Below are 185919 nucleotides of genomic sequence, written 5' to 3' on the forward strand. Positions count from 1 at the left end.
TCCTGGTCGCCGCCGTCGCTGTGGGGGCGCTGCCGACAGCCATGGTCGGCGGTGCCAGCCTGCACAGGGTCGGGCTGCTGCCCCTCGTCGCGGGTGGTCTGGCCGTCAGCACGGTCGGCTCCGTGCTGGTCCTGCTGAACTTCGACACCAGCATGGGACTGCTCGTCACCGGGCTGCTCATCACGGGCGCCGGTCTCGGAGCGGCCATGTCCGTCGCCTCCAGCGCGATCATCGGCAACGTCCCGGCCCGCCGCGCGGGCATGGCCTCCTCCGTGGAGGAGGTGTCCTACGAGTTCGGCAGCCTCATCGCGGTCGCACTGCTCGGCAGCCTCATGACCGCCGTCTACACCGCGACCATCGACCTGCCCTCCGGGGCCCCGGACTCCGCACGCGACAGCCTCGACAGCGCGCTCGCACTCGCCGGGGATGACAACCTCCCGCTGATCACCGCCGCATCCAACGCGTTCGACGGCGCCTACTTCACCGTGATGATCGTGGTCACCGCCGTCATGGCCGTCGCCGCGATCGTGACCGGCCTCCTCCTGCGCCACCACGGCCCCGGATCAGCCCTGTCCACCCCCGCACCCCACTGACACACCGGCCCGGGAGCACCCCATGCGGACCAGCAAACGCACCCAGATCCTCGAAGCGGCCACCCGCGTCGTGGAGCGCGAAGGCGTCAAGAGCGTCACCTTCGACTCCGTCGCCACCGAGGCCGGCCTGACCAAAGGCGGACTCCTCTACCACTTCGCCTCCCGCGACGACCTCGTCCGGGCCATCCACCAGTACCTCGCCGACCAATGGGAAGCCGACATGGCCGCAGCGGCAGCCAAGCCCGCCTCCGAGGCCACTCCCACCGAACGACTCGCCGCCTACACCCGCGTCGCCACCCAGAGCGCCACACGGGCCGAACTCCTCTTCATGCTCGAAGGATCGACCACTGCGGAGCACGCGGCGCCCTGGGACGCGGTCATGGAACGGTGGGCCCCGCCCCTGCCCCCAGCCACCGACGACCCCGCCGTGCTCGACCGGTTCATCGCCCGCCTCGCCGCCGACGGCCTGTGGTTGTACGAATCCCTCACCGCCGAACGACTGGACCCCGAACTCCGCCGCACTGTTGCCGAACGCATCGCCGGCACACTCACCCGCGACGACACCTGACCGGCCCTCGCCCCACCGCCGCCGCAAGGCCCCGCAGGCTCGGGGGAGGAGACCCCTGCGCCCCCGAGAGCCTGAGGACGGCGACGAGAGGCCTGCTCAAGCGTCGAGCGTGGAGGACCCTTGCGCACGTGGTGAACGGAAGTCGGCCCGGCGGCCGTTCTCCAGTTCCGCCGTTCCCGTGCCCTGCGTGAGCACGTCCAGGGCGGCGGTCACGCGGTGGCCCAGGGATCCCCGCAGGTACTGGGCGAGTTCCTCGCGCGGGACCAGCCGCCAGGACAGCAGCTCGGACTCCTGAAGGCGGATCGACCCGAACTGCTCCTCGGTCAGGACTCCGCCGTCGTACAGGTACGCCACGATCGGAGGCCGGCCTGCGCCGGGCACCCAGTCCACCGCGAGCAGCCGACCGATCTCAAGGTCCAGGCCGATCTCCTCAAGGGTCTCCCGGTGAGCCCCCTGCCTCGGAGTCTCACCGGCGTCCGACTCGACGGTTCCGCCCGGCAGGGCCCAGCCCTCGCGGTAGTTGGGCTCGACGAGCAGCACACGGCCCTCGGTGTCACGGAAGAGCGCGGCGGCGCCGACGAGCACACGGGGGAGCCCCGCGATGTAGGTGGCGTAGTCAGGAGTCGTCATCGGGCCAGCGTAACGAGATCAACCGCCCGGTCCGCGAGATCGTCAACGCCGGTGAGACATACACCCGGTGTACCGAATTTCCGCCGGTCCTGCCCGTTCTACGCGCATCCGGCGCCGCACCACATGAGAAGGTCGTCGGGTTTTATTCGTATTGCGCGTTTGGAGTTCCATGAAGTCGTTCAGTCGTACGACCGTCCTCGCGGCCGGTGCCGTCGCGGTCGTCGCCGTCCTGTCCACCACCGGTTCCGCCTCCGCCCAGGCCGCCCCCGCCGAACCTCTGGTCGAGACCGGGGACGTCGGTGTGCGGACCGGGGACCTCGATGTCCTGGAGGACGTGCTGGAGCACATCAGCGTGCCGTTCGGGCACAAGGGCAAGCTGACGCACCAGCTCTACGACTCGCGCGGGACCGACGCCGGCTGACCGGCCGGGGCCACCCGATGGGTACCCGGGGCCTGTCCCGTCGCGGTCCGACCGCGGTCCGACCGCTGTCCGGCTGCTGTCCGGGTCCTGAGAACCGCTCTGGGCAGCGCCCCCCTCCTACGGTTAGGGTCGCAGCGGCGCGACTGCCTTGACGTGTGCAAGGCCCGAAGAGCAAGGGGAATGCAAGGTGGCGGACGCTGCAGTGAACCGGACCGGTGGCCGCACCCAGCGGGTACTCGTCGCCGCGGACAAGTTCAAGGGCACGCTCACGGCCGTACAGGTGGCCGAGCGGGTGACGGCAGGACTACGCCGGGTCGCTCCGGGAGTCGAGGTCGAGGCGCTGCCGGTGGCCGACGGCGGCGACGGCACCGTCGACGCGGCGGTCGCCGCGGGCTTCGAGCGGCATGAGGTACGGGTCGCCGGGCCGCTCGGGAACGAGGTCACCGCCGCGTTCGCGCTGCGCGACGGGACCGCGGTCGTCGAGATGGCCGAGGCCAGCGGGTTGCAGCGGCTGCCCGCCGGGGTCTTCGCACCGCTCACGTCGTCCACGTACGGATCCGGCGAACTGCTGCGGGCCGCGCTCGACGCCGGGGCACGCACGATCGTGTTCGGCGTCGGCGGCAGCGCGACCACCGACGGCGGGGCCGGGATGCTGGCCGCGCTCGGGGCCCGGTTCCTCGACGAGGACGGCGAACCCGTGCCGCCCGGGGGCGGTTCCCTCGGGGAGCTCGCCACCGCGGACCTGACCGGTCTCGACCCCCGGCTCACCGATGTGGACGTCGTCCTCGCCAGTGACGTGGACAATCCGCTGACCGGGCCGAAGGGCGCGCCGGCGGTGTACGGGCCCCAGAAGGGTGCCTCTCCGGACGACGTGGCGGTGCTCGACGCGGGGCTCGCCCACTACGCCGCGGTCCTGGAGAAGGCGATCGGGGGCAAGGCCGCGGAGTACGCCGTCGCGCCCGGTGCGGGGGCCGCCGGTGGCATCGGGTACGGGGCTCTCGTGGGCCTGGGCGCGAGTTTCCGTCCCGGCATCGAGGTCATGCTCGACGTGCTGGGCTTCGCGTCCGCGCTGGAGCGGGCGACGCTGGTCATCACCGGTGAGGGCTCTCTGGACGAGCAGACCCTCCATGGGAAGGCTCCCGCCGGGGTCGCGGCCGCCGCGCGTGCCCAGGGCAAGGAGGTCATCGCCGTTTGCGGGCGGCTGGCCCTCGCGCCGGAGGCGCTCGGGAGGGCCGGGATCCGGCGGGTCTATCCGCTCACGGAGGTCGAGCCGGACGTGGGGCGGTGCATCGCCGAGGCGGGGCCGATCCTGGAGCGGGTCGCGGAGCGGATCGCCGCCGACTTCCTTCATTGAAGGGGCCTTTTCGCCCCCGCCGCCCCTTCCCGTCCCGTCCCTGGGGGCTGCGCCCCCAGACCCCCTCATCGGCCTGAACGGCCTCGTCCTCAAACGCCGGACGGGCTGAAAGGGCCTCACCCCACCGAACCCGCCAACCGATACGCGTCCAACGCCAGCGTCATCTCGATCAGGTCCCGCGGCCGCGCCAGCGACCGTGAGGTCAGTTGTTCCAAGCGGCGCAGCCGGTTGAAGACCGTGTTCCGGTGACAGTAGAGGCGGCCCGCGGCCCGCCCCGCGGAGCCCTCGCAGCAAAGCCACGCGTCGAGCGTCTCCAGCAGCACCGCCCGATCCGCCGGTTCGAGTTCCAGGAGGGAACCGAAGACGTCCGACACGAGCCGCCCGGCCAGTTCGGGCTGGCTCACGACGAGCGCCGTCGGCATCCGCTGGTCGAGTCGTACGACGGCACTCGCGTCGGGCGGACACGTACGCAGCGCCAGTTCGGCGAGCCGCCGGGCCCGTCCCAGCTCGGCGAGCCCGGGGACGACGGGGCTGATCCCGCCGGGACCGGAACAGCGCCCGTCGAGCGCCCGCGCGACCCCGTCGAGGCCCTGCCCGGCCGCGAGAGCCACCACCCCGACCTCACAGTCCGCCCGCATCCGCCAGACGAACCGCAGCCCCTCGCCCTCCACCGGCCGCCGCAAGGGCTCCCGCCGTTCGGAGCGCAGCACGACCACGGCGTACGGACCATGCTCGGGAAGGTCGAGCCCCGCGGCGGCGCGCGCCGCCAGGCCGGGCGCCTCCTGTCCCTCCAGGAGTGCGTCGAGCAGCGCCTGGAGCCGCTCGTCGGTACGCCGTCGAAGCTCCGTCTCGGTCGCCCGGTACGCCTCGGTGGCCACCGCGGCCTGCGCGTCCACGGCGGACCACACCATGGTCGCCGACCGCATCAGCACCGCGAGACGCTCCGGTTCCAGCCCGGCCGCCCCCTCCATCAGGGCGTCCCACACCAGATAGCCGGCGGCGCGGTAGGCGTGCACCAACAGCTCCAGCGGCAGGCCCTGCTGGGCCCGCCGCCGTCCCGCGTCCTCCGCGTACTCCAGGTCACGGCGGGGTGAGTCCCGCGGCGCGGAGATCGTCTCGATCCCGATCCGCATCGCCTCCTCCGCCTCCCGCCACTGCTGGTCGTACGGCAGGAACTCCCCGTAAACGGGGGAGTGTTCGGCAAGCTGTCGCATGTGCTCGTCGACCAGCTCCGGCAGCCGCTCCAGCAGCGCCGCGCAGGATTCGGTGAGCAGCTTCCAGTCATGACCGGTACGCCTTCTGCGGGCTCCCATGGCCGGAGGATGCCACCGGTTCGCCGCCTCGCGCAGCCCCCTGACACGCGGTGTTGTGCGCGCGCACAACGCGCGCCCGCACCCGCTGGTCACCCGCAGCGATTCGCCCGCACCCCGTGGACGGGAGCTCCCACCGGTGCTGTCGTGAGCGCCACACCGGCCGTGCGTTCATCGCCGGGTGCACGGCGACCAAGAGCGTGACGACAGCGCGATGGCAGCGATGGCAGCGACGACAGCGCGATGACAGGGGGAATGCCATGGGTGGTTCAGGGCTGGCCGTACGGGACCTGTCGGTCGGATACGGTCCCGTACGCGCACTGCGCCAGGTGACCCTGGAGGTACCGGAGGGAGCCGTGGTCACGGTCCTCGGCGGAAACGGCGCGGGCAAGTCGACCCTGCTCCGGGCCATCTGCCGGACCCTGTCCTTCCACGGCGGCGCGGTCACCGGCGGCACGGTGAGCTACGACGGCCGCCGTATCGACGGCTTCTCGCCGGACCGGGTGGTGGCCGCCGGGATCTCGCAGATCCCGGAAGGGCGCCGGGTGTTCGCCCGGATGACCGTCGCCGACAACCTGCGTGCCGGGGCGCTCGGGTCCACCGGCGGTCGTGCCGACCGGGCAGCCGCCCTGCGCCGCGTCCACGAACTGTTCCCCGTGCTCGCCGACCGCGCCCAGCAGCGGGCCGGACTCCTGTCCGGCGGCGAACAGCAGATGCTCGCTGTCGGCCGCGGCCTGATGGCCGCCCCGAGGATGCTGCTCCTCGACGAACCGTCACTCGGACTGGCCCCGTTGATGGCCGAGCGGATCGCCGAGACGGTCCGGGAGATCAACACCCAGGGCACCTCGATCCTGCTCGTCGAACAGAACGCCGCCCTGGCCCTGCGGCTCGCCTCCCGCGCCTATGTCCTGGAGGTCGGCGAAGTCACCCTGTCGGGGTCGGCCGACGAGCTGGCCGCCTCCGACGAGGTGCGCCGCCGCTACCTGGGTGTGGTCGACGAGGACGCGGCGGCCGACGCCGAGCGGGCCCGTGCCTCGCACCCTGCGCTGACCCGATGGAAGGAGTGAGCACATCACCATGACGAACGACGCGCCGTCACAGCCCACTTCACCCGGCTCCGGCTCCGAAGCCGACTCCGGCGCTCACGCCGACGTACCACCGCTGCACGTACGGGAGCTGACCGTGCGGTTCGCCGGTCTGACCGCCCTGGACGCCGTGAGCTTCACCGTGCGGCCAGGCACCGTGCACGCCCTCATCGGGCCCAACGGCGCCGGAAAGTCCACCTGCTTCAACGTCCTGTCCGGCGTCTACCGCGCCACCGCCGGCAGCGTCCGCTTCGGCGAGCACGAACTGACCGGCATGCCTCCGCACCGCATCGCCGGCCTGGGCGTCGCCCGCATCTTCCAGAACCTCGCCCTGCCACCGCTCGCCACGGTCGAGGACAGCCTCCTGCTGGGCCGCCACCGGCTGACCCGCACCGGCTTCCTCTCCGCGGGACTGAAGCTCCCCGCAGCGGCCCGTGAGGAGCGCCGTCATCGTGAACGCGTCCGTGAGATCGCCGAGTTCGTCGGCATCTCGTCCTGTCTCGACCGTCCGGCGGGCTCTCTGCCGTACGGACAGCAGAAGCTCGCCGAACTCGCCCGCGCGCTGTGCATGGAGCCCCGCCTGCTGCTCCTCGACGAGCCGGTCGCGGGCATGACCGCCGACGAGCGGATCCGAACGTCCGCCGTGATCGCGGGAGTCCGCGACAGCCTCGGCATCTCGATCGTCCTGGTGGAACACGACATGGGGGTGGTGATGCGGCTCGCGGACGCGGTGACCGTACTCGACTTCGGGCGCCGGATCGCGGACGGCGCCCCCGCCGACGTACAGAACGACCCGGCGGTCGTACGCGCCTACCTCGGGGAGCGCCCCGACGAGGAGGGGACCGCGTCGTGAGCACCTTCACCGAACTTCTCCTCAACGGAGTCTCGATGGGGTCGGTCTACGCCCTCATCGCACTCGGCTTCGTGGTCATCTTCCGGGCCACCGAGGTCGTCAACTTCGCCCATGCGTCCCTGCTCCTCGCGGGCGGGTACGTCACCGCGACCCTCCACGACGACATCGGTTTCTGGCCCGCTCTGCTGGTCGGGGTCGCCGGGGCCGCGGTGGTCGGGGCGGCCGTCGAGTTCCTGGTGATGCGCCGCTACCGGGGCTCCGACCACAGCGTCCTCGCCATCGTCACGATCGGCGTGGACATCCTGCTCACCACGGAACTGACCCGCCGGATCGGCACCGACGTCCTGACCCTCGGCGATCCGTGGGGCGACTCGGTGCTCACCCTCGGCCCCATCTCGCTGGCCCACACCCGCATCGCCGCCTTCGTCGCCGCGGCCCTGCTCATCACGGTCTTCCTGCTCGCGTTCCGGTACACCTCCTGGGGTGTGGCGATGCGGGCCGCCGCCGAGAGCCCGGAGACGGCCGCGCTGATGGGCGTACGGCTCGGGCGGGTGTCGCTCGGTGCCTGGGCCGTGGCGGGCGGACTCGCCGCCGTGGCCGCCCTGTTCCTGACGGTCTTCCCCACCCCGGGACTGGAGAGAGCCACCTCGCTCGCCGCGCTCAAGGCCTTTCCCGCCGCGATCCTCGGCGGCCTCGACTCCACGACCGGAGCGCTCGTCGGCGGTCTGCTCGTCGGCGTCACGGAATCCCTCGCGACGGGCTACCAGAGCGAACTGAGTTTCATGGGCCGGGGGCTGGGCGACCTCGCCCCCTACCTCGTGATGACCGTGATCCTGCTCATCCGGCCCGCCGGGCTGTTCGGCACGAAGGAGCTCGCCCGTGTCTGAAACGCCGGTGTCCAAAGCCTCCGTGTCCAAAGCTTCTGTGCCCGAAGCCTCCGTGTCCAGAACAACCGTCTCCGAAGTCCCCACCCGCCGCCCCCTGCGGTTCGCCCCCCGTACGCGTACGTACGTCTGGGCCGGCGGCGGTCTCCTCCTGTTCGCTCTGCCCTTCTACCTGGACCGGTTCTGGCTCCAGGCGGGCCTGTTCGCGATGGCCGCGGCGATCGGCGCGATCGGGCTCAACCTGCTCACCGGCTCCACGGGCCAGCTCTCCATGGGGCACGCCTTCTTCCTCGCGGTCGGCGCGTACGGCTACTGCGTGTTCGCCGCGGAGGGCGGGGACGGGCTGACCGGCCTCGGCCTGCCGACCTGGCTCGCGGCCGTCCTCGCCGTCCTGGTCGCCGGCCTCGCGGGCGGTCTCTTCAGCCCCATCGCGGGACGCCTGCGCGGCGCCTACCTGGGCATCGCCACCCTCGCGCTGATCTTCATCGGCCAGCACGTGCTGTTCAACGCCCGCGACCTCACCGGCGGCTTCAACGGCCGCGACGTACCTCCCCTGAGCCTGTTCGGGCTCACCTTCGACGACCGTGAGCTCCTCGTCGCCAACGTCCCGTTCGGCTCCGCGGAGAAGCTCTGGTACGCGGGACTCGTCCTGCTTCTCGGCTGCGCGCTCTTCGCCCGCGGGGTGCTCCGCGGGCGACCGGGGCGCGCCATGAACGCGATCCGCGACCACCGCATCGCGGCCGGTGTCATCGGCGTCCCCGTGGCCCGCTACCGGGCCGCCGTCTTCGTCCTGTCCTCGATGTACGCGGGCCTCGCGGGCGTTCTGCTCGCCCTGGTCTTCCAGCGGACGGTGCCGGACTACTTCGGCATCACGCTGTCGCTCGAGTACCTCGCCATGATCGTCATCGGCGGGCTCGGCTCGGTCTCGGGGGCGGTGATCGGGGCGGTGTTCGTCTCCGTGCTGCCGCAGCTGCTGACCCGCTACAGCGATGCGCTGCCCCTGGTCTCCGCCCCTGGTACGGGCGGGATCGCTCCGGGCGAGGCATCCCGGTACCTCTATGGCGCCGCCGTTGTCGCGGTGGTGCTCTTCCTGCCCGGCGGCCTGGTCAGGGTGGCCGCCGGGCGACGCTTCAGGACCGATCCAGGGGAGGAACGATGAGCACGATGAAGGCGACGAACACGGCCAGGGTGACCGCCGGTGCACTCGCGGCGCTGTTGCTGCTGTCCGGCTGCAGTGCGAAGGCCAAGGACGATGACGACAAGAAGGGCGGCACCGCCGCGGGAGAGGTGAAGACCGGTGAGGGCATCTCCGGCAAGACGATCACGCTGGGCGCCCTCACCGACATGACGGGGGTCTACGCGACCCTCGGCAAGAGCGTCACCCAGGCCCAGCAGCTCTATGTGAAGCAGCTGAACGCCGACGGGGGCGTGTGCGGCTACAAGGTCGCCCTCAGCGTCCGCGACCACGGCTACGACCCGCAGAAGGCCGTCTCCGGGTACACGGAGCTGGCGCCCAAGGTGCTCGGGTTCGCCCAGTTCATCGGCTCGCCGTTCGTCGCCGCAGTCAAGCAGCGCATCGACGGACAGGACAAGGGCCTGGTCCTGCCGCAGGCGTGGTCGTCCGCCCTGCTCGGCAGCCCCTACATCCGGGTCATCGGGTCCACGTACGACATCGAGACGATCAACGCCGTCGACTTCCTGATGAAGGAGAAGGGCCTCAAGAAGGGCGACAAGCTCGGGCACGTCTACTTCGAGGGCGACTACGGTGAGAGCGCGCTGACCGGCTCCAAGCACATCGCGAAGGAGGCCGGTCTGACCGTCGTCGAGCAGAAGATCAAGCCGACCGACAACGACATGACCGCGCAGGTCGCAGCCCTGAAGAAGGCCGGCGTCAAGGCCGTCGTGATCAGTGCGGGCCCGCGCCAGGCGGCCTCCCTGGTCGGTGTCGCCGCGGCCGGCGGCTTCGACGTCCCGATCATCGGCAACAACTCGGCCTTCGCGCCGCAGCTCCTGGCCACCCAGGCTGGTCCGGCCCTGATGAAGAACTACTACGTGGCCTCGCCCTCACTCCCCATCGGCGCGGACACCCCGGGGGCCAAGAAGCTGGTGGCCGACTACAAGAAGGCGTACCCGAAGGACTCCCTCGACAACGGCGTGGTCGCGGGCTGGACGGCGGTCTCCGCGTTCGGCGAAGCCCTGAAGAAGGCCTGCGAGACCAAGGACCTGACCCGCGAGAGCGTGGACAAGGCCCTGCTCACCATCGACGCCCTGGACACGGGCTTCGGCATCCCGCAGAACTTCACCGACCCCAAGGCCCCCTCCTCCAAGCAGAGCGTCATCCTGAAGCCCGACAAGTCGGTCACAGGCGGCATGAAGGTGGTCCGTGAGGCAGAGGCCTCAACGGTGGCGGAGTCGTACACCCCGACTCCGTAAAACCCGACTACGTAAAAGCGGCGACGCATGGGGCGCCCCTTCAGGGGCGCGGGGAACTGCGCGACAAGCCCCCACGCACCCGCACCGTGACACACACCCCACGCACCCGCACCGTGACACACAGGGGAAGGGCCCCGGACCTTATAAGGTCCGGGGCCCTTCCCCTGCACACACCCGCCAACGGCTGGGGCTACGGCAGCTGCGCAGCCCGCGCCTCCCGCCGGTTGCCCCTGAAGTTGTTCACCCTCCGAGCCGTGGCGAAGAGGGGAATCACCGCCCCCATCACCAGCTGGAGCGCACAGCCGGTCTGGAGCAGCAGCTGCCCGCCGGGCGCGTCGAACGCCCAGGCGGCGAGCAATGCCATGCTCAGCACGATCCAGGAGAGCATCGCGACCGCGAGACGCCCCCGCGGCTTCGGGTACTCGACCCGGCTCACCATCAGCCACGCGATACCGATGATCGCCATGAGCGTGGCGGCGAACGGCAGCTCCAGGAGCACGATGGAGACGACCGTCAGCGCGCCGAACGGCGACGGCATGCCCTGGAAGGTGCCGTCCTTGACGGTGACGCACGAGAATCTGGCCAGCCGCAGCACGACGGCCAGCAGGACCACGATGGCCCCCACCGCCGCCACCCGCTGGTGCGCGTCGTCGGCGACCATGCCGTAGACGAGCACGAAGTACGCCGGCGCCAGACCGAAGCTGATCAGGTCCGAGAGGTTGTCGAGCTCCGCGCCCATCGGGGAGGAGCGCAGCTTGCGGGCCACCAGGCCGTCGAACAGGTCGAAGACCGCGGCGCACAGCATCAGGATCACGGCGGTGGCGGCGCTGTGCCGCGCCATGCCGGTCTCCTGGCTGCCTGTGAGGTGTGGGATCAGGATGCCGGTGGTGGTGAAGTACACCGCCATGAAGCCGCACGTGGCGTTACCGAGAGTGAGCGTGTCCGCTATTGAGAGGCGGAGAGAGAGGGGCATCTCCTCCTCGTCGTCCAGCTCATCGGCCTCCGGCACCCAGCCGGTCTGCGTCTCGGGATCAATCACGGTCAATGCGAGTCACCCCCGCCACGGTCTTCTGACCGACCTCCACGTCGACCTCCACGCCCTCGGGGAGGTAGATGTCGACGCGCGAACCGAAGCGGATCAGCCCGATCCGTTCACCCTGCTCGACCTTCGTGCCCTGCGGGATGTACGGCACGATGCGCCGTGCGACCGCACCGGCGATCTGGATCATCTCGATGTCACCGAGCTCGGTGTCGAAGTGCCAGACAACGCGCTCGTTGTTCTCGCTCTCCTTGTTGAACGCCGGAACGAATCCGCCGGGGATGTGCTCGACCGACGCCACCGTGCCGGAGAGGGGCGCACGGTTGACGTGGACGTTCAGCGGGCTCATGAAGATCGCGACGCGGGTACGCCCGTCCTTCCACGGCATGATGCTCTGCACCACACCGTCGGCCGGCGAGATGACCCGGCCCTGGGTGATCTCGCGCTCGGGGTCGCGGAAGAACCACAGCATCCCCGCCGCCAGAGCGGTGGCGGGAACGGCCACAGCCTTGGCGGCGCCGGACTTGCGCGCGCGTACCAGGCTGAGGGCTGCGGTGGCGACGGTCGGGAGGAGCCACGGCGATGCTCCGCGCGCAAGACGTACGCCGGCCAGGCTGTCGCGTGGTGCAGAGGTTTGGCTGTGGGGCATGGATGACCTTCGTAGCGGATGATGCCGCGCTGTGACTGGGGACGGCGGCTTTCCCGGGATCGTACCGGTCGCGGGCCACAACTGGGTAAGCCAGGAAGCTGAGTCGGCGTCCGAAGAGTGCGAACGGGGTGTGATCTTCTTCTCGATGAAAACACCCCGAATCGGTATATCTAGCCCTGGAGTCGGTACTCTTCGAGTAGCCTGCGCCCGATGATCATTTTCTGGATCTCGGCGGTACCTTCGCCGATGAGCAGCATCGGGGCCTCGCGGTAGAGGCGCTCGATCTCGTACTCCTTCGAGAAGCCGTAGCCGCCGTGGATCCGGAAAGCGTCCTCCACCACCTCTTTGCAGTACTCGGAGGCGAGGTACTTCGCCATCCCTGCCTCGAGGTCGTTTCGCTCCCCTGAGTCCTTTTTGCGCGCCGCATTCACCATCATCGCATGGGCGGCCTCGACCTTGGTAGCCATCTCGGCCAGCTTGAACTGGATCGCCTGGTGCTGCGCGATCGGCTTGCCGAAGGTGTGACGCTGCTGGGCGTAGGAAACCCCCAGCTCGAACGCACGCTGAGCGACACCGCAGCCACGCGCGGCCACGTTGACGCGGCCCACCTCGACGCCGTCCATCATGTGGTAGAAGCCTCGGCCGGTGGCCCCGCCGAGCACACGATCGGCCGGAACGCGCAGGCCATCCATGATCAGCTCGGTGGTGTCGACCCCCTTGTAGCCCATCTTGTCGATCTTGCCGGGGATGGTCAGGCCGGGGCGGACCTCACCGAAACCGGGCTCCTTCTCCACCAGGAAGGTCGTCATCGACTTGTGGGGCGCGGTGCCCTCCGGGTGGCCTTCGTCACTCTTCACCAAAATGGCCACGAGCGTCGACGTACCGCCGTTCGTGAGCCACATCTTCTGCCCGTTCAGGACATAGTCGTCGCCGTCCCTGACCGCCTTCGACGTGATGGCGGAAACGTCGGAGCCGAGCGCCGGCTCGGACATGGAGAACGCGCCGCGCACCTCGCCCGCCGCCATGCGGGGCAGGAAGTACTCCTTCTGCTCCTGCGTGCCGTGCTGCTTGAGCATGTAGGCCACGATGAAGTGGGTGTTGATGATGCCGGACACCGACATCCAGCCGCGTGCGATCTCCTCCACGCACAGCGCGTAGGTGAGAAGCGACTCACCCAGGCCCCCGTACTCCTCGGGGATCATCAGGCCGAAGAGTCCCAACTCCTTGAGCCCGTCGACGATTGCCTGCGGGTACTCGTCGCGGTGCTCCAGCTCGGTCGCGACCGGGATGATCTCCTTGTCCACGAAGTCCCGTACGGTCGACAGGATCTCCCGCTGGATGTCGGTAAGACCGGCTGTCTGGGCGAGTCGCGCCATGGCTACTTCTCCTGCTCCTTCAGCTGGGGCCGGCCGGGCTGCTCGCCGCCGCGCTCCTTGATGTACGTCTCGGTGGGGACCATCACCTTGCGGCGGAACACACAGACCAGCGTGCCGTCCTGCTTGTAGCCCTTGGTCTCGACGTACACGATCCCGCGGTCGTTCTTCGACCTGGAGGGTGTCTTGTCGAGGACCGTGGTCTCGCCGTAGAGCGTGTCGCCGTGGAAGGTCGGCGCGACGTGCTTCAGCGACTCGATCTCCAGGTTGGCGATCGCCTTGCCCGACACATCCGGTACGGACATGCCGAGGAGCAGTGAGTAGATGTAGTTCCCGACCACGACGTTCTTGCCGAAGTCCGTGGTGTTCCCGGCGTAGTTGGCGTCCATGTGGAGCGGGTGGTGGTTCATGGTCAGGAGACAGAAGAGGTGGTCGTCGTACTCGGTGACCGTCTTCCCGGGCCAGTGTTTGTAGACCGCCCCGACCTCGAACTCCTCGTAGGTGCGTCCGAACTGCATGTGCTCAGGCCTCCGGGGCTTCGAACTTGCTGGTGCGCTCCATGCCGGCGGCCCGGCCCTTGCCGGAGATGACCAGGGCCATCTTGCGGCTGGCCTCGTCGATCATCTCGTCGCCGATCATCGCGGAGCCCTTCTTGCCGCCCGCCTCGGACGTGTAGTACTCGTACGCGTCCAGGATCAGCTCGGCGTGGTCGAAGTCCTCCTGGGACGGCGAGAAGATCTCGTTGGACGCCTCGACCTGGCCCGGGTGCAGCACCCACTTGCCGTCGAAGCCGAGGGCCGCGGCGCGCCGGGCGACCTCGCGGTAGCCGTCGACGTTGCGGATCTGCAGGTAGGGGCCGTCGATCGCCTGGAGGTTGTTGGCGCGGGCGGCCATCAGGATCTTCATCAGGATGTAGTGGTAGGCGTCCGCCGGGTAGCCGGGCGGCTGCTCGCCCACGACCAGCGACTTCATGTTGATCGACGCCATGAAGTCGGCCGGGCCGAAGATGATCGTCTCGACACGCTGGGAGGCCGTCGCGATCTCGTTGACGTTGTTCAGACCCTGGGCGTTCTCGATCTGCGCCTCGATGCCGATCCTGCCGACCTCGAAGCCCATCGTCTTCTCGATCTGCGTCAGGAGCAGGTCGAGCGCCACCACCTGCTGGGCGTCCTGGACCTTCGGCAGCATGATGCAGTCGAGGTTGGGCCCGGCGCCCTCGACGACCGTCACCACATCGCGGTACGTCCACTCGGTCGTCCAGTCGTTCACGCGCACGACCCGCGTCTTGCCCGTCCAGTCGCCCTCGTTGAGGAACTTGACGATGGTGTGCCGCGCCTCCGGCTTGGCGAGCGGCGCGCACGCGTCCTCCAGGTCCAGGAAGACCTGGTCGGCGGGCAGGCCCTGGGCCTTCTCCAGGAAACGGGGGTTCGAGCCGGGCACGGCCAGGCAGGAGCGCCGCGGGCGCAAACGGTTGACCTGGGGAGCAGGGCTGGTCATGCGGGGACCTCCAGAGGGTCGAGCTGGTGCGCTTTGCGGATCTCGTCGACGATACGGCCGATGATTCCCGTGATGTCGAAGTCCTTCGGGGTGAAGACCGCGGCCACTCCCGCGGCCCTCAGCTGCTCGGCGTCGGCGTTCGGGATGATCCCGCCGGCGATCACCGGGATGTCGGCGGCGCCGGCCTCCCGCAGCCGTTCCAGCACGTCGGGCACCAGCTGGGCGTGCGAGCCCGACAGGATGGACAGACCGACCCCGTGGACGTCCTCGGCGACGGCCGCGGCCACGATCTCCTCGGGCGTCAGCCGGATTCCCTGGTAGACCACCTCGAACCCGGCGTCGCGGGCCCGCACGGCGATCTGCTCGGCGCCGTTCGAGTGCCCGTCCAGGCCCGGCTTGCCGACCAGGAAGCGGAGCTTGCCCACACCCATGTCCTTCGCGGTCAGCTCCACCTTGCGGCGGACCGCGGCCATCGCCGTGCCCTCCTCGGCGGTCACCGCGACGGGCGCGGACGACACCCCGGTGGGGGCGCGGAACTCGCCGAACACCTCGCGCAGGGCGCCGGCCCACTCGCCGGTCGTGGCCCCGGCACGGGCGCACTCCAGGGTGGCCGCCATGAGGTTGCCGGTGCCCTTCGCCGCCTCCTTCAGCCCCTCCAGCGCCTTGCAGGGGCGCGGGTGGTTGAAAGGGGGCTGGTAGCGGGTGTCCCGCCAGTCCTGGAGGGCGGCGGTCACCCGGGCCTCGACCGCCGGGTCGACCGTCATGATGGCGGCGTCCAGGTCGGCCGTGAGCGGGTTGGGCTCGGTCGACTCGAAGATGTTGACGCCGACGATCTTCTCGTCACCGGACTCGATACGGGCCCGGCGCCGAGCGTGCGACGAGACGAGCTGCGACTTCAGGTAGCCCGACTCGACGGCCGCCATCGCGCCGCCCATCTCCTCGATCCGGTCGATCTCGGCGAACGAGTCCTCGACCAGCTCGGAGACCTTCGTCTCGACGACGTGCGAACCCTCGAAGATGTCCGCGTACTCCAGCAGGTCGCTCTCGTAGGCGAGCACCTGCTGCATGCGCAGGGACCACTGCTGGTCCCAGGGCCGGGGCAGCCCCAGCGCCTCGTTCCAGGCCGGGAGTTGGACGGCACGCGCGCGTGCGTCCTTCGAGAGGGTCACAGCCAGCATCTCCAGGACGATCCGCTGGATGTTGTTCTCGGGCTGGGCCTCGGTCAGGCCGAGGGAGTTGACCTGGACCCCGTACCGGAAACGGCGGTGCTTGGGGTTCTCGATCCCGTACCGCTCGCGCGTGATCCGGTCCCAGATACGGCCGAACGCCCGCATCTTGCACATCTCCTCGACGAAGCGGACGCCCGCGTTCACGAAGAAGGAGATGCGCGCGACCACGTCCCCCTTCCGGTCCTCGGCGATCTGGCCGGACGCGAACACCGCGTCGAGCACGGCGATCGCGGTGGACATCGCGTACGCGATCTCCTGGACCGGAGTGGCTCCCGCCTCCTGCAGGTGGTAGCTGCAGATGTTGATCGGGTTCCACTTGGGGATGTTGTTGACCGTGTAGCAGATCATGTCCGTCGTCAGACGGAGCGAGGGCACCGGCGGGAACACATGGGTGCCCCGCGACAGGTACTCCTTCACGATGTCGTTCTGGGTCGTCCCCTGGAGCTGGGTGATGTCGGCGCCCTGCTCCTCGGCGACGACCTGGTAGAGCGCCAGCAGCCACATGGCGGTGGCGTTGATGGTCATCGAGGTGTTCGTCTGCTCCAGGGGGATGTCCTGGAACAGCCGGCGCATGTCACCGAGGTGCGACACCGGCACGCCGACCCGGCCGACCTCGCCGCGGGCGAGGATGTGGTCGGGGTCGTAGCCGGTCTGGGTCGGCAGGTCGAACGCGACCGAGAGACCCGTCTGGCCCTTGGCGAGGTTGCGCCGGTACAGCTCGTTGGACGCCTCGGCCGTGGAGTGACCGGCATAGGTCCGCATGAGCCACGGCCGGTCCTTCTGGCGCTCAGTCATGGGGTGACCCTCAGACGTTCCGGAAGCGGTTGATGGCGTCGACGTGCTGGGCGCGCTTCTCCTCGTCGCGCACGCCGAGTCCCTCGGCGGGCGCCAGCGCCAGGACACCGACCTTGCCCTGGTGGAGGTTGCGGTGCACGTCGTACGCGGCCTGCCCGGTCTCCTCCAGTGAGTACACCCTGGACAGCGTCGGGTGGATCTTGCCCTTCGCGATGAGCCGGTTGGCCTCCCAGGCCTCGCGGTAGTTGGCGAAGTGCGAGCCGATGATCCGCTTCAGGGACATCCACAGGTAGCGGTTGTCGTACTCGTGGTTGTAGCCCGAGGTGGAGGCACAGGTGACGATCGTGCCGCCCTTGCGGGTGACGTACACGGAGGCGCCGAAGGTCTCGCGGCCCGGGTGCTCGAAGACGATGTCGACGTCCTCGCCGCCGGTCAGTTCGCGGATGCGCTTCCCGAAGCGCTTCCACTCCTTCGGGTCCTGGTGGTGCTCGTCCTTCCAGAACCGGTAGTCCTCGGCGTTGCGGTCGATGATCGCGTCGGCGCCCATCGCCCGGCAGATGTCCGCCTTCTGCGGGCTGCTCACCACACAGATGGGGTTGGCGCCGCCGGCGAGCGCGAACTGGGTGGCGTACGAGCCGAGACCGCCGCTCGCGCCCCAGATGAGCACGTTGTCGCCCTGCTTCATCCCGGCGCCGTTGCGCGAGACCAGCTGCCGGTACGCGGTGGAGTTGACCAGGCCGGGCGCGGCGGCCTCCTCCCACGACAGGTGGCCGGGCTTCGGCATCAGCTGGTTGGACTTCACGAGTGCGATCTCGGCGAGCCCGCCGAAGTTGGTCTCGAAGCCCCAGATGCGCTGCTCGGGGTCGAGCATCGTGTCGTTGTGGCCGTCGGACGACTCCAGTTCGACGGACAGGCAGTGCGCGACGACCTCGTCGCCGGGCCGCCAGGCGTTCACGCCCGGGCCGGTACGCAGCACGACGCCCGCCAGGTCGGAACCGATGACGTGGTACGGCAGGTCGTGGCGCTTGGTCAGCTCGCTGAGCCTGCCGTAGCGCTCCAGGAAGCTGAAGGTGGACACCGGCTCGAAGATCGAGGTCCACACCGAGTTGTAGTTGACCGAGGAGGCCATCACGGCCACCAGGGCCTCGCCGGGGCCGAGCTCCGGCACCGGCACGTCGTCCAGGTGGATCGACTTGCGGGGGTCCTTGTCGCGGGTGGTGAGCCCGGTGAACATCTCCGTCTCGTCCTTGTGCACGGTGATCGCGCGGTAGGACTCGGGGAGCGGCAGGGCGGCGAAGTCGGCGGACGTGGCCGTCCGCGACTGGATCGCGTCCAGGATTTCCTTCACGGTGTTGCCTCCGGCGATGAGCGTCCGAGGGGAACGCTGAGGGTTACGTCGGGTGGGTAGCTGCTGGTGAGGCGTGCCGTCGGTTCGGCGGAGGGTGGTACTCGGCGGCGCTTTGTGGCGCGGAAGGGTGCCTGTGACGCAGGCGTCCGGGCACGCAAACCTTGGCTTGCGGGGACAGCCGGCGTACGGAGGATCGCTGCACGCCGGCCGCCCGGACCTCTTCAACGTATGACACGCCGTGCCATCTAGCAAGGCACCGAGTGCCAACAATTTCTCTCACTTGTCATCTGTCGTTAACAGATGAGCGATGATCGATCAGAGCTGAGTCTGGAAACGGCAGAGAAGGACCAAAAAACGGCAGAGAAGGATCAAAAAGGGGCACAGCCCTGGCGGGCGTGCCCCTTCAGTGGTGCTGGAACGGTCCTCTACGAGTGTTCCTTGAGAGCTTGCTCGATCGTGCGCATCACCTGGTGCAGCGGGGCGTCGACCCGGGCCACGGTCACCAGCACCTCACCCTCCACCGAGGCCGTGGGCGTCGAGTGCGCGGAGGCGTCCCGCCCGGCACCTATCCCGGTACCGAAGGTCTTCCTGACGATCGAGAAGGCGTGGTCCAGCTGCGCCTCGACGTCCCCCTGGGCGCCCGCCCGCAGCCACCTGCGCAGTACGTGGTTGTGGGCGGTGACCACGGCCGACGCGGCCACTTCCGCGAGCAGCGGGTCGTCGTTGGCGTCGTCGTCGTGGGCGTGCTCGTCGAAGTGCCCCAGCAGATAGCGGGTGAACAGCCGCTCGTACCGGGCCACGGAGGCGATCTCCGCCTCCCGCAGCGTCGGCACCTCACGCGTGAGCTTGTAGCGCGAGACCGAGATCTCCGGCCGGGCCGCGTACATCTTCATGACTTCCTTGATCCCGCGGCACACCGTGTCCAGCGGATGCTCGTGCGCCGGCGCGGCGTTGAGCACCGCCTCGGCCCGGGTCAGGGTGTCGTCGTGGTCCGGGAAGATGGCCTCTTCCTTGGAGCGGAAGTGCCGGAAGAAGGTGCGCCGGGCGACCCCGGCCGCGGCCGCGATCTCGTCGACCGTCGTCGCCTCGTACCCCTTCGTCGCGAAGAGCTCCATCGCGGCGGCCGCCAGTTCTCGGCGCATCTTGAGCCGTTGCGCGGCTGCGCGACCGCCCGCGGCGCTCTCCGGCGCGTCGGACGTGGCTGGTGTACGGGAGGACTTGGCGGGCGGGGACATGCCCCGAACGTACTGCATGGACGCGGCGGAGCGCTCGTGACCGGGTCTTTCCCCACCCGGCGCCGGACAGGCGGCGCCGACCGGGTCGAGCAGCCCGCCCCAGTCCGCGCGGCCGTCTCCGGGCCGGAGGCCGGCCCGGAGGTCGCGCGGCTCAGCGTCGCGCATATTCGCGGAAGCCGCGGCCCGTCTTGCGGCCGAGGCAGCCCGCGGCCACCAGATGCTCCAGGAGGGGCGCCGGGGCCAGCCCGGGGTCGCGGAACTCGCGGTGCAGCACCTTCTCGATGGCCAGCGAGACATCGAGGCCGACCACGTCGAGGAGTTCGAACGGGCCCATCGGGTAGCCGCCGCCGAGCTTCATCGCGGCGTCGATGTCGTCGAGTGTCGCGTAGTGCTCCTCGACCATCTTGATCGCGTTGTTCAGGTACGGGAACAGCAGCGCGTTCACGATGAAGCCCGCCCGGTCGCCGCAGTCCACCGGGTGCTTGCGGACCTTCGAGCACAGCTCACGGACTGTGGCGTGCACGTCGTCGGCCGTCAGGACCGTGCGCACGACCTCGACGAGTTTCATGGCGGGTGCCGGGTTGAAGAAGTGCATGCCGATCACGTCCTGCGGCCGCGAGGTGGCGCGGGCGCAGGCGACGACGGGCAGCGAGGAGGTCGTGGTGGCCAGGATCGCCCCCGGCTTGCAGACCTTGTCGAACACCGCGAAGAGCTGCTGCTTGATCTCCAGGTCCTCGGCGACGGCCTCCAGGGCCAGATCGACCTCGGCGAAGGCGTCGTACGAGCCCGCCGGGACGACGCGCTCCAGGGCTGCCGCGGCCGCCTCGGCGGTCATGCGCCCCTTGTCGACGGAGCGCGAGAGCGACTTGCCGATACGGGCCCTGGCGGACTGTGCCTTCTCCTCGCTGCGTGCGGCGAGGACGACCTCGTACCCGGCCTTCGCGAAGACCTCGGCGATGCCGGACGCCATCGTCCCGGAGCCCGCGACGCCCACCGAGCGGACGGTCCGGCCGGCCGTCGCGGACCCCGCGGCGGACGGCGTCAGCGCGTCCGGGACGACGGTCGCGCTGCCCGGGGCGTCGTACGTGTAGAAGCCGCGTCCCGACTTGCGGCCGGTCAGGCCCGCCTGGCTGAGCTGCTTCAGGGCGGGCGTCGGGGCGTGCAGCCGGTCGTGCGACTCCGCGTACATGGCCTCCAGGACCGTACGCGCGGTGTCGACGCCGATCAGGTCGAGCAGGGCGAGCGGGCCCATGGGCAGGCCGCAGCCGAGCCTCATCGCGGCGTCGATGTCCTCGCGGCTGGCGTACTTCGCCTCGTACATCGCGGCGGCCTGGTTGAGGTAGCCGAAGAGCAGGCCGTCGGCGACGAATCCGGGGCGGTCGCCGACCGCGACGGGCTCCTTGCCGAGTTCGAGGGCGAGGTCGGTGACGGCGGCGACGGCGCCCGGCGCGGTCAGCACGGACGACACGACCTCGACGAGCTTCATCGCGGGCGCCGGGTTGAAGAAGTGCAGGCCCAGCACCCGCTCGGGGTGGGCCGAGTCGGCGGCCAGCCGGGTGACCGACAGCGCGTTCGTGCCGGTCGCCAGGATGGTCCCCGGCCGCACGACACCGTCCAGCTCCCGGAAGATCTGGTGCTTGATCTCGTACGACTCGGGAGCCACCTCGATCACCAGGTCGGCGTCGGCCGCGGCCCCCAGGTCGGTGAACGTACGGAAGCGGGCGAGGGTGTCGTCGCGTTCCTGCTCGGTGAGACGCCCGCGTCGCACGGCACGGGCGGTCGCGGAGCCGAGCGCGGCGGTGGCCCGGGCCGCGGCGGCCTCGCTGATGTCGATGCCGACGACCTCGCGGCCGGCCCGGGCGAGGATCTCGGCGATACCGGTGCCCATCGTGCCGAGCCCGACGACGGCGACGGTCTTGAGGGACGTCTCCACGGAGGACACAGACGACACGGACGACACCGAGGACACGGAGGACGAAGGGGACGAGGGAGACGAGGAGGGGTCGGACAGGGGAGTGGCCATCGCGGGACTCCAGGAATGAGTGACGACTGAGGGACGCACCGGGATACGCCGAAGGGCGCACGGAAGTGCGGAGGTTGCGGGTGCCAGTGCCAGTGCCTGTCGCGGCACTGGAGGTGCTGCCGGGCTTCTGAGCGCACACGCCCGGTGCCGCTCGCGGGTGTGGAGCACGGATCCGCGAAGCGGTGAGGAGAATCCGACCGGCCCTGTCCCGGAGCCAGGTCGTACTGAGGTACCTGAAGTACCGAACCGACCAGCTCCCTCACAGCCCTTGAGGCGTGAGGGTGATTCCGCGGCAGCTGCGTCACCAGGCCGCCACGGACAAGTCCACGAGTGGGTAACTCGCTCGATTGAGCTTAACCGGTGAGTAACGAGCGCGCCAGCCCCTCTTCCTGGTCCGGTCCATGTGACGTCCGTCGCGGATAGTCTCTGTTTCATGGACGAAGAGTTGCGAACGCTCACTCAGCGCTTACGGCAGGAGGCGGGCGCGGCGGCGTCCTTCTCGTACGAGCGACTGGCCAAGGCCGAGGACCTCGACGAGCTGGCCGCCGTGCTCGTCGCTCCCGAACAGCCGCTCTGGGCGCGGGAACTGGCCGCCTTCCGACTCGGTGTCGCCGGTGACCGGCGGGCCTTCGAGGCGCTCGTCCTGCTGCTCAACCACCGGGATCCGCAGCGCTGCGCGTCCGCCGCGTACGCCCTGGCCCGGCTCGGTGACCCGCGTACCGCCCGGGCGGCGGCCGCCCTCGCCACCAACGAACTGCGCGTCGCCTACGCCCTCCACCCGATTCGGCTCCTGGTCGAACTGCGTGCGCCGGAGTCCGTCCCGGCCCTGATCACCACTCTGGCCCGCAGATTCCGCCCGCACGACCCGTACCGCCGGGTCGCCCTCGCCTGTGTGGAAGGCCTGGGCGCCCTGGGTGACGAAGGGGCCCGGCCCGTCCTGAACGAAGCACTCGTCCACCCGGAGCTGGCCCGGGCCGCGGCCGACGCGCTGAAGCGGCTGCCGGTCCAGCGCGCGCCACGGGAGCGGAGGTAGCGGAGGCAGTGGACGGGGGCTTGGGGCGGGGCCGCCGGGGTTCGCCCGGCGGGAGACGGGCGACCAGCAGGCGGACGAACGTCACGGGATCCGAAGTGCCGTCATCTCCGCGCGCCCGGTCCGGGCCCTGCTGCCCGGCGGCCCCTGTCCGTGCGACCGCCCGGCTGGGTGCGACATGGGATTCGGGAAGTCGCCCGGCAACGGCTCGGGCCGTTGCCGCAGGGGTCGCACATTTCGCACGATAAGCGGCGGCGGTCCGGGTCGGCATCCCCCAGGCGGGGCGAACGGCCCCCTCAGATGGGCTGATTCGTCCTTCTGCGTTCCACGTGCCCCTGCGGGCTGCGTGATGTTGCCTTCTACGTGATCTGGCGCGGCAGGATCCCCAGCCGGGTCGCCGTGACCACCGCCTCAAGCTGGCTGTGCGCACCCAGCTTGACCAGGACGCTCTTCACATGGCCGCGTACGGTGTGCCGGCTGAGGACGAGCCGGTCCGCGATCGCCTTGAGGCCGTGCCCCTGGGCGAGCAGGGCGAGCACCTCGTGCTCGCGGCGGGTCAGCCCGCACCCGTTCCGCTGTCGCTGCGGAAGCCGGGCCGTCAGCGTCGACTCCTCCACGAGCAGTTTTCCCGTGGCCGTCGTCCGGATCGCGGTGAGGATGTCCGCGAACGCGCTGTGTTTGGCGAGGAACGCCGAGGCGCCCGCCGCGACCGCACGCGTCAACTGGTCGGGTGTCGCGTCCGCGGTCAGGACGACCACCCGGGCCGAGGGGTGGGCCGCCTTCAGCAGCCGAGTGCCCTCGATACCGTCCGTGCCCGGCAGGTGAATGTCCATCAGCACCACGGAGGGTGGCCGACGGGCCGCCTCCCGCAACGCCTCGTCGACCGATCCCACCGCGTCGCCGCAGTCCAGGTCGGGCTGCGCCCCGATGGCGATGGCCAGGGCGTCGGCCAGCGCGCGCTGGTCCTCGACCACGAGGACGCGGATCATCCCGGGCCCTCCCCCTCCGGATGCCCGGCTGTCCCCGGGTCGGTTGTGGCGATGCGCTCCGAGCGTAGTGCCGCACGCCTCCGGCGAGTCCCGGACGTACCCGGAAATGTGTTCCCCATGCCTGGTCCAACGCCCCTGACAATGTCCAGAGTTGGGAGGGAATGGGAGGCGTGGCCGGTCAGCGGCAGGCGACGGGGGACACTGGAGTGCGAGACCCGTTCGCTCCTCGTGCCGTACGTGTCCGGGCTCGCCGGAGGGCCCCGCTGTGACGGCCGACCCGCGACTGATGTGTCGTGCGTAGCGACTGTCCGACCGTTGCCGGACACCAGGCGTCGACGGCGTGGCCGAACCGGAACGGGCGGCGTGTGAAAGGGGGACGTGTGGGGGCCCTCACCGGGCTGCGTGCCACGCCGCTGCCCGGACGCTCCGTGACCGGCGGCTCGCGGACGGGGCATGGCGTGAAGGAGCGGGGGGACATGAGGGGTACCGGTTCGGCGGACGGGACGGCGAATCGGCGTGCCGTGTTCTGTGTGCGCCTTCCCCGGGAGAGGAGTTCCCCTCAGCCGGCGCCCCGTACCTCCCCGACGCCGCCCAGCCCCCGGACGTAACGCACTTCGGGCACCTCGACACCCTCGACCTCGAAGGCCTCCTCGGCGCCGTCCGCGACGAATCCGCCTTTTTCGTAGAAGCGGCGCGCGCTCGCGTTCCCCCGGAGCACCCAGAGCAGTATCCGGTCGTGCCCCGCGGTGGCGCAGCGCGTGACCGACTCGCGCAGCAGGGTGCGGCCCACACCGCGCCCGACCCGGTCGGGGGCGACGTAGATCGCGTACAACTCGGCGCCCCCGGTGCGCCGTTCACCGTCGCGGTACGGGCCGTGGCAGGACCAGCCGACGACCTCGCCGGCCCACTCCGCCACGAGGTTCACCACGCCCTCAGCCGCCTGCTCGAAGTGCGTCCGTCGACGCAGAACCTCGGCCGCCACGTCGAGCCCGTCGAGGTACCCGACCGGGGCATCAATCCCTGGTACGCGCTCTGCCAGCCGCGTACGCGGATCTCCGCCACGCGGGGACAGTCGGCCAGGGTCATCTCGCGGACGGCGGGACCGTGGCTCACGCGGGTACCACCGCGAACGCCTCTATCTCCATCAGGAACTCCGGCCGTACGAGGGCGGCGACCTGCACGGCCGAGGCGGCCGGCAGGCGGTCCGGTGAGATGTGCTCGTCCCGGGCCGCGCGGACCGCCGGCATGTGGGCCATGTCCGTGACGAAGAAGGTCAGCTTGATCACGTCGTCGAAGCCGGCGCCTGCCGCGGCCAGACAGCGCCGCAGGTTCTCGAAGACCTGACGGGCCTGCGCCGCCGGATCGCCCTCGCCGACGAGCCCGCCGTCCTCGTCGAGCGCCAGCTGGCCCGAGACCGCCACGAAGCGGCCCGTGCCCATGACGACATGTGAGTACGCGGCTGCGGGGGCGACCCCGTCGGGGGCGGGGATGCGGATCGGTCCGGTCATGGATCAATCCTGCACCACCGCACTGACAACGCCCCCGACGGGCGGTCGCCGCTCAGCCGCCGGGGCTCAGCCCCGGAAGCCGATCAGCCCGTGCAGCGCCGCCGCGCGCGAGCCCGCGGCGGCCTTCGCGCTCAGCGGCTTCGGGTCGGGCAGTTTCCTGCACACCGCGTCGGCCCCGCCGCCGCCGCGCGGCACCCTGCCATCGGTCAGATAGGTGGCCAGATGCTTGTCCAGGCAGGTGTTCCCGCTCAGTGTGATGCCGTGGTTGCCGCCGCCCTGCTCGACCACCAGGCTGGAGCCGCTCAGCAGGTGATGCGCCATGACACCGCCCTCGTACGGAGTGGCGGCGTCGTCCGTCGCCTGGAACAGCAGCACCGGCGGCACCGAGTCGTTCGAGACGTCCACCGGCTCGGCCGAGTCCGTGGGCCAGAACGCGCACGGCGCGTTGTACCAGGCGTTGTTCCAGGTCAGGAACGGCGCCTTCTCGTACACCGCCCAGTTGTCGTCGCGCCACTTGTCCCAGTCGCGCGGCCAGTGCGCGTCACGGCACTGCACCGAGGTGTAGACGCTGTAGCCGTTGGCGCCCGCGGCGTCGACGGCGCCGAAGTTCTCGTACGCCTCGACCAGCGGGTCGTCGTTCTTGTCCTTCACGTAGGCCGCGAACGCCTCGGCGAGATGCGGCCAGTAGCCGTTGAAGTAGCCGCCCGGGGAGAAGGTGTCCTCCAGTTCGGAGGCGCCGACCTTCTTGTCCGCGGGCTTCTTCGCCAGCGCCGCCCGCATCTTGTACCAGGCCGTCTCGATCTTCTCCGGATCGGTGCCGAGCCGGTATGCGGCGTTGTGCTTGGCCACCCAGGCCATGAAGGCCCGGTGGCGGGAGTTGAAGGCGTGGTCCTGCGCGATGTTGTCGTCGTACCACACCCCGGTGGGGTCGACGACGGAGTCGAGCACCATGCGCCGCACGCGCTGCGGGTAGAGCTTCGCGTACACGGCGCCCAGGTAGGTGCCGTACGAGTACCCGAAGTAGTTGATCTTCTTGGCGCCGAGAGCGCGCCGGATCGCGTCCATGTCCCGGACCGCGCTCACCGTGTCGATGTACGGCAGCAGATGCCCGTACTTGGCCCCGCAGGCCTTCGCGAAGGCCTGGACACGGTGGAGGTTGGCCTTCTCCAGGGCGCGGCTGGTCGGCAGCGAGTCCGGCCGCACCGGGGCGAAGTGTCCCGGCCTGCAGTTCAGGGCGGGCCTGCTCGCGCCGACCCCGCGCGGGTCGAAGCCGATGACGTCGTACTGGGCCGCCACCTTCTTCGGCAGCGAGGCCGCGACGAACCCGGCGAGGGCGAGGCCGCTGCCGCCGGGGCCGCCCGGATTCACCAGCAGAGGCCCCTGGTACGTCTTCTTCGAGGTGTGCGGGACCCGTGACAGCGCGAGGGTGATGTTCCGGCCGTGCGGGTTCGCGTGGTCGAGCGGCACCTTCAGGGACGCACACTGGAGCGTCGGATAGCTCTTGGTGCCGCACTTCTTCCAGGTGGGCTTCGCCGTGCCGGCGGACGGGGTGGTGCGCGGGGCGTCCGCGGGGCCCGGGCTTGCACCGGCCGGGATCGCGGTGATCATTCCGGCAACCACGGCGGCGGCACCGCACAGAGCGGCTGCGCGTCGGTTCACAATGAATCGCCTCACATCGATGTACCGGGCAGGGACCCTGAGCTGTCCTGTTCCTCGGTCAGGGAGCCGCGCGTGTCACGGCCTTGGCCGTAATGTCCCGGGGTGGGCGCCGGAAGGACCCGTTCTGCCGAGAGTTGACCCCATCGGGCCGCGGGATGCGGCCGGATGCCGGGCAGGGAGTGCGGGCCGGTGCGGGTGGGAGCGCCGGTCAGAGAAAGGTGAGCTGGGTGGGCTCCGGTGCGGCCGGCTCGGGCACCGGAATCCTGCGGGGCATCCCCGCGCGCGTGGGGCCGATCCCGTACTCCTCGGCCAGTTCGTGCACCTGCCGGGTGATCCGTCGCTGGTACCACTTCGGGGCGTACGCGCCCTCCGCGTACAGCCGCTCGTACCGGCGCACCAGGTGCGGGTGATGGTGCCCCAGCCAGCTCATGAACCACTCGCGTGCCCCGGAGCGCAGGTGCAGCACGAGCGGGGTCACCGAGCTCGCGCCGGACGCGGCGATCGCCCGTACCGTCGCGCGCAGCTGGGACGGATCGTCGCCGAGGAAGGGGATCACCGGGGCCATCAGGACCCCGCAGTCGATGCCGTTCCCGCTCAGTGTGCGAACGACGTCCAGACGGCGCTCGGGGGCGGGTGTGCCCGGCTCCACGGTCCGCCACAGCTCCTGGTCCGTGAAGCCCACGGAGACGGAGATCCCGACCTCGGTGACGGCGGCCGCCTGCTTCAGGAGGTCGAGGTCGCGCAGGATCAGCGTGCCCTTCGTGAGGATCGAGAAGGGGTTCGCGTGGTCGCGCAGGGCCGCGATGATGCCGGGCATCAGCTGGTAGCGGCCCTCGGCCCGCTGGTAGCAGTCCACGTTCGTGCCCATCGCGATGTGCTCACCGAGCCAGCGCCGCGAGCCGAGGTGCTGCCGCAGCAGCTCCGGGGCGTTCACCTTCACCACGATCTGGCTGTCGAAGCCGAGGCCGGTGTCGAGGTCCAGATAGCTGTGGGTCTTGCGGGCGAAACAGTAGACGCACGCGTGCGTGCACCCCCGGTAGGGATTGACCGTCCACTCGAAGGGCATCCGCGAGGCGCCCGGCACGCGGTTGACGATCGACCGGGCCCGGATCTCGTGGAAGGTGATTCCGCGGAACTCCGGCGTGTCCGAGTTGTCGTCGGACACGTATGCCAGAGCGAGTTGCCCGAGAGGTCTGTCCTTCTGACTGTCCCAGCGCATGAGCGCTCCCGTTGGTTGGGTCCGTTCGTGCCCTGAATAGAACACCCGTTCCCATCCGGGGGTCAAGCCGACCCCCGGCAGGCGCAGCCCCTCATGTCTGTGTTGTCGGCGTGTGTTGTCGGTCAAGGCAGGAGCTCGACGTACCCGTCGGTCCCGTGCACGCGGATCCGCTGCCCGTCCCGGATCAGCCGGGTGGCCTGCTCCACGCCCACGACGGCCGGCAGGCCGTACTCCCGGGCGATCACCGCGCCATGGGTCATCAGGCCGCCCACCTCCGTCACCAGCCCCGCGATCGCGACGAACAGCGGGGACCAGCTGGGGTCCGTGAAGGTCGTGACCAGGATGTCGCCCGCTTCGAGATCGGCCTGCGCCAGGTCAAGGACGACGCGGGCCCGTCCCTCGATGGTCCCGGCGGAAACCGGCAGGCCGATCAGGGCGCCGGCCGGCACGTCGTCGCGCCGGTACGCCCCGGTGACGGCCTCACCGTCCGAGGTGAGCACCCGGGGCGGGGTGAGTGCGTGGTACGACCGGAACGCGTCCTTGCGCTGCTGGATGAGCCGGCCGTCCACCTGGTTCGAGCGCACGACGTCGTGGAGTTCCTGGAACGTGAGGTAGAAGATGTCCTCCTTCTCGGGAAGCACGCCTGCCTGTACGAGCCGCCCGGCCTCCTCCAGCAGGGCCCGCTTGTAGACGAAGTAGCGGCTGACGATCCCGTACTTCGGGTACTCCCGGTAGCCGATGAAGGCTCTGACCTGGTCGATCATCCGCTTGGCCTCGTCGGCCATCCGGTCCCCGCCCGGCAGGGCCCGCAGGCGTGCCAGCACGTCCTGTTCCTTCTTCTGCGCCTTCAGCCGCCCTTGTTCGAAGCGCCGCTCGGCGGCGCCCGGCTCGAAGTTCCTTACGTTGTCGAGGATCACGGGCACGAGCGTGGTGGGGCGCTCGCGCCAACGCGGCCTCGTGATGTCGATCTCGCCGACGCAGCGCATGCCGTACCGGTCGAGGTAGGTCTCCATGGCGTCGCGTGCTTCGGCCCCGCCCGGGAGCTTCGTCAGCTCGTCCAGGAAGGCTTCGTCCTCGACGGACTCGACGTCCTGCAGGAACGCCACCACCTCCGGCCGCGGGCGGATCACGTCCGCGACGTCCAGCAGCGCCAGTCCCATCTCCGACGTGATGTTGTCGGGGGCGGACAGCGTGAGCGTGTCGGCCGCGTTCTTCTCGCCCAGCCACTCCTGCAGCCGGTCGTTGAGCCACCACGTGGCCTCCATCCCCGCCAGGATCGCCTGGAGGTTCAGCGGATCACCGAGGACTCGCTTGTGCTCCTCGAAGGCCTCCAGCAGGAAGTCGAACAGCGCCGGGCCGCTCTTCGTCCGGATGTCGCGCTCCAGGGCGGCGACGGACGTCCGGCTGCGCTCGATCAGCCCGGTGACGATGGCCGGGTCGGCCTCGACCGGGGCGGACGTGCCACCGGCCGGCGGCCCTCCGGGATGCGCGTCAGGCAGCGACGGGACGAAGTCCTCGTGGTCGAGGACGGTCTCCAGGGCGTCCCTGACCAGCGGATCGCCCTTCCCCATGAGGTCCAGGAGGCCGGCGCGGCTCGCGGGCGAGGCCAGGCGCCGGGTGACGTCGACGAACAGCCTCCCGCCGGCCTCGTGCATCGCCACCATGGCCGTCAGCTGCCACATCGAGAACCCCAGGGGCTTCATGGGGTCGGTCATCATCTGCTGGTGGCCGACGGAGACGTAGACGTGATTCTCCTGGTCAGCGGCCTCGGGGATGGGGAACAACGTCGTGATCGGGCGGCTCTGAACGATCCGGAAGTCGTCGTCGACCAGGCACCATTCGATGTCCTGCGGGCGGCCGAAGTGCGCTTCGATCCGCCGCCCGAGCTGCACGAGCCGCACGACCTGCGCATCCGTCAGCGACGGCTGCTCCTGCCGCTGCGCGTCGATCGCCACTTCCCGCGTACCGCCCGCAGGCAGGGCGTACACGGCACGCTGCTTGGCGGCGATCGTCCTGGCGACGACCTCGCCGTGTCGCACCTTGAAGACATCCGGGTTCACCAGGCCGGAGACCAGGGCCTCGCCGAGGCCGAAGCCGGCGTCCACGGTGGCGACCTTCCGGTTGCCCGTGACGGGGTCGGCCGTGAACAGGATGCCGGCCGCGTGCGGGAGGACCATCCGTTGCACGACCACGGCCATGTGGACCGTACGGTGGTCGATGCCGTTGCGCCGGCGGTAGGTCACGGCCCGCTCGGTGAACAGCGAGGCCCAGCACCGGCTGACGTGCTGAAGGATCGCCGTCGGCCCGACGATGTTCAGGTACGTGTCCTGCTGGCCGGCGAAGGAGGCCGTCGGCAGGTCCTCCGCCGTCGCGCTGGAGCGGACGGCGCAGGCGGCCTGCTCGCCGAGCCCGGCGAGCGCGCGGGTGATCGCCGCCGCGAGATCGTCCGGGATGGCGATCCCTTCGATGGTACGGCGGATCTGCGCGCTGAGCGTGCCGATCGCCTCCCGGTCGTCCGGGTCCAGGCGCGACAACTGATCGAGCCGGTCGTCGATCGACGGCGCTTGCGCCATGATCCGCCGGAAGGCGTCCGTCGTCACGCAGAAGCCCCCCGGCACACGGACGCCTTCGATCCGCGACAGCCCGCCCAGGTGTGCGCCCTTGCCGCCCACGACCGCGACCTGCGTCTCGTCAACCTCTTGAAGATCCAACACGTACTGCTCGTTCGCCGACGACAACACACGCACGTCGTGCCCTCATTTCCGCAGGTTGTGGCATGAGTCGACGATTCTGCGCCGTGACCCGGGTCTTGTGGCAAGCCCCCCGGTGCGCTATACGTTGAGAGTGGCGAGGAGAGAGTTCTCCTTGCCTTTTCTCTTTGCCGTGGGTCGTCCGAGGCGCGTGTGACCGTGCGCGGACTGTCGATGCCTTCCCGCGGACCCCGGGGGGGCCCCGGTACAACCCCGACAGCACCCCGACAGGACCCCGATTTGGGCGGCTCGGCCGCGTGATGGTTGGCTGAGCGCTGACGTCCGAGATCCCGAGTGCTGGAGGAACGCAATGGCGCAGGTCGAGGCCACCACGGAGCGAGTCGTAGCGGGTCAGCCGGACGACGTGTTCGATGCGCTGGCCGACTACAACGGCACGCGTTCGAAGCTCCTGACCGAGCACTTCAGCGAGTACGAGGTGCGCGAGGGCGGCGACGGTGAGGGAACCCTCGTCCACTGGAAGCTCCAGGCCACCAGCAAGCGGGTCCGCGACTGCCTGCTGGAGGTGACCGAGCCCACCGACGGCGAACTGGTGGAGAAGGACCGCAACTCCTCGATGGTGACCACCTGGCGGGTCACCCCGGCCGGTGAGGGCGCGTCCCGGGTCGTCGTCACGACCGTCTGGGACGGCGCGGGCGGCGTCGGCGGCTTCTTCGAGAAGACCTTCGCGCCCAAGGGCCTCGGCCGTATCTACGACGGGGTGCTGGCGAACCTCGCCACCGAGGTGGAGAAGTAACACCCCCTGAGCCGCCGAATTCGGGACGCTCACCGTTTCGAGTGGTTCTCGGCAGGGCTCAGTTGTCCGTCGCAGGGCTCCCACCGGCGGATACGTCCGTCGCGACCCGCCTCGGGTGACTCGTCGCGCTTGCTCCCAGATGTCGCGTAATGCGAGAAATGGGCCGCGCAGGCGCGACGAGGGGAGCAACACGTGGGCCGGACGGCTCTGGCGGAGAGCGGACAAGAGGTTTCGGCTCCGGCGCCGGACACGCCCCAAGTGCCCCCGCGGTTCCCGCAGTCGAAGGCCCTCGGACCACGCCGCCTGCGCCTGGTCTTCTCCGCGCTCATGCTGGCGCTGCTGCTCGCAGCGCTGGAGCAGATGATCGTCGCCACCGCGCTCCCGACGATCGTCGGAGAGCTGCACGGCCTGGACAGGATGTCCTGGGCGATCACCGCGTACCTGCTCACCGCGACCGTGGGGCTCCCGGTCTACGGCAAGTTCGGTGATCTCTACGGCCGCAAGGGCGCCTTCCAGTTCGCGATCGCCGTCTTCGTGATCGGGTCCGCGCTGGCCGGACGGTCGCGCACCATGGACCAGCTGATCGCCTTCCGTGCCCTCCAGGGTGTCGGCGCCGGTGGTCTCCTGACCGGCGTACAGGCGATCCTCGCGGACATCGTGCCGCCCCGGGAACGGGCCCGCTACATGGGGCTGATCGGCGCCGCGTTCGGCCTCGCGTCGGTCGCCGGCCCGCTGCTCGGCGGCTACTTCACCGATCACCTCTCCTGGCGCTGGTGCTTCTACCTCAACGTGCCCTTCGGCCTGGTCGCCATGGTCGTCGTGGCCGTCGTCCTCGAACTGCCGAAACCCACCGTCCCACCACGTCCCGACGTCCTGGGCGCCCTGCTGCTCGCCGCCGCCTCGACCTGCCTCGTGCTGCTGACCGGTTGGGGCGGCACGGAGTACGCGTGGGACTCGCGCGTCGTCCTCGGACTCGCCGCCGGAGCCGCCGCCTCGGCCGTGCTCTTCCTGCTCGCCGAGCACTTCGCGGCCGAACCCCTCATCCCGCTGCGGCTGTTCCGCGACGCGGTCTTCAACATCACCGGTCTGGTGGGCGTGATCGTCGGTGTCGCCCTCTTCGGCGCGGCCGGCTATCTGCCCACGTACCTGCAGATGGCCGACGGCGCCACCGCCACCGAGTCCGGCCTGCTGATGCTCCCGATGACGGGCGGGATCGTCGGGGCCTCGGTCGTCTCGGGCCACCTCATCAGCCGCAGCGGCCACTACAAGGTCTATCCGATCCTCGGCGGCGCCCTGTCCGTCATCGGCATGTGGCTCCTGTCGCGGCTCGCAGCCGATACGCCCCGGCTGCACTTCAGCGTGTGGACGGCGGTGCTCGGCGCCGGAATCGGCCTGGTCATGCCGGTGCTGGTCCTCGCCGTGCAGAACTCCGTGCACCCGCGCGACCTCTCCACCGCGACCGGAGCCAACACCTACTTCCGGCAGATCGGCGGCAGCGTCGGTGCGGCGGTCTTCGGCGCGCTCCTCACCGACCGGCTCGCCGACTCCCTCGCCGAACGGCTGCCCGCCGGGGCCGGCCTGCCCGACCCCGAGTCCGTCACCCCGCAGCTCGTCCACGCGCTGCCCGCCGAACTGCGGGAGGGCTACATCGCGGCGTACACCGACGCGATGCCGCGGATCTTCCTCCACCTCGTACCGGTGCTCGTCCTGGGCCTGCTCGTCGCCTGCTTCCTCAAGGAGAAACCGCTGGTGTCCCAGCACACGCCCCCCGCAGCTCCCGAGACCGCACCCCCCAAGGCACCCGCACCCCCACCCCCACCCCCCAATGCCCCCACACCCCTCGACGCCCCCATTCCGGGCGCCCGTTCGCCGTACGCGGCCGGGGCCCCCGTCCGCGGCACCGTGCGGCACCCCGACGGCACGGTCGTGCCCCGTGCCGCGCTCACCCTCATCGACGGCGCGGGGCAGCAGATCGTCCGGGGCGCGAGCGGCGAGGACGGACGGTACGCGCTGTCGACGCCCGGCGCGGGGGCGTACGTCCTCATCGCCGCGGCCGGCGGGCACCAGCCGCAGGCGGTCGGCGTCACCGTCGGGGAGCGGCCCGTCGAACTGGACGTGGTGCTCGGCGGCGCGGGCCGGCTGGCGGGGAACGTGGTCACGGCGGACGGAACACCGGTGCGGGACGCGACCGTCACGCTCACCGACGTGCACGGTGAGGTGGTCGCCACGACACGCAGCGGACGGGAGGGCGGCTATGTCATCACGGAGCTGGTGGCAGGGGAGTACACGCTGGCCGCAAGCGCTCCGGCCTTCCGCCCGGCCGCCCAGCCCGTCAGTGTGCGGGCCGCCCGGGAGAGCCGGCAGGATGTCGAACTCGCGGGCGGGGCGGTGCTGCGGGGGACCGTGCGCGCCAGCGGGGGCCGGCCTGTCGAGGACGCGCGGGTGACCCTGCTCGACGCCGGGGGGAACGTGGTGGACACGCTGACCACCGGGGGCGACGGGGCGTTTCGGTTCATCGACCTGTCGTCCGGGGAGTACACGGTCATCGCGGCCGGCTACCCGCCGGTGGCCACCGTGTTGCAGGTGGCCGGGGGCGGGAGGGCGGACCGGGACCTCCAGTTGGGGCATGAGGACTGAGGGGGCGGCCGGACACGGTGCCGGTGGGGGCTGGGCGCGCCCCGCGGCGCAGCGGCACATGTCACCGCCCCGCGCCCCCTGCGGTGCGCCGGGGCAATTCGGGGATTGCCACACATGGCCACCGGGCGCGGTCGTACCGTGGTTGTCGTGGCGGCGCAGATCTTGCGGACCGCGGGAGAGAGGGCCTGAGCCATGGACCGTGGCACCGAGAGGGACGCACCTCCCGGCCGCGCGGCCGGGAACGGGGTCGCCGCGGCCGGACGGATTCCGCTGGCCGTGGTGGTGGTGGACCGTGCGGGACTGGTCTCGCACTGGAGCCGGGGCGCCCGGCGCCTCTTCGGTACCGCCAGGGAAGAGGCCGTCGGCCGTCCCGTCGTCGATCTACTGCCCGTCTCCGGCGCTCTGCCCGAAGACGATGAGAGCGCGCCCTACGGAGGCTACGCCGCGTACGACGGGCTCGGGCCCGACCTCGAATCCTCCCTGGACGGCGGACTGTCCTACCCGGCGGCGGGCCGCGCGCGACTGACCTCGGCGGACGGCGACCGAATCGATGTCCTGTGGTGGGCGTATCCGCTGGTGGGACCGGGCCGGGAGCGGCTGCTGGTCCTCGCCGCGGACGCGGGCGCGCTGCGTCACGAGGACGCCGGCGCGGGTGCGGCCGTCGAGCGCATCGCGCCCGGATTCGCGCTGCACACCGACTTCCCGGGCTCCGAGGAACTGGCGGGCAGACTGCCCGAGATCCTGCCGAGCATGAGCGTCGGCGAAAGCGCCCGCATCGTCGCCCAGGTCCTCGAACTCGGCTATCCCATCCTGGAGTTCAGCCAGAACGACCGGGTCCCCGTCACCCCCGACTGGGGCGTGCCGCGGCGCGCCGAGCGCAAGGCGCGCCAGGAGCGGGCGGCCGCGGCGGCCGTGTCCGGTGAACCCCTGCCGCCGGACGCCGAGGACGAGGGCGAGGACCTTGAGTACGCCGCCGTACGGGAGCGGCTGGAGTTCCTGAACGAGGTCAGCGGACGCATCGGCACCTCGCTCGACCTGTCCCGCACCATCGTCGAGGTCAGCCGGGCCGTCGTGCCCCGCTTCACGGACGTGGCCGGGACCTATCTGCGCGAACAGGTCGTCGCCGGTGAGGGCTTCTCCGAGGGTGTGCCCGACACGACCACGATGTGGCACCGGGTCGCGCTGGAGCACACGGACGAGCCGGGCCGCTGGGACGACGTCGTGCCGGTCGGCGAGGCCATGCCCTTCCCGGCGCACACCCCGTTCTTCCAGTGCATGACCACCGGCGAACCCGTCCTCGTGCCCCGCATCAGCGAGCAGTTGGGCCACATGATCGCCGCGCAGTTCGAGAAGCGCGACATCCGGCCCCTCATCACGGGCCGCTCCATGCTGGTCGTGCCCCTCAAAGCACGGAACGTGGTCCTCGGCTTCATGATCCTGCTGCGCCACCCGGAGCGCGTCGAGTTCAACGACATGGACCGCGTAACCGGCGCCGAACTCGCCGCGCGCGCCGGGCTCGTGCTGGACAACGCCCGCATGTACACGTACCAGGAGAGCGTCGCCGAGACCCTCCAGGACAGCATGCTGCCGCACATCGCCCCGCGGATGTCCGGCTGTGACATCGCGACCCGCTATCTGCCGGGCACACTGCTCGGGCGGGTCGGCGGCGACTGGTTCGACTCGGTCAAACTGCCCGGATCACGGACGGCACTCGTCGTCGGCGACGTGATGGGCCATGGCCTCAACTCGGCCGCGATGATGGGGCAGTTACGCACCGCGGTGCAGACCATGGCCGCCCTCGACCTGCCGCCCGCCCAACTCCTGCGCAATCTCGACGACTTGGCGCAGCGACTGGGCGAGCACTATCTCGCGACCTGTCTGTACGCGATCTACGACCCGATCGCGAGCGAGCTGGAGATCGGCAACGCGGGCCACATCCCGCCCGTGCTGGTCCGCGCCGAGAACGGCCACAGTGATCTGCTCGACCTGCCGACGGGCGCGCCCATCGGGGTCGGCGGGGTGCCCTTCGAGTCCGTACGGGTACGGGTGGCGCCCGGCGACCGGCTCGTGATGTGCACCGACGGCCTGGTCGAGGTGCGCGGCGAGGACATCGGCGTCGGCCTCGCCACGCTCTGCGAGTCCGCGGCCCATCCGGCCGCGTCCATGGACGACGCGTGCGACACCATCATCCGCGCGCTCAACACTCGTGGCGGCCGCAAGGACGACGTGGCGCTCCTGATGGCCCGGCTCAACGGCATCGAGCCCGAGGACGTCGCCCAGTGGCGGATCGGGCACGACCCGCAGGAGGTCGGCAGGGCGCGCGCCGTGGTCCGCGAACAGCTGCACGTGTGGGGTCTCGCCTCCCTCACGGAGGTCACTGAGCTGCTGGTGAGCGAGCTTGTCACCAACGCCGTACGGCACTCCCACAGCAGGCCGATCGACCTCAGACTGGTCCGGGGCGACACCCTGTTGTGCGAGGTGGACGACGACGACCACACCCTGCCGACGCTGCTCAGTGCCGGCCCGCTCGACGACGCCGGTCGGGGAATGCGTCTGGTCAGCACGCTGGCGCGCGAGTGGGGGACCAGCCGGACCAACTCCGGCAAGACGGTGTGGTTCGAGCTGACGGTGCCGCGTCGCCGGCCTGTCTGACGGTTCCTTTCTGCCACGCGACGCCTTGTCGCTTCACCTCGGGCGCGATAAACCAGACTGTCCGTCACTTTTCGGCGGTCCGCGGTCGCATCCTGGGGAGCTGGCATGAGCGTGACTACTCGGTACAGAGAGGCCTGGGAGGGCTTCTGGCGTGAGGCTCCCGCCGAGCAGGGAGCCGTCTTCTGGGACGCCGAGCCCGCGCTCACCGTGGGTGTCCATCTCGCCTTGTTGGAACCGCACCTGGCCGCTCCCGGGCTGCCTCTCGTGGACCTCGGCTGCGGCAACGGCACGCAGACGCGGTTTCTCGCCGACCGCTACCCGAGGGTCGTCGGCGCCGACCTGTCGGCCGCGGCCCTCGACCACGCCCGGCTCGCGGACCCGGCGGGCCAGGCCTCCTACCGGCTGTTCGACGCGGTGGAGAAGGCCGAGGCGGAGATGCTGCACGCCGAACTCGGTGACGCCAACGTCTATATGCGGGGCGTCCTGCATCAGTGCGAGCCAGCCGACCGGCAGGCGCTCGTCGACGGGCTGGCCGCGCTCGTGGGGGACCGGGGGCGCGCGTTCGTCGTCGAGCTCGCCGAGGCGGCCGGGGTTGTACTGCGCGGGCTCGCCCAGCAGCCCGGGGGGCCGCCGGCGAAACTCGCGCCCGTCTTCCGGCACGGGATCGCGCCCGGGGAGGTGGCCGACGCCGCCGTCCCCGAGTATCTGCGGGCCGCAGGGCTTGTCGTGCTGGCGAGTGGGGAATTGCCGCTGGTCACGACGGAGTGCCGTGCCGACGGGGCGCGGATCGAGTTGCCCTCACGGTGGGTGGTGGTGGGGCGCGGCTGATGGGTGGTGCGTCGGCGGGCGCGGGTGCGGGGGCGGGTGTGTGTGGCCGGTCGCGCCCGGCGGCAGGGCCGGCGGGGTCGGCAGTCCCTTGGCCCACTCTGAGGTATGTGACATAGTACTGACGTGAGCAACTCGCTGACCTGCGATGTCGTGGTCGTCGGGGCCGGGATGGTCGGGGCGGCGAGCGCCCTGTACGCGGCTCGGGCGGGGCTGAGTGTTGTCCTGGTGGACCGCGGTCCGGTGGCCGGCGGTACGACCGGTGCGGGCGAGGGCAATCTGCTTGTCTCCGACAAGGAGCCGGGTCCCGAGCTCGAACTCGCGCTGCTCTCCGGACGGCTGTGGGCCGACCTCGCCGCCGAGCCCGGCGTGGGAGCGTCGATGGAGTACGAGGCCAAGGGCGGTCTTGTTGTCGCCTCCGGGCCCGAGGGGCTGGTGGCGTTGGAGGGACTCGCCGCCGCACAGCGCTTGGCCGGAGTGCGGGCCGTGCCCGTCGCGGCGGACCGACTTCACGACCTCGAACCGTACTTGGCGCAGGGACTCGCGGGCGGCGTGCTGTATCCGCAGGACGCCCAGGTGATGCCGACACTCGCGGCCGCCCGTCTCGTACGGCTCGCCCGCTCGGCGGGTGCCTCGCTGCGGACCGGCCGGACGGTCACGGAGGTGCTGCGCACGTCGTCTGGGGCGGTGCGCGGGCTCCGTACCTCGCACGGCGACATCCACACGCCCGCGGTCGTCAACGCGGCCGGGACCTGGGGCGGGGAAGTGGCCGCCCTGGCGGGGGTGTCCTTGCCGGTACTGCCCCGGCGCGGCTTCGTCCTCGTCACCGAGCCGCTGCCGCGCAGGGTGCGCCACAAGGTGTACGCGGCGGACTACGTGGCCGACGTGGCCAGTGACTCGGCGGCCCTGCAGACTTCCCCGGTGGTCGAAGGCACGGCGGCGGGGCCGGTGCTGATCGGGGCCAGCCGGGAGCGGGTCGGCTTCGACCGTTCCTTCTCGCTGCCCGTCACCCGGGAGCTGGCGGCGAGGGCGATCCTGCTGTTCCCCTTCCTGGCAGAGGTGCGGGCCATGCGCGCCTACCTCGGCTTCCGCCCGTACCTGCCGGACCACCTCCCCGCCATCGGGGCCGACGCGCGTGTGCCCGGCCTCTTCCACGCGTGCGGGCACGAGGGTGCGGGGATCGGACTCGCCACGGGAACAGGCCACCTGATCGCGCAGCTGCTGGCGGACAAGACGCCCGACCTGGATCTCGCGCCGTTTCGCCCCGACCGCTTTTCCGGCCGCTCGCCTGATCTTTCTCCCGATCCGTCAGCCGAGGAGGGCTTGTGACGCCGCGTACGCCCATGAGGCTGGCCAGGGCCCGGCCGGAACCGTCCTTCACGGTCACGTTCGACGACCGTGAGATAGCCGTCCTTCCCGGCCAGACGATCGCGGCCGCCCTGTGGTCGGCGGGTGTCATGTCCTGGCGTACGACCCGGGGGAGTGGCGAGCGGCGCGGAGTCTTCTGCGGGATCGGGGTGTGCTTCGACTGCCTGCTGACCGTCAACGGGCAGCCCAATCAACGGGCTTGCCTGGTGCGTGCGGAACCCGGCGACGTGATCCGCACGCAGGAAGGGACCGGGCATCATGACTGAACGACCCACCATGACCGAACGACGCACCATGACCGGACGACCCCGGCTCGCGGTGATCGGGGCGGGCCCCGCCGGGCTCGCCGCCGGCCTCGCCGCCGCCGCGCGCGGCGTACCGGTAACCCTCGTGGACGCCGCCCCGGACGCCGGCGGGCAGTTCTACCGCCAGGCCGCCGCCGGCCTCGGTGTCCGCCGCCCCTGGGCCCTGCACCACCAGTGGCGTACCTGGGAACGACTCCGTGACGGCCTCGCGGCGCACATCGCGGCGGGGCGCGTCAACCACCTGACGGGCCATCATGTGTGGTCCGTGGAGGGCGAGTCCGGTGCTTTCATCGTGCACGCTCTGCACGGGCGCGAGCAGGAGGAGTCCGTCGCGGTCCGCGCCGATGCCGTACTCCTCGCGACCGGCGGGTACGAGAAGGTACTGCCGTTCCCCGGCTGGACCCTCCCGGGAGTCGTCACGGCGGGCGGGGCGCAGGCCATGCTCAAGAGCGGGCTCGTACTGCCGGGCCGTACCGTCGTGGTCGCCGGGACCGGGCCGCTGCTGATGCCCGTGGCCGTCGGACTGGCCGCGGCCGGGGCGGAGGTGGCCGCCCTTGTGGAGTCCGCCGACCCCAGGGCCTTCGTGCGGCACGCCCGGGTCCTCGCCGCTCATCCGGACAAGCTCGCCGAGGGCGCCCGGTACGCCGCCGGGCTGGCGCGGCACCGGGTCGGGGTCCATGTCCGGCACGCCGTCGTCGAGGCGCACGGCACCGACCGGCTCGAAGCCGTGACCGTGGCCGCGCTCGACACCGACGGACGGGTCAGGGACGGCAGCGAGTGGCGCGTCCCCTGCGACAGCCTCGCCGTCGGCCACGGCATGCTTCCGCACACAGACCTCGCCGAGACGCTCGGCTGCCGCCTCGACGGGGTGAACGTCGCCGTGGACGACGAGCAGCGAACCGACGTACCGGGCGTCTGGGCCGCCGGCGAGACCACCGGGATCGGCGGCGCGGCGCTCTCGCTGGCCGAGGGCCGGATCGCGGGGCTGTCGATCGCGGCCCGGCTGGACTCGCGGGCCCCGGAGCCGAGTTCGTACGCACCGGTCGCCAAGGCGCGTGCCGGGCTGCGGGAGTTCTTCGCCGCGGTCGACAGCGTCTGTGATCCGCCGGCCCGTTGGGCCGAACGGGTCGGGGACGACACCCTCGTGTGCCGCTGCGAGGAAGTGCCCGCCTCCGCGATCCGGGAAGCCGTCGACGAGCTCGGCGCCGGGGACGTACGCACCGTGAAACTGCTGACCCGCGCCGGGATGGGCTGGTGCCAGGGCCGGATGTGCGGCCCGGCGGTCGCGGGGCTCGCGGGATGCCCGCCGACGCCCTCGCGACGGCCGTTCGCCCGGCCCGTACCCCTCGGTGTGCTGGCGCGCGAGCCCGGCGAATCCCCCTGACACGCACGCCTGACGCGACACACGCGCCAGACATCAACGCCCGACTTGAACGCCCGACTTGAACGCCCGACACGAACGTCCTCCGGATCGGATGGGAACCCTCATGACCGACAACCGCCCCTGGCGCGGCGTCCTCGTCGCCACCGCACTCCCGCTCAAGGCCGACCTGTCCGTCGACTACGACGCGTACGCCGACCACTGCGCGTGGCTCGTCGGGAACGGCTGCGACGGTGTCGTACCGAACGGCTCGCTCGGCGAGTACCAGGTGCTGACCGCCGAGGAGCGCGCCAAGGTCGTGGAGACAGCCGTGGCCGCGATCGGCGGCTCGCGCGTCATGCCCGGCGTCGCCGCCTACGGCTCCGCCGAGGCCCGCCGCTGGGCGGAGCAGGCACGGGACGCCGGCTGCGCCTCCGTGATGCTGCTGCCCCCGAACGCCTACCGGGCCGACGAGCGATCGGTCCTCGCCCACTATGCCGAGGTCGCCGAAGCGGGCTTGCCGATCGTGGCGTACAACAACCCGATCGACACCAAGGTCGACCTGGTGCCCGAACTGCTCGCCAAGCTGCACGGCGAGGGCTACATCCATGGCGTCAAGGAGTTCTCCGGTGATGTGCGCCGCGCCTATCGCCTGGCCGAACTCGCCCCGGAACTGGACCTGTTGATCGGCGCCGACGACGTCCTGCTGGAGCTGGCGGTCGCGGGCGCCAAGGGCTGGGTCGCCGGCTACCCGAACGCGCTGCCCGCCGCGTCCGTCGAGCTGTACCGTGCCGCCGTGCGGGGCGACCTCGACACCGCGCTGCCCCTCTACCGGCAACTGCACCCGCTGCTGCGCTGGGACTCCCAGGTGGAGTTCGTGCAGGCGATCAAGCTGTCGATGGACATCGTCGGCCGGTACGGCGGTCCGGTGCGCCCGCCGCGTGTGACGTTGCGGGCCGACCAGAGGGCCGCCGTCCGGGCCGCCACGGAGAAGGCCGTAGCGGCAGGACTCGTCTGAATGCGCAGCAAACTCGTCCTGCACGCCGTCGACTCGCACACCGAGGGTATGCCGACCCGCGTGATCACCGGCGGCATCGGCACGGTCCCCGGCGCGACCATGAACGAACGTCGGCTCTATTTCCGTGAACACCGCGACGACATCAAGCAGTTGCTGATGAACGAGCCGCGCGGCCACTCGGCGATGAGCGGCGCGATCCTCCAGCCGTCCACCCGTCCCGACTGCGACTACGGCGTCATCTACATCGAGGTGTCGGGCTATCTCCCGATGTGCGGGCACGGGACCATCGGGGTCGCGACCGTCCTCGTGGAAACCGGCATGGTCGAGGTCGTCGAACCGGTGACGACCATCCGGCTCGACACCCCGGCCGGACCCGTCGTCGCCGAGGTCGCGGTGGAGGACGGGGCCGCCCGGTCGGTCACACTCAGGAACGTGCCGTCGTTCTCCGTCGCCCTCGACCGCAAGATCCAGCTCGCCGACGGGCGGACGGTCACCTATGACCTCGCGTACGGCGGGAACTTCTACGCGATCCTGCCGCTCGACCAGTTCGAGTTGCCCTTCGACCGGGCCCGCAAGGACGACATCCTCGCCGCCGGTCTTTCGCTGATGGACGCCATCAACGCCGAAGCGGGACCCGTCCACCCGGAGGATCCCTCCATCAGTGGCTGCCACCATGTGCACCTCATCGCTCCCGGCTCGACGGCCCGGCATTCACGGCACGCGATGGCCATCCATCCGGGCTGGTTCGACCGCTCGCCCTGCGGCACGGGCACCAGCGCGCGCATGGCCCAGCTGCACGCGCGCGGTGAACTGCCGCTGCACACCGAGTTCTTGAACGAGTCGTTCATCGGTACCCACTTCACCGGCCGCATCCACGGGACCACCGAGGTGGCCGGAATCCCGGCCGTCCTGCCCAGCTTCACCGGGCGTGCGTGGGTGACCGGCACCGCCCAGTACCTGCTCGACCCCGATGACCCGTTCCCGGCGGGGTTCGTCCTGTAGCCGCACCGCACGAGTCCAGTAGCCGTACCGGACGAGCCCAGCCGTCCGCCTCGCTCGCCCCGCCCCGCCCTTCCCCTTCACCCTGCCCCTTCCGAAGGAGACCGACCGATGGCCGCCCAGCGCACCAGCGACCCCGCCCTGCCCACGCTGGGCGGCAAGAAGCCCAGCTATCGCGAGCGCGTCGCGGACGCGCTGCGGGCCGCCCTCATCGCGGGGGAGCTGCGTCCCGGCGAGGTCCACTCGGTACCGGCCCTCGCCGCCCGCTTCGGTGTCTCAGCCACCCCTGTCCGCGAGGCCATGCTGGACCTCGCCAAGGAGGGCCTCGTCGACACCGTGCCCAACAAGGGCTTCCGGGTCACCGCCGTCTCCGAGAAGCAGCTCGACGAATACACGCACATCCGCTCGCTCATCGAGGTGCCCACCACCGTGGGCCTCGCCACCTCCGCCGACCCCGCCGTCCTGGAGGCACTGCGACCCGTCGCGCAGGAGATCGTCACGGCCGCGGCGGCCGGCGACCTCATCGCGTACGTCGAGGCGGACATCCGCTTCCACCTCGGCCTGCTCGCTCTCGCGGGCAACGAGCACCTGGTCGCGGTGGTCGGCGACCTCCGCAAGCGCTCCCGGCTGTACGGCCTGCACGCCCTCGTCGAGGCCGGCCGCCTGGAGGCCTCCGCGGAGGAACACCTGGAGATCCTGGACGCGCTCGTCGCCCGCGACCAGGAGGCGGTACGTGCCGTCATGACGCGCCATCTCGGGCATGTACGGGGGCTCTGGGCGGCCGAGTGACTCCGGTGGCGACAACGCAGGTTTCAGTCGGTTCGTCCGGTTGACCGCCCGGCCCTGTGGGGCGCCGCGCGACTGCGATACAACTGGAGCATGGTAAAGATCCTCATCAGCGCAGACATGGAAGGCGCCACCGGGGTGACCTGGCCGGCCGACGTGCTGCCGGGTGCACCGGAGTGGGAGCGGTGCCGGTCGATGTTCACCTCGGACGTGAACGCCGCGGTCCTCGGCTTCTTCGACGGCGGCGCCGACGAGGTCCTCATCAACGAGGCCCACTCGACCATGCGCAACCTGCTCCTGGAGCAGCTGGACGAACGCGCGCAGATGCTCACCGGACGGCACAAGTCGCTCTCCATGGTGGAGGGTGTGCAGCACGGGGATGTCGACGGCATCGCCTTCGTCGGCTACCACGCGGGAGCGGGTATGGAGGGCGTCCTCGCCCACACCTACCTCGCCAACTCGATCACCGGCGTGTGGGTCAACGACGAGCGCGCCAGCGAGGGACTGCTCAACGCGCGGGTCGTCGCCGAGTACGGAGTCCCCGTCGTCCTGGTCACCGGGGACGACGTGGCCTGCGAGGACGCGCTCGGCTATGCGCCCGAGGCGTTGAAGGTCGCCGTCAAGGACCATGTTTCGCGGTACGCGGCCGTGTGCCGCACCCCGGCCCGTACGGCGGCGGACATCCGCTCGGCGGCCAAGGAGGCGGCGCGGCTCGCGGTGCGGCACGAGCCCGACCGGGCGGGGCCCTTCACCGTGGCCCTGGAGTTCGACGCCGAGCACCTCGCGATGGCGGCCACGGTCGTCCCGGGCGTCGGACGGACCGGGGAACGGAAGGTGGCGTACACCAGCGCCACCATGTACGAAGGCATCCGGACCTTCAAGGCGGTCACCACGATCGTCTCGGCCGCCGTGGAAGAGAGCTATGGCTGACAGAAGCGTGACCGACCAGAGCGTGACCGACCAGAGCGTGACCGATCAGAGCGTGGCTGACGAGCGGGGCGTCGGCGAACGGGCCGTCGACGAGCGGGCTCTGGACGAGGTCGTCCGGTTCACCTCCGATCTGATCCGGATCGACACGACCAACCGGGGTGGTGGCGACTGCCAGGAACGGCCGGCCGCCGAGTACGCCGCCGCACGGCTCGCCGAGGCCGGTCTGGAGCCGACCCTCCTGGAGCGCACCAAGGGGCGTACGAACGTCGTCGCGCGCCTGGAGGGCACCGACCCGTCCGCCGACGCGCTGCTCGTCCACGGCCACCTGGACGTCGTACCGGCGCAGGCGGAGGACTGGAGTGTCCATCCGTTCTCCGGTGAGATCCGCGACGGGGTCGTCTGGGGGCGGGGCGCGGTCGACATGAAGAACATGGACGCGATGATCCTCGCGGTCGTCCGGCAGTGGGCGCGCGCCGGTGTACGGCCCCGTCGTGACCTGGTGATCGCGTTCACCGCGGACGAGGAGGCGAGCGCCGTGGACGGATCCGGCTTCCTCGCCGACCAGCACCCGGGGCTCTTCGAGGGATGCACCGAGGGCATCAGCGAGTCCGGGGCGTTCACCTTCCACGACGGCAGCGGTCGCGAGCTGTACCCGGTCGCGGCCGGCGAGCGCGGCACCGGCTGGCTGAAGCTCACCGCCCGCGGCCGGGCGGGCCACGGATCCAAGGTGAACCGGTCCAACGCGGTGACCCGCCTCGCCGCCGCCATTGCGCGAATCGGCGCCCACCAGTGGCCCGTCCGGCTCACCCCGACGGTCCGCGCCGCGCTCACCGAACTCGCCGCGCTGTACGGCGTCGAGCCCGACCTCGACGACCCCGACGGCGTCGACGCGCTGATGGCGAAGCTCGGCCCCGCCGCCTCCCTCGTCGAGGCCACGGTGCGCAACAGCGCCAACCCGACCATGCTGGACGCCGGTTACAAGGTCAACGTGATCCCCGGGGAGGCCGTCGCGCACGTCGACGGACGCTTCCTGGCCGGTACCGAGGACGAGTTCCGGGCCACCCTCGACCAGCTCACCGGGCCGGACGTGGAGTGGGAGTTCGCCCACCGCGAGGTCGCCCTGCAGGCGCCGCTGGACTCGACGACGTACGCCCGTATGCGGGCCGTCGTGGAGGAGTTCGCGCCCGAGGGGAACGTCGTGCCGTACTGCATGTCGGGCGGCACGGACGCCAAACAGTTCTCGCGCCTGGGCATCACGGGTTATGGTTTCGCGCCGTTGAAACTTCCGCCGGGCTTCGACTACCAGGCCCTCTTCCATGGCGTCGACGAGCGGGTGCCCGTCGAGGCACTGCACTTCGGCGTCCGGGTACTCGACCGCTTTCTGCGTACGGCCTAAGGGAAGAAAATGGGGGACACAGTGCAGACGCTGGCCTACGGTTCCTGGCCCTCGCCCATCGACGCGGCGCTCGCCGCCGCGCACGACGGACACCCCGACTACGTCGGTTTCGTGGGCGACGAGGCATGGTGGACGGAACCCCGGCCCGCCGAGGGCGGCCGCCGCACCCTGGTGCGCCGCCGCCCCGACGGCACCGAGGAGTCGGTGCTGCCCGCCCCGTGGAACGTCCGCAGCCGTGTCATCGAGTACGGCGGACAGCCCTGGGCCGGCGCGGTCCGGGACGAGGGCCCGGTGGTGGTGTTCGTCAACTTCGCCGACCAGCGGCTGTACGCGTTCGAGCCCGCCGATCCCCGGAGTGTGCCGCGCCCACTCACCCCCGTGTCCTCCGTCGGCGGCGGACTGCGCTGGGTGGACCCGCAGGTGCGTCTTGAACTCGGCGAGGTCTGGTGCGTACTGGAGGAGTTCACCGGTGACGGGCCCAGCGATGTGCGGCGGCTCGCCGCGGCGGTGCCGCTGGACGGATCGGCCGCCGAGGACCGGGACGCGGTGCGCGAACTCACCGACGACCGGCACCGGTTCGTCACCGGGCCGCGGGTCTCGCCCGACGGGCGGCGCGCGGCCTGGCTGGTCTGGGACCACCCGCGGATGCCGTGGGACGGGACCGAGCTGCTGGTGGCCGAGGTGGCTCCCGACGGGACGCTGGGGGAGCCCCGGAAGGCCGCGGGCGGACCGGACGAGGCGATCGCCCAGGCCGACTGGGGCCGCGACGGATCCCTCCTGTACTCCAGCGACCGCACCGGCTGGTGGAACCTCTACCGTGTCTCCGGTGACGAGCCGCCCTTCAACCTGTGCACCCGCGAGCAGGAGTTCGGCGGACCGCTGTGGACGATCGGGCGGCGCTGGTTCGCGCCGCTGGACAGCGGGCTGATCGCCGTCGTGCACGGCCGGGGCGCCGCCGCTCTCGGCATCCTCGACCCGGAGAGCGGCGAGGTCGTCGACGCGGCCGGGCCCTGGACCGAGTACGAGCCCACCCTCGCCGTCGACGGCAGCCGCGTCGTCACCGTCGCCGCCAGCCCGCGCAGCGCGTACGAGGTCGTGGAACTCGACGCCCGCACCGGACGGGCCCGCGTCGTGGGAGCCGCGCACAACGACCCGGTGGACCCCGCGTACTACCCGGAACCGCAGATCCGTACGTTCACCGGGCCCGCCGGACGGGAGATACACGCACACGTCTACCCGCCCCATCATCCCGGCCAGGTGGCTCCCGGCGACGTGCTTCCGCCCTACGTCGTCTGGGCGCACGGCGGTCCGACCGGCCGCGCCCCGCTCGTCCTCGACCTGCAGATCGCGTACTTCACCTCGCGCGGCATCGGGGTCGCCGAGGTGAACTACGGCGGCTCGACCGGGTACGGCCGCGAGTACCGCAACCGGCTGCGCGAGCAGTGGGGTGTCGTGGACGTCGAGGACTGCGCGGCCGTCGCCCTCGCCCTCGCCGAGGAAGGCACCGCCGACCGCGACCGGCTGGCCGTCCGGGGCGGCAGCGCGGGCGGCTGGACCGCGGCCGCCTCGCTGGTCGGCACCGACGTGTACGCGTGCGCGACGATCCTCTACCCCGTCCTCGACCTCGTGGGCTGGGGCGAGGGCGAGACCCACGACTTCGAGTCCCAGTACCTGGAGAGCCTGGTCGGACCGCTCGCCGAGGTGCCCGCACGATACGCGGAGCGTTCGCCCGTCGAGCACGCCGACCAGGTCACCGCGCCCTTCCTGCTCCTCCAGGGCCTCGACGACGTCATCTGCCCGCCGGCCCAGTGCGAGCGCTTCCTGGCCAGACTGGAGGAGCGGGCGCGGTCCGTGCCGCACGCCTACCTGACCTTCGAGGGGGAGGGCCACGGGTTCCGCCGCGCCGACACGATGGTGCGGGCCCTGGAAGCCGAACTCGCCCTGTACGCCCAGGTGTTCGGCCTCAATCCGCCCGATGTCCCCGCACTGGAGCTCAGCAAGTGAAGGAACGGGCGGGGGCAGGGCGGAACAGGAAGGAACTCACCAGGCCCCGGCGCCTTGCCGCCGGGGCCCGTGTCGCCGTCGTCGCGCCCAGCGGCCCGGTGCCCGAGGAACGGCTCCAGGCGGGCCTCGACATCCTGCGCGGCTGGGACCTGGACCCGGTCGTGGCACCCCATGTCCTGGACCGGCACGAGCGGTTCGGCTATCTGGCCGGCACGGACGCCGACCGGGCGGCGGACCTGCAGTCCGCCTGGTGCGACCCGTCCGTGGACGCGGTGTTCGGCGCCCGCGGCGGTTACGGCGCCCAGCGCGTCGTCGAGCTCCTCGACTGGGACGCCCTGCGGGCCGCGGGACCCAAGGTGTTCCTCGGCTTCAGCGACGTCACGGCCCTCCACGAGGCCTTCGCGACCCGGCTGGGCCTCGTGACGCTGCACGGGCCGATGGCCGCGGGCATCGACTTCATCAAGAACGCCCGTGCCCAGGAACACCTCCGGGCGACCCTCTTCGAGCCGGAGTCCGTGCGGACCATCGGATCGGCCGGGCAGGCCCTGGTCCCGGGGCGGGCCACGGGCGTCCTCCTCGGTGGCTGTCTGTGCCTGCTCGCCGCCGAACTCGGCACACCGCACGCCCGGCCCTCCGCACGCGGCGGCCTGCTCTGCCTGGAGGACGTGGGTGAGGAGACGTACCGCCTGGACCGCTACCTCACCCAGCTCCTGCGCGCCGGCTGGTTCGACGGCGTCACCGGGATCCTGCTCGGCTCCTGGGAGCGGTGCGGCCCGTACGAGCGGGTGCGGGAGCTGGTCCTGGACCGGCTCGGCGGGCTCGGGGTGCCGATCGCCGAGGAGTTCGGTTTCGGGCACGGCGAGGGGGCGCTGACGATCCCGTTCGGGGTGCGGGCGGAGCTGGACGCGGAAGCGGGAACGCTGACGCTGGAGGAGCCGGCCCTGACGTGACACCCGCGCCCACGTTTCAGGGGCGGGGGAACGGCGCATTCTTCAGGGGCGCGGGGAACTGCGCGACAAGCCCCCACCGGCCTGCAGATCCCCACCACGCTACGAGCGAAGCGGAGCGCAGGCGTACCGTGGCGGGATGTCCGGCTCCACCGCGTACCTCGCCGAAGGCCCCCGCGTGGGCATACGCCCCTTCCGCCACGAGGACGGCGCCGAGTTCACCGCCCGGGTGCGGGAGAGCAAGGCCCTGCACCAGCCGTGGCTCTTCCCGCCCGGCACGCCGGCCGCCTACGCCTCGTACGCGGGACGGCTGATCGACGATCCGACGAAGGCCGGGTTCCTCGTCTGCGAGAAGGCCGGCGGGGGGATCGCCGGGTTCATCAACATCAACAACATCGTCGAGGCCGCCTTCCTGTGCGGGGTGCTCGGTTACGGGGCCTTCGCGCACGCGGCCGGACGCGGGCTCATGAGTGAGGGGCTCGACCTGGTCGTGCGGTACGCGTTCGACGGGCTCCGCCTGCACCGGCTGGAGATCAACGTCCAGCCGGACAACGCCGCCTCGATCGCGCTGGCCCGCCGCTGCGGCTTCCGCCTGGAGGGCTTCTCACCGGAGTTCCTCTTCATCGACGGCGCCTGGCGGGACCATGAGCGCTGGGCCATCACCGCGGATATGATTCGAATGTGAGTTCCCACGACTGGGCCTTTGCGCAATTCTGACCGGATCCTGACCGGAAGAGCCCCTGGTCGGCTCGTCCTCCACCCTGTTCCATGGTCGACGTGACGACCATCCGACGTGACGTACTGACGCTTCCGGTCGCGGAACTGGGCCCCACCAACCCCCTGCCCCCACTGTGTCCGCTCGACGAGACGCACCACGTGGACGAGCGGGAACGCGAGGGGCTGCCCCGTGACATGGCCCGGCAGATCGGGTACGAGCCGCTGCGCAGCCTCCTGCCCGAGCGCGTCCGGGACGGATACGGGAGAAGCCGCTCGCCCCGCGAGGTCGGGACCCTCGTCCTGGAGAACGACCGGCTGCGCGCGACCGTGCTGCCCGGCTTCGGCGGCCGGGTCGTCTCGCTCTTCCACAAGCCGTCAGACCGTGAACTCCTCTACCGCAACCCGGTGTTGCAGCCCGCGGACTTCGCACTCAACGGCGCCTGGTTCTCCGGCGGCATCGAGTGGAACATCGGCGCCACCGGCCACTCGACCCTCGCCTGCTCCCCCCTGCACGCCGCCCGCGTCGTCGCTCCCGACGGCACGGAGATGCTGCGTCTGTGGGAGTGGGAGCGGCTGCGCGACCTGCCCTTCCAGGTCGACCTGTGGCTGCCGGAGGGCTCCGACTTCCTGTACGTCGGCGTCCGCGTCCGCAATCCGCACGAGAAGGCCGCGCCGCTGTACTGGTGGTCCAACACGGCCGTCCCCGAGGAGCGCCGGGTGCTCGCGCCCGCCGAGAACGCCTGGCATTTCGGGTACGAGCGGCGGCTGCGCCGGGTGGAGGTCCCGGCGTACGAGGGCGTCGACCGTACGTATCCGCCGCACAGCGAGTTCCCGGCCGACTACTTCTACGAGGTGCCCGACGGGCAGCGGCGCTGGATCACCGCCCTGGACGAGGCGGGGCACGGGCTGGTGCAGACGTCCACCGACGTGCTGAGCGGACGCAAACTCTTCGTGTGGGGCTCCGGCACCGGCGGGCGCCGCTGGCAGGAATGGCTCACCGAGCCCGGCACCGGCGGCTACTGCGAGATCCAGGCAGGGCTCGCTCGCACCCAGTTGGAGCACGTGCGCCTCGAAGCGGGGAGCGAGGCGGCGTGGCTGGAGGCGTACGGGCCGCTGAGCGCCGACGCCCGCCGGGTGCACGGCGACGACTGGGCCGCAGCGCGCGCCGCAGTCGAGGACGGGCTGGAACAGACCTTGCCGCGCCGGGAGTTCGAGACTGCGTACGAGCACTGGCGGGCGGCCGCCGACACCGAACCCGGAGAGGTGCTCGCCGTCGGCTCCGGCTGGGGCGCCCTCGAAGTGTTGCGCGGGGCACACAAATTGCCCGGCACCCCCTTCGACGAGTCCACGCTCGGGAGCGCCCAGCGGCCGTGGGTGGAGCTGCTCGGATCCGGTTGCTTCCCGGAGCCGCGCCGCGCCGGACCGCCCGGGGAGACGCTCGTCGCCCCGCACTGGCGGGACATGCTGGAGACGGCCCCCGCGCAGCCGCACACCGAGTACCACCTCGGAGTCGCCCAATGGCACGCCGATGACCGGGCCCAGGCCGTGCGCAGCTGGGAGCGGGGGCTCGAACTCGCTCCGTCCGTCTGGCCGTTGCTGCGCTGCCTCGCCGTCGCCGACCGGGAGGCGGGAAACCGGGAACGGGCCGCCGACCGGTACGCGGACGCCTTCGACGACCTGTGCCGGGAGCGGCGCGACGACGGCGAGACCTGGACGGCGGCCACCGCCGCGCTCGGGCGCGAGGCGATCGGCGCGCTGCTCGCGGCGCAGCGCACCACGGGCGCGCGTTCCGTGTGGGAACGGCTGCGCCCGGCTACCCGCGAACGCGGCCGGTTCCGGCTGATCGAGGCGCAGTTGCTGTGCGCCGAGGGCGACAGGGACGCGGCGCGGGCCGTCTTCGACGCGGGGTTCGACGTGGCCGACCTGCGCGAGGGAGCCGAGGCGATCGGGGAGCTGTGGTTCCGGATCTCCGACGAACCGCTGCCCGAGCGTTACGACTTCCGGATGCGGCCGCCCGCCACCGACGCAACCGACGCCACCGCTGCCGACGGCGTCGGCTGAACCTACTGCGCCGTGCGGCGGTCCGCGTACTCGTACACGTAGCCGTCCGGGTGCATCGCTATCAGGTTGCGGCCGGCGGGAGTTGCCAGCGGGCCCGCAAGGACGTGGGCGCCCGAGTCGGTGAGTACCCGGTGGGCCTCGTCGACGTCCTTGACGGCGATGGTCGCCGACACCTTGCGGAGCACCTCCAGTTCCGCCTCCGGGCCGCTCATCAACAAGAAGCAGCCGACCGCGGCGGCGGAGACCCCACCGCGCTCGTAGCGGAGCGCAGGTCCGCCCGCGAGTCTCTCGTAGAAGGGGACCGCAGTCTCCAGGTCGTCGACGCAGATGCGCAGCGTAGCTCCCAGAATGTCCATGCGAACGAGCCTAGTTGGGACGGGCCGGGAAGGAGATCGTTTTGTACGGATCCCATGTCCCGGCCGGGCCGGCACGTTCCGCCCGGCCCGGCGGGCGTTACGCGCCGGGGGCCGCGGGTACCCGGCGGGCATGGACCGCATCGATCGCATGGAACATCTGGACAAGCATCTGGCCGACGAGTTGGCGCAGGTGGCCCGTGACGCCATACGCGAGGAACTGCGGGAGCAGACCCGCAAGCAGCGCCGTACGGCAGCCCTGTACGCCGCGTCCGGTGCCGTCGCCCTGTACGCGGGCGCGGCCCTCGCGCTCACGGTCGGTCTCGCCCTCGCGCTCGGCCTGCCCGACTGGGCGGCGGCGCTGATCACCGCCGCCGTGCTCGGCGCGCTGGCCTTCGCGCTGCGGAACGCGGCGCGGCCGTCGGCGTCCCGGCCCACGCCGGACCGGCCCATGCCGGAGGGGCGCACTCCGGAGGAGGCCGCCGTTCCGCCGATGCCGAAGGTCGCGCCTCCCGTACCGGGTGCGGGCGCGGTGACCGATCCCGCGGCACGGGGCACCGGGGCGCGGTGAGCCCCGCCGCGGTTGCGAACCCACATGCCGGATTGAAAACCCACATGCCGACCGGGGCCACAACGACGTGGCCCCGGTCTTCGCCGTCCAGCGGCTGCTCCTGCAGCTACCCCTGCAGCTGTATCTACCCCTGCAGCTGCGGCAGCACCTTCGTGCGGTAGAAGTCGAAGAAACCGCGCTGGTCGGGACCGACCTGGCCGACGTAGACCCGGTCGAAGCCCGCGTCCGCGAAGGCGGAGAGCGCGGAGACATACTCGTCGACGTCGTCACCGCACACCGTGTTCTCGGCGACCATCTCCTGTGTGACCAGCGGCTCCAGCTGCTCGAAGTGCTTCGGTGAGGGGAGCACCTGGCCCATCTCGCCGGGCAGCAGCTGGTTGGACCAGAGCCGGCGGACCGTACGCACGGCCTCGTCGCGGTCCTGCCCGTAACAGACCTTCGTGCCGCCGCTGACCGGTTTGGCGCCCCCGCCGCCCCGCCGGAACTGCTCCACCATCGGCTCGTCCGGCGCCATGGTGACGTAACCGTCGCCGACCCGCGCCGCGAGGGCCGTCGCCTGAGGGCCGAAACCGGAGATGTCGATCGGTACGGGCTCGTCGGGGACCGTGTAGAGGCGGGCGTTGTGGACCGTGTAGTGGGGCCCGGAGTGGTTGACCTCCTCGCCGGTGAAGAGCTTGCGCATCACCTGGATGGCCTCTTCCAGCATCTCCAGCCGGACGTGCGTGGGCGGCCAGGCATCGCCGAGGATGTGCTCGTTGAGCGCCTCACCGCTGCCGACACCGAGCCGGAAGCGGCCGTCCGTCATCACCGCACTGGTCGCCGCGGCCTGCGCCACCACCGCCGGATGGAGCCGGACGGTCGGACAGGTCACCGCGGTGGCGATCGGCAGGGAGACGGCCTCCGACAGAGCGCCGATCACCGACCAGACGAAGGGGCTCTGGCCCTGCGCGTCGTTCCACGGGTGGTAGTGGTCCGAGATCCACAGCGACTGGAACCCGGCCTGCTCGGCCATCCTCGCCTGCTCGACGAGGTCCGAGGGGCCGAACTCCTCGGTGGACAGGAAATAGCCGTATTCGGGCATGGGAGCACCTCCATAACGGCCCTGGCGGGGCCATCCAGCGGGTCCCCTCGTGGCCTGGCGCGAAACGCCGCCAACCGGGTGGCCCGACGTTTGGGCACCCCGACGAGGGGGACGTGGAAGGCCCCGTACGAGCGATCCCGCCGGAGGCGACCCACACCCCGGACCCGATCACCCTGTGGAAGGAACGACATGAACACCCCCCAACTCACCGAACTGGGGCAGCAGTTGCGCGTCGACAGTGTGCGCGCGGCTGCCGCGGCGGGCTCCGGGCACCCCACCTCGTCGATGTCCGCCGCCGATCTCATGGCGGTCCTGCTCGCCCGACAGCTCCGCTACGACTTCGAGCGGCCCTCCCATCCGGGCAACGACCGCTTCGTACTCTCCAAGGGGCACGCCTCGCCGCTGCTGTACGCCGCGTACAAGGCCGCCGGGGCGATCGACGACAGCGAACTCCTGACGTTCCGCACCCTGGGCAGCCGGCTCGAAGGCCACCCGACGCCGCGCCGTCTGCCGTGGGTGGAGACCGCCACCGGATCGCTGGGCCAGGGACTGCCCGTCGGCGTGGGCATCGCCCTGTCGGGCAAGCGCCTCGACCGGGTGGGCTACCGCGTGTGGGTGCTGTGCGGCGACAGCGAGATGGCCGAGGGCTCCGTCTGGGAGGCCGCCGAGCACGCCGGGCACGAGCAGCTGGACAACCTCACCGTGATCGTGGACGTCAACCGGCTCGGCCAGCGCGGCCCGACCCGGCACGGCCACGACCTCGACGCCTACGCCCGCCGCTTCCGGGCCTTCGGCTGGCACACCGTCGAGGTCGACGGCCATGACGTCGAGGACATCGAGCGGGCGTACGGCGAGGCCGTGTCCACGGCCGGACAGCCGACCGCGATCCTGGCCCGCACCCTCAAGGGAAAGGGCGTCGCGTCCGTGGAGGACCGCGAAGGCCTGCACGGCAAGCCGCTGCCCCACGCCGACGAGGCGATCGAGGAACTCGGCGGAGTACGTGACCTGCGCGTCGAGGTCCAGCAGCCGCCCGCCGCACGGATGCTGCACGCCGTACGCACCGGACACCTGGAGCTGCCGCGCTGGGAGACCGGTGACGAGGTCGCCACCCGGGACGCCTACGGTCAGGCGCTCACCGCGCTCGGCACGTCCCGCGGAGATGTCGTCGCGCTCGACGGCGAGGTGAGCGACTCCACCCGTGCCGAGTTCTTCGCGAAGGAACACCCCGACCGGTTCTTCGAGTGCTACATCGCCGAGCAGCAGCTCGTGGGGTCCGCCGTGGGGCTCGCCACGCGCGGCTGGGTGCCGTTCGCGTCCAGCTTCGCCGCGTTCCTCACCCGCGCCCACGACTTCGTCCGGATGGCGGCGGTCAGCGGCGTGGGCGTCAATCTCGTCGGCTCGCACGCGGGTGTCGCGATCGGTGAGGACGGACCCTCGCAGATGGGCGTCGAGGACCTGGCCATGTTCCGGGCGGTGTACGGCTCGACCGTGCTCTACCCGTGCGACGCCAACCAGACGGCCAGGCTGGTCGCCACGATGGCGGACCTCGAAGGTATCCGCTACCTGCGCACCTCACGCGGTGGCATGCCGGTCCTGTACGGGCCGGACGAGGAGTTCCCCGTCGGCGGCAGCAAGGTGCTGCGGGTCTCCCGGCAGGACCGGCTGACCGTCGTCGCCGCCGGAGTCACCGTGCACGAGGCGCTGAAGGCCGCCGACACGCTGGCCGCCGACGGGATTCCCGTACGGGTCATCGACCTGTACTCGGTCAAGCCCGTCGACCGGGAGACCCTGCGCGAGGCCGCCGAGCAGACCGGCTGCCTGCTCACCGTCGAGGACCACCACCAGGAGGGCGGTATCGGCGACGCGGTCCTCGACGCCTTCCTCGACGGCCGTCCCACACCGCGCCTGGTCCGCCTCGCCGTACGCGACATGCCCGGTTCGGCCACCCCCGCCGAGCAGTTGCGCGCGGCGGGCATCGACGCCGAGTCGATCGTGGCCGCGGCGAAGCTCCTGGTGGAGAGTGCGGTCGTGCGATGACCGCCGTAGGCGCGGGCCGGCGCACCGTCGAGGTGCACCGGCCGGACAAGGTGCTGTTCCCCGGCGGTGGAGGGGTGAAGGAGTACACGAAGGCGGACCTCGTCGAGTACTACCGGGAGATCGCCCCGTTCATGTTGCCGCATCTGCGGGGGCGGCCCCTGATGCTGGAGCGGCACCCGGACGGGCTCGACGGGCCCATGTTCATGCAGAAGAACGTCCAGGACCACTACCCCGACTGGGTCCGCCGGGTCGAGGTGGCCAAGGAGGGCGGCACGGTCCTGCACCCCGTGTGCGAGGACACCGCGACCCTCGTCTACCTCGCCGACCAGGCCTGCCTGACCGTCCACCGGTGGCTCGCCCGGGTGTCGTCCGACGGCGGGGTCGGCCGGCCGGACCTGATGGTCTTCGACCTCGACCCCGCCACCGACGACTTCGAGCCGGTACGCGACACGGCCCGGCTCCTCGGCGAACTCCTCGACGAACTCCGGCTGCCGTCCGCCCTGATGACCACCGGCTCGCGCGGACTGCACGTCGTCGTGCCGCTCAACGGGCGCCACGACTTCGACGAGGTGCACGGCTTCGCCAAGGACGTCGCCGACGCGCTCGCCGAGACACACCCCGGCCAACTCACCACGCAGGCCCGCAAGAAGGACCGCGGCGACCGGCTCTATCTGGACATCCAGCGCAACGCCTACGCCCAGACCGCGGTCGCCCCCTTCACCGTCCGGGCCAAGCCGGGCGCCCCGGTCGCCATGCCCGTCACCTGGGACCAGCTCGACGAACCGGAACTCGGCGCGCGCCGCTGGACGATCACCGACGCGGTCGACCAGGCCCGCACCAACCCCTGGTCAGGGCTGCTGCGAAGCGGCCGCGCCCTCGGGCCCGCCAGGCGCCGACTGGACGCCCTGCGCGGCTGATCACCGACACTCGTAGGTTTGGCCAACGATCGGCGGGCCACTCGGAATTCGAGGTGGCCATGACGAACACATCCAACACATCAGGTTCACAGAGTTCATCGAACTCATCCGAGGGCAAGCGGAAAGAAGAGACGGACGACGACGCGATGGGCCCCATGGACGTGCTGCGCCAGGCACGTGCCCAGCTCTCCGAACTGACCGGCATGGAGGCCGAGTCGGTGTCGTCGTTCGAACGCACCGAGGACGGCTGGACGCTGGAGATCGAGGTCCTGGAACTGGTCCGGGTCCCCGACACGATGAGCCTGCTCGCGAGCTACGAGGTGACCCTCGATCCGCGGGGCGAACTCACCGGGTACCGGCGCGTCCGCCGTTACGAACGCGGGAGGGCCGACGCACGGAAGCCCGGTGGCCGGTAGGCCGCCCACCCGCTCACACATCCCGACACACATACCGACCGACCTACCGACTGACATCCCGACACACATACCAACTGACGCAGACGTCTCCACTGACACAGACGTCTGAACTGACAAGGAGGGCCGGTCGCTATGACCGTGGTTCCGGCACAGCAATCCGGCGGCGGAGGTGGCTCCAGCGGCCTCTACGACGTCCTTGAGCTCGTTCTCGATCGGGGGCTCGTCATCGACGCCTTCATTCGGGTCTCCCTCGTCGGCATCGAGATCCTGAAAATCGACATACGTGTCGTCATCGCCAGCGTCGACACCTATCTGCGCTTCGCCGAGGCGTGCAACCGCCTCGACCTGGAGGCCGGCCCGAAGCGCAGCCCCGGGCTCCCCGACCTGGTCGGTTCGATCACCGAGTCGGGCGCTCGCGGCAAGTCGAAGGGTGCACTGTCCGGCGCCGCCGAGACCATCTCGGACGCGTTCAAGCAGTCCCGCGAGGAAGGCCAGGAGGGCCAGACCGAGTCCCGCCCGCGTGCCCGCAAGTCCACCGCCGCTTCGCGCCGTAAGGAGGAGCAGGAGTGAGCACGTATGTCTACGGCATCACGTCCAGTTCGCTGCCTTCGCTCCCCGAGGACACGGAAGGCGTCGGTGAGCCGGCGCGGCCGGTGCGCGTCATCAAGGAAGGTGACCTCGCCGCGGTCGTCAGTGACGCGCCCGAAGGGCTGCGGCCCAAGCGCAGGGACCTGCTCGCCCACCAGAACGTGTTGGCCGAGGCGGGTGCGGGCGGCCCGGTGCTGCCCATGCGGTTCGGCAGTGTCTCGACGGACGACGCGGCCGTGGCCGGTGTCCTGGCAGAGCGCGCCGACCACTTCAAGGAGCGTCTCGACGCACTGGCGGGCAAGGTCGAGTACAACGTCAAGGCCACCCACGACGAAGAGGCCGTACTGCACCGGGTGATGTCCGAGAACCCCGAGGTGCGGGCGCTCACCGAGGCCAACCGCAGCGCGGGCGGCGGCGGTTACGACGACAAGTTGCGGCTCGGCGAGATGGTGGTCGCCGCGGTGAAGAACCGTGAGGTGGAGGACGCCGCCGAGATCCAGCAGGCCCTGGGGCCGGTCGCCGCCGGCGTGAGCGCGGGCCCCGAATCCACCGGGTGGCTGGCCAACCTCTCGTTCCTCGTGGACCGCGAGTCGGCCGAGACGTTCATGGCCGCCGTCGAAGAGGTCCGCAAGGCACACCCGCATCTCGATCTGCGCGTCCATGGACCGCTGCCGCCCTACAGCTTCGTAGAGCCGGGCCCTTCCGCGCCGGCCGAGGCGGGCAACTGATGGCCTGAAGCGAGGAGTTGATGGCATGGGGCTGATCGGAGAGGTCCTGATGCTGCCGTTCGCCCCGGTGCGCGGCAGCCTCTGGGCGATGAAGCAGGTGGTGAACGAGGCCGAGCGCCAGTACTACGACCCCGCGGCGGTCCGTGCCGAGCTGGGCGCCCTCGAAGAGCGCCTTGAGGCCGGTGAGATCGACGAGGCGGAGTTCGACCGCATGGAGGACGAGCTCCTCGACAGGCTGGAGATAGCCATGACCAGGGGCACCGCTGCAGACAACAACGGGACACGATGATGAATCGACTGGGCATGGGCCTCGCCGTAGGGGCCGGGTACGTCCTCGGACGTACGAAGAAGATGAAACTGGCGTTCGCCATCGGCACCATGGTGGCCGGCAAGCGGATGCACCTCAGCCCGCGTGCCCTCGCGGATCTGGCCTCCCAGCAGCTGCAGAACAACCCGCAGTTCAAGGAGATCGGGGACCAGCTGCGCCAGGACATGCGCGGAGTGGGCAAGGCCGCCACCGGAGCACTCGTCGAGCGGCAGATCACGGGTCTCGCCGACCGGCTGCACGGACGGACCAGCCAGGTGAAGGACCAGCTGGCCGGCGTGGTCCCGGTCGAGGTCCCGGATGTGCCGGGGGCCGGCGGCAAGATCGGCGGCAAGAAGCGCCGCAGCCAGGACGACGAACCGGACGACGAGTACGACGAGCGGCATGACGGCTCGGACGCCGAGGACGAGCAGTACGACGACTCGGACGACTCGGCCCGCCGCACACGCGACGCGGACGACGAGGCGGGAGACCGCGAGTCGGACGCGGACGAGTCGGACGAGGACGAGGAGAGGCCGCGCAAGCGGGCGCCCGCGAAGAAGGCCGCCGAGAAGCGGGGCCCCGGCAAGAAGGCTCCGGCGAAGAAGACGGCGGCGAGGGCCGCGAAGAAGGCTCCGGCGAAGAAGACGGCCGCGGCGAAGACGGCCACGCGCCGCGCTTCCGGGGCCCGTGCGACAAGGGGAGGCGGCGACGATGACTGACACTCTCGGGTCCGCGACCAAGCAGGCCAAGAGCAATCCGCTGACCTCCGTCGCGCAGAGTGCGGCAGTGGACCGGCTCAAGGAGGAGGCCCAGGCGTACCTGGCCGCCCAGACCCAGCGCCTGCTGGTCGGAGTCGGCCACAAGCTCGGCGAGACGACGGGCAAGCTCAACGACATCGCCTCGGGCGACAGCCCCGGCTTCGCCAAGCTCGCTCTCGACGGCGGCCGCAAGCTGTCCGAGGGCAAGGGGCCGATGAGGACCGCGCTGGAACTCGGCGCGGGAAAGGCCAAGGACAGCGTGGTCGGCGCCTTCAAGAACCTGACCGGCGGCAAGGGCGGCAAGCGCAAGGGCGGCGCCGGCAAGAAGCCGACCGTCATCATCGAGTTCATCGATGTCGGTGTGCCGCTGCGCACCGCGTACGACCAGTGGACCCAGTACCAGGACTTCAGCAACTTCGCCAAGGGCGTCAAGAACGCGAACCGCGCCGACGACACGACGTCCGACTGGCAGATGAAGATCTTCTGGTCCAGCCGCAGCTGGAAGGCCCACACCACCGAGCAGGTGCCGGACCAGCGGATCAGCTGGACCTCGGAGGGCGCCAAGGGCACCACGAAGGGCGTCCTCACCTTCCACTCGCTCGGCGAGAACCTCACCCGTGTCCTGCTGGTCATCGAGTACTACCCCAAGGGGCTGTTCGAGAAGACCGGCAACATCTGGCGCGCCCAGGGCCGCAGGGCACGCCTCGACCTCAAGAACTATGCTCGTTTCATCATGATCAAGGGCGAGGCTGAGGACGGCTGGCGCGGCGAGATCCGCGACGGCGAGGTGGTCCAGAGCCACGAGGACGCGATCGCGGAGGAGGAAGAGGCCGAGCAGACCTCCGGGGACGCGGAGGCCTCGGCCGACGAGGAGGCTCCGGAGAACGAGGAGTCCATGGAGGACGAGGTTCCCGAGGACGAAGAGCTCCTGGAGGACGACGAGGACGCTCCGGAGGCCGAGTACGAGGACGAGCCGGAGGACGAGGAGGCGTACGAGGACGAGGAAGGCGCGTACGCCGAGGAGGAGGACGAGCCGGAGAAGGAAGAGGCGGTCGAGGAGGCGGACGAGGACGAACGTGAGCCCGCCGGGGCCAGGGGCCGTCGATGACCACGGCTCAGCGCTTCCCCGACCCTTACGGGAGCGGCGGCGGCGCCAACCTCGCGGACATCCTCGAACGGGTGCTGGACAAGGGCATCGTGATCGCGGGCGACATCCGCATCAACCTGCTGGACATAGAACTGCTCACCATCAAACTGCGGCTCATCGTCGCCTCCGTCGACAAGGCGAAGGAGATGGGTATCGACTGGTGGGAGACCGATCCGCAGCTGTCCTCCCGCGCCGGACGTGACGAACTCGTCCGTGAGAACGCCGAGTTGCGGGCGCACGTCGCCGAACTGGAGGACGCGCGAGCCGCAGTGCCCGCGCGTGAGCGTGAACCCTCACAGGAGGAAGCCCAAGGATGAGTGGCCTGCGCTACGTCTACGCCGTCTGCCGCCCGTTCGGTACGCCCCTGCCGGCCCAGCTGACAGGGGTGGCCGGCGTGCCGCCGAAGCGGCTGGTCCACCACGGTCTGGTCGCCGTCGTGGGCCAGGTGCCCGAGGCGGACTTCGCGGAGGAGCCCCTGCGGGCCCACCTGGAGGACCTGGACTGGCTCGGCGCGACCGCGCGGGCCCACCAGAACGTGATCGACGCACTCACCGTCGTCACCTCGCCGCTGCCGCTCCGGCTCGCCACGGTGTTCCGGGACGACAGCGGCGTCCGGACGATGATGGAGCAGCGGGAGGAGATCTTCCTGCGGACCCTCGACCGGCTCGACGGGCGGGTCGAATGGGGAGTGAAGGTGTACTCGGAACCCACGGAGGAGACCGGCAAACCGGATTCGGAGGAGGCCGGGAAGACGGGTTCGGGGCGCGACTATCTGCGGCAGCGGCGCAACCAACGCAGAGAACACGAGGAGAAGTGGGAGCAGGCCGAGCAGTTCGCGCGCCGGCTCCACGAGTCCCTTTCCGGGTACGCGGAGGACACCCGGATCCACGCGCCGCAGAACGCGGCGCTTTCCCGCGCACCCGGCCGGAACATCCTGAACGCCGCATATCTGGTGCCGCGGATGGAATCCGAGGCGTTCGTGGAGCTGGTGGACCGTACGAAGGACGACGCGCCAGGGCTGCGTGTCGAACTCACCGGTCCATGGGCGGCCTACTCGTTCAGTGGGGAGGACGCGTGACTGTCGTGGAACGCCGGGAGGTCGCCCTTGTCGACCTGCTCGACCGGCTGCTCGCGGGTGGGGTCGTCATCACCGGTGACCTCACCCTGCGGATCGCGGACGTCGATCTCGTACGCATCGACCTGAACGCGCTCATCAGCTCGGTGAACGAAAACGTTCCCGCACCGTGGGGAGATCTGCCGTGAGCGCGGACGAGGTGGTGAGCGGGGGCGAGGTCGGGAAGTCCAGGCGCAGCCGCCTCGACCTCGAACCGGACACGGTGGAGCGGGACCTCGTCAAACTCGTGCTGACCGTGGTCGAGCTGCTGCGCCAGTTGATGGAGCGGCAGGCCGTGCGCCGGTTCGACACGGGGGACCTGTCGGAGGACCAGGAGGAGCGGATCGGCCTCACGCTGATGCTCCTGGACGACCGGATGGCCGAGCTGCGGGACCGCTACGGACTGCGGCCCGAGGACCTGAATCTGGACCTCGGGCCGCTGGGGCCACTACTTCCCAGGGAATAGATACTTCCCCGGGAATCCCGTGGAACAGGGAAGAGTGGGTTTTACCTCCTGCCGGACGGGTTTCCCAATGGGAAAAGTGGAGAAATCAGGCAGGCTTCCGGCACAGAATTTCTCCGTGCAGGACGGAGAACCAGGCGTCCTCCTGCCGCCCCCACGCCCGCCAGGCCTCCGCCACCGTGTCCAGCTGTTCCGCGGTGGCGTGGCCGCCCTCCGTGGCACGGTCCGCGTAGGCGGAGGCGACCGTGCGGTCCGCCCACAGGCCGCTCCACCAGGCGCGTTCCTCGGCGGTCGAGTAGCACCAGGTGCCGGCGGACGCGGTGATGTCCTCGAAGCCGGCCGCCAGCGCCCAGGACTTGAGGCGCCGCCCGGCGTCCGGTTCACCGCCGTTGGCGCGGGCCACCCGCCGGTACAGGTCGAGCCAGTCGTCCATGCCCCGGGACGGCGGATACCAGGTCATCGCCGCGTAGTCCGAGTCCCGGACGGCGACGTAGCCCCCTGGCTTCGTGACCCGGTACATCTCCCGCAGCGCCTGTACGGGGTCGCCCACGTGCTGCAGCACCTGGTGGGCGTGGACGACGCAGAACGTGTCGTCCGGCTGGTCCAGCGCGTGGACGTCCGCGACGGCGAACCCGACGTTCTCCAGGCCGCGTTCGGCGGCTGTGGCGCGTGCCTGGTCCAGGATGCCCGGGGCGTGGTCGACGCCGGTGACGTGACCGTCCGGCACCAGTTCGGCCAGATCGGCGGTGATGGTGCCGGGCCCGCAGCCGATGTCCAGGATGCGCATATGGGGCTTCAGTGAGCCGAGGAGATAGGCCGCCGAGTTGGCGGCCGTGCGCCAGGTGTGCGAGCGCAGCACGGACTCGTGGTGGCCGTGCGTGTAGACGGCGGTCTCCTTCGGCATGGCGGCGTCCCCTTCACTCGTACCGGACCCCGCGGACCGACTCCGCCGGGGGTACGCGTCAAGCTACGCCGCCATGTCGAATAATGAGACCCACGTCTTGCGATACGGACTAGTATCTCGCCGACGTAGCCAGGCTCGCGGCCGCTCTCCTCCTCCTCCTTCTCCTTCTCGTTCGCCGCGTGGCCGGTCAGGTCGACGAGTGATCGGCGAGGCTGGGATCAGCGGGGCCGGCTGGGTCGGTAGACCGTCAGTGCTTCCGGGAGCTTCTGGATCGTCACGTCGCCCTCCACCTCGGTGACTTCGCCGTCGAAGGCCAGCCAGGTGCCCGGCTCGACACCCTGCACCCGAAGACCCCCGACCCGGAGCGCCGCGTGCGAGTGGGAGCGGGTCAGCGGTCCGGCCACGGCCGCGGCCAGGAGACGTACGGCCGGGAAACGGCCGCCGTGCACGACCCGCACGTCGAGGCGGCCGTCCGCGAGGTCGTAACGGCGGGCGGGGATCGGCCCCATCCGGTGGTAGGTGCCGTTTCCGGCGAACAGGAGCCACAGCGGCTGTTCCTTGCCATTGAACTCGGCACGCAGAGGATGCCGGCCCGCGCGCAGGACGCGCAGGGTCGAGACCACTCCGGCCGGCCAGCCGCCGATCCGCTTCGACCAGCGGTCCCGCTCGCGCACCAGCTCCGGATAGACGCCCAGGCTGCAGTTGTTGAGGAAATAGCCCTCCAGGTCACCCGCGGAGAACCGGCCCACGTCGACCCGTACGGCGTCGCCGTCAGTCAGGGCACGGCTCAGGCCGCGTACGTCCTCCACGCCCAGGTCCTGCGCGAAATGGTTGAGCGTGCCGCCCGGCAGCACGGCGAGCGGGAGGTCGTGGCGCAGGGCCACCGTGGCGCCCGCGTTGATCGTGCCGTCGCCACCGCACACCCCCAGCACCTCGGCGCGTGCCGCCGCCTTCTCCAACTCGGCCACCAAGTAGGCCGGTTCGCACTCCACGACCTCGGCGAGCGGCAGGGCGTCACCGATGGCACGCATACGGTCCGCGGTGCCCGCCGACTTGTTGACCACGAGCACCAGGCCCTCCCCGTCCCGCAGGGCCGGCACGTCCGCGCGCGGACGCCCGGGGGCCGGCAGCTGGTCACGCGTCGGCACCAGGGCGCGTACGGCGAAGGCGGCGCCCACTCCGAACGCCGCACCGGCGAGGACGTCGCTCGGGAAGTGCGCACCCGTGTAGATACGGGACAGGGCAACGGCGGCGGCCACCGGGGCCACCACCGCGCCCAGCGGGCGGGACTCCAGGGCGACGCCCGTCGCGAAGGCCGCCGCCGACGCCGAGTGGCCCGAGGGGAAGGAGGTGGTGATCGGCTGCCTCTTCAGCTGCCGCATCGCCGGCACGGCGTCCAGCTGGGGGCGCGGGCGACGCACTGAGCGCTTGCCCACCGTGTTGATCGTGGCCGAGGCCAGGGCGAGCGAGGTGATACCGCGGACGGCCGCGCGGCGCGCCCGCGGCGAACGTGTCGCCGCGAGGGCCGCCGCTGCGCCGAACCACAGCAGCCCGTGGTTCGCGCTGCGGCTCAGCCTCGGCAGCAGCGGATCGGCGCCCGGCCAGTGCCGGGTCGCGACTGCCTCGAAAGCGCGGCGGTCCAGGGTCATGAACCGGCGGAACAGGGCATGGCCGGGCCCGGTGGCGGTGAGGTCTATGTCTGCGGTCATGCCCCATCGTGTACCCCGGCGGGCCCGTGGTTCGCATTTCCGTTTGCTCCGTCCCCCGTTCGCCACGGACAATGCGCGACCATGGGACATCTCGAAGCGGCGCACCTGGAGTACTACCTTCCCGACGGGAGGGCGCTGCTCGGCGACGTCTCCTTCCGGGTGGGCGAAGGGGCCGTGGTCGCGCTGGTGGGGCCCAACGGCGCCGGTAAGACAACCCTGCTGCGGTTGATCTCGGGCGAGCTGAAACCGCATGGCGGCACCGTCACGGTGAGCGGCGGACTCGGCGTGATGCGCCAGTTCGTGGGATCCGTACGGGACGAGACGACCGTGCGCGACCTGCTCGTGTCGGTGGCCCAGCCACGGATCCGCGAGGCGGCCCAGGCCGTGGACCGCGCCGAGCACGCCATGCTGACGGTCGACGACGAGGCCGCCCAGCTCCAGTACGCGCAGTCCCTCTCCGACTGGGCGGAGGTCCAGGGGTACGAGGCCGAGACGCTCTGGGACATGTGCACCATGGCCGCGCTCGGCGTGCCGTACGACAAGGCGCAGTTCCGCGAGGTACGGACCCTGTCGGGCGGTGAGCAGAAGCGGCTCGTGCTGGAAGCACTGCTGCGCGGCTCCGACGAGGTGCTGCTGCTCGACGAACCGGACAACTACCTCGACGTGCCCGGCAAGCGCTGGCTGGAGGAGCGGCTGCGGGAGACCCGCAAGACCGTCCTGTTCGTCTCCCACGACCGGGAACTGCTCGCCCGCTCCGCCGAGAAGATCGTCAGCGTGGAGCCGGGTCCTGCCGGGGCCGACGCCTGGGTGCACGGCGGCGGTTTCGCCACGTACCACGAGGCCCGCCGCGAGCGCTTCGCGCGCTTCGAGGAGCTGCGGCGGCGCTGGGACGAGAAGCACGCCCAGCTCAAGAAGCTGGTGCTCAATCTGCGCCAGGCGGCCTCCATCAGTCATGAGCTGGCCTCGCGGTATCAGGCGGCTCAGACCAGGCTGCGCAAGTTCGAGGAGGCCGGGCCGCCGCCGGAGCCGCCGCGCGAGCAGGACATCACGATGCGCCTGCACGGCGGACGCACCGGCATACGGGCCGTGACGTGCAAAGGGCTCGAACTCACCGGGTTGATGCAACCCTTCGACCTGGAGGTCTTCTACGGCGAGCGGGTCGCAGTGCTCGGCTCGAACGGCTCGGGCAAGTCGCACTTCCTGCGTCTGCTGGCGGGTGGCGACGTCACGCACACGGGGGAGTGGAAGCTCGGCGCGCGGGTCGTCGCGGGCCACTTCGCGCAGACCCACGCCCACCCCGAACTGGAGGGGCGCCCCCTGCTCGACATCCTGTGGACCGAGCACGCCCAGGACCGCGGCGCCGCGATGTCGCGGCTTCGGCGGTACGAGCTGACGGCCCAGGCGGAGCAGCGGTTCGACCGGCTGTCCGGTGGCCAGCAGGCCCGCTTCCAGATTCTCCTGCTCGAACTGGAGGGTTCCACGGCCCTGCTCCTCGACGAGCCGACCGACAACCTCGACCTGGAGTCCGCCGAGGCCCTGCAGGAAGGGCTGGAGGCCTATCAGGGAACGGTGCTGGCCGTTACCCACGACCGATGGTTCGCTCGCGCGTTCGACCGCTATCTGGTGTTCGGCAGCGACGGCCGGGTGCGGGAGACGGCGGAGCCGGTCTGGGACGAGCGGCGGGTGGAGCGGTCGCGGTAGCGCAGTCGCCGGACGGCGTGGGACGTCGGGGCTTGTCGTGCGGTTCCCCGCGCCCCTGGAGGGCCTGCGGCCCTGGATGTTCGTAAGGTGGAGGAGAAGAGTGGAGGAGAAGGGTGGAAGAGAAGAACCGGACAGCCGGACCACACCGACGGACGTGACGATCGGGGTATCACCATGACCGGAGTCGACGCGGGCTTCCTGGACGACCAGCAGCTGATGAAAGAGCTGGAGACCATCCACCGCACCCGTCACGACACGCTGCTGCACGGTTCGAACGACGCCCTGCGCGCCCACAACCTCCGGATGGCGGAACTGGAGGGCGAGTATCTGCGCCGCAACCCCCGTCGCACGGTCGCCGAGGGCCGGACGCGGGCGGGGGCGCGGGAGCGCGGACCCGAATAGCCCGACTGGCGTGAACGACCCGACTGGCGTGAACGACCCGAACAGGGCTGCGGGCCACGTCGGTGTGACGTCGCCCGCAGTACCCGTGACATGGCCGGCTAAGCGTCCGGTGCCGGCTCTTCGGGCTCGACGGCCTCGCGGGACGTGGAGTTCACGACTGCCTCGGCCAGCTCCTGCGCGTTGGCGTAGCGCGCGTTGTCGGGCAGGCGTTCCAGTGGTGCGACGAGCGTGTCCGGCGCGTACTGGTCGCGCAGCACGCCGATCAGTTCGCGGGGGCCCGCGGGGAACGACGTACGGCCCAGGGACCGCGCCAGTTCGAGACGGACGGCCGCCACGGACGTGCTGTCCGTGTCCGGACGCACGGGGCCTCCGGCGACCGGGGGATCGTCGTCGGCCACCGGTTCCGGATCGTTCCACTCCTCCACCCGGGTCGGATGGCCCGACCTCAGCAGGCCCTGCAGTTCGTGCTTCATCTCCTCGTCCCGGTGGGGGCTGAGGCGGTTGCTGCCTCGCTCCATGTGTTTCTCCAGATGTTCGGGTTCGGGGGTGACCCCCGTGTACCCGAGCCCCGGACATCAACACGACCGGTTCGCGCAGGCTCCGCCCGAGGGGTTTGTCCACCCGTTACCGGGAGACCCGTCTTCCACTCCCACCGCGATCCCCCTGGGGGAAGGACAGGACCATGGCGGTTCTCGCTGTGCTCATCCCGGTTCTGATGCTGGGCGTCGTTCTGGCACTCGGCCGCTACGAGGAATGGCTGCTTCCCGACGAGGACTGGCTGCTCCCGAACGAGGAGTGGCTGCTCCGGAACGAGGAGTGGCTGCTTCAAATTCCACCGGTCCAGCAGCCCGCCGAGGCCGAGAGCACCGTGCTCAGCAGCTGACCGTACGCGGTCGACTCCGGCGGACACGGAACAGCGGGTGCGGCCGGACGGCCCGTGGTCCGGACAGCCGACGGTCCGGGCGGTCACCGGTGTTTGCCCCGCATGGCGCGGGGCAGGCGAACGCACAGTGCTTCGGACAGGAGGCACGTCCGTGGGAGTGGAGTGTCCCGCCACGGGTGTGCCCGTCCGGCTCAGGGTGCGCTCCCGCGGTTGACCGTCCAACCAAGGCACCTCTCAAGGGAGTTGCACGCACCATGCGAACTCATGCGAGCAAACATCACCCGCACGACGACGCCCCCGACACCGCGGAGGACTTCCGCAACCTCGCCTCGCTGCCTCCGGGCCAGGCGCGCGACACCCTCCGTGACCAGATCATCGAGGCCTGGCTCCCCATGGCCGAGCGGCTGGCCGGTCGCTTCCGGAGCCGCGGTGAGAGCTTCGACGACCTGAGGCAGGTCGCGGCGCTCGGTCTCGTCAAGGCCGTCGACCGCTACGACCCCGAGCGCGGCAACGCCTTCGAGAGCTATGCCGTGCCGACCGTCACCGGTGAGATCAAGCGTCACTTCCGTGACCACATGTGGACGCTGCACGTGCCGCGCCGGGTCCAGGACCTGCGCAACCGTGTCCGCTTCGCGCGTCAGGAACTGTCCCAGACCATCTCCGGCCGGCCGCCCACGACCGCCGAGATCGCCGAACACGCGCAGATGAGCGAGGACGAGGTACGTACCGGCCTGGAAGCCCTGGAGAGCTTCACGGCGCTCTCGCTCGACGCCGAACTGCCGGGCGGCGACGACGGATACTCACTCAGTGACGCACTGGGCTCGGCCGACCCTGCCCTGGACGTCGTGATCGACCGCGAGGCGGTCAAGCCCCGCCTGGAGGCCCTGCCCGAACGCGAGCGGGCCATCCTCTACATGCGGTTCTTCGGTGACATGACCCAGAGCTGCATCGCCGAAGAACTCGGTATCTCCCAGATGCACGTCTCCCGGCTGATCAGTCGCTGCTGCGACCGGCTGCGGGACCAGGTCATGCAGGACGTCGCCTGAGCCGGCCGACCCAGAGGCTTCGACGCGGACGAGGCCCTCGAACGGGCGATGCGGGTCTTCTGGGAACTGCAGTACGGACCGGAATCACCTGCCCTCGGGCAGGCGAGGGCGTCAAGAAGCTGGCCGTCTGCCTGAGCGCCCGCTTGAGCGGCTGCCTGAGCCGTCTGTCTGCCCGACGGCTGTTGTCGCGTGGGTGTCACCCGCTCGGGCGTCCGCGTGGCACGAATGGTGTCCGGCCGCGAGCGTCCCGGCCGGGGGCGGGCTCTGATGGGCTTGCGGGGCATGCCGGTCGTGCCCCGCCCTCCGCCACCGCACACGGACGTGGGGGTCCCCAGCCGACGGCCGAAGGAGACCGAGCCCCATGCCGCTGAGCCGTACCGCTCGCGCACTGTCCGCCACCGCCCTCACCACCCTGGCACTCGGCACCGCTACGGCGGCCGCGACCGCGCATTCGGGGGCCGAGGTCGGCCCGCGCACGGTGGCTCCGGGCGGTACCGTCACCATCTCCGTCTCCTGCGAATCGTCCGGTGGGCCCCCGCCCGAGACCATCGACGCCACCTCGCAGGCCTTCGAGCACGGCACCGTCCACCTGCGCAAGGCCGCTGGCGGGGAGGACCCGGCAGCCGAAGAGGACCCGGCTGGCGGGGAGGGTCCGGCGGCCGAAGAGGACCCGGTGGGCACGGACGACCTGGTGGATACGGACGACTTGGCGGGTACGGACGACCTGAAGGGCGACGACGATCCGGGGGGCGGCACCACCTACAGCGGCACCGCCCGTATCGCGCCCGCCGCGAACTTCGAGGAGGGCGGACCCGACGGCGTCGGCAAGAGCTCCGAGTGGAGTGCCGACGGTGTCTGCCCGGCGGCTCCCGGCGGCGAGGGGAGGAAGTGGAGCGCGTCCTTCGCGGTGTCCCTCGGAAGCTCCCGCGGCACGGAGGTCAGGCACGGGGTGCACGCCGGTGAGGGCGGCACCTTCAACGACTCCACGATCGCCCTCGTGTCCGGCGGTCTCCTCATCGCGGGCGCGCTCGGCGCCGCCGTCCACAAGCTGCGCCACCGGGAGTCGTCCTCGAACAGCTGAGTCGGCGCAGCGGGTCACTGGGTACTAGGGCCTGTCTGGGGTTGTGATCTGGGCTCGCGGGGCGTGGCACGCACGCTCGCCGCGTTGCCGAAACGCCCTAGTAGCTCCTCCCCCACTCTCGGCTTCGCTCGAGCGGGGGGACCCCCATCGAGGGCCTTCCGGCGCCTTGCGATCGCACGCACCACGCCCCGCTCCCTGATCCAGATCACAACCCCAGACAGGCCCTAGGAGGCACACAGATGCGGCGGACCGATCCGGAAGGGCACGGACCTGTCCGTTACGGCCCGTCCCTCCCGGGCCACGGCCTGCCGCCGCCACCCGGACTGGTGGCTGCCGCGACGGGTACGCACACCGAACCGACCGGCGGGGGCCCCGCGCTCCTGGACGCCGCCCGCGGTTACTGGGCCCGGCGCGGACTGCCCGCCGCCCGCGCCCGGACCGTCGCGGCGCCCGGTGCCCCCACCCTGCTCCTCGCGCTGACCGCCGCACTCGGCGGTGATGTACTGGTGCCCCGCCCCTGCGCGGCCTGGTGGGCGCCGCAGGCCCGCCTGCTGGGCAGCTCCGTCTTCCCGGTGGGGACGCCCGCCGAGTGCGGTGGCGTGCCGGACCCGTACGCCCTGTTGGAGACCGTGCGCCGGGTGCGTGCCGAGGGCGGGAACCCGCGGCTGCTCGTCCTGTCCGTGGCCGACGACCCCGCCGCCACCGTCGCGCCGCCCGAGGTGGTGCACGAGACGATCGAGGCCGCCGCGGGCGAGGGCCTGCACGTGGTCAGCGACGAGACCTGGCGCGACACGCTGCACGAGCCGCAGGACACGCTGCTGCTCAGCCCCGCCGAGATGCTGCCGGAGGGGGTCACGGTCCTGACCGACCTCTCCGGTCCCTTCCTTCCGCCGGGCTGGCCCGCCGCGATCGCGCGCTTTCCCGACAACGACACCGGCAGCCGGCTGCACGACCGCGTCCTCGACGTCCTCACCGCGCTCGGCGCCCGGATCGCCGCACCGGTCGCCGCGGCCGCCGTGTACGCGCTCGACGAACCCGGCGAGATCACGCACCGCCTCGCCGCGTCCGTACGCCTGCACGCGAGCGTGGCCGCCGCCGCGCACCATGCCCTCGTCGCGGCGGGGGCCCTCGTCCGGCCGCCACGGGCGGGGCGTCACCTCTACGCCGACCTCGGTCCGCTGCGGTCCGCGCTCGGCGCGCTCGGTGTCGGTGACGCGCAGGAACTGGAGGACTTCCTCACCGCCCGGCTGGGCATGCCGACGCCCGGCGGCCACCGCTTCGGCGACGATCTCGGCGCCCTGCGCGTACGCCTGGCCACCGGACCGTTCCTCGGCACAACCGACGACGAGCGCATGGCGTCCCTCCTGTCACCCGAGCCGCTTGAACTGCCGCAGGTGGAAAGCAGGTTGAGCCTGCTGGGAGCCACCTTCGACGATCTCCGCGATGGCGGTCTCCGCGATGACGGTGGCCGCGCTCCCGACGGGCCGCAGCCCCCGACCGCTACCGCGTAGCGGCGCTCCGCACCCGGCGCCAGAGCCCCGGCGCCACACTGAGCACCACGGTCAGCAGTACGGCCGCGGCCACGCCCTCCCACGGCTCCGCGAACAAGGAACCACCGAGCACGCCGATGAGCTGATACGTCGCGGCCCAGGCAAGACAGGCCGGCCCGTTCCCGCGGGCGAACCGCCGCACCGGCCACTTCGCCATCAGGCAGGCGAGCATCACCGGGATACGTCCCGCGGGGACCAGCCGGGACAGCACGAGCACCGCGACCCCGTGGTCGGCGAGCTTCTCCTGGGCCTGGGCGAGCCGGTCCTCGGGCGCGCGGTCGCGTATCGCCGCGAGCCAGCGCGAGCCGTTCTTCGACCTCATGCCGCGCCGCCCGAGCCAGTACAGCGCGATGTCCCCGAGAAACGCGGCCAGCGCCGCCACCACGAAGACCATCACCATCGAGAAGGGGGCCGTCTGGTGGACGGCCACCACCGCCGCCGAACTCACCAGCGCACCGGTCGGAATCACCGGCACCAGCGCGCCGATCAGTACCAGCAGGAACAGCGACGGATAGCCGAGCGCCTGCTGGGTGACCTCCGTCGGCGCGGTCGTGACCGCGGCGGCGAGCACCTGTCTCACCGGGCTTCGCCCTCCCGCTCGTCGTCGCCCCGTCCGGCCGGCGCGTCCCCAGGAGAAGAGCGGTACCCCGTGACCTGCGGGCGCACACTTTCGCCGTGCTCCAGCCGGTGCACCGTCACGCCGGGCGCACGCTCGGCGGCCAGGCGTACGAACTCGGCACCGGGGGCATGGAATTCATGGGGGCGCACGGCGTCCATCCCGAGGGGCCAGTACGTGCCGTAGTGCACCGGCACCGCACTCCCCGGCCGCAACCGGGCCAGCGCGTCGGCGGCCCGTCCCGCGTCCAGGTGTTCGTCGCCCAGATACGGTCCCCAGCCGCCGACCGGGAGCAGCGCCACATCGACCGGCCCGACCTCCTCGGCCATCTCCTCGAACAGCCCCGTGTCCCCGGCGAAGTACGTGCGGGACTCGCCCTCGACCACATAGCCGAGAGCGGGCGCGCGATGCGGGCCGACCGGCAGCCGCCGCCCGTCGTGCCGCGCGGGAACGACCCGTACGACCAGGTCACCGATCTGGACCCGGTCGCCGGGTGCCACCTCGGTGAGTCGTAGATGGCCGAGCCTGCGCAGCCCGGGCACCGAGCGCAGGGCACCGCTCGGCACCAGCAGCCGGGTGTCCGGGGCGAGCCGGGCCAGTGAGGGTACGTGCAGATGGTCGGCGTGCAGATGCGAGACGAGCGTCACATCGGCCACCGCCGCCTCGGCCGGGGGTGGCGCTCCCCGGCGCCTGCGGAGATGCGCGAGCCGGCGTGCGAAGAGCGGGTCGGTGAGCACGCGCACGCCCGAGTCCTCCACCGTGCAGGTGGCGTGACCCCACCAAGTGATCTCCACCGGCACTCCTTTGCCTCCTTCGCGCGACTCCCCCCGAGCCTACGGGCAGGAGTAGGGTCGGCGAGGAAACCCGGAGGTGAGGGGGACGCCATGGGAGACACACACCGTGCCTCCGGCACGCTTCGCGTGACGACGATCGCCAGCCTGACGCCGTTGGAGGAGCTGGACGACGACCCCTTTCTGGTGGACTCGCGCAGCCAGCACGCCATGTGCGCGCGCTGGGCGGCCGAGCAGGGCTACGTGGTCACGCGGGAGCTGCTCCTGCGGGGGCTGCGGCCCGACCACTGCGCGCTCTGGGAGGACGCCGAGGCCGGCCTCGTGGATCTGTTCGTCGCGCCCAGCCGCCGGGTTCTGGAGCGGGCGCTCGCCTCGGTCGACGAGTTCACCGCCGAGTGCGCCCGGCGCGGCGTACGCGTCGAGACGGTCGGACATGCCGAACCCGCGTACGACGCCCAGATGAAGGCCCGGGTGCACCGCCGGCTGTCGATGCCGACGGCCGGGTACGACGGCCGCTGAGCGCTCCGCGCCGGAGCGGGCCGCTGGTCGGCCGTGGGTGGGTGCCGGCCCGGTGAGGGCTGTTCGCGCGGTTCTCCGCGCCCCTCAAGAACGCCGACGGAGCCCATGGCCGACGTGTGGCAGGCTGGGCCCGGGTCCGCCGGCAGGAGGTCGGGCGTGGACGTGAGGCGGGCGTGACGTGGGCAGGGAACGATGGCGGAGGGTGGGCAGCGCGGTCTGGCGGAGCGTCGCCGTATGGGCGGTGTCCACGATCACGATGCTGGTGCTCGCCGGGATCCTGCCGGACTTCAGGCTCCAGTCCGCCGACGGGGACAGTGCCACCCGTATCGCCGCCACCGCAGCACTCGGCGCCGGGGCCTTCGGCGTGCTCTCCTCCGTCGTGTGGCCCGTCCTCGTCCGGGCCCTGCTCCTCGTCCCCGCTCTCGTCCTCGGGGTACTCGTCTTCTTCCTGAACGGTTCGCTCCTGATCCTGGCCCTGCGCCTCGACCCCTCAGGACAGAGCGAGGCCGCCCCCGAGACCGCCGTGGTGGTCGCCGCGGTGATGTCGGCGGTCGCCTCGGCCACCGGCGGCGCCCTGGCGGTGCGGGACGACGACGCGTACAGACGCAGGCTGTACCGGCTGTCCGACCGCCGCCGCCGACGGACGCCGCCGACCGAAGCCCTGTCGACCCCCGGCACGGTCTTCCTCCAGCTCGACGGAGTCGGTCACGACGTGCTTGTGGACGCGGTGGGGCGCGGCCTCATGCCCACCGTGGCCGCCTGGCTCGGCGCCGGCCGGGGAGCCCGCACCACCCACCGGCTCACTCCCTGGCGCACCGACTGGTCCAGCCAGACCGGCGCCAGCCAGCTGGGCATCCTGCACGGATCGAACTACGACATTCCGGCCTTCCGCTGGTACGAGAAGGACAGCCAGGAGATCGTGGTCTGCAACCGGCCCACCAGCGCCGCGGAACTCCAGCGCCGGGCCGTCGAGCACACCGGTGACGGTGGCCTGCTCACCGTGGACGGCGCCAGCCGCGGCAACCTCTTCAGCGGCGGCGCCGAGCAACTCGCCCTGGTGCTCTCCGTGGCCGCCAGAAGAGACAGGGGGAACCGCTCCCGGGCGGGCTACTTCGCGTACTTCTCCGACCCGGCCAACGCGGTCCGTACCGCCATGTCCTTCGTCGCCGACGTCGGCCGTGAGATCGGCGAGTCCACCAGGGCCCGGCTCGGGAAGCGGCGCCCCCGAGTCGGCCGCGGCGGTCTCTATCCGTTCATCCGCGCCTTCGCGACCGTCATCGAGAGGGACGTCGTCGTCGCGGCGGTGATCGGGGACATGTTCGCCGGACGTGCCTCGGTCTACGCGGACCTGGTCGCGTACGACGAGGTGGCGCACCACTCCGGCCCCCGCAGCCGGGACGCGGAGAAGGTCCTGCAGCGTCTGGACCGCTCGCTGGCCCTGATCGCACAGGTCGCCGAGCACGCCCCGCGCGCGTACCGCGTCGTCCTGCTCTCCGACCACGGCCAGAGCCCCGGCGAAACGTTCCACAACCGCTACGGCCTCGTCCTCGGGGAGCTGGTCCGGGCCGGCTGCGGGCTGCCCGTGCCCCGCAAGGCGCGGCGTACGCACAGTGGCGCCGAGGCCAGGGCGGCCGTACGGGCGGCGCTGCGCAGGCCCGTCGAGGAGGACGGCGAACAGTACCGCCCGACCCGGCCCCCGTCGGAGCCCCTCGTGCTGGCCTCGGGCAATCTGGGCCTGGTGTCCTTCCCGGACGTGCCGCACCGGATGAGCCGCGAGGAGATCGACGCCCGGCATCCGGCGCTGCTGACCACGCTCGCCAATCATCCCGGCATCGGATTCGTGCTCGTGCGCAGCGAGGAGCACGGCGGTCTCGTGCTCGGTGCGCACGGCGCCGCGATCCCCCTGGACGAACTGGACGAGAACCCCGGACCGCTCGCGGATTTCGGACCGGGCGCCGCCGACGCCGTACGCCGCACGCACTCGTTCCCGCACGTCGCGGACATCATGGTCAACTCCTGGTACGACCCCGAGGACGGCGAGGTCCTCGCGTTCGAGGAGCAGATCGGCTCGCACGGCGGTCTCGGCGGAGCACAGGGGCGGCCTTTCCTGATGTCGCCGGTCACGTTCTCCGCGCCCGTCGAGGACGGGGAGGAACTGGTCGGTGCCGAACACGTGCACCAGGTACTGCGCCGCTGGCTGCGTGAGTGCGACGGTCCGCAGGTACCCGTCGAATCCCACCCCGGCCACCCAGGACGACGGCAGGCCGCCTGACGGCGCGACCGGCGCGGACCCGGTGTGGACCCGGCGCGGACCCGGTGCGGCGGGCCGGTCCTCCGCCCCCTTGAACGGAGGACCGGCCCGCCGCACCACCTGACTCACCCGGGCCCACCAGGACCCGACGAGCCCCGACTCACCGGGCCAGCGGGGCGACCACCCAGCGGCGCGTGACGAACTCGCTGCCCGCCCGGCCGATCTCGACCAGCTTGCGGGCCGCCGGGAACGCCTCGTTGCCGTCGATCTCGTAGCCGACCCGCAGGGTGCCGGGCACGTCCCGGATCTCCAGCTCCTGCTGGACCTGCGCCACCGAGCGCTCCGCGTCCGAGTCCGCCACGGCGAGTTCGGCGGCGAGCCGGCGCTGAGCCGCCGCCAGCGCGTCCGCGGGGATCTGTGCGCTCGGCGCCCGGGCGGCCTGCCGGCCCGGTCCGGAGGGCGGGGCGACCATGGAACCCGGCGTGCGGGTGGACCCCGTGGACTCACGGGTCGACAGGTGCGCCTGCACCACGGCGCCGTCGTTGTCCAGCGCCACGCGGATCTCACCGCGGTCCGGCGTGATGACGGGCACCCCGTCAAGAAGCTGACGGAACGTCACATGTGTCTGCAGTGAGACCGGTTCCCCGATCTGTGAGCCGTCCGCCGCGCCGGAGTTCTGCCACAGGTCGTACACGCCGTCCACGACCAGCTCGGCCCCGTCCGCGTGCCGCCGCGCGAACTCCTGCGCCCGCTCGACGGCTTCCGCCGTGGGAAGCTGCCGGGTGTTGCGGTGGTTCGCCTCGCCGAGCCGCACCCAGCGGGCCGCGCGCGGAGCAGTCGACAGATACCGGTCACCGGAGCTGACGCTCAGCACGCCCTGCTGCTCGACCGGGACCTCCTGGAGCGCCGCCGCCGGGAACTCCCCGATGTTGTCGGCCAGTCGCGTCAGCTCGGCGCTCGGGTCACGCGGCGCGAGCTGGACGGTCCGCGGCTCCTGCGGGAACGCGGTGAGCGGCTCGCGCAGGCTCTCACGGGCGTTGTACCAGCGCCACGCGTACCACGAGTCCGGTACGTGCTCGCGGTAGAGGATGCGCTCCGAGTTGAGCCGGTTGACCGCCTCGGCCTGGGTCGCCCCGGTGGCCGCCACCGACGGCGCCTGCCCGTGGTAGATGTCCCAGGACGCGTTCAGCCAGGCCTCGCAGAACGTCTGGCCCGACCGCCACTTCTCCCAGAAGAACTTGCCGTAGTTCGGGTTGTCGATGCTGACCGTCTCGAAGCCGAAGATCATCCTGGAACCCAGGTTGGGAGCGGCCCAGGTGCGGATCGGCGAGTGCCCGTCGAGCACGCGGAGTGACAGGCAGGTCGACCAGAAGACGTAGTTGACCCGCTCGTTGCCGAACGCCATGCGCTGCGACTCGGCGTTGGTGCGCCCGTCCCATGCGGCACCGAGCGGCGCAACGAACTGCCCGTTGTCGCGCATCGTGCCGTGTCCCGAGTGGTAGACCGCCGTCACGGCGTCGAGGCCGTAGCGATCCTGCCAGTTGTCGAACGCCTCCTCGTACGCCCACACCTGGACAGCCGCGTCCTGGAACCAGAAGTTCCTGGGCTGGAACTGGTCGAGATAGGCGAGCCAGCCGCCGGCGTCCTCGTGTGTCTGACTGAGCCCCGACGCGGCAGCGAACCTCTCCAGGCTGAAGGCACCCCACCAGCCGAGGGCGGAATCGCGGTCGGACGCGCCTGGTTTGCCCGAGTCGAGCGGTGACGGACCGTGGTCCGAATAGATCATGCGCATGCCTGTACCCCCTGTCGGACCCCTCGCCGCACACCCCTGTCCGGCGGGCGAGAGGGCCCCAAAGTGTCACTGCCTGAGGTGTTTGCCCAGCGCGTATTCAGGCCATAGGGACCCGTCACGGACATGCCGCACCGCCTCTTGAGCCGCTGTGGGGCGTGAGGCCGCGGCGGGGCGAACGGCCGCGGCGGTCTGGGCGGCCGAGGGTGATGCAAGAGGGCGCAGTGGTACGGGAGGGCGCGAGTGATGTATGAGGGTGCGGTGGTACGGGAGGGCGCGGGGCGCCGGAAAATGAGCTGCGGGCCGGTGCCGGAAGCGCCCACACTGAGCGCATCGGACATCGCGCACCGGCGCGGCCCACTCGAACACACTTCAGGAGTCGCTGCGTGCAGGCAGCCGTCACCGTCACTCCCACCCGCATACCGGAGCTGCTGCTCGGTCTCGCGACCGTGCGGCCGGTCTTCATCTGGGGAGCCCCGGGGATCGGAAAGTCCTCCCTGGTGAGGGAGTTCGCCGAATCGCTGGGCCTGGAGTGCGTGAGCCTGCTGGGTACGCAACTGGCGCCGGAGGACCTGATCGGCGTACCCCAGATCCGGGACGGCCGCTCGGTCTTCTGCCCGCCGGAGGCGATCGCCCGCGACGAGCCCTACTGCCTGTTCCTGGACGAGCTCAACGCGGCGACGCCGGACGTCCAGAAGGCCTTCTACTCGCTGATCCTCGACCGCCGTATCGGCAACTACGAGCTGCCGGCGGGCTCGATCGTGATCGGCGCCGGCAACCGCTCGACGGACAACGCACTGGCGCGCCCGATCGCGTCGGCACTGGTCAACCGCCTCACGCATGTGCACCTGGAGGCCTCGTCCAAGGACTGGCTGGTGTGGGCGGCGGCGAACGACATCCACCCGTGGGTGCTCGACCACCTCACCGACCGGCCCGACCACCTGTGGTCCAGGCCGCCGAAGACCGAGGAGCCGTTCTCCACCCCCCGCTCCTGGCACATGCTCTCCGACGCCCTGCGCTCCTTCGGTCCGACACTCGACGAGCCGACGCTCAAGGTGATCGCACACGGCACGCTGACACCCGCGCACGCGGTCGCCTTCTGCGGCTATGTGAAGATCGTCCGCAGCCGGTTCGGCATCGAGGCGATCATCAAGGGCGAGGCCCACTGGCCGAACCGCGTCGAGGACCGCGACCTGCTGTACTACCTCGCCGAGTCCTTCCGCGGCCGCCTCGTCAAGGAACTGCCCGCCAGCAAGGAGCACGCCTCGGCGAACGGCCGGCAGACCGCGTACCGCGCCAAGTCGCTGCTCGTGCAGCTCGCCGAGATCTCGGTGGAGGTCGCGCAGAGCGTCATCGCCTCGGACGAGGACGGCAACCCCGTACTGCCCGCCTGGTTCCTGGTGGAGGCGGCCCGCGACATGCCACGCCTCGTGGAGGCACGCCGGTGAGCGCCGCGCGTCGGCCGTCGAACGGTTCGCAACACTGGCCGTGTACCCACCGGGACCGAGAGGTCACAACCCTACCGAAGAGGGCTGCAGAAGGGATGGTCCTCTAATGAGCCGTACGGGCAAGCAGGCGAAGCCCAAGAAGGATCTGGCCGGTGAGGCGTTCGCCGAGGGGATGCGGCTGGTGCGGGCCAACCGCGCGCTGGCCGCCATCGGCTTCAGCGTCTGCCGTCAGGAGGACTGCGAGGAGTCACCCGGTGAAGGGCTCGTCCGCGTCGACTCCGACGGCGTACTGCACGTCCACCCGTCGCGCCGCGCCGAGCCCGAGGAATGGGCCTGGGCGGTCGCGCACGGCGCCCTCCATCTGGGCTTCGGGCACGTCCCGGCGCGCAACACCGTGCGGGAGCAGCCCGACCGCTTCGACCTGGCCGCCCGCTGCGTCGTCGTCAACCGCTTCCTGCTCGGCTTCCCTATCGGCCTGACCCCCGCGGACCTGCCGATCGCGTACCCCGACGGTGACGAGGAGCAGCTCGCCGCGCGCTGGCGCCGCGACGGCGCCGGTGTGCCGGCCGTGTACCAGCGCTGCGGCACGGCGGGTGGTGAACCGGACCAGGTGCTGGTCACCTGGGACAGCTGGCGGGGCGGCACCGCGCCGGACTGGCAGCTCGCCTTCGCCCACGCGCTGACACGCACTGTGTCCGCCGCGATGGACATGGCGGGTGGCCGCCGCGACTCGATGCGCGGAGGCATCACCCCGCGTCAGCCGTGGGAGCGCGCACTGAGCTGGTTCGTCTCCTCCTACCCGCTGCTCGGCGGCATCGCGGCCGGTATCACGATCGTCGCGGACGCCGAACTCGCCCGCGCGCACGGCATCTCCGTCGCCGCGGTCGACCCGGAGGCCGCCGAGATCTACATCAACCCGCTGCGGCAGTTCGACGACGAGGAGTGGCGATTCGTCCTGGCCCACGAAATGCTGCACGCCGCGCTGCGCCACGGCGACCGCTGCGGCGCCCGTGACCCGTACCTCTTCAACGTCGCCTGCGACTACGTCATCAACGCCTGGCTGATCGAGATGCGCGTCGGCACGATGCCCGAAGGGCTGCTGTACGACCAGGAGTTGAAGGGCCTGTCCGCCGAGGAGGTCTACGATCGGATCGCCACCGACCCGCGCCGTCACCGACGGCTCGCCACCCTGCGCGGCAAGGGCGTGGGGGACATCCTCGGCGGCACCCTCGGCTCGCCCCGCGACTACGTCGACCTCGACGAGTTCTACCGCCGCGGCCTCGCCCAGGGCCTGGACCTGCACCAGCGGCAGGAGCGCGGCTTCCTGCCCGGCGGCCTCGTCGAGGAGATCCGCGCGCTCAGCCATCCGCCGCTGCCCTGGGACGCCCGACTGGCCCGCTGGTTCGACGAGTTCGTCCCGCGCCCCGAGCCGCTGCGGACCTACGCGCGCCCCTCCCGCCGCCAGGCCGCCACCCCCGACATCCCCCGCGCCGGACGCTACTTCCCGCCCGAGGAGATCGCCCGCTGCACGTTCGGCGTGGTGCTCGACACCTCCGGTTCCATGAACCGCACCCTGCTCGGCAAGGCACTGGGCGCCATCGCCTCGTACGCGGAGGCCCGGGACGTACCGGCCGCGCGGGTCGTCTTCTGCGACGCGGCCCCGCACGACGCGGGCTATCTCCCGGTCACGGACATCGCGGGGCGGGTACGTGTCCACGGCCGCGGCGGCACGATCCTCCAGCCCGGCGTCGACGTCCTCCACCGGGCCAAGGACTTCCCACCGGGCGCTCCGGTCCTGATCATCACCGACGGCTACTGCGACGTACTGCGGGTCCGCCGCGAGCACGCCTACCTGATCCCGCAGGGCTCGTCCCTGCCGTTCACCGCCCGGGGGCCGGTCTTTCGCGTGCGCTGAGCCCGCGTGCGACCCGAGTGTGATCGGATGGTGCCACGGACCCGGAACCGGGACCTCGTCGAAAGGGAATCATCGTGGCAACAACGCGCTCCGCACACACCGTCTGGGAAGGCAACCTGCTAGAGGGCAACGGCGTCGTCACCTTCGACTCCTCCGGCATCGGCGAGCAGCCGGTGTCGTGGCCGTCGCGCGCCGAGCAGGCGAACGGCAAGACCAGCCCCGAGGAGCTGATCGCCGCCGCCCACTCCAGCTGCTTCTCCATGGCGCTCTCGCACGGCCTCGCCGGTGCGGGCACCCCGCCCACCAAGCTCACCACCTCCGCGGACGTCACGTTCCAGCCGGGTGAGGGCATCAAGGGCATCCACCTCACGGTGGAGGGCACGGTGCCTGGCCTCGACAACGACGCCTTCGCCGCGGCCGCCGAGGACGCCAAGAAGAACTGCCCGGTCAGCCAGGCGCTGACGGGAACGACGATCACGCTGTCGGCGAAGCTCGCCTGACGCCTCGTCCTCCCCGCCGATGCCGCGCCCCGCAAGAGGGCGCGGCATCGTCATGTCCGGTCACGTCCGGATCGTCATGTCCGGGCCGGTCGGGGGTGCTCGCCCCATTGACAGGATGGCACTCAAGTTTTCTGATGGAGCGAGGGAAGGGACGCGGGAAGGAACGCGGGCAGGACCGGGCGGAAGGGGACGGACATGGCACGTGCGGTCGGGATCGATCTCGGTACCACGAACTCGGTGGTGGCCGTACTGGAAGGGGGTGAGCCCACGGTCGTGGCGAATGCCGAGGGCGCGCGCACCACCCCCTCGGTGGTGGCCTTTGCCAAGAACAGTGAGGTGCTCGTCGGAGAGGTCGCCAAGCGGCAGGCTGTGACGAACATCGAGCGCACCGCGCGCTCCGTCAAACGCCATATGGGGGACCCGGGCTGGCGGTTCCCCGACAGCGGCACGGTCGACGGCACCCGCTACCGCGCGCAGGAACTCTCCGCGCGCGTGCTGCAGAAGCTGAAGCGGGACGCCGAGGCGTATCTCGGTGAGGACGTCACGGACGCCGTGATCACCGTGCCCGCCTACTTCGACGACACCCAGCGCCAGGCCACCAAGGAGGCGGGTGAGATCGCGGGCCTCAACGTCCTGCGGATCATCAACGAGCCGACGGCCGCGGCCCTCGCCTACGGACTCGACCGCGGCGAGGAACAGACCGTCCTCGTCTTCGACCTGGGCGGTGGCACCTTCGACGTCTCCCTCCTCGAAATCGGCGACGGTGTCATCGAGGTCAAGGCCACCAACGGCGACACCCAGCTGGGCGGTGACGACTGGGACCAGCGGGTCGTCGAGCACCTCGCCAAACGCTTCAAGGGCGCGTACGGCATCGACCTCGGCCAGGACAAGATGGCGCTCCAACGGCTGCGTGAGGGCGCGGAGAAGGCCAAGATCGAGCTGTCCTCGTCCACCGAGACGACCGTCAACCTGCCCTACATCACCGCCACCGCCGACGGCCCGCTGCACCTCGACGAGAAGCTGACGCGCGCTCAGTTCCAGGAGCTGACAGCCGACTTGCTCGAACGGTGCAAGGCCCCCTTCCATCAGGCGGTCAAGGACGCCGGCGTGAAGCTGTCGGCGGTCGACCACGTCATCCTCGTCGGTGGCTCCACCCGGATGCCCGCGGTGACCGAGGTGGTCAAGGAACTCACCGGCAAGGACCCGCACAAGGGTGTCAACCCGGACGAGGTCGTGGCCCTCGGCGCGGCGCTCCAGGCGGGCGTCATCCGCGGTGACGTGAAGGACGTCCTGCTTCTCGACGTCACCCCGCTGTCCCTGGGCATCGAGACCAAGGGCGGCATCATGACCAAGCTCATCGAGCGCAACACGACCATTCCCACGCGGCGTTCGGAGATCTTCACCACCGCCACGGACAACCAGCCGTCCGTCGGCATCCAGGTCTTCCAGGGCGAGCGCGACATCGCCGCCTACAACAAGAAGCTGGGCGTCTTCGACCTCACCGGGCTGCCGCCCTCGCCGCGCGGGCTGCCGCAGATCGAGGTCGCCTTCGACATCGACGCCAACGGCATCATGCACGTCTCGGCGAAGGACCTCGCCACCGGCCGTGAGCAGAAGATGACCGTCACGGGCGGCTCCGCGCTGGCCAAGGACGACATCGACCGCATGATGCGCGAGGCCGAGCAGTACGCCGACGAGGACCGGGGCCGCCGCGAGGCAGCCGAGGCCCGCAACCACGCCGAGCAACTCGTCTACCAGACCGAGAAGTTCATCCGTGACAACGACGAGCGGATCCCCGCCGACACCAAGACGGAGGTCGAGGCCGCGATCGCCGAGTTGAAGGGCCTCCTGGAGGACCGCGACGGCACCGACACGAACACCCTGCGCACCGGCGTCGAGAAACTCGCCACCGTCAGCCAGCAGATGGGCCAGGCCATGTACGCCCAGGCCCAGCAGTCGCCCTCGGAGGACCGGGCGGACACCGGGCAGACCTCGTCGGCGGACGAGGAGGGTGTGGTCGACGCCGAGATCGTCGACGAGGAGAAGGAGGCGGCCAAGAACACCGGATCCCCCAAGGACGCCGGGACTGCCGAGAACGCCGGGGCCACGGAGGACGACCGGGGCTCGAAGGGCGACTCCTCCTGACGCGAAACCCGCGGCCCGCCAGTGGCCTTTGAGGGTCTCCCTGCGTCTCCCGGCTCCGGGCTCCCGTCTCCCGTCTCCGGGCTCCGGGCTTGAGTCCCGGCCCTGGGCCCTGGGCCCAGGCTCCCGGGGACGATCCCGCTCAGAAGTCCGCCCGGCGCTCCAGGATCATCTCCTTGGTGCGCTGGGCGGAGGCGGCGCCGGCCGCCATGTGGTCCAGCACTTCCAGATGCGCGGCCACCTCCTTGCGGGAGTCCAGGTAGAGCGCCCCGGTCAGGTACTCGGTGTAGACCATGTCCGGCAGCTCGGGCTCCGGGAAACGGAACAGCACGAAGGGCGCGTACGTCCCCGGATGCGGGCCGGACGCGAACTCGGCGACCTGCAGCGTGATGTGCTCGTTCTCGGCGCACTCCAGGAGATGGTCCAGCTGGTCCGCCATCACCTCGGAGCGGATGCTGACCGGCCGCTGCAGGACCGTTTCCTCCATGATCACCCACAGGTGGGGCGGATGCTCTTCGGTGAGCAGCTTCTGCCGGGCCATCCGCAGGGACACATGGCGTTCGATCTCCTCGGGTCCTGTCTGCCCGACCGTGCCCGCCTCCAGGACGGCCCTGGCGTAGTCCTCGGTCTGCAGCAGCCCGGGCACGAAGTGCGGCTCGTACGACCGGATGATCGAGGCCGCCCCCTCCAGGCTCACATAGAGGCTGAACCACTCCGGCAGGACGTCGTGGAAGCGCTGCCACCAGCCGGGCTGATTCGCCTCCTCGACCAGTCGGACGAACGCCGCGATCTCGTCGTCGGGCACGCCGTACGTCGACAGGAGCACCTGGACGTACGGGATCTTCAGCGTGACCTCGGCCATCTCCATCCGGCGGACGGTCGCGCCGGCGACCCGCAGGATCCGCGCGGCCTCGTCCCGCCTCAGGCCGGACGCCTCGCGCAGCTCTTGGAGCCGCCTCCCCAGTACCACCTGCCCCACGGTCGGCGCAGGACGCCTTTCACTCACGTCACGCCTCCCCAAGCGCCGAGCATGGCGAGAAGTGTGCCACGTTCCGGTGAATGCCTCACCTGATCCAGGGTGTCACCCTGCCGGCCTCGCTCCGACAGCCCCCTGCTGGGGTTCGGATGAGCTGAACCAACTCGTACCCACAGAGCTGATCGGTTGTCAGAACATCAGTGACTGCAGGTACTTGACCGTCTTCGGGTCGGCCGGAAGCAGTGTCTCGATGGCCAGCTCGGCGACCGTCACGTCCATGGGGGTGTTGAACGTGGAGATGGACGAGATGAAGGACAGCACCCGCCCGTCGTGCTCGATCTGCATCGGCAGCGCGAAGTAGGGGACAGGCTCCGGGGGCTCCTCGTCGTGGACCGTGGACCGTGGAACCGTGCTCCGGCGAAGGGTGCGGATAGGCCGCCACCTCTTCGTACAGCGCACGCAGCGGCTGCGAGCGGCGCAGGGCGATGTCCCGCTCCATCTGGGCCAGCAGATGGCCGCGCCACTCGCGCAGATTGCGGATCCTGGGCGCCAGCCCCTCGGGGTGCAGCGTCAGCCGCATCGCGTTCAGCGGAGGAGCGAGCAGATGGTCCGGGACGCCGTCGAGCAGCATCACGATGCCCCGGTTCGCGGCGACCACGTTGTACGTGGCGTCCACGACCAGTGCCGGATAGGGCTCGTAACCCTGGATCAGCCGCTCCACTCCCTCACGCAGCGCGTCCAGCGCCGGATCGTCCAGCGGGGTCTCCGGATAGTGGGGCGCGTAACCGGCTGCCAGCAGAAGGGAGTTGCGGTCCCGCATCGGTACGTCCAGGTGCTCGGCGAGCCGCAGCACCATGTCCTCGCTCGGTCGGGAGCGGCCCGTCTCGATGAAGCTGATGTGCCGCGCCGACGACCCCGCCCGCAGCGCCAGCTCCAGCTGACTCACCCGTCGCTGCTCCCGCCAGCCGCGCAGCAGCGGACCGACTCGCTTGGCGGCGGCGGAGGCACCGCCCTGGGCGCCGGAGGAAACACCGACGGACCCGGACGTGGCCCCTGAGCTGGGCGCGGCGGTGGGCGCGGCGGTGGTCATGCCTCGACCGTAGTCGATGTGTCTCCGTGTCTCCTGCGAGCCGACGCACGGTCATGCGGCTGAATGCAGACCTCGCCGCACTCCCGGGACCCGCCTGACCAGGTACGGGAGAGCCGGACTGTGGCACGCTGAGGAGATCCGGACGACCTGGCCGACGTCGTGGCGGACGTCATGCCGGACGTCGTGCCGGACCTCATGGAAGGAGCGAGATCATGCCCATCGAACCGCTGTCGCAGAAGGACATCGCGGACCGGCTCTCGGAACTGCCCGGCTGGTCCCTGGACGGAGACAGGATCGCCCGCTCCTACCGGCTGGGTTCGCACTTCGCCGCGGCCGCCCTGGTCGTGCACATCGCCCAGGTGCAGGACGAGCTGGACCACCACTCCGACCTCACGCTCGGCTACGACAGCGTCTCCCTCGCCGTGAACACGCACAGCGCGGGCGGCACCGTCACCGAGAAGGACTTCGAGCTGGCCGGCCGGGTCGAGGAGCTGGCCCCCGGGCACGGCGCGAGCTGAGCACGCCGGTGTTCGACTACGACGAGGAAGCCGAGCGGTACGACGCGTCACGGGGCGGCGAAGCCCGTGCCGCCGCGGCCGCGAGCGCCGTTCTCGGGCTGATCCCCGAAGGTACGGTCACCCTCCTGGACGCCGCCTGCGGTACCGGCATCGTGACCCGCCGGCTGGCGGAGGCCGATCTCGACGTGACGGGCGCCGACGCGGCGTACGGCATGCTGCGACGGGCAACCGAGCGAGTGCCGGGCCGTGTCGTGCTCGCCGACATCCGCCAACTCCCCTTTCCCTGCGCCTCGTTCGACGCCGTCTCGGCCATCTGGCTACTGCACCTCCTGGACGACGCGGAGAAGGTCGTCGCCGAGGCGGCCCGGGTGCTGCGCCCCGGCGGCGTCTTCGTCGCGACCGTGGACAAGGCCGCCTCGCACGACGTGGGCAGTGACATCGATGCCGTGATGGCGCCGCGCCCCCGCCGCGCCGCCCGTGACCGCTCCGACCTCGTGGCCTCGTACGCCGACCGGCACGCGCTGCTCCCGGCGGGACGGGCGAGTTTCCGCGGTTGCGGCCAGGGCCGGGCCCCGGCACGGGCCGCGGCTGACGTACGGCGCGGCTGGTACACCCTGCTGCCGCCGGGAGAGCCCCTCACCGAGAAGCTCGCGTCCCGTCTGGAACAGCTCCCGGGCCAGCATGTCCCGCGTCAGGAACCGGAGTTCAAGCTACGGGCGTTCCGGAAGCCGGGGCCAGTGCCACGGCCGGGGCCGGAGCTGGGGTCGGGGCCGCTGCCGAGTCCGACTTCGAGTCCAGGACCACCGACCGACGCGTGAACTCCCCGGGCCGGACGCCGTGCCGGACCTCGTGCCGGACTTCGTGCCGGAACCCGGGCCGGGTGTCCTGCCACCCGCTCATGAACGGTCTCCCGTCGTGCCCTCAGGGAGGCAGTCGGCCAGGTATGCGTCGAGGTCGGGTGTGCCGGGCGCGATCATGTGCCGCACCCAGGCGTCACGTTCGTGCAGGATCGGTGGCAGCTCCCAGACACAGCCGATCCACGGCAGCTCCAGGGTGATGAAGTGGGTGGGTTCGCGATCCGGGCAGCCGAGCACGGGCTGACCCGCCGTAGCGGCCTTGAAGTGCAGGACGTTGTCCCACACCCAGCTGTACGCGTTGAGGTACGCGCCGTCGTCACCGCCCCGGTGCAGCACGACGAACGTGGCGGGCGGTGTGCCGTCCGCTTCCGGAAGCAGCTTCGGCAGCATCGCGTACGCCGCCTCCTCGATGTCGGGCGCGATGCCCGCCGGGTCGGCGGACACGTGATAGCGCTTGATCCGCCGGCCCGCCACCACGATGGGCGGCGGCACGGTCAGAAGTTTTTCCATGAAGGCCATGAGGGGGACGCTAGGTCCGCTTCACTGACACCTTCTGTCAGTGAAGGCTGGCATTCTGAGGAGATGAAGTCGGCCCGCCTCGTCTCGATCCTCCTGCTGCTCCAGACCCGGGGCCGGATGACCGCCGCCGCCCTCGCGGCGGAGCTGGAGGTCTCGGTGCGCACGGTCTACCGGGATGTCGAGGCGCTGAGCGCGGCCGGCATCCCGCTGTACGGCGACGCGGGGCATGCCGGCGGCTACCGGCTCCTCGACGGCTACCGCACCCGCTTGACCGGCCTCACCGCGGGCGAGGCCGAGGCCCTGTTCCTCGCGGGCGCGCCGGGTCCCGCCGCCGAACTGGGGCTCGGCCCCCTGCTGGCCGCCGCCCAGCTCAAGGTGCGCGCGGCCCTGCCGCGGGAGCTGCGCGAGCACGCCGACCGCATCAGCGGCCGCTTCCACCTGGACGCGCCCGGCTGGTATGCGGACGCCGACAGCGGGGCCGCCCCCTGCCTCCCCGCCGTCGCCGACGCGGTCTGGAACAGGCGGGTCCTGCACGTCCTGTACCGCCGCTGGCGCGAGCCGACCGACGTGCGGCGCCGCCTCGAACCGTACGGACTGGTCCTGAAGGCGGGCCGCTGGTACGTCGTCGCGGGCCCGGGACCGCGTACGTTCCGTGTCGACCAGATCCTGGAACTGGTTACTTCGGACGAGGAGTTCAGCCGCCCGGAGGACTTCGACCTCGCCGCGTACTGGACCGCGTACCAGCGGGACTTCCACGACCGGCTCCACCGGGGCGAGGCGGTGGTCCGGCTCGCCCCGGGAGTCCGTCTCACCGGCCCGGCGGGCGAGGTCGTACGGGCCGACGGCCGTACGGACGAGGACGGTTGGACCCTGGCCGCCGTCCCCATCGAGTCCGTCGAGCACGCCCACGCCGAGTTCCTGCGCCTGGGTACGGACGTCGAGGTGCTGGAACCGGCCGAACTGCGCGAACGCATCGCGACGACGGTCGCCGCACTCGCGCGTACCTACATGTGACGAGGGCGCCGCACTCGGGCGCGCCCGCACGTTGCGACGGTCGCCGTACTCGCGAGCCTCCGCACGTAACAGCGGTCGCCGCACTCACGCACGCCCACACGTAGAGAGCGCTTACCGAAACGCGGCAACTCCCGTGCCTCCAGTGGCAACTGAGGTAGCAGAACCCGTCTGCCCCTCCCAGGGAGGTACCCCACCGTGCAGCACCCGCATCGCAGACGCAGCAGGACCCGTCTCCTCCTCTCCACGGTGCTCGCCGGCACCCTCGCCGCCGCCGGTCTCACCACGTTCACCGCGGCGCCGGCACAGGCCGCGACCGCGCGCCAGGCCGAGAAGCTCGACCGGGGTGTCGTCAGCGTCCACACCGACGCGGGCAACCTGGTCAGCTGGCGCTGGCTCGGCACCGACCCGGGCGACGTGTCGTTCAACGTCTACCGGGCGGGTACGAAGGTCAACTCGACCCCGGTCACCGGCTCCACGAACTACTTCCACTCCGGTGGGCCCGCCCAGGCCGACTACACGGTCCGCGCGGTTGTGGGCGGCGTCGAGCAGAGCGACTCCGTGCACGCGATCCAGTTCCGCACCGGATACAAGGACGTGCCCATCAGCCCGCCCGCCGGTGGCACGACCCCCGACGGGGTCGCGTACACCTACGAGGCCAACGACGCCTCGGTCGGTGATCTCGACGGCGACGGCGCGCTCGACTTCGTCCTGAAGTGGCAGCCCACCAACGCCAAGGACAACTCCCAGTCCGGCTACACCGGCAACACGATCATCGACGGCGTCAAGCTCGACGGCACCCGTCTGTGGCGCGTCGACCTCGGCCGGAACATCCGCTCGGGCGCGCACTACACACAGTTCCAGGTGTACGACTACGACGGCGACGGCAAGGCAGAGGTGGCGGCCAAGACCGCCGACGCCACGGTCGACGGAACGGGCGCGGTCATCGGCAGTTCCTCCGCCGACCACCGCAACTCCAGCGGTTACGTCCTATCCGGGCCCGAGTACCTGACCATGTTCAACGGTCAGACGGGCAAGGCGATGGGGACGGTGGACTATGTCCCGGCGCGCGGCACGGTCTCGTCATGGGGCGACTCGTACGGCAACCGCGTGGACCGGTTCCTCGCGGGCACGGCCTACCTCGACGGCGCCCGCCCTTCGCTCATCATGGCGCGCGGCTACTACACGCGCTCGGTGATCGCCGCCTGGGACTGGCGGAACGGGGCGTTCACCCGGCGCTGGACTTTCGACTCCAGCTCGTCGACCAACACCGGCAAGGGCTTCGACGGCCAGGGCTCGCACAGCCTGTCCGTCGGTGACGTCGACAACGACGGCAAGGACGAGATCGTCTACGGGGCGATGGCCGTCGACGACAACGGCAACGGCCTGTGGACCACGAAGACCGGGCACGGCGACGCCCAGCACCTCGGCGACCTCGACCCGGGAACCTCGGGCCTTGAGTACTTCAAGGTCTCCGAATCCACCTCCCAGCCGGCCGAGTTGTACATCAACCCCGGCAGCGGAGCGGTCCGCTGGCAGCTCGCCGGCTGCTGCGACAACGGCAGGGGAGTGGCCGGGGACATCTACGCGGGCAACGACGGCGCGGAGGTGTGGTCCGCCTCCGACACCGCCATCCGTGACGAGGCGGGCGCCACGAAGGGCCGTGAACCGTCCTCCGTCAACTTCCTGTCCTGGTGGGACGGGGACACCACACGCGAACTCCTCGACGGCACCCACATCGACAAGTACGGCACGTCGTCCGACACTCGCCAGCTGACGGGATCCTCGGTCCACTCCAACAACGGGACCAAGGCGACCCCGGCCCTCTCTGGCGACCTCTTCGGCGACTGGCGCGAGGAGGTCGTCTGGGCGACCAGCGACAACACGGCGCTGCGCATCTACTCCACCCCGACCGAGACCACCACGAAGATCACGACCCTGCTCCACGACACGATGTACCGCACGGGCATCGCCTGGCAGAACACGGCGTACAACCAGCCCCCGCACCCCAGCTTCTACATAGGCAACGGCATGCGGACGGCACCGAGGCCGACGATCTACACCCCGTGACCCGCTGACCAGCAAGAGTGTCTCTTGCTGGTCCATGAAGCGGCGGCCGGTCGCGCACTGCTGACGGCCGCCGCTTTCAAGAACACGCTTCCTGGGGAACGTCTGGGGAGACCCAATTCAAGAGCCATCCCCAGGAGCCTCATTGACCTCATCAGGCCCCTCGGGTCGGCTCAGTGATCATGCGCTCTTCCTGCTTCAGCAGCCCCTGACGACGAGCTTGGCTCTGGACTGGGGCCATGTGGTGTGCAGGTAGTAGTCCTCGGCGGCACGCCAACGTTTGATCCACTCCTCGGGATTCTCGCCCCGTCCTCGCACCCGTTGCAGGCAGACGCCTCGAGGGGTGTCGACGTAAGCGGTGAAGTGGTAGTAGTGGGCCAGCTCCGGGCGGATGGAGTAGACGCCTTCGACGATTACCACGGTTCCAGAGGCGATCTCGTGCCGGGCTCCGAGTTGTCCGGTGGTCCAGTCGTAGATCTGGTAGCGGGCGGCCTGGCCGTCCCGCAGCGGGATCAGTACCTGGTCCCGGAGGCGTTCCCAGTCGAAGTAGCGGTGGTAGCCCTGTTCCGCGTCGAGTTGCTCTCGCTCGCGGTCGGGCATGGGACGGTAGAAGTCGTCGACGTGGACGATGACGGCACCGTCGAGGTGTCCGGCCACCGCGGCAGCCAATGTCGTCTTGCCTGATCCTCCAGTGCCGTCGATGGCGACGATCCTGGTGGTGGCCCCCTGGGTCTGGGCCAGCTGCAGGAGGCCGTCGGCAACGTCCTTCGCCTGCTCCACCACGTCCACGAGTTGCTGATGCGCCGACAGCTCGGTGGTCCGCGCGGCGCTCGACAGCACAATCCCCTTCGCTTGCCCGAGGTCCCCAGGGCCGGCTGCCAGCAGTTCCCGGGTGACGACGATCGAGTCAAGGACCCCGGCCCCGAGGTCCCGCAGCAGCCGCTGGACATGCTCCATGCCCTCGTCTTGGTCCAGCAACGGCTCACACTGCTCGACCAGGTAGGCAAGTCGCGCGGCATGCTCTGGAGAAAGGCCCCGGATGTTTTCGAACATGGGAACTCCTCGTGGGCGGCGTGCAGGGCGGGGACAAACTACTTTCTGCGCGGCCCAGGAGGCCACTTGTTTCCTGGCCGCCTGAGATGGGCCGGTTACGGACCGTGAGTCAGCTGCACGATCCGATCGAGGTACTGCGGGCGGTGGGAGGGTGGGCAGCCATGGGTGGAGTCAATCTCTACACGGAAACCAAGAAGTCATCTCAATTGGCTGCTCTGGTCACCGGTGTAAGTGGTCCAAACCTCCTTCGGGCACTGGGTAGGAATGCTCTGCGGGTAGGAGGCGTCGTGCTGCGGTCAGGTCTCCGTCCCGTACGTGGCCGTGAATCGTGTGCGCAAGTGTGGTGATGTCGGTGATGGAGACCGTCCACTCGTCCGCGTAGCGGTGGGCGGCTTCTCCTGTGAGACCGAGCTGCAGCGAGCGGTGAGGAAGCGGTTGCAGGTGCAGGTCACGTTCCGGGTCCCACTGGACCCGAGTTGGAGACTGCTTCAACTGGCGTTTCCAGGTTGCACGGTCAAGATGCAGGCCGTGCTCATAGTGGGACAGGCAGGCATGTCCCAGTGCCCATTCGAAGCCTTCACGGGTGATCTCGATGGCGAGGAGGGTTTCCTGGCCGTCCTTGGAGCCCCATCGCAGCGGTACATCATCCAGAGGAAGGAGGGCTTGATCCACGTCAAGCCGTGTTCGCAGACTTCTGAGTCTGCAGCGGCACCATGGGTCGTGTCAGTTGCGCTGTTTGGATACTCCGGTTCGTTGCTGTCGACTTGAGTGGTGCTTCTGGAAGTCGCACCGCAGTCATGGCGCCCGGGATGCGCCCCTGGCTCTCCCGTTCCCGGCTACTGCGGGCCTATCCTCCCAGGAGGCTGTGGTAACGGTGCTCGGCTGCGCGAAGGGGGAACCGTGCTGACCGAGATCATGGTGGCGGCCATCGGTGCCGTAGGTGCTCTGGCAGTGGCGTTCTTGGCACGCCCAGGGCCGCGCCGAGAACGCAGGGAACGCAGTGTGCCACTGTTAGCGCTTAGCGAATACTGCGGTCACATCAGGGGAGTTGCAGAGGCCGCAGTGGCCGATTGTGAACGAACAATCGACTTGTTGGGCGGGCGAAAAAAGCGACGCCCGGTTAGCTGGTCGGCACACGAGACGTACGATGCATTCATCGAGAAGACTTCCTTGGAAATGGGTAGTCAGCAGGACTTCGCTGGTCAGCTTCCCTCCTATACCTCCATGGTCGACGAATTCGCCGCACGACTCAGGGTCTTGTGCGAGGCCCTGGACAAGCTAACCAAGACGCCCACACCGGGACAGATACGTTTCAGGGCCCAGGCACTTAGGCAGCTGAAAAACCGTGAGTTCGTAGAGCTCGATGACCAGTTGCCGAAGCTGGACGAGCAGTTCGCCGCTTTGCAGACAGTTTGGCTCGACAGGGTGAGGCCTCTCGTGTCGACTGGCGCTCCGCGCTACTTCTCGAGACGATCTAGCCGCCTGTACAGCCGATTCGTAGCGATGGGCAAGAATGCGGAGTTCGTGCATCCGCGCGTACCACGGATTCCTGACTCCGGCTCTTCCCACGCGGCATCCTTGGACCCTCCGGGCGCAAACCCTCCAGCGTGCAACCACTGCATATGGCAGTGTCCCCACGCTCCGGGAGTCAATGCAGTGGCCGCGACGACAGCGGCACCACTAGATGATGCAGACCCGGACACGTCGTCCAGTCCGCGAACAAACCAGCAGCTACATGATGACCTCGACAACACAACAGGTGTAGCAGGCCTGCCGACGCTGGGGCAGTGAGTGCGGTTTGATGATCCATGTCATCCGGTCCCGCTGCCAGGCCGCCGGGAAGTGACCGCCCCGGGCCGCGGGAAGGCCGATCTCCGGCCCGTACGCCTGGTAGACGGTGACCGTGGAAGCGGTGTAGAGGGCGCGGATCTGGTGCTGGGGTTCTGCCACAGTGACCAGCGTGAGGGCACCGTTCGATGCGCGCCATCGAATTAGCGGCACACACGGCTGTCGAGCCTGCGGTAGCAGGTGAGGGTACAGGCGATGCTGGTGAAGGCCAGGAAGTGGTCCCCTTTGCGTTCGTAGCGTCGGTGTAGGCGGCGGCATCCGGCGAGCCAGGCTTTGCGCTGGGCGGCCAGGACGCCGGGGTGGCGGGCGTTGGCGTTGCGCCGGCGCAGGCAGGCATGCAGTTCGCGAGTCTGCACGGTGGTGTGGTTCGGACGGTGGGAGTTGGCAAGGGTGAACTGCCGCAGTGGCCCGAAGTGGGCCTCGATCGGGTTGGCCCAGGAGGCGTTGGTAGGGGTGAAGCACAGCTCCACCTTGTTCTTCTTCGCCCAGGCGCGGATCTTGGTGCCCTTGTGTGCGGAGAGGTTGTCCAGGATCACGTAGATGGGGGCGCCGTCCGGGCGGGCGGCCCGGATCGACTTCAGGGCAGCCACCGAGAAGTCGTAAGCGTGGTACGCGAATTGGTCGCCCTCGCGATAGGCGGCATCGGGTCGGCGATCAGGCTGGTGGCACCGTGCGCGATCTCCCTCGGACAGTCGGTTGCCGAGGGTGCCCAAGGTACTCGAACGGGTGTCCGCTGCCCGGTGCGGTAGGTGGCAACGCCGAGACGTTCCCGGCGTGATGTCGGCCCGGATCTCACCGATGAATTCCACAACACGCCGGAACGACGGTTCGGCTCAGTGCGCGAGTGCACGGTTCGGCATCACCGTGCGCACAACCGGTCCAACGCCGACTGGCTTTCGTCGTCCGCGGCGCGGTAGATCACCAACAGCTGGTCCGGATCTTGAAGTGGTGTGAGTGTTTCGAAATTCACTGCGATCACACCGACGTCGGGATGACGCATGACCTTGTGCCCGCGACCGTTGACTTTGACGTCCCGCTCGCCCCACCATCGCGCGAACTGCTCGTCACCGGTGATGAACTCGGCGATGAGGTCGCCCAACGCCCGATCCTCCGGATGCGCGGCCCACGCGGTGCGCAGGTGGGCGATCCCCTCCCGCACGACGTGTTCGCGGTCGACATAGAAATCGCTCATCTTCGAATACATCAGGCACAGCCGCATCACATTGCGCTGCGACGGCGGCAGGGTGTCGAAATCCAGCAGCAGTCTCGCTATTTCGCTGTTCCAGGCCAGGATGTCGTAGCGGTGGTTCATCAGCATGGCCGGCAGCGGCGACAGGTCGGCGACCAACTGGGCGAGCGGCGGCGCCGCAGTGGTGGCGGGCTCGTCGGCGTTGTGGGGGCGCTGCCGGGCCAGGTCGAAGAGGTAGGCGCGTTCGTCGGGGGCCAGGCGCAGCGCCCGGGCCAGCGACTCCGCCACCTTCGCCGAGGGCCGCAGCCCCCGGGCCTGCTCCAGCCGCACGATGTAGTCGATGCTGACCCCGGCCAGCTCGGCGACCTCCTCGCGGCGCAGTCCCGGGGTCCGCCGGGACTGCCCACGCGACGGCAGCCCGACATCGTGCGGGTCCAGGCGTTCGCGCCGGGTCCGCAGGAACGCGGCCAGCTCCTGTGTCGTGTCCACTGTCGTGTCCACGCTGCGGATCATCATGCCCGGTCCAACAGCCAGGTCGCGACTTGTGTTCCCAGGAGCTTCTCTGCCTCACCCCCGGCCCGCGGCTCCCTTCGGCACCGAAGTGGGCCGGGTCACCGAGCAGGACCGGTCGCCGAGCTTGAAGGCCGCCGGTTCGGTGTTCGTGCCCGACCAACGGGCCGTGAAGCCGAAGGTCACGGACGAGCCGGCCGCCACGTTGGCGTTCCAGTTCACGTTCTTCGCCGTGACCGCCGCGCCGGACTGCGTGTGCTCGGTGTTCCACGCCTGGGTGACGCTCTGCCCGTCGGTGAAGGACCAGCCGAGTGACCAGCCGGTCCAGGCGGCCGAGCCGGTGTTGGCGAGCTGGACGTCCGCCTGGAACCCGCCCGACCACTGGTTCGTGATCTTGTACGTGACCGCGCAGGCGCCGGTCGGCGTCGGATCCGTACCCCCGCCGCCGTCCCCGCCGCCGCCCGCGTCGGACGAGTCGCCGTAGACGACACCGCGCCCGTTCGTCGACACGTACACGCGCCCATAGACGCGTGGATCGCCGGTGATGGCGGCGCCGGTCCAGCCCCACTGGTGTGCGTCGTCGTTGATGCGCGTCCAGGTCGCGCCCTTGTCCGTGGAGCGGAAGATGCCGCGTACGCCGCCGATCCTGGCGCTCGTGTAGAGCGTCTGGTACGACGCGCCGGCCGCCGCCTTGCCGAAGCCGATCGTGTCCGCCTGCTCGACCCCCGCCAGCTTGGTGAAGGTCGCGCCGGAGTCGGTGGAGTGCCACAGCCCGTACGCGCCGTCGCTCGCGCCGCCCGCCAGCCAGACGTCACCCTTCGTACCGGGCAGCGCCTTGAACCGTACGCTGTCGCCGCTCGGCAGCCCGGTCGCGGACGAGGCGGTGAAGGTCGCTCCGCCGTCCGAACTGGCGTAGAACCTGCCGGACTTGAAGCCGTAGAAGGTCTTGGGGTCGACCCGGTCCGACTCCACGGTCGCGCCGGCCGGGATGCCGCTCGACGCCGACCATGACGTGCCGAACCCGGTCGCGTAGTGCACGCCCGCACCCTCAGGGCTCCACACGAACCGGCTCCCGTCCGAGGCCGAGGCGACCGTGCCGCCGCCGCTCACCCCCGAGGGGTCGGTGCCCGCGAACCAGTTGGCGCCGTTGTCCGTCGAGAACGCCACATGTGGACCCGAGTCGAGGTTGCCGGCCCGCACCACTGTCCCCGGGGCGGACTCCGCGAAGTCGAGGCTCGTCGTGCTGGTGAAGTTGGGCGAGGTGAACATCATCGACGGGACCTTGGTGAGGTCCGTGTGCCGGAAGCCGCCGATGTCGCCCAGGGCGCTGAGGAGTTGGGCGCCGCCGGACGGGGGAGCGGCCAGGTCGTTGACCGCCGTCTCCTCCAGGCCCTGCACCATCGGTTTGATGGTGAACTGGCCGCCGCTGTCCCACTGGCCCAGGTTTTCGGTGCCGTAGACCGTCGCGCCCGTCCCGTACATCATGCGGGCCGAGTTGAACGGGTCGATCTCCAACGCCTCGGTCATCCAGCCGAGTTTGGGCGTCTGCTCGGGCGGCGACGGATTGGCGCCCCAGGTCAGCCAGGGCGAGGACGACACGTCCATGGTGTAGCGGTTCGAACGGTTCGGGTACGACGTGTAGTCCCAGGCCTTCGTCCAGGTGCCGCCGCTGTCCGTGGAGCGGAAGATCTGGGTGTCCGGCCACCAGGAGCTGTACGCCGTCGCCATCACCGTGCCCGGCTTCTGCCGGTCGACCGTCAGCCCGCTGAAGCCGTAGTAGGTGTCGGCCTCCGCGACCGGGCTGACGTCCGTCCAGGTGCCGGTCGCCGTCGCGTACCGCCACAGCCGGCCCTTGCCGCCGTCGTACGGCCCGCCCTTGTCGCTGTACGCGAGGTAGAGGTAGCCGTTCGCCGCGTCCAGTACGCCCTTGTGGGCCAGGTACCCGGTGGGCTGCCCGCCGAGACGGGACCAGGTCGCGCCCGCGTCGGTCGAGCGGTAGACGGCGTTGTCCTTGTCGGCGACCCCGACATAGATGGTCCTGGTGGCGTCGGTGCCCGTAGCCGTCGACTCGTCGAAGGTGACCCAGGCGATGCCCTGGTTGTCGGAGGCGTACCCGCTGGTGTCGGTCGCGTCCTGCACGTAGTTGCCGACATTCGGGAAGTTCGTCACCTGTGACCAGGACGCGCCGGAGTCCGTGGACCGCCACAGACCCTTGCCGCTCGGCGCGCCCAGATACAGCACACTGTTCTTGTGGGGGTCGACCGCGAGCCGCTCGCCCATGCCGCGCCCGGGCATGTTGCCGCCCAGCTTGAACGGCAGGTCGGCCTTCTGCCAGGTCGCACCCCGGTCGGCGGACCTGAGAACGGCCCCGTTGCCGGGGTCCCAGCTGTTCGTGTACGTGCCGACGGCGGCGTACACCTTGCCGGGCGCCACGGAGTCGGAGGCGAGGCTCACGACCCCGGTGTGCCCCCAGCGGTCCCAGCCGACCGAGTCGAGCAACGGGGTCCAGCTCTTCGACGCCTCCTGCCAGCGGTAGGCGCCGCCGATGTCGGTCCGGGCGTACGCGAGGTTCTTCTCGGACCGGTTGAAGACGATGCCGGGAACGAAGCCGCCCCCGTCGATGCGGGTGTTCTTCCAGGTGTACGTGTCGGCGGCGACGGCCGCCGCCGGGGCCGCCTTCTCGACGACCTGCGCGGCGAGTGCGGGAGGCGTACCGGCCAGCAGCCCGGCGGCGAGCCCGAGCACGGCGGTGAGGACGGGGGTTCTTCGCACGGTGACCCTCTCCTTGCGTGGGGGGACGAAGACGCGAAAGTCATGTGGACCGGACGGCCCCCAGTGAGGTGGGGGCCGTCCGGCCCGGTGTACGCGAAGCACGGGGCTATTCGAGTAGCTCCGCGTACGAGCCCATGGCGAGGGCGATGTCCGCCTGGGCCCAGAACCGGTGATACGTGAAGGAGGGCGCGGCCCCGCCCGCCAGATACGCCTCGATCTTCGACCAGGCAGGATCGTCCTCGTAGAAGGAGCGGATCGAGTCGAACGTCGACGACGAGTTGACGGCGTCACCGTTCGGCATCGTGCCGGTCCAGCCGCTCGGGACGTACACGCTGTCGTCGAAGCGGCTGTAGTCGGTGCGGGTCTCCGGGACCGCGACGCCCAGGGCGTCCTGGTTGTTCGCCCACATGCCGTCAAGGAGCGCCTTCGCCGTGGTCTTCGCCTCGGTGTCACCGGACCGGTCGGCGTAGTACGTCAGGGTCTTGGCGTACGCGGCCGCCACTCCGACGTCGTTCGTGTAGTCGGCGACGGTGACGTGAAGTCCCGTGTTCGCGCCGGGGGTTGTCGCGTTCCACGTGTCGGGCTTGCCCGACCACTGGAGGGTGCTCGGGATACGGAAGGAGCCGTCCGGGTTGACCGTGGTGTTGGACAGCGCCCAGTCGACCCACTTGTCGAGGACGAGTTTGGCCTCCGCGTCACCCGTCTGCTGGTAGTACTCGGCGACCCGCTCCATCGACCACGCCTGGAAGCCGAACCACTGGTTGGACGGCGGGTCGTGGTAGACGGGCTTCTCGTCGTAGTACATGCCGTAGAAGGTCGGCGTCCCGGAGGGAGGCGTCGCGTAGCGGCCCTGCCAGCTGTTGGTCGCACCGCCCGCGATGGCGCCCTCGCTGGACTGCAGCCAGCGGTAGAACTCCAGCTGCCGGTCCAGGGACTTGCCCCAGTCCGCCTGACCCGTCGCCGACTTGGGCTTCAGATCGGCGTACGAGCTGAGCGCGTAGGCGGCCAGGGGGTTCTGGTAGCCGCCGTGGGTGTGGCTGGAACCGATGCGCCAGGCCCAGCCGGCCGAGGTGTCGGTGGCGCCGCCCCACGCGTAGTACCAGTTCAGCAGGTAGTGCGAGGCGTCCTTGCCGGTGCCGGCGGGGCAGGTCGACGGCCCCACACAGTTGCCGATCTTCTTGAAGTACTTGTCGTACATCGAGTAGCGGAGATAGTCGCCCATCTTCGCCGCCTTGCCGATGGTCGCCGACACCTCGGAGCCCTTGCCCTGGGCCTCGGCCCAGACGTCCGCCCAGTACGCGGCCTGTACGGCCCGCGCGTCGGCGTCGGGGGCGTTGGTGAACTTCCACTGCTTGGCGTAGGACGCGTCCTTCGTGAACAGGTCCAGGTAGCCGTTCCTGCCGCCGTACTTGAAGGCGTCACAGGTCGGCTGCGGCACCGTCTCCCACACCGACTCCTGCGCGCCGCGCTGGAAGGTGTTGATGTAGGACGGTCCGGTGTCGGTCGGGCCCGCCTCGCACTTGCCCGGCGAGTTGCCGTACCCGTAGACGTTGTCCACGTCCTGCAGCCAGTGCATGCCGTACACGTCGTCCGTGCCGTACGCGCTCTTCAGCTCGGCGGCGATCGGGTCGGGGCCGACGGAGACACCCGAGTCGAGCTGCGCCGGATACTCGTTCGGGGTGTCCAGCTCGGGTGCGTACGTCGCCGGCTTAGAGGCGTTGTAGAACGAGTTGGTCGGCTGGTCGGCGTGCGTGGGGATCATGAACTTCTCCATGATGTCCCAGGCGCCGTTGAACTTCGTCCAGTCGCCCGTCACCTTGCCGTACATGGCTTGGAGCCACAGCAGATAGCTGTACGCCTCCGAGGTCGTCTCATGGCCGTGGTCGGGCGCCTCGACGATCAGTGTCTCCACCGAGTGGTACGGGATGCCCTCCGGCGAGAAGTAGCCGTTCGCCGGGTTGGTGATCTTCCCGTACATGTCCAGGAAGCGGGCGTCGTACTCCTTCGACGCGGCGAGCTGGGTGACGGTGACCGAGGCCTTCGCATGGCCCGCGGCCGTCGAGTCGAAGACGGCCGAACCGGTACCCGTGGCATTGGCCGTGACGGTCACCTTCTGCGCTGTGGCCCAGTTCGACGGCGTGAAGGTGAGTGACGTCCCGCCGGTGACGGACAGCCCCGTGTTGCCGCTCGCGCGAGCGGTCGCCACGGTCACGTTCGCCGACGGCTGGGTCGAGAGCTTCACGTCGTACGTGCCCGTCCTGCCCTGCTGGACGCCGAGTTGGGTCGGCGAGACCACCACGGCGGGACCCGAGGCGATCGTGATGCCGACCGGTGTGGACTCCGCCGACGCGCCCAGGCTGTCGTACGCCTTCGCGAGCAGAGAATGGCTGCCCACGGTCAATCCGGTGGCCGAGAGTGTGTAGGGCGAGCTGGTGTCGGTGCCCAGCAGCGTCGTGTCGTCGTAGAACTCGACCTTGCTGACCGTCGCGTTGTCGGCGGCCGCGGCGGTCGCGGCGAGCGGGACCGCGGCGCCCTGGGAGTAGACGGCACCCGCCGCGGGGCTGGTCAGTACGGTGATCGGCGGCTGGTGGGCGCCGGCGCAGGCCGTGCCGTTGATCGCGAAGGAGGTGGGTGCGGTGTTGGCGCCGCTGTACGTGAACTGGGCGCCGGTCGTGACGGCGGCCCCGACCGCGATCGTCCCGTTCCAGGACGCGTTCTTCGCGGTGACCGTCTTCCCCGACTGCGACCAGGTACCGCTCCAGCCGTTGCTGAGCTGCTGGTTGCCCGCGTAGCCGTACGTCAGGGCCCAGCCGCTGATCGCCTCGGTGCCGCGGTTGGTGAGCGTGAGCTCGGCGGTGAAACCGGAGCCCCAGTCGTTCGTCTTGTAGTCCACGCTGCACTGAACCGCCGCCGCCCGTGCGGGAGTTGCACCGGCAGTGAGCGTGGCCAACGGGAGGGCGAGGGCCGCCACCACGGCGGTCCACATCCGCCGCGCACGGCGGTTGCGTCTGGGTGCCATGTTCTGGTTCCTCTCCTTGTGGCTCGGAGATGGGGGGAGGAGCAACAAGCCTTGAACCAGTGGGAGCGCTCCCATACTGGGGAGAGGGGTGCAAGGGGTCAAGGTGCTTGAAGAGTCGAAATGATTCGATAGATCAAGAGTGCGACTCCTCTGTTGCTTACCAACACTTGGCGCTACCTTCGTCCGCACCAGTGGGAGCGGTTCCATCAGTCGACGCGTCCGGAGCGGCGCGACCGAACTGCAAGGAGTCGCTCATGGGACACCCCCGCGTTCACCTTTTCGCGTTCACTCTTCCAGCGGTCGGCGCCACCGCACTCCTGTATCGCCATCGGCCGCATCACGACGCGCTTCGACGCGCGCACTTTCCCGCGCACTCTCCTGCCTGGGCCGGACCCGGAACACCTGGGACCGCGACTCCGGGCCGGCCCTGATCTCCCCTCACGACTGCACTCCCATGTCGTTCGGCACCGGGCCGCGTGACCATCGGCGCGCCCTCGACGGATAGGACACCGTGCACATGAGCCGTACCGGAACTGCACTTCTCGCGGCGCTGGCGCTGGTCGCCGGGACCGCGGGCGCCGCCGTCGCGGCGATACCCCCGGACGTCGGCGTGGCCGCCGTCCCCTGCACCGTGGAGTACAACGTCCAGAACCAGTGGGACACCGGCTTCACCACCGCGGTGAAGGTCACCAACAACAGCGCGGCCAAGTCGAGTTGGGCCGTGAAGTGGTCGTACGCCGGAAACCAGAAGATCACCAGCGGCTGGAACGCGAAACTCAGCCAGAGCGGCACCGCGGTGACCGCCGCCAACGAGAGCTACAACGGCACCCTCGCGACCGGCGGTTCGGTCAGCTTCGGCTTCAACGGCACCTACAGCGGCACCAACGCGCTGCCCACAACCTTCACCCTCGATGGTGTCACCTGCAACGTCGACGGAGGCACCGACCCCACCGACCCGACCGATCCGGGAACGGGCAACAGGGTGGACAACCCGTACGCGGGCGCCAAGGTGTACGTGAACCCGGAGTGGAAGGCGAAGGCCACCGCCGAGACCGGCGGCAGCCGCATCGCCAACCAGCCGACCGGCGTGTGGCTCGACCGGATCGCCGCGATCAACGGCGTGAACGGCGGCATGGGCCTGCGCGCCCATCTCGACGCGGCGCTGGCGCAGAAGGGCTCGGACCAGATGGTCGTCCAGCTGGTCGTCTACAACCTGCCCGGCCGTGACTGCTCCGCACTGGCCTCGAACGGCGAGCTCGGCCCGACGGAGATCGACAAGTACAAGACCCAGTACATCGACCCGATCGCGGCGATCCTCGCGGACACCAAGTACGCGGGCCTGCGCATCGTCACCACCGTCGAGATCGACTCGCTGCCGAACCTCGTCACGAACGTCTCACCGCGGGCCACCGCCACCGCCAACTGCGACACGATGAAGGCGAACGGCAACTACGTGAAGGGCGTCGGCTACGCGCTGAACAAACTCGGTGACGTGCCCAATGTCTACAACTACATAGACGCCGGACATCACGGCTGGCTCGGCTGGGACGACAACTTCGCGCCCTCCGCCGCAATCTTCAAGGAGGCCGCCTCCGCCGAGGGCGCGACCGTCGCCGATGTGCACGGCTTCATCGTGAACACCGCCAACTACAGCGCCACGAAGGAGGCCTACTTCACGATCAACGACTCGGTGAACGGAGCCTCGGTCCGCACGTCGAAGTGGATCGACTGGAACCGGTACGTCGACGAGCAGTCGTACGCGCAGGCCATGCGTACCCAACTGGTCTCGATCGGCTTCCCCTCCGGGATCGGCATGCTGATCGACACCTCCCGCAACGGGTGGGGCGGCACGGCACGGCCCACCGCCGCCGGGCCGACGACCAGCGTGGACACCTACGTCGACGGGGGCCGGTACGACCGGCGCATCCACCTCGGCAACTGGTGCAACCAGTCGGGCGCGGGCCTGGGCGAACGGCCGCAGGCGGCACCGGCGACCGGTATCGACGCGTACGTGTGGATGAAGCCGCCGGGCGAGTCGGACGGGTCGAGCACCGCCATCCCCAACGACGAGGGCAAGGGCTTCGACCGGATGTGCGACCCGACGTACACCGGCAACCCGCGGAACAACAACAACATGTCGGGCGCGCTGGCGAACGCGCCGCTGTCCGGGCACTGGTTCTCGGCGCAGTTCCAGGAGCTCATGAAGAACGCGTATCCGGCACTGTGACCTCCGTATCGCGCGGGGTCGCCTAAGGATCGCGCCGTTCCCCGCGCCCCTTCGGGGGCGCGGGGAACTCTTTGCTGTTTCCGCAAGTCGCGTAGCTGTTTTCGGGGGTTGCGTAGCACGCTGGGCGTAACCCGAACGAGAGGCTCGCAGCCATGGCACACGATCACGGAAACGACCAGAACCGCGACCACGGTCAGGGTCAGGGTCAGGGTCAGGGTCACAGCCACACACACATCGACTTCGCCGAGATGCTTCCGATGCTGGTGCAGGAGGCCGAGCTGTTCACCCCGCTCTACACGGAGGCGGCGAGCTGGCTGCGGGAGCTGCGGCCGGACCCCGAACTCGTCGTGGACGCGGGCAGCGGCCCCGGTGTCATCTCCTGCCTGCTCGCCGACACGTTCCCCACGGCCCGGGTCATGGCCGTGGACGGGGCCGAACCCCTCCTGGCGGCAGCCCGCACCCGCGCCGCCCGCCACGGGATCGCCGACCGCTTCGGCACGCTGCAGGCCGAGCTGGGCGACGGGCTCGGCGACCTGGAGTACCCGGCCGATCTTCTCTGGGCGAGCCGGTCTCTGCACCACGTCGGCGACCAGCGGACCGCCCTCGCCGGCTTCGTCGACCGGCTCGCGCCGGGCGGAACCCTCGCTCTCCTGGAAGGCGGCCTGCCCCCGCGCCACCTCCCGCGTGACATCGGCATCGGCCGCCCGGGTCTGCAGGCCAGGCTGGACGCGATCCAGGAGGAGTGGTTCGCCCGGATGCGGGCCGAACTGCCCGGTGCCGTCGTCGAGGACGTCGAGGACTGGCCTGCCCTGCTGACCGCGGTCGGGCTGCGCCACACCGGGACCCGTACGTTCCTGCTCGACATCCCCGCCCCGGTCTCCGAGGAGGCTCGCGCGTTCATCGTCACCTCCCTCACCCACCGCCGCGACGGACTCGCGGAAGGCCTCGACGCCGACGATCTCGCCACCCTCAACCGGCTCCTCGACCCGGATGACAAGGCAAGCGTGTTCCACCGGCCGGACGTGTTCGTGCTCACCGCGCTGACCGTGTACGTCGGGGTGAAGGCATGACGCTTCGCCCGGGGTGGTGTGCATGGTGCGGGGCTCGGGGGCCGGCCGCGCAGCCCATCAGCATTCGCCCGGGCGTGCGTACACCGTGATCCGGGCTCCGTGTGCCTCGCGGATGGTGCACTCCTCGAAGTGGGCCTTGAGCACGCCCCGCTTCACGGCTTCCCCCGCGAAGGCGTCCAGTGGTTGGCCGGCCGGGTCGCGGACCGTGACGATCCTCGGGGTGGCGAGCATGCGGGACCGGATCTCGGAGGGGGACACCTCCGTGCCGTACAGGGTGCGCGAGGCGTGCGGAGAGCGGGCCAGTGCGAGGTCCCGGAGGCCCTCGACGGCCTCGGGACGCGGCAGTGACCACACGCGGCGGCGCAGGGGCATGTAGAGCACTCCGTCGCCGGGTTCGCCCAGTTCCTGGACGGTGCGGGCGATGGCCGTGACGTCGTCGGTGCGGCTCGCGGAGTCGCGCAGGTACAGGGAACCGGGGACCAGGGCGAGGACGGTCGCCGACGCCGTGACCCGTATCAGGCCCACTCTGCCGAGCCGGTGGAGCGCGGCGCCGATCAGCAGGGCGAGTCCCGCGTTGCCGTAGAGGACGTACCGGTCCAGGTACAGGGGCTGGAGCACGGACATCAGCATGAGCAGGACCGTGGGTGCGAGAAGGAGGGCGAGGGCGAGGGTTCTGAGGTCGAGGGCCCGCCCGGTACCCAAGGGGAGGACGCGTGCGCAGGCCGTGCCGAGGGCGGCCACGCCCGCGAACGTGACGTACGAGGCGACGTCGAAGCCGATCCACCCGACCTGCTGGGACTGGCCCGTGCTCAGTACCGCGACGGGCGCGAGCCCCAGGGTCACGGTGGCCGAGGTGGCGGCCCAGCGACGCCGGGTCGCGCGCGGGACGGCGAGCCCGTGCGCGGCCAGGGCGAGGACCGCGAACTCGTGCAGCAGACAGGCCGCGAGCATCAGCGCGCCGTACCCGACCCAGAGCCTCGTGTCCCGCGCGGCCACCGCCCGCACCAGCGCATACGTGGCCCACACGACCAGCGCGCAGACCAGCGCGTACGACCGGCCCTCCTGCGCGTACTCCTGCATGGGCGGCAGAAGGGCGAAGACGAAGCCCGCCGACAGGCCCGAGCGCGCGCCTGCCAGCCGGTGCCCGAGCCGGACCACGCCCGCCGTGGCCGCCGCCGTGGCGAGGACCGACGGCAGTCGCATGACGAGGAGCGGGTCGGCGTCGCCGAACACGGCGTACAGGGCGTGCATGAGGAGGTAGTACGCCCCGTGCACCGCGTCCGCGTTGCCGAGCGTGCCCCACAGGTCGGGCAGACTCCGGTGCGCCATGTCGTAGGTGACGGCCTCGTCCCGCCACAGCGAGCCGCCCCGGCGCACGCCCCACAGGCCGAGGACGAGGGCGAGGAGGACGGGCAGCAGCAGGAGAAGCCGGCCGGGGCGCCGGGGGACGACGCCCGGAAGGCGCACGGTCGTGGTGGGGGCCGGGCGGACGGACTGCGCGGTGGCGATGACGAACTCCCGTACGTCGGCGTCGTCGGCGGGGTGACGACGGAGGGACTCGGAGTTGCCGAGTCCAGCCGCCGGAGGATTGATGCGCAGGCCCGCTCCGGCCGCCGATCAATCGGATTCCGGCGGCTTTGGCCGTGGCCGGACGCAGGTCGGGGCGGCCGAGGGGCTTGCTACCGTGCCGTGGGAAACGGTTGTGTCCGGGACCGGGGGGCGGGGGAGACACCTGTGGGACGCCGAGAGAAACCGCTGGACCCGGCCGCGGGGCCCGTGCAGCGCTTCGCGTACGAACTGCGCAAACTCCGGGACGAGGCGGGCGGCCCCACCTACCGGCACATGGCCAGGGACGTTCCCTGTTCGGCACCGACGCTCTCCGCCGCGGCGGCCGGCGAACGGCTGCCCTCGCTGCCCGTGCTCCTCGCCTACGTCACCGTGTGCGGAGGCGATCCGCACGAGTGGGAGCGCCGGTGGGGCGAGGCCCTCACCGAGGAGGCCGACGGCAGGGCACCACAGGACGGTGACTCGCCGTATCCGGGGCTCGCCCGTTTCGGGACGGACGACCGGTACGCGTTCCACGGGCGTGACGAGTTGGTCGCGGAACTCGTCGAACTGACCGGCAGGCGGCGGATCCTGGCCGTCATCGGTGCCTCCGGCAGCGGCAAGTCGTCCCTGTTGCGGGCCGGCCTGGTACCCGCGTTGCGGGCATCCGGCGAGGGGCTCGACGCCATCAGGATCCTCACCCCGGGCGATCGTCCCGCCCGCACCCACCGTGCCCTCTTCACACCGCGCGCCGGAGGAGGGGCCGGAGAAGGGCCCGGAGGAGGGGCCGGGGAAGGTACGGGGGACACGCTGCTCGTCGTCGACCAGTTCGAGGAGGTGTTCTCGCTCTGCCACGACCCGGCCGAACGGGCCGCGTTCCTCGACCAGTTGCTCGCCGCACGGGATCCGGGCAGCCGGCTGCGCGTGATCCTGGCCGTCCGTGCCGACTTCTACGGCCGCTGCGCGGAGTACGGCCCGCTCGCCGAGGCGCTGTCCGACGCGAACCTCCTCGTCGGCCCCATGCCGCCGGACCGCCTGCGCGAGGCGATCGTCCGGCCCGCCGCCACCGCGCGGCTCGTCGTCGAACGCGCCCTGACCGCCCGGATCGTGGCCGACGTGGCGGGTGAACCGGGCGGTCTGCCGCTGATGGCGCACGCCCTGCGCGAGGTGTGGCGGCGGCGTTCCGCCAAGACGCTCACCGAGGCCGCGTACGACGCGATCGGGGGCGTACGCGGCGCGGTCGCCCACACGGCGGAGGCGATCCACGACACGTTCACGGCGGCCGAAGGCATCGCCGCTCGCGCGCTGTTGCTGCGTATGGTGTCACCGGGCGAGGGCACCTCCGACACCCGCCGCCCGGTCGGCCGTGCCGAACTCGCCACCGACCCCGCCACCGAACAGGTACTCGAACGCCTCGTCCGAGCTCGCCTGCTGACGGTCGACGGCACGGTCGTCGAGCTGGCCCACGAGGCGCTCATCGACGGCTGGCCACGGCTGAAGAGCTGGATCGACGAGGACCGGGAGCGGCTGCGGCTGCACCGGCGACTGACGGAGTCGGCCCAGTCCTGGACCGAACTCGCCTGTGACCCGGGCGCGTTGTACCGGGGCACCCGGCTCACCGCGGCCCGCGAGACCTTCACCGACCTCTCGTGCCTGAGCCCGCTGGAGCGCGACTTCCTGACCGCGAGCACGGAGTCGTACGAGCGCGGGGTGCGCGCGGCCACGCGTACCACCCGGCGGCTGCGCACCCTCACGGCCGCGCTGGCGGCGCTGCTGTGCGTCGCTGTCGTGGCCGGCCTGTCCGCCTGGCAGCAGAGTGGCACGAACGCCCGGCAGCGCGACGAGGCCGAGGCCCGCCGGATCGCGGACGTGGCGGGGGAGTTGCGCACCTCCGACCCACGGACCGCGATGCGGCTGTCCGTCGCGGCCTGGCGGATCGCGGACCTGCCGGAGACCCGGGCGGCCGTACGGTCGGCCGCCGGGGGGCGTGAGCAGTCGGCGTACACACCGCCCGACACACTGGCCGTGAACAAGCCCTCGTGGCTGAGCGGGGACGGTCGCCTCCTCACCACCGTGGCCCGCGACCGGGTCACCCAGTGGGACGTGCGCGCTGAGCGCGAAGCCTTGTCCGTGCGGATACCCGGGGTCTCCAAGGGCGTCACCGATGTGTCCGGGGACGGGCGGTGGATCGCGTACCACACAGAGGACGGGATCGCCGTACGTGACCTGACGAGCCGGACCACACGGCGTGTCCCGTCCGGTGACCGGGGCGACGCCGACGGGGCGTTCTCGCCGAGCGGCCGCCTGTTGATCGACAGGAGGCTCGTGGACGGTGACCGTGCACGGATCCAGGTGTGGGACGTGCGGCGGCAGAAACGCCTATTCGCGTACGGGCGGGCCCAGGACAGCGGCCCTATGCCGGTGGTGAGCCGGGACGACCGGTGGGTCGCCTGGTGCGTCCGGCCCGAGGCGAAACTGGAGATCCACGACATCGTCACCGGCCGCCGCGTGACGCCCAACTGGCCGCGTCGCATGGCAAAGCGCCTCTGCGGCTCAAGCGGCAGCGAGTTCGACTTCACACCTGACAGCCGGGCCGTCGCCGTCGTGAACCCGGACGGCGTCCACACCTGGGACTTCCGTGCGGAGCGCGAGCGCCCGGTGTTGCCACTGCACGGCTCGGGGGAGACCGCCGTGCGTTTCGACAGCACGGGTACCTACGCCCTGACCTGGTCCGGAGATCTCTTCGCGGTCTGGCGCACGGACAGTCCCGACCGGCCGCTCATCACTTTTCCGGTGTCCAACCGCACGGTGAGCGAGTACCGCCTGGACACGGAGGACGCGGTACTGCGCTACCGCGAGGGCAGTCAGACGAACAGTGTTCGCACGTTGTCGCTCGACGGCCTGGTCGGTGGTGACGTGACGCGGCAGCAGAAGTCGCGCACCCGCGTGCTGTTCGACCGGAGCGGGAGAGTGCTGCCGTCGTCGGGGCCGTCGTGGATGACCTGGGCCGTGGCCCGGGACGGCACGGTCTTCACCGCTGTCACCATCATCGACGGCATCGAGGTCCGGCGCAGAGGCAACCGGCCCCGGAGCTGGACGGTGGGTACGGCGCAGACATCGCCCGCGGCCATCTCCTCCACGGGACGCACCCTCCTCACCACGGGGGGTGACCTGATCAACGTGCCTACGGGCCGGACAAGCAAGGCTGTCCAGGGTGAGGACGTAGTGGAGTCGGCGGCTTTCAGTCCTGACGGGCGCCTCCTGGCCGTCGCCGTCGGCAACGGGCGGATCTCGCTCTGGGACGCCCGTGATTGGCAGCGGATCGCCGTGCTCGTCGACACCGACGACGACGTGGAGCCCCCGGCCTTCGCCTTCTCCTCCGACGGCTCGCTGCTGGCGGCAGGCACCGAGGACGGGTTCGTACGCGTATGGGAGACCGCCTCGCCCCGTTTGTCGCCCGCGTCGGTGCAGGTGGGGGACGGTCCGGTCCTCGCGGTCGGGTTCACCCGCGGCGAACGGGAGTTGCGGGTGGCCACACCACATCTGCCGCCACGGGGATACGCGCTGGACGCGGGGAAGGCCGCCGCGGTGGTGTGCGCCCGGGCGGGCGGTGGCGCGACCGAGAAGCAGTGGCGTACCTACCTGCCCACGGTGTCCTACCGGCGGACGTGCTGACGACGGCGTCCGAGCGCCTGAGTGCCCGCGGGGCCGCGGGCGACATGACGGAGCCGCCGCCCTATCCACTCGGGCGGCGGCTCCGTCATGTCGTGCGGCTGTGCGGCCGGTGGTCCGGCCGGTCAGGCGCGTTCAGACGCGGTCAGTCGTTGACCGTCGCCGGGTCGGAGCCCAGGCGGCGGTCCTCGTTCAGTGCGCTGATGGCGGCGATGTCCTCGGTGTCGAGGGAGAAGCCGAAGACGTCGATGTTCTCCTTGATCCGGGACGGGGTCACGGACTTGGGGATCACCACGTTCCCCAGCTGGAGGTGCCAGCGCAGGACGACCTGGGCAGGCGTGCGGTCGTGCTTCTGGGCGATGGCGACGATGGCCGGGACCTCCAGGAGGCCCTTGCCCTGTCCGAGCGGGGACCAGGCCTCGGTGGCGATGCCCTGCTCCGCGTGGTAAGCACGGGACGCGGACTGCTGCAGGTGCGGGTGCAGCTCGATCTGGTTGACGGCAGGGACGACGGACGTCGCGTCGGCCAGCCTCTCCAGGTGCTCCGGCAGAAAGTTGGAGACACCGATGGACTTGGCGCGGCCGTCCGCGTGGATCTTCTCGAACGCCTTGTACGTGTCGATGTACCTGTCCTTGGCCGGCATCGGCCAGTGGATGAGGTACAGGTCGACGTAGTCGAGACCCAGCTGGTCCAGGGACTCGTCGAAGGCACGCAGCGTGGAGTCGTACCCCTGCTCCGCGTTCCAGAGCTTGGTGGTGACGAAGAGGTCCTCGCGGGCGATACCGGAGGACCTGAGGCCCTTGCCGGTGCCTGCTTCGTTGCCGTAGATCGCCGCGGTGTCGATGCTGCGGTACCCGGCCTCCAGCGCGGAGGCGACGGCTCGCTCGGCCTCGTCGTCCGGCACCTGCCAGACACCGAAGCCCAGCTGCGGCATCTCGACGCCGTTGTTCAGGATGATCGGGGGGACCTTGCTCACGAGCTCTCGATCCTTAGGTCGTCGGGTGGGGCGTCGGGTGGGACGCCGGGGTGATACGTCAGTGGTACTCCATCGTGAACGATCACGGGCTGTTGTGCATTCCTGCCCCGTGCGTTCGCCGGTCGAGAGGGAGATCGACCGGAAAGTACCCTCGATCCTAGGACCGAACCATTGACCGCAGCCCGTCATGCCGCAAACTCGGTTACACGTCAGTGAACTCGCCGCACGTATGTGAATGCCTGCGGACGCGGCGGGGTGCTGCCATCTCCTGCTCACGAAGCTGCGGGGTCACCAGCTGATGTGACCGCCGTCGTGCCCAGGTACGCGTCCCGCACCCGCCGGTCGGCGTGCACCTCGGCGGGAGTGCCTTCGGCCAGGACCCGGCCCAGGTCGAGTACGACGACCCGGGTGGACAGCTCCATGACGAAGGCGACGTTGTGCTCGACGAGGAGGACGGCGCAGCCCTCCTGTTCGGACAGCCGGCGGACGACGGCGGAGAGATGGCGGCTCTCGTCGGCCGTCATCCCGGAGGCGGGTTCGTCCAGCAGCAGCACCCGGGGCGGATCCGCGACGGCGCGGGCCAGTTCGACCATACGGGCCCGGCCCACCGGGAGGGCGGCGGCGTAGGTGTCACCGAGGCCGTCGAGGCCGCAGGCGCGCAGCACCTCGGCGGCCCGGGCCCGGCGGTCGTTCTCGTACGTACGCCGTGTCGGCGCCGCCAACAGGTCGGCCGCGAGTCCGCCTCCGCCACCGCGCCACTCCTGGGCCACCACCAGGTTGTCGGCCACCGTGAGCTGCCCGAACAACTGCTGGCGCTGGAACGTGCGGCGCATCCCGTGACGGGCGCGCCAGACGGGGGAGCGGCGGGTCACGTCCGTCCCGTCCAGGCGGACGCGGCCCTCGTCGGGGCGACGGATGCCGGAGAGCACGTCGAACAGGGTGGTCTTTCCGGCGCCGTTGGGGCCGATGAGTCCGCAGATCTCGCCGGGGTGGAGGGTGAGACTCACGTCGTCGAGGGCTCGGACGCCGCCGAAACGGACGCCGACGCGGTCTGCGCGCAGGACGGGGCGTGGGGCGGGGTGGAGGGCGGGGGCGCTCGTGCTCGTCATGGCCGGACCACTCCCTCGTTCGCGGCCGGAGCCGTCGGCGGCGCGGGGAGCCCGGGGTCCGTCCCGGGCGTGGCCGCGAGTCCCAGGTACGCCTCCGTCAGCCGGTCCGCCTCCACGGCGGTGCGCGGACCGCACCATGTCACGCGCCCCTGCGCCAGGTACGCGACCGTGTCCGCGACCTCCAGCACCTCGGTCGCCTTCTCCTCCACGAGCAGCAGGGCCGTTCCGTGGTCGCGGAGTTCGGCGAGCAGGCGGAACACCTCCTCGACGACGCGGGGTGCGAGTCCGAGCGACGGTTCGTCCGCGATCAGGACCTGCGGGGGGCGCTGGAGGAGAGGGGCGAGAGCGAGCATCTGCTGTTCCCCGCCGGAGAGGGCACCGGCGGGGACGCCGCGGCGTCCGGCGAGGCCGGGGAAACGCTCGTACACGGCCTCGCGTGCGTCCCGCCGCCGCAGATACAGGGCGAGGTTCTCCTCGATGGTGAGGGCCGGGAAGATGCCTCGCCCCTCCGGCGCCAGGACCACTCCGGCGCGTGACCGGCGTACGGCTCCGTCCCTGGTGGCGTCGCGTCCTGCCACGTACACCCGGCCGTCCAGTGGAGGCATGAGCCCCGCGGCGACCCGGCATGTGGTCGATTTGCCGGCCCCGTTCGGGCCGAGCAGCGCGAGGATCTCGCCGGGGCGCACGGCGAGATCCACCCCGTGCAGCACGGGCGCGCCGTCGTAACCGGCACGGATGCCGCACAGGCGCAGGGCGGGCGCGGACGCGGGTGTGGGTGCGGCGGCAGGCGTGGGTATGGGGGCAGACGAGGGCGGTTCGCCGGGGGAGTCCGGCAGCGCCGGGAAGCCGCTCGCCTTGAGACCCCTCGCGTTGAGGTCGCCCGCGTTGGGGCCGCTCGCCTTGAGGCCGCCTGCGTTGGGGCCGGCCGCTTCGGGGCGGCCGGCCTGGAAGCCGTGCGTGGCCGTCCCGTCGGACGGGACGCCCGACAGGGCGTGCAGGTCGGACGCGGACGCCGCCCGCCGCCGATGCAGCCGGACCGGTACCGCCGCGCAGTACCCGTCCGGGTCGTTCGCCAGGGCCAGGCCCGCCAGGCCGAAGAGGATCACCGGGAGGTGCACGGACTCGGTGACGTAGTCCGAGATGAGATGCGGTACGAGGGCGTACACCAGTCCGGCGACCACCGCGAACTGCGGGCGCCGCAGCCCCGCCGCCACGACCACCGCGAGCCAGATCAGCCCCGTCATCGCGGTGAAGTCGGTAGCGGTGACGCGGGTGTTGTAGGAGGCGTACATGACGCCGCCGAAGCCCGCGAGGCCGGCGGACAGGGTGAACAGCACCAGTTTGGTGCGTACGACCGACACCCCGGAGGCCATTGCCGCCGCGGGCGCCGAGCGCACCGCGAGCATCGCCCGGCCGGACGGCGAGTCGCGCAGCGCGCTGAGCGCGGCGACGGCGGCGGTGACCAGCACGGTCAGCGCGACCCCGAGCGCCCGGTCGTCGTCGAGATCCACCGGACCGAGGGCCGGCCGGGGGACCGCCCACCCCGTGTCGCCGTTGCGCAGCCAGCCGATCTGGAACAGGACCTGGTCGGCGAGGAAGGCGAGCGCGAGGGTCGCGAGAGCGAGCGAGCGGCCACCGAGCCGCAGCGCAGGGAGGGCCACCAGGGCGCCGAGCACCGCCGCCGCACACGTGCCCACGGCGGCCGCCGCCACGAACGGCCAGCCATGGCTCATCAGGAGCCCCGCCACCAGCGCCGCTCCCGTCACGAAGGTCGCCTGCGCCAGCGACACCATCGCGCCGAGCCCCGTCACCACCGTGAAGGAGACGAACACCAGGGACAGGGCGAGCCCTTGGGCGAGAATGCCGCTCCAGAAAGGGGTCGTCACCGTGTAGAAGGACGCCGCGAGCAGGGCGGCGGCCACCGCCCACGGGCCCCACCGCCGCAGCCGGGACCGCCCCGCCAGATAGTCGACCGGTGGCGGGTCCGCCGCCGCCGTGCCCGCCGTGCGCCGGCGCCGTGTCATCAGCAGCAGCCCGGCGAAGAGGATCAGGAAGGGCACGGCGGTACGGAATCCGGTGATCCGCTCGGCGAAGTCCGCGTACCCGGCGACCAGGTTCTGCAGCACCCCGAGTCCGAGACCGCCCGCGAACGCCAGCGGCACGGAGACGAAGCGGCCGAGCACCGCCGCCGTCGCCGAGACGAAGAGGAAGAGCGTGAAATCGTGCGCGGACAGCCCGAGAAGCGGGGTGGCCAGCACACCCGCCAGACCCGCGAGCCCCGACGACAGCATCCACGCGATCGAGGACAACCGGTCCGCGCTCAGCCCCCGCAGTTCCACCAGCGAGCGGTTGTCGACGGCGGCCCTGAGCTTCAGTCCCAGCGGGGTGTGCCGCATCAGGACCCACAGGCCGAGGGCCACCACGGCCGTCGTGACCCAGATGATCAGCTGGTCGGAGTCGACGCCGACGCCGTCGGCCAACTGCCAGGACGCCGCGGGACTGGGCCCGACACCCGGCAGCCCGAACTGGTTCTCGGCCGGCTTCACGGACGTGCCCGCGTCCGCCAGCAGCTCGACGATCCACAGCCCCAGCGCGGGCAGCGCGACAAGGAGGCCGATGGTGGCGACGATCTGGGCCGTCTCACCGACCCGCGCCAGCTTGCGGAACATCAGCCGGTCGAGGCCCAGGCCGAGTGCGGGGGCCAGTACGCACACCAGCAGCACCGCGGTCGGAACGGCCGGCCAGCCGAAGCCCGAGTGCAGTTCGTAGAAGGCGAGAGCGCACAGATAGGCGGTGGCGCCGTGGGCGAAGTTGAACAGGCCCGACGCCGAGTAGGAGAGCACGAGACCGGTGGCGAGCAGCGCGTACAGCGCGCCCGACACCAGTCCGCTCAGGACGAATCCGAGAAGGTCGGCCATGCCGAGTCACTCCATCCCTGCCGAGTCACCCCACCCCTGCACCCCCGCTTGTGGGGAATGCCCTGCACCCCCGCTCGAAGGGAATTCCCTACTTGGCTTGCTCGCCCTACTTGAAGGGGATCGGGGGATAGCACTTGAAGGGCGCCGACACCTCGTACTCGCCGCCCCTGAGCTGGACGAGCGCCCCGCAGCCGAACGACTCCTTCCGGCCCTTCGGTTCGGCCCGGTCACCGACCAGCGTGCCGGTGTCCGCGAACCCGTTCGCCGCCTTCTGGAAGGACGCCACGGTCAGGTCCTTGCCGGCCTTCTCCGCGATGGCGAGGAAGAGATCGGCCGACATGTAGCCCGTCATCATGTGCATGTTGAGGGGTACGTCCTTGCCCGCGGCCTTCCTGATGTCCTTCCTGAACCGCGTCATTGCCGCGCTGTCCTGCTCGAACGGCTGGAACGACGTCAGGACGTGCACCCCGTCGAGCGCCTTCTTCGTCGTGCTCTTCGCGAGCAGCCCGGGGTCGTAGTCGGTCGGGTCGGTGAGCACACCGGTGTATCCCGTCCGCTTGACCGCCGTGAACAGGCCGATGTTGTACGGGGTCTGCATCACGGAGACGATCGCGTCCGGGGCCTTGCCGCCGTCGCTGCGCAGGATCTCCTTCGTGTAGGCCGACCAGTCGCTCGGGACGGAGGCCGCGGGCACCGAGGGCTTGGCGAACGTCACCTTGAACCCGGCCGACGCGAAGCTCTGCCGGTAGGTGCGGACGGCGAACTTCCCCGCGTCGCTGTCGTTGGCGAGGATCGCCACGCTGCGGCCCTTGGCGCCACCCAGCACCTGCTGGAGACCCTCGGGCCAGGTCTGCGAGATGGTGCCGCCGGGCATCGGCACCATGCAGCCGCCGAAACCGTAGATGTACGTCGGACCGCAGAACGACGGCAGCGTGCCCCAGCCGAACGTGGGGACCCGCTGCTTCTGCAGAAAGTCCGCGCCGGAGAACGTCGTCGAACTCATCGGCGCGATCGCGAACACCTTGTCCTGCTGGACGAGTTTGCGTGCCGCCGAGAGGTTCCTGGACGGGTCCTGGCCGTCGTCCTCCGCGCCCAGGTAGTCGATGTCCCGACCGTGCACGCCGCCTTCGGCGTTGGCACGGTCGAAGCGGGCCTCGGCGCCGAGGTCGGTGTCCTTCTTCGAGTAGCCGCTCGCCGTGGTCATCGAGACGATGCCGCCGACCTTGACGGAGGTTTCGGTGACTCCGCGCACGGAGTCCTCCGACTCCGAAGTCCCACCGGTGGAGGCGGAGTTGCAGGCGGTCGCCAGCAGCAGGGCGGTGGTGGCCGCCGCGGCGGCGAATGTGCGGGTCTTTCGCGACACGGTCGGCCCCCTTTTGTCGGGTGACCGAAATGATCCGGTGGATCTGACGGGGCGTCAATATCTGACGCACCCAAACATGACGAGGCGTCAGATCAGGTGGCCCTGACCGCGCTACGCCCGGTACAGGGCTTCCACCTCCGACGCGTACGCGTTCTCGATCGCCTTGCGCTTGAGCTTCAGCGACGGCGTCAGCAGGCCGTGCTCCTCGGTGAACTGGTTGGCCAGTATCCGGAAGGTGCGGATCGACTCGGCCTGGGAGACGAGGGTGTTCGCGGCGACCACGGCCCGCCGCACCTCGGTCTCCAGGTCGGGGTCCCGCACCAGCTCCGCGGAGGTGAGCTGGGACTTGCCCCGCATCTGCAGCCAGTGGTCGACGGCCTCCCTGTCGAGCGTGACGAGCGCCGCGATGTACGGCCGGTCGTTGCCGACGAGGATGCACTGCGCGACCAGCGGATGGTCGCGCACCCGCTCCTCCAGGGCTCCCGGGGAGACGCTCTTGCCGCCGGAGGTCACCAGGATCTCCTTCTTGCGCCCGGTGATGGTGAGGTAGCCGTCCTCGTCGAGCGAACCGATGTCACCGGTGGCCAGCCAGCCGTCGTGCAGGGAGGCGTCGGTGGCCTTCGGGTCGTTGAGATAGCCCTGGAAGACGTTCTCGCCGTGCAGCCAGATCTCGCCGTCGTCCGCGATGTGCACGGTCGTGCCCGGGATGGGCTGGCCGACGGTTCCGTACCGGGTGCGCTCGGGCGGGTTGGCGGTCGCGGCGGCCGTGGTCTCGGTGAGTCCGTATCCCTCGTAGATCTGCACGCCCGCGCCCGCGAAGAACAGGCCGAGCCGCCGGTCCATCGCGGAGCCGCCGGACATCGCGTGCCGCACGCGCCCGCCCATCGCGGAACGGATCTTCGAGTAGACGAGCTTCTCGAAGAGCTGGTGCTGCACCCGCAGTGCCGCCGAGGGTCCCGGGCCGATGCCCCAGGCCCTGGCCTCCACCGCGTCCGCGTAGCGCACCGCGACCTCGACCGCCTTCTCGAACGGGCCCCCCTTGCCCTCCCGCTCGGCCTTGCGGCGTGCCGCGTTGAAGACCTTCTCGAAGATGTACGGCACGGCCAGGAAGAACGTCGGCTGGAACGCCGCGAGGTCGGGCAGCAGGGCCGCCGCCTGGAGCTGCGGCTGATGGCCGAACTTGACCTTGCCCCGGACCGCCGCGACCTGAACCATCCGCCCGAAGACGTGCGCGAGCGGCAGGAAGAGCAGGGTGGCGGCCTCGTCGCCGCGCTTGGAGTGGAAGAGCGGCTCCCACCGTCTGATCGCCGTGTCCGTCTCGAACATGAAGTTGGCGTGCGAGAGGACGCAGCCCTTGGGGCGGCCGGTGGTGCCGGACGTGTAGATGATCGTCGCCGTCGACTCCGGGGTGACCGCGCGGCGGTGCCGGTGCACCACCTCGTCGTCGATGTGCCCGCCCGCCTCGTACAGCTCCTGCACGGCGCCCGCGTCGAGCTGCCACAGCTGGTGCAGCGCCGGCAGCCGGTCGATGACCGTGGCGATGGTCATCGCGTGGTCCTCGTGCTCGACCATCGCGGCCGACACCTGCGCGTCGTGCAGCATCCAGAAGACCTGTTCGGCGGACGAGGTGGGGTAGATCGGTACGACCTGCGCACCGATCGACCACAGCGCGTAGTCGAAGAGGGTCCACTCGTAGCGCGTACGGGACATGATCGCGACCCGGTCGCCGAACCGGACGCCGTGCGCCAGCAGGCCCTTGGCCAGGGCGAGGACCTCGTCACGGAACTCGGCGGACGTCACGTCCCGCCATTTTCCGAGATCGTCCTTGCGGCCCAGCGCGATGTAGAGAGGATCCTCCTGGGCATACTCGAACACGGCATCGGCCAGGCCGCCCACCGGCGGTGCCGACGCCAGGGGAGGGTTGGTGAACTCGCTCAATCCCCGCTCCTTGTGGTGCTCCGCAGCGCGGTGAAAGCTACCCCACCGCAAGCCGCCGCGGGAGGGGTCGCGAATTGACCCCCGGCCGGGTGTAAGTACTGGTCAAGCCTCGAAATCCGGCCACAAGGGGGGAGGCCGGGACAGAATCCTTACTCATACGTAAGTTTCGGTTCCGTAATCTCCACGGAATCTGTACGACCCGCTTACGCAGCCTCGGCGGTACTCGGCGAGCGCGGTGCAGACTCAGCGAGCGCGGTGCAGCCGGTCGCCCGCCGACAGGATCGAGGCCGCGAGCGCGTCCGCGGCGCCCCGGGCCGCCGTGTGGCGTCTGCCGTGGACCAGCACGAACTCCACCTCGCCCAGCTCCGGCAGACCCGCCCGGTCGGGTACACGGACGAGCCCCGGCGGGATCAGACCCCGCGAGTGGGCCATGACACCGAGCCCCGCGTGCGCCGCCGCGAGGAGACCGTTGAGGCTGCCGCTGGTGCACGCGAGACGCCAGGACCGGCCCTGGCGCTCCAGGGCCTCCAGGGCCAGGGCCCGGCTGATGCCCGGGGGCGGGTAGACGATCAGCGGGACCGGCCGGTCGGGGTCCAGCCGGAGGCGCTCGGCACCGATCCAGACCAGACGGTCGTGCCAGACCAGTTCGCCGCGCGGGTCCTCGGGGCGGCGCTTGGCCAGTACCAGGTCGAGCTTCCCGTCGGCCAGCTGCTCGTGCAGGGTGCCCGAGAGCTCGACCGTCAGCTCCAGGTCGACCTCGGGATGCTCGTGGCGGAAACCCTCCAGGATCTCGGTGAACCGGGTGAGGACGAAGTCCTCCGAGGCGCCGAACCGCAGCCGGCCGCGCAGCCGCGTCCCGGTGAAGAACGCCGCCGCCTGCTCGTGCGCCTCCAGGATCCGGCGCGCGAAGCCGAGCATCGCCTCACCGTCCTCCGTCAGCTCCACGGAGTGGGTGTCCCGGGTGAAGAGCTGCCGGCCGGCGGTGCCCTCAAGGCGGCGCACGTGCTGGCTGACCGTGGACTGCCGCAGTCCGAGCCGTCGGGCCGCCTGTGTGAAGCTCAGCGTTTGGGCCACGGCGAGGAAGGTACGCAGCTGCGAGGGGTCGTACATGGATCCGAGGCTACCGCGCTATCACGGTTCGTGATGACAGTCAGAGCGGTATGACGGATTCCCGATCACGGCCCCGAGGAGGACGATGGAGAGGGGACGCCCTGTCGAGGGACCTGCCCCGCCGAAGGACTCGCCCCGTCGAAAGACCCGCCCCGCCGAAAGACCCAGCTACAGACCGAGTCAGCGACAAAGATGTCCGCGACGAAGACTGAGCGAACCGAGACTCAGCAACGGAGCACCGTGAAACGCCTGAAGTGGCCGTCCTGGCTGCCGATCGACCCGTACATCCTGCTGCTGCTCGGGACGGTGGGCCTCGCCGCCCTCCTGCCGGCCCGGGGCACCGGCGCCGAGGTCGCCTCCGGCGCCTCCACCGCCGCGATCGCCTTCCTGTTCTTCCTCTACGGGGCGCGTCTTTCCACCCGCGAGGCGATGGACGGCGTACGGCACTGGCGGTTGCACCTCACGGTCCTGGTCTGCACGTTCCTGCTGTTCCCGCTGCTCGGCCTGGCGGCCCGCGGCCTCGAACCGGTGTTCCTGAACCACGACCTCTACACCGGCCTGCTCTTCCTCACCCTCGTCCCCTCGACGGTCCAGTCGTCCATCGCCTTCACCTCCATGGCGCGCGGCAACGTGCCCGCCGCGATCTGCGCGGGCTCCTTCTCCTCCCTGGTGGGCATCGTGCTCACCCCGCTGCTCGCCGCGGCCCTCCTCGGCGGCACCGGAGGCGGGTTCTCCGCGGACTCGCTCCTCAAGATCGTGCTCCAGCTGCTCGTGCCGTTCCTCGCCGGACAGCTGCTGCGCCGCTGGATCGGGGGCTTCGTCGCACGCCACAAGAAGGTCCTCGGCTACGTGGACCGCGGCTCGATCCTGCTGGTCGTCTACACCGCCTTCAGCGAGGGCATGGTGGAGGGCATCTGGCACCAGGTCAGCCCGCTGCGCCTGGGCGGCCTGCTCGCCGTGGAGGCCGTACTGCTCGCTGTCATGCTGGCGCTGACCTGGTACGGCTCGAAGGCCCTCGGCTTCAACCGGGAGGACCGCGTCGCCATCCAGTTCGCCGGCTCGAAGAAGTCCCTGGCGTCCGGACTGCCCATGGCGAGCGTGCTGTTCGGCGCCCACGCCTCGCTGGCCGTACTGCCGCTGATGCTCTTCCACCAGATGCAGCTCATGGTCTGCGCGGTCATCGCCAAACGCCGCTCCCGCGATCCCGAGGCGGCGGAATCTCCCCTCACCCCGGACCCAGCCGAAGCGTCACGAATCGCGGTCGGTACAGGGACACGTTCCGGCTGAGGTGCGCCTGCGCCGACACTCCGCCGTCCGCGTCCAGCCAGTTGACGTCGTAGCTCAGCACGAGCCTGCCCCGGCTGATCGCGGGATGGACCTGCGGGTTGTACGCCGCCACGCCGGCCCGCCGCTCCGGCAGCGGCGGGCTGAACCCCTTGCCCGGGCCGTGCCAGGGCCCGGTGGGGGAGCACGCCCAGTACGAGGTGATGGTCGTCAGGCCCTCGGCGCCCGCCGCCATCGTGAACAGGACGTACGTCCCCCCGTCGCGGGCCACCGTGAACGCGCTGCCCACCCCTTTGCGCCCACCGTCCCCCAGCACGGGCTTCATGTGCGAGGGGATGGTCCACCGCTCGCCGTCCCAGTACCGCCACGCGGCCGGGTCCGCGAGCCGCCCCCGGGGCACGCGCGCGACATACGCGTTCGACGCGGGCCGGGCGGCGGCCCGCGTGTCGTCACCGCCGAACACGTAGGTCCAGTTGTCGTCGTGGGTCAGCGCGGTCGTGCCGAACAGCACCCGCCGCGCCGGGTCCTGGACCCCCTGCTGGTCGAGGATCCGCGTGATGCCTTCGAGCCGCAGACCGGGCAACGACAGCGTGGCGACCTCGGTGGCGGTCGGAACCCCGTAGATCCACGGGTACGCGCCGGTTGTACGGGTCCACAGCACGACCCGTACGACCTGCTCGGACGAGCCGGGGGAGCGGGGCTCGACCCGTGCCGCCACCGGCCAGCGCCACTGTCCGGGGGCCGGATCCGCGAACAGTGGCGCGGGCAGGGTGCGGTGCAGGCGCCCGCCCTCCATGACCACGGCCGAGTTGCGCACCAGCGGAGCGGTCGTGTCCCGCCAGGCATAGGACTCGCCCGCCGGGTTGGGCGGGCGGTACACCTGGCCGAGATACGTGTCCGAGAACAGCCAGAGCACCCGCCCGTCCGGCAGCCGTACCGAGTGCGTGCCGTCGCCGCCGGTCCAGTCGTCGCCGCGCGAGGCGTCGTCCCCGTACCGCGCGAACTCGTCGGTGACGTCCCGGTCCGCGGCCCAGGAAGCGACCGTACGGGCCCGGCAGGCGCCCTCCCCGCTGTCGTCCTCCGGGAGGGCGGTGAGCAGCACCGCTCCGAGGACCAGGGCCAGGAGCAGACCCAGACCGGTCCCCGTGCGCTGTCGTGCTCGTGCGTCGTCGGGCACGCCCGGGACGTTAGTGGCTGCCGCGCACGCGGTCCATGGGCAGCCACAGCACCGCGCCCCGGGCCGGCGTGCTGTCCGCGGCCCGTACGCCGGTCAGTTCGCCGTCGCTCAGCGCCCGGTCGTGGACCCGGACGTCGTCGATGGCACCGGTGAAGTGGGCACGGCTGTCGAGCTTCTGGCCGATGTGCACACCGAACGGCGAGTTCCGGCTCACCGATCCCGGTACGTCCGACGCCGTGGCGGCCACGGTTCCGTCGACGAACAGCGTGAGCCGGCCCGCGCCGCGGCGCAGCACCAGACGGTGCCACTGTCCGTCGTTGTGCGCGCCGGTCGTGCGCACGGACGCGGACCGCGCGGCGCTCGCACCGTCCCGGACGGTGATCAGCCCCTGGATCCGGTTGCTCGCGGGCTCGCCGCGCAGCCACACCTGCGGCTGGGTGGTGCCCACTCCGCCCATCCACAGCAACGGCTGCTCGCCCGCCGTGGCCGTGTAGCGGAACCACAGCGAGGCCGTGAAGTCCTTGGTCCCGAGCGGCAGTCCGGCCCGGTGGGGCAGGCGTACGGCGTCGTCGGCGCCGTCGAACGCGAGGGCGCCGCCGTGCACGCCGTCCGTCTCCCGCGCGCCGCCGAGCACCGCCGCGCCGGGGGCGAGCGGGGCGAGGTCGGCGGTGGTCGGGTCCGGGCCGCGGCGCGGGCTCAGCCAGTCCTCGGTGAACCGCGCGAAGCGGATCTCGTCGTGCGCGTCCACGGCGCCGCCCTCGTACAGCAGCCCCGCCGTGTCGGCGCCGATGCCCACCAGGTCGGAGTAGCCGGACCAGTCGGTCGTGACCACCGTGCCCCGGTCGACGCTGTCCCAGGTGCGCCCGCCGTCGTACGAGGAGCGGATCATCATCGTCCGGCGGCGGTCCGGGTCGCCGGGGCAGGCGAGGAGGATCCGGTTGCCGAGGCGCAGCGTGGAACCCTGGACCTGGGGCGTGTAGAGGTCGGGGAGAGCGCCGAAGTGCGAGGTGAAGCTGTCACCGCCGTCGGTGCTGAACGCCTGGGTGCGGTGGCCGGGATCGGTGCCGTCCTGCTCGCGTCCGCTGACGAGGACCGTGCCGTCGGCGCGCTCGGTCACCGTCATCTCGGAGGGCCTCTGCCGGAGCGTGCCGTCCTCCGCCGCCGGCCACGAGTCGCTCGCCCCGATCCGCCAGTGGTCGCCGCCGTCGTCGCTGACGGCGAGCGCGGCGTGGCCGGCGCTGATGCGGCTGCCGTTCCACGTCTCGGTGTTGACGCCGAAGACGAGCCGGCCCGCGTGCCGGCCACGGGCCAGCTGGATGCCGTGCACCGGCCCGGTCGCGTACCAGGAGTTCCAGTGCGCGGGCAGGAGCTCGTCGCTGAGGTCGCGCGGCTCGGACCAGGTGCGGCCGTCGTCATCGCTGTGCTGCAGGTAGGGGGTGCGGTCGCACGGCACAGCGCAGTTGCCGCCGTCCGTGCGGCCCGTGTTGTACGTCTCGGCCAGCACGATCCGGCCGGTCTCCCGGTCCACGATCGGGGCGGGGTTGCCGTGTGTGTCGCCCGCCCCCTCGTTGATGACCTGGAGAGGGCCCCAGGTGCGGCCGCCGTCGGTGGAGCGCTTGAGCACGATGTCTGTGTCACCGGCGTCACCGCAGTCGTTCACCCGGCCCTCGGCGAACGCCAGCAGGGTGCCCTTCGTCGTCTTCACGACGGCCGGGATCCGGAAGCAGGCGTATCCGGGGTCCCGGGAGGCCTTGAAGAGCACCTGCTGCTCGAATCCGGCGGATTTGCCGGACTCGGCGGCCGAGCGGGCGTGCCCGGTGCCCGGCAGTGCGAGGACCGTGGTGGCGGTGAGGACCGCTGTCAGGGCGGTGGCGACAGAGGTCCTCCACGGTCTGACAGACGTCCTCTCCGGTCCGACAGAGATTCTCCACGGTCTGGCGGAGCCTGGAGGTCGGGGGTGTGCGCGAAGACCTGACGGCATGGTGCGACCTGCCCTTCGTGCGTCCGGACATCTGGACATCCCATGTCCCATGTGCGCGCCCCAGACGCTACCGAACACTTGCCCAGTGCTCCACCCTTCGGGGTGGAGGTGATGGGCATCCTGTCCGTAGCGGCCCGGAGGGTCGCAGTGGCATGGCTAGGATCGCTTTGTCGGACAACGGGGTTGTCCGGCCTACCGCCGGACGGGCGGGAAGTCAGGCCTGCGGAGGCCCTGTAAGACCGCTCCTCACCGGTCGGCAGAGGCCCGTGAAACAGGAACCCGTGGTGGTACTGCGTAGCAGTACGGACCGGAATCACCTGCCCTCGGGCAGGTGAGGGCGTTAATACCGGCATCTGGCCACCGGACAGGACCGCGCCGCCCGCGCCGGACCTGGATGAGCACAGGTACCCCTCTGACCCCAGGCATGAAGGCTGAACTCGCACGACCGCCCCCTGATACAGGGAACTGGCGTCCGGGTTCGACGTACTTCGGCTGCGGGATTCCGGGCACATGTGCGCTTCCGGGTGAGGAAGCGGCTAGGGCGTGTTTCGAAAGTAGCGTCGTCCGCCCGGAGGGCGGGCCCGGCGGCGTCAGGTGCGTGCTCTCGGCGTGCCGGGCGTAGACCCTCGTACTGGACGTACTTGGGTCTGCGCCCGGTGCGGCGAGAGTGCGTGCATGGCGTCGCCGGGCAGACGGGACTTTCGAAACACGCCCTAGGCGGACGTGCGGATCTGTGATGTCTGTTCCGGATTTTGTGCGTCGGATGCGACTGGTTCGAGGGTTTCGGCGGACGTGACGCGGCTGTCGCGGGAGATGCGCCGCATCCGGGCCGAGCGGGGGAGGAGCCGCGGTGGCAGGCACATGGTGATCATTCCGGTGAGGATCAGTGCGCCGCCGGTCCATGCCACCGGCGAGAGGTGCTCGTGGAGCAGGAGCACGCCGATCAGTGCGGCGGCCAGGGGTTCGGCGAGGCTGAGGGTTCCGGCCGTGGTCGCGCGCACCTGAGTGAGGCCGGTGGTGAACAGCCAGTAGGCGAGGGCGGTGGTCGCCACGCCCAGCCAGAGGGTCAGGGCGAAGGTGGCGCCCTGCTGCACGGGAGCGGCGCTGTTGATCATCCAGGGCGCCAGCGGGACGGCCCCTGCGAGCAGGGAGAGCGCGGAGAGCCCTGGCAACTGGGCGGCGGAAGCTACGTAAGCCAGCTTCTTGGCGAAAACGGTGTACAGGCCGTAACAGACACCGGCGGCCACGGCCAGGAGCAGGCCCAGCGCGTCCACGCCCGCGCCCGTCGGCGTCAGCAGCAGGGCGCAGCCGGTGACGGCCGCGGCAGTGCCTGCCATCCAGACGGCTGTCATCCGTTCGCCGGTGACCCACCGGGCACACAGGCCGATCGCCGCGGGGGCGACACCCAGGGCGACCACCGTGGCCAGGGCCGCCCCGGTCCGTATCACCGAGGACATGAGGGCCGCCTGGAAAACGCCGGTGGACACCGCGCAGACCAGCAGGGGGCGCACCACCGTGCCCCTGGTCAGGGCCCGCACGGTGTTCCGGCGGACGGTGAAGACCCCCAGGACCAGCCCGCCCACGAGCAGCCGCCAGCCACCCAGGGCCGCCGGCGTCATGGGGCTGGACGCCAGCACCTGAGCGGGACCGACCGTGCCCCACAGCACAGCCGCGCCCAGCACCAGTCCCGCACCGAACAACGGGCCGTTCTTTCGTGTATCCATGGCCGAGGACACTAAGCAAACATCCGAGCAGCGCATCCTTTAGCCGCACTTTGTACGCCGTAGGGTCGACTTCATGGAACTTGATGCGTTGGACCGGGCCCTTCTGCGGGAGCTGCAGAACGATGCACGGCAGACCAACCGCGACCTCGCAGCCAAGACCGGGGTCTCCCCCTCCACCTCGCTCGAGCGGGTACGGCTGCTGCGCGAGCGCGGCGTGATCACCGGTTACCACGCCGCCCTGGACCTCGACGCGGGCGGCCGGCCCGTCCAGGCGCTCATCTCGGTGCGCATCCGGCCCCCGGCCCGCCCTGTCATCGAGGGATTCCGGGAATGGGCGGCACGACTGCCCGAGGTGATCGGCCTGTTCGTCACCTCAGGCCCTCACGACTTCCTCATCCACATCGCCGTCCCGGACGTCGACAGCGTGTACGCCTTCGTCATCGACCGCCTCACCGAACGCCGCGAAGTCGCCGACGTGCAGACCACGATGGTCTACGAGCATGTCCAGTCCCGCTGCATCGAACCGGCCGGCCCCGGTCGGCCCCGCTCCTCACGCGGAACTCGCTGACCTGGTTGGCTCTGCGACGGGTACCGGTGCCCAGATCCGCCCCCGCCGTGGCAGGGACGCGCCACCTGACCGCAGCGATCACGAGGGCGCCGGGCTCCCGGCCCCGGCCCTTGCCCTCAGCCCCTGCCCTCAGCCCCTGCCGAAATGCATCGCGGGGAAGGCGCCCGCTGCTCTGAGGGTTCTGGTGAAACCGCCGGCCAGTTCGGTGAGGCGCGCGGTGGCGGACGGGCCGAGGTGATCGTACGGGGCGGCGTCGAGGCGGTCGGTGAGCGCCTCGGCCTCGCCGCGCAGGGACGCGCCCGCCCGCGTGAGGTTGCCCGCCTCGTCCAGCAGGGCGCGCTCGCGCAACCGGTCCCGGGCGGCGTCCCACTGCTGCGCGGACCACCCGCGGGTCCGCATGAACAGTGCCGACGTGGGTGCCGTGCCGGTGGCGTTGTGCAGGACCAGCGCCTCGATGCCGGACAAGCCGGCGATGGCCAGGGCGGCGAGGTGACCGTCACCCCGGTGTTCGCGCAGCAGCGTCGCGGCGTGCCACAGGGCCAGATGCGGCTCTTCGGGTACGGGGAGGTCGGCGTTGGCGGCGTAGAGCGGCCGTGCCTCCCGGCGGCAGGCTTCGGTGGCGTGCAGCGCCAGTTCGGCCGCCTCGGTCATGTGCGTGGACGTGAGGGTTTCCTTCCCGAGCAGCCGCTGCAGCGTTCGGTCCGCGCCGCGCAGCCGTGCTGTGAGCACCGCCTCCGGTGTGGTGACGGTCCATGCGGCGGGGATGTGTCGCCGCACATGCTCGTGGTTGAAGTTGTAGAACGTCGCTGTGACGGTGCCCGCGTCGACGGCCCCGAGCGGTGCCGCGCGGCTCGCGAGGTAGACCGCGGGTCCGCGCTCCAGCCCGAGTGCCGTGAGTTCGTACTGCGGCTCCGGCGCGAAGTACACGGATGCGTGCAGGGGGCTGACGGCGTTGTGGCAGTGGCGTCCCGTGGTCGCCTCGAAGGTGGTCATGCTGCGGCTCCGGTGTCGGTGATCAGGTGTGGTCGTGCGGCCAGGTGGACGAGGCGCATCAGGCTTCGTTCGTGGGTTCGTGGTGGGGGCGGTGGGTCAGCGCGGCCGCGGTCTGGGTGAGGTGCTGGGTCAGGACCTCGGCTGCGGTGTCGGCGTCGCGGGCGAGTACGGCCTCTTCCAGCCGGCGATGTTCCAGGGCGCCGTCCCGGCCGGGGTTGCGGTGCGCCGACCAGCGGCGGGCCAGCTCGCTCGCGGTCCACATCCGGTCGAAGGTGTCCAGCAGGACGGGATTTCCGCACCCTTCCAGCAGGGTGCGGTGGAAGACCCGGTGGGCTTCGGCCCACGCGCTGCTGTAGTGCTCGCCCTCCTCCGGTACGTACGCCGGGGTGCGGGTCAGACGGTGGTGGGCGGCTCGTACGCGGGCTTCCCAGTCGACATCGCCGCGTTCGACGGACATCCGCAGCATGACCGGTTCGATGGTCCGGCGGGCCTCCGCGACCTCCTGCCAGCGGCGGTCGGAGAAGGCCGGGACGGCAAAGCCGCGGTTGGGCAGCCGGTCGGCGAGGCCCTCGCCGACCACCCGCACGAGCGCCTCACGCACGACGGCCAGGCTCACGCCCTGCTCTTTGGCGAGGTCCTGGGGTTTGAGGGCGTCGCCGGGGGCGTGGTCCCCGCGCATGATCGCGTCCCGCAGGTGTGTGTAGACCTGTTCGGAGAGCATCTGCTTCCCCGCCGAGGGCGAGGTGTGGGTCTTCTGGGTCATGTCTACAGAATAGACGATCAGGAAGATAATCGATTATTGATGCTATGGTCGATCTCGAAGGTGAGTGAAAAGCGACGGCGACGCCTCCTGGCACCGCCACGGCCGCATCACCGCCACCGCCACACCCCGCACCACGGCCTGAAAGGAACGACGCCATGAGCGCCAACGACCCCTTCGCCCGCCTCCCCGAGGCGGCCTCTTTCACCGTTGTCAGCACCACCGTCGCCGACGGCGCCGCCTGGTCGATCGAGCAGTACTCCGGCCTCTCCGGTGTTCCCGGGGGCAAGGACGTCTCCCCGCAGCTGTCCTGGAGCGGTGCCCCGGAAGGCACCAGGAGCTACGCCGTCACCGTCTACGACCCCGACGCCCCCACCGGCTCCGGGTTCTGGCACTGGGCGGTCGCCGACATCCCCGCCACCGTCACCGAGTTGCCCGAGGGTGCCGGCGACGACACCGGCTCGGGCCTGCCCGAGGCCGCCTTCCAGCTGCCCAACGACGCCCGCGTGGCCCGCTTCCTCGGCGCCGCCCCGCCGGCCGGACACGGCCCGCACCGCTACTTCACCGTGGTGCACGCCCTCGACGTCGACACCATCGGCGTCCCTGCCGACGCCACCCCGGCCGCCCTCGGCTTCACCATGGCCGGCCACATCCTCGGCCGTGCGGTCCTGACCGCCACCGCTGAGACTTCCGCCTGACAACCAGCTATGCGTCCCGTCGAGCGCAACCGGTCGATTTGCTCGCTCGGGTGTAGCGCCTTGCTCGCTCGGGCGTAGCGCCGTCCGCAGCTCGCGTCCCAAGCAGGGCGTGTTGTGAAAGTGGGGATCGGGCTCCCAGCGTCCATGAAATTGTGGGGCGGTCACGGACGTTGAGCACGTCATGACTCAAGGACCAGCACCTCGCCCGCTGTCGGACGAAGCCCTCTCCAACCTGCTTGGCAAGCAGCAGTTCGGCACGCTCGCCACCGTCAAGCGCAGTGGCCACCCACACCTGACCACCATGGTGTATCGCTGGGACCCCGAGGCCCGCATCGCGCGGTTCTCGACGACGGCCGACCGTGTCAAGGTCGGGCACCTGCGACGCGATCCGCGTGCGGCGCTGCACGTGCAGGGCGACGACGTGTGGTCGTTCGCCGTCGCCGAAGGCGAGGCCGAGGTCTCCGAGATCACGACGGTTCCTGGCGATGCGGTCGGTCGGGAACTGCTCGGAATGATCCCGCAGGCCGGGAAGCCCGAGAGTCCCGAGAGTGAAGAGGCGTTTCTGGAACAGCTGGTTGCCGAGCGCCGAGTGGTCGTCCGGTTGAAGGCGGACCGCCTGTACGGAGCGGCGCTGGATGTCAACGGCTAGGGCGATCCACTTTCACGACACGCCCTGGAGGGCGTCGAGGTTCCCGATGAATTCGAGGATGGCCTTCGCCAGCTCGGCGGGGGCCTCCATCGCGGCGTAGTGACCCACACCGTCGAGTGACACCGAGCTCACTTCGGTTGCTGCGGCCTGGGACATGGTGCCGACCGTGAAGGAACCTCCGCCCGCGCCGACCGCGAGTACAGGCACGTTCAGGCCGTGCGTGTCGGCAAGAGCCTTGATCTCGGGACCCTCCCTCAGCATCGACCGGTAGAGGCCGATCGCTCCACGCCAGCCGTCGGGGCGCGAATAGGTGCGGGCGAACTCCTCGATGTCGGTGTCGGTGACGGCTCCTGGGGTCGCGTTCAGGGCGGGGAACGCGAACTGCCCCAGAAATTCCCGCTCGCGGCCGGCCAGGAGCATCTCGGGGATGCCGGGAGCGGCGAGGACGCCGATGTGCCAGGCGCCGCCGTGGGTGATGTCGGCCAGCCTTTCGAGGCCGAATCCGGGCAGGCCCATCTCGATCGCGGTGAGGCTGCGTACGTCCTGCGGGTGGGTGGCCGCCAGGCGGAAGACGGTCGCTCCGCTGATGTCCTGTCCGGTCAGGTGGACCGGGCCGATGTCGAGCTGTTCGATGAGGAGGTGCAGGTCGTCGGCCGAGGTCTGGCTGTCGTACTCGCCCGGCCCGTTGTCGGAGTCCCCGAAGCCGCGCAGGTCGACGGCGAAGACTCGGTGGCTCTCCGCGAGGAGCGGGATGATCTTGTGGAAAGTCCACCAGCTCTCGGGAAACCCGTGGACCAGAAGGACCGGCGATCCACTGGTTCCCGCCGCTGCGTAGTGCAACTGAGTTCCGTTGACCTCTGTGAGGTGGTGGGAGATCCCCGCAAGCGCGGGACCCGGAAGCGTGGCGTCCATCATTCTCCCCAATTCGACAACCTTGTTGTCTAGAACAGTAGACAACAAGGTTGTCGATGTCCAGTCCGTGGTCGCCGTAGTCTTCTTCCATGTCACGATCTGGCGCTGATCTCGCACTGCTCCTGCTCGGAGGTTTTCGCTCGCTGGTGGACGCCGCGACCGCCGAGCTGGCCCGCCGCGGTTACGAGGACGTGCGTCCTGTCCATGACTTCGCCATGCGGGCCATCGCCGCCGGCGCGGACAACGCATCAGAACTCGGGCGGCGCCTGTCGGTCTCCAAGCAGGCGGCAGCGAAAACCATCACGGTGCTGCAGGAGCGCGGATACGTGGCGCGAGACACGGATCCCCTCGACGCCCGCCGCAAGCGCCTGCACGTCACCCCACTCGGCCACGAAGTGCTGCGACAAGGCGAATCCATCTTTGACGAGTTGCGCGATCAATGGAAACAGCAGATCGGTTCCCACGAGCTCGCGAGCCTGGAGGCACACCTGGCGGACCTGGTCGGCGCTCAGCCGGTACGCCTTGACGCACCGGGCTGGATCGCGCAAGACCTCGGCGAGCCGGTCTGACACTCGTCCCGCCCCGTCCGAAGCAGCCGGAAGTCGTACAGAGCCAGACCGGACCGTTGTGAGGTCACCCAACCGGCGGGGCGAGGCGGGCGAAGCCTTCCTGGCGCTGGTAGGGGAAGTATGGGTAGGGCGCTGCTTTGCTGCTCGCCGCGTTGAGTTTCGCCATCTGGTCGGGCGTGAGCGTCCAGCCGATGGCGCCGAGGTTCTGACGGAGTTGTTCCTCGTTGCGGGCGCCGATGATGACGGAGGAGACACTCGGCCGCTGCAGCAGCCAGTTGAGGGCGATTTGCGGAATGGCTTTTCCGGTCTCCTGCGCGATCTCGTCGAGGGCGTCGACCACGCGGTAGAGGTGTTCGTCCTCGACCGGCGGGCCGTAGTCGGCGGTGTCGTGCAGTCGGCTGCCGGCGGGTGGCGGTTGGTGGCGGCTGATTTTACCGGTGAGCCGCCCCCATCCGAGCGGGCTCCAGACGAGCGCCCCGAGGCCCTGATCGAGTCCGAGGGGCATCAGTTCCCATTCGTAGTCGCGGCCGATGAGGGAGTAGTACACCTGATGGGCGACATAGCGCGGGTGGCCGTACCTCTCCGCGACAGCGAGGGATTTCATCACCTGCCAGCCGGAGAAGTTGGAGACTCCCACGTAGCGGACCTTTCCTGCTCGAACGAGATCGTCGAGCGTGGACAGGACTTCCTCGATGGGTGTGCCGGCGTCGAAGGCGTGCAGCTGGAACAGGTCGATGTGGTCGGTGCCGAGCCGGCGCAGCGCGTCCTCGCACGCGGTGATGAGGCGCGACCGGGAGGAGCCCGCATCGCCTGGGCCGTCGCCCATCGGCAGGCTGGTCTTGGTGGATACGATCACCTGGTCCCTGCGGCCTTTGATCGCTTCGCCCAGCACCTCCTCGGACGCGCCGCCGGAGTAGACGTCGGCGGTGTCGAACATCGTGACCCCGGCGTCCAGGCAGATGTCCACCAGGCGGCGTGCTTCTCGCGCATCGGTGTTGCCCCAGGCACCGAACAGCGGTCCTTGGCCGCCGAAGGTGCCCGCGCCGAAGCTCAGCACGGGGACCTTGAGTCCGGATGCACCCAGCCGCCTGTATTCCATGGCTACTCCTCGATCTGCTCAGCTGGCTAGCTAACGGGTCTGTAGTTCCGTTAACATGGGCCCTCAAGGTAGCAGGTGTGAGCGATTAACGAAACTGGAGTCCCGTTATGGATTCGGATGGTGCGGAGCCGGGAACCGTGCGGCCCGGAGGGCGCACGGCGCGGGTGCGGGCGGCTGTCCTTCAAGCGGCCGGGGACTCCCTGGCCGAGCGGGGCTTTGCCCACTTGGACCTCGCCGACGTCGCGCGCCGTGCCGAGGTGGGCAAGACGACCGTCTACCGCCGCTGGGGAACGGTGACCAGCCTGGTGGCCGACCTGCTGATGGAGATGGCCGAGCAGTCGCTGCCGCGTACCGAGACCGGCTCGTTGCTCGGCGACCTCAAGGCCAACGCCCGGCTCGTGCAGCGCACCTTGGCCGATCCGCGGCAGGGGGCGCTGTTCAAGGCGGTGCTCGCGGCCGCCACCTGCGAGCCGAAGACGGCCGAGGCCCTGCATCACTTCTACGACATCCGCGTCAAGGAGTGGGCGCCCTGCGTCCAGCAGGCCATCGACCGGGGTGAGTTGCCCGAGGGTACCGACACCCACGAGGTGATCCGTGCCCTCTCCGCCCCCCTCTACTACCGCCTGCTGACCAGTGGCGATCGCCTCGACGAGGCCGCCGCGGACCGGGCCGCCGAGGCCGCCGCGGCTGCGGCGCGCGCGGGAGCGTACCTGCGGAGCGAGGGGCTTGTTGTGTGACCGGCCCGCATCCGTCGGCGAGTACGGGGCACCGTGCGTGATCTGCTGACCTCGTGCTGGCCTGTCAAGGCGGCGATGGGTCGGCCGCCCAGGCAGGTGCTGCGGCACGGTCGCGTCATGGCCGAGGGCGCTCCGGGGGCGGATCGATAAACACTTGAAAGTTAAGCGACAGGAAAACGACAGCTCCCACCAGGCAGGCTCGAAGTCCCAGGACCCGAACCAGGGATCCGAGGGTTCGAACCAGGGATCCGAGGATCCGATCAAGGAGTTGCCGTCCGTGACGACTGTCCAGACGACCGTGCCGCCGCCGACCGCGGCGGTGCGTCCCAAGGTGGTGGCCCGCACCAGCCTGTACGGCGTGCTGGCCCTGAACGTGGTCGTGGTGACCGTGTTCTTCATCCAGGCCGGGTTCGCCTCGAACACCCTCATCGTGCTGGGCCGGCTGGCCGGACTGTACGGCGCGCTCCTGATGGCCTTCCAGCTTCTGCTGATCGCCCGGCTGCCGTGGTTCGACCGCCGTATCGGCATGGACCGGCTGACCTCCTGGCACCGCTGGGTCGGCTTCGGCCTGCTGTTCACGCTGCTGGGGCACGCCGTGTTCATCACGTTCGGCTACGCCCGGTCGTCCTCGATGGACCCGGTGAACCAGTTGGTCGACCTGGGCGAGACCGTCGAGGGCGTGTTCCGCGCGATCGTCGCGCTGGGTCTGATCCTCGTGATCGGCGCGGTCTCGGCCCGCTACGCCCGCCGTCGGCTGGCGTACGAGACCTGGCACTTCATCCACCTGTACGCGTACGTCGCGGTGGTGCTGGCGTTCACGCACCAGGTCGCGGCCGGTACGACGTTCACCTCTTCGTCCGCGGCCACGACGTACTGGTACGTGCTGTGGGGCGCGGCGCTCGGTGCGGTGCTCCTGGGCCGGCTGGTGCTCCCGCTGTGGCGGAACCTGAGGCACCAGCTGAGGGTCTCCGCCGTGGTGCACGAGTCCGACAACGTCGTGTCGGTCTACATCACCGGGCGTGACCTGGACCGGCTGCCGGCCCGCGCGGGCCAGTTCTTCCTGTGGCGTTTCCTCACCAAGGACCGGTGGTGGCAGGCCAATCCGTTCTCGTTGTCGGCCGCCCCGGACGGCCGGACACTGCGGCTCACAGCCAAGGCGGCCGGTGACGGCACCGCGGCCCTGCGGCACCTCAAGGTGGGCACCCGGGTCTTCGCCGAGGGGCCCTACGGCGCCTTCACCGCGATGCACCGCACCCGCTCCGAGGCCGTGCTCATCGCCGGCGGTGTGGGCGTCACCCCGATCAGGGCCCTGCTGGAGGAACTGCACGGCCACGCGGTGGTCATCTACCGGGTGGGCTCGGACCGGGACGCGGTCCTCTACGAGGAGTTGCGGGAACTCGCCCGGGCCAAGGGCGCCGAACTCCACCTGGTGTCCGGACCGGCCAGCCCCGACAAGCTGGCACCGGGCGAGCTCGCGCGGCTCGTGCCGGACATCAACGACCGTGACGTGTTCCTGTGCGGGCCGCCTCCGATGATGAACGCGGTGCTGGGCAGCCTGCGCGAGCTGGGCGTGCCCAGGCCGCAGATCCATTTCGAGCGCTTCAGCCTGGCGGGATGAGAGAGACATCGTGAAGCGAGCCATACCTGTCCTGGTCCTGACCGTCGCCGGCCTGATCCCGGTGTGGCGCTACGCGCCCTCGGACGGCACGACGACCACCACCACCACCGAAGCCGCGTCGCCCGCCGCCTCGCCCGCCTCGACGCCCTCCGCTTCTTCCTCCGCGGGCAGCTCGTCCCGGGTGGTCAAGGGCTCGACCGTGGACACCGAGAAGGGGACCGTCCAGGTCGAGGTGACCTTCGAGGGCGACGCCATCGGTTCGGTACGCATGCTGCAGCAGCCGAACCATCCGCAGACCGAGGCCGCCGTCCCGAAGCTCATCGCGGAGACACTCAAGGCGCAGAGCGCGGACATCGACGCGGTGTCCGGTGCCACGATCACGAGCGAGGGCTACGTCGACTCCCTCCAGGCCGCCATCGACGCGAAGGGCTGACGCCGATGTCCACGACCGAACCGGTGCACCGGGTCGAGCACATCATGGGGCTGCCGATCTCCCTGCGGATCGACGACAGCGACCGCGGTGACAGCGACTGCGGCGACAGCGACGGCGATCGTGGCACCGGCATGGGCACCGGCGGCGACAGCGGCACCGGCAGGGCCGCGGACCGGGTGTTCGCGTGGCTGCGCGAGGTCGACGCGCGGTTCAGCCCCTTCCTGCCCGACAGCGAGGTGTCCCGGCTGGACCGGGGCGAGCTGGCGGCCGACGAGCTGAGCCCGGACCTGGTCGAGGTCCTCGACCTGTGTGAGCGGTACCGGGTCGAGAGCGGCGGCGCGTTCCAGGTACGGCTGCCCGGCCGTGGTCTCGACCCCTGCGCCATGGTCAAGGGCTGGGCGGTCCAGCGCGCCGCGGAGCTGCTGCGGACGGAGGGCGTGACGGCGTTCTGTCTCAACGCGGGCGGCGACGTCGTCTCGGCCGGCCGGCCCTGGCGGGTGGGCGTACGGCACCCGGAGCGGGCCGACCGGCTGTGCGCGGTCCTGGAGATCACCGACGGGGCGGTGGCGACCTCCGGGCGGTACGAGCGGGGCGACCACATCCTCGACGGGCGTACCGGTCGTACGGCGACCGGGCTGCTCAGCCTGACCGTCGTGGCCCCCTCGCTGACCGAGGCGGACGCGACGGCGACCGCGGCGTTCGCGATGGGGGCGGAGGGGGTCGACTGGGCCGCGGCCCGCGGGGGATGCGAGGTTTTCGCCGTCGATGCCGAGCGTCGGGTGCTGCGTACCTCGGGGTTTCCCGTCGCTGCCGCCTGACAACTGTTGGTCGGGGGCTGAGGCTGGTGCGGTCACCGAGGCCGTGGACACGTCACCCGAGTCACCTGGGGCGAGGTCTCTCATGTGGGTTCCTCATGTGGGTTGCTCAGGTGGTGGTCCGTGGCCAGGGCGGTCAGGGTACGGCGGCAGATCTTTCCGGTGGGTGTGAGGGGCATGTCCGTGAGGTGCAGCAGGAGTTCGGGGAGTTTGCGCCGTTCCAGACCACGCCGGGTTTCGAGGTGGACCGTGAGGTCCGCCAGGGTCAGGCGGTGGCCACCAGGGGTCTGGCGGACACAGGCGCACAGGCGTTGGCCCAGGTCGGGGTCGGGCACGGGGACGCAGACGACCTCGGCGACGGCGGGGTGGGTGCCCAGCTCCTGTTCGATCTGCGCCGGGCTGATGCTGTAGCCGCCTCGGTCGATGATCTGGGTCAGCCGGCCGAGCAGGTGCAACCGGCCCTGGTCGTCGAGATGTCCGCGGTCGCCGGTGCGGACCCAGCCGGTGGAGGTGCGCAGCCCGGTGTCCAGGCCGGGATCGGCGACGTAACTGAGCGGGGTCATGGGGCCCCGGGCACAGATCTGTCCGGGTCGGCCGGGAGGCAGCTCGCGGTCGTGGGCGTCGAGGACGCGGACGGTGGCGACGGCGGGGTCGGGGCGGCCGGTGCCTGTTTCGGGGGTGAGCCCGGTGGCGGCCGTGTGGCAGTTGACGCCGTCGGTGGAGCCGTAGACGGCGATGACGGGCCGGCGGAAGCGGTCCCGGCAGGCCGTGACGGTGGTTTCCGGCAGGCTGGTGCAGCTGGAGACCAGGGCGTGCAGGCTGCTCGCGTCCTCGTCGGCGCGTGTGGGGTGGTCGGCCAGGCGGCGCAGCAGGGTGGGTACGGCGAACAGGTGGGTCGGCCGGTGCCGGGCGATGGTGTCCCAGGTGGTCGCGGGATCGTGGGAGTTCTGCAGGATCAGGGTGCCGCCGAGGGCGGCGAGGGTGACGTACGTGCCGCAGGACCCGTAGGAGGAGGCCAGGGGGACCAGGAGCAGGTTGCGCATCGGGCCGGGGCCGCGGTGCAGGGCGCGCACGTAGTTGGCGCGGCCTCCGGCGACGGCGTTGTGCGAGTAGGCGGCCATCTTCGGTTCGGACTCCGTCCCGGAGGAGACCAGAATCCTGGCCGGGGCTTCCGGGGCGACGGGCCGGGGGTTCAGTGGCCGGCCCGGTGCGGACAGCGAGTGGACACCAGGCCGGCGGGGACCGAAGGCGCACACCGCGCGCAGGTCCGGCAGCCGGGAGGACAGGGCGATGTCGGCCGGGTCGGCGAAGACGGCGCCGCGGGCGCGGGAGCGGCGCAGCAGGCTGAGGGTGTCGCGGGTGCCCGGCCCCGCGGGATAGGGCAGGGCCACGGCGCCGAGGGCCGCCACGGCGAGTTCGGCGGCCACCGCGGCACGACCGTTGGGCAGTCGTACGGCGATGATGTCGTGATGGTCGAGGCCGGCGTCGCGCAGCCGGCCGGCGATGTGCCGTACCCACAGGTCCAGGGTCCGGTAGTCCAGAACGCCGGCCCGGTCGATCACGGCTTCGCGGCGCGGGTGGCGGCGCGCGTGCCCGGCGAACAGGGAGTACAGGTCGCGGTCGGGACAGTGCCCGGCGGCCACCCAGGCTCGGCGGTCGGCGGCGGGCACCAGGTCGCGGATCGTCAGGCCGTTGTTGGAGGTCCAGGGAGTGGTCCGGGCAGCGGTCCGGGGCGAGGTCCGAGGGGTGGTCATGCGAACTCCCAGGGAGTGCGGGGAACGACGTGGTCCGCAGTGGCCAGGGCGCGGGCGAAGCGTGGATCCTCCGCCAGTTCGCGCAGGTCGGTGCAGACCGCGGTGGCGCTCAGGCCGGTCTCGGCCAGCCGCAGCAGCCAGAGTCGGGTGGGCCGGGTACGCAGCCGGTCCAGGATCTCGTTCGGGCCGGCCGAGGCGGACAGCCCGACGGCGCGGGCGGTACTCCGGGGCTCGGCGCGGGCGACCGGGCCGAGTTGGAGATATCCGTCGAGGGTGGGCGCGGGGCGGTCCAGCGGTGAGTAACGGGACCGCTGGGACGGGCGGGGCAGGACGGCGCTCGCGGACAGCAGGCTGGAGTCGACGCGGGCACCGCTGCCGGTACGGCTGCGGGTGAGCAGCGCGGCCAGGATGCCGTGGGCGCATACCAGGCCGCCCAGCAGGTCGGTGAGCGTCATCAGGGAGGGCGCGGGCGGTTCGTCGACGGGGCGCAGGGCGGCGGCCAGGCCACTGTGCGCCTGGACCAGGTAGTCGGTACCCATCGGAGGCGGTACGGGCAGGTGGGCGCCCCAGCCGGAGGCCGCGGCGTAGACGAGGCCGGGCCGGGTGGCGTGCAGGTCGTCGGAGTCCAGCTGCCACTGTGCCGCCTTGCCCGGGGCCCAGTTGTGCACGAAGACGTCCGCGGTGTCCACCAGTTCGTGCACCGCCCGGCGGCCGGAACGGGTCTTCAGGTCGATCTCGGTGGTGGTCTTGCCGGCGTTCAGGGCACTGAAGCGCGCCGAGCACCGGCCGGCGATGGGTGGGATGCCGCGCATCGGGTCGCCCCCGGGGGGTTCGATGCGCAGGACGTCGGCACCGAGCAGGTGCAGGATGTGCCCAGCCATGGGGCCCTGGACCCGACGGGTGGACTCGACGACGCGCACTCCCTCCAGAGGCCGGGCGGAGGTGCCGCCGGTGTCCGCGCGGCCGAAGTCGGGGCCGAAGTCAGAGCCGGACCCGGACCCGGTGCCGGACCCGGGGCGTGGGGTGACGGTGAACGGCGGGATGTGGCAGGGCCGCGGATCGCCCCGCACCGGCAGCACACTCACCTCGGCCCGGACGGCGGCGGTACGGATGGCGGGGAAGAGCGCGCGCCCGGCGGCGGCGTGCAGTGCGGCGGGCAGCGGACAGGTGGCGGTCGCGAAACGCTGCTGGAACGGCCGCCAGCCCTGGGCGCTCGCATGCGGATCGGCGCCGAGCAGCTGCCAGAAGCGACGCCAGCGCAGCGGCTCGAACGTCTCGCACTCGAAGCGCACTTGGTCGGCGCTGGTGAAGGTGGCGGTCCCGCGACCAGGCGGCTCCCGCGGGCCGTCGTCCGTGGTGTCGGCCGCGAGATACTGGACCAGGGTCAGCAGGGCGGCCTGCGCCACCGAGGTGCGCACCTCGCTCACCCGCGTCCCGCGGGCACGGGCGATGAGGGCGGCGAGCACGCCCTGCGCGGCCAGGACACCGGCGGTGGCGGTGGCGTAGTCGACGGCCAGCGGGACCGGCCGGCCGGTCGCCCGACCGTGCACGTGCATGATGCCGCAGGCTGCCTGTACGGCCCGTTCGTCGCCCAGCGACAGGGCGATGGGTCCGGCCCAGCCGATGTCACAGGCGACCGCGGTGGTGTCGGCACAGACCGGCCGCAGCAGGCCGGTGGCGATGTCGGCCGCCAGGGCCGGGGTGGCCGACCGTCCTCTGCCGCGCGCGAGCGGGGCGGTCACGAGGCGTCCCGCGTACGCGGGCGGCGGCCGTGCACGGAGTACAGGACGCTGGAAGCGGCCTGGAAGGACGGGTCGCGCATCAGGTCCCGTACGCGCAGCAGTTCACGTTCGGTCATACCGGCGGCGATCAACTCGTCGTGCAGATGGTGGGTGTGGTGCAGTTGCAAGCCCAGGACCGCCGATCCGGCGTTGCGGAGCAGGATGTGCGGTTGCGGATCGAGGTCGACCAGACCGGCGGCGCGCAGGGCGGCCGGGACGTGGCGGCCCCAGTGCGGGGCGCCGCCCGCCGCCCGCATGGCCGCCGACCGGGCGGCCGTGAACTTCGTGTAGAGGCGTGCCGACTGCCCGTCGGGCGCGAGCAGAGGTGGTTCGTAGGACGTGTCGAGTTCGTCGATCTGCAGCAGGCCGCCCGGCACCAGGGCCCGGACCAGGCGGCCGAGCACCTCCCGCCGTTCGGGCAGGAGTTGCAGCACCAGACGGGCGACGATCAGGTCGAAGGCGGCCTCGGGCAGCGGATCGTGCCGGATGTCGTGAGTGATGGCGGTCAGGCCCGGCCGAACGTCGAACGTCGGCGGTACCAGGTCGGTGGCCAGCACGCTCCCGGTGGGTGCGACGCGTTCGGCGAGCCAGCGGGCCACGGTGCCGGCACCGGAGCCGACCTCCAGGCAGCGCCAGCCGTCGGTGACACCGGTGGCGGCCAGCCGGGGCAGCGTGATCGGGTCGTAGGCGGCGGCCAGACAGCGGTACTGCTCGCGGACCAGGTCGGGGTCGTTCTTGAAGGGGTGGTGGGGACGGGATGCCAGGGGCTGCACGGGGAAGTACCTCCGTCGCGTGTCCGGGGGCCAGGGTCGGGCGGGAGGACGCGTCCTGCCGGTCGGATCCGGTAGTCGCATTCGGTAGTCGGGTCGGGTGGTCCGGTCCGGTGATCCGGTCGGGTGGTCGGGTGGTCGGGTCCGCGGGTGTGTCGCGTGTCCGGTCGAGGGGTGGGTGAGCCCGGTGGGGCACCGGGTCCGATGGTCCTGTCCGGCAGTCAGGTCCAGCGGCCGGATCCGCGGGTGTCGGTGCGTCCGGTCAGCTGCCGCAGCAGCGCGCCGCGGCGCACCTTGCCGGTGCCGGTGCGCGGCAACTGCGGCCAGGTGAGCACCGTCGGTGGTTGCAACAGCGGCAGACCTGCCACCGCCTGCCGCCACCGCTCGGCCGCCAGGGCGCCGTCCTCGGTGACCACCACAGGCAGCGGCGCCTGGCCGGGAAGGGCGAGCACGACGATTTCCAGGGCTTGCGGCAGCCGGTCCTCCAACACGTCCTCGGTGCGCAGACAGCTCAGCTGCGGGGTGCGGTCCACCTCGCGGTCCAGCAGTTCGACGGTGCCGTCGCGGTGGCGGATGCCGAAGTCACCGGTGCTCCACCAGCGTCCGACGTGTTTGGCCGCCCACCGGTCGCCTTCGCCCTGATAGGTGAGGGCACAGGCCGAGGTACGGGCCAGCAACAGCCCCGGACGGCCGCGCGACACGGGCCGCAGGGTGTCGGGGTCGACCACCCGCAGCCGGGTTTTGACGGGGACGGGCCGGCCCAGATTGCGTGCGTCGGACCGGGCACCGGACGGTCGGGTCGAGCGACGGGTGTGGAAGCGGAAGGTCAGCGGGCCCGTCTCGGTCTGACCCCAGCCCTGCATCCACAGCGGTGCGCGGCGCCTGCTGGCGTGCAGGTAGTCGCGCAGGACGGGGGGATGCACTGCGTCGTAGGTGCTGATGAACAGCCGTACGTCGCGGAAGGCGTGGTCCAGGCGCCTGGTCAGCGGCCGCAGGCGTACGTACGCGGCGGGCAGGGCCTCGACCACGGTCGGCGGATGGGCGCGCAGCAGGGGATCGGCGGTGTCCGGGTCGGGTCGGCTGAGGATGGTGAGGGCGCGCGGGGCCAGGCACAGCACACTGGCGGTCCAGCAGAAGGTCCTGCCGTGGGCGAAGGCGCTGGCGTTGGCGAGGACGTCGTCGCGGCGCAGCCCGATGAGGGGGTACCGCACGGTCTCGAAACGGGCCAGCTTGCCGATGATGGTGCGGGTGGAGTGCACCACCAGTTTGGGGACGCCGGTGGTGCCCGACGTGTGGTTGATGACCAGGGGGTCGTCGTCGTGCCGGCGCCGGGGACCGGGCGCGTCGTGGCCGCGCAGGTCGTCCGGGCCGAGAGCACCGGCGGCCGGACCGTCCAGTGTCATGACGGTGCCGGCGAGCGCGCCCGGATCATGACCCGCGCGGCGCCACCGCTCCAGCAGGGTGCGGGTGGTCACCAGCAGCGCGGGCCGCAGGCGGTCCAGCAGTACGGCGAGGACGTCGGGCGGCAGCTGCGCGGACAGCTGGGCGGGTACCGCGCCGATCCGTACGGCGGCGCAGGCCAGCAGGTCGTAGTCCCAGTGGTTGTCCTTGACGATCGCCACCCGGTCGCCGCGACCGGCTCCGGCGCAGGCCAGCCGGCCCGCGAAATCCCGTACCAGTGCGGCCAGTTCGGGCACGGTGTAGGCGGTCCGGTGCTCGGGTGTGAGGTCGAACGGCCGGTCCAGGTGGACGCGGGTGGCGGTGCCCCGGTCGGCGCACCGGTCGAACAGCACACCCATGTCGTGGGGTCTCACGAAGTCGTCTCCTGACTCTGCGGTGCGAAGCGGCCGGCACGCCGGGGCAGCCGGGCCAGGACACGGGAGGCGGCCAGGGCGCCGGAGCGCACCGCTCCCTCACTGGAGGGCCGCAGCATCACCCAGTCACCGGCGTACTCCACCGGGCACGTGCCGCGTGCCATGAATCGGGCCCGCAGTCCCAGGGCCGCCGCGGTCGCCTCGGGCAGGCCGTGGGAGTGGGCGTGCACGAAATACTGCCGCCCGGCCGTGCCCAGCTCGGGTACGTACCGGCGGGCCGCCGTGGTGAGCCGGTCGACGACCTCGGAGTGCGGTGCGCGCAGCAGGTCGGGAAGGGTGCGGGCGTCGGCCATCAGGGTCAGCAGGCCTTTGCCGGCCGGGGCCCGCTGCGGGTGTTTGACGTGGTCGGCGATGACGCAGGACAGCACCCGGTCCTCGACCCGCGGGGTGAGCAGGACGTACAGCGGGCGGTCGCAGACCGGGGCGAGCGGCCGGTCCAGCAGGCAACTGACTTTCAGGGCGGGGGTGAAGGTGCAGGCCGAGAGGTAGGCGGCCGCCTCCGGGGCCGCGGTGGTGTGCAGGCGGGCGGCGACGGGGGCGGGCACGGCCAGTACCGCGGCGCGGGCGGTGACCACCTCGTCCTCCAGGTGCAGCCGGGCGGTGTCGAGGTCGGCGGTGACCTGGTGGACGGTGCGGCCGGTGACCACGTCGAGGCCGGTGGCCAGACGCCGGGCGAGCAGGTCCATCCCGTCGCGGTAGGTGCGCCAGCCTGCCGTGGGGCCCACTGCCAGCAGCAGGCTGATCAGCGGGGCGGCGGTGGAACGGGACGTGTCCCAGCCGAAGAAGCTGCCGCACAGCGGCTGGAGCAGATAGTCGTGCAGATCCCGGTGGTAGCGGGCGGCGAACTCCGCCACGGTGGCGGTGCCCAGGGGAGTGCGCTCGGGGTGGTCGTCGTCGAACGCGCCACGGCGGCGGGCGCTCCAGGCCAGCAGACGGGCCAGGTCGACGCGGGCGCGCGGGGAGAGACCGGCTCCGGTGAGCACCGCGCGTCGCTCCGCGACACCGGGGTGGGCACGGCCGCCACGCCGGACCGCGATGGAGGCGCCGATGCGCGGCACGTCGTCGAGCGGCACGCCGAGCCGGGCCAGCAGTTCCCAGGTGGCGCGGTAGCCCCGCGACGAGATCTGCTCCGCACCGGTGTCGACGGTGTAGCCGTCGTGACGGAAACTGCGCATGCGGCCGCCGACGTGCGGCTGTTCCTCGTAGACCCGCACCGTCAGTCCGGCCCGGCGAAGTTCGTGCGCGGCGGTCAGCCCGGCGACACCGGCCCCGACCACGGCCACGTCCAGCTCCGGTGTCATGAGCCTCCCCTGGACGCGGAGTCGAGGGCGGCGGCCAGCAGGTTCGCGCCGATCAGCAGAACGGTGGCGACACGGTGCACGGTGAAGCCCCGCCTGCGGGCCCGCATGATGTCGCCCTGGGTGCCGCCGGGCCGGAAACCGGTGAGGTACTGCCGTACGCGCAGCGCGGTCACCGGTGCCATCCACAGCACGAACCACCACGGGGCGAGGCCGGTCACGGAGGCGAGCAGGCCGGTCGCGAACTCCGCGGCCGACAGCACCCCGATGAACAAGGCGTTGCCCCGGGGAGTGGTCAGGGAGGCCACCGTGAGCCGGCCGGCACTGCGGTCCCCGTCGATGTCGTTGGTGTTGGAGTAGACCCCGAACAGCAGCGGCCCGAACCCGAACAGGATGCCCTGCGTCAGGACGAACCCGGAGAAGGAGCCGGTGACCAGGCCGTACGGTGCGATCACCAGAGCCGCGCCCAGCCCGGCCAGGAACACCTCCTGGAACCCGCGGTAGCTGATCCTGAGTCCGTAGGAGTACTGCAGTGCGACGACGAACACCGCTGCGACCAACACCAGGGCCCAGGAAGGGCGGTGCGGTGCGAACGCCACTGCCACGCCCCACAGCACGGCGCCGGCCGCCGCGGTGACGTAACCGAATCCGAGTGCCTCGCGTGGGGTGAGGGTGCCCGCGACGAGCGGTTTGCGCAGCCGTTTGCGGCGGGGGTGGTCCGGGCCGTAGTTGCGGGCGTCGCTGCCGTCGCGGAAGCCGGTCACGTCGTCCAGGGCGACCATGGCCATGATGACGAAGACCTCGCCGAGCAGGAACACCGCCAGTGTCCCGGCGGCGGGCGCGAACCGTCCGGCGGGCAGCGCCACCGCGGCGACCACCACGGCCATGCTGAGGTAGTAGTCGTACACGTCGAGTTTGCCCAGCCGGGCGTAGCTGCGGGCCTTGGACTCCGGGCGGACGTGGCCGACCGCGCGGACCGTGACGGGGAGGGAGTGGCTGTGGTCGGTCATGGTGCTGCCTTTCTTCGGGCGGGAGTCCGGCCGTTGGCAGTCGATACGGGTTACGGGTTACGGGTCAGGAGAGGACGAAGGACCGTACGGCCGCGGCGACATGCGCGACCTGGCGGTCGGACAGCTGCGGGTGCAACGGCAGGGAGAGCATCTGCCGGGCGGCCCGCTCGGCGTGCGGCCACCGGTCGCCCGGCGCGGTGTACGGGGCGAAGGCCGGCTGGTAGGGCAGTGGGTTCGGGTAGTACACGTGGCTGCCGACGCCGCACTCCCGCAGATGCCCGGCCAACTCGTCGCGGCGCTCGGCCAGCAGGGTGTACACGTAGTGGCAGCGTCCCTGCAGGCCCGGGGGCGGGGTGCGGATGCCGTACTCGGCCAGGGACGCCAGGTGCGCGGTGTAGTACTCGGCGATGGCGGCCCTGCGCCGCAGCCGGGCGGCCAGGCCGGCCAGACGGTGGCACTGGAACGCCGCCTGGATCTCGTCGAACCTGCTGTTGTGGCCGACGAACGCGTGCACGAAGCGCCGGTCACCGTCCTGCCCGTGGTTGCGCAGCATCCGCACCCGTCGGCCGACCTCCGCGTCGCGGGTCACCACGACCCCGCCCTCCCCGGGCATGCCGAAGGACTTCACCTGGACGAAGGAGAAGAGGCCGGCCTCGCCCCACAGGCCCGCGGGCCGTCCGTCCAGCACCGCGCCCTGCGCGACCGCCGAGTCCTCCACCAGCCGGACGTCGTACCGCCGGGCGAGGTCGACGAAGCGCGGCATGTCGGCCATGACGGAGAACAGGTGCGCCGGCACGATCGCCGCGGTGCGGGAGGTGATCCGGCGCTCCATCTGGTCGGGGTCGGCGACCAGGGTGTACGGGTCGACGTCGGCGAAGACCGGAACCGCGCCCAGGTTGGCCACACAGGCCGCCAGCGGGGCGCAGCCCAGGGCCGGTACCACCACCTCGTCGCCCGCGCGGACGCCGAGCGCGGTCAGGATCAGGGTGAGCGCGGAGGTGCCACTGCCGCACGCGACCACGTCCTCGGCCCCGTACAGCCGCTTCAGCCGGAGTTCGAGATCGCGGGTGTGCTCGCCGAGGATGAAGCGCTGTTCGGGGGCCAGGGCGATGCGCTTCATCAGGTCGAGCAGGACCCGCCGGTCGGCCGCGAACAGGTCGGGCGGGAAGAAGGGGGTCGGCAGAGGCAACGGAGATGCCGGAGATGGCGGAGGTGGCGGAGATGGTGGAGACGGCGGCGGAGTCGGAGTCAGCGGGGGGTTCGTCGGCTCGGAAGTGGTCATGGCGGCCCGCCGGCGTCAGAGGTGCAGAAGGCGTGGATCTCCGCGCAGACCCGCTCGACCTGCTGGATCGTCAGGTCGGGGTAGAGCGGCAGTGCCAGCGCGCGTCCGGCGGCCGCCTCGGCGTGCGGGAAGTCCCCGGGCCGGTGGCCGAGTCCCGCGAAGGCGGGCTGGAGGGGCAGCGGGACGGGGTAGTACACCTCGGTGCCGATGCCGCGCCGGGCCAGCTGGGCCGCCAGAGCGTCGCGCCGCTCCGCCTCGATCAGATACACGTACAGCACGTCGGCGGTGTCGCGGTCACTGGTGGGTGCCAGGGGCAGCCGGGTGATGCCGGGGAGGCCGGTCAGCCGTCGGCGGTAGACCTCGCCGAGGACGGCGCGGCGCGCGATGTCCCGGTCCAGACAGGTGAGTCTGGCCAGCAGGACGGCGGCCTGGAGGTCGTCCATCTTGCTGTTGACACCGGGCAGGACGCTGGCGGTGGAAATGGCGGGGAAGTTGTCCAGGGTCCGGCCGGGCCGGCCGTGGTGGCGCAGTGCGGCCACCTGCCGCGCCAGCCGCGGGTCGTCGGTGAGTACGGCGCCGGCGTCTCCCAGCGCGCCGAGGGTCTTGCTGGGGAAGAAGGAGAGCACCCCGCCCGCGCCGTGCCGCCCGGCGTGCCGCCCGCCCTGCCGCATGCCGATCGCCTCCGCGCTGTCCTCGACGAGGGTCAGCCCGTGGCGGGCGGCGACGGAGGCCAGGGCGCCCATGTCGGCCATCCGGCAGAACAGGTGGGCGGGCATGACGAAACGGCTGGCCGGAGTGACGGCCGCCGTGAGCGCGGCCGGGTCCATCGCGTACGTGACGGGGTCGATGTCGACGAACTCCGGCCGCCCGCCCGCCAGTACGACGCTGCTGGCGGTGGCGATGAAGGAGTACGCGGGCACCAGCACCCCGTCGCCCGGACGCAGCCCGCACGCGCGCAACAGCAACACCAGCGCGTCCGTCCCGCTGTTGACCCCCACCACATGACCGGCTCCGGTATAGGCGCGCAATTGTTCCTCGAACTCGGCGACCTGGCCGCCGTGCGAGAACTTCCCGTGGTCGAAGACCTGATGCACCCGTGCCTCGATCAGTGGCCACAGTCGTTCGAAGGTCGCCGCCTGCGAGAAGAACGCGACGGGCGCGTCCTGTGACTGGGACTGTGCCTTCGCCCGGGGCTGGGTCTGGGTCTGGGTCTGGGGCTGGGCTCGGGATTGGGACCGGGTCCGTGGTTGGGTCTCGGACCGGGCCCGAGTCGGGGCCACGGCGTCGGCATCCGCCGTGCCGGAGTCTTTCGCGGTATTCCCGAGATCTGCTAACTCTCCGCAGTCTTCGAGGTTTTCGTCGAGAGTCAGTGCCATCACACCCCTCAGATGCGTCGGCTGAATTCCTCCATCACAAAGGTCCCCGCACCCCGGAAAGAAGCGCCAGGGGCAGGGAGCTTTTTCACTCGTTACGGTTATCGGCTTCACCCTTTGCGGTCGTCCCTCCTTTTCCGGTCTTGACGCCGGTTCCTCTCCCGCGCTTACTGTCGCTTGTCGCGTGCAATCCGGCGTGCCGGTTATGCGTCTCGGGTGGTGGGGGAGGGGGACGATGCTGCAGCCTCTCGTGGTCGGACTTGGCCGTTCCGGAAGGGGATTGCACCTGAAAGTGCTCACGCGGCCGGCCGGTTCACCGGACGGGCCGCCGTGGGCCGCGCCGCCGGTGGCCTGCGATCCGCGGCCGGAGGCTGGTCGGGGCTTGTCCGGCGTGCGGGTCACCCGCTCCCTGACGGAGGCCTGTCGGCTGGTGTGCCCGGCGTCCACCGTGGTGCACGTGTGCACTCCGCCGTCGCAGCGCGGAGCGTTGCTCACCGAACTGGCCGAGCTCGGCTTCGACAAACTGCTGGTGGAGAAGCCGCTGGCAGCGGGCCGCGCGGAGCTGGAGGAGATCGTCCGGCTGCGGCGACGGCACCGCCTCGACGTGCGCGTGGTCGCCCACTGGCTGGAGGCCGAGCTGACCGGCCGGCTGCGCGGCCTGGTTCGGCGAGGAGGACTCGGCCGTCTGACGGCGATCACCGCGGTCCAGCACAAACCCCGGTTCCTCCGGTCGCTGGCCGACGCCGGACATCCGACGGCCTTCGACGTGGAGGTCCCGCACGCGCTGGGCGTGCTCCTGGACCTGGCCGGACCCGCCGAACTGACCGACGCCCACTGGCGCGACCTGCACTGCGGTGAGCTGTCGCTTCCGCGCCTGGGCGGCGCGGGCCTGTCCCTGCTGCACCGCTCGGGCGTACGCAGCCGGATCGTCTCCGACCTGGACTCGCCCGTCCGGCAGCGCAGCGTCACCCTGCACTTCGAGCACGGCTCGGCCACCGGGCACTATCCGCTCAGCGAGCACGACGACCACGCCCAACTGCTGACCACCGGAGACCGGCCCGACCGCCAGGTCTTCCGCGACGACGCGCTGACTGCCTTCGTACGGCGCGCCTACCGCGACTTCGCGGGCGGGCCCCGGGCCGACCTCGCCCCGCACTGCGCCGTGGTGCGCCTGCTGAGCGACGCCAAGGACCACTGCGGTGCCGCCGACCACGCCCGGCCCACTGACACGCTCCCTGACACCCCCCTCGACGACACGCCCCTCGACACGCCCCCTTCATGAGGACGCCCATGCGTGCTGAACCCGCTGAACCCGCTGAACCCGCTGAACACGCCGGACCGCGATCCGGCACCTCCTTACCCGTCCGCCCCCTTGCCTCCGACCTTGCCTCCGACTCCTCGTCCTTCCCCGTCCACCGGCTGGCCGCCATCGGTGACGAGGCGGCCGGCGGTCTGGACGGGCAGATCGACGCCCTGCGCCGGCTGGGCTGGTCCGCTCTGGAGCCGCGCACCGTCGACGGCACCGCCCTGGCGGATCTCGGCCCGGTACGGGTACGGCACATCGCGGACCGGCTGCGCGAGGCCGGACTGCGGACCGTGTGCCTGGCCTCCCGCATCGGCAACTGGGCCCGTCCGATCACCGCGCCCTTCGCGGACGACGTGGCCGAACTGGACGTCCTCACCGACCACTGCGCCCTGCTCGACTGCCGGTACGTGCGGATCATGTCGTACCCCGACGGCGGGCTGCCGGAAGCCGAGTGGGCCGCCCGGACGCTGGACCGTGTCGCCCGTCTGACCGACCGTGCCGAACGCGCGGGCCTCACCCTGCTGCACGAGAACTGCGCGGGCTGGGCCGGCGCCGACCCCACGCGGATGCTGCGCCTGGTACGCGAGATCGGCTCCCCGGCACTGCGCCTGCTGTTCGACACCGGTAACGGCCTGGCGTACGGCTACGACGCCCTCCGGGTGCTGCGCCGGATCCTGCCGTACGTGGCGCACGTGCACGTCAAGGACGGAACAGGCGCGGGGGACGACGTGACGTACACCCTGCCCGGCGACGGACAGGCGCGGGTGGCCGACTGCCTGCGGCTGCTGCTGGAATCCGGATACCAGGGCGCTTTCAGCCTTGAGCCGCACCTGGGCACACGGCCGCACGAGGGGCTGCGGCCGCCCGAGGGACCGCAGGCGGCCGGGGACGCGGCGGACCTGTTCGACCGCGCCGGGCAACGGCTGCGCGCCCTGCTCGACGAGGCGTCCCGGACGAACCCCGCGATCGCCGGGCGGGAGGCGTCGCGGTGAAGAGGGCCGGGCACACGACGTCGGACAGCCGGGACCTGCTGCGGTCCGGCGACCACGCGCTGCTGCTGCGCCTGCTGCGCACGCCCACCACCGGACCGCTGGAGACCGGCCAGGACCCGCAGCGCCGATGGCGGTGGCACTGGCCCCGGCACCGGCACGGCGGCCTGTGGCAGGCGCAGCGCGCCTACGCCCGTGCGGCCCGGGCGGCCGGGCTGCGGGTGGTGCACCACGCCGGCCCTCCGGCGGACGTGCTGCGCCGGGCCGACGTGCCCGCGGTGGTACGACGGCATGCCGCGGCCGACCCCCATTTCCTGGCGCGGCAGCCGAACCTGGTGCTGCGACTCGGCCCGGACCTGCCGCGCGCCGCGACCGTGATGTTCAACGTCCACCTGGACACCGTGGCAGGGCTGGAACCGGTGGGTTTCGACGGGACGCGCTTCACCGGACGCGGCGCCATCGACGCGAAGGGGCCCGCGGTCGCCCTGCTGGCAGGCGTACGAGCGGCGCGGGCCGCCTGTCCGCTCCTCGGCCGCGAGATCGCGGTGCTCATCCAGGCGGTGGGCGGCGAGGAGGGCGGGGCCATGGGGGTCCACGGCACCCGGCCGCTGGTCGAGTCCGGATTCACCGGCCGGCTGAACGTCTTCTGCGAGCCCACCGGGCTGCGCTACCTGCCCCGTGCCACCGCGGCGATGACCGCCCGCGTCACCGTCGCCGGCCAGGACGCAGTGGACGATCGCCCGGAGCACGGCCACAACGCCAGCGTGCTGCTCGGCTTCCTCGCCCAGCACCTGGCCGCGGCCCTGGACGGGCGGACCGCCGACGGCCGGGTGTGCGTCGCGGGCCTGCACACCGGCGACCTGCACAATCGTGTCTACGGACAGGGCCGGCTGCTGATCAATCTCTCCTACGCCACCGCCGGGCAGGGCACGTTCCTGGAACGGGCGGTCACCGAAGCCGTCGCCGACGGTCTGCGTGTGTTCACCGCGCGCTTCGCCGACAGCCGCCAGTTCGCCCGTACCGCAGCCGACGCGGCCGCCGTCACCCGCCTGGAGTGGGACAAGCGGGGACTGCCGTGTCTGACCGGCGCCGACCTCTGGGCCGAATCCCTGCTGAGTGCGGCGGGCGCGTCCCGCTGGCCGGACGACGAGCCCGCCTTCACCTGCGACGCCATCTGGGCGCACGGTCTGCCCGACGCCTTCACCGCGGTCCTCGGTCCTGGCCGCCTGGAGGACAACCACGCGCATGCGACGGGTGAGTTCGCCGACGTCGCCGACCTGGAGGCGTTCGCGCACATGGTGAGCCGACTGCTGATCACCTTCGCCGAACGAGCGCTGTGAGCCCACTGCCGACCACCTCGCCGAACGAACGCGGCGAGCGCCGACCACCTCGCCGAACAACCGCGGTGAGCCGTACCCGAGCCCGGTGAGCCGCAGGCCGGCCCCGGAGCCGAGCAAGGGAGCCCGTATGACGACATCGCCCGGCCCCGCCACCACCTCCGCCCACACCCCCAAGCCCGCCACCGCCTCGGCCCCTGCCCCCGGGTCCGCGCCTTCACCGACCGTGCTGGTCGACCACGACCGGCTGCTGTCCGCCGTCACCGGGCTGTTCACCGGGTACGGCATCCCGCCCGGCCGCGCGGCCGTCGCCGCCACCGCCCTGTGCCACGGTGACCTGACCGGGCCCGCCTCACACGGCGTGGCCAATCTGTCCCGCCTGTATGTGCCCCTGCTCGCCTCCGGCCGTGCCGACCCCGGCGCCGCTCCCGAGGTGACCGCCGACCTGGGTGCCTGCGCGGTCGTCGACGCCCGGCGGGCGCTGGGCCTGTGGGCGGCGGCCGAGGCCATGGAGGACGCGGTGCGCAGGGCCCGCCGGCACGGGATCGGCCTGGTGGCCGTGCGCAACGGAACCCATTTCGGCTGCGCGGGCTTCCACGCGGCCCAGGCGGCGGCCCACGGCATGATCGGGCTCGTCGCGAGCAACTGCGGCGGCCAGCGCATCGCCCGCCCGCCGCACGGAGCGCTCGCCATGCTCGGCACCAATCCGCTCGCGGTCGCCGCCCCCGCCCTCGACGACCACCCGTTCGTACTGGACATGAGCACCACGGTGGTGCCCACCGGACGCATCCGCGCCGCCGCCCGCCAGGGCGAACGCCTCCCGGAGGGCTGGCTGGAGGACACGGCCGGACGGCCGGTGACCGACCCGGCCGCCTTCGACCGCGGCACCGCGTATCTGCGCTGGCTCGGCGGCGCCGCGGACACCGGCGCGTACAAGGGCTTCGGGCTGGGGCTGGTGGTCGAGCTGCTGGCCGCGCTGCTGCCGGGAGCCGCTGTGGGCCCGGCCCCGGCGGCACTGGCCGGCGACGGACGGCCGCACGGCCGCGACGACGACATCGGCTTCCTGCTGCTGGTCATCGCTCCGCACCGCCTGCGCCCGGACGGAGACTTCGCCGGCGCGGCACAGGAGATGTTCCGTTCCCTGCTCAGCTGCCCGCCCCTGGACCCGCACACCCCGGTGCGTTATCCGGGCTGGTGGGAGGCCGAACGGTCACAGGAACGGCGGCGCACCGGGATCCCGCTGGCGGCCGGTGTGCACGAGGAACTGACGGACCTGGGACTGGACCTGCCGGCATACGAGACGGCCGACGTGCTGACCACCGGCGTGCTGACCACCGATGAGCTGACTACTGATGCGCTGACCGCCGATGCGAATGCCGCCGGTGCGCTGACCGCCGGTGTGACAGGCGAAGAAGGGGCGGCGTGATGCGGCCGCGCCGGATCGGGGTCGTCGGGCTGGGGGCGATCTCCCGCTTCCACCTTGCCGCGATCGACCGGCTGCCCGGGTGGGAGCTGGCCGCGGTGTGCGACGTACGCGAAGCCGCGCGTGCCCCCTATCGCGGACGGGTCGCCCGCTACGCCGACCATCGCGCGTTGCTGGCGCACACCGGCCTGGACGCCGTGATCGTCACCGTGCCCAACGACCTGCACGCCGCGGTCTGCCGGGACGCGCTGCTGGCTGGAGTGCCCGCGTGCGTGGAGAAGCCGCTGGCCATCGATCCGGCAGAGGCCCGCGCGCTGGACGAGCTGGCCCGTGACCGCGCCACGGTCCTGTTCACCGCCTTCCACCGTCGCTACAACAGTGAGGTGCGCGCGCTGCGGCGCCGGCTTCCCACCGGGGCGCGGATCGCCGCGATGCGGGTGCGCTATCTGGAGCGCATCGAGGAGCACATCGGCGCCGACACCTGGTATCTCGATCCGCGCCGGTGCGGTGGCGGCTGTGTGGCCGACAACGGCCCCAACGCCTTCGACCTCGTGCGGTACTTCCTCGGTGAGGCCGAGGTGACCGCCGCCACGGTCGTGCGCGACGCGCGGGGCACCGACCGGCAGGCGGCCGTCGACCTGCGCGGCACCACGGGCGGCGGCACGGCCCGCGTGGAGCTGGACTGGTCGTACCCGGGCGAGAGAAAGGACCTGCGGCTGCTGCTGGCGGACGGCACCGTGCTGGAGGCGGACCTGCTCGCCGGCCATCCGGGCTTCAAGGCGTCGCTCTGGCATGAGTACGTCGGTGTCCTGGACGCCTTCGCCGCGGCGATCGACAGCGGTACGGGGGCAGAGGCGGGGGCCGGCGACGGCCTGGCCGCGCTGGAGCTGGTGCGGTCGGCATATGGCCGGGAGCGGACCACCGCGGCGATGCGGGAGGGGCGATGAGCGGGTCCGGCGAGGACGGAGCCAAGCGTGAGGTGCGGGGAACGCTGGTCAAGGTGCTGCTGCACCGCCGCACCGACCGGGGCATGACCCTGGAGCCGTACACGAGCCGTTGCGTGCGGCGCGGTGAGCTGCACGAACTGGTGGCCACCGACCAGGACGGCGCCCCGCCGGGTGCGCGCATCGACCGGGTAGGCTTCCTCGGCTTCGCCGAACTGACCTGCGCGGGCGTCATCGACCGGGGTGACGTGTGCTGGATCGGCGGCCTGCGCATCGGCACGGTACTGGGCTTCGACGCCTGCCACTTCCCGAACCACTACAACATCCTCATCGCCACCGCGGGACCACCGATCGCGGGACCGCCGATCGCGGGTCCATCGAACGCGGAACCACCGACCGCGGGACTGCCGACCGGTGGGAGCCTGCGGCTGCGGCCGGAACTGCCGGTCACCTTCACCGCCTCGCCTGCCGCACGACCCTGACATCCGCACGACCCTGACACCCGTACGGCCGGTGGTCCCGTGGGGCGGGGGCCACCTGCCGTACGGGTTCACGCCGGAGGGTCAGCCCAGGAGTTCCACGTTGGACCGGCCGTAGTGGTAGTCGCGGACCGCCGCGAGCAGCTCATCCTGCGACAGCTCGCCGTTGCCGTCGGTGTCCACCTGCTCGAACACTCCCGGGGCCCGGTCCGGCCCCACACCGACCGCGGTCAGCCACGACGCGAACTCCTCACGGCTGATCCGCCCGTCGGCGTTCTGGTCGCACAGGCCGATGATGGCCCCGACCACCGGGCCGAGGGCTCGGTTGAAGTCGGCCTCGCCCTTCGAGAAGATCAGGTTGCCGGTGACGCCCAGGAACTGGTCCTGGGTGAGGGAACCCTGCCCGCTCGTCCCCGCTTCCTGGACGAGGTGGTCGAACAGTCCCTGGAAGGCGTCGTTCAGCGCCTGCACCTCGGGGGAGCCGGGGCTCTTGCCGAAGTTCTCGGCGATCTTGGCGGCCTCGCTCTCGAAGTCGGAGCGTTCCAGGACGCCGCTGCCGTCGGTGTCCCACTTCTCGAATCGCTTCTTGAGTCTGTTGTTGGCGATTTCGGTACTCATTTACCTGTTCTCCTTTTTTCCTGTGGTGGTGCCGGCAATTCACGGCATCGCGGGCCTTTCCCGCAATGCCGCCCCGCGCGGGACATCGGTGGTGCACCGAATTCGAGCGCGGGATCAGGAAGCCCCGGAGAACGCCGGCCATTCTCCGAAGACCTTGGGAGAGGGGTTGTCGAAGGTCGGGATCCAGGGATTTACAGGCGGGTCACCCGTGGGCCGAAAAGTCTTCCGCGGGTGTCGAGCACCGGGCACGGTGAACGCGTCATCAGCGGTGCGCCGTAACAGGCGTGGTCCTGCAGCAGGATCGCCAGGTCGGCGGCGGCCAGAGCCGGTGCCAGCTCGGGCGCGCGCCGTACCGTCACACCGTCCACGGTGAGGGCCGGCACGGAGGGGTCGTGGTAGAGGACATGGGCCCCGTGTTCGCGCAGTCGCCGCGCCACCGGGGCGGCGGGGGAGTTGCGGATGTCGGCGACGTCAGGCTTGTACGCCGCTCCCAGCAGCAGGATCTCGGCCCCGGCCACACGCTTTCCCCGCCCCGTCAGGAGCGCGGCGGCCCGGTCGGCCACGTGGCGCGGCATGTCGTCCAGCACCGCGCGGGCGGTGGCCACCAGACGCAGCGGACTCCCCGCCGCATCGGCGCCGGCGGCCAGATAGTGGGGATCCACGGGGATGCAGTGGCCGCCCACCCCGGCACCGGGACGGAACGGCGCGTAGCCGAACGGTTTGGTCGCCGCGCAGTGCAGTACGTCCCAGACGTCGATGCCCATCGCGTCGCAGCACAACGCGATCTCGTCGACCAGTGCGATGTTCACGTACCGGTAGGTGTTCTCCAGCAGCTTGGCCATCTCGGCCTCGCGAGTGCCCTTGGCGACCACCAGGGTGTCTACCAGGCGGCTGTAGAAGGCGGTGGCGTGCTTGGCGCACAGAGGGGTGCATCCGCTGACCACCTTGGGGGTGTTGCGCAGGCCGAACAGCGGATTGCCCGGGTCGATCCGCTCGGGGGAGTAGGCGAGGTGGAAGTCCTCGCCGACCCGCAGGCCGCTGCCCTGCTCCAGCAGCGGGCGTACGACGTCCTGCGTGGTGCCCGGGTAGCTGGTGGACTCCAGCACCACCAGAGTGCCGGGCCGCAGCGCCGCCGCCACCCTGGTGGACGCCGCCCGCACCGCTGTGAGGTCCGGGCTTCCGTCGGCCGTCAGGTCGGTCGGCACGCAGATCACCACCGTGCCGGCGCGGCTGATCACCGAAGGGTCCTGGCCGGCGCGGAAGCCGGCCGTGAACATGCCGGCGAGCCGCGCGTCGTCCACGTCACCGATGTGCGACCGCCGGGCGTTCAGACCGGCCACCACCGTCGTGTCGGTGTCGTACCCCGCGGTCGTGAGGCCGGCCGCGCAGGCGCGGGCGGCCAGCGGCAGTCCGACGTAGCCGAGACCGACCACGACGAGATCAAGCATCATGCGGACCTTCCTTGACGCACGCCCCGACGTACGCCCGACGGACGTGTGGTCGGCGGACCGGTGAGTGCCTCACATGGCGGAGAAGCTGCCGCTGCCACTGGCGACGTGCGAGCCGTGGCCGGGCGCCACGCTCAGGTTCGGGGACAGGCAGAGAGGGTCGCCGTAGACCTGCACAGGCCCGTCCGTCTTGTTGATCAGCACATGGGCGCTGAGCGGCAACTTGTGACAGCCACTGGGGTTTTCGTACGTCGTCACCGGTTCCACCTCCGTTCCGAAGACGATGACCTCGCCGGTGCTCGCGTGGGCAGGGACGCTGCCCATGCCGACGGCGAGGGAGAGGGCCGCCAGGGTGACGAGGGGGACACGCAGTCGATTCATGAAGGGGCTCGCTCTCGGAGACCGTCACTGTCAGCTTGCTGACTGGTTGCTCCCCGTGATCAGCCGTAATGATGTTCATGGCCGCCCGAAGGAGCGATATTTGCCGAACGGGCTTGTCCGGCGTGAACTCGACTGCTATTGCCGCCCGTTCGCAGCGAAGCCGCACTCGTCGCCGATGTGTGCCGTTCGGTGGGCGGTCGCATGTTGAACAGAATTGTTGACAATTTTGTTCGTCCAGATTTAGGTTCGACAGGCAGTCGCTCAGGGAGGGCACACATGCCGAAGGAAGCCCGTCCGGGCACCGGAGAGCAGGCCAAGCGGCATGCGCTGGCGCAGTTGCGGCAGGCGATCCTGCGGGGCGAGATGTCGCCGGCCCAGCGGCTGGTGGAGAACGAACTCGCCGAGCAGTTCGGTGTGACACGAGCCAGTGTCCGGGCAGCTCTGATCGAGCTGGAGTCGGAAGGGCTGGTCGAACGGATCCGCAACCGCGGCTCGCGGGTGCGGGTGGTGACCGTGGAGGAAGCGGTCGCCATCACCGAGTGCCGCATGGTCCTGGAAGGACTGTGCGCGGGCAAGGCGGCCGTCGAGGCCAGTGACGACCAGCTGGACCAGCTGGTCGGCCTGGGCGAGGCGATGTCCAAGGCCGTCGCCGGCGGTGAGCCGGTGACCTACTCCGACCTCAACCATGAACTGCACGCCCACATCAGGCAGTTCTCCGGCCAGCAGGTGGCCGTGGGACTGCTGGAGCGGCTCAACGCGCAACTGGTGCGCCACCGTTTCCAGCTTGCGCTGCGGCCGGGGCGGCCCCAGAAGTCACTGAGTGAGCATCTGGCCATGATCGACGCGATCAGGGCCCGGGACCCGCAGGCGGCCGAAGAGGCCGTCCGCGCTCACCTCGCGAGTGTGATCGACGCACTGCGTGAATGACGCACGACGTGAAGGACGCGTCGAGCGCATGACGCCGCGGGGTGGGTCAATCGGCCTGTCCGGCAAGGAGGTTGCAGCAATGACGCACGACAACGCGCTCAACACCCCACGGTCGACGCTCGTCGTCACCGCCCACGCCGGGGACTTCGTCTGGCGGGCGGGGGGCGCCATCGCCCTCGCCGCCTCCCGCGGCGAGAAGGTCACCATCGCGTGCCTGACCTACGGTGAACGCGGTGAGTCCGCGAAAGCGTGGCGCGAGGGAAAACCGCTGGAGGAGATCAAGGGGATGCGCCGCGGTGAGGCTGAGGCCGCCGCCGCCGCGCTCGGTGCCGATGTTGTCTTCTTCGACGCGGGGGACTACCCGCTGACCGTCACGCCGGAGCTGACCGACCGTCTGGTGGGCGTCTACCGCGAGGCCCAGCCGGACGTCGTGCTCACCCACCCGCTGGACGACCCCTACAACGGCGACCACCCGGCGGCCGCGCGGATGGCCCTGGACGCGCGGGTCCTCGCGCAGGCCGTCGGCTACCCGGCCGAGGGGGAGATCATCGGCGCCCCGCCGGTGTTCTTCTTCGAACCGCACCAGCCCGAGATGTGCGGCTTCAAGCCGCAGGTCCTCCTCGACATCTCCGAGGTCTGGGAGACCAAGCGCAAGGCCATGGAGTGCCTCGCCGCCCAGCAGCACCTGTGGGACTACTACACGGACCTCGCCGTCCGTCGCGGTGTCCAGCTCAAGCGCAACGCCGGACCCAACCTGGGCCTGGCCCACAAGACCATGGCCGAGGCGTACATGCGGCCCTACCCGCAGGTCACGGGGGAGCTGGCATGAGCGGCGTGATCGTCACCGACCCGCCGAAGGCGGAAGCGAAGGACGTCGAGGCGCTCGCCGCCTACGGAGTCGCCACCGTGCACGAGGCGATGGGCCGCACCGGCCTGCTCGGCGCCCATCTGCGCCCGATCCAGCAGGACACCCGGGTCGCGGGCACCGCGGTCACGGTGCTCTCCTGGCCCGGCGACAACCTCATGATCCACGCGGCCGTCGAGCAGTGCGGCGAGGGCGACATCCTGGTCGTCACCACCACCTCGCCCTCCACCGACGGCATGTTCGGCGAACTGTTTGCCACCGCGCTGCAGCGGCGCGGCGTGCGTGGCCTGATCATCGACGCGGGTATCCGGGACACCGTCGAGCTGCGTGAGATGGGTTTCCCCGCCTGGTCCGCGGCGGTCAGCCCGCAGGGCACGGTCAAGGCGACCGGCGGCAGTGTCAACGTGCCGGTGGTCGTCGGCGGCCAGGTGATCCGTCCCGGCGACGTGATCCTCGCCGATGACGACGGCGTGGTGTGCGTGCCGCGCGAGCGCGCCCGGCGGACGGCCGAGGCCTCCGAGGCCCGCGAGGCCAAGGAGGCCGGGGCCCGCGCCGCCTTCCGGGAGGGCCAGCTCGGCCTCGACCGCTACGGCCTGCGCGAGACGCTCGTACGCCTGGGTGTCTCCTACCGGTCGTACGACGAGTACGAGCGCGAGCGTGAGCGGGACGGAGCGGGGTCGTGACCGGCTTCGAGGAGGCGCGCTCCGAGGGGACGCGCTCCGAGGGGACGCGCTCCCAGGAGGTGCGTTCCGAGGAGGTGCGCTGCATGCTCATGCGTGGCGGTACCTCCAAGGGCGCCTACTTCCTCGCCGGGGACCTGCCCGCCGAACCCGCCCCGCGTGACGCCCTGTTGCTGCGGATCATGGGCAGCCCCGACCCGCGCCAGATCGACGGCCTGGGCGGTGCGCATCCCCTGACCAGCAAGGTGGCGGTGGTCTCCGCTTCGGCCGACCCCGAGACGGACGTCGACTATCTGTTCCTCCAGGTCGGCGTCGGCAAGCCGGAGGTGAGTGGCCGTCAGAACTGCGGGAACCTCCTCGCGGGAGTGGGTCCCTTCGCTGTCGAGCGCGGTCTTGTCGCCCCGGACGGCGACCGCACCTCCGTACGGATCCGCATGCTGAACACCGGAGACCTCGCCGTCGCGGAATTCCCCACTCCGGGAGGGAGCGTCGACTACTCCGGCTCTGCCGAGATCTCCGGCGTACCGGGGTCCGCCGCACCGGTGGTCATCGAGTTCCCGCAGGGGGCCGGCCCGCTGCTGCCGACCGGCCGGGCACGGGACATCGTCGCAGACACCCCCGTGACCTGCGTGGACAACGGCATGCCGGCCGTGCTGATCGCCGCGTCCTCGCTCGGTGTCACCGGCTACGAGTCTCCCGAGGTCCTGGAAGCGGACCAGGACCTCGCCGAGCGGCTCCGGGCGATCCGGCTGGAGGCCGGGAAGCTGATGGGGCTGGGCGACGTGGCGAACACCACCGTGCCCAAACTCAGCCTGCTCGCACCGCCGTCGGACGGCGGCGCGGTCATGACGCGCACCTTCATACCGGTGCGCTGCCACACCTCGATCGGGGTCCTGGGCGCCGCGAGCGTCGCAGCCGGACTGCGCGTCGACGGCGGCGTCGGCGATGGCGTGGCCCGCCTGCCGGACCACGGGGACCGGATGCGTATCGAGCACCCCACCGGATTCCTCGACATCGAGACGGCCCTCGCGTACGACGCCCCGGGCGCCCCCGCGGGCGGCGAGGTCCCCCTTCCGGTTCCGGTCGCGCGGCGCACCGCCGTCGTCCGTACCGCACGCAAGATCTTCGACGGCACGGTCTTCCCCCGCCCTGCCGGAGCCGCACCACACCCCTGAGGAGGCCTCATGGCCCCGCCGCTCGGCGACATCGCCCACCTCGGGCACGTCGAACTTCTTACCCCCGATCTGGACGCCAGCGTCCGGTTCTTCACCCAATACCTCGGCCTGACCGAGAACGGCCGCTCGGCAGACGGAGACTCCGTCTACCTGCGGACCTGGGACGACTACGAGCACCACAGCCTCGTCCTGACCGCGCACGAGACGTCGGGCATCCGGCGCACCGCCCTGCGTGCCTCCAGCGAGGAGGCCCTTCAGCGGCGGGTCAAGGAGGCCGGGAGCGCCGGCCGCGCGGGCCGCTGGGTCGAGGACGAGCCGGGCATCGGCCCGCTGTACGTCACCACCGACCCCGACGGCCACGAGGTCGTCCTCTACTGGGAGAGCGAGTGGTACCGGGCGCCCGACGAGCTGAAGCCCGGCCTGAAGAATCAGCCGCAGGCCAAGCCCGGGCACGGAGTGGGCGTACGCCGCCTGGATCACGTCAACTTCCTCGCTGCCGACGTCGCGTCGAACGGCGGCTTCGTCCACGAGGTCCTCGGTGCCCGGCCGACCGAGCAGATCCAGCTCGACGACGGCAGGATCGCCGCCCAGTGGCTGACCTTCAGCAGTAAGTCGTACGACATCGTCTACACCGAGGACTGGACCGGATCCCAAGGCCGCCTGCACCACATCGCGTTCGCCACGGACACCCGCGAGGACATCCTGCGGGCCGCCGACCTCGCCCTCGACACCGGCGTGTTCATCGAGACCGGCCCGCACAAGCACGCCATCCAGCAGACGTTCTTCCTGTACGTCTACGAGCCCGGCGGAAACCGGATCGAGCTGTGCAACCCGCTCACCCGCCTGGTGCTGGCCCCCGACTGGCCACTGATCACCTGGACCGAGAACGAGCGGAAGAAGGGCCAGGCCTGGGGTCTGAAGACCATCGAGTCCTTCCACACCCACGGCACGCCACCGGTCCCTGAGCCCCCGGGGAGGGGAGCCGCGCGGGACGCTCAGCCGTGGGCGTCCCGCTGATGTCCGGCCAGCGCGTGGGCGATGTCCCGCGTCGCCGGATACAGCCGCAGGTACAGGGCGTAGAGCTCGTCGTAGCGGGCGCGCAGGAGCGGGTCGGGAACGACCCGTTCGTGTACGGGGTTCCAGTCGTCGATGAGCGGGTCGCCGACCGATGCCGCGGCCAGGAACGCCGCGCCGTAGCTCGCGCCCAGCGAGACGGCCCTGACCTCCTGTTCCAGGCCCGTCACCGAGGAGACGATCCGGGTCCACAGACCGCCGCGGGTGCCGCCGCCCACGGCGACGACACGGCGGACGTACGCTCCGGCCGCGCGCATCGCCTCGACGTTGTGCCGGACGCCGAAGGCGGTCGCCTCCAGTGCGGCCCGGTACAGGTCGCCGCGGGTGTGCTCCACCGTCAGCCCGGCGATCACTCCGCGTGCGTGCGGATCGGCCACGGGCGTCCGCTCGCCCGCGAAGTACGGGAGCATCAGCAGCCCCCGCGCGCCGGGCCCGGAGGCCTCGGCCTCGGCGAGCAGCGCGGCGTGGTCGGGCGTCCCGAACAGCTCCCGCAGCCAGTCCGTGATCACACCCGACGTGGCCATACCGCCCGCGAGGCTGCGCGTACCGGGCAGGGCTCCGACGGTGCTCCACAGCTGGGGCACCAGCAGACGGTCGGCCACGGTGTTGATCAGGAACATGGTGCTGCCGTACATGAGCATGAGGTCACCGGTGTGTTGAGCCCCCACGCTCAGCGCCTCCGACCAGGCATCGACCGTGCCGGCGATCACCGGGATCCCGACGGGCAGCCCTGTCGCGTCCGTGGCCTCGGCCGTCACCCGCCCGGCGGTGTCTCCGGGCCACAGCAGGCGGGGCAGCTCCAGCCACGGCGCGATGTGCCGGGTCCACGGTTCGTACCACTCCTGGGCGACGGAGTCGTACAGCGGGACGGCCTGGCTGGCCGAGTGGTGGTCGAGTGCGTAGACCCCGGTGAGCCGGCGCACCAGGTACGAGCTGGGCATGTAGAGGCGCCGGGCCCGCGCGACCGTCTCCGGCTCGTGCTCGGTCAACCAGGCGATCTTGGGGCCCACAGCCTGGGTGGACAACAGGGACCCGCAGCGCCGCAGTACGGCGTCACGGCCCAACTCGGTCTCCAGCCGGGCGATCTGCTCGGTGGCCCGGGTGTCGACGCCGTACAGGATCGCCGGACGCAACGGGGTGTCCGCCGCGTCGGTGAGCGTGACGCACGGGCCCATACCGCTGACACCGACCGCGGTGACGCGAGCGCCGTCCCGCGAAAACCTCAGCAACTCCCGGGCGAGGGAGACGAACTCCTCCCACCACACCTGTGCGTCCATCTCGACGTGCCCGGGCCGCGGCCGGTCGACCGAGTGCGGCCGCAGAGCCGTCGCGAGTACCGTTCCGTCCTCGTCGACCAGCACGCCCTTGCTGCTGGACGTACCGATGTCGACCCCGAGCACCGCCATGTCCGCGTGTCTCCCCGCCTCTGCGTAAACGTTGTTCCACGGGATCGACGTTCTACGGGATCGACAGGGACCCGTCGCGCTGCGGCGGAATCGCCACGCCGTTCTGCTGGAGGGCGACGGTGCGCGCCGGGGAAGGAATGCGGATGCCCTCAAGGTGGTACCGCTTGTGCAGCCGCTTGATGAACTCGTGCTTGATCCGGAACTGGTCGCTGAACTCGCCGACGCCCAGGATCACGGTGAAGCTGATCCGTGAGTCCCCGAACGTGTGGAAGCGGATGGCGGGTTCGTGCTCGGGCATCGCGCCCTCGATCTCCGTCATGACCTCGACCACGACCTCGGAGGTGACGCGCTCCACATGCTCCAGGTCGCTGTCGTAACCCACGCCGACCTGCACCATCAGCGTCATCTCCTGTTCCGGCCGGCTGTAGTTGGTCATGTTGGTGCTGGAGAGCTGGGCGTTCGGGATGATGACGAGGTTGTTGGAGAGGTTGCGCACCACGGTGTTGCGCCAGTTGATGTCGACGACGTACCCCTCCTCCCCGCTGGTGAGCCGGATGTAGTCGCCGGGCTGGATCGTCTTCGAGGCCAGGATGTGGATGCCGGCGAAGAGGTTGGCGAGGGTGTCCTGGAGGGCCAGCGCGACCGCGAGACCGCCGACGCCCAGGGCGGTGAGCAGCGGGGCTATCGATATCCCCAGGGTCTGCAGGACGACCAGGCAGCCGATGGCCAGGACGACGACCCGGGTGATGTTGACGAAGATCGAGGCCGATCCCGCGACACCGGAACGGGACTGGGTGACGGCCCGCACCAGGCCGGCGACCACACGCGCCGCGGTGATGGTGGCGGCGAGCATGATCAGGACCGTCAGGATCTGGTTGACGGTGTGGTTGATCTTGCCGGTCAGCGGCAGCGCCGCCGCGGCGGCGGCCACCCCGCCCGTGATCGCCGCGACCGGCACCAGGGCGCGCAGGGCGTCGACGAGGACGTCGTCGCCGCTCCACCGGGTACGGGTCGCGTGCTTGCCCAGCCAGCGCAGGAGAAAGCGGAGCAGGAGGGTCGCCACGAGCCCGGCGATCAGCCAGACGCCCGCCAGGATCCAGTCGTGCGCGGTGAGGTCTCGGTTCACCAACTGCCTCCCATCGTGCCGGGAAGAGGGTGTACGCCCGTCATGTGAAGTGTCGTCACCTTGTAGCCACCTGCTGGTCGATTCCGGGAAGTGCCACCCCGTCGGTCATGACGAGTCGTCGACCGGCGGGACTGGCTCATCTTGCTACATGCGTGCGGGTGCTTCGCGGCGGAGCCGCTCGGGTCAGGCCATCTCCCACGGACAACGCCGCCAACTCGGTGCGTCTCCGGGCGCCTTGACGCCCTGTGCGGCCGGTCGGGGGGCCGAGCCCGCCTCGCCGTCCGTCCCGTTGGGGTGCCGTCGGAATCATTTCGGGCGGTACGCCAAGTTGGCCTGGATTGGCCTGGATGCGTCGGCACACGCGCCTCAGGAGTCACTGAACGATCCGTGCCGCCCGGCTCCCGCCGAGAACCGCGCCGCCCCCTCCAGGCCGTCCGCCAGCACGGCCATCCCGTGCCGCAGTTCACCCCGCATGGCGGCACGCTCGTCCAGGCCCTCCTGGTCGAGGGCCGAGCCGCGGTCGCCGCGGAGACAGGCCTGCGGGAAGCGGGCGATCGAGCCGGCCAGCGCCTCCGCCTCCACGCGCGCCCGGCCCGGCGGGACGACCCGGTTCGCGAGTCCCATCTCGTACGCCTCGAAAGCCGACACCGGACGGCCGGTCAGGATCATGTCCATCGCGCGGCCGGTGCCGACGAGGCGGGGAAGCCGTACCGTTCCGCCGTCGATGAGCGGTACTCCCCAGCGGCGGCAGAAGACCCCGAAGACCGCGTTCTCCTCGGCGACCCGCAGATCGCACCAGAGCGCCAGTTCGAGCCCGCCCGCCACGGCGTGACCCGCGACCGCGGCGATCACCGGCTTCGACAGTCGCATCCGGGTGGGCCCCATCGGTCCGTCGCCGTCCTCGGCGACGCGGTTGGCACGTTCCGTGCCGAGTGCCTTGAGGTCGGCCCCCGCGCAGAAGGTGCCGCCCTCGCCCCACAGCACCGCGACCCGGGCCGTCTCATCGTCCTCGAACGCCCGGAAGGCGCCGGCGAGTTCGGCCGCCGTGGGGCCGTCGACCGCGTTACGGGCCTCGGGGCGGCTGAGGACGACAGTGGTGACGTGCTCCTGACGTTCGATCCGGACCGGCATCGCGCGAACCCCTTCGTGAGGCGACGCCAGCAGGTTACTCCCGGGTCACCCCGCCGGAGCCGGGCCGTCGCCCCGCACGACGGGCGGCCCCGCCCGAAGCGGCCGGTCGAGGCGGGTGCCGGGTCGGGAGGAAGCGCACGGTCGGGAGGGGATGCCGGGGCCTGAGGGGATGCCGGGTCCTGAGGGGGCCACATCATTCAGATCATCTTCAGTCGCACGAGCGCGCCCAGCGTCAGCGCGCCCGGCAGCAGCGGGAGCCACACCGTGATGACGCGGTAGGCGAGCACCACCGCCGTCGCCAACGCGACCGGCCCGCCCGCCGCGACCAGCGCCACGATCAGCGCGGCCTCCACCGAGCCGATCCCGCCCGGCGTCGGCACCAGCGCGACGGCGACCGTGGCTGCGAGATAGGCGACCGCCATGTGCAGCGGGGGCACCGGAAGCGCCAGCGCCTGACCCACCGCGGCCAGCCCGGCCGCCTGGAGGAGGGGGAACGAGAACGAGCCGCCCCACAGCGCCAGAGCGCGAGCCGGTCGAGCGTGCACCGACCGGGCCTCGCCCAGCGCGGTCCGCAGGAAGCCGAACACGACGGTACGCACCCGCCGTACGAGCAGCAGGACCGTCACCGCGACGCACGCCGCCGCGCCGACGGCGAGCAGGAGCGGGCCCACCGCGCCGTCCGGCACCAGCTCGCTGATCCGCAGCGCGTCGGGAAAGGCGATCAACAGGGCCAGCAGCAGTCCGACGCGTGCGACGGACTCCGCCAGCATGTAGAGCGCGAGCGCGGAGGACGAACGGGCCAGCGGAACCCCGCACACCGTCATGAACCGCAGATTGACGGCGCTTGCGCCCAGCCCGGTCGGCAGGAGGTGGTTGGCGGCGCCCGCGGCGAACTGCGTCGCCAGCAGCCGGCGTCTGGGGAGCCGCTGGACGAGGGCGCCCTGCCGGGTGACGGCGGCCGCCACCCACGTCAGGCAGGTCGCAGCGGCCGCGGCCAGCAGCCAGGGCCACTTCGCCGAGGCGAGATGACCGAAGCCCTCCGCGAGTACGGACCGGTGCCGCACGGCGACCACGGCCACCAGGGCGAGCGGGAGCAGACAAAGGATCTGCCGGACCGGAAGGCGCCCGGGGAGGCGTCCGGGGAGGTTCTGGGGGAGCCGTTCGACCGTCACATCGGGAGAGGTTTTCCACGCCGCACCAACGTGAGGTTGCGTGCACGGGGACGGCGGCTGACACGCTGCGCACGGCAGCGGGTCGCCAGGCGCGGTGAGAGCCGGTGTGCCGGAGAACGGCCGCGGTTCGGTGAGTGTCATCGGTGCCCCCTTGACCTCAAGAATGCTTGAGGTTCTACGCTCGGTCCCATGAGTATGGAGACGACAGCCTGGACGCAGTTGTACAGCGTCATGAACGCCCAACGGGAGCGCCGGCCCTTCGCCCGCGCGACCCTCCGCCGTATCGCCGGATTCGCCCGCCCGCACCGGCGCCGGATCGCGCAGTTCGTGGTACTCAGTGTGGCGACGGCCCTGCTCGCCGTGGCGACGCCGGTCCTGGCCGGACGTGTGGTGGACGCGATCGTGGCCGACGGCGACGAGGGAACGGTCGTACGACTGGCCCTGCTCATCGCACTGATCGCGCTCGCCGAGGCGGCGCTCGGCCTGGTGAGCCGCTGGTTCTCCGCGACGCTGGGCGAGGGACTCATCCTCGATCTGCGGACAGCCGTCTTCGACCATGTGCAGTGCATGCCGGTCGCGTTCTTCACACGCACTCGTACGGGCGCGCTCGTCAGTCGACTCAACAACGACGTGATCGGCGCCCAGCGCGCCTTCAGCAACACCCTGTCCGGAGTGGTGGGCAACCTCGTCACCCTGCTGCTCACGCTCGCCGTGATGCTCACCCTGTCCTGGCAGATCACGCTGCTCGCGCTCGTACTGCTCCCGGTCTTCGTGGTGCCCGCCCGCCGGGTCGGCAGGCGGATGGCGAAACTCCAGCGCGAGGCCGCCGATCTCAACGCCTCGATGGGCACGCGGATGACCGAGCGCTTCTCCGCGCCCGGCGCCACCCTGATCAAACTCTTCGGCCGGCCCGGCGACGAGTCCGCCGAGTTCGCGGAACGTGCCCGCCGCGTACGGGACATCGGTGTGCGTACGGCGATGGCGCAGACGGTGTTCATCACGGCCCTCACCCTGGTCTCGGCCCTGGCGCTCGCGCTGGTCTACGGCCTCGGCGGCTGGTACGCCCTGCGCGGCAGCCTGGAGCCGGGCGCCATCGTCTCACTTGCCCTGCTGCTGACCCGGCTGTACGCGCCCCTCACCTCCCTCGCCGGGGCCCGCGTCGAGGTCATGAGTGCCCTCGTCAGCTTCGAGCGCGTCTTCGAGGTGCTCGACCTGAAGCCGCTGATCGAGGAGAAGCCGGACGCCCGCGCGGTGCCCGAAGGGCCGGTCGCCGTCGAGTTCACCGACGTCCGCTTCGGCTACCCGTCCGCGGACAAGGTCTCCCTGGCCTCCCTGGAGGAGGTCGCCGAGCTGGACACCCGGGCCGGTACCGAGGTCCTGCACGGCATCTCCTTCCGCGCCGAACCGGGCCAGACCGTCGCCCTCGTCGGCTCGTCCGGCGCAGGCAAGTCCACGGTCGCCGCACTGCTGCCACGGCTGTACGACACCGACGAGGGCTCCGTACGCATCGGCGGGGTCGATGTCCGCGACCTGAGCGCCGAGTCGATGCGGGTGACCCTCGGCATGGTCACCCAGGACGGCCACCTCTTCCACGAGTCCGTCCGCGCCAACCTGCTGCTCGCCCGCCCGGAAGCCGACGAGGACGACCTGTGGGACGTACTGCGCCGGGCTCGCCTCGAAGACCTCGTACGCTCCCTGCCCGACGGCCTCGACACGGTGGTCGGCGAGCGCGGCTACCGGCTCTCCGGCGGCGAACGCCAGCGCATGACCATCGCCCGGCTGCTCCTCGCCCGCCAGCGCGTCGTCGTCCTCGACGAGGCCACCGCCCACCTCGACAACACCTCGGAAGCCGCCGTCCAGGCGGCCCTCGCCGAGGCCCTGGAGGGACGCACCGCGGTCGTCATCGCGCACCGCCTGTCGACGGTACGGGCCGCCGACCAGATCCTCGTGGTCGAGGCGGGCCACATCGTCGAACGCGGCACGCACGACGAACTGCTGGCGGCGGGCGGACGGTACGCGGAGCTGTACCGCACCCAGTTCGACAAGCCGGGCAGCCACGACGGCCGGACCCCCGTCGACGGGGACGCCAAGGACGCGACCGACAAGGACGCGAACGAGGAGGGCGTGACCGAAATCGCTGTGGTGGGCGGGGCCCTGGCATAGGCAGCGCGTCCGACGCCGCCGGACTCCGGCGGCGTCGACGGCGCTCACCTGCCCGGTCACACAGTGCGCTGACCCATCTGAAGAGCTGTCATGCGTGACGTGCTGGATCGCCGGCCACTTCCGATTCGACACCTGGAAGGGCCAACTGCCCTCGGTGCGCCGGACCTTGAGAGTTTTGGAGCTCCGTTATGGTCAGTGGCCACCGATGAGGATCATGCCGGAGTGGAGCGGGGCTCCACTCCGGCAGCAACACGGCACGAAGGACGTCATGAAGATAGGTTTCGCCCTCCCGCAGTTCCACCGCGGTGTTCCGGCTCGTGGTCGTAACGGGGATCAGACGGCGAGCGAAGTCCCCTCGGGTGCGCGGTCTCGCGACGGTGCCGGCTGCTGGGGGTCCTGGGGGGCGGAGGGTTCAGGTTCCTCGTCCTCCGCCGCGTCCTCCTGAGGGTGCCAGGGCAGCCACGTAAAAGGGTCGTCGGTGGCGAGTGGTCGGGTCGCGTCGTACTCGGATTGGATGCGGGGCAGGGGAGTGATTTCTTTCCGAGCCGCTGCGAAGGCATCGGTCCTGAATTGTCTGCGCGACCTGCATGAACGGTACGAATTTCGCGTAAGAGGCAAGGCGTTACCCATTTCTGTCTCCCATCGAGTGCCCGAAGGAAACGAGGTGCCGCACAGTGCAATGGGTTGACTTTTCGCCACCCCGCCGTGACGCATTCGGCGCGATGGTTCACGTTGAAACAGTAATCAACAGGCTAAGTCAGTCCTAAGGGTGAGGCAAGTAATGGCTGTAGGGATGCGTGATTGACCAGAACCGGCCGAACTCCGGTGCCCGCGCTCGGGCATCTTCGCAACCGTCGTCTGCAGATGGGAAGCCGCAGGACATGACGTCTTTTTGTGGTGTCGCATATCCGGAAGGGTGCTCTCCTTGTATTCCGGAGTGTGCCCGTATGGGGTGAGCCGGCGGACCGGTTCATGCCCGTTTCGGTCTCCCGGCGGGGTGCCGACAGCGATATTCACGCCGTACAGCGCCGTGGCGACGCGGGGAGGGGCGGCGGACGGTGCCCCGCGCGGTGTGCGGCCGCCACTCCCCGCCGACGGGGGTCCACAGGCCTCAGCGGGCCCGGGAGAGCGTGTCCGCCGGGACGCGGCCGACTGGGGACAGACTGCAGTCCACGGCTCGCGCCGCCCGGATGGTGACGCCCACCTCCAGCGGCACGTGCGGCGCTGTCCCGGTGAAGCGGTACCGCTGGAGCAGCGTCGCCACGGCGAGTTTCATCTGGAGCATGGCGAAGTGGTTGCCGATGCAGGAGCGCGGGCCGCCGCCGAGCGGGAACCACGCATAGCGCGGCCTGCGGCTCTCTTCCTCCGGGCGGAAGCGGTCGGGGGCGAACCGCTCGGGGTCCGGCCAGTAGGAGGGATGGCGGTGCGTCACCCAGGGCGACACGTACACGTAGGCCCCCGCCGGTATCGCGTACCCGTCGATGACTGTCGACCGCGCCGCCCGCCGGATCAGGACCGGCGCCGCGGGGTAGAGGCGCATGGCCTCCTTGAGCACTCGCTCCACGGAGGGCAGCGCGTCCAGGTCGGCAGGAGTGGGCCGGCGTCCGCCGAGAACGGAACGCACCTCGTCGCGGACGGAGTCCTGGACGTCCTGGTGCTGCGCCAGCATGTGCATGGTGAACGTGAGCGACGTCGCCGTGGTGTCCGACCCCGCCAGCAGGAAGACCAGTACCTGGTCGCGCAGTTCCTCGTCGGTCAGCGGGGTGTCCTCGTCGCTGCGCGCGTTGATGAGCAGGGTCAGCAGATCTGTCCCCGCCTCATCGCCCGAGGTGGCGCTGCGCCGACGCTGCTCGATCAGGCGGTCGCACAGCGCGTGCAGCTCCTCCTGGGCCGCGCGCGCCCGGCGGTTGGCGGGTGTGGGGAAGGAGCGGGGCAGGTTCAGCGGCATGAGCCCGCGCCGGAGGGTGTAGGTGCTCAGGGCGGGCATGCAGCGCCGCACTACTTCCGTCGCCTGTTCGGCGTCCGAGCCGAACAGGATGCGGGTGATCATCCTCACCGTGAGCCGGCTCATGTCCTCGTTCAGGTCGGGCCGCCCGTCGCGGTCGGCCTCCCATTCGGCGCACAGGGCGTCGGCCTCGTCGCAGACGGCCGTGGCGTAGTCCGCCACCCGCTTCTTCGCGAACAGGGGGGAGAGGAGCCGGCGTTGCCTGATGTGGTCGTCGTCGAGGCTGCTGAGCAGGCCGTTGCCGAAGGTCTGCCGCATCTCCTGCGAGAAGCGGTCGTCCTTGCGGAAGTTGGCCGACTGGCCGGCCAGCACCTGCTGGGCGCCGGCGGCGGAGAAGACGAAGTGGATCGTTGTGCGCAGTCCGGGGGGCCCGGACACGATCCGCACCACGTCACCGTGCTCCCTTCGGGCCCGTTCGTACGTGCCCAACGGGTCGCGCCGCAGGTCCAGCAGCGAGGCGAGAAGCGGCAGTCCATCGACAGTGGGTACCTCGGTCGGTTTCGGCTCCATCCCCGGCATCCCTTTCCATGGCTCGGCGGCAGGCGGTGACCGGCCTGGCCCCTGGGGGCGTCGGCCCGCCGACCTTTCCTTCCATTGGATGCCGGGCCGTCGGCTCCGCGACAGGGCCGTCCGGCTCGCCTGTGTCCTCCGTGGCCCACGCTTGTGCCCTTGTGCGTCCGGATCCGCTCAGGATCGGTCAGGGCGGGCCGCCGTGGCGCCGGGTGGGTTCGTCCGTCACGCCGGGGCGGTGGTACGCCGCTCACACCGCGAGGCGCTCCGGGAAGCTCTGGTATGTGGTGTAGCCGTCCAGGCGGCCGAGGGCCGACCGTACGGACGGCCGCCCCGCGTAGGGCAGCAGCCTGGTGCGCAGGTCCTCGAGCCGGTCGGCGGTGCGCGGGCAGCGAATCCGGCCGTAGTGGTCGAGCAGTTGGTCGGTGACGGCGCAGGCCCGGTCCAGCCGTCCCTCCAGCAGATGGACTTCGCCCAGTTTGGCGAGTGTCAGCGCCCGGGCGCGGTGCGCGCGCGGCGGCCGGTGCCGCAGGGACGCGGCGAACGCCTGAGTGGCCCTGCCGTAGTCGCCGAGACTCTGGTGCACATGGCCCCGCTGGTAGTGCAGTGCGGCCATGGGGTAGCCGCTGAACGGCGAGGAGGGCTCGTCCTGTCCGCCGTGCAGCGTCATGGCGTCGGAGAGGGCCGAGAGCGATCGGTGTTCCTCACCGGCCGTCGCGTGCACCACGGCGAGATGACTCATCAGATACGCCCGGATGGGCGGCGGTGCGTCCTCGGGCGCTGTCGACCACGCCGAACGGGCGAGCGCCGGGTCCCGGTGCCCGAGCTGGTTCGCCTGTGCACTCATCGCCCGAAGCGTGACGGCGTACTGGGTACGGTCCCCGGCCTCGATCGCCAGTTGCGCGGCCACGTGGAAGTACTGCTGCGCCACCCCGCTTTGACGGCAGTCCGCGGACATGCGGGCCAGCAGATGGGTCAGCCGGGACAGCCTTCCGAGGAGCAGTGAATGGGTCCGCCGGTCGGTTCGGGCGGCGAGGAAGGTGGCGCCGTCCGTGGCCAGATAGGCGGCCAGTGCGGTGCGTCCGTGGGCGCCGCCGTAGGTGTCGATGGTCTCCGCGTAGTGCGTGATGGTGTGCGACAGGGCTGCGAGATGGCCGGGTCCGAGCCGCCAGTCGCCCTGCGTGGGCTGCGGCTCCGTGTCGGTCCAGGCCGGAGGGGTGCTGCCCAGGCGGAAGGGAGAGACGCGAAACGCCCTCCGGGTTCCCGGCGCGGTGTCCGCCGTGGTCAGCATCGCCAGCGCCTCCCGGCCCCTGCCGCCGGTCGCGCGCAATGCGTCGGTCGGCTCGTCCGGAACGCGTGCCAGTCCGGTCTCCTGGACGCTGATGTGCCGACCGAGCCGCCGGGTCAGGGTCTCGGCCACCAGCATGGGTACCGGGGCCGGAGGCCGGGAGCCGGCCAGCCACCCGGCGACCGACTTGCGGTTGTACCGGAGCACCCGCCTGTTCTCTGCGGCGGCGAGATTGACGGACCGGGCCAGAGCTTCGCCCGACAATCCCGCCTCCCGTATTAGCCGTTTCAGCTGCTGATTCGGATGACTGCGTGCCACGTCAACTCCTCCGAGCGCATTTCGGTGCAGAAACGCAAATCCGCCGGTGACGGCTCTGTGCCCGGCAGTTGCCGTAATGCTGCGACCGCCTGTCGGTCCCCTCTCTTGATCAGGAACCATTTGTCGTCTAACCGCATCGGCCGAATAAGTAACGGGTTGTTTCCGGCCACTCTCCGTTCGTTCCGGGGCCCGTTGGAGCCAGACCGCACAATGCGTTCGGTCGCGAGTTCACAAGTTCACAAGAAAGCGACCCGTGGGACACCGAAACGTACGGAACCCTCTGGCACGGTCCTGCGGCCGCTGCTTGACTTCTGGTGTCGGTGGATCAGTGAATTCGCTTCCCTTATTGCGAAGCTGTTTCCGGGCGGGATCGCGCGGTGCGCTTCCCAGGCCGCCGGCACAGAACAGAGCACAACACGGTGCCCGCGAAGACCGGGTGCGCCGCCGGCACCGGCCCCGGTCGAGGACACCGGGCCCCGGTCGAGCCCCCGTGCTACGCGCAGGCCGGCCCCGAGCGCGTCGGTACCGGTGGCCACCGCACGAAGGCACCTCGCGGAACGGCCCGGCGAACCCGCGGGCCACGCACCGCACCCGTCATGACCTGCCCAGTGGGAGTGGAGACGACGTCCATGAACCAGACAGAGGTCCTCAGCCCTCCGGCTGCGGACACCGTCAGGGAGACGCTGGCCGAATGCAGGGCGGCCACGCTTCCCGCCCTGCGTACCGCGGTGGAGGGACTGCATCCGCGGCTGGCCCGCATCAGCGCCTATCACCTGGGCTGGTGCCTGCCCGACGGCACACCCACCGACGGCCACACCGGCAAGATGCTGCGCGCCGCCCTGGCCATGCTCGCGGCGCGGGCGTTCGGCGCGAGTACGGCGTCGGCCGTGCCCGGTGCGGTCGCCGTCGAACTGGTGCACAACTTCTCCCTGCTGCACGACGACCTGATGGACGCCGACGAACTGCGGCGGGGCCGTCCCACCGCCTGGGTGGCCTTTGGGCGGGGGCCCGCCGTACTGGCGGGCGACGCGTTGCTGAGCCAGGCCTTGCGGGTCGTCACCGAAGTCCGGGGAACCCCGGTGCAACCGGCGACCGCGGCCATCACGTCGGCGGTGGACGCCATCATCCAGGGGCAGGCCGCCGATCTGGAGCTGGACGGCTACCTGGTGGACGAAGTGGACACCGACGACTACCTCGCCGCGTGCGCCAAGACCAGCGGCCTCCTCGGCGGCTGCCTCGAAGTCGGCGCGGTCCTGGCCCATGCCCCCGCGCCGGCGGTCCGCATGCTCCGCTCCGCCGCCTGGGACCTGGGCGTGGCGTGGCAGATCGCCGACGACATCGAGAGTCTGTGGGGAGATCCCACGGCCAGCGGCAAGGACTCCTACGGTGACCTGCGCAGCGGCAAGAGGACCTATCCCGTCATCGCCGCCCTGCGCTCCGACACCCCGGCCGCCTCCCGGCTGGCCTCCCGGCTGAGTGCCACCGAGACCCCCGCGGAGGACGAACTGGCCGCTCTGGCCGGTCTCGTGAAGGAAGCCGGCGGGCGTGCAGCGGCCGAGCGGACCGCCCGCCGTTACCTCGACCAAGCCCTGCACACGCTGAGCCGGGCGGGCGGAGAGGCCGGCGCCGTCGGCACCCTCACCGCCCTGTTCCGCCATGTGCTGGCCCGTCACCAACAGTGGACCACCCGGGTCCCGACCGCCCCCGCCATGAAAGGAGCAGTCCTGTGAACGCGGCCGAGGGCACCGACACGACGACAGGCACAAGCACCCGCACGGTCCCCGCCGCCGATGCCGGTCCCCAGGCATGGCTCGACCACGCCAGGGAGGTGACCGACCCGGTGCTGCGGGAAGCGGTGGACTCGCTGCACCCGCAGGCACGGATCGTCGTCGGCTACCACCTGGGATGGTGGGACGAACACGGCAGGCCGGTCACCGCCGGCTGGGGGAAGGCCGTACGTCCCGCCCTCGCCCTGCTCTCCGCACAGGCCCTCGGGGCCCCTGTCGGGACCGGCGCACACTGCGCCGCGGCTGTGCAACTCGCCCACGATTCCTCACTGTTGCACGACGACATCATCGACCGCGACGACCTGCGCCGTCACCGGCCCGCCGCCTGGCGCGCCTTCGGCGTCCCCGGCGCACTGCTGGCCGGTGACGCCATGCTCGCCCTGGCGGTCTCCCTGGTCCGCCACGACAGTCCAGGTGCCCCGGCCACCGCAGCGCTGAACGAGGCCGTGCAGCAGTTCATCGGCGGGCAGTTCGAGGACATCGGGTTCGAGGGACGGGCCGAGGTCTCCCTCGCCGAGTGCACCACCATGGCCGCGCGGAAGACCGGCGCGCTCATGGGCGCCGCGTGTCGTCTGGGCGCCCTGGCGGGCGGGGCGGACGAGGCGCGGGCGGCGGAACTGGATGCCTTCGGCCGCTCCCTCGGCCTGGCCTTCCAGCATGTGGACGACCTGCTCGGCATATGGGGCAACCCCAGGGCGACGGGCAAACCGGCCGGCGCCGACCTCCACGCCCGAAAGAAGAGCCTGCCCGTGGTGGCCGCCCTGGGATCGGACGGCTCCGAGGCCGCCGAACTGGCCGAGCTCTACGCCCGCGATCCCGCCACGGACGACGCCGGCGTCCTCCGGCACGCCGCCTCCCTCGTCGAGCGCGCGGGAGGGCGGCATCGGACCAGCGGCCTCGCCCGCCGATACCTGGCCGAGGCGCTGGACCACCTCGACGCCACCCACCTGCCCGCCTTCGACACCCGGCCACTGCGCGTGCTCGCCGCGTGGCTGGCTCTCCGCGACCACTGACGCCGCTGCCCCGGCGCCCCACCGCCCCGCCTCGGCCGTCCACCCCGGTCGGTCGACGGCCCGGCCTTTCTCCCAGTCCCTTGCCGTGCCCTTCCGTGGGCCGGCGTCCACCCGGCCGGCGGCCGGGAAAGGAGAGACATCGTGCACAGCCCGGCCTCTGATCCGGTCCTGGACACCGTCCTGCCCCGCTGGCCTTTCCCCGCCGCACCCGCGCGTGACCCCGGCGACATCGCCGCCGTCGAGACCGGCGGCGCCGAGTGGGCCAGGCGCCTGGGCCTGATCGACTCCGGCGACCCCCGCCACCCGCTGCGCCGCCTGTGCGCGGGCGAGCTGGTCAGCCACGGCTATCCGCGCGCGGACACCGGTATCCGCGTACTCATCACCCAGTGGACGATGTGGTACTTCAACCTCGACGACCACTTCGAGGACGGAGCCGCCGGCGCCAGCGCCGCCGCCGCCGACCGGGCCGCGGCCCCGCTCAGGCGCCTGGTGGACGCCGCCAGGCGCCGCGAACAACTGCCCACCGCCGAGGACGCCCTGCAGCGCGCGCTGGCGGACCTGCTGGAGCGGACCGCTCAGCACATGGCGCCGGTGCAGTTCGGCGAACTCCTCGCGCATCTGGACGACTACTTCACCTCCCTCGTCGTGGAGTCCGACTACCGGGCACGCGGTGTCCTGCCCGGCGTCGACTCCTACATCGCCCTGCGCCGCGACACCGGACCCGTGCTGCCGTTGCTGGACTTCGTGGAACAGGCCGAGTCGGTACGGCTGCCGGCGCGCTTCTACGGCACCCCCGAGTACACCGAGATGATCGGCTGCGCGGCCGACATCGCGTCCTGGATCAACGACCTGTGTTCGGTGTCGAAGGAACTGGACCGCCCGGACGCCTACAACCTCGTGGTCCTGCTGCACCGCCTGGAGAACAAGTCGCTCAAGGACGCCGCCGCCGAGACCCTCGACCGGATCGAGCAGCGGGTACGGGCGCTGAAGCAGGCGCTGGCGCGGGCCGGCGGCCCCACCGGCACGGGCGGCCCCTACACCGCCGCGGAGAAAGCGGCCCTGAGGACCTGGGCGGACGGACTGCTCAGCTTCCAGAACCACGTCGAGTGGTATCTGCGGCACGGTCGCTACGACCGGGACGAGCCCCGCTCGGAGGTCCCCGCATGAGCGGCGGCCGGCCCGCGGTGAAGGGCACGGCCGCCGCGGCGTCCCGCGCGGCCGGACCGCACCCGGACGGACGCCCCCACGTCGTCGTGGTCGGAGCGGGCATCGCCGGCCTCACCAGCGCCTTCCTCCTGCAGCGGCGCGGCTGCCGGGTCACTGTGCTCGAAAGCTCCGGGCCGCAGTACGTGGGCGGCCGGATGAGCTCCGTACGGCGCGGCGAGTTCTTCGTCGACACCGGCGCCTCCCTGCTGTCCCGGCGCTACCACGCGATGCTGCGGCTCGCGGAACTGGCGGGGGCCGACGACCGGCTGCTGCCCTCCTCCGACCGCATCGGACTCATGCGCGACCGGCGGGTGCACCATGTGCACGTCGGCTCCCTGCCGCGGATGGCTGCCGGTCTGCTGCGGTTCGCGCCGTTCCCGTCCGACCTGCCCAAGCTGATGCTGGACCACCTGCGCATCCGGCGTTCGCTGGACTGGTACGACATGTCCGCGGCGGCCCGCCACGACGGCGAGTCCGTCGCCGGCTACGCGGTCCGCCGCGGGCTGCGGCCGGGCACCGTCGACCACCTGCTGGACCCGCTGTGCATGCTCGCCTCGCTGCAGGACGTCGAACGCACCTCGTCCGTGGCACCGTTCATGCTCCTCAACTCCCTGCTGGGCGGCGGCGGCCTGTTCACCTTCCGCGACGGGGTCGGGGCGCTGCCGCGGCTCCTCGCCGCCCAACTGCCCGTCACCCACCACGCCACGGTCCGTCAGGTCGAGGAGAGTGCCACCGGGGTCGCGGTCACCTGGCAGGCGCAGGACGGGACGGGGGAGCACACCGAGCGGGCCGACGCCTGCGTGCTGGCCGTGCCCGTCTCCCGGACACCGGACCTCTACGGCCAGATGCAGCGGCCGTTCAGCGAGTTCTTCCGGCGTGTCGAGTACACCGGCAGCGTCCACGTGGCCTTCGGCCTGGACCGGCCCACCGCCGAACGGGCCGTGATGGTCAACGTCCCGCGGTCCGAACACCCCGCGCTCGTGGGCGTGATCCTGCCGCACAACACCGCCCCCGGCCGGGTCCCGGAGGGCCGGGGGCTCGTCATGGCGCACTTCCGCGGCTCCTGGTCGGACCGCCACCGCGACCTGCCCGAGGAACAGCTCGTCGACCACGCGCGGTCGGCCCTGCGGACCGTGGGGCTGACGCCCGAGACCGAGAACCACACCGTCATGACCCACGTCATGCGTCCCGGTCAGTGCGTGGTCTTCCGCCGGCCCGGCGACTACCGGGAGATGGCCCGGCTCAGCTCGGCATGGCCGGTCACCTCCCGGGTCCGCCTCGCCGGCGGCGACTTCTTCACCCAGTCCAGCACCCATCACAGCATCTGCTCGGCGGTGCAGGTGTCCCGCCAGCTCTGGGAGCGGCTGGAGGCGGCGCCCGCGCCGGCCCGACCGCATGTACCTGTCTCCGCTCGGAAAGGAACACAGTGAACGCCACGGGCACCAAGGAACCGATCATCGTCGTGGGAGCCGGCATCGCCGGCATGACCGCGGCCTTCCGCCTCCAGCTGGCCGGGCACCCGGTCCGCGTCCTGGAGGCCGAGGACCGCGCAGGCGGCCGCATGCGCACGGTGGAACGCCGCGGCTACCACATGGACCTGGCCGCGATCCTGCTGATCGAGAACTACACGCAGATGCGTGACCTCGTCCGCGACCTCGGCATCGAGGACACCACCCTGCGCACCAACAACCTCGTCGGGATCCGCCGCGAGGGCCGCGTCCACCGGCTGCGGGCGGACCGGCCCACCGACCTCAAGCGCTCGGGCCTGCTCCCCTGGAGTTCGCTGCCCGCCATGGTGCGGCTGCAGTCGGACCTCAAGAAGTACGCGAACCGGCTGCGCTGGGACAGCGACATGGGAGAGGCGGCCGCCCTCGACACCGAGACCGCCGCCGCCTACGCGGAGCGCCGGCTCGACACCCAGTTCCGCGACTGGGTCGTGGACCCGATGAGCGCCATGTTCTTCAACTCGCCCCCCGACCTGTCGGTGGTCAACTTCCTGTTCTCGATGCCGGCCGTGAACTCCGCCTGGTTCAACTTCCACGACCGGGTGGACACCCTCACCACGACGCTCGCCTCCCGGCTGGACGTGGAGACCCGCGCCGAGGTCACCCAGGTGGAGGAGACTGCAGACGGCGTCCGGGTGCACTGGCGGCGCGAGGGCGAACCCGAGCACACCGAGGAGGCCGCCGCGGCGGTGGTCGCTCTGCCCGGCCCGGTCGCCGCCCGGCTGTGCCCCGGTCTGGCCCCGGCGACACTGGACTACCTGGCCAACGTGCCGTACGTACCGGACATCCACGTGTACTTCGGCGTCGACCGGGTCCCGGACGAGACGGCCACCTGCGTGCTCTTCCCGCAGCGCGAACACCCCGACCTAGGGGTCATCACCTTCAACCACAACTTCGCCCCCGGCCGCGCCCCGCAGGGCCACGCCCTGCTGACCAGCTACTACCGCTACCCCTGGGCGATGCGGCACTGGGAGGCCGACGACGAGGAGGTCACCGAGCTGACCCACGAGGTGCACCGGCAGGCCTGGCCGGAGATGGCCCGGCACATCGAGGCCCACCAGGACATGGCGTACGTGCAGCGCTGGAAGAACGCCGTCATCCTGCGCAAGCCCGGCGACTACGCGCGGCTGCGCGACTTCAACCGCGGCCTCGACACCCGCTCGCGCATCCAGCTCGCCGGGGACTACCTCGCCTTCAGCGCGACCAACTCCAGCCTCGTCACGGGCGAGCGCGCCGCCGAGCGGGTGAGCGAGGTCGTCAGCACCGGTGCGGTCGCCGCCGGCCACCGCTAGGGAACGCGGTCGGCCGCCCCGGCGCCAGGGACCGCCCCCGAAAGCCTGCCGGAAGAAAGGCCGGAAGAAAGGCCGGAAGAAAGGAACGCAGATCATGTCCACGCACTGCACGTCCACGACGACCGTGGACCAGCGGGTAGCGACGGGTGAGGCGCACGGCAAGGCCATCCTGCTCGGCGAGCACGCCGTGGTCTACGGCGCCCCCGCCCTCGCACTCCCGCTGCCGCAGCTGAAATGCCGGGCCACCGTGCGCCGTACGACCGGACCCGGCGCCGTTGTCTCCCGCCTGCGCCTTCCCGCACCCGGCCCGCACAGCGCCCCTGAGGAGGCGGCAGGGGACATACCCGAGGAGCTCCTGCTGCTCCTGCGCGCCTTCACCGAACGGGCCGGCCTCGGCGCGTCCCCCGCACTGGAGATACGGCTCGACAGCCGCGTCCCGCCGTCCCGCGGCCTGGGATCCAGCGCGGCCGACGCCCGCGCGCTGGTCCGCGCGCTCGACGCCCTGTTCGGGACCCGCCTGGACGAACAGGAGATCTTCGACCTCGTGCAGGTGTCCGAGCAGTCGGCGCACGGCCTGGCCAGCGGCATCGACGCGCTGACCACGGGACGCGAGCGGCCGGTGCTCCTCGCCGACGGCCGGACCCGTACCCCGCAGGTGGGCGCCGGCTTCCACATCGTCGTGGCCGACAGCGGCAGCGGCGGCAGCACCAAGAAGGCCGTCGGGATGCTGCGGGACGCCTTCGCGCGCAACCCGGACCACCGCACACGGTTCGTCCACCGCTCGACCGGATTCACCCGCGCCGCGCTCGACGACCTGGCAGCCGGTCGCCTCCCCGCCGTGGGCCGGCACCTCACCGACTGCCACCAGATGCTCGCCGACCTCGGCCTGACCACCGACCGCACCGACGCGCTGGCCCGTACCGCCCTCGACGCGGGCGCGCTCGGAGCCAAGATGAGCGGCGGCGGGCTCGGAGGCTGCGTCGTGGCCCTGACCACCACCGTCGCGCACGCCGAGTCGGTCTCCACCGCGCTCACCAACCGTACGGGCGCCCGCACCTGGACGACCGCCGTCGCGAAGGGAGCCGGACATGACGGCCCGTGAGACAGCGGTGGCCGTCGCGCACCCCAACATCGCCCTGATCAAGTACTGGGGCAAACGCGACGAACACCTGATCCTGCCCTTCACCGACAGCCTGTCGATGACGCTCGACGTGTTCCCCACGACGACCGCGGTCCGGCTCGACCCGGACGCGGCGGCGGACCACGTCGTCATGGACGGCGCCCCCGCCAGGGGTGAGGTACTGCGCCGCGCCACCACCTTCCTGGACCTTGTACGCGAGCGCGCCGGACGCCCCGAACGGGCCGTGGTCGACACTCGCAACACCGTGCCGGTGGGAGCCGGACTCGCCTCCTCCGCCGGCGGATTCGCCGCGCTGGCCCTGGCCGCGGCCCAGGCCTACGGCCTGCCGGGCGACGCCGAGCAGCTGTCCCGGCTGGCCCGCCGCGGATCCGGATCGGCCGCGCGGTCCGTCTTCGGCGGCTTCGTCGTCTGGCACGCCGGCCGTCCCGACGCCCCCGACCCCGACCGTGCCTCCTACGCGGAACCGGTCACGGACGCCCGCCTGGACGCCGCGCTGGTCGCCGTCGTCCTGGAGGAGGGCCCCAAACCCGTGTCGAGCAGGGAGGCCATGCGGCGCACGGTCGCCACCTCACCGCTCTACCGGGACTGGGTGACAGACAGCCGCATCGACCTCGCCCGTATGTACACGGCGCTGCACGACGGCGACATGGCGGCCGTCGGCGCGATCACCGAACGCAACGCCCTCGGCATGCACGCCACCATGGAGGCCGCGCGACCCGCCGTCCGCTACCGCACCGCCGCCACGGACGCGGTGCTCGGCCACGTCCGCCGACTGCGCGAGGAGGGCGTCGGCGCCTGGGCGACGATGGACGCCGGACCCAACGTCAAAGTGCTGTGCGCCTCCGCCGACACCCGGCGGGTCGCCGACCGGATGCGCGAAACCACCGACGCCCGGGTGATCGTGGCGCACAGCGGCCCCGGTGCCAGACTCCGGCAGGTGACGGCGTGACGGCGGCCCGGACCACCCGCCACGCACCCGGAAAGCTCATGATCGCGGGGGAGTACGCCGTCCTCGAACCGGGGCGGCCCGCAGTCGTCGTGGCGGTCGACCGGTACGTCACCGTCACCGCCACGGCCGCCGAGGGCGCGGACGTCGTGATCGACTCCGACCTGCTGGGCCACGAGGTACGGCTGCGCCGCGCCGGACAGGGTCTCGAAGCGCTGCCGGGACAGGATCCGGCGCTCGTACGCGGTGTGCTGGCACACGTCGTGTCGGTCGTGGAGACGATCGACCGCCTGCGGACCGAGCGGCGGCTCGGCCTCGCGCCGGTACGGCTCTCGGTGCGCAGCGACCTGCACCGCGCAGGCGTCAAGACCGGCCTGGGATCCAGCGCGGCGGTCACCGTCGCGGCCACCCGGGCCCTGGCGGACCACTACGGCATGCGGCTGTCCCCCGAGGACAGCTTCCGGCTCGCGCTGCTGGCCTCCGTCCGGGTCGACGCGGGCCCCTCGGGCGCCGACCTCGCGGCCGCGACCTGGCGGGGATGGGTGTCCTACCGGTCACCCGACCGGCAGAGCCTGCAGGCCGGCCTGCACCGGCACGGCGTCGCGCACACCCTGCGACAACCCTGGACGGACTGCGCCGTCCGGCCGCTGCCGCCTCCCACCGGGCTCGCCCTGCATGTGGGCTGGAGCGGCAGCCCGGCGTCCACCACCGCCCTCGTCGCCGACCTCGCCACCCGGCCGAAGTGGCAGGGTGCCCTGCGGGCCCGCTTCCTCGACGACAGTGAGGAGTGTGTGTCGGCCGCCGAACGGGCGCTGCGACACGACGAGCCCGAAGGACTCCTGGACGCCGTGCGCACCGCCCGCGGCCTGCTGACCCGGCTCGACGCGGAGACCTCCCTCGGCATCGTCACCGCACCCCTGCACCGCCTGTGCGAGGTGGCGGAGTCCTGCGGCGCCACCGCCAAACCCTCCGGCGCGGGCGGCGGCGACTGCGGCATCGCCCTGCTCCCGGCCCACCGCTCCGCCGCACTGCTGCGCCTGCGCTGGACGGCGGCCGGCATCACCCCCCTGCCACTCGAAGTGACCGCCGGCCTCGCCGCCGACCCCGGTGCCGAGGACCGGACCGTTCCCGAAGACCGGACCGTTCCCGACGTCTCCCCATCTCTGCGAGGACATACCCGATGACCGCACACCGGAAGGACGACCACGTACGACTCGCCCACGCCCAGCACACCACCGAAACAGAGCCGCCCCCGGGCGGGCCACCGAGTCCGAACCCGTTCGACGAGGTGCGCTTCGTGCACCACGCGCTCGCCGGCACCGACCGGGAGAAGGTCTCACTGGCGACCCGCTTCGCCGGAGTCGAGTGGCCGGTCCCTCTGTACATCAACGCCATGACCGGCGGCAGCCCGCGCACCGGCGAGATCAACCGCGACCTGGCCGTCGCCGCCCGCGAGACCGGACTGCCCATCGCCACCGGCTCCATGAGCCCCTACCTCAAGGACCCCGGCACGGCGTCCACCTTCACCCCCGTGCGCCGCGAGCACCCCGACGGCTTCGTCCTGGCCAACCTCAACGCCGAGGCCACCCCCGAGCAGGCCCGCCGGGCCGTCGGCCTGCTGGACGCCGACGCCCTGCAGATCCACATCAACACCGTGCAGGAGACCGTCATGCCCGAGGGCGACCGGTCCTTCGCCCACTGGGCCACCGGCATCGAACGTATCGCCGCCGCCGTCGACGTCCCCGTCGTGGTCAAGGAGGTCGGCTTCGGACTGAGCGGACGGACCGTACGCGAACTGGCCTCACTGGGAGTGCGCGCCGCCGACGTGGCCGGCAGCGGCGGAACCGACTTCGCCCGCATCGAGAACGGCCGCCGGGACCGGCCCGACTACGCCTACCTGGAGGGCTGGGGCCTGAGCACCCCGGCCGCGCTCCTCGACGCCCGTGACTGCGGTCTGCCCCTGCTCGCCTCCGGCGGCGTACGCAACCCCCTGGACATCGCCCGCGCCCTCGCCCTGGGCGCACGGGCCGTCGGCGCCTCCGGCCCCTTCCTCACCACGCTCCTCGACGGCGGTATGGACGCCCTCGTACGGCACATCACCACCTGGCTGGACCACCTCACCTCGCTCATGACCCTGCTCGGCGCGCACAGCCCGGAAGCACTCGCCGACTGCGACGTCCTGCTGACCGGCTCGCTGCGCGCCTTCAGCCTCGACCGCGACCTCGTCACGACCGCGGAGAAAGGAGTCACCGCATGACCGTCACAGCAGAGCCGCCGACCGACCTCACGACGGCAGGCGTCCCCCTGCGCTGGGTGGGCCCCGTACGCGTCACCGGCAACGTGACCGCCACCGAGACGGAGGTGCCCCTGGCCACCTACGAGTCCCCGCTGTGGCCCTCCGTCGGCCGCGGCGCGAAACTCTCCCGCCTGGTCGAGCGAGGCATCCGCACCACCCTCGTCGACGAGCGGATGACACGGTCCGTCCTGGTGGAGGCCGACGACGCGGCCGCCGCCCACACCGCGGCCCGCGCCGTCCAGAACGACCTCCCACGGCTACGGGAGATCACCCGCGAGAGCAGCCGCTACGCCCAACTCCTCGACGTCCGCCACGAGATCACCGGACCGCTGCTGTTCGTCCGCTTCGAGTTCGCCACCGGCGACGCCTCCGGCCACAACATGGCCACCCTCGCCTCCGACGCCCTGCTCGCGCACCTCCTGGCCACCGTCCCCGGCATCCGCTACGGCTCCATCTCGGCGAACTACTGCACTGACAAGAAGGCCACCGCCGTCAACGGCATCCTCGGCCGCGGAAAGAACGTCGTCGCCGAGATCCTCCTGCCCCGGCACATCGTGGAGGACCACCTGCACACCACAGCCGACCGGATCACCGCCCTCAACATCAACAAGAACCTGGTCGGCACCCTGCTGGCCGGCGGCATCCGCTCGGCCAACGCCCACTACGCCAACATGCTCCTCGCCTTCTACCTGGCCACCGGCCAGGACGCGGCGAACATCGTGGAGGGCTCCCAGGGCGTCACCTACACCCAGGACCGCGACGGCGACCTGTACTTCTCCTGCACCCTGCCCAACCTGGTCCTCGGCACGGTCGGCAACGGCAAGGGCCTCGGCTTCGTCGACGCCCACCTCACCCGGCTCGGCTGCCGCGAGGACCGGCCCGCCGGCGAGAACGCCCGACGGCTCGCCGTCCTCGCCGCCGCCACCGTCCTGTGCGGCGAACTGTCCCTCCTGGCCGCCCAGACCAACCCCGGCGAGCTGATGAAGGCCCACAACCGATTCGAACGCGCCACGGGAGACGCCCATGCCCGCTGAGACCGCCATCGGCATCCACGACCTGTCCTTCCGCACCACCAGTCTCGTCCTCAACCACTCCGAACTGGCCCGCTCCAACGGCACCGACGTCGCCAAGTACCACAAGGGACTCGGCCAGCACGCGATGAGCGTCCCCACCGCCGACGAGGACATCGTCACCATGGCCGCGGCCGCGGCCCTGCCCTTGGTGCAGCGGCACGGCCCCGACCGCATCCGCACCGTCGTCCTCGCCACCGAAAGCTCCATCGACCAGTCCAAGGCGGCGGGGGTGTACGTCCACTCCCTGCTGGGACTGCCGCCGCACGTCCGTGTCGTCGAGGTCAAGCAGGCCTGCTACGGCGCCACCGCCGCACTGCAGTTCGCCGCCGGGCTGGTCCACCGGGACCCCGACCAGCAGGTCCTCGTCATCGCCAGTGACATCTCCCGCTACGACCTCGACAGCCCCGGCGAAGCCACCCAGGGTGCGGCGGCCGCCGCCATGCTGGTCTCGGCCGACCCCGCCCTGCTCGAACTCACCGGTCCCTCGGGCCTGTTCACCGCGGACGTGATGGACTTCTGGCGCCCCAACTACCGCGCCACCGCACTGGTCAACGGCAAGGAGTCGGTCACGGCCTACCTCGACGCGGTCGAGGGCGCCTGGCGGGACTACCGCGACCGCGGCGGCCTGCCCCTGGAGGACTTCCGGGCCTTCTGCTACCACCAGCCCTACACCCGGCTGGCCTTCAAAGCGCACCGGACGCTGCTGGAGACGTGCGGGGCGCGCACGGACGAGGACACGCTGCAGCACGCCGTGGCCCCCACCACCAGCCACAACGAGACTGTGGGCAACAGCTACACGGCCTCCGTGTACCTCGCTCTCACCGCCGCCCTGGAGAACTGCTCCGACCTGGACGGCCGCACGCTCGGTCTGTTCAGCTACGGCTCCGGCAGCGTCGCCGAGTTCATCGCCGCCCAGGTACGCCCCGGCTACCGGTCGCACCTGCGTGCCGACGCGCACCGAGAGGCCGTCGGCACCCGGCAGCCCATCGACTACGAGACCTACCGCGGGCTGCGCCTGCAGAACCTGCCCACCGACGGCAGCTGGTACGAACTGCCGCACCAGACCCGTGGCCCGTTCCGGCTGGCGGCCCTCCGCGACCACCAGCGCATCTACGAGGCCGCCTGACCTCCAGCAGCTTCCCGGCCTCGGCGGCGCGTGCTCCACGACCGGCACCGGACGTCCGACGCGCCGCGGCACAGTCCGTCTCCGCACACCCGGACCGATCGGAAACGAGTCGACATGGCCAATCCTTCAACCGCTGTCCCCGTCGCGTCAGCCGTCGGTGTGCTGGGCACCGGTTCCTGCCTGCCCGGCAACGTCGTCACCAACGAGGAGGTAGGAACGCCGGCCGGGGTGACACCGGAGTGGATCGTGCAGCGGACCGGTATCCGGGCACGCCGCTGGGCCAAGCCCGACGACATCACCTCCGGCCTGGCCGCGATCGCCGCGCGCACCGCCCTCGCCGACGCCGGCATCGGCGTCGGCGACCTCTCCCTGGTCGTCGTGGCGACCTCCACCCCGGACTCGCCGCAACCCCCCACCGCTGCCGCGGTCGCCGCCGAACTCGGCGTCCCGCCCGGCACGCCCGCCTACGACATGAACGCCGTGTGCAGCGGCTTCGTCTTCGCCCTGACGACGGCCGAGCGGATGCTGAACGGCACCGCGGGGCACGCCCTGGTCGTCGGCGCGGACATCTACTCCCGCATCCTCGATCCGGCCGACCGCCGCACCGCGATCCTCTTCGGAGACGGCGCGGGCGCCGTCGTTCTGGGTCCCGTCCGAGGAAAGGGCGTGATCGCCACCCACCTGGCGTCGTTCCCCGACCACCGTGACCTGATCCGCGTCCCGGCGGGCGGCAGCCGCATCCCGGCCTCACCCAAGTCCCTTGCGGACGGTCTGCACTGCTTCACGATGGACGGCCGGGCCGTGCGCGCCTTCGTCGAGGACCACGTCGCACCGATGATCCACGACTTCCTGCACGAGCACGGTGCGCCCGCGTCCGGCGCAGACGGACCGCGTGTCCACTTCGTACCGCACCAGGCCAACGGCCGCATGATCGAGAAGCTGGCGGCCGATCTGGGCTTCCCGCCGGAACGCGCCCATGTGACCGTGCGGGAGTACGGCAACACCGGGGCGGCGTCCGTGCCCGTGACCCTCGACCACGCGGCGAAGCGGCTGGCATCGGGCGATCTCGTTCTGCTGGCCGGCTTCGGCGGAGGCATGGCAGCCGGACTGGCCCTCCTCGAATGGGAGCCTGCGCCCACACGTCGCCGCTGATCCCACCGCGCAATCGGCTCTCACGCACGGCGTACTGCGACTCGTTGTAGAGTGTGAAAACAGCACTTGACCTGCAAAAATGCAGGCAGGGAGCCTACATGTGGGAGTACCTCGATGTTGCGAACCATGTTCAAATCAAAGATCCACCGTGCCACCGTCACCCAGGCCGACCTGCACTACGTCGGCTCCGTCACCATTGACGCCGACCTCCTCGACGCCGCCGACCTGCTGCCCGGCGAGCTGGTCCACATCGTCGACATCACCAACGGCGCCCGCCTGGAGACGTACGTCATCGAGGGCGAGCGCGGGTCCGGCGTCGTCGGTATCAACGGCGCGGCGGCCCACCTCGTGCACCCTGGAGATCTGGTGATCCTCATCAGTTACGCTCAGGTCTCCGACGCCGAGGCCCGTGCGCTGCGACCGCGCGTCGTGCACGTGGACGGCGACAACCGGATCGTGACGCTGGGCACGGACCCGTCCGAGCCGGTACCGGGCTCGGACCAGGCACGCAGCCCGCAGTCCGTCCCTGCCTGACCTCCCGCCCGCGAACACCCACGAGGAGAGTCCATGAGCGAGATCACGATCCGTGACGACCGTGAGGCCGGCCGCCTGGAGGCGTACTCCGGTGACGGTGGCAGCGACGGTGACGGTGCCGGTGCCGAGGTGACAGGTCGCATCGAGTACTTCGTCCTCGAAAGCCCCGGCCGCGCGCTCGTCCCGGTGCACACCGTCGTGGAGCCCGCCCATGAGGGCAAGGGCATCGCGGGCTCCCTCGCCCGTGAGCTGTACGCCCTCTCCGCACGCGAGGGCATGCAGGTCGCTCCGCTCTGCTCGTACGTCGTGAAGTGGGCCGAGCGTCATCCGGACGAGGCACCGGTGGCCGATCCCGCGCTGCTGAGCGCGGCGAAGGACTGGCTCGCGGCCCACCCTGGCCGCTTCTGACGGGCCCTGTCGGGTGTTCTGACGACGGACGACGGGGTCCGGCGTAGGACCACCTGGCCCCGTTCGTCCCGCGACGGGGTGAGTGGGTGCGCGGGGTCCGGGTAGGCGGGGCGTGTGCGCCGAGATCGAGCCATTGTTGATGATCCTTCCGCCCTGTGGGTCCTGCTCCTTCATCTGCCGGTAGGCCGCCTGCGCGCAC

155 protein-coding genes and 7 pseudogenes (1 of these 162 cut by a window edge) are annotated in these 185919 nt (G+C 71.0%); 94 read left to right on the forward strand and 68 right to left on the reverse strand.

Going from position 1 to position 185919, the window contains the following annotated elements; all coding sequences use genetic code 11:
- Nucleotides 1-593, forward strand: the 3' portion of a protein-coding gene (locus AB0D14_RS06750) for an MFS transporter (protein WP_362775806.1). It extends 907 nt beyond the left edge of the window; the window shows 593 of its 1500 coding nt (coding positions 908-1500); the start codon falls outside the window, past its left edge; it ends in the stop codon at nt 591-593.
- 22 nt (nt 594-615) lie between these two features.
- Nucleotides 616-1161 carry a TetR/AcrR family transcriptional regulator gene (locus AB0D14_RS06755; protein WP_362775551.1) on the forward strand — a complete coding sequence of 182 codons (546 nt, stop codon included), beginning with the start codon at nt 616-618 and terminating at the stop codon, nt 1159-1161.
- A 96-nt stretch (nt 1162-1257) separates the two neighbouring features.
- Here the strand turns inward: AB0D14_RS06755 and AB0D14_RS06760 are convergent, their stop codons facing one another.
- Complete coding sequence (locus AB0D14_RS06760; protein ID WP_362775552.1) at nt 1258-1791, reverse strand: NUDIX hydrolase; 534 nt, start codon at nt 1789-1791, stop codon at nt 1258-1260.
- A gap of 169 nt (nt 1792-1960) precedes the next feature.
- On the opposite strand from AB0D14_RS06760, the gene AB0D14_RS06765 reads away from it, so the two are divergent.
- Nucleotides 1961-2212: a hypothetical protein gene (locus tag AB0D14_RS06765; RefSeq protein WP_362775554.1), complete on the forward strand. Its 252-nt coding sequence runs from the start codon at nt 1961-1963 to the stop codon at nt 2210-2212.
- A 187-nt stretch (nt 2213-2399) separates the two neighbouring features.
- Complete coding sequence (locus AB0D14_RS06770; protein WP_362775556.1) at nt 2400-3566, forward strand: glycerate kinase; 1167 nt, start codon at nt 2400-2402, stop codon at nt 3564-3566.
- A gap of 116 nt (nt 3567-3682) precedes the next feature.
- Here AB0D14_RS06770 and AB0D14_RS06775 read toward each other — a convergent pair whose 3' ends face one another.
- Nucleotides 3683-4879 (reverse strand): helix-turn-helix domain-containing protein, encoded by a 1197-nt coding sequence (locus AB0D14_RS06775; RefSeq protein WP_362775558.1) that lies wholly within the window; start codon nt 4877-4879, stop codon nt 3683-3685.
- Between the two features lie 257 nt (nt 4880-5136).
- Here AB0D14_RS06775 and AB0D14_RS06780 point away from each other — a divergent pair, with 257 nt between their 5' ends.
- The 5 genes from AB0D14_RS06780 (at nt 5137) to AB0D14_RS06800 (ending at nt 10131) form a co-directional block, all read left to right on the forward strand.
- Nucleotides 5137-5943, forward strand: a complete 807-nt coding sequence (locus AB0D14_RS06780) for an ABC transporter ATP-binding protein (RefSeq protein ID WP_362775560.1) — start codon at nt 5137-5139, stop codon at nt 5941-5943.
- Between the two features lie 10 nt (nt 5944-5953).
- On the forward strand, nt 5954-6814 hold the full coding sequence (locus AB0D14_RS06785) for an ABC transporter ATP-binding protein (protein WP_362775561.1): 861 nt from the start codon (nt 5954-5956) through the stop codon (nt 6812-6814).
- Nucleotides 6811-7701, forward strand: coding sequence for a branched-chain amino acid ABC transporter permease (locus AB0D14_RS06790; protein ID WP_362775563.1), 891 nt, complete (start codon nt 6811-6813; stop codon nt 7699-7701). Before AB0D14_RS06785 ends, AB0D14_RS06790 begins: the two co-directional genes overlap by 4 nt.
- 94 nt (nt 7702-7795) lie before the next feature.
- On the forward strand, nt 7796-8857 hold the full coding sequence (locus tag AB0D14_RS06795) for a branched-chain amino acid ABC transporter permease (RefSeq protein WP_362775808.1): 1062 nt from the start codon (nt 7796-7798) through the stop codon (nt 8855-8857).
- A 5-nt stretch (nt 8858-8862) separates the two neighbouring features.
- Nucleotides 8863-10131, forward strand: coding sequence for an ABC transporter substrate-binding protein (locus tag AB0D14_RS06800; protein ID WP_362775810.1), 1269 nt, complete (start codon nt 8863-8865; stop codon nt 10129-10131).
- A gap of 190 nt (nt 10132-10321) precedes the next feature.
- Here AB0D14_RS06800 and pssA read toward each other — a convergent pair whose 3' ends face one another.
- From pssA to AB0D14_RS06845, 9 genes are all read right to left on the reverse strand, one after another.
- Nucleotides 10322-11140: a CDP-diacylglycerol--serine O-phosphatidyltransferase gene (gene pssA, locus AB0D14_RS06805; RefSeq protein WP_362775812.1), complete on the reverse strand. Its 819-nt coding sequence runs from the start codon at nt 11138-11140 to the stop codon at nt 10322-10324.
- Nucleotides 11141-11162: 22 nt separating this feature from the next.
- Nucleotides 11163-11819 (reverse strand): phosphatidylserine decarboxylase, encoded by a 657-nt coding sequence (locus tag AB0D14_RS06810; protein ID WP_362775565.1) that lies wholly within the window; start codon nt 11817-11819, stop codon nt 11163-11165.
- Between the two features lie 170 nt (nt 11820-11989).
- Complete coding sequence (locus AB0D14_RS06815) at nt 11990-13195, reverse strand: acyl-CoA dehydrogenase family protein (RefSeq protein WP_362775567.1); 1206 nt, start codon at nt 13193-13195, stop codon at nt 11990-11992.
- A 2-nt stretch (nt 13196-13197) separates the two neighbouring features.
- On the reverse strand, nt 13198-13710 hold the full coding sequence (locus tag AB0D14_RS06820) for a MaoC family dehydratase (protein ID WP_362775569.1): 513 nt from the start codon (nt 13708-13710) through the stop codon (nt 13198-13200).
- Between the two features lie 4 nt (nt 13711-13714).
- On the reverse strand, nt 13715-14689 hold the full coding sequence (locus tag AB0D14_RS06825) for a CoA ester lyase (RefSeq protein ID WP_362775571.1): 975 nt from the start codon (nt 14687-14689) through the stop codon (nt 13715-13717).
- Nucleotides 14686-16713: a protein meaA gene (locus tag AB0D14_RS06830; RefSeq protein WP_362775572.1), complete on the reverse strand. Its 2028-nt coding sequence runs from the start codon at nt 16711-16713 to the stop codon at nt 14686-14688. Before AB0D14_RS06830 ends, AB0D14_RS06825 begins: the two co-directional genes overlap by 4 nt.
- A gap of 10 nt (nt 16714-16723) precedes the next feature.
- Nucleotides 16724-18061 carry a crotonyl-CoA carboxylase/reductase gene (gene ccrA, locus AB0D14_RS06835; RefSeq protein ID WP_362775574.1) on the reverse strand — a complete coding sequence of 446 codons (1338 nt, stop codon included), beginning with the start codon at nt 18059-18061 and terminating at the stop codon, nt 16724-16726.
- A gap of 425 nt (nt 18062-18486) precedes the next feature.
- Entirely contained in the window at nt 18487-19296 is an 810-nt protein-coding gene (locus AB0D14_RS06840) for a TetR family transcriptional regulator (RefSeq protein WP_362775575.1), read from the reverse strand.
- 151 nt (nt 19297-19447) lie between these two features.
- Nucleotides 19448-21319 carry a 3-hydroxyacyl-CoA dehydrogenase family protein gene (locus AB0D14_RS06845; RefSeq protein ID WP_362775577.1) on the reverse strand — a complete coding sequence of 624 codons (1872 nt, stop codon included), beginning with the start codon at nt 21317-21319 and terminating at the stop codon, nt 19448-19450.
- 433 nt (nt 21320-21752) lie between these two features.
- Between AB0D14_RS06845 and AB0D14_RS06850 the strand changes: the two genes are divergently transcribed.
- Entirely contained in the window at nt 21753-22352 is a 600-nt protein-coding gene (locus AB0D14_RS06850) for an adenylosuccinate lyase (protein ID WP_362775579.1), read from the forward strand.
- A gap of 356 nt (nt 22353-22708) precedes the next feature.
- Here AB0D14_RS06850 and AB0D14_RS06855 read toward each other — a convergent pair whose 3' ends face one another.
- From AB0D14_RS06855 to rph, 6 genes and pseudogenes are all read right to left on the reverse strand, one after another.
- Complete coding sequence (locus tag AB0D14_RS06855) at nt 22709-23338, reverse strand: response regulator transcription factor (RefSeq protein WP_362775580.1); 630 nt, start codon at nt 23336-23338, stop codon at nt 22709-22711.
- A 559-nt stretch (nt 23339-23897) separates the two neighbouring features.
- Nucleotides 23898-24424, reverse strand: a pseudogene (locus AB0D14_RS06860) (GNAT family N-acetyltransferase).
- A 23-nt stretch (nt 24425-24447) separates the two neighbouring features.
- A complete protein-coding gene (locus tag AB0D14_RS06865) occupies nt 24448-24846 on the reverse strand; it encodes a RidA family protein (RefSeq protein ID WP_362775582.1) in 399 nt (132 codons plus the stop codon).
- 66 nt (nt 24847-24912) lie between these two features.
- Nucleotides 24913-26505: an alpha/beta hydrolase gene (locus tag AB0D14_RS06870; RefSeq protein ID WP_362775584.1), complete on the reverse strand. Its 1593-nt coding sequence runs from the start codon at nt 26503-26505 to the stop codon at nt 24913-24915.
- A 208-nt stretch (nt 26506-26713) separates the two neighbouring features.
- Nucleotides 26714-27724 carry an Rv2578c family radical SAM protein gene (locus tag AB0D14_RS06875; protein WP_362775586.1) on the reverse strand — a complete coding sequence of 337 codons (1011 nt, stop codon included), beginning with the start codon at nt 27722-27724 and terminating at the stop codon, nt 26714-26716.
- Between the two features lie 122 nt (nt 27725-27846).
- The gene (gene rph / locus AB0D14_RS06880) at nt 27847-30471 is read right to left on the reverse strand and encodes a rifamycin-inactivating phosphotransferase (protein WP_362775588.1); all 2625 of its coding nucleotides are present in this window, start codon (nt 30469-30471) and stop codon (nt 27847-27849) included.
- A 313-nt stretch (nt 30472-30784) separates the two neighbouring features.
- Here rph and AB0D14_RS06885 point away from each other — a divergent pair, with 313 nt between their 5' ends.
- The 16 genes from AB0D14_RS06885 (at nt 30785) to AB0D14_RS06960 (ending at nt 51233) form a co-directional block, all read left to right on the forward strand.
- Nucleotides 30785-31228, forward strand: coding sequence for an SRPBCC family protein (locus AB0D14_RS06885; protein WP_362775589.1), 444 nt, complete (start codon nt 30785-30787; stop codon nt 31226-31228).
- 258 nt (nt 31229-31486) lie between these two features.
- On the forward strand, nt 31487-33865 hold the full coding sequence (locus AB0D14_RS06890) for an MFS transporter (RefSeq protein ID WP_362775813.1): 2379 nt from the start codon (nt 31487-31489) through the stop codon (nt 33863-33865).
- 192 nt (nt 33866-34057) lie between these two features.
- Nucleotides 34058-36517 (forward strand): SpoIIE family protein phosphatase, encoded by a 2460-nt coding sequence (locus tag AB0D14_RS06895; protein WP_362775591.1) that lies wholly within the window; start codon nt 34058-34060, stop codon nt 36515-36517.
- Between the two features lie 105 nt (nt 36518-36622).
- Entirely contained in the window at nt 36623-37345 is a 723-nt protein-coding gene (locus tag AB0D14_RS06900; protein ID WP_362775592.1) for a class I SAM-dependent methyltransferase, read from the forward strand.
- A 123-nt stretch (nt 37346-37468) separates the two neighbouring features.
- Nucleotides 37469-38671, forward strand: coding sequence for an FAD-binding oxidoreductase (locus AB0D14_RS06905; protein ID WP_362775594.1), 1203 nt, complete (start codon nt 37469-37471; stop codon nt 38669-38671).
- Between the two features lie 14 nt (nt 38672-38685).
- Nucleotides 38686-38976, forward strand: coding sequence for a (2Fe-2S)-binding protein (locus AB0D14_RS06910; protein WP_362775596.1), 291 nt, complete (start codon nt 38686-38688; stop codon nt 38974-38976).
- 28 nt (nt 38977-39004) lie between these two features.
- Nucleotides 39005-40399 carry an FAD-dependent oxidoreductase gene (locus AB0D14_RS06915; protein ID WP_362775814.1) on the forward strand — a complete coding sequence of 465 codons (1395 nt, stop codon included), beginning with the start codon at nt 39005-39007 and terminating at the stop codon, nt 40397-40399.
- Between the two features lie 103 nt (nt 40400-40502).
- Nucleotides 40503-41393, forward strand: a complete 891-nt coding sequence (locus tag AB0D14_RS06920; RefSeq protein WP_362775597.1) for a dihydrodipicolinate synthase family protein — start codon at nt 40503-40505, stop codon at nt 41391-41393.
- Nucleotides 41394-42395 (forward strand): proline racemase family protein, encoded by a 1002-nt coding sequence (locus AB0D14_RS06925; protein ID WP_362775599.1) that lies wholly within the window; start codon nt 41394-41396, stop codon nt 42393-42395.
- Nucleotides 42396-42503: 108 nt separating this feature from the next.
- Nucleotides 42504-43181, forward strand: coding sequence for a GntR family transcriptional regulator (locus AB0D14_RS06930; RefSeq protein WP_362775601.1), 678 nt, complete (start codon nt 42504-42506; stop codon nt 43179-43181).
- Nucleotides 43182-43271: 90 nt separating this feature from the next.
- Entirely contained in the window at nt 43272-44108 is an 837-nt protein-coding gene (locus AB0D14_RS06935; RefSeq protein ID WP_362775602.1) for a M55 family metallopeptidase, read from the forward strand.
- The gene (locus tag AB0D14_RS06940) at nt 44101-45504 is read left to right on the forward strand and encodes a M20/M25/M40 family metallo-hydrolase (RefSeq protein WP_362775603.1); all 1404 of its coding nucleotides are present in this window, start codon (nt 44101-44103) and stop codon (nt 45502-45504) included. The genes AB0D14_RS06935 and AB0D14_RS06940 overlap by 8 nt, the downstream gene beginning before the upstream one ends.
- A 9-nt stretch (nt 45505-45513) precedes the next feature.
- Nucleotides 45514-47508: a prolyl oligopeptidase family serine peptidase gene (locus AB0D14_RS06945; protein ID WP_362775604.1), complete on the forward strand. Its 1995-nt coding sequence runs from the start codon at nt 45514-45516 to the stop codon at nt 47506-47508.
- On the forward strand, nt 47505-48458 hold the full coding sequence (locus AB0D14_RS06950; protein ID WP_362775605.1) for an LD-carboxypeptidase: 954 nt from the start codon (nt 47505-47507) through the stop codon (nt 48456-48458). The genes AB0D14_RS06945 and AB0D14_RS06950 overlap by 4 nt, the downstream gene beginning before the upstream one ends.
- Nucleotides 48459-48594: 136 nt before the next feature.
- Nucleotides 48595-49140 carry a GNAT family protein gene (locus AB0D14_RS06955; protein WP_362775607.1) on the forward strand — a complete coding sequence of 182 codons (546 nt, stop codon included), beginning with the start codon at nt 48595-48597 and terminating at the stop codon, nt 49138-49140.
- 83 nt (nt 49141-49223) lie between these two features.
- Entirely contained in the window at nt 49224-51233 is a 2010-nt protein-coding gene (locus AB0D14_RS06960; protein WP_362775609.1) for a DUF5107 domain-containing protein, read from the forward strand.
- A gap of 2 nt (nt 51234-51235) precedes the next feature.
- Here the strand turns inward: AB0D14_RS06960 and AB0D14_RS06965 are convergent, their stop codons facing one another.
- A complete protein-coding gene (locus tag AB0D14_RS06965; protein WP_362775610.1) occupies nt 51236-51589 on the reverse strand; it encodes a VOC family protein in 354 nt (117 codons plus the stop codon).
- Nucleotides 51590-51719: 130 nt separating this feature from the next.
- Here AB0D14_RS06965 and AB0D14_RS06970 point away from each other — a divergent pair, with 130 nt between their 5' ends.
- Entirely contained in the window at nt 51720-52157 is a 438-nt protein-coding gene (locus AB0D14_RS06970; protein ID WP_362775612.1) for a phage holin family protein, read from the forward strand.
- Between the two features lie 124 nt (nt 52158-52281).
- Here the strand turns inward: AB0D14_RS06970 and AB0D14_RS06975 are convergent, their stop codons facing one another.
- Complete coding sequence (locus AB0D14_RS06975) at nt 52282-53238, reverse strand: LLM class F420-dependent oxidoreductase (protein WP_362775614.1); 957 nt, start codon at nt 53236-53238, stop codon at nt 52282-52284.
- 189 nt (nt 53239-53427) lie between these two features.
- On the opposite strand from AB0D14_RS06975, the gene AB0D14_RS06980 reads away from it, so the two are divergent.
- The 12 genes from AB0D14_RS06980 (at nt 53428) to AB0D14_RS07035 (ending at nt 61716) form a co-directional block, all read left to right on the forward strand.
- Nucleotides 53428-55275, forward strand: coding sequence for a transketolase (locus AB0D14_RS06980; protein WP_362775615.1), 1848 nt, complete (start codon nt 53428-53430; stop codon nt 55273-55275).
- Nucleotides 55272-56192 (forward strand): non-homologous end-joining DNA ligase, encoded by a 921-nt coding sequence (ligD, locus tag AB0D14_RS06985; protein WP_362775616.1) that lies wholly within the window; start codon nt 55272-55274, stop codon nt 56190-56192. The genes AB0D14_RS06980 and ligD overlap by 4 nt, the downstream gene beginning before the upstream one ends.
- Nucleotides 56193-56251: 59 nt before the next feature.
- A complete protein-coding gene (locus AB0D14_RS06990) occupies nt 56252-56608 on the forward strand; it encodes a gas vesicle protein (protein WP_362775618.1) in 357 nt (118 codons plus the stop codon).
- A 132-nt stretch (nt 56609-56740) separates the two neighbouring features.
- Nucleotides 56741-57178 carry a gas vesicle structural protein GvpA gene (locus AB0D14_RS06995; protein ID WP_362775619.1) on the forward strand — a complete coding sequence of 146 codons (438 nt, stop codon included), beginning with the start codon at nt 56741-56743 and terminating at the stop codon, nt 57176-57178.
- The gene (locus AB0D14_RS07000; protein WP_362775621.1) at nt 57175-57924 is read left to right on the forward strand and encodes a GvpL/GvpF family gas vesicle protein; all 750 of its coding nucleotides are present in this window, start codon (nt 57175-57177) and stop codon (nt 57922-57924) included. The genes AB0D14_RS06995 and AB0D14_RS07000 overlap by 4 nt, the downstream gene beginning before the upstream one ends.
- Nucleotides 57925-57949: 25 nt before the next feature.
- Nucleotides 57950-58213, forward strand: coding sequence for a gas vesicle protein GvpG (locus AB0D14_RS07005; protein WP_362775622.1), 264 nt, complete (start codon nt 57950-57952; stop codon nt 58211-58213).
- Nucleotides 58213-58950 (forward strand): DNA primase, encoded by a 738-nt coding sequence (locus AB0D14_RS07010; protein WP_362775815.1) that lies wholly within the window; start codon nt 58213-58215, stop codon nt 58948-58950. The genes AB0D14_RS07005 and AB0D14_RS07010 overlap by 1 nt, the downstream gene beginning before the upstream one ends.
- A complete protein-coding gene (locus tag AB0D14_RS07015) occupies nt 58943-60097 on the forward strand; it encodes an SRPBCC family protein (protein ID WP_362775624.1) in 1155 nt (384 codons plus the stop codon). The genes AB0D14_RS07010 and AB0D14_RS07015 overlap by 8 nt, the downstream gene beginning before the upstream one ends.
- Entirely contained in the window at nt 60094-60453 is a 360-nt protein-coding gene (locus AB0D14_RS07020) for a gas vesicle protein (RefSeq protein WP_362775625.1), read from the forward strand. The genes AB0D14_RS07015 and AB0D14_RS07020 overlap by 4 nt, the downstream gene beginning before the upstream one ends.
- Nucleotides 60450-61214 (forward strand): GvpL/GvpF family gas vesicle protein, encoded by a 765-nt coding sequence (locus tag AB0D14_RS07025; protein ID WP_362775626.1) that lies wholly within the window; start codon nt 60450-60452, stop codon nt 61212-61214. The genes AB0D14_RS07020 and AB0D14_RS07025 overlap by 4 nt, the downstream gene beginning before the upstream one ends.
- Complete coding sequence (locus AB0D14_RS07030; RefSeq protein WP_362775628.1) at nt 61211-61399, forward strand: gas vesicle protein; 189 nt, start codon at nt 61211-61213, stop codon at nt 61397-61399. The genes AB0D14_RS07025 and AB0D14_RS07030 overlap by 4 nt, the downstream gene beginning before the upstream one ends.
- Nucleotides 61396-61716 (forward strand): gas vesicle protein K, encoded by a 321-nt coding sequence (locus AB0D14_RS07035; RefSeq protein ID WP_362775629.1) that lies wholly within the window; start codon nt 61396-61398, stop codon nt 61714-61716. The genes AB0D14_RS07030 and AB0D14_RS07035 overlap by 4 nt, the downstream gene beginning before the upstream one ends.
- 85 nt (nt 61717-61801) lie before the next feature.
- Here AB0D14_RS07035 and AB0D14_RS07040 read toward each other — a convergent pair whose 3' ends face one another.
- Complete coding sequence (locus AB0D14_RS07040) at nt 61802-62617, reverse strand: class I SAM-dependent methyltransferase (protein ID WP_362775631.1); 816 nt, start codon at nt 62615-62617, stop codon at nt 61802-61804.
- Between the two features lie 218 nt (nt 62618-62835).
- Entirely contained in the window at nt 62836-64326 is a 1491-nt protein-coding gene (locus AB0D14_RS07045) for a phosphatase PAP2 family protein (RefSeq protein WP_362775633.1), read from the reverse strand.
- Nucleotides 64327-64407: 81 nt separating this feature from the next.
- Between AB0D14_RS07045 and AB0D14_RS07050 the strand changes: the two genes are divergently transcribed.
- Both AB0D14_RS07050 and AB0D14_RS07055 read left to right on the forward strand, forming a co-directional pair.
- Complete coding sequence (locus AB0D14_RS07050) at nt 64408-66027, forward strand: ATP-binding cassette domain-containing protein (RefSeq protein ID WP_362775635.1); 1620 nt, start codon at nt 64408-64410, stop codon at nt 66025-66027.
- A gap of 174 nt (nt 66028-66201) precedes the next feature.
- Entirely contained in the window at nt 66202-66429 is a 228-nt protein-coding gene (locus AB0D14_RS07055; protein ID WP_362775637.1) for a DUF6158 family protein, read from the forward strand.
- Nucleotides 66430-66527: 98 nt separating this feature from the next.
- On the opposite strand, the gene AB0D14_RS07060 is transcribed toward AB0D14_RS07055, so the two are convergent.
- Nucleotides 66528-66947: a DUF2795 domain-containing protein gene (locus AB0D14_RS07060; protein ID WP_362775639.1), complete on the reverse strand. Its 420-nt coding sequence runs from the start codon at nt 66945-66947 to the stop codon at nt 66528-66530.
- A 164-nt stretch (nt 66948-67111) separates the two neighbouring features.
- Here AB0D14_RS07060 and AB0D14_RS07065 point away from each other — a divergent pair, with 164 nt between their 5' ends.
- From AB0D14_RS07065 to AB0D14_RS07085, 5 genes and pseudogenes are all read left to right on the forward strand, one after another.
- Nucleotides 67112-67312 carry a hypothetical protein gene (locus tag AB0D14_RS07065; protein WP_362775640.1) on the forward strand — a complete coding sequence of 67 codons (201 nt, stop codon included), beginning with the start codon at nt 67112-67114 and terminating at the stop codon, nt 67310-67312.
- A gap of 254 nt (nt 67313-67566) precedes the next feature.
- Nucleotides 67567-68358 (forward strand): RNA polymerase sigma factor SigF, encoded by a 792-nt coding sequence (locus tag AB0D14_RS07070; protein WP_362775642.1) that lies wholly within the window; start codon nt 67567-67569, stop codon nt 68356-68358.
- A gap of 3 nt (nt 68359-68361) precedes the next feature.
- Nucleotides 68362-68424 (forward strand): annotated as a pseudogene (locus AB0D14_RS07075) (TetR/AcrR family transcriptional regulator); the annotation flags it as partial.
- A 295-nt stretch (nt 68425-68719) separates the two neighbouring features.
- Nucleotides 68720-69439: a hypothetical protein gene (locus AB0D14_RS07080; protein ID WP_362775644.1), complete on the forward strand. Its 720-nt coding sequence runs from the start codon at nt 68720-68722 to the stop codon at nt 69437-69439.
- Between the two features lie 239 nt (nt 69440-69678).
- On the forward strand, nt 69679-70950 hold the full coding sequence (locus AB0D14_RS07085) for an aminotransferase class I/II-fold pyridoxal phosphate-dependent enzyme (protein WP_362775645.1): 1272 nt from the start codon (nt 69679-69681) through the stop codon (nt 70948-70950).
- Here the strand turns inward: AB0D14_RS07085 and AB0D14_RS07090 are convergent.
- Entirely contained in the window at nt 70940-71569 is a 630-nt protein-coding gene (locus AB0D14_RS07090; RefSeq protein ID WP_362775646.1) for a DedA family protein, read from the reverse strand. The genes AB0D14_RS07085 and AB0D14_RS07090 overlap by 11 nt on opposite strands.
- Nucleotides 71566-72405, reverse strand: a complete 840-nt coding sequence (locus AB0D14_RS07095) for an MBL fold metallo-hydrolase (protein WP_362775648.1) — start codon at nt 72403-72405, stop codon at nt 71566-71568. Before AB0D14_RS07095 ends, AB0D14_RS07090 begins: the two co-directional genes overlap by 4 nt.
- Nucleotides 72406-72489: 84 nt before the next feature.
- Here AB0D14_RS07095 and AB0D14_RS07100 point away from each other — a divergent pair, with 84 nt between their 5' ends.
- Both AB0D14_RS07100 and AB0D14_RS07105 read left to right on the forward strand, forming a co-directional pair.
- Complete coding sequence (locus tag AB0D14_RS07100) at nt 72490-72915, forward strand: hypothetical protein (RefSeq protein ID WP_362775650.1); 426 nt, start codon at nt 72490-72492, stop codon at nt 72913-72915.
- 178 nt (nt 72916-73093) lie between these two features.
- The gene (locus tag AB0D14_RS07105) at nt 73094-75187 is read left to right on the forward strand and encodes an alkaline phosphatase family protein (RefSeq protein WP_362775652.1); all 2094 of its coding nucleotides are present in this window, start codon (nt 73094-73096) and stop codon (nt 75185-75187) included.
- 139 nt (nt 75188-75326) lie between these two features.
- On the opposite strand, the gene AB0D14_RS07110 is transcribed toward AB0D14_RS07105, so the two are convergent.
- Complete coding sequence (locus tag AB0D14_RS07110) at nt 75327-76958, reverse strand: DUF6345 domain-containing protein (protein ID WP_362775654.1); 1632 nt, start codon at nt 76956-76958, stop codon at nt 75327-75329.
- Between the two features lie 383 nt (nt 76959-77341).
- Here AB0D14_RS07110 and AB0D14_RS07115 point away from each other — a divergent pair, with 383 nt between their 5' ends.
- From AB0D14_RS07115 to dnaK, 4 genes are all read left to right on the forward strand, one after another.
- Nucleotides 77342-78403, forward strand: a complete 1062-nt coding sequence (locus AB0D14_RS07115) for a MoxR family ATPase (RefSeq protein ID WP_362775656.1) — start codon at nt 77342-77344, stop codon at nt 78401-78403.
- Between the two features lie 106 nt (nt 78404-78509).
- Nucleotides 78510-80318, forward strand: coding sequence for a hypothetical protein (locus tag AB0D14_RS07120; RefSeq protein ID WP_362775658.1), 1809 nt, complete (start codon nt 78510-78512; stop codon nt 80316-80318).
- Nucleotides 80319-80392: 74 nt separating this feature from the next.
- Nucleotides 80393-80818, forward strand: coding sequence for an OsmC family peroxiredoxin (locus AB0D14_RS07125; protein WP_362775660.1), 426 nt, complete (start codon nt 80393-80395; stop codon nt 80816-80818).
- Between the two features lie 195 nt (nt 80819-81013).
- A complete protein-coding gene (dnaK, locus tag AB0D14_RS07130; RefSeq protein WP_362775662.1) occupies nt 81014-82963 on the forward strand; it encodes a molecular chaperone DnaK in 1950 nt (649 codons plus the stop codon).
- A gap of 139 nt (nt 82964-83102) precedes the next feature.
- Here dnaK and AB0D14_RS07135 read toward each other — a convergent pair whose 3' ends face one another.
- The gene (locus AB0D14_RS07135; protein WP_362775664.1) at nt 83103-83966 is read right to left on the reverse strand and encodes a helix-turn-helix transcriptional regulator; all 864 of its coding nucleotides are present in this window, start codon (nt 83964-83966) and stop codon (nt 83103-83105) included.
- Between the two features lie 159 nt (nt 83967-84125).
- Nucleotides 84126-85026: pseudogene (locus tag AB0D14_RS07140) on the reverse strand (helix-turn-helix transcriptional regulator).
- A gap of 212 nt (nt 85027-85238) precedes the next feature.
- On the opposite strand from AB0D14_RS07140, the gene AB0D14_RS07145 reads away from it, so the two are divergent.
- Nucleotides 85239-85544, forward strand: coding sequence for a 4a-hydroxytetrahydrobiopterin dehydratase (locus AB0D14_RS07145; RefSeq protein WP_362775666.1), 306 nt, complete (start codon nt 85239-85241; stop codon nt 85542-85544).
- Between the two features lie 8 nt (nt 85545-85552).
- Nucleotides 85553-86362, forward strand: coding sequence for a class I SAM-dependent methyltransferase (locus tag AB0D14_RS07150; RefSeq protein ID WP_362775668.1), 810 nt, complete (start codon nt 85553-85555; stop codon nt 86360-86362).
- A 78-nt stretch (nt 86363-86440) separates the two neighbouring features.
- Here the strand turns inward: AB0D14_RS07150 and AB0D14_RS07155 are convergent, their stop codons facing one another.
- Nucleotides 86441-86920 carry a hypothetical protein gene (locus AB0D14_RS07155; protein ID WP_362775670.1) on the reverse strand — a complete coding sequence of 160 codons (480 nt, stop codon included), beginning with the start codon at nt 86918-86920 and terminating at the stop codon, nt 86441-86443.
- A 63-nt stretch (nt 86921-86983) separates the two neighbouring features.
- Here AB0D14_RS07155 and AB0D14_RS07160 point away from each other — a divergent pair, with 63 nt between their 5' ends.
- Nucleotides 86984-87934 carry a WYL domain-containing protein gene (locus AB0D14_RS07160; RefSeq protein ID WP_362775672.1) on the forward strand — a complete coding sequence of 317 codons (951 nt, stop codon included), beginning with the start codon at nt 86984-86986 and terminating at the stop codon, nt 87932-87934.
- Between the two features lie 195 nt (nt 87935-88129).
- Nucleotides 88130-90001 (forward strand): rhamnogalacturonan lyase, encoded by a 1872-nt coding sequence (locus AB0D14_RS07165; protein ID WP_362775674.1) that lies wholly within the window; start codon nt 88130-88132, stop codon nt 89999-90001.
- 195 nt (nt 90002-90196) lie between these two features.
- On the opposite strand, the gene AB0D14_RS07170 is transcribed toward AB0D14_RS07165, so the two are convergent.
- From AB0D14_RS07170 to AB0D14_RS07205, 8 genes and pseudogenes are all read right to left on the reverse strand, one after another.
- A complete protein-coding gene (locus AB0D14_RS07170) occupies nt 90197-91051 on the reverse strand; it encodes a hypothetical protein (RefSeq protein ID WP_362775676.1) in 855 nt (284 codons plus the stop codon).
- Between the two features lie 219 nt (nt 91052-91270).
- Nucleotides 91271-91728 (reverse strand): annotated as a pseudogene (locus AB0D14_RS07175) (DUF4291 domain-containing protein); the annotation flags it as partial.
- Between the two features lie 1054 nt (nt 91729-92782).
- On the reverse strand, nt 92783-93001 hold the full coding sequence (locus tag AB0D14_RS07180; RefSeq protein ID WP_362775677.1) for a DUF4291 family protein: 219 nt from the start codon (nt 92999-93001) through the stop codon (nt 92783-92785).
- A 41-nt stretch (nt 93002-93042) separates the two neighbouring features.
- Nucleotides 93043-93171: pseudogene (locus tag AB0D14_RS07185) on the reverse strand (IS5/IS1182 family transposase); the annotation flags it as partial.
- Nucleotides 93172-93492, reverse strand: a pseudogene (locus tag AB0D14_RS07190) (transposase); the annotation flags it as partial.
- A gap of 266 nt (nt 93493-93758) precedes the next feature.
- Nucleotides 93759-94589: a helix-turn-helix transcriptional regulator gene (locus AB0D14_RS07195; protein WP_362775679.1), complete on the reverse strand. Its 831-nt coding sequence runs from the start codon at nt 94587-94589 to the stop codon at nt 93759-93761.
- A gap of 66 nt (nt 94590-94655) precedes the next feature.
- Nucleotides 94656-97370 (reverse strand): cellulose binding domain-containing protein, encoded by a 2715-nt coding sequence (locus tag AB0D14_RS07200; protein WP_362775681.1) that lies wholly within the window; start codon nt 97368-97370, stop codon nt 94656-94658.
- A 106-nt stretch (nt 97371-97476) separates the two neighbouring features.
- Complete coding sequence (locus tag AB0D14_RS07205) at nt 97477-100389, reverse strand: glycoside hydrolase family 48 protein (protein ID WP_362775683.1); 2913 nt, start codon at nt 100387-100389, stop codon at nt 97477-97479.
- A gap of 517 nt (nt 100390-100906) precedes the next feature.
- Between AB0D14_RS07205 and AB0D14_RS07210 the strand changes: the two genes are divergently transcribed.
- Nucleotides 100907-102616, forward strand: coding sequence for a glycoside hydrolase family 6 protein (locus tag AB0D14_RS07210; RefSeq protein WP_362775684.1), 1710 nt, complete (start codon nt 100907-100909; stop codon nt 102614-102616).
- Between the two features lie 152 nt (nt 102617-102768).
- The gene (locus AB0D14_RS07215; RefSeq protein WP_362775686.1) at nt 102769-103686 is read left to right on the forward strand and encodes a class I SAM-dependent methyltransferase; all 918 of its coding nucleotides are present in this window, start codon (nt 102769-102771) and stop codon (nt 103684-103686) included.
- Nucleotides 103687-103743: 57 nt separating this feature from the next.
- Here the strand turns inward: AB0D14_RS07215 and AB0D14_RS07220 are convergent, their stop codons facing one another.
- Nucleotides 103744-105153: a glycosyltransferase family 39 protein gene (locus tag AB0D14_RS07220; protein WP_362775688.1), complete on the reverse strand. Its 1410-nt coding sequence runs from the start codon at nt 105151-105153 to the stop codon at nt 103744-103746.
- 267 nt (nt 105154-105420) lie between these two features.
- On the opposite strand from AB0D14_RS07220, the gene AB0D14_RS07225 reads away from it, so the two are divergent.
- A complete protein-coding gene (locus AB0D14_RS07225; RefSeq protein WP_362775689.1) occupies nt 105421-108906 on the forward strand; it encodes a hypothetical protein in 3486 nt (1161 codons plus the stop codon).
- Between the two features lie 142 nt (nt 108907-109048).
- Here the strand turns inward: AB0D14_RS07225 and AB0D14_RS07230 are convergent, their stop codons facing one another.
- The 6 genes from AB0D14_RS07230 to AB0D14_RS07255 all read right to left on the reverse strand — a co-directional run bounded on the left by AB0D14_RS07230 (nt 109049) and on the right by AB0D14_RS07255 (nt 118317).
- Nucleotides 109049-109837: an aldo/keto reductase gene (locus tag AB0D14_RS07230; RefSeq protein WP_362775817.1), complete on the reverse strand. Its 789-nt coding sequence runs from the start codon at nt 109835-109837 to the stop codon at nt 109049-109051.
- A 314-nt stretch (nt 109838-110151) separates the two neighbouring features.
- Nucleotides 110152-110988, reverse strand: a complete 837-nt coding sequence (locus AB0D14_RS07235) for an ABC transporter ATP-binding protein (protein WP_362775691.1) — start codon at nt 110986-110988, stop codon at nt 110152-110154.
- A complete protein-coding gene (locus AB0D14_RS07240) occupies nt 110985-113906 on the reverse strand; it encodes an ATP-binding cassette domain-containing protein (protein ID WP_362775693.1) in 2922 nt (973 codons plus the stop codon). The genes AB0D14_RS07235 and AB0D14_RS07240 overlap by 4 nt, the downstream gene beginning before the upstream one ends.
- 106 nt (nt 113907-114012) lie before the next feature.
- Nucleotides 114013-115269 carry an ABC transporter substrate-binding protein gene (locus AB0D14_RS07245; RefSeq protein WP_362775695.1) on the reverse strand — a complete coding sequence of 419 codons (1257 nt, stop codon included), beginning with the start codon at nt 115267-115269 and terminating at the stop codon, nt 114013-114015.
- Between the two features lie 111 nt (nt 115270-115380).
- On the reverse strand, nt 115381-117207 hold the full coding sequence (locus tag AB0D14_RS07250; RefSeq protein ID WP_362775696.1) for an AMP-binding protein: 1827 nt from the start codon (nt 117205-117207) through the stop codon (nt 115381-115383).
- A 243-nt stretch (nt 117208-117450) separates the two neighbouring features.
- A complete protein-coding gene (locus AB0D14_RS07255) occupies nt 117451-118317 on the reverse strand; it encodes a LysR substrate-binding domain-containing protein (protein ID WP_362775698.1) in 867 nt (288 codons plus the stop codon).
- Nucleotides 118318-118557: 240 nt separating this feature from the next.
- Here AB0D14_RS07255 and AB0D14_RS07260 point away from each other — a divergent pair, with 240 nt between their 5' ends.
- Nucleotides 118558-119604 (forward strand): bile acid:sodium symporter family protein, encoded by a 1047-nt coding sequence (locus tag AB0D14_RS07260; protein WP_362775700.1) that lies wholly within the window; start codon nt 118558-118560, stop codon nt 119602-119604.
- On the opposite strand, the gene AB0D14_RS07265 is transcribed toward AB0D14_RS07260, so the two are convergent.
- From AB0D14_RS07265 to AB0D14_RS07275, 3 genes are all read right to left on the reverse strand, one after another.
- Entirely contained in the window at nt 119543-120778 is a 1236-nt protein-coding gene (locus AB0D14_RS07265) for a DUF4185 domain-containing protein (protein WP_362775702.1), read from the reverse strand. The two genes, AB0D14_RS07260 and AB0D14_RS07265, sit on opposite strands and share 62 nt — an antisense overlap.
- Nucleotides 120779-120788: 10 nt before the next feature.
- The gene (locus AB0D14_RS07270; RefSeq protein WP_362775704.1) at nt 120789-122759 is read right to left on the reverse strand and encodes an exo-alpha-sialidase; all 1971 of its coding nucleotides are present in this window, start codon (nt 122757-122759) and stop codon (nt 120789-120791) included.
- A gap of 713 nt (nt 122760-123472) precedes the next feature.
- The gene (locus tag AB0D14_RS07275; RefSeq protein ID WP_362775705.1) at nt 123473-124483 is read right to left on the reverse strand and encodes an EamA family transporter; all 1011 of its coding nucleotides are present in this window, start codon (nt 124481-124483) and stop codon (nt 123473-123475) included.
- 73 nt (nt 124484-124556) lie between these two features.
- Between AB0D14_RS07275 and AB0D14_RS07280 the strand changes: the two genes are divergently transcribed.
- On the forward strand, nt 124557-125051 hold the full coding sequence (locus tag AB0D14_RS07280) for an Lrp/AsnC family transcriptional regulator (RefSeq protein WP_362775707.1): 495 nt from the start codon (nt 124557-124559) through the stop codon (nt 125049-125051).
- 129 nt (nt 125052-125180) lie between these two features.
- On the opposite strand, the gene AB0D14_RS07285 is transcribed toward AB0D14_RS07280, so the two are convergent.
- Both AB0D14_RS07285 and AB0D14_RS07290 read right to left on the reverse strand, forming a co-directional pair.
- Nucleotides 125181-126044: a hypothetical protein gene (locus AB0D14_RS07285; RefSeq protein ID WP_362775708.1), complete on the reverse strand. Its 864-nt coding sequence runs from the start codon at nt 126042-126044 to the stop codon at nt 125181-125183.
- A 58-nt stretch (nt 126045-126102) separates the two neighbouring features.
- Nucleotides 126103-126807: a GntR family transcriptional regulator gene (locus AB0D14_RS07290; RefSeq protein ID WP_362775710.1), complete on the reverse strand. Its 705-nt coding sequence runs from the start codon at nt 126805-126807 to the stop codon at nt 126103-126105.
- Nucleotides 126808-126962: 155 nt separating this feature from the next.
- On the opposite strand from AB0D14_RS07290, the gene AB0D14_RS07295 reads away from it, so the two are divergent.
- Both AB0D14_RS07295 and AB0D14_RS07300 read left to right on the forward strand, forming a co-directional pair.
- On the forward strand, nt 126963-127502 hold the full coding sequence (locus AB0D14_RS07295) for a YbhB/YbcL family Raf kinase inhibitor-like protein (protein WP_362775712.1): 540 nt from the start codon (nt 126963-126965) through the stop codon (nt 127500-127502).
- Nucleotides 127503-127683: 181 nt separating this feature from the next.
- Nucleotides 127684-128151, forward strand: coding sequence for a TIGR03618 family F420-dependent PPOX class oxidoreductase (locus tag AB0D14_RS07300; protein ID WP_362775714.1), 468 nt, complete (start codon nt 127684-127686; stop codon nt 128149-128151).
- Nucleotides 128152-128163: 12 nt separating this feature from the next.
- Here AB0D14_RS07300 and AB0D14_RS07305 read toward each other — a convergent pair whose 3' ends face one another.
- The gene (locus AB0D14_RS07305) at nt 128164-129066 is read right to left on the reverse strand and encodes an alpha/beta hydrolase (RefSeq protein ID WP_362775716.1); all 903 of its coding nucleotides are present in this window, start codon (nt 129064-129066) and stop codon (nt 128164-128166) included.
- Between the two features lie 143 nt (nt 129067-129209).
- Here AB0D14_RS07305 and AB0D14_RS07310 point away from each other — a divergent pair, with 143 nt between their 5' ends.
- On the forward strand, nt 129210-129632 hold the full coding sequence (locus AB0D14_RS07310; protein WP_362775718.1) for a MarR family transcriptional regulator: 423 nt from the start codon (nt 129210-129212) through the stop codon (nt 129630-129632).
- Nucleotides 129633-129696: 64 nt separating this feature from the next.
- Here AB0D14_RS07310 and AB0D14_RS07315 read toward each other — a convergent pair whose 3' ends face one another.
- A complete protein-coding gene (locus AB0D14_RS07315; protein ID WP_362775719.1) occupies nt 129697-130731 on the reverse strand; it encodes an aldo/keto reductase in 1035 nt (344 codons plus the stop codon).
- 107 nt (nt 130732-130838) lie between these two features.
- On the opposite strand from AB0D14_RS07315, the gene AB0D14_RS07320 reads away from it, so the two are divergent.
- The 4 genes from AB0D14_RS07320 to AB0D14_RS07335 all read left to right on the forward strand — a co-directional run bounded on the left by AB0D14_RS07320 (nt 130839) and on the right by AB0D14_RS07335 (nt 134337).
- On the forward strand, nt 130839-131468 hold the full coding sequence (locus AB0D14_RS07320; protein WP_362775721.1) for a TetR/AcrR family transcriptional regulator: 630 nt from the start codon (nt 130839-130841) through the stop codon (nt 131466-131468).
- Nucleotides 131469-131745: 277 nt separating this feature from the next.
- Nucleotides 131746-133086, forward strand: a complete 1341-nt coding sequence (locus tag AB0D14_RS07325) for a ferredoxin reductase family protein (protein WP_362775722.1) — start codon at nt 131746-131748, stop codon at nt 133084-133086.
- 10 nt (nt 133087-133096) lie between these two features.
- Entirely contained in the window at nt 133097-133519 is a 423-nt protein-coding gene (locus tag AB0D14_RS07330; RefSeq protein WP_362775724.1) for an FMN-binding protein, read from the forward strand.
- Between the two features lie 23 nt (nt 133520-133542).
- Complete coding sequence (locus AB0D14_RS07335; protein ID WP_362775819.1) at nt 133543-134337, forward strand: FAD:protein FMN transferase; 795 nt, start codon at nt 133543-133545, stop codon at nt 134335-134337.
- Between the two features lie 80 nt (nt 134338-134417).
- On the opposite strand, the gene AB0D14_RS07340 is transcribed toward AB0D14_RS07335, so the two are convergent.
- The 8 genes from AB0D14_RS07340 to AB0D14_RS07375 all read right to left on the reverse strand — a co-directional run bounded on the left by AB0D14_RS07340 (nt 134418) and on the right by AB0D14_RS07375 (nt 145383).
- Entirely contained in the window at nt 134418-136088 is a 1671-nt protein-coding gene (locus tag AB0D14_RS07340) for a class I adenylate-forming enzyme family protein (protein WP_362775726.1), read from the reverse strand.
- The gene (locus tag AB0D14_RS07345) at nt 136085-137830 is read right to left on the reverse strand and encodes a CoA transferase (protein ID WP_362775727.1); all 1746 of its coding nucleotides are present in this window, start codon (nt 137828-137830) and stop codon (nt 136085-136087) included. Before AB0D14_RS07345 ends, AB0D14_RS07340 begins: the two co-directional genes overlap by 4 nt.
- On the reverse strand, nt 137827-138642 hold the full coding sequence (locus AB0D14_RS07350) for a class I SAM-dependent methyltransferase (RefSeq protein WP_362775729.1): 816 nt from the start codon (nt 138640-138642) through the stop codon (nt 137827-137829). The genes AB0D14_RS07345 and AB0D14_RS07350 overlap by 4 nt, the downstream gene beginning before the upstream one ends.
- Before the next feature lie 218 nt (nt 138643-138860).
- The gene (locus AB0D14_RS07355) at nt 138861-140453 is read right to left on the reverse strand and encodes a class I adenylate-forming enzyme family protein (RefSeq protein ID WP_362775731.1); all 1593 of its coding nucleotides are present in this window, start codon (nt 140451-140453) and stop codon (nt 138861-138863) included.
- Nucleotides 140450-141814 (reverse strand): NAD(P)/FAD-dependent oxidoreductase, encoded by a 1365-nt coding sequence (locus tag AB0D14_RS07360; RefSeq protein ID WP_362775733.1) that lies wholly within the window; start codon nt 141812-141814, stop codon nt 140450-140452. Before AB0D14_RS07360 ends, AB0D14_RS07355 begins: the two co-directional genes overlap by 4 nt.
- Nucleotides 141811-142821 (reverse strand): UbiA family prenyltransferase, encoded by a 1011-nt coding sequence (locus AB0D14_RS07365; protein ID WP_362775734.1) that lies wholly within the window; start codon nt 142819-142821, stop codon nt 141811-141813. Before AB0D14_RS07365 ends, AB0D14_RS07360 begins: the two co-directional genes overlap by 4 nt.
- A 64-nt stretch (nt 142822-142885) precedes the next feature.
- Nucleotides 142886-144010, reverse strand: a complete 1125-nt coding sequence (locus tag AB0D14_RS07370) for a DegT/DnrJ/EryC1/StrS family aminotransferase (protein WP_362775735.1) — start codon at nt 144008-144010, stop codon at nt 142886-142888.
- A gap of 89 nt (nt 144011-144099) precedes the next feature.
- Nucleotides 144100-145383: a DegT/DnrJ/EryC1/StrS family aminotransferase gene (locus AB0D14_RS07375; protein WP_362775737.1), complete on the reverse strand. Its 1284-nt coding sequence runs from the start codon at nt 145381-145383 to the stop codon at nt 144100-144102.
- 328 nt (nt 145384-145711) lie between these two features.
- Here AB0D14_RS07375 and AB0D14_RS07380 point away from each other — a divergent pair, with 328 nt between their 5' ends.
- The 6 genes from AB0D14_RS07380 (at nt 145712) to AB0D14_RS07405 (ending at nt 151957) form a co-directional block, all read left to right on the forward strand.
- Complete coding sequence (locus AB0D14_RS07380) at nt 145712-146758, forward strand: Gfo/Idh/MocA family oxidoreductase (protein ID WP_362775738.1); 1047 nt, start codon at nt 145712-145714, stop codon at nt 146756-146758.
- A gap of 8 nt (nt 146759-146766) precedes the next feature.
- Nucleotides 146767-147774 carry a sugar phosphate isomerase/epimerase family protein gene (locus AB0D14_RS07385; protein ID WP_362775740.1) on the forward strand — a complete coding sequence of 336 codons (1008 nt, stop codon included), beginning with the start codon at nt 146767-146769 and terminating at the stop codon, nt 147772-147774.
- The gene (locus AB0D14_RS07390; RefSeq protein WP_362775742.1) at nt 147771-149111 is read left to right on the forward strand and encodes a M20/M25/M40 family metallo-hydrolase; all 1341 of its coding nucleotides are present in this window, start codon (nt 147771-147773) and stop codon (nt 149109-149111) included. The genes AB0D14_RS07385 and AB0D14_RS07390 overlap by 4 nt, the downstream gene beginning before the upstream one ends.
- Nucleotides 149112-149238: 127 nt before the next feature.
- Nucleotides 149239-150534: an Ldh family oxidoreductase gene (locus AB0D14_RS07395; protein WP_362775743.1), complete on the forward strand. Its 1296-nt coding sequence runs from the start codon at nt 149239-149241 to the stop codon at nt 150532-150534.
- Nucleotides 150534-151478 (forward strand): Gfo/Idh/MocA family oxidoreductase, encoded by a 945-nt coding sequence (locus AB0D14_RS07400; protein WP_362775821.1) that lies wholly within the window; start codon nt 150534-150536, stop codon nt 151476-151478. The genes AB0D14_RS07395 and AB0D14_RS07400 overlap by 1 nt, the downstream gene beginning before the upstream one ends.
- Nucleotides 151475-151957: a hypothetical protein gene (locus AB0D14_RS07405; RefSeq protein WP_362775745.1), complete on the forward strand. Its 483-nt coding sequence runs from the start codon at nt 151475-151477 to the stop codon at nt 151955-151957. Before AB0D14_RS07400 ends, AB0D14_RS07405 begins: the two co-directional genes overlap by 4 nt.
- A gap of 81 nt (nt 151958-152038) precedes the next feature.
- Here AB0D14_RS07405 and AB0D14_RS07410 read toward each other — a convergent pair whose 3' ends face one another.
- The 3 genes from AB0D14_RS07410 to AB0D14_RS07420 all read right to left on the reverse strand — a co-directional run bounded on the left by AB0D14_RS07410 (nt 152039) and on the right by AB0D14_RS07420 (nt 154401).
- Complete coding sequence (locus tag AB0D14_RS07410; RefSeq protein ID WP_362775746.1) at nt 152039-152572, reverse strand: EF-hand domain-containing protein; 534 nt, start codon at nt 152570-152572, stop codon at nt 152039-152041.
- Nucleotides 152573-152763: 191 nt separating this feature from the next.
- Nucleotides 152764-154023 (reverse strand): nucleotide sugar dehydrogenase, encoded by a 1260-nt coding sequence (locus AB0D14_RS07415; protein WP_362775748.1) that lies wholly within the window; start codon nt 154021-154023, stop codon nt 152764-152766.
- A gap of 69 nt (nt 154024-154092) precedes the next feature.
- Entirely contained in the window at nt 154093-154401 is a 309-nt protein-coding gene (locus AB0D14_RS07420; protein WP_362775750.1) for a hypothetical protein, read from the reverse strand.
- A gap of 276 nt (nt 154402-154677) precedes the next feature.
- Here AB0D14_RS07420 and AB0D14_RS07425 point away from each other — a divergent pair, with 276 nt between their 5' ends.
- The 5 genes from AB0D14_RS07425 to AB0D14_RS07445 all read left to right on the forward strand — a co-directional run bounded on the left by AB0D14_RS07425 (nt 154678) and on the right by AB0D14_RS07445 (nt 159065).
- Complete coding sequence (locus AB0D14_RS07425; protein WP_362775752.1) at nt 154678-155328, forward strand: GntR family transcriptional regulator; 651 nt, start codon at nt 154678-154680, stop codon at nt 155326-155328.
- 79 nt (nt 155329-155407) lie between these two features.
- Nucleotides 155408-156157, forward strand: a complete 750-nt coding sequence (locus AB0D14_RS07430; RefSeq protein ID WP_362775753.1) for a PIG-L deacetylase family protein — start codon at nt 155408-155410, stop codon at nt 156155-156157.
- Nucleotides 156154-156876 (forward strand): 4-carboxy-4-hydroxy-2-oxoadipate aldolase/oxaloacetate decarboxylase, encoded by a 723-nt coding sequence (locus tag AB0D14_RS07435; RefSeq protein WP_362775755.1) that lies wholly within the window; start codon nt 156154-156156, stop codon nt 156874-156876. The genes AB0D14_RS07430 and AB0D14_RS07435 overlap by 4 nt, the downstream gene beginning before the upstream one ends.
- Before the next feature lie 83 nt (nt 156877-156959).
- Complete coding sequence (locus AB0D14_RS07440) at nt 156960-158048, forward strand: 4-oxalomesaconate tautomerase (RefSeq protein WP_362775823.1); 1089 nt, start codon at nt 156960-156962, stop codon at nt 158046-158048.
- Between the two features lie 9 nt (nt 158049-158057).
- Nucleotides 158058-159065 (forward strand): catechol 2,3-dioxygenase, encoded by a 1008-nt coding sequence (locus tag AB0D14_RS07445; protein WP_362775757.1) that lies wholly within the window; start codon nt 158058-158060, stop codon nt 159063-159065.
- On the opposite strand, the gene AB0D14_RS07450 is transcribed toward AB0D14_RS07445, so the two are convergent.
- The 4 genes from AB0D14_RS07450 to AB0D14_RS07465 all read right to left on the reverse strand — a co-directional run bounded on the left by AB0D14_RS07450 (nt 159044) and on the right by AB0D14_RS07465 (nt 163957).
- On the reverse strand, nt 159044-160528 hold the full coding sequence (locus tag AB0D14_RS07450; protein WP_362775758.1) for an FGGY-family carbohydrate kinase: 1485 nt from the start codon (nt 160526-160528) through the stop codon (nt 159044-159046). The two genes, AB0D14_RS07445 and AB0D14_RS07450, sit on opposite strands and share 22 nt — an antisense overlap.
- A 52-nt stretch (nt 160529-160580) precedes the next feature.
- Complete coding sequence (locus AB0D14_RS07455) at nt 160581-161654, reverse strand: mechanosensitive ion channel family protein (RefSeq protein ID WP_362775760.1); 1074 nt, start codon at nt 161652-161654, stop codon at nt 160581-160583.
- A 366-nt stretch (nt 161655-162020) separates the two neighbouring features.
- Nucleotides 162021-162785, reverse strand: coding sequence for a crotonase/enoyl-CoA hydratase family protein (locus AB0D14_RS07460; RefSeq protein ID WP_362775762.1), 765 nt, complete (start codon nt 162783-162785; stop codon nt 162021-162023).
- Nucleotides 162786-162982: 197 nt separating this feature from the next.
- Nucleotides 162983-163957 (reverse strand): lysylphosphatidylglycerol synthase transmembrane domain-containing protein, encoded by a 975-nt coding sequence (locus AB0D14_RS07465; protein WP_362775764.1) that lies wholly within the window; start codon nt 163955-163957, stop codon nt 162983-162985.
- A 189-nt stretch (nt 163958-164146) separates the two neighbouring features.
- Between AB0D14_RS07465 and AB0D14_RS07470 the strand changes: the two genes are divergently transcribed.
- A complete protein-coding gene (locus AB0D14_RS07470; protein WP_362775766.1) occupies nt 164147-166120 on the forward strand; it encodes an ABC transporter ATP-binding protein in 1974 nt (657 codons plus the stop codon).
- A gap of 1111 nt (nt 166121-167231) precedes the next feature.
- Here the strand turns inward: AB0D14_RS07470 and AB0D14_RS07475 are convergent.
- Together AB0D14_RS07475 and AB0D14_RS07480 are read right to left on the reverse strand one after the other, a co-directional pair.
- Nucleotides 167232-168635 (reverse strand): cytochrome P450, encoded by a 1404-nt coding sequence (locus AB0D14_RS07475; RefSeq protein WP_362775768.1) that lies wholly within the window; start codon nt 168633-168635, stop codon nt 167232-167234.
- 250 nt (nt 168636-168885) lie between these two features.
- Nucleotides 168886-170187: a hypothetical protein gene (locus tag AB0D14_RS07480; protein WP_362775770.1), complete on the reverse strand. Its 1302-nt coding sequence runs from the start codon at nt 170185-170187 to the stop codon at nt 168886-168888.
- A gap of 683 nt (nt 170188-170870) precedes the next feature.
- On the opposite strand from AB0D14_RS07480, the gene AB0D14_RS07485 reads away from it, so the two are divergent.
- The 14 genes from AB0D14_RS07485 to AB0D14_RS07550 all read left to right on the forward strand — a co-directional run bounded on the left by AB0D14_RS07485 (nt 170871) and on the right by AB0D14_RS07550 (nt 185720).
- Nucleotides 170871-171971 carry a polyprenyl synthetase family protein gene (locus AB0D14_RS07485; RefSeq protein WP_362775772.1) on the forward strand — a complete coding sequence of 367 codons (1101 nt, stop codon included), beginning with the start codon at nt 170871-170873 and terminating at the stop codon, nt 171969-171971.
- Nucleotides 171968-173041: a polyprenyl synthetase family protein gene (locus tag AB0D14_RS07490; protein WP_362775774.1), complete on the forward strand. Its 1074-nt coding sequence runs from the start codon at nt 171968-171970 to the stop codon at nt 173039-173041. The genes AB0D14_RS07485 and AB0D14_RS07490 overlap by 4 nt, the downstream gene beginning before the upstream one ends.
- Nucleotides 173042-173182: 141 nt before the next feature.
- The gene (locus AB0D14_RS07495; RefSeq protein ID WP_362775775.1) at nt 173183-174208 is read left to right on the forward strand and encodes a terpene synthase family protein; all 1026 of its coding nucleotides are present in this window, start codon (nt 173183-173185) and stop codon (nt 174206-174208) included.
- Nucleotides 174205-175677, forward strand: coding sequence for an NAD(P)/FAD-dependent oxidoreductase (locus AB0D14_RS07500; protein WP_362775777.1), 1473 nt, complete (start codon nt 174205-174207; stop codon nt 175675-175677). Before AB0D14_RS07495 ends, AB0D14_RS07500 begins: the two co-directional genes overlap by 4 nt.
- Entirely contained in the window at nt 175674-177044 is a 1371-nt protein-coding gene (locus tag AB0D14_RS07505; RefSeq protein ID WP_362775778.1) for an NAD(P)/FAD-dependent oxidoreductase, read from the forward strand. Before AB0D14_RS07500 ends, AB0D14_RS07505 begins: the two co-directional genes overlap by 4 nt.
- A 94-nt stretch (nt 177045-177138) precedes the next feature.
- Nucleotides 177139-178146: a mevalonate kinase gene (gene mvk / locus AB0D14_RS07510; RefSeq protein WP_362775779.1), complete on the forward strand. Its 1008-nt coding sequence runs from the start codon at nt 177139-177141 to the stop codon at nt 178144-178146.
- Nucleotides 178133-179134 carry a diphosphomevalonate decarboxylase gene (mvaD, locus tag AB0D14_RS07515; protein WP_362775781.1) on the forward strand — a complete coding sequence of 334 codons (1002 nt, stop codon included), beginning with the start codon at nt 178133-178135 and terminating at the stop codon, nt 179132-179134. The genes mvk and mvaD overlap by 14 nt, the downstream gene beginning before the upstream one ends.
- Complete coding sequence (locus AB0D14_RS07520) at nt 179131-180315, forward strand: phosphomevalonate kinase (RefSeq protein ID WP_362775782.1); 1185 nt, start codon at nt 179131-179133, stop codon at nt 180313-180315. Before mvaD ends, AB0D14_RS07520 begins: the two co-directional genes overlap by 4 nt.
- Nucleotides 180312-181388, forward strand: coding sequence for a type 2 isopentenyl-diphosphate Delta-isomerase (gene fni / locus AB0D14_RS07525; RefSeq protein WP_362775784.1), 1077 nt, complete (start codon nt 180312-180314; stop codon nt 181386-181388). Before AB0D14_RS07520 ends, fni begins: the two co-directional genes overlap by 4 nt.
- Nucleotides 181385-182461, forward strand: coding sequence for a hydroxymethylglutaryl-CoA reductase (locus tag AB0D14_RS07530; protein WP_362775786.1), 1077 nt, complete (start codon nt 181385-181387; stop codon nt 182459-182461). The genes fni and AB0D14_RS07530 overlap by 4 nt, the downstream gene beginning before the upstream one ends.
- Complete coding sequence (locus tag AB0D14_RS07535) at nt 182451-183626, forward strand: hydroxymethylglutaryl-CoA synthase (RefSeq protein ID WP_362775788.1); 1176 nt, start codon at nt 182451-182453, stop codon at nt 183624-183626. Before AB0D14_RS07530 ends, AB0D14_RS07535 begins: the two co-directional genes overlap by 11 nt.
- A gap of 114 nt (nt 183627-183740) precedes the next feature.
- Nucleotides 183741-184778 (forward strand): ketoacyl-ACP synthase III, encoded by a 1038-nt coding sequence (locus AB0D14_RS07540; RefSeq protein ID WP_362775789.1) that lies wholly within the window; start codon nt 183741-183743, stop codon nt 184776-184778.
- A 114-nt stretch (nt 184779-184892) separates the two neighbouring features.
- Nucleotides 184893-185312: an aspartate 1-decarboxylase gene (panD, locus tag AB0D14_RS07545; RefSeq protein ID WP_362775791.1), complete on the forward strand. Its 420-nt coding sequence runs from the start codon at nt 184893-184895 to the stop codon at nt 185310-185312.
- 33 nt (nt 185313-185345) lie between these two features.
- On the forward strand, nt 185346-185720 hold the full coding sequence (locus tag AB0D14_RS07550) for a GNAT family N-acetyltransferase (protein ID WP_362775793.1): 375 nt from the start codon (nt 185346-185348) through the stop codon (nt 185718-185720).
- A gap of 105 nt (nt 185721-185825) precedes the next feature.
- Here the strand turns inward: AB0D14_RS07550 and AB0D14_RS07555 are convergent.
- A pseudogene (locus AB0D14_RS07555) lies at nt 185826-185919 on the reverse strand (3-oxoacyl-ACP reductase); the annotation flags it as partial.

Origin of the sequence: Streptomyces sp. NPDC048484 (assembly GCF_040651415.1) — a bacterium.
In the GTDB taxonomy this organism is placed as follows: domain Bacteria; phylum Actinomycetota; class Actinomycetes; order Streptomycetales; family Streptomycetaceae; genus Streptomyces.

Bases quoted from the DNA above. Each gene is read 5' to 3' on its own strand.
- AB0D14_RS06755 (WP_362775551.1), top strand. From the start codon at position 616: ATGCGGACCAGCAAACGCACCCAGATCCTCGAAGCGGCCACCCGCGTC.
- AB0D14_RS06760 (WP_362775552.1), bottom strand. From the start codon at position 1,791: ATGACGACTCCTGACTACGCCACCTACATCGCGGGGCTCCCCCGTGTG.
- AB0D14_RS06765 (WP_362775554.1), top strand. From the start codon at position 1,961: ATGAAGTCGTTCAGTCGTACGACCGTCCTCGCGGCCGGTGCCGTCGCG.
- AB0D14_RS06775 (WP_362775558.1), bottom strand. From the start codon at position 4,879: ATGGGAGCCCGCAGAAGGCGTACCGGTCATGACTGGAAGCTGCTCACC.
- AB0D14_RS06780 (WP_362775560.1), top strand. From the start codon at position 5,137: ATGGGTGGTTCAGGGCTGGCCGTACGGGACCTGTCGGTCGGATACGGT.
- AB0D14_RS06785 (WP_362775561.1), top strand. From the start codon at position 5,954: ATGACGAACGACGCGCCGTCACAGCCCACTTCACCCGGCTCCGGCTCC.
- AB0D14_RS06800 (WP_362775810.1), top strand. From the start codon at position 8,863: ATGAAGGCGACGAACACGGCCAGGGTGACCGCCGGTGCACTCGCGGCG.
- AB0D14_RS06810 (WP_362775565.1), bottom strand. From the start codon at position 11,819: ATGCCCCACAGCCAAACCTCTGCACCACGCGACAGCCTGGCCGGCGTA.
- AB0D14_RS06815 (WP_362775567.1), bottom strand. From the start codon at position 13,195: ATGGCGCGACTCGCCCAGACAGCCGGTCTTACCGACATCCAGCGGGAG.
- AB0D14_RS06820 (WP_362775569.1), bottom strand. From the start codon at position 13,710: ATGCAGTTCGGACGCACCTACGAGGAGTTCGAGGTCGGGGCGGTCTAC.
- AB0D14_RS06825 (WP_362775571.1), bottom strand. From the start codon at position 14,689: ATGACCAGCCCTGCTCCCCAGGTCAACCGTTTGCGCCCGCGGCGCTCC.
- AB0D14_RS06830 (WP_362775572.1), bottom strand. From the start codon at position 16,713: ATGACTGAGCGCCAGAAGGACCGGCCGTGGCTCATGCGGACCTATGCC.
- AB0D14_RS06840 (WP_362775575.1), bottom strand. From the start codon at position 19,296: ATGTCCCCGCCCGCCAAGTCCTCCCGTACACCAGCCACGTCCGACGCG.
- AB0D14_RS06845 (WP_362775577.1), bottom strand. From the start codon at position 21,319: ATGGCCACTCCCCTGTCCGACCCCTCCTCGTCTCCCTCGTCCCCTTCG.
- AB0D14_RS06850 (WP_362775579.1), top strand. From the start codon at position 21,753: ATGGACGAAGAGTTGCGAACGCTCACTCAGCGCTTACGGCAGGAGGCG.
- AB0D14_RS06855 (WP_362775580.1), bottom strand. From the start codon at position 23,338: ATGATCCGCGTCCTCGTGGTCGAGGACCAGCGCGCGCTGGCCGACGCC.
- AB0D14_RS06865 (WP_362775582.1), bottom strand. From the start codon at position 24,846: ATGACCGGACCGATCCGCATCCCCGCCCCCGACGGGGTCGCCCCCGCA.
- AB0D14_RS06875 (WP_362775586.1), bottom strand. From the start codon at position 27,724: ATGCGCTGGGACAGTCAGAAGGACAGACCTCTCGGGCAACTCGCTCTG.
- AB0D14_RS06885 (WP_362775589.1), top strand. From the start codon at position 30,785: ATGGCGCAGGTCGAGGCCACCACGGAGCGAGTCGTAGCGGGTCAGCCG.
- AB0D14_RS06895 (WP_362775591.1), top strand. From the start codon at position 34,058: ATGGACCGTGGCACCGAGAGGGACGCACCTCCCGGCCGCGCGGCCGGG.
- AB0D14_RS06900 (WP_362775592.1), top strand. From the start codon at position 36,623: ATGAGCGTGACTACTCGGTACAGAGAGGCCTGGGAGGGCTTCTGGCGT.
- AB0D14_RS06910 (WP_362775596.1), top strand. From the start codon at position 38,686: ATGAGGCTGGCCAGGGCCCGGCCGGAACCGTCCTTCACGGTCACGTTC.
- AB0D14_RS06915 (WP_362775814.1), top strand. From the start codon at position 39,005: ATGACCGGACGACCCCGGCTCGCGGTGATCGGGGCGGGCCCCGCCGGG.
- AB0D14_RS06920 (WP_362775597.1), top strand. From the start codon at position 40,503: ATGACCGACAACCGCCCCTGGCGCGGCGTCCTCGTCGCCACCGCACTC.
- AB0D14_RS06925 (WP_362775599.1), top strand. From the start codon at position 41,394: ATGCGCAGCAAACTCGTCCTGCACGCCGTCGACTCGCACACCGAGGGT.
- AB0D14_RS06930 (WP_362775601.1), top strand. From the start codon at position 42,504: ATGGCCGCCCAGCGCACCAGCGACCCCGCCCTGCCCACGCTGGGCGGC.
- AB0D14_RS06935 (WP_362775602.1), top strand. From the start codon at position 43,272: ATGGTAAAGATCCTCATCAGCGCAGACATGGAAGGCGCCACCGGGGTG.
- AB0D14_RS06940 (WP_362775603.1), top strand. From the start codon at position 44,101: ATGGCTGACAGAAGCGTGACCGACCAGAGCGTGACCGACCAGAGCGTG.
- AB0D14_RS06945 (WP_362775604.1), top strand. From the start codon at position 45,514: ATGGGGGACACAGTGCAGACGCTGGCCTACGGTTCCTGGCCCTCGCCC.
- AB0D14_RS06955 (WP_362775607.1), top strand. From the start codon at position 48,595: ATGTCCGGCTCCACCGCGTACCTCGCCGAAGGCCCCCGCGTGGGCATA.
- AB0D14_RS06960 (WP_362775609.1), top strand. From the start codon at position 49,224: ATGGTCGACGTGACGACCATCCGACGTGACGTACTGACGCTTCCGGTC.
- AB0D14_RS06965 (WP_362775610.1), bottom strand. From the start codon at position 51,589: ATGGACATTCTGGGAGCTACGCTGCGCATCTGCGTCGACGACCTGGAG.
- AB0D14_RS06970 (WP_362775612.1), top strand. From the start codon at position 51,720: ATGGACCGCATCGATCGCATGGAACATCTGGACAAGCATCTGGCCGAC.
- AB0D14_RS06975 (WP_362775614.1), bottom strand. From the start codon at position 53,238: ATGCCCGAATACGGCTATTTCCTGTCCACCGAGGAGTTCGGCCCCTCG.
- AB0D14_RS06980 (WP_362775615.1), top strand. From the start codon at position 53,428: ATGAACACCCCCCAACTCACCGAACTGGGGCAGCAGTTGCGCGTCGAC.
- ligD (WP_362775616.1), top strand. From the start codon at position 55,272: ATGACCGCCGTAGGCGCGGGCCGGCGCACCGTCGAGGTGCACCGGCCG.
- AB0D14_RS06990 (WP_362775618.1), top strand. From the start codon at position 56,252: ATGACGAACACATCCAACACATCAGGTTCACAGAGTTCATCGAACTCA.
- AB0D14_RS06995 (WP_362775619.1), top strand. From the start codon at position 56,741: ATGACCGTGGTTCCGGCACAGCAATCCGGCGGCGGAGGTGGCTCCAGC.
- AB0D14_RS07005 (WP_362775622.1), top strand. From the start codon at position 57,950: ATGGGGCTGATCGGAGAGGTCCTGATGCTGCCGTTCGCCCCGGTGCGC.
- AB0D14_RS07010 (WP_362775815.1), top strand. From the start codon at position 58,213: ATGAATCGACTGGGCATGGGCCTCGCCGTAGGGGCCGGGTACGTCCTC.
- AB0D14_RS07015 (WP_362775624.1), top strand. From the start codon at position 58,943: ATGACTGACACTCTCGGGTCCGCGACCAAGCAGGCCAAGAGCAATCCG.
- AB0D14_RS07020 (WP_362775625.1), top strand. From the start codon at position 60,094: ATGACCACGGCTCAGCGCTTCCCCGACCCTTACGGGAGCGGCGGCGGC.
- AB0D14_RS07025 (WP_362775626.1), top strand. From the start codon at position 60,450: ATGAGTGGCCTGCGCTACGTCTACGCCGTCTGCCGCCCGTTCGGTACG.
- AB0D14_RS07040 (WP_362775631.1), bottom strand. From the start codon at position 62,617: ATGCCGAAGGAGACCGCCGTCTACACGCACGGCCACCACGAGTCCGTG.
- AB0D14_RS07045 (WP_362775633.1), bottom strand. From the start codon at position 64,326: ATGACCGCAGACATAGACCTCACCGCCACCGGGCCCGGCCATGCCCTG.
- AB0D14_RS07050 (WP_362775635.1), top strand. From the start codon at position 64,408: ATGGGACATCTCGAAGCGGCGCACCTGGAGTACTACCTTCCCGACGGG.
- AB0D14_RS07055 (WP_362775637.1), top strand. From the start codon at position 66,202: ATGACCGGAGTCGACGCGGGCTTCCTGGACGACCAGCAGCTGATGAAA.
- AB0D14_RS07060 (WP_362775639.1), bottom strand. From the start codon at position 66,947: ATGGAGCGAGGCAGCAACCGCCTCAGCCCCCACCGGGACGAGGAGATG.
- AB0D14_RS07065 (WP_362775640.1), top strand. From the start codon at position 67,112: ATGGCGGTTCTCGCTGTGCTCATCCCGGTTCTGATGCTGGGCGTCGTT.
- AB0D14_RS07070 (WP_362775642.1), top strand. From the start codon at position 67,567: ATGCGAACTCATGCGAGCAAACATCACCCGCACGACGACGCCCCCGAC.
- AB0D14_RS07080 (WP_362775644.1), top strand. From the start codon at position 68,720: ATGCCGCTGAGCCGTACCGCTCGCGCACTGTCCGCCACCGCCCTCACC.
- AB0D14_RS07085 (WP_362775645.1), top strand. From the start codon at position 69,679: ATGCGGCGGACCGATCCGGAAGGGCACGGACCTGTCCGTTACGGCCCG.
- AB0D14_RS07100 (WP_362775650.1), top strand. From the start codon at position 72,490: ATGGGAGACACACACCGTGCCTCCGGCACGCTTCGCGTGACGACGATC.
- AB0D14_RS07110 (WP_362775654.1), bottom strand. From the start codon at position 76,958: ATGCGCATGATCTATTCGGACCACGGTCCGTCACCGCTCGACTCGGGC.
- AB0D14_RS07120 (WP_362775658.1), top strand. From the start codon at position 78,510: ATGAGCCGTACGGGCAAGCAGGCGAAGCCCAAGAAGGATCTGGCCGGT.
- dnaK (WP_362775662.1), top strand. From the start codon at position 81,014: ATGGCACGTGCGGTCGGGATCGATCTCGGTACCACGAACTCGGTGGTG.
- AB0D14_RS07145 (WP_362775666.1), top strand. From the start codon at position 85,239: ATGCCCATCGAACCGCTGTCGCAGAAGGACATCGCGGACCGGCTCTCG.
- AB0D14_RS07155 (WP_362775670.1), bottom strand. From the start codon at position 86,920: ATGGCCTTCATGGAAAAACTTCTGACCGTGCCGCCGCCCATCGTGGTG.
- AB0D14_RS07160 (WP_362775672.1), top strand. From the start codon at position 86,984: ATGAAGTCGGCCCGCCTCGTCTCGATCCTCCTGCTGCTCCAGACCCGG.
- AB0D14_RS07170 (WP_362775676.1), bottom strand. From the start codon at position 91,051: ATGTTCGAAAACATCCGGGGCCTTTCTCCAGAGCATGCCGCGCGACTT.
- AB0D14_RS07205 (WP_362775683.1), bottom strand. From the start codon at position 100,389: ATGGCACCCAGACGCAACCGCCGTGCGCGGCGGATGTGGACCGCCGTG.
- AB0D14_RS07210 (WP_362775684.1), top strand. From the start codon at position 100,907: ATGAGCCGTACCGGAACTGCACTTCTCGCGGCGCTGGCGCTGGTCGCC.
- AB0D14_RS07215 (WP_362775686.1), top strand. From the start codon at position 102,769: ATGGCACACGATCACGGAAACGACCAGAACCGCGACCACGGTCAGGGT.
- AB0D14_RS07230 (WP_362775817.1), bottom strand. From the start codon at position 109,837: ATGCCGCAGCTGGGCTTCGGTGTCTGGCAGGTGCCGGACGACGAGGCC.
- AB0D14_RS07235 (WP_362775691.1), bottom strand. From the start codon at position 110,988: ATGACGAGCACGAGCGCCCCCGCCCTCCACCCCGCCCCACGCCCCGTC.
- AB0D14_RS07240 (WP_362775693.1), bottom strand. From the start codon at position 113,906: ATGGCCGACCTTCTCGGATTCGTCCTGAGCGGACTGGTGTCGGGCGCG.
- AB0D14_RS07255 (WP_362775698.1), bottom strand. From the start codon at position 118,317: ATGTACGACCCCTCGCAGCTGCGTACCTTCCTCGCCGTGGCCCAAACG.
- AB0D14_RS07270 (WP_362775704.1), bottom strand. From the start codon at position 122,759: ATGCCGTCAGGTCTTCGCGCACACCCCCGACCTCCAGGCTCCGCCAGA.
- AB0D14_RS07275 (WP_362775705.1), bottom strand. From the start codon at position 124,483: ATGGATACACGAAAGAACGGCCCGTTGTTCGGTGCGGGACTGGTGCTG.
- AB0D14_RS07280 (WP_362775707.1), top strand. From the start codon at position 124,557: ATGGAACTTGATGCGTTGGACCGGGCCCTTCTGCGGGAGCTGCAGAAC.
- AB0D14_RS07285 (WP_362775708.1), bottom strand. From the start codon at position 126,044: ATGACCACCTTCGAGGCGACCACGGGACGCCACTGCCACAACGCCGTC.
- AB0D14_RS07290 (WP_362775710.1), bottom strand. From the start codon at position 126,807: ATGACCCAGAAGACCCACACCTCGCCCTCGGCGGGGAAGCAGATGCTC.
- AB0D14_RS07295 (WP_362775712.1), top strand. From the start codon at position 126,963: ATGAGCGCCAACGACCCCTTCGCCCGCCTCCCCGAGGCGGCCTCTTTC.
- AB0D14_RS07300 (WP_362775714.1), top strand. From the start codon at position 127,684: ATGACTCAAGGACCAGCACCTCGCCCGCTGTCGGACGAAGCCCTCTCC.
- AB0D14_RS07305 (WP_362775716.1), bottom strand. From the start codon at position 129,066: ATGATGGACGCCACGCTTCCGGGTCCCGCGCTTGCGGGGATCTCCCAC.
- AB0D14_RS07315 (WP_362775719.1), bottom strand. From the start codon at position 130,731: ATGGAATACAGGCGGCTGGGTGCATCCGGACTCAAGGTCCCCGTGCTG.
- AB0D14_RS07320 (WP_362775721.1), top strand. From the start codon at position 130,839: ATGGATTCGGATGGTGCGGAGCCGGGAACCGTGCGGCCCGGAGGGCGC.
- AB0D14_RS07340 (WP_362775726.1), bottom strand. From the start codon at position 136,088: ATGACCACCCCTCGGACCTCGCCCCGGACCGCTGCCCGGACCACTCCC.
- AB0D14_RS07360 (WP_362775733.1), bottom strand. From the start codon at position 141,814: ATGACACCGGAGCTGGACGTGGCCGTGGTCGGGGCCGGTGTCGCCGGG.
- AB0D14_RS07365 (WP_362775734.1), bottom strand. From the start codon at position 142,821: ATGACCGACCACAGCCACTCCCTCCCCGTCACGGTCCGCGCGGTCGGC.
- AB0D14_RS07380 (WP_362775738.1), top strand. From the start codon at position 145,712: ATGCTGCAGCCTCTCGTGGTCGGACTTGGCCGTTCCGGAAGGGGATTG.
- AB0D14_RS07385 (WP_362775740.1), top strand. From the start codon at position 146,767: ATGCGTGCTGAACCCGCTGAACCCGCTGAACCCGCTGAACACGCCGGA.
- AB0D14_RS07395 (WP_362775743.1), top strand. From the start codon at position 149,239: ATGACGACATCGCCCGGCCCCGCCACCACCTCCGCCCACACCCCCAAG.
- AB0D14_RS07400 (WP_362775821.1), top strand. From the start codon at position 150,534: ATGCGGCCGCGCCGGATCGGGGTCGTCGGGCTGGGGGCGATCTCCCGC.
- AB0D14_RS07405 (WP_362775745.1), top strand. From the start codon at position 151,475: ATGAGCGGGTCCGGCGAGGACGGAGCCAAGCGTGAGGTGCGGGGAACG.
- AB0D14_RS07410 (WP_362775746.1), bottom strand. From the start codon at position 152,572: ATGAGTACCGAAATCGCCAACAACAGACTCAAGAAGCGATTCGAGAAG.
- AB0D14_RS07415 (WP_362775748.1), bottom strand. From the start codon at position 154,023: ATGATGCTTGATCTCGTCGTGGTCGGTCTCGGCTACGTCGGACTGCCG.
- AB0D14_RS07420 (WP_362775750.1), bottom strand. From the start codon at position 154,401: ATGAATCGACTGCGTGTCCCCCTCGTCACCCTGGCGGCCCTCTCCCTC.
- AB0D14_RS07425 (WP_362775752.1), top strand. From the start codon at position 154,678: ATGCCGAAGGAAGCCCGTCCGGGCACCGGAGAGCAGGCCAAGCGGCAT.
- AB0D14_RS07430 (WP_362775753.1), top strand. From the start codon at position 155,408: ATGACGCACGACAACGCGCTCAACACCCCACGGTCGACGCTCGTCGTC.
- AB0D14_RS07435 (WP_362775755.1), top strand. From the start codon at position 156,154: ATGAGCGGCGTGATCGTCACCGACCCGCCGAAGGCGGAAGCGAAGGAC.
- AB0D14_RS07440 (WP_362775823.1), top strand. From the start codon at position 156,960: ATGCTCATGCGTGGCGGTACCTCCAAGGGCGCCTACTTCCTCGCCGGG.
- AB0D14_RS07445 (WP_362775757.1), top strand. From the start codon at position 158,058: ATGGCCCCGCCGCTCGGCGACATCGCCCACCTCGGGCACGTCGAACTT.
- AB0D14_RS07450 (WP_362775758.1), bottom strand. From the start codon at position 160,528: ATGGCGGTGCTCGGGGTCGACATCGGTACGTCCAGCAGCAAGGGCGTG.
- AB0D14_RS07460 (WP_362775762.1), bottom strand. From the start codon at position 162,785: ATGCCGGTCCGGATCGAACGTCAGGAGCACGTCACCACTGTCGTCCTC.
- AB0D14_RS07470 (WP_362775766.1), top strand. From the start codon at position 164,147: ATGAGTATGGAGACGACAGCCTGGACGCAGTTGTACAGCGTCATGAAC.
- AB0D14_RS07475 (WP_362775768.1), bottom strand. From the start codon at position 168,635: ATGGAGCCGAAACCGACCGAGGTACCCACTGTCGATGGACTGCCGCTT.
- AB0D14_RS07485 (WP_362775772.1), top strand. From the start codon at position 170,871: ATGAACCAGACAGAGGTCCTCAGCCCTCCGGCTGCGGACACCGTCAGG.
- AB0D14_RS07500 (WP_362775777.1), top strand. From the start codon at position 174,205: ATGAGCGGCGGCCGGCCCGCGGTGAAGGGCACGGCCGCCGCGGCGTCC.
- mvk (WP_362775779.1), top strand. From the start codon at position 177,139: ATGTCCACGCACTGCACGTCCACGACGACCGTGGACCAGCGGGTAGCG.
- mvaD (WP_362775781.1), top strand. From the start codon at position 178,133: ATGACGGCCCGTGAGACAGCGGTGGCCGTCGCGCACCCCAACATCGCC.
- fni (WP_362775784.1), top strand. From the start codon at position 180,312: ATGACCGCACACCGGAAGGACGACCACGTACGACTCGCCCACGCCCAG.
- AB0D14_RS07530 (WP_362775786.1), top strand. From the start codon at position 181,385: ATGACCGTCACAGCAGAGCCGCCGACCGACCTCACGACGGCAGGCGTC.
- AB0D14_RS07535 (WP_362775788.1), top strand. From the start codon at position 182,451: ATGCCCGCTGAGACCGCCATCGGCATCCACGACCTGTCCTTCCGCACC.
- AB0D14_RS07540 (WP_362775789.1), top strand. From the start codon at position 183,741: ATGGCCAATCCTTCAACCGCTGTCCCCGTCGCGTCAGCCGTCGGTGTG.
- panD (WP_362775791.1), top strand. From the start codon at position 184,893: ATGTTGCGAACCATGTTCAAATCAAAGATCCACCGTGCCACCGTCACC.
- AB0D14_RS07550 (WP_362775793.1), top strand. From the start codon at position 185,346: ATGAGCGAGATCACGATCCGTGACGACCGTGAGGCCGGCCGCCTGGAG.